The sequence below is a fragment of the Ferrimonas lipolytica genome (assembly GCF_012295575.1).
Taxonomy (GTDB): domain Bacteria; phylum Pseudomonadota; class Gammaproteobacteria; order Enterobacterales; family Shewanellaceae; genus Ferrimonas; species Ferrimonas lipolytica.
The window spans coordinates 1,844,811-2,075,496 of sequence record NZ_CP051180.1 but is presented as its reverse complement, the minus strand read 5'-3'; the positions used below and the strand labels follow the sequence as shown (position 1 = coordinate 2,075,496).

Annotated in this window: 195 protein-coding genes and 12 tRNA genes (2 of these 207 only partly in view); 98 read left to right on the top strand and 109 right to left on the bottom strand. The window is 48.9% G+C overall.

What is annotated here, in order from left to right:
• From HER31_RS09625 to HER31_RS09615, 3 genes are all read right to left on the bottom strand, one after another.
• Nucleotides 1–574 carry the 5' portion of an MbnB/TglH/ChrH family RiPP precursor modification enzyme gene (locus HER31_RS09625; protein ID WP_168660370.1) on the bottom strand. It extends 275 nt beyond the left edge of the window, so only the first 574 of its 849 coding nucleotides appear in the window; the start codon lies at nt 572–574; its stop codon lies off the left edge, out of view.
• The gene (locus HER31_RS09620) at nt 574–873 is read right to left on the bottom strand and encodes a BufA1 family periplasmic bufferin-type metallophore (protein WP_238786800.1); all 300 of its coding nucleotides are present in this window, start codon (nt 871–873) and stop codon (nt 574–576) included. The genes HER31_RS09625 and HER31_RS09620 overlap by 1 nt, the downstream gene beginning before the upstream one ends.
• Before the next feature lie 272 nt (nt 874–1,145).
• A complete protein-coding gene (locus HER31_RS09615; RefSeq protein ID WP_168660369.1) occupies nt 1,146–2,033 on the bottom strand; it encodes a sensor domain-containing diguanylate cyclase in 888 nt (295 codons plus the stop codon).
• Nucleotides 2,034–2,881: 848 nt separating this feature from the next.
• Here HER31_RS09615 and tadA point away from each other — a divergent pair.
• Complete coding sequence (tadA, locus tag HER31_RS09610; protein ID WP_168660368.1) at nt 2,882–3,391, top strand: tRNA adenosine(34) deaminase TadA; 510 nt, start codon at nt 2,882–2,884, stop codon at nt 3,389–3,391.
• Between the two features lie 511 nt (nt 3,392–3,902).
• Here tadA and mltF read toward each other — a convergent pair.
• On the bottom strand, nt 3,903–5,288 hold the full coding sequence (gene mltF, locus HER31_RS09605; RefSeq protein WP_238786799.1) for a membrane-bound lytic murein transglycosylase MltF: 1,386 nt from the start codon (nt 5,286–5,288) through the stop codon (nt 3,903–3,905).
• A 167-nt stretch (nt 5,289–5,455) separates the two neighbouring features.
• On the opposite strand from mltF, the gene purL reads away from it, so the two are divergent.
• A complete protein-coding gene (gene purL, locus HER31_RS09600) occupies nt 5,456–9,346 on the top strand; it encodes a phosphoribosylformylglycinamidine synthase (RefSeq protein WP_168663254.1) in 3,891 nt (1,296 codons plus the stop codon).
• Nucleotides 9,347–9,691: 345 nt separating this feature from the next.
• Here purL and HER31_RS09595 read toward each other — a convergent pair whose 3' ends face one another.
• The gene (locus HER31_RS09595) at nt 9,692–10,606 is read right to left on the bottom strand and encodes a helix-turn-helix domain-containing protein (protein WP_168660367.1); all 915 of its coding nucleotides are present in this window, start codon (nt 10,604–10,606) and stop codon (nt 9,692–9,694) included.
• Between the two features lie 183 nt (nt 10,607–10,789).
• On the opposite strand from HER31_RS09595, the gene HER31_RS09590 reads away from it, so the two are divergent.
• Nucleotides 10,790–12,697: a fatty acid desaturase gene (locus tag HER31_RS09590; RefSeq protein WP_168660366.1), complete on the top strand. Its 1,908-nt coding sequence runs from the start codon at nt 10,790–10,792 to the stop codon at nt 12,695–12,697.
• 27 nt (nt 12,698–12,724) lie between these two features.
• On the opposite strand, the gene HER31_RS09585 is transcribed toward HER31_RS09590, so the two are convergent.
• From HER31_RS09585 to HER31_RS09570, 4 genes are all read right to left on the bottom strand, one after another.
• Nucleotides 12,725–13,432 carry a DNA methyltransferase gene (locus HER31_RS09585; RefSeq protein WP_168660365.1) on the bottom strand — a complete coding sequence of 236 codons (708 nt, stop codon included), beginning with the start codon at nt 13,430–13,432 and terminating at the stop codon, nt 12,725–12,727.
• Between the two features lie 151 nt (nt 13,433–13,583).
• Entirely contained in the window at nt 13,584–14,000 is a 417-nt protein-coding gene (locus HER31_RS09580; RefSeq protein ID WP_168660364.1) for a J domain-containing protein, read from the bottom strand.
• Nucleotides 14,001–14,118: 118 nt separating this feature from the next.
• On the bottom strand, nt 14,119–15,249 hold the full coding sequence (locus tag HER31_RS09575) for a M14 family metallopeptidase (protein WP_202983621.1): 1,131 nt from the start codon (nt 15,247–15,249) through the stop codon (nt 14,119–14,121).
• Nucleotides 15,250–15,866: 617 nt separating this feature from the next.
• Nucleotides 15,867–16,145, bottom strand: coding sequence for a hypothetical protein (locus HER31_RS09570; protein WP_168660363.1), 279 nt, complete (start codon nt 16,143–16,145; stop codon nt 15,867–15,869).
• 85 nt (nt 16,146–16,230) lie between these two features.
• On the opposite strand from HER31_RS09570, the gene HER31_RS09565 reads away from it, so the two are divergent.
• Genes HER31_RS09565 through cydX form a run of 3 tightly spaced genes read left to right on the top strand, consistent with a single transcriptional unit; the run spans nt 16,231 to nt 19,108 of the window.
• Nucleotides 16,231–17,847, top strand: coding sequence for a cytochrome ubiquinol oxidase subunit I (locus HER31_RS09565; protein ID WP_168660362.1), 1,617 nt, complete (start codon nt 16,231–16,233; stop codon nt 17,845–17,847).
• Nucleotides 17,840–18,979, top strand: coding sequence for a cytochrome d ubiquinol oxidase subunit II (gene cydB, locus HER31_RS09560; RefSeq protein WP_168660361.1), 1,140 nt, complete (start codon nt 17,840–17,842; stop codon nt 18,977–18,979). The genes HER31_RS09565 and cydB overlap by 8 nt, the downstream gene beginning before the upstream one ends.
• A 21-nt stretch (nt 18,980–19,000) precedes the next feature.
• Nucleotides 19,001–19,108 carry a cytochrome bd-I oxidase subunit CydX gene (gene cydX / locus HER31_RS09555; protein ID WP_168660360.1) on the top strand — a complete coding sequence of 36 codons (108 nt, stop codon included), beginning with the start codon at nt 19,001–19,003 and terminating at the stop codon, nt 19,106–19,108.
• A gap of 536 nt (nt 19,109–19,644) precedes the next feature.
• Here the strand turns inward: cydX and HER31_RS09550 are convergent.
• Nucleotides 19,645–22,728, bottom strand: a complete 3,084-nt coding sequence (locus tag HER31_RS09550; RefSeq protein WP_168660359.1) for an efflux RND transporter permease subunit — start codon at nt 22,726–22,728, stop codon at nt 19,645–19,647.
• A complete protein-coding gene (locus HER31_RS09545; protein ID WP_168660358.1) occupies nt 22,725–23,810 on the bottom strand; it encodes an efflux RND transporter periplasmic adaptor subunit in 1,086 nt (361 codons plus the stop codon). The genes HER31_RS09550 and HER31_RS09545 overlap by 4 nt, the downstream gene beginning before the upstream one ends.
• A gap of 102 nt (nt 23,811–23,912) precedes the next feature.
• Between HER31_RS09545 and HER31_RS09540 the strand changes: the two genes are divergently transcribed.
• Together HER31_RS09540 and HER31_RS09535 are read left to right on the top strand one after the other, a co-directional pair.
• A complete protein-coding gene (locus HER31_RS09540) occupies nt 23,913–24,527 on the top strand; it encodes a TetR/AcrR family transcriptional regulator (RefSeq protein WP_168660357.1) in 615 nt (204 codons plus the stop codon).
• Nucleotides 24,528–24,549: 22 nt separating this feature from the next.
• A complete protein-coding gene (locus HER31_RS09535; RefSeq protein WP_168660356.1) occupies nt 24,550–25,407 on the top strand; it encodes a DUF6268 family outer membrane beta-barrel protein in 858 nt (285 codons plus the stop codon).
• Between the two features lie 271 nt (nt 25,408–25,678).
• Here the strand turns inward: HER31_RS09535 and HER31_RS09530 are convergent.
• The 20 genes from HER31_RS09530 to lolB form a co-directional block, all read right to left on the bottom strand.
• Nucleotides 25,679–25,753: transfer RNA gene (locus tag HER31_RS09530), tRNA-Gln, on the bottom strand.
• Between the two features lie 28 nt (nt 25,754–25,781).
• Nucleotides 25,782–25,866 (bottom strand) — tRNA-Leu (locus HER31_RS09525).
• Between the two features lie 68 nt (nt 25,867–25,934).
• A tRNA-Met gene (locus HER31_RS09520) sits at nt 25,935–26,011 on the bottom strand.
• A 7-nt stretch (nt 26,012–26,018) separates the two neighbouring features.
• Nucleotides 26,019–26,093: transfer RNA gene (locus tag HER31_RS09515), tRNA-Gln, on the bottom strand.
• Nucleotides 26,094–26,132: 39 nt separating this feature from the next.
• Nucleotides 26,133–26,207, bottom strand: a tRNA-Gln gene (locus HER31_RS09510).
• A gap of 40 nt (nt 26,208–26,247) precedes the next feature.
• Nucleotides 26,248–26,332 (bottom strand) — tRNA-Leu (locus HER31_RS09505).
• 362 nt (nt 26,333–26,694) lie between these two features.
• Nucleotides 26,695–26,771 (bottom strand) — tRNA-Met (locus tag HER31_RS09500).
• Between the two features lie 7 nt (nt 26,772–26,778).
• Nucleotides 26,779–26,853, bottom strand: a tRNA-Gln gene (locus tag HER31_RS09495).
• A 40-nt stretch (nt 26,854–26,893) separates the two neighbouring features.
• A tRNA-Gln gene (locus HER31_RS09490) sits at nt 26,894–26,968 on the bottom strand.
• Between the two features lie 40 nt (nt 26,969–27,008).
• Nucleotides 27,009–27,093, bottom strand: a tRNA-Leu gene (locus tag HER31_RS09485).
• Between the two features lie 147 nt (nt 27,094–27,240).
• Nucleotides 27,241–27,317: transfer RNA gene (locus tag HER31_RS09480), tRNA-Met, on the bottom strand.
• A gap of 196 nt (nt 27,318–27,513) precedes the next feature.
• A complete protein-coding gene (locus tag HER31_RS09475) occupies nt 27,514–28,767 on the bottom strand; it encodes a YdgA family protein (RefSeq protein WP_168660355.1) in 1,254 nt (417 codons plus the stop codon).
• Between the two features lie 133 nt (nt 28,768–28,900).
• Nucleotides 28,901–29,992, bottom strand: a complete 1,092-nt coding sequence (ychF, locus tag HER31_RS09470) for a redox-regulated ATPase YchF (RefSeq protein ID WP_168660354.1) — start codon at nt 29,990–29,992, stop codon at nt 28,901–28,903.
• Nucleotides 29,993–30,015: 23 nt separating this feature from the next.
• On the bottom strand, nt 30,016–30,612 hold the full coding sequence (gene pth, locus HER31_RS09465) for an aminoacyl-tRNA hydrolase (protein WP_168660353.1): 597 nt from the start codon (nt 30,610–30,612) through the stop codon (nt 30,016–30,018).
• Nucleotides 30,613–30,621: 9 nt separating this feature from the next.
• Entirely contained in the window at nt 30,622–31,254 is a 633-nt protein-coding gene (locus HER31_RS09460) for a 50S ribosomal protein L25/general stress protein Ctc (RefSeq protein ID WP_168660352.1), read from the bottom strand.
• Between the two features lie 249 nt (nt 31,255–31,503).
• Nucleotides 31,504–33,420 carry a bifunctional metallophosphatase/5'-nucleotidase gene (locus tag HER31_RS09455; RefSeq protein ID WP_168660351.1) on the bottom strand — a complete coding sequence of 639 codons (1,917 nt, stop codon included), beginning with the start codon at nt 33,418–33,420 and terminating at the stop codon, nt 31,504–31,506.
• 234 nt (nt 33,421–33,654) lie between these two features.
• A complete protein-coding gene (locus tag HER31_RS09450; RefSeq protein ID WP_168660350.1) occupies nt 33,655–34,602 on the bottom strand; it encodes a ribose-phosphate pyrophosphokinase in 948 nt (315 codons plus the stop codon).
• A gap of 194 nt (nt 34,603–34,796) precedes the next feature.
• Nucleotides 34,797–34,871: transfer RNA gene (locus HER31_RS09445), tRNA-Gln, on the bottom strand.
• Nucleotides 34,872–34,882: 11 nt separating this feature from the next.
• Nucleotides 34,883–35,722 (bottom strand): 4-(cytidine 5'-diphospho)-2-C-methyl-D-erythritol kinase, encoded by an 840-nt coding sequence (gene ispE / locus HER31_RS09440; RefSeq protein WP_168660349.1) that lies wholly within the window; start codon nt 35,720–35,722, stop codon nt 34,883–34,885.
• Between the two features lie 5 nt (nt 35,723–35,727).
• On the bottom strand, nt 35,728–36,318 hold the full coding sequence (gene lolB, locus HER31_RS09435; protein WP_168660348.1) for a lipoprotein insertase outer membrane protein LolB: 591 nt from the start codon (nt 36,316–36,318) through the stop codon (nt 35,728–35,730).
• Nucleotides 36,319–36,467: 149 nt separating this feature from the next.
• Between lolB and hemA the strand changes: the two genes are divergently transcribed.
• The 6 genes from hemA (at nt 36,468) to kdsA (ending at nt 42,342) form a co-directional block, all read left to right on the top strand.
• A complete protein-coding gene (gene hemA, locus HER31_RS09430) occupies nt 36,468–37,718 on the top strand; it encodes a glutamyl-tRNA reductase (RefSeq protein WP_168660347.1) in 1,251 nt (416 codons plus the stop codon).
• A gap of 68 nt (nt 37,719–37,786) precedes the next feature.
• Nucleotides 37,787–38,866 carry a peptide chain release factor 1 gene (gene prfA / locus HER31_RS09425; protein ID WP_168660346.1) on the top strand — a complete coding sequence of 360 codons (1,080 nt, stop codon included), beginning with the start codon at nt 37,787–37,789 and terminating at the stop codon, nt 38,864–38,866.
• A 2-nt stretch (nt 38,867–38,868) separates the two neighbouring features.
• Nucleotides 38,869–39,699 carry a peptide chain release factor N(5)-glutamine methyltransferase gene (gene prmC / locus HER31_RS09420; protein ID WP_168660345.1) on the top strand — a complete coding sequence of 277 codons (831 nt, stop codon included), beginning with the start codon at nt 38,869–38,871 and terminating at the stop codon, nt 39,697–39,699.
• 68 nt (nt 39,700–39,767) lie between these two features.
• Nucleotides 39,768–40,148: a SirB2 family protein gene (locus HER31_RS09415; RefSeq protein ID WP_168660344.1), complete on the top strand. Its 381-nt coding sequence runs from the start codon at nt 39,768–39,770 to the stop codon at nt 40,146–40,148.
• A 64-nt stretch (nt 40,149–40,212) separates the two neighbouring features.
• Nucleotides 40,213–41,457, top strand: a complete 1,245-nt coding sequence (locus HER31_RS09410; protein WP_168660343.1) for a DUF819 family protein — start codon at nt 40,213–40,215, stop codon at nt 41,455–41,457.
• Between the two features lie 33 nt (nt 41,458–41,490).
• A complete protein-coding gene (gene kdsA, locus HER31_RS09405; protein ID WP_168660342.1) occupies nt 41,491–42,342 on the top strand; it encodes a 3-deoxy-8-phosphooctulonate synthase in 852 nt (283 codons plus the stop codon).
• 438 nt (nt 42,343–42,780) lie between these two features.
• On the opposite strand, the gene HER31_RS09400 is transcribed toward kdsA, so the two are convergent.
• From HER31_RS09400 to HER31_RS09390, 3 genes are all read right to left on the bottom strand, one after another.
• Nucleotides 42,781–44,640, bottom strand: coding sequence for a hypothetical protein (locus HER31_RS09400; RefSeq protein WP_168660341.1), 1,860 nt, complete (start codon nt 44,638–44,640; stop codon nt 42,781–42,783).
• Nucleotides 44,641–44,988: 348 nt separating this feature from the next.
• Nucleotides 44,989–45,456 (bottom strand): hypothetical protein, encoded by a 468-nt coding sequence (locus tag HER31_RS09395; RefSeq protein WP_168660340.1) that lies wholly within the window; start codon nt 45,454–45,456, stop codon nt 44,989–44,991.
• A gap of 562 nt (nt 45,457–46,018) precedes the next feature.
• Complete coding sequence (locus HER31_RS09390) at nt 46,019–46,516, bottom strand: DUF4124 domain-containing protein (protein ID WP_168660339.1); 498 nt, start codon at nt 46,514–46,516, stop codon at nt 46,019–46,021.
• A gap of 248 nt (nt 46,517–46,764) precedes the next feature.
• Between HER31_RS09390 and HER31_RS09385 the strand changes: the two genes are divergently transcribed.
• The gene (locus HER31_RS09385; protein WP_168660338.1) at nt 46,765–47,283 is read left to right on the top strand and encodes a TetR/AcrR family transcriptional regulator; all 519 of its coding nucleotides are present in this window, start codon (nt 46,765–46,767) and stop codon (nt 47,281–47,283) included.
• Nucleotides 47,283–48,344, top strand: coding sequence for an alcohol dehydrogenase family protein (locus tag HER31_RS09380; RefSeq protein ID WP_168660337.1), 1,062 nt, complete (start codon nt 47,283–47,285; stop codon nt 48,342–48,344). The genes HER31_RS09385 and HER31_RS09380 overlap by 1 nt, the downstream gene beginning before the upstream one ends.
• Before the next feature lie 705 nt (nt 48,345–49,049).
• On the opposite strand, the gene HER31_RS09375 is transcribed toward HER31_RS09380, so the two are convergent.
• The 10 genes from HER31_RS09375 to HER31_RS09330 all read right to left on the bottom strand — a co-directional run bounded on the left by HER31_RS09375 (nt 49,050) and on the right by HER31_RS09330 (nt 56,545).
• Nucleotides 49,050–50,156, bottom strand: a complete 1,107-nt coding sequence (locus HER31_RS09375) for an HD-GYP domain-containing protein (RefSeq protein WP_168660336.1) — start codon at nt 50,154–50,156, stop codon at nt 49,050–49,052.
• A 302-nt stretch (nt 50,157–50,458) separates the two neighbouring features.
• A complete protein-coding gene (locus HER31_RS09370; protein ID WP_168660335.1) occupies nt 50,459–51,298 on the bottom strand; it encodes a metal ABC transporter solute-binding protein, Zn/Mn family in 840 nt (279 codons plus the stop codon).
• 6 nt (nt 51,299–51,304) lie between these two features.
• Nucleotides 51,305–52,180 carry a metal ABC transporter permease gene (locus HER31_RS09365; protein ID WP_168660334.1) on the bottom strand — a complete coding sequence of 292 codons (876 nt, stop codon included), beginning with the start codon at nt 52,178–52,180 and terminating at the stop codon, nt 51,305–51,307.
• 5 nt (nt 52,181–52,185) lie between these two features.
• Nucleotides 52,186–52,872 (bottom strand): metal ABC transporter ATP-binding protein, encoded by a 687-nt coding sequence (locus HER31_RS09360; protein WP_168660333.1) that lies wholly within the window; start codon nt 52,870–52,872, stop codon nt 52,186–52,188.
• Entirely contained in the window at nt 52,872–53,777 is a 906-nt protein-coding gene (locus HER31_RS09355) for a metal ABC transporter solute-binding protein, Zn/Mn family (RefSeq protein WP_168660332.1), read from the bottom strand. The genes HER31_RS09360 and HER31_RS09355 overlap by 1 nt, the downstream gene beginning before the upstream one ends.
• Nucleotides 53,774–54,274, bottom strand: a complete 501-nt coding sequence (locus tag HER31_RS09350) for a DUF6162 family protein (RefSeq protein ID WP_168660331.1) — start codon at nt 54,272–54,274, stop codon at nt 53,774–53,776. Before HER31_RS09350 ends, HER31_RS09355 begins: the two co-directional genes overlap by 4 nt.
• Nucleotides 54,274–54,591, bottom strand: coding sequence for a hypothetical protein (locus tag HER31_RS09345; protein WP_168660330.1), 318 nt, complete (start codon nt 54,589–54,591; stop codon nt 54,274–54,276). The genes HER31_RS09350 and HER31_RS09345 overlap by 1 nt, the downstream gene beginning before the upstream one ends.
• Complete coding sequence (locus HER31_RS09340) at nt 54,588–55,409, bottom strand: DUF4198 domain-containing protein (protein WP_238786917.1); 822 nt, start codon at nt 55,407–55,409, stop codon at nt 54,588–54,590. The genes HER31_RS09345 and HER31_RS09340 overlap by 4 nt, the downstream gene beginning before the upstream one ends.
• Entirely contained in the window at nt 55,410–55,919 is a 510-nt protein-coding gene (locus HER31_RS09335) for a DUF2271 domain-containing protein (protein ID WP_168660329.1), read from the bottom strand.
• Between the two features lie 11 nt (nt 55,920–55,930).
• A complete protein-coding gene (locus HER31_RS09330; protein WP_168660328.1) occupies nt 55,931–56,545 on the bottom strand; it encodes a PepSY-associated TM helix domain-containing protein in 615 nt (204 codons plus the stop codon).
• Nucleotides 56,546–56,790: 245 nt separating this feature from the next.
• Here HER31_RS09330 and HER31_RS09325 point away from each other — a divergent pair, with 245 nt between their 5' ends.
• Together HER31_RS09325 and HER31_RS09320 are read left to right on the top strand one after the other, a co-directional pair.
• Complete coding sequence (locus tag HER31_RS09325; RefSeq protein ID WP_168663248.1) at nt 56,791–58,911, top strand: TonB-dependent siderophore receptor; 2,121 nt, start codon at nt 56,791–56,793, stop codon at nt 58,909–58,911.
• Between the two features lie 178 nt (nt 58,912–59,089).
• The gene (locus HER31_RS09320; RefSeq protein ID WP_168660327.1) at nt 59,090–59,434 is read left to right on the top strand and encodes a PBPRA1643 family SWIM/SEC-C metal-binding motif protein; all 345 of its coding nucleotides are present in this window, start codon (nt 59,090–59,092) and stop codon (nt 59,432–59,434) included.
• Nucleotides 59,435–59,883: 449 nt separating this feature from the next.
• On the opposite strand, the gene HER31_RS09315 is transcribed toward HER31_RS09320, so the two are convergent.
• The 3 genes from HER31_RS09315 to HER31_RS09305 form a co-directional block, all read right to left on the bottom strand.
• Entirely contained in the window at nt 59,884–60,978 is a 1,095-nt protein-coding gene (locus tag HER31_RS09315; protein WP_168660326.1) for a site-2 protease family protein, read from the bottom strand.
• A gap of 31 nt (nt 60,979–61,009) precedes the next feature.
• The gene (locus HER31_RS09310; RefSeq protein WP_168660325.1) at nt 61,010–61,186 is read right to left on the bottom strand and encodes a hypothetical protein; all 177 of its coding nucleotides are present in this window, start codon (nt 61,184–61,186) and stop codon (nt 61,010–61,012) included.
• Between the two features lie 98 nt (nt 61,187–61,284).
• Nucleotides 61,285–62,307, bottom strand: a complete 1,023-nt coding sequence (locus tag HER31_RS09305; RefSeq protein WP_168660324.1) for a hypothetical protein — start codon at nt 62,305–62,307, stop codon at nt 61,285–61,287.
• Between the two features lie 356 nt (nt 62,308–62,663).
• Between HER31_RS09305 and HER31_RS09300 the strand changes: the two genes are divergently transcribed.
• Together HER31_RS09300 and HER31_RS09295 are read left to right on the top strand one after the other, a co-directional pair.
• On the top strand, nt 62,664–63,098 hold the full coding sequence (locus tag HER31_RS09300; protein WP_168660323.1) for an SRPBCC family protein: 435 nt from the start codon (nt 62,664–62,666) through the stop codon (nt 63,096–63,098).
• A complete protein-coding gene (locus HER31_RS09295) occupies nt 63,088–63,909 on the top strand; it encodes a sterol desaturase family protein (RefSeq protein WP_168660322.1) in 822 nt (273 codons plus the stop codon). Before HER31_RS09300 ends, HER31_RS09295 begins: the two co-directional genes overlap by 11 nt.
• Nucleotides 63,910–64,194: 285 nt before the next feature.
• Here HER31_RS09295 and HER31_RS09290 read toward each other — a convergent pair whose 3' ends face one another.
• On the bottom strand, nt 64,195–64,569 hold the full coding sequence (locus HER31_RS09290; protein ID WP_168660321.1) for a nuclear transport factor 2 family protein: 375 nt from the start codon (nt 64,567–64,569) through the stop codon (nt 64,195–64,197).
• Between the two features lie 108 nt (nt 64,570–64,677).
• On the opposite strand from HER31_RS09290, the gene HER31_RS09285 reads away from it, so the two are divergent.
• Nucleotides 64,678–65,544, top strand: a complete 867-nt coding sequence (locus HER31_RS09285; RefSeq protein WP_168660320.1) for a LysR family transcriptional regulator — start codon at nt 64,678–64,680, stop codon at nt 65,542–65,544.
• Nucleotides 65,545–65,605: 61 nt separating this feature from the next.
• Here the strand turns inward: HER31_RS09285 and HER31_RS09280 are convergent, their stop codons facing one another.
• The 3 genes from HER31_RS09280 to HER31_RS09270 all read right to left on the bottom strand — a co-directional run bounded on the left by HER31_RS09280 (nt 65,606) and on the right by HER31_RS09270 (nt 70,196).
• The gene (locus tag HER31_RS09280; RefSeq protein WP_168660319.1) at nt 65,606–68,701 is read right to left on the bottom strand and encodes a multidrug efflux RND transporter permease subunit; all 3,096 of its coding nucleotides are present in this window, start codon (nt 68,699–68,701) and stop codon (nt 65,606–65,608) included.
• On the bottom strand, nt 68,688–69,749 hold the full coding sequence (locus HER31_RS09275) for an efflux RND transporter periplasmic adaptor subunit (protein ID WP_168660318.1): 1,062 nt from the start codon (nt 69,747–69,749) through the stop codon (nt 68,688–68,690). The genes HER31_RS09280 and HER31_RS09275 overlap by 14 nt, the downstream gene beginning before the upstream one ends.
• 231 nt (nt 69,750–69,980) lie before the next feature.
• Nucleotides 69,981–70,196, bottom strand: a complete 216-nt coding sequence (locus tag HER31_RS09270) for a hypothetical protein (protein WP_168660317.1) — start codon at nt 70,194–70,196, stop codon at nt 69,981–69,983.
• A gap of 118 nt (nt 70,197–70,314) precedes the next feature.
• Between HER31_RS09270 and HER31_RS09265 the strand changes: the two genes are divergently transcribed.
• From HER31_RS09265 to HER31_RS09240, 6 genes are all read left to right on the top strand, one after another.
• The gene (locus tag HER31_RS09265) at nt 70,315–71,232 is read left to right on the top strand and encodes a transcriptional regulator GcvA (protein ID WP_168660316.1); all 918 of its coding nucleotides are present in this window, start codon (nt 70,315–70,317) and stop codon (nt 71,230–71,232) included.
• On the top strand, nt 71,207–71,875 hold the full coding sequence (locus HER31_RS09260) for an alpha/beta family hydrolase (protein ID WP_238786915.1): 669 nt from the start codon (nt 71,207–71,209) through the stop codon (nt 71,873–71,875). The genes HER31_RS09265 and HER31_RS09260 overlap by 26 nt, the downstream gene beginning before the upstream one ends.
• 2 nt (nt 71,876–71,877) lie before the next feature.
• Complete coding sequence (locus HER31_RS09255; RefSeq protein ID WP_168660315.1) at nt 71,878–72,264, top strand: DUF423 domain-containing protein; 387 nt, start codon at nt 71,878–71,880, stop codon at nt 72,262–72,264.
• Nucleotides 72,257–73,324: a 23S rRNA (cytidine(2498)-2'-O)-methyltransferase RlmM gene (gene rlmM, locus HER31_RS09250; RefSeq protein ID WP_168660314.1), complete on the top strand. Its 1,068-nt coding sequence runs from the start codon at nt 72,257–72,259 to the stop codon at nt 73,322–73,324. Before HER31_RS09255 ends, rlmM begins: the two co-directional genes overlap by 8 nt.
• A gap of 456 nt (nt 73,325–73,780) precedes the next feature.
• Complete coding sequence (locus HER31_RS09245; protein ID WP_168660313.1) at nt 73,781–73,939, top strand: DUF3012 domain-containing protein; 159 nt, start codon at nt 73,781–73,783, stop codon at nt 73,937–73,939.
• Nucleotides 73,940–74,015: 76 nt separating this feature from the next.
• On the top strand, nt 74,016–74,549 hold the full coding sequence (locus tag HER31_RS09240) for a DUF924 family protein (RefSeq protein ID WP_168660312.1): 534 nt from the start codon (nt 74,016–74,018) through the stop codon (nt 74,547–74,549).
• Here the strand turns inward: HER31_RS09240 and HER31_RS09235 are convergent.
• The gene (locus HER31_RS09235; RefSeq protein WP_168660311.1) at nt 74,546–75,424 is read right to left on the bottom strand and encodes a DMT family transporter; all 879 of its coding nucleotides are present in this window, start codon (nt 75,422–75,424) and stop codon (nt 74,546–74,548) included. The two genes, HER31_RS09240 and HER31_RS09235, sit on opposite strands and share 4 nt — an antisense overlap.
• A 502-nt stretch (nt 75,425–75,926) precedes the next feature.
• On the bottom strand, nt 75,927–76,934 hold the full coding sequence (locus HER31_RS09230; protein WP_168660310.1) for an isocitrate dehydrogenase: 1,008 nt from the start codon (nt 76,932–76,934) through the stop codon (nt 75,927–75,929).
• A gap of 188 nt (nt 76,935–77,122) precedes the next feature.
• On the opposite strand from HER31_RS09230, the gene HER31_RS09225 reads away from it, so the two are divergent.
• Nucleotides 77,123–79,822 (top strand): alpha/beta hydrolase family protein, encoded by a 2,700-nt coding sequence (locus tag HER31_RS09225; RefSeq protein ID WP_168660309.1) that lies wholly within the window; start codon nt 77,123–77,125, stop codon nt 79,820–79,822.
• A 5-nt stretch (nt 79,823–79,827) separates the two neighbouring features.
• Here HER31_RS09225 and HER31_RS09220 read toward each other — a convergent pair whose 3' ends face one another.
• Nucleotides 79,828–80,244: a DUF3192 domain-containing protein gene (locus tag HER31_RS09220; RefSeq protein ID WP_168660308.1), complete on the bottom strand. Its 417-nt coding sequence runs from the start codon at nt 80,242–80,244 to the stop codon at nt 79,828–79,830.
• Nucleotides 80,245–80,444: 200 nt separating this feature from the next.
• On the opposite strand from HER31_RS09220, the gene sstT reads away from it, so the two are divergent.
• Nucleotides 80,445–81,662: a serine/threonine transporter SstT gene (sstT, locus tag HER31_RS09215; protein ID WP_168660307.1), complete on the top strand. Its 1,218-nt coding sequence runs from the start codon at nt 80,445–80,447 to the stop codon at nt 81,660–81,662.
• Between the two features lie 56 nt (nt 81,663–81,718).
• On the opposite strand, the gene HER31_RS09210 is transcribed toward sstT, so the two are convergent.
• Both HER31_RS09210 and HER31_RS09205 read right to left on the bottom strand, forming a co-directional pair.
• Nucleotides 81,719–82,132, bottom strand: coding sequence for a hypothetical protein (locus HER31_RS09210; protein ID WP_168660306.1), 414 nt, complete (start codon nt 82,130–82,132; stop codon nt 81,719–81,721).
• Nucleotides 82,133–82,314: 182 nt separating this feature from the next.
• Nucleotides 82,315–83,127 carry an MBL fold metallo-hydrolase gene (locus tag HER31_RS09205; RefSeq protein ID WP_168660305.1) on the bottom strand — a complete coding sequence of 271 codons (813 nt, stop codon included), beginning with the start codon at nt 83,125–83,127 and terminating at the stop codon, nt 82,315–82,317.
• A 187-nt stretch (nt 83,128–83,314) separates the two neighbouring features.
• Here HER31_RS09205 and HER31_RS09200 point away from each other — a divergent pair, with 187 nt between their 5' ends.
• From HER31_RS09200 to HER31_RS09190, 3 genes are all read left to right on the top strand, one after another.
• Nucleotides 83,315–84,037 (top strand): TetR/AcrR family transcriptional regulator, encoded by a 723-nt coding sequence (locus HER31_RS09200; protein WP_168660304.1) that lies wholly within the window; start codon nt 83,315–83,317, stop codon nt 84,035–84,037.
• A gap of 146 nt (nt 84,038–84,183) precedes the next feature.
• On the top strand, nt 84,184–85,941 hold the full coding sequence (locus tag HER31_RS09195; protein ID WP_168660303.1) for an aryl-sulfate sulfotransferase: 1,758 nt from the start codon (nt 84,184–84,186) through the stop codon (nt 85,939–85,941).
• 269 nt (nt 85,942–86,210) lie between these two features.
• Nucleotides 86,211–86,885 carry a TetR/AcrR family transcriptional regulator gene (locus HER31_RS09190; protein WP_168660302.1) on the top strand — a complete coding sequence of 225 codons (675 nt, stop codon included), beginning with the start codon at nt 86,211–86,213 and terminating at the stop codon, nt 86,883–86,885.
• Between the two features lie 477 nt (nt 86,886–87,362).
• Here HER31_RS09190 and HER31_RS09185 read toward each other — a convergent pair whose 3' ends face one another.
• From HER31_RS09185 to rdgC, 6 genes are all read right to left on the bottom strand, one after another.
• Nucleotides 87,363–88,055 carry an SDR family oxidoreductase gene (locus HER31_RS09185; RefSeq protein WP_168660301.1) on the bottom strand — a complete coding sequence of 231 codons (693 nt, stop codon included), beginning with the start codon at nt 88,053–88,055 and terminating at the stop codon, nt 87,363–87,365.
• Complete coding sequence (gene xni, locus HER31_RS09180; protein ID WP_168660300.1) at nt 88,052–88,822, bottom strand: flap endonuclease Xni; 771 nt, start codon at nt 88,820–88,822, stop codon at nt 88,052–88,054. The genes HER31_RS09185 and xni overlap by 4 nt, the downstream gene beginning before the upstream one ends.
• The gene (ppnN, locus tag HER31_RS09175; RefSeq protein ID WP_168660299.1) at nt 88,819–90,174 is read right to left on the bottom strand and encodes a nucleotide 5'-monophosphate nucleosidase PpnN; all 1,356 of its coding nucleotides are present in this window, start codon (nt 90,172–90,174) and stop codon (nt 88,819–88,821) included. The genes xni and ppnN overlap by 4 nt, the downstream gene beginning before the upstream one ends.
• A 16-nt stretch (nt 90,175–90,190) precedes the next feature.
• A complete protein-coding gene (locus HER31_RS09170; RefSeq protein ID WP_168660298.1) occupies nt 90,191–91,756 on the bottom strand; it encodes a sensor domain-containing diguanylate cyclase in 1,566 nt (521 codons plus the stop codon).
• Nucleotides 91,757–91,872: 116 nt separating this feature from the next.
• Nucleotides 91,873–93,987 carry a tetratricopeptide repeat protein gene (locus HER31_RS09165; protein ID WP_168660297.1) on the bottom strand — a complete coding sequence of 705 codons (2,115 nt, stop codon included), beginning with the start codon at nt 93,985–93,987 and terminating at the stop codon, nt 91,873–91,875.
• Between the two features lie 240 nt (nt 93,988–94,227).
• Nucleotides 94,228–95,142, bottom strand: a complete 915-nt coding sequence (gene rdgC / locus HER31_RS09160; protein ID WP_168660296.1) for a recombination-associated protein RdgC — start codon at nt 95,140–95,142, stop codon at nt 94,228–94,230.
• A 222-nt stretch (nt 95,143–95,364) separates the two neighbouring features.
• On the opposite strand from rdgC, the gene HER31_RS09155 reads away from it, so the two are divergent.
• The 4 genes from HER31_RS09155 (at nt 95,365) to HER31_RS09140 (ending at nt 99,626) form a co-directional block, all read left to right on the top strand.
• On the top strand, nt 95,365–96,333 hold the full coding sequence (locus HER31_RS09155; protein WP_168660295.1) for a porin: 969 nt from the start codon (nt 95,365–95,367) through the stop codon (nt 96,331–96,333).
• A 236-nt stretch (nt 96,334–96,569) separates the two neighbouring features.
• Complete coding sequence (phoB, locus tag HER31_RS09150; protein WP_168660294.1) at nt 96,570–97,259, top strand: phosphate regulon transcriptional regulator PhoB; 690 nt, start codon at nt 96,570–96,572, stop codon at nt 97,257–97,259.
• A 64-nt stretch (nt 97,260–97,323) separates the two neighbouring features.
• Nucleotides 97,324–98,628, top strand: a complete 1,305-nt coding sequence (phoR, locus tag HER31_RS09145) for a phosphate regulon sensor histidine kinase PhoR (protein WP_168660293.1) — start codon at nt 97,324–97,326, stop codon at nt 98,626–98,628.
• Entirely contained in the window at nt 98,625–99,626 is a 1,002-nt protein-coding gene (locus HER31_RS09140; RefSeq protein WP_168660292.1) for a PstS family phosphate ABC transporter substrate-binding protein, read from the top strand. Before phoR ends, HER31_RS09140 begins: the two co-directional genes overlap by 4 nt.
• Here the strand turns inward: HER31_RS09140 and HER31_RS09135 are convergent.
• Nucleotides 99,616–101,088, bottom strand: coding sequence for a Ppx/GppA phosphatase family protein (locus tag HER31_RS09135; RefSeq protein WP_168660291.1), 1,473 nt, complete (start codon nt 101,086–101,088; stop codon nt 99,616–99,618). The two genes, HER31_RS09140 and HER31_RS09135, sit on opposite strands and share 11 nt — an antisense overlap.
• Nucleotides 101,089–101,103: 15 nt before the next feature.
• Nucleotides 101,104–103,176 carry a polyphosphate kinase 1 gene (gene ppk1, locus HER31_RS09130; RefSeq protein WP_338030620.1) on the bottom strand — a complete coding sequence of 691 codons (2,073 nt, stop codon included), beginning with the start codon at nt 103,174–103,176 and terminating at the stop codon, nt 101,104–101,106.
• A 261-nt stretch (nt 103,177–103,437) separates the two neighbouring features.
• Between ppk1 and HER31_RS09125 the strand changes: the two genes are divergently transcribed.
• From HER31_RS09125 to phoU, 4 genes are read left to right on the top strand one after another with little or no spacing between them, the layout of a single operon-like run.
• Complete coding sequence (locus HER31_RS09125; protein WP_168660290.1) at nt 103,438–105,651, top strand: ABC transporter permease subunit; 2,214 nt, start codon at nt 103,438–103,440, stop codon at nt 105,649–105,651.
• Between the two features lie 10 nt (nt 105,652–105,661).
• Nucleotides 105,662–107,311 carry a phosphate ABC transporter permease PstA gene (pstA, locus tag HER31_RS09120; RefSeq protein ID WP_168660289.1) on the top strand — a complete coding sequence of 550 codons (1,650 nt, stop codon included), beginning with the start codon at nt 105,662–105,664 and terminating at the stop codon, nt 107,309–107,311.
• Nucleotides 107,312–107,326: 15 nt separating this feature from the next.
• Nucleotides 107,327–108,145, top strand: a complete 819-nt coding sequence (gene pstB / locus HER31_RS09115) for a phosphate ABC transporter ATP-binding protein PstB (RefSeq protein ID WP_168660288.1) — start codon at nt 107,327–107,329, stop codon at nt 108,143–108,145.
• Between the two features lie 8 nt (nt 108,146–108,153).
• The gene (phoU, locus tag HER31_RS09110; protein ID WP_168660287.1) at nt 108,154–108,861 is read left to right on the top strand and encodes a phosphate signaling complex protein PhoU; all 708 of its coding nucleotides are present in this window, start codon (nt 108,154–108,156) and stop codon (nt 108,859–108,861) included.
• 117 nt (nt 108,862–108,978) lie between these two features.
• Here the strand turns inward: phoU and HER31_RS09105 are convergent, their stop codons facing one another.
• The 5 genes from HER31_RS09105 to ppk2 all read right to left on the bottom strand — a co-directional run bounded on the left by HER31_RS09105 (nt 108,979) and on the right by ppk2 (nt 113,502).
• On the bottom strand, nt 108,979–110,451 hold the full coding sequence (locus HER31_RS09105) for a sensor histidine kinase (protein ID WP_168660286.1): 1,473 nt from the start codon (nt 110,449–110,451) through the stop codon (nt 108,979–108,981).
• Nucleotides 110,438–111,133, bottom strand: a complete 696-nt coding sequence (locus tag HER31_RS09100) for a response regulator transcription factor (protein WP_168660285.1) — start codon at nt 111,131–111,133, stop codon at nt 110,438–110,440. Before HER31_RS09100 ends, HER31_RS09105 begins: the two co-directional genes overlap by 14 nt.
• An 80-nt stretch (nt 111,134–111,213) precedes the next feature.
• Complete coding sequence (locus HER31_RS09095; protein WP_202983620.1) at nt 111,214–111,921, bottom strand: spondin domain-containing protein; 708 nt, start codon at nt 111,919–111,921, stop codon at nt 111,214–111,216.
• A 10-nt stretch (nt 111,922–111,931) separates the two neighbouring features.
• The gene (locus HER31_RS09090) at nt 111,932–112,627 is read right to left on the bottom strand and encodes a spondin domain-containing protein (RefSeq protein WP_168660284.1); all 696 of its coding nucleotides are present in this window, start codon (nt 112,625–112,627) and stop codon (nt 111,932–111,934) included.
• 98 nt (nt 112,628–112,725) lie between these two features.
• Nucleotides 112,726–113,502 (bottom strand): polyphosphate kinase 2, encoded by a 777-nt coding sequence (gene ppk2, locus HER31_RS09085; protein WP_168660283.1) that lies wholly within the window; start codon nt 113,500–113,502, stop codon nt 112,726–112,728.
• 604 nt (nt 113,503–114,106) lie between these two features.
• Here ppk2 and aceB point away from each other — a divergent pair.
• On the top strand, nt 114,107–115,723 hold the full coding sequence (gene aceB / locus HER31_RS09080) for a malate synthase A (RefSeq protein WP_168660282.1): 1,617 nt from the start codon (nt 114,107–114,109) through the stop codon (nt 115,721–115,723).
• A gap of 29 nt (nt 115,724–115,752) precedes the next feature.
• Nucleotides 115,753–117,351, top strand: coding sequence for an isocitrate lyase (locus HER31_RS09075; RefSeq protein ID WP_168660281.1), 1,599 nt, complete (start codon nt 115,753–115,755; stop codon nt 117,349–117,351).
• 160 nt (nt 117,352–117,511) lie between these two features.
• Here the strand turns inward: HER31_RS09075 and HER31_RS09070 are convergent, their stop codons facing one another.
• The gene (locus tag HER31_RS09070) at nt 117,512–118,090 is read right to left on the bottom strand and encodes an acyl carrier protein phosphodiesterase (protein WP_168660280.1); all 579 of its coding nucleotides are present in this window, start codon (nt 118,088–118,090) and stop codon (nt 117,512–117,514) included.
• A gap of 35 nt (nt 118,091–118,125) precedes the next feature.
• Complete coding sequence (locus HER31_RS09065; protein WP_168660279.1) at nt 118,126–118,527, bottom strand: GFA family protein; 402 nt, start codon at nt 118,525–118,527, stop codon at nt 118,126–118,128.
• A 128-nt stretch (nt 118,528–118,655) separates the two neighbouring features.
• Here HER31_RS09065 and queA point away from each other — a divergent pair, with 128 nt between their 5' ends.
• From queA to HER31_RS09025, 8 genes are all read left to right on the top strand, one after another.
• Nucleotides 118,656–119,711 (top strand): tRNA preQ1(34) S-adenosylmethionine ribosyltransferase-isomerase QueA, encoded by a 1,056-nt coding sequence (queA, locus tag HER31_RS09060; protein WP_168660278.1) that lies wholly within the window; start codon nt 118,656–118,658, stop codon nt 119,709–119,711.
• 157 nt (nt 119,712–119,868) lie between these two features.
• Nucleotides 119,869–120,993, top strand: coding sequence for a tRNA guanosine(34) transglycosylase Tgt (gene tgt, locus HER31_RS09055; protein ID WP_168660277.1), 1,125 nt, complete (start codon nt 119,869–119,871; stop codon nt 120,991–120,993).
• A gap of 28 nt (nt 120,994–121,021) precedes the next feature.
• A complete protein-coding gene (gene yajC, locus HER31_RS09050; protein ID WP_168660276.1) occupies nt 121,022–121,348 on the top strand; it encodes a preprotein translocase subunit YajC in 327 nt (108 codons plus the stop codon).
• A gap of 45 nt (nt 121,349–121,393) precedes the next feature.
• Entirely contained in the window at nt 121,394–123,238 is a 1,845-nt protein-coding gene (secD, locus tag HER31_RS09045; protein ID WP_168660275.1) for a protein translocase subunit SecD, read from the top strand.
• A gap of 10 nt (nt 123,239–123,248) precedes the next feature.
• The gene (gene secF, locus HER31_RS09040) at nt 123,249–124,193 is read left to right on the top strand and encodes a protein translocase subunit SecF (RefSeq protein WP_168660274.1); all 945 of its coding nucleotides are present in this window, start codon (nt 123,249–123,251) and stop codon (nt 124,191–124,193) included.
• A 142-nt stretch (nt 124,194–124,335) separates the two neighbouring features.
• Complete coding sequence (locus HER31_RS09035; RefSeq protein WP_168660273.1) at nt 124,336–124,644, top strand: putative signal transducing protein; 309 nt, start codon at nt 124,336–124,338, stop codon at nt 124,642–124,644.
• Complete coding sequence (locus tag HER31_RS09030; protein ID WP_168660272.1) at nt 124,644–125,573, top strand: precorrin-2 dehydrogenase/sirohydrochlorin ferrochelatase family protein; 930 nt, start codon at nt 124,644–124,646, stop codon at nt 125,571–125,573. Before HER31_RS09035 ends, HER31_RS09030 begins: the two co-directional genes overlap by 1 nt.
• 152 nt (nt 125,574–125,725) lie before the next feature.
• Nucleotides 125,726–126,088: a DUF3581 domain-containing protein gene (locus tag HER31_RS09025; protein WP_168660271.1), complete on the top strand. Its 363-nt coding sequence runs from the start codon at nt 125,726–125,728 to the stop codon at nt 126,086–126,088.
• Nucleotides 126,089–126,448: 360 nt separating this feature from the next.
• Here HER31_RS09025 and HER31_RS09020 read toward each other — a convergent pair whose 3' ends face one another.
• The 4 genes from HER31_RS09020 to HER31_RS09005 form a co-directional block, all read right to left on the bottom strand.
• Complete coding sequence (locus tag HER31_RS09020; protein ID WP_168660270.1) at nt 126,449–127,903, bottom strand: carbon starvation CstA family protein; 1,455 nt, start codon at nt 127,901–127,903, stop codon at nt 126,449–126,451.
• Nucleotides 127,904–128,093: 190 nt separating this feature from the next.
• Nucleotides 128,094–128,384 (bottom strand): integration host factor subunit alpha, encoded by a 291-nt coding sequence (locus tag HER31_RS09015; protein WP_168660269.1) that lies wholly within the window; start codon nt 128,382–128,384, stop codon nt 128,094–128,096.
• Nucleotides 128,385–128,478: 94 nt separating this feature from the next.
• Nucleotides 128,479–129,186 carry a two-component system response regulator BtsR gene (gene btsR, locus HER31_RS09010; RefSeq protein WP_168660268.1) on the bottom strand — a complete coding sequence of 236 codons (708 nt, stop codon included), beginning with the start codon at nt 129,184–129,186 and terminating at the stop codon, nt 128,479–128,481.
• Entirely contained in the window at nt 129,183–130,856 is a 1,674-nt protein-coding gene (locus tag HER31_RS09005; protein WP_168663239.1) for a sensor histidine kinase, read from the bottom strand. Before HER31_RS09005 ends, btsR begins: the two co-directional genes overlap by 4 nt.
• Before the next feature lie 144 nt (nt 130,857–131,000).
• Between HER31_RS09005 and HER31_RS09000 the strand changes: the two genes are divergently transcribed.
• The gene (locus tag HER31_RS09000) at nt 131,001–131,240 is read left to right on the top strand and encodes a YecH family metal-binding protein (RefSeq protein ID WP_168660267.1); all 240 of its coding nucleotides are present in this window, start codon (nt 131,001–131,003) and stop codon (nt 131,238–131,240) included.
• On the opposite strand, the gene HER31_RS08995 is transcribed toward HER31_RS09000, so the two are convergent.
• From HER31_RS08995 to suhB, 3 genes are all read right to left on the bottom strand, one after another.
• Nucleotides 131,237–131,644 (bottom strand): phosphate-starvation-inducible protein PsiE, encoded by a 408-nt coding sequence (locus HER31_RS08995; RefSeq protein WP_168660266.1) that lies wholly within the window; start codon nt 131,642–131,644, stop codon nt 131,237–131,239. The genes HER31_RS09000 and HER31_RS08995 overlap by 4 nt on opposite strands.
• A gap of 408 nt (nt 131,645–132,052) precedes the next feature.
• Nucleotides 132,053–132,412: a DUF3718 domain-containing protein gene (locus HER31_RS08990; protein WP_168660265.1), complete on the bottom strand. Its 360-nt coding sequence runs from the start codon at nt 132,410–132,412 to the stop codon at nt 132,053–132,055.
• 601 nt (nt 132,413–133,013) lie between these two features.
• Complete coding sequence (gene suhB / locus HER31_RS08985; RefSeq protein ID WP_168660264.1) at nt 133,014–133,814, bottom strand: inositol-1-monophosphatase; 801 nt, start codon at nt 133,812–133,814, stop codon at nt 133,014–133,016.
• Nucleotides 133,815–134,111: 297 nt separating this feature from the next.
• On the opposite strand from suhB, the gene trmJ reads away from it, so the two are divergent.
• From trmJ to ndk, 11 genes are all read left to right on the top strand, one after another.
• On the top strand, nt 134,112–134,849 hold the full coding sequence (gene trmJ / locus HER31_RS08980; protein WP_168660263.1) for a tRNA (cytosine(32)/uridine(32)-2'-O)-methyltransferase TrmJ: 738 nt from the start codon (nt 134,112–134,114) through the stop codon (nt 134,847–134,849).
• A 267-nt stretch (nt 134,850–135,116) separates the two neighbouring features.
• Nucleotides 135,117–135,578: a Fe-S cluster assembly transcriptional regulator IscR gene (iscR, locus tag HER31_RS08975; RefSeq protein ID WP_168660262.1), complete on the top strand. Its 462-nt coding sequence runs from the start codon at nt 135,117–135,119 to the stop codon at nt 135,576–135,578.
• Between the two features lie 56 nt (nt 135,579–135,634).
• Entirely contained in the window at nt 135,635–136,849 is a 1,215-nt protein-coding gene (locus tag HER31_RS08970) for an IscS subfamily cysteine desulfurase (RefSeq protein ID WP_168660261.1), read from the top strand.
• A 72-nt stretch (nt 136,850–136,921) separates the two neighbouring features.
• Complete coding sequence (gene iscU, locus HER31_RS08965) at nt 136,922–137,305, top strand: Fe-S cluster assembly scaffold IscU (protein WP_168660260.1); 384 nt, start codon at nt 136,922–136,924, stop codon at nt 137,303–137,305.
• Between the two features lie 12 nt (nt 137,306–137,317).
• On the top strand, nt 137,318–137,641 hold the full coding sequence (iscA, locus tag HER31_RS08960; protein ID WP_168660259.1) for an iron-sulfur cluster assembly protein IscA: 324 nt from the start codon (nt 137,318–137,320) through the stop codon (nt 137,639–137,641).
• Nucleotides 137,642–137,651: 10 nt separating this feature from the next.
• On the top strand, nt 137,652–138,167 hold the full coding sequence (hscB, locus tag HER31_RS08955; protein WP_168660258.1) for a co-chaperone HscB: 516 nt from the start codon (nt 137,652–137,654) through the stop codon (nt 138,165–138,167).
• A gap of 17 nt (nt 138,168–138,184) precedes the next feature.
• Entirely contained in the window at nt 138,185–140,041 is a 1,857-nt protein-coding gene (gene hscA, locus HER31_RS08950; protein WP_168660257.1) for a Fe-S protein assembly chaperone HscA, read from the top strand.
• 9 nt (nt 140,042–140,050) lie between these two features.
• The gene (gene fdx / locus HER31_RS08945; RefSeq protein ID WP_168660256.1) at nt 140,051–140,392 is read left to right on the top strand and encodes an ISC system 2Fe-2S type ferredoxin; all 342 of its coding nucleotides are present in this window, start codon (nt 140,051–140,053) and stop codon (nt 140,390–140,392) included.
• Nucleotides 140,393–140,425: 33 nt separating this feature from the next.
• Entirely contained in the window at nt 140,426–140,626 is a 201-nt protein-coding gene (iscX, locus tag HER31_RS08940; protein WP_168660255.1) for a Fe-S cluster assembly protein IscX, read from the top strand.
• A 716-nt stretch (nt 140,627–141,342) separates the two neighbouring features.
• Nucleotides 141,343–141,915, top strand: coding sequence for a hypothetical protein (locus tag HER31_RS08935; RefSeq protein ID WP_168660254.1), 573 nt, complete (start codon nt 141,343–141,345; stop codon nt 141,913–141,915).
• A gap of 139 nt (nt 141,916–142,054) precedes the next feature.
• The gene (gene ndk, locus HER31_RS08930) at nt 142,055–142,486 is read left to right on the top strand and encodes a nucleoside-diphosphate kinase (RefSeq protein ID WP_168660253.1); all 432 of its coding nucleotides are present in this window, start codon (nt 142,055–142,057) and stop codon (nt 142,484–142,486) included.
• 48 nt (nt 142,487–142,534) lie between these two features.
• Here the strand turns inward: ndk and HER31_RS08925 are convergent, their stop codons facing one another.
• Nucleotides 142,535–143,605 (bottom strand): CNNM domain-containing protein, encoded by a 1,071-nt coding sequence (locus HER31_RS08925; RefSeq protein ID WP_168660252.1) that lies wholly within the window; start codon nt 143,603–143,605, stop codon nt 142,535–142,537.
• A gap of 194 nt (nt 143,606–143,799) precedes the next feature.
• On the opposite strand from HER31_RS08925, the gene rlmN reads away from it, so the two are divergent.
• The 9 genes from rlmN (at nt 143,800) to HER31_RS08880 (ending at nt 154,116) form a co-directional block, all read left to right on the top strand.
• Complete coding sequence (gene rlmN / locus HER31_RS08920) at nt 143,800–144,918, top strand: dual-specificity RNA methyltransferase RlmN (RefSeq protein WP_168660251.1); 1,119 nt, start codon at nt 143,800–143,802, stop codon at nt 144,916–144,918.
• A gap of 30 nt (nt 144,919–144,948) precedes the next feature.
• Complete coding sequence (gene pilW / locus HER31_RS08915; protein ID WP_168660250.1) at nt 144,949–145,722, top strand: type IV pilus biogenesis/stability protein PilW; 774 nt, start codon at nt 144,949–144,951, stop codon at nt 145,720–145,722.
• On the top strand, nt 145,722–146,615 hold the full coding sequence (locus HER31_RS08910) for a RodZ domain-containing protein (protein WP_168660249.1): 894 nt from the start codon (nt 145,722–145,724) through the stop codon (nt 146,613–146,615). The genes pilW and HER31_RS08910 overlap by 1 nt, the downstream gene beginning before the upstream one ends.
• Before the next feature lie 6 nt (nt 146,616–146,621).
• The gene (ispG, locus tag HER31_RS08905) at nt 146,622–147,734 is read left to right on the top strand and encodes a flavodoxin-dependent (E)-4-hydroxy-3-methylbut-2-enyl-diphosphate synthase (RefSeq protein WP_168660248.1); all 1,113 of its coding nucleotides are present in this window, start codon (nt 146,622–146,624) and stop codon (nt 147,732–147,734) included.
• 85 nt (nt 147,735–147,819) lie between these two features.
• Entirely contained in the window at nt 147,820–149,097 is a 1,278-nt protein-coding gene (gene hisS / locus HER31_RS08900; RefSeq protein ID WP_168660247.1) for a histidine--tRNA ligase, read from the top strand.
• A gap of 10 nt (nt 149,098–149,107) precedes the next feature.
• Nucleotides 149,108–149,728: a YfgM family protein gene (locus HER31_RS08895; RefSeq protein ID WP_168660246.1), complete on the top strand. Its 621-nt coding sequence runs from the start codon at nt 149,108–149,110 to the stop codon at nt 149,726–149,728.
• 9 nt (nt 149,729–149,737) lie between these two features.
• On the top strand, nt 149,738–150,922 hold the full coding sequence (bamB, locus tag HER31_RS08890; protein ID WP_168660245.1) for an outer membrane protein assembly factor BamB: 1,185 nt from the start codon (nt 149,738–149,740) through the stop codon (nt 150,920–150,922).
• A gap of 71 nt (nt 150,923–150,993) precedes the next feature.
• Nucleotides 150,994–152,508 (top strand): ribosome biogenesis GTPase Der, encoded by a 1,515-nt coding sequence (der, locus tag HER31_RS08885; protein WP_168660244.1) that lies wholly within the window; start codon nt 150,994–150,996, stop codon nt 152,506–152,508.
• Nucleotides 152,509–152,967: 459 nt separating this feature from the next.
• Entirely contained in the window at nt 152,968–154,116 is a 1,149-nt protein-coding gene (locus HER31_RS08880; protein ID WP_168660243.1) for a GGDEF domain-containing protein, read from the top strand.
• Nucleotides 154,117–154,123: 7 nt separating this feature from the next.
• Here HER31_RS08880 and xseA read toward each other — a convergent pair whose 3' ends face one another.
• Nucleotides 154,124–155,461, bottom strand: coding sequence for an exodeoxyribonuclease VII large subunit (gene xseA / locus HER31_RS08875; RefSeq protein WP_168660242.1), 1,338 nt, complete (start codon nt 155,459–155,461; stop codon nt 154,124–154,126).
• Between the two features lie 124 nt (nt 155,462–155,585).
• Between xseA and guaB the strand changes: the two genes are divergently transcribed.
• The 4 genes from guaB (at nt 155,586) to HER31_RS08855 (ending at nt 164,267) form a co-directional block, all read left to right on the top strand.
• Nucleotides 155,586–157,049 carry an IMP dehydrogenase gene (gene guaB, locus HER31_RS08870; RefSeq protein ID WP_168660241.1) on the top strand — a complete coding sequence of 488 codons (1,464 nt, stop codon included), beginning with the start codon at nt 155,586–155,588 and terminating at the stop codon, nt 157,047–157,049.
• Between the two features lie 64 nt (nt 157,050–157,113).
• Complete coding sequence (guaA, locus tag HER31_RS08865) at nt 157,114–158,688, top strand: glutamine-hydrolyzing GMP synthase (RefSeq protein ID WP_168660240.1); 1,575 nt, start codon at nt 157,114–157,116, stop codon at nt 158,686–158,688.
• A 791-nt stretch (nt 158,689–159,479) separates the two neighbouring features.
• Entirely contained in the window at nt 159,480–161,126 is a 1,647-nt protein-coding gene (locus tag HER31_RS08860) for an L-lactate permease (protein WP_168660239.1), read from the top strand.
• Between the two features lie 300 nt (nt 161,127–161,426).
• Nucleotides 161,427–164,267, top strand: a complete 2,841-nt coding sequence (locus HER31_RS08855; protein WP_168660238.1) for an FAD-binding and (Fe-S)-binding domain-containing protein — start codon at nt 161,427–161,429, stop codon at nt 164,265–164,267.
• Between the two features lie 83 nt (nt 164,268–164,350).
• On the opposite strand, the gene HER31_RS08850 is transcribed toward HER31_RS08855, so the two are convergent.
• The 4 genes from HER31_RS08850 to HER31_RS08835 all read right to left on the bottom strand — a co-directional run bounded on the left by HER31_RS08850 (nt 164,351) and on the right by HER31_RS08835 (nt 167,709).
• A complete protein-coding gene (locus HER31_RS08850; protein WP_168660237.1) occupies nt 164,351–164,941 on the bottom strand; it encodes a TMEM165/GDT1 family protein in 591 nt (196 codons plus the stop codon).
• Between the two features lie 102 nt (nt 164,942–165,043).
• Nucleotides 165,044–165,460, bottom strand: a complete 417-nt coding sequence (locus HER31_RS08845) for a MarR family winged helix-turn-helix transcriptional regulator (protein ID WP_168660236.1) — start codon at nt 165,458–165,460, stop codon at nt 165,044–165,046.
• 20 nt (nt 165,461–165,480) lie between these two features.
• Nucleotides 165,481–166,218: an urease accessory protein UreH domain-containing protein gene (locus HER31_RS08840; protein WP_168660235.1), complete on the bottom strand. Its 738-nt coding sequence runs from the start codon at nt 166,216–166,218 to the stop codon at nt 165,481–165,483.
• 159 nt (nt 166,219–166,377) lie between these two features.
• Complete coding sequence (locus HER31_RS08835) at nt 166,378–167,709, bottom strand: FMN-binding protein (protein WP_168660234.1); 1,332 nt, start codon at nt 167,707–167,709, stop codon at nt 166,378–166,380.
• A 375-nt stretch (nt 167,710–168,084) separates the two neighbouring features.
• Between HER31_RS08835 and HER31_RS08830 the strand changes: the two genes are divergently transcribed.
• The 4 genes from HER31_RS08830 to HER31_RS08815 all read left to right on the top strand — a co-directional run bounded on the left by HER31_RS08830 (nt 168,085) and on the right by HER31_RS08815 (nt 172,275).
• On the top strand, nt 168,085–169,107 hold the full coding sequence (locus HER31_RS08830) for an FAD:protein FMN transferase (RefSeq protein WP_168660233.1): 1,023 nt from the start codon (nt 168,085–168,087) through the stop codon (nt 169,105–169,107).
• Between the two features lie 519 nt (nt 169,108–169,626).
• Nucleotides 169,627–171,414, top strand: a complete 1,788-nt coding sequence (locus HER31_RS08825) for a sensor histidine kinase (RefSeq protein ID WP_168660232.1) — start codon at nt 169,627–169,629, stop codon at nt 171,412–171,414.
• A complete protein-coding gene (locus tag HER31_RS08820; protein WP_238786913.1) occupies nt 171,414–172,040 on the top strand; it encodes a response regulator transcription factor in 627 nt (208 codons plus the stop codon). The genes HER31_RS08825 and HER31_RS08820 overlap by 1 nt, the downstream gene beginning before the upstream one ends.
• Nucleotides 172,024–172,275, top strand: coding sequence for a hypothetical protein (locus tag HER31_RS08815; protein ID WP_168660231.1), 252 nt, complete (start codon nt 172,024–172,026; stop codon nt 172,273–172,275). The genes HER31_RS08820 and HER31_RS08815 overlap by 17 nt, the downstream gene beginning before the upstream one ends.
• A gap of 223 nt (nt 172,276–172,498) precedes the next feature.
• On the opposite strand, the gene HER31_RS08810 is transcribed toward HER31_RS08815, so the two are convergent.
• Together HER31_RS08810 and HER31_RS08805 are read right to left on the bottom strand one after the other, a co-directional pair.
• Complete coding sequence (locus HER31_RS08810; RefSeq protein ID WP_168660230.1) at nt 172,499–173,431, bottom strand: alpha/beta fold hydrolase; 933 nt, start codon at nt 173,429–173,431, stop codon at nt 172,499–172,501.
• A 185-nt stretch (nt 173,432–173,616) separates the two neighbouring features.
• Nucleotides 173,617–173,976 (bottom strand): DUF2750 domain-containing protein, encoded by a 360-nt coding sequence (locus HER31_RS08805; RefSeq protein ID WP_168660229.1) that lies wholly within the window; start codon nt 173,974–173,976, stop codon nt 173,617–173,619.
• A gap of 147 nt (nt 173,977–174,123) precedes the next feature.
• Between HER31_RS08805 and HER31_RS08800 the strand changes: the two genes are divergently transcribed.
• Nucleotides 174,124–174,519, top strand: a complete 396-nt coding sequence (locus HER31_RS08800) for an MAPEG family protein (protein ID WP_168660228.1) — start codon at nt 174,124–174,126, stop codon at nt 174,517–174,519.
• Nucleotides 174,520–174,585: 66 nt separating this feature from the next.
• Nucleotides 174,586–175,419: a hypothetical protein gene (locus HER31_RS08795; protein ID WP_168660227.1), complete on the top strand. Its 834-nt coding sequence runs from the start codon at nt 174,586–174,588 to the stop codon at nt 175,417–175,419.
• A 5-nt stretch (nt 175,420–175,424) separates the two neighbouring features.
• On the opposite strand, the gene HER31_RS08790 is transcribed toward HER31_RS08795, so the two are convergent.
• From HER31_RS08790 to HER31_RS08780, 3 genes are all read right to left on the bottom strand, one after another.
• Nucleotides 175,425–175,826 carry a SpoIIAA family protein gene (locus HER31_RS08790; RefSeq protein ID WP_168660226.1) on the bottom strand — a complete coding sequence of 134 codons (402 nt, stop codon included), beginning with the start codon at nt 175,824–175,826 and terminating at the stop codon, nt 175,425–175,427.
• Between the two features lie 47 nt (nt 175,827–175,873).
• Nucleotides 175,874–177,058, bottom strand: coding sequence for a BamA/TamA family outer membrane protein (locus tag HER31_RS08785; RefSeq protein WP_168660225.1), 1,185 nt, complete (start codon nt 177,056–177,058; stop codon nt 175,874–175,876).
• A gap of 347 nt (nt 177,059–177,405) precedes the next feature.
• Nucleotides 177,406–177,747, bottom strand: coding sequence for a YajD family HNH nuclease (locus HER31_RS08780; protein ID WP_168660224.1), 342 nt, complete (start codon nt 177,745–177,747; stop codon nt 177,406–177,408).
• A gap of 195 nt (nt 177,748–177,942) precedes the next feature.
• On the opposite strand from HER31_RS08780, the gene HER31_RS08775 reads away from it, so the two are divergent.
• Both HER31_RS08775 and rsmS read left to right on the top strand, forming a co-directional pair.
• Entirely contained in the window at nt 177,943–178,206 is a 264-nt protein-coding gene (locus HER31_RS08775; protein WP_168660223.1) for a hypothetical protein, read from the top strand.
• Nucleotides 178,207–178,246: 40 nt separating this feature from the next.
• A complete protein-coding gene (gene rsmS, locus HER31_RS08770; protein ID WP_168660222.1) occupies nt 178,247–178,408 on the top strand; it encodes a pleiotropic regulatory protein RsmS in 162 nt (53 codons plus the stop codon).
• An 84-nt stretch (nt 178,409–178,492) separates the two neighbouring features.
• On the opposite strand, the gene HER31_RS08765 is transcribed toward rsmS, so the two are convergent.
• The 4 genes from HER31_RS08765 to HER31_RS08750 form a co-directional block, all read right to left on the bottom strand.
• Nucleotides 178,493–178,999 (bottom strand): hypothetical protein, encoded by a 507-nt coding sequence (locus tag HER31_RS08765; RefSeq protein ID WP_168660221.1) that lies wholly within the window; start codon nt 178,997–178,999, stop codon nt 178,493–178,495.
• A gap of 2 nt (nt 179,000–179,001) precedes the next feature.
• Nucleotides 179,002–181,215 carry an aldehyde ferredoxin oxidoreductase gene (locus HER31_RS08760; protein ID WP_168660220.1) on the bottom strand — a complete coding sequence of 738 codons (2,214 nt, stop codon included), beginning with the start codon at nt 181,213–181,215 and terminating at the stop codon, nt 179,002–179,004.
• 16 nt (nt 181,216–181,231) lie between these two features.
• Nucleotides 181,232–181,876 carry a 4Fe-4S dicluster domain-containing protein gene (locus HER31_RS08755; RefSeq protein ID WP_168660219.1) on the bottom strand — a complete coding sequence of 215 codons (645 nt, stop codon included), beginning with the start codon at nt 181,874–181,876 and terminating at the stop codon, nt 181,232–181,234.
• 242 nt (nt 181,877–182,118) lie between these two features.
• The gene (locus HER31_RS08750; RefSeq protein ID WP_168660218.1) at nt 182,119–183,105 is read right to left on the bottom strand and encodes a GlxA family transcriptional regulator; all 987 of its coding nucleotides are present in this window, start codon (nt 183,103–183,105) and stop codon (nt 182,119–182,121) included.
• Between the two features lie 104 nt (nt 183,106–183,209).
• Between HER31_RS08750 and HER31_RS08745 the strand changes: the two genes are divergently transcribed.
• The 3 genes from HER31_RS08745 (at nt 183,210) to HER31_RS08735 (ending at nt 187,459) form a co-directional block, all read left to right on the top strand.
• Nucleotides 183,210–185,000, top strand: a complete 1,791-nt coding sequence (locus HER31_RS08745; protein ID WP_168660217.1) for an acyl-CoA dehydrogenase — start codon at nt 183,210–183,212, stop codon at nt 184,998–185,000.
• 173 nt (nt 185,001–185,173) lie between these two features.
• Nucleotides 185,174–185,953 carry a crotonase/enoyl-CoA hydratase family protein gene (locus tag HER31_RS08740; protein WP_168660216.1) on the top strand — a complete coding sequence of 260 codons (780 nt, stop codon included), beginning with the start codon at nt 185,174–185,176 and terminating at the stop codon, nt 185,951–185,953.
• Nucleotides 185,954–186,532: 579 nt separating this feature from the next.
• Complete coding sequence (locus tag HER31_RS08735; protein ID WP_168660215.1) at nt 186,533–187,459, top strand: LysR family transcriptional regulator; 927 nt, start codon at nt 186,533–186,535, stop codon at nt 187,457–187,459.
• Between the two features lie 351 nt (nt 187,460–187,810).
• Here the strand turns inward: HER31_RS08735 and acuI are convergent, their stop codons facing one another.
• From acuI to pyrB, 4 genes are all read right to left on the bottom strand, one after another.
• The gene (gene acuI, locus HER31_RS08730) at nt 187,811–188,791 is read right to left on the bottom strand and encodes an acrylyl-CoA reductase (NADPH) (RefSeq protein WP_168660214.1); all 981 of its coding nucleotides are present in this window, start codon (nt 188,789–188,791) and stop codon (nt 187,811–187,813) included.
• A gap of 203 nt (nt 188,792–188,994) precedes the next feature.
• The gene (locus HER31_RS08725) at nt 188,995–189,381 is read right to left on the bottom strand and encodes an MmcQ/YjbR family DNA-binding protein (RefSeq protein WP_168660213.1); all 387 of its coding nucleotides are present in this window, start codon (nt 189,379–189,381) and stop codon (nt 188,995–188,997) included.
• A gap of 469 nt (nt 189,382–189,850) precedes the next feature.
• Nucleotides 189,851–190,306 (bottom strand): aspartate carbamoyltransferase regulatory subunit, encoded by a 456-nt coding sequence (gene pyrI, locus HER31_RS08720; protein ID WP_168660212.1) that lies wholly within the window; start codon nt 190,304–190,306, stop codon nt 189,851–189,853.
• A gap of 1 nt (nt 190,307) precedes the next feature.
• On the bottom strand, nt 190,308–191,231 hold the full coding sequence (gene pyrB, locus HER31_RS08715) for an aspartate carbamoyltransferase (protein WP_168660211.1): 924 nt from the start codon (nt 191,229–191,231) through the stop codon (nt 190,308–190,310).
• A gap of 226 nt (nt 191,232–191,457) precedes the next feature.
• Here pyrB and HER31_RS08710 point away from each other — a divergent pair, with 226 nt between their 5' ends.
• The 8 genes from HER31_RS08710 to ybaK all read left to right on the top strand — a co-directional run bounded on the left by HER31_RS08710 (nt 191,458) and on the right by ybaK (nt 207,859).
• Nucleotides 191,458–191,718: a DUF5062 family protein gene (locus HER31_RS08710; protein ID WP_168660210.1), complete on the top strand. Its 261-nt coding sequence runs from the start codon at nt 191,458–191,460 to the stop codon at nt 191,716–191,718.
• Between the two features lie 1,350 nt (nt 191,719–193,068).
• Nucleotides 193,069–195,666, top strand: a complete 2,598-nt coding sequence (locus tag HER31_RS08705; RefSeq protein WP_168660209.1) for a TonB-dependent receptor — start codon at nt 193,069–193,071, stop codon at nt 195,664–195,666.
• An 816-nt stretch (nt 195,667–196,482) separates the two neighbouring features.
• The gene (locus HER31_RS08700; protein WP_168660208.1) at nt 196,483–199,080 is read left to right on the top strand and encodes a TonB-dependent receptor; all 2,598 of its coding nucleotides are present in this window, start codon (nt 196,483–196,485) and stop codon (nt 199,078–199,080) included.
• Between the two features lie 518 nt (nt 199,081–199,598).
• Nucleotides 199,599–202,223, top strand: a complete 2,625-nt coding sequence (locus HER31_RS08695) for a TonB-dependent receptor (RefSeq protein WP_168660207.1) — start codon at nt 199,599–199,601, stop codon at nt 202,221–202,223.
• 71 nt (nt 202,224–202,294) lie between these two features.
• Nucleotides 202,295–203,179 (top strand): class I SAM-dependent methyltransferase, encoded by an 885-nt coding sequence (locus tag HER31_RS08690; protein ID WP_168660206.1) that lies wholly within the window; start codon nt 202,295–202,297, stop codon nt 203,177–203,179.
• Between the two features lie 385 nt (nt 203,180–203,564).
• Nucleotides 203,565–206,414 (top strand): TonB-dependent receptor, encoded by a 2,850-nt coding sequence (locus HER31_RS08685; protein WP_168660205.1) that lies wholly within the window; start codon nt 203,565–203,567, stop codon nt 206,412–206,414.
• Nucleotides 206,415–206,624: 210 nt separating this feature from the next.
• Nucleotides 206,625–207,389: a DeoR/GlpR family DNA-binding transcription regulator gene (locus HER31_RS08680; protein ID WP_168660204.1), complete on the top strand. Its 765-nt coding sequence runs from the start codon at nt 206,625–206,627 to the stop codon at nt 207,387–207,389.
• Nucleotides 207,389–207,859, top strand: a complete 471-nt coding sequence (gene ybaK / locus HER31_RS08675; protein ID WP_168660203.1) for a Cys-tRNA(Pro) deacylase — start codon at nt 207,389–207,391, stop codon at nt 207,857–207,859. Before HER31_RS08680 ends, ybaK begins: the two co-directional genes overlap by 1 nt.
• A 37-nt stretch (nt 207,860–207,896) precedes the next feature.
• On the opposite strand, the gene HER31_RS08670 is transcribed toward ybaK, so the two are convergent.
• The 4 genes from HER31_RS08670 to HER31_RS08655 form a co-directional block, all read right to left on the bottom strand.
• Nucleotides 207,897–209,114, bottom strand: a complete 1,218-nt coding sequence (locus tag HER31_RS08670) for a cation:proton antiporter (RefSeq protein WP_168660202.1) — start codon at nt 209,112–209,114, stop codon at nt 207,897–207,899.
• A 179-nt stretch (nt 209,115–209,293) separates the two neighbouring features.
• Nucleotides 209,294–210,568, bottom strand: coding sequence for an O-acetylhomoserine aminocarboxypropyltransferase/cysteine synthase family protein (locus HER31_RS08665; RefSeq protein WP_168660201.1), 1,275 nt, complete (start codon nt 210,566–210,568; stop codon nt 209,294–209,296).
• Between the two features lie 72 nt (nt 210,569–210,640).
• Nucleotides 210,641–212,305 (bottom strand): asparagine synthase B, encoded by a 1,665-nt coding sequence (gene asnB / locus HER31_RS08660; RefSeq protein WP_168660200.1) that lies wholly within the window; start codon nt 212,303–212,305, stop codon nt 210,641–210,643.
• A gap of 196 nt (nt 212,306–212,501) precedes the next feature.
• Nucleotides 212,502–214,097 carry a M28 family metallopeptidase gene (locus HER31_RS08655; protein ID WP_168663235.1) on the bottom strand — a complete coding sequence of 532 codons (1,596 nt, stop codon included), beginning with the start codon at nt 214,095–214,097 and terminating at the stop codon, nt 212,502–212,504.
• A gap of 140 nt (nt 214,098–214,237) precedes the next feature.
• On the opposite strand from HER31_RS08655, the gene HER31_RS08650 reads away from it, so the two are divergent.
• Entirely contained in the window at nt 214,238–214,885 is a 648-nt protein-coding gene (locus tag HER31_RS08650) for a cupin domain-containing protein (RefSeq protein WP_238786912.1), read from the top strand.
• 11 nt (nt 214,886–214,896) lie between these two features.
• Here the strand turns inward: HER31_RS08650 and HER31_RS08645 are convergent, their stop codons facing one another.
• The 5 genes from HER31_RS08645 to HER31_RS08625 form a co-directional block, all read right to left on the bottom strand.
• Nucleotides 214,897–215,643: an HAD-IIA family hydrolase gene (locus tag HER31_RS08645; protein ID WP_168660199.1), complete on the bottom strand. Its 747-nt coding sequence runs from the start codon at nt 215,641–215,643 to the stop codon at nt 214,897–214,899.
• Nucleotides 215,644–215,721: 78 nt separating this feature from the next.
• Entirely contained in the window at nt 215,722–216,138 is a 417-nt protein-coding gene (locus HER31_RS08640) for a GFA family protein (RefSeq protein WP_168660198.1), read from the bottom strand.
• A 148-nt stretch (nt 216,139–216,286) separates the two neighbouring features.
• Nucleotides 216,287–218,653 (bottom strand): phosphoketolase family protein, encoded by a 2,367-nt coding sequence (locus HER31_RS08635; RefSeq protein WP_168660197.1) that lies wholly within the window; start codon nt 218,651–218,653, stop codon nt 216,287–216,289.
• A gap of 155 nt (nt 218,654–218,808) precedes the next feature.
• Nucleotides 218,809–220,035, bottom strand: a complete 1,227-nt coding sequence (gene pepT / locus HER31_RS08630; RefSeq protein ID WP_168660196.1) for a peptidase T — start codon at nt 220,033–220,035, stop codon at nt 218,809–218,811.
• A gap of 131 nt (nt 220,036–220,166) precedes the next feature.
• A complete protein-coding gene (locus HER31_RS08625) occupies nt 220,167–220,850 on the bottom strand; it encodes a nitroreductase (RefSeq protein ID WP_168660195.1) in 684 nt (227 codons plus the stop codon).
• A 331-nt stretch (nt 220,851–221,181) separates the two neighbouring features.
• Between HER31_RS08625 and HER31_RS08620 the strand changes: the two genes are divergently transcribed.
• Entirely contained in the window at nt 221,182–223,608 is a 2,427-nt protein-coding gene (locus HER31_RS08620; RefSeq protein WP_168660194.1) for a transglycosylase domain-containing protein, read from the top strand.
• A 535-nt stretch (nt 223,609–224,143) separates the two neighbouring features.
• Here the strand turns inward: HER31_RS08620 and fusA are convergent.
• The 3 genes from fusA to purM form a co-directional block, all read right to left on the bottom strand.
• A complete protein-coding gene (gene fusA / locus HER31_RS08615; RefSeq protein WP_168660193.1) occupies nt 224,144–226,237 on the bottom strand; it encodes an elongation factor G in 2,094 nt (697 codons plus the stop codon).
• Between the two features lie 353 nt (nt 226,238–226,590).
• Nucleotides 226,591–227,238 carry a phosphoribosylglycinamide formyltransferase gene (gene purN / locus HER31_RS08610; RefSeq protein WP_168660192.1) on the bottom strand — a complete coding sequence of 216 codons (648 nt, stop codon included), beginning with the start codon at nt 227,236–227,238 and terminating at the stop codon, nt 226,591–226,593.
• Nucleotides 227,239–227,289: 51 nt separating this feature from the next.
• Nucleotides 227,290–228,336 carry a phosphoribosylformylglycinamidine cyclo-ligase gene (gene purM / locus HER31_RS08605; protein WP_168660191.1) on the bottom strand — a complete coding sequence of 349 codons (1,047 nt, stop codon included), beginning with the start codon at nt 228,334–228,336 and terminating at the stop codon, nt 227,290–227,292.
• A gap of 641 nt (nt 228,337–228,977) precedes the next feature.
• Between purM and upp the strand changes: the two genes are divergently transcribed.
• Nucleotides 228,978–229,604: a uracil phosphoribosyltransferase gene (gene upp / locus HER31_RS08600; protein ID WP_168660190.1), complete on the top strand. Its 627-nt coding sequence runs from the start codon at nt 228,978–228,980 to the stop codon at nt 229,602–229,604.
• A gap of 110 nt (nt 229,605–229,714) precedes the next feature.
• Nucleotides 229,715–230,686: the 5' portion of a uracil-xanthine permease family protein gene (locus HER31_RS08595; protein WP_168660189.1), read on the top strand. It continues 252 nt past the right edge of the window; 972 of the gene's 1,224 nt are visible here — the first part of the coding sequence; its start codon is at nt 229,715–229,717; the stop codon falls past the right edge of the window.

Genomic DNA, 230,686 nt, shown 5'->3' with positions numbered 1-230,686 from the left:
TGAGATTCAAGTTGTGGGCAGTAACAAACAGATTGTTAATATCGAATAGCAAGCCGATCCCAGTTTTTTGTACCAGTTGTGTCAGTAGCACACCCTCATTGAGTTGATCATCTGGGTAACTGAGGTAACGGGATACATTTTCCAGTATAAACGGGCGTTTAAAGTAATCCTGAACTCGTCCAATGCTAGCGCACAGCGGCTCAACAAATTGCTGTTGGTAGCTGATAGGAAGCAGATCATGACTGTTTACCCCGTTCAGTTCACTGGCACTGAGGTGATCGGAGATGGCGATGGCATCGATCTCATCGGCCATGGTTTTGATCTTGGCCAAATAGCTTACGGCAGCGCCGCCAGAGCCGATTGAAAGACCAACGCAGTGTAAAACGATGGGGTAATGCTCCGCCAGTTGACAAAGCGCGTGATAGTGAGGGCCACGGAGGGAGAGATAATTGTCCGCCAGTATCTCAATAAAGGGCAGCGGCGGACGCCGCTGCAATAGCTGCTGTAGGTGTTGCTCGCGGACACTAATGCTAATTGCTGTGGCCGCGATACCTGGCAGGGTCGTGGTTGCCATTAAGACTTTTCCATGCCTTTGGCTGGTTTTACTTTGGCGACCTTGCCCCCTAACTTTTTACAGGTGCCTTGGGGTACATAGACCCACTCATTGGCACTGTTGTCGGTTTTGGCTTGGGCGGCACAGCCGTGGCTTCCATCCAGTGAGCCGCAGTCATTCATCCCTTTTTGAGCTACTCCAGCACACTTTTCCCACGCCTTAGGCTGGTCGGGAACGGCTTGGGCAGCACCTGCTGCCAATAGTAGCCCAGCAGACATGATGCCTAGGGCGGTGGTGTTCAATGTTTTGCGCTTATCCATGTTGCTCTCCATCTCTTGGGTTGGGTTAACATCAACCAGAGTAAGCAGGTGATTGGTTCTGAAGCACTCACTTAGGTTGCTATAAGAGAAAGGGGCAGTGAGGATCTGCTTTCTATTCAATTAAGAACAATTAGAACCATTATTAGCATCGAAAAGCATTAACAAGTCAGTTAACTGAATTTGTTAGCGATTTATTTTGAACGGCATGGTCGTATCAGCAGGAAACGTGGGGAAGGTTGACTGCCTTGCTCAGCAGCCCTATGTCGAGATAACTATTGCGCGAGTTTAAAGCCGTTGCGGCCATGTTTTTTTACTTGATATAACGCCTTGTCGGCTCGTTGCAGTAATTCGGTTGCCGCCAATTGTTGTGATGGTACCAGCGTTGCAACGCCAATGCTGATGGTTACAACCGACTCAATCCCAATGGCAATGTGAGGGATCTTTAGCTCTAGCACCGCGTTAACCAATTTGTTGGCTATTTTCTCAGCCGCGCTGGTGTCGGTATTGGCTAACACCAAAACAAACTCCTCACCGCCATAACGGGCCATCAAATCACCAGGCCGTTTAGCAAATTGAGCCAATAACGCAGCAATACGTTGCAGACACTGGTCGCCCATCTGGTGGCCGTAGGTGTCGTTGTATTGCTTAAAGAGATCCACATCCAATAGCAGCACCGACAGCGGCTGCTGTTGTCGAATACCGCGGCGCCACTCTTGATCAAAAAATTGAGTAAAATGGCGGCGGTTAGGCAGTGCGGTTAGGCTATCGAGTAATGTTAGCTCGCGGACCTCTTCTTCTGCATTTTTCTGCTCGGTGATGTCAACATGGGTTATGACAGCAAATCTCTGCCCATGGTAATCGATAGCAATGGCACTCATTTGGTACCAGCGTTGCTGCTGGCCGGTATGGTAGTGGTATTGATAGCCGTAGGAGTCGGCTTGCTTTTGTAGCATTTTGGTCAGTGCGCTAACTACGGTTTGATCTTGATTGCACACATCCCAATAGCTGTAGCCAACCCATTCATGTTTCTGTTGGTGCAGCTGTGCGAATTCGATCCAAGCTTGGTTGACGAATACGATGGTGCCTTCGGAATTGATTACCGCCACATGATGAGGAACTGAATCAAGAATGACTCGGTGAAAGTGAGAAGCAACTTCCATTGAATGGCTGCCTAAAGTTAGATGAATGTGCTGAACAGTTGAGCTGTAATCAGAATTTTTTTCGAAATGGTACATTGGTTGACCTGTCACTGCGTCGATTTTGTTCACGTTTATACCGCTCGATAGTTATCGCTACCTAGGAATGTGATCTAATGACTATTGTTAGCTTTGCTGCGCTTGCTACTTCGGTCAAAATTGTAATCACTTGCTTATATCTATTAGGCGGTGTCACAGTTAAGTGTTGAGGTTTATATCAAGCCTTCGGCTTTACCGTTTGTGCTGTTTGAGAGCGGAGGATGTCGCGGTGGCGACGGCACCCAAAGAAGATCTTCGCCCCGTTTGGAATCCCCCTTGCCATAGGGTGCAGTCCCAACCCCTTTGCTGGACTGCTCCAATGCAGCAGAAGATTAATAGCGATAGTGCTTTACCCTTTGTATCGCGACTCGCCTAGCCAGTGCTTTGACTGCCTTGGAAAGAACAACACTTAGTTGGCACGCAGCTATCTATTAGCCCAAATACATCGTGTTTGCGTTGCTTGTCTTTGCAGCAAGCAGTGGCTCCATTGTTGGCTCAGACTGCGCCTATTCGCAACAGCCTTGTAGCTGCCGTGGTTAGCTAATGTGCCGCAAGAATAGGTGTTGAACTGCTGCGGTCAGCGCTACTATGTGATGCTGACAAGCGGTTAATATTTGGTCGATTAAACCAAGGTTGCCATTGGTCGTTGGTTGGGGATAAGAAGTGCTATTGAAGGCTGACTGGAGTGGTTTGCATAGTTAGGGTTCAGATTGGGCTGAAGCGACGTCGATGATCAGGTACACTTGCGCCGATTTTGAGTGGGAGATATCAGTGTGCAGCAACATCAACGGTGGATGAAATACGCGATGAGTTTGGCCGAAAAAGCCGAGCAGCTCGGAGAAGTGCCTTGCGGTGCCGTATTGGTGCACAACCAGCAGGTCATTGCTGAGGGGTATAACCGTTGCATTACCGATAACGATCCCACCGCCCATGCTGAGATCCAGGTTCTGCGCCTAGCTGGGCAAGTCTTGGACAACTACCGTTTGCTTGATACCACACTGTACATCACCCTAGAGCCATGCCCAATGTGTGCTGGCGCTATCGTTCACAGTCGGGTTGGAACCGTGGTTTATGGTGCCCCTGATCTAAAGACTGGAGCGGCGGGAACGGTAATGAATCTACTTGATGACCAACGTTTGAATCATTGGCCCAAGGTTATTGGAGGGGTATTGCAGCAGGAGTGTGGCGAACAGTTAAGTGCCTTTTTTCGCCGCAGACGGGCAGAAAAGAAGGCACTTAAATTGGCTCAAAAAACCGCAGCGGACTCTTCTAGTTCTACTTGACCGAGTGTAGCAAACTGCTTGCTACGATGAACGATACGCATGTGAGTGCGTTTGCGGCACTGACGACGTCGTTCGCTTAAACTTTTGTTTGCCAGCTTTCTTCTGATTGAACGTGACATTGGCAAACCTCCTTTCTTCGTTAGTCTTTCACAAGACGGGATATTGCTGTCGCGATATGACAGTAAGGCTATTCATCGTTGACGTGTTGATGACAACATCGACTTAGTAATCTAAGTAAGTTGATGAAAACTGCGTACCATAGTCTGCATATTTCGAATAGCGGTCAATAGAGCCATGACAGAAGTTATCGATTAGGGCGTTCAATTTGTAGCCTACATCAATAACTTGCTCGCGGTGTGATGCCGGTCCAAGTAACTATTTACCTATTTTGTTGCGATTAGCCAGATTTACTCTGACTGAAGTTAACCGCGAGCACAATGGTTAAATATTACACCAGTGCCGCCATCAAGCACTGATGTAACATTAAAGTATGGCAAGTTTGCTTGGGCAGCTATTCAGGTGCCACTGCCGTTGCGGGCACCACCGGCGTATCAAGATGACGCTCAGGCTCGCCTTGGGGGGCCTGTTGGGAGTCCAACCAGACTAAGGTGTCGTAGTAGCGGCGAATATTATCAACGTAATGTACCGCTTCATCGCCTCGGGCGTAACCGTAGCGGGTCTTTTGATAATATTCCTTCTGCCGCAGCAGCGGTAAATGCTTCTTAACATCGCGCCAGCTGTTGGGATCTTTGCCTGCGCGTTGGGTGATTACCCGCGCATCCTCTAAGTGCCCTAAGCCTATGTTGTAGGCGGCCAGGGCGAACCAGCCTTTTTCATCTTCAGGGATACTCTTAGGTAGGCGTCGAATTAATTGTTTTAGATAGTTGCTACCGCCACGAATGCTTTGCTCTGGATCGAGTCGATTGGTGACGTTCATCCGTCGGGCAGTTGGTTGGGTGAGCATCATCATGCCACGTACCCCAGTTGGACTTTTAGCTTTCGGATTCCAATGAGACTCTTGGTAGGAGATTGCGGCAAACCGGCGCCAATCTATATCGCCAGCATAACGTTGGAACATCGCCTTATATTTAGGTAAGCGGCTTTCTACCGCGCGAATAAACGCCATGGTATCGACGTAGTCAAAGCGTTGCACATGGCCAAAGTATTTGTCTTCGAGTCGCTGTAACCGTCCGGTACGTAACTCGCTGTTCCAAAACTCCAGCATAGCGCTGATTAACCAAGGATCACGCTCTTTATCAAGAGCCCATGCAACCGACTCTGAATCGCCAATTTCCAGCCCTTGTCTCAGTGACGGGTAATAGCGCTGCGCCAGAGCCAGCGAGGTTGAGTCGGTCACGGTATATTTGAGTTCGTGGTTGGCGACTTGGCGCAACAACTGTTGGGTATCTAGCTGTTTAGATTGTTGCCACTGAAAATTAGGGTTGCTCCGCTGGAACTGGTGTAGCAGCTCAGCGTGATTCGAGCCTTTTACTACGGTGATGTCGCCACTGATCTCGGCCAGCGATTTCGGGCTCCGATGGTTCTGCCTGTGCACCACAACAGGAGTTACTTCATAAAGCGGTGGGCCGAATATCCACTGTTGCTCACGCAGCGCGGTACGGGTTAAACCAGCCGCAATGATGTCGATTTCATGATTTTGGAGGGCGTCAAACAGTGTTTCCAGTGAGGTGAACGGAGTGATTTTTATCGGAACATCAACGTATTCGCCAAATTCTTTTGCCAATTCGTAGTCAATTCCAATCGGGTTTTGATTACGTAGTTGGTAGCTTGCTGGCGACGATAAGGTGCCAAAGCGCACCACAATAGGCTTTTGTGGAGATTCTGCTGTTATGGGCTCTGCGATTTCAACGCAAGCCACCAGCAATGAGGAGGTCAAAATTGCCGCAAATCGAAAAAGAATAGTGCTGATTTCCTTACAGTAATAATTTTTTCGTGATCTTATTATCAGTTTGCCTAAGGGTGTTATGGCAAAGGGTTTTCCCTATAATACCGCCACCTCAACCCCTACCTTGCATCATAACTATATAAAGGTGAATTGACGTGATTGAGATCCTACGCGGTGCGCCGGCCCTATCTGCGTTTCGTCTTGCTAAGCTCATGGACGCTTGTCGAAACGCAAACCTGCCAGTAACCGACCTTTACGCCGAACATTACCACTTCGCACATCTCTCTGCGCCACTGTCCGATGGACAATCTGAACAACTCGCTAAGATCCTTACCTACGGTCCGAAACTGGAAGAGCACGAGCCAAGCGGCAAGCTGCTATTGGTTGTGCCTCGGCCTGGGACGATTTCGCCGTGGGCATCGAAAGCGACAGATATCGCTAATAACTGCGGCTTAACAGCAGTACAGCGATTAGAACGTGGCCTTGCATGGTACGTAAATTTAAGCGATGAACTGAGTGAACTACAACAAAAACAATTACTCGGTTTGATCCACGACCGCATGGTCGAAGCGGTGTTACCAAGCTTTGACGATGCAGCGGTACTGTTTGAGCAGACCGAACCTAAACCGTTCTCATCGGTTGATGTGCTGGCAGGTGGTACCGAAGCACTGGCGCAGGCTAACGTGAAGTTAGGCTTGGCGCTGGCGGAGGATGAGATCGAATACTTGGTCGATAACTTCCGAAAACTTGGGCGTAACCCGAACGACATCGAACTGTACATGTTTGCTCAGGCGAACTCAGAGCATTGCCGCCATAAGATCTTTAACGCCGATTGGACCATTGATGGCGAACAGCAACCAAAGTCGCTGTTTAAGATGATCAAGAACACCTTTGAACTAAACCCAGAACACACCTTGTCAGCTTATAAAGATAACGCTGCGGTTATGGTTGGTTCGAATGCAGGTCGCTTCTTTGCCGATCCAGATGGCAGCTACCGCTACCACCAAGAGCCGGTGCACATTTTGATGAAGGTGGAAACTCACAACCACCCAACCGCTATTTCGCCATACCCTGGCGCGGCGACGGGCTCCGGTGGTGAGATCCGTGACGAAGGGGCAACCGGTCGCGGCTCTAAGCCAAAAGCGGGTTTAACTGGCTTTACCGTGTCTAACCTGAAGATCCCAGGCTTTGTGCAGCCATGGGAGCAAGAGTATGGCAAACCAGATCGCATTGTGTCAGCGTTGGACATCATGGTTGAAGGTCCGCTCGGTGGCGCCGCCTTTAACAATGAATTTGGCCGCCCAGCCTTGAATGGTTACTTCCGTACCTACGAACAGCAAGTCGAGAGCTTTAACGGCAACGAAGTTCGTGGTTACCACAAACCAATTATGCTGGCAGGTGGCTTTGGCAACATCCGCGAAGATCACGTACAAAAAGGCGAAATCCCAGTTGGTGCTAAGCTGATTGTCTTGGGGGGGCCAGCGATGAACATTGGCTTGGGAGGTGGCGCTGCCTCGTCGATCGCTTCCGGTCAACAAGCGGAAGATCTTGATTTTGCCTCGGTACAACGAGAAAACCCTGAGATTGAACGCCGTTGTCAGGAAGTGATTGATCGCTGCTGGCAGTTGGGTGACGACAACCCAATCGCATTTATCCACGACGTTGGTGCTGGCGGCCTATCTAATGCTATGCCGGAGTTGGTGGATGATGGTGGCCGAGGTGGTAAATTCCAATTGCGTGATGTGCTATCTGACGAAAAAGGCATGTCGCCGTTGGAGTTATGGTGTAACGAATCGCAAGAACGTTATGTGATGGCGGTTGCGCCAGAAAACCTAGCGACGTTTGCAGCGATTTGTCAGCGCGAACGGGCACCGTTTGCGGTTATTGGCGAAGCGATTGAAGCGCGCCATTTGACTCTGGAAGACAGCCACTTCGATAACACTCCAATCGATATGCCAATGGACGTGTTATTAGGTAAGGCTCCGAAGATGCACCGCGATGTCGCATCAACCGTAACGGCAGCCCCAGCATTAGATCTCAGTGGAATTAGTGTTGCTGATGCAGTTCGTCGTGTATTGCGACTGCCTGCGGTGGCCGAGAAAACCTTCCTCATCACTATTGGTGACCGTTCGGTAACCGGTATGGTTGCTCGTGATCAAATGGTTGGTCCATGGCAGGTTCCAGTGGCCAACTGTGCATTAACTACTGCAACACTGGATAGCTACTACGGTGAAGCTATGTCGATGGGGGAGCGCACCCCGCTGGCACTGATTAATTACGGTGCGTCAGCGCGTATGGCCGTAGGTGAGTCCCTCACCAACATGGCTGGGGCGCAGATCGGGTCACTTGAGCATGTGAAACTCTCAGCCAACTGGATGGCAGCTGCGGGTCACCCCGGTGAAGACGCTGGCTTGTATGAAGCGGTTAAAGCTGTTGGTGAAGAACTCTGTCCAGCACTGGGATTAACTATCCCGGTGGGCAAAGACTCCATGTCGATGAAAACCGCTTGGCAGGATGATGGCGAGCAAAAGAGCGTAACCGCACCACTGTCGCTGGTTATCACTGCCTTTGGTCGAGTTGAAGATGTCCGTACCAACGTTACCCCGCAACTGCGAACCGACGCTGGTGATACCATGCTGTTGTACATAGATACCGCCGCTGGAAAACAGCGCTTAGGTGGTTCTGCGTTGGCGCAGGTATACAACCAGTTGGGCAATCAAGCACCAGATGTTGATGACGCTTCAGTTTTGAAAGGCTTTTGGCAGTTGATGCAGCAGTTGGTTGCCACTCAACAGGTATTGGCCTATCACGACAAAGGCGACGGTGGCCTGCTGGTTACTCTGGCTGAGATGGCCTTTGCTGGCAATATCGGTATCGATGTCGATCTTGAGGGGTTGGGTAATGAACCATTATCGCTGCTGTTTAACGAGGAGTTGGGCGCGGTAATCCAGATCCGTAAAGAGGACTTTGAAGCTGTGGTTTCCGCCGCAATTGTGCACGGCCTAGACCACTGCATTCATGCCATTGGTGCACCGGCGACCGGCAACGAGATTGTTATCCGCCAAGGTGATAACGAGTTGCTGCGTGAGTCGCGTTCTGAGCTGCGTACCATCTGGGGGGAAACAACATTCCAGATGCAGGCGATGCGTGATAATCCTGCCTGTGCCAAAGAGGAGCATGAAGCGAAGCAAAACCCGAACGATCCGGGTTTGAGTGCCAAGCTAAGCTTTAATCCTGCTGATGATATCGCCGCACCGTTCATCCTAAAGGGCAATGCGCCAAAGGTTGCGGTACTGCGCGAACAAGGGGTTAACTCTCACGTTGAGATGGCGGCCGCATTTGATCGTGCTGGCTTTGATGCCATTGATGTCCACATGAGCGACATCCTTGAAGGCCGTTTAACCTTGGAGCAGTTTCAAGCTTTGGTAGCCTGCGGTGGTTTCTCATACGGTGATGTACTGGGCGCTGGCGAAGGTTGGGCTAAATCGATTCTGTTTAACGACCGTGCTCGTGACCAGTTCCAAGGCTTCTTTGAACGTCCAGATACCTTATCGCTGGGAGTGTGTAATGGTTGTCAGATGTTATCTAATCTGAAAGAGATCATACCGGGTACTGATTTGTGGCCACACTTTGTCCGCAACCGCTCGGAGCGTTTTGAAGCACGTTTCTCGCTGGTTGAGGTTCAAGATAGCCCATCGAAGTTCTTCTCTGGTATGGCCGGTAGCGTAATGCCGATTGCGGTTTCTCACGGTGAAGGTCGTGCTGAGTTCGCAAATTTAGATGCATTCCAAGCGACCGATACCTCAGGTACTGTGGCGCTGCGTTACTTGAACAATCAAGGCCAGATTGCTACAGCGTATCCAAGTAACCCGAATGGTTCGCCTGCGGGCATCACTGGCTTAACCAGCCGTGATGGTCGTGCCACTATTACCATGCCGCACCCAGAGCGAGTATTCCGTACCGTTACTAACTCTTGGCATCCGGCTGAATGGGGCGAAGATAGCCCATGGATGCGGATGTTCCGCAATGCTCGAGTTGAGCTAGGTTAAAGGCTAATCTGCTTTACTAAAAACACCGCTGCGGCGGTGTTTTTTTTTGGGCTGTGTCGTAGTTAGCTGTTGAAGTTTATATCAAGCCTTCGGCTCTACCGATTTCGGTGCTTTTAGGGGACGATGTCGCGGTGGCGACGGCACATTTTTGTATGCATTAGGGGGGAGCTCCGCCCCCTTTGCCTTAGGTCGCAGTCCAAAACGCTTCGCTGAACAGCTCCAATGCGGCAGAAGATCAACGACGGCAGTGCTTAACCTCTATATCGGAGTTCGCCTAGCCGGTGCTTGAACAGTATTGGAAGAACAACACTTAGTTGGTACACAGCCTTTTTTGGGGTTAGTTCGCTAGCGTTGTTGGCGGATCTGCAGCGGTGTTGTTTGTAACTGTTGTTGCATCAAGCGGGTTAAGGCACTTTGGTGCTGATAACCTAACTGCATAGCGATAGCATCGAGGCTGAGCTGGGTTTCACGTAGTAACCGAATGGCTAGCTGAGTTTTGGCTTGATTGGTTAGCTGACGAAAGCTGATATTGAGTTGTTGGAGTTGCCGCTGCAATGTACGCACTGTTTGTCCGCGGCGTTGGGCAATCGAAGTAATGGTATGTGGTTGTTGGGTTGATAGCGCAACGGTCAGCTCTTGCAGCAGTTGTTGTGATAACAGGGCTGGGCAACGCCAGATGAATTGCCACAGTGGTGCCAATAATGAGCTTAGATCGGCGCTGATTTCCGTTAGGGCTAATTTATCCAAAGTCAGACCTAATTTGCCGCTACCTTCAGCAATAGGGCACTGAAAGTATGTTGAGCTGTTGCTAAAACTGGGGCATCGACGGGGATAATAGATGCCGCGAAATGGATAGCGTCGCTGCAGCAGTTGCTCAAATACCCGCAATATACTGGCAAGAATATAATCGTGTAGCTGCGGTTCGTTAACCAGTAGAGGTGAGTGCAACTCAAGGCTGATGTCGAGATACAGACCATAGTCTCGCATCGTTAAGCCAACCCCTTGTACGCACTGAGGAAAAAGCGTTACGTAGCGTTGTAGGTTAGTCGCCAACGTTGCCGCTGGTAACAGCGAACAAGTTAGAGGTCCATGAGCTAACAGATCTTGCGATTTGGCCAACGCTAAGCCAATGTCGGCGCGGCTAGCACTCCCACGTCTTAGCAACGAAACCAGACTTTGAACGGGGATGAGTTGTTGCTTACCTGTGGCTATCTGCTTATCTAAACGTAGCTCAGCCAGTTGTTGTTGATATTCAGCCACTGACCAACCCGCGCATTGTGGCAGCTGCTGTAAAAAACTCGAATAGACCGATTCAGGTAGATGCTGATTGCTAATGACAACACCTAAAATGGCGTGAAATGGTAATGATGAGTGTGTATTAATTCGACACAGCAGACAACAATGGTCATGTTTTAGCTCACCACTAGCTAAAGGAAATGACCAATGAGCGTTGATCCTCAATCGATTGATATTCCTTATGAGCAACCATCGGCGGGATTGGCTTGCGGTACTGTGGTGTTGTTTGCCGTTGTTGTTACCGGTTACGCCGCCCTTTGGCTTGCAGCCGCTTTGGAGCTGATGCCATTACCGTTGACTAGTGTGCCAGCAACCATTTTGGCTTACCTGTCATTTACGGTAATGCACGATGCTGGCCACGGTAGTCTGGCGCAAGGGGAGCAACGTTATCTAGTGATAGAGCGCACTATCGGTTGGGTTGCCAGTATTCCGTTTTTGATTGTACCATTTTCATTCTTCACTCGAATTCATGACCATCACCATGCCTTTACCAACCATCCCGATAAAGACCCAGACCAATGGGTCAGTGGTGCCAATTTATGGCAGGCTCTGCCGCAAGCGCTAACACTGCTGCCACACTATGCTTACCATGGATTAGTGAGGTTGCGTCACGATCACAATATGCGTGCCAGTTGGCCAAGTTCGACGATTTATTGGTTGGCAATGGCAACGGTTATGGTTGCTATGGTGGCGCAAGGATATGGGGCTGAGCTGTGGTGGTTATTGGTGCTACCGATGTGTGCCGCCAGTGTGTTGTTGGCGTTGTTATTTGATTGGGTTCCTCATCGGCCTAACCTGCATCAAGGCCGCTATCAGAATACTCGTATCTATCTAGGCTTTGGTTTGCGCTGGCTAACGCTGGGGCAAAATTACCACCTAATCCATCATCTCTATCCTAAGTTGCCGTGGTATCGCTATCGGCAGGTGTTTGAACAGATCCGGCCGCAGCTTGAGCAGCAACAGGCGAACATTGACCAGATCAGTGGCTTGCGTAAACCATTCTCGCTCAGCCATCCATCCACTAATGCCGTGTTAACGGGTGTCGTAATAACGTTACCGCTGGTTAAACGTTACCGTGTGTGCGTCGATGCAATCGAGTTGAGTTTTGACTTGAGCGGTGTCGATGGTTTCGACTTTGCCGCGGGACAGTACATTACCTTGTCGACCCAAATAGACAATACAACGGTGACTCGAAGCTATTCAATAGTGTCGCCGCCCGGTGCTCATTCACTTGCCATAGCGGTGAAACGCAAGGACGGCGGCCTGCTTAGTTGCTATCTGCATGACCACGCTAGAATCGGAATGCGCTTTACCATCGCGGGGCCCTATGGCGATTTTGTATTGCCGTCGGCGCTGGAAACTGGATCGGCATCAACGTCTGTCGATCTGCTACTCGTGGCAGTGGGCAGCGGGATAACGCCGATGTTGACACTGATAACAACAGCGCTTGAGTGCTATAGGGGCAAGATCAGTTTGTTGGTTAGCCATCGTGCTACTGCTAACGGCCTCTATATGAAGCAGCTGGATCGACTTGTTCAACACCATCCACAACGCCTGCACATCACCACTGTCTGGACTGAGCAACGAAACCGCATTGGTTGTACAGATATAGAGTTTGCTGCGAAAGGGATGTTGATAGATAAGTGTCATGCCTATGTGTGTGGGCCAGCGGCATTACAACAATTGTGTATCAATGTCTGGACGGCAATGGGGCTAGCCGCCGAGCGCCAGCACTGTGAAACTTTTGAACTACCCATGGACGCGCCTCAAGGTGAGCGGCATCAGGTGGTGGTGACGCTACGTAATGGCTGCAGACATCAATTAACCGTCGCAGAAAATCAAACGGTGCTTGGAGTGGCGCGGGCTCAAGGAATTGACCTACCAAGCGCCTGTGGTAATGGACACTGTGGAAGCTGCTTGGTGCAGAAGCAGCAGGGGGATGATGTGCTATTGGCACCAAATTGTGCAGGGTTGTTGGTTAATGAACGACAGCAAGGTAAAACACTGTTGTGTCAGTGCCAACCGCGCACTAATCTGCTCCTTAGCGAGTTATAGCAGCGCTAGCTAATTCTGGCTAAACCGCTACAGTAGTTGGATCTGACCAGTGCTATTTTCGTTGTTATCGCTAATGCTCTGTCGCATCAGCTCGGTGGCGTCGGGAAGGGCGTTTAATTGCCGTTTGAGTAGATCAAATTTATCGCTGTCGGCTTGCGCTCCAGCAAAGCGGCGTTGCTGTTGTAACGTATAGGAGGCGATGCTGCCATCGAGCATAAAGGGATCGATAACCAGATCGTTCGGTTGGGTAAATTGCTCTAGCAGCGACTCAAACAGCTGCTGAGGCATGGCGACATCCGCTTGGTAGGGCAGCTGAAATAGCTGCTGTTGTTGGCGCCAACTTGCTGGCGGACGGCCTTTGCGAAAATGCAGTAGATAGTATTGACTGAGATTGCCACGACGGTTTTGCAATTGTGCTACTCGTAACGGGCCAAGACGGAAGCCAGCCGCTTGCCCGAACAGCTGCATGATACCCAACTGGGTCGCATTGCATAGTATTAGGCACTCTTTATCCCACTGCATCACTCGGTACAGCTCTGTGAATACGCTATTGATGTGTTTACTTGGGCACAGCTCTAGCCACGCGTTGTGGTTCGAACCGGGGTTATGGCTTCTGTAGGACGCCAGTGGTTGATGGTTATCGGCAAGACAAAAGGCGGCAAGTGCAACGGTTTGTTGCCCTAAATTTTGGAGCCAAGGCAAAGCCGCTTGTTGTCGAAGTTGAAAAGTGGACATACAAAACCATGTATGAATGTACAGTGTTTGTTTTATACATTGATAACTGTATGTTTGTCCAGCTGTCGTGTGAAATTTAAACGGAAAACTGCAAGCATACCTAATATTGGTTTAAATCAGTAAGATTGGTCAATCATTCGTTGAAGTGGTATCACTTAACTAACAGTTGGTAAGCTTTATTAATGCGCTGCATAGTGCGGATGTCCCCGCCCAAGTCGGGATGATAGCGTTTCGCTAGCAAACGCATTCGTTGTTTCAGTTGTACTTTTGTTGGCATTTGCTTAAAACCTAAGATCTGTAAAGAGCGTCGTTGTTTATCGACTTCGATAACGGTTTTGAGATGTTGCCGTGGCGAATAGACGCTGTCGCTTTCTGTCCGAGATACCAGTGAGCGGAATAAAGGATTCTTGTCTGAGCTGGCAGTAGGTTTTAGCCGCTGGGCACGTTGAGACTTTTTAGTGACGTATCGAGGCCGCGGCTTGCTAGTAAGAGCCAACCTAGCATGGCGTAACGCTAGCTCTGCGATAATCAATGTAACAAGAGCGATTATAATAATTACAGATAACATTCAACTCTCCTTGCCAATGCCAACAATATTGGCAAATGTTACAAGAAAGTTAACGCAATGCGTTGGGTCTGTCAATTTTTTGACGCCAAGGTGAAAGACACCCTGGTGTCGAAAATTATTAAAGTAGTTGCTGCTCTAACGTTCGCAATAATGCCAACAGGCATGGCTGGGCCAATGCGGATGATCGCTCAGGGCTCCAACCGTAGAGTGGGCTTGGCATCTCTGAGTTGTCCTTAAATGGCATCTCCAGAGTCATTGATAAACAACCAAAGTGTTGGGCAATAAAGTTGCTGCCAACATCAAGATTGGCCTTGCCGGGCTCATCAATTGGATAGCCAAATTGGGTTTGAAACTCTGGGGTAGCCTGAGCCAGTGCCACTTTGTAGCCATCAAGTTGAGCTTGGCGAGTATTGCTCCAGTTTGGGATTCCTTCAGCACCAGCGATGAAGTTATATGGCAAGCCTTCATCACCATGAACGTCTAGGAAAAAATCGACGCCGGTCTGCTCCATTTTTTGTCGAACCAGATAGACCTCTGGGCTGTTATCTATGCTGGTATTACGCCAAGCACGATTGAGGTCGGTGCCGGTGGCATTGTGACGAAGGTGACCGCGGCGGCTGCCATCGGGGTTCATGTTGGGCACAATATAGAACACACATTGCTGCAGTAGTGCTTGGCCAATAGCGTTGCTGTCATCCAGTAGCGTTGCTAAGGCACCCTCCATCCACCACTGTGCCATCGTTTCGCCGGGGTGCTGGCGGGCAATTAGCCAGCAGATCTTCTTGTCATCACTTACTTGACCAATCTGCAGCAGATCCATGCTTTGACCATCAATCGTTTGCCCAAGGGCAAGGTAGTTAACCTTATCGTCAGCCTGACATGCGGCAATGAGGTCGCGATGGCGTTCGCTCGAATATGGGGCGAAGTAGGCAAAGTAGATGAGATTTTCTTCCACTAAGTGATTGATCACCAACTGACCGTCTTGATAGCTGGTGTCTACCCGAAACCACGTCTCGCGATCGTAACTGGCTACTGCCCGATAATCTTGCCAGCCTGAGGGGTATGCCGCTGTGCCTGCGTTTTCAAACAATAGTTGGCATTGTTGGTTGGCGGCATTGTGCAAACTAAAATGAAACCATTGATGTTTTTGGGTGTTGAGATCGTTGCGAATATTGAGACGAATGTTGTCGGCAGAGTCGCATGCAATGACGTCAATATTGCCGCTGTCCATGGCGTTTGAGATGAACACAGGTTAGTCCTCAGCAGAGATAGAAAACCTATAGTGATGTGGGATGGTTGCAAAGGCAATGCGTAGGGCACAGCTGAAGCGAATGTTGCGCTAATCTCTGTGGCAGTTATGGGGACTTAATACAAAAACACCGAGCATTTGCTCGGTGTTTTTTGTTGACCAATTTATTTGATCTGAGATTGACCTAAGTCTTTGAAACTGCGCAGGTACAGTGCGGAAATTTCTTTAACTAATAGCTTCATAATGTGCTCCGGAATATTAATTGTCTCGCTCAATGAACAACAATCAAGCGCGATATGGATGATTTCTATGCGGTGCATGTTAAGGGGTGATCGCCAATCCAACAAACTAGAAAAATTGATTTTTTTAAGATAGTTTTTCTAATGCCTAATTGTGCCCGCCGATGTTAACAAACTACTTGTGCTAGCTGTTAAGGGAGTGTTGCTGGTTAATTTTACTTAGCTATTGTTATGACTGGTGTGGCGCTGCGAAACTCTCTGGATTGCTCAGTTGAAGTCACTTTTGAATGTGATCTTGCTCAAACCAAATCGAACTCTTAATTCCTGATTGATAAATAACTGTGACGGTAACGGCATTATTGTTCGCGATGGTTGGTGTTATTCGTGAGCTTGCGCACGGAAATGATTGTGCTTTGCTGGCAGGGTTGGAGTGTGAATATTAGCAGTGTTATAAAAACGTTGTAACAGGTTTGAGATTAGCCGATCGCCAGAGCAATTTCGATAACCAAATTGCATTTTTATATGTACTGCAATTGTTAGTAAAAGTGTGAAATGAATAAACTTGGCTTCATCCGCCTTCATGATTTTTTCTGTTGGTATTTCCCCCCAAGAATTGGATGTCACCGGTTTACTCACCACACACTTGGTTTTTCGCATCAAATGGTTCCCGTTTCGGATTAGTTAAAATTAACGCGTTGCTTGTCTGACAGTTGAAGTCGGATGGAGTTGAGGAGAACGCACAATGATTATCGATGAAGTTGTCGATCTATCGAGGTTACAGTTCGCGCTGACTGCGATGTATCACTTCATATTTGTCCCCCTAACTTTGGGGATGACTTTCCTGCTTGCCATTATGGAATCACTGTATGTGATGACTGGTAAGCAGATTTACAAAGATATGTGTAAATATTGGGGTAAGTTGTTTGCTATCAACTTCGCCTTGGGGGTTACTACTGGTATTACCATGGAGTTCCAGTTTGGAACCAACTGGGCTTACTACTCACACTACGTTGGTGACATCTTTGGTGCTCCGCTAGCGATTGAAGCACTGATGGCCTTCTTCTTAGAATCAACCCTGATTGGTTTGATGTTCTTTGGTTGGGATCGCCTATCTAAAGTGAAGCACTTGGCGGTAACCTGGTCGGTCGCTCTTGCTTCTAACTTATCGGCGTTATGGATTCTGATTGCTAACGGCTGGATGCAAAACCCGGTTGGCAGCAAGTTTAACTACGAAACCATGCGTATGGAGATGACCTCCTTTAGTGAACTGCTGTTTAACCCGGTAGCTCAGGTCAAATTTGTGCACACTGTCGCGTCTGGTTACGTTACTGGTGCGATGTTTGTCTTGGCCATCAGCTCTTACTTCATTCTGAAAGGGCGTGATCTGGCGTTTGCTCGTCGTTCATTTTCTATTGCCGCAGCCTTTGGTATGGCATCTATCGTGTCGGTAATCATCCTCGGTGATGAGTCTGGCTACGAAGTTGGTGACGTACAAAAAGTAAAACTGGCTGCGATTGAAGCTGAGTTTGAAACTCACCCTGCACCGGCTCCATTTACCGCGATTGGTATTCCCGATAGTGAAAACATGACCGTTGATTACGCGGTACGTATTCCTTACCTAATGGGGATTATCGCGACTCGTTCTTTGGACGAGCAGGTAACCGGCATCAAAGATCTCAAGGTTGAGCACGAGGAGCGTATTCGTAACGGCATGGAAGGCTATGCACTGCTGCAACGCTTGCGGTCAGATGAACAGCTGAATAGCCAAGAGATGGCGCGCTACGAAGAACTTAAGGTTGATTTAGGCTACGGCATGCTGCTGAAGCGCTACATCGACGACGTATCTAAAGCGGACAACAGTATGGTCGCCAAAGCGGTTGATGATTCTGTACCTGCAGTAGGTCCAATGTTCTGGAGCTTCCGTGTGATGGTTGGTCTTGGGGTGCTGATGGCTCTGCTGATTGGTCTGGCGTTCTGGCAGTCCTGTAAGCAGAAGGTTGATGAGAAACCGTGGTTGCTGAAAGCACTTTTGTTTACTCTGCCTGCGCCGTGGATCGCAATTATCTCCGGTTGGTTTGTCGCGGAATACGGTCGTCAACCGTGGACCATTGCTGAGGTGTTACCAACCTACATGTCGGCCTCTAGCCTAAGTGAAGCTGATCTTATCTTCTCCATCATCGCTATCTGTGGTTTCTACACTGTTGCCTTGGTTATCGAGATGTTCTTGATGTTCCGCTTTGCCCGTTTGGGGCCAAGTAGCTTGAAGACCGGTCGTTACCACTTTGAAAATGGAACCAAGGAAGCCAGCTTTGATGCGGCATTGACTTCCTCTGCCAAGGAGACGCCAAACCATGTTTGATTATGAAACTCTGCGCCTTATTTGGTGGGCGCTGATCGTTGTGCTGATGATCGGTTTTGCCGTTACTGATGGCTTTGACATGGGCGTAGGCGCATTGCTGCCGTTCATAGGTAAGACTGATAATGAGCGTCGAGTGATGATTAACTCGATCGCACCTCATTGGGATGGTAACCAAGTGTGGTTAATCACCGCTGGTGGTGCCCTGTTTGCGGCATGGCCAATGGTTTTTGGGGCGGCCTTCTCGGGCTTCTACATTGCCATGGTGATCACCCTGTTTGCGTTGTTCTTCCGTCCTATCGGCTTCGATTACCGCTCGAAAATCGAAGATCCTCGCTGGCGTAATGCGTGGGACTGGGGCTTGTTTATTGGTGGCTTTGTACCGCCAATCATCTTCGGTGTGGCATTTGGTAACCTGTTCCAAGGCGTACCGTTTTACTACGACGAGTGGATGCGTAACTACTATGATGGCGGCTTCTTTGGTTTGCTTAACCCTTATGGGCTGCTCTCTGGTGTAATGTGTTTCGCTATGCTGACGATGCACGGTGGTGTATGGCTTCAGATGAAGACCGAAGGTGAGCTGCGCGAGCGTGCTCGTATAGTATCTGTCGGCTTTGCTGCAGTTGCGTCGGCACTGTTTGTTATCGGCGGTGTGTGGCTGGTGAACTTTATTGATGGTTACGTAATTACCTCTACCATCGATACTATGGCACCTTCAAACCCACTGAACAAAACTGTAGAGCTGCAAGCTGGCGCGTGGTTGAATAACTTTACCGCTTACCCTGTGCTGTACTTGGCACCGCTGTTAGCGGTAGCGATGCCGTTGTTGGTTATTGTATTAACCAAGCTGAATCGCTGTGGTTTTGCGTTCTTATGCTCCTCACTGGCCTTAGCGGGTATGGTTTTGACTGCGGCAATTTCACTGTTCCCATTCGTGATGCCGTCGTCTAAGAACCCAAACCAATCGCTAACCATGTGGGATGCAACCAGCTCTGAGTTGACCCTGAACGTGATGGTAGTTGCTGCAGCTATCTTCGTACCGTTGATTCTGTTGTACACGGTTTGGTGTTACATCAAGATGTTTGGTCGCATTAGCGAAGAACACATCGAAAAGAACTCAACGTCGCTGTACTAAGCCTAGGTAGGAGATTAACTCATGTGGTATTTCGTTTGGTTCCTAGGTGTATTGTTGGCTTGCGCCTTCGGCATTATCAATGCCCTATGGCTTGAAGCCCAAGAGACCTTGGACAAAGAATCTGATTAAACCCTAGGGTTTGATTACATCCTAAAACGCACAACTTTGGTTGTGCGTTTTTTTGTCTTGGCAGCACCAGATTAGACGTTAATTGTAATCAACACAGCTGTGCTATCAGCAATGATTCAGGCGTTAGTTTGACGCCGCTAGCGTATCGTTAGGCTGTGTCACAGTTAAGTGTTGAGGTTTATATCAAGTCTTCGGCTCTTTCGATTTCGGTGCTTTTAGGGGAGGATGTCGCGGTGGCGATGGCACATTCTTGTATGCATTAGGTGGGGGAGCTCCGCCCCCTTTGGAATCCCCCTTTGCCTTAGGTCACAGTCCAAAACGCTTCGCTGGACTGCTCCAATGCGGCAGAAGCTTTCCGGCGGTAGTGCTTTCCCCTTGTATCAATACTCGCCTAGCCGGTGCTTTAACAGCATTGTAAAGAACAACACTTTATTGGTACACAGCGTATCGTTATCGGTTGAATCGAGGCGTGATAGGAGGATGGCAGAGGGGCAATAGCTATTACAGTTTTACCGTCCCTGCCTGTTGATATATGGCTATGCTGCAGCTGCTAGTGAAGGTGCTTTGTCTTGCGGTGCGCCCCAACGTCGACTCAATCGGTACGCTGCTGGGACAAACAGAAACGACAGTAGGGTGGTTAACAGGGTTCCACCTGCGATGGCAATCGCAAATGGTGGCCAAAAACCGCCACCGGCCAGAATTAATGGCAGAAAACCGCCAATAGTGGTGATTGTGGTTGAACTGATATGGCGACCACAGCGGGCAATGGCAGTAATGGTGGCGTCGACGTCACCTTGGCGCGCTGCTGGACTCTGTTCCAGTTCAGCCAAGATAACTATTGCTGCGTTAATCGCCAGCCCCATCAGCCCCATAAGACCAATCATAGTGTTAAAACCAAATGGGTAGCTGCCTAGGAAGATGGAAAACAGCCCTAAACCGACTGACTGAAAAGCACTGGCGAGGATCACTACCGTTAACCGGAATGAGTTGAACGATAGTGCCACGATGGTAACCAATAGCACTAAGATGAAGGCGACACTCGACAACAGTTGACCAACAGCATCGTCACGTTCAGCGCTCTCACCACCGATCTCCAACCGTGTTCCACTTGGTAACTGATAGCTCTGCTCAGCCATTTGTTGCTGTACCCGATTTAATACGGTGGAAGGCAATACACCTGATTGCAGATACGCCATAACGGTATTTATCCGTTCGCCGTTACGTCGAGGGATCTCACTGCGGCTTGATTCGATTGAGGTATTGCCAAGGGCTGATATGGTCAACCACTTGCCACTTGGCGTTGACAGCGGTAGGTTGGCGAGATCGCTGCTGGCCTCACGAGCGTCTGCACTCAAACGTACCCTTACAGGGATACTCTCAGGGCCCTCGAGCACAGTGCCGCCAATACTGCCATCAAGGTTACCGCTTAACTGGGCGGTCACTTCCGCAAGGTTTAACCCTGCCGCTCGGACGGCTTGTTCATCGAGTGTTAGCTTCACTCGTGGTAAACCGGTTTGCAGAGAAACCCGAGTGTGGGTCACCTGTGGTTGTTGTTGCAGCATTAACCTTAGTTCTTCACCTGCACGATCAAGTGCAGTGAAATCGTCACCGATCAAACGCAGTTCTACCGGAGCATTAAATGGTGGTCCCTGTTCTAGCTTTCTTACTAAAATTTGTGCTTGCGGATAACGGGCGCTTAACTCGTTTTGGAATAACGGAATGAGTTGATTCGCTCGTTGGTAATCAACCGCGGTGATCATGCCGTGGGCAAAGTTACTGACGCCACGTTGAGCTGCGCGCAGGTTGTAGTAGAACGATGGCATATTACGGCCAACGTCCCAGCTGGTTTGTTTTATCCCTTCTTGGCTGCGGATCCAGCCGTCCATCTCCAGCATCAGCTTTTCGGTAGCGACATGACTGGCTGATGGTGGCAGCCATAATTGGATCTGAAACATATCCCGATCTGACGGTGGGAAGAACTGCTCGTCCAGTTGGGTTGCACTCCAAAAACCAAATAGCGGCAGGCACATAACTAACACGATGGTGGTTTTGGGCCGTGCTAATGCGAACTGTAAACCGCCTTTGGCACGGTTAATTAGGCCGGGAAGTTGAATACCATTTTGCCACCAATGAGCACCGGCCTCGGCACTGACAAAACGACCGGACAGTCCGGCAATTAGGGTGTGGGAAACGGCGTAAGATGCCAGCAGAGCGAAGCTTACGGCGAGTGCGATACCACCAACGAATTCACCGGCGGGGCCCGGCATTAGAAATATTGGTGCAAATGCCAGAACGGTGGTCAATGTTGATGCCAATAATGGCAACCAGAAGTGTTGCAAGGTACGGCGAACCGCTTCTACTGGGGGTAATCCCTGTCGTTTTCGTTGGGCAATGGCGTCGACGATCACAATGGCATTATCGACCATGATTCCCAGCGCCACCACTAGGCCGACGACCGACATTTGGTGAATAGGTAACCCATAGAACTGCATGCAGGTGAGGGTGATAAGCACTGTTAACGGCAAGGCCGTAGCCACCAATAGTGCGGAGCGTAGCCCAAGAGTGATAAGCAAGACAATGACAATCAGTGCAAACCCTTGGGCCAGATTGATTGCCAAATCCTGCAGTCGAAGCTCGGTGTAATGGCGCTGATTAAATAGAGTTTCAATAACCACGTTACTCGGTAGCTGTTTTTGCAACTGTTCGAGTTGGGCGTCGACCTTCGGGTCCCAGCGATCAACCCTGACGTGGGGTAACATTCTTGCGGCAACTAACACCGCTGGTTGACCATTCACGAAGGTACTGTCTTCCGACGGAGTGTAGAGTGCTCGGCGTACGTCGGCTACGTCACCTAAACGCACACCTTGTTGTTGATCACCGAGCCGCAGTGGCACTTGGCGGATACGCTCTAACGAGTCGAGCTCACCAGCCAGCTCCACCTGCGCACGAACGTTGTCATTGGATAGGCGACCGCTGGAGCCTTTGCTATCAGAGGCGGCAATAATCGCGGCAACGTGATCAGTGGTCAAGCCAAGGGATTGCATTTGAGCATCACCAATCTCAACCAAAATCTGCTCTTGCTGGCGTCCATGAACTTTAACGTAATCGGTGCCAATAACTCGGCGTAAGCGGTTAGCTAACGTTTCGCCATAGCGTCCTAATGCGCTGATATCAATGGTACCTGGGCCAACCCAGCGTAGGGCAAGAATGCGAGTAAATGCAGCTGATACTTGAGTATCGAGTCGTGGTTGTGATGTCCCACGAGGAAAGGTCGCGGCTTTCTCGTCACTCAAGGCGCGCACCTTGCTCCATACCGCTTCGGTATCGATAACACCGGAGTTAAGCTCGATGGTGATGCGAGAAAAGCCCGGACGCGAGGCGGACTCCAGTCGCTTAATCTCATCGAGTTGGCGCAGGGTAGACTCGAGCGGTTCGGTTATCAGTGATTCAACCCTTTCAGCGGTTCCACCTGGGTAGGCGGTAATGACGGCGGCAAAACGCTCTTTGAAAGCGGGGTCTTCGGTTTGTGCGAGCTGATTGAAGGAACTAAAGCCAGCAACCATGATTAAGGCAATGGCCATAATCATCAAGCGGGGATTGACCACCAGTGCATTAATCATTGTACTGTCTCAGCCAATGTTACCTGTTGCCCTTGAACGAGCGCTTGTAACCCAGCTGTGACGTAATACTCATCTGCTTCAACGGCACCGGTAATGACGGCGCTGCTGTGGTTGGCATGCAGAATCGTTATATCACGTCGCTCAAGCTGCCATTTTCCTTCATGCTGTTTCGCTACCATAAGATTCCAGCGTCCACGCATACCACTAATTAGTGCTGAAATGGGTACTTCGGCGCTGGATGCGGTGACGGTTTCAGCCAGATCAAGGTAGATAAGATCGCCGTCGAACCACGATTGTTCCGTCGGCAGAGCAAAGCGCAGGTCAACAGTACGGGTTACCGGATCGACACTGGCACTTTGTCCCAAAAGTTGTGCTTCAAGCTGCTGTTGACCGTGGCGAAGATGGAAATCGAGGTGATTACCTAGTTTATTCAATAGCATTACCGGAACCCCAACCCGTGCTTCGGCGCCGCTACTTGGTACCAGTGTTAATAATGGTTGGCCGGCACTGACAACCTGTCCAGGGGCTAGTTGTCGTTGCGAAACTGTGCCGTTAAATGGCGCCTTGAGTTGGCTTTTGTTTAATCGTATTTGATTGCCGCTAAGTGCCGATTGTGCTTGGGAAAGCTGGGCAAGCAAATTTTGTTGTTGGCTATTGAGTTCGTCCAATTGTTGTTGTGATTGGTAACCCTTTTCTTGCAACGCCAGTTGGCGCTTCAGAGTCGAATTATTGAGATCGATTTGTGCTTTAAGCTGGCTTATTTTGGCATCAAGCTGCAGTGCTTCGGTGTCGAGCAGATCGGTATCCAGTTGCGCTAAAACCTGACCTGAGCTGACTTTATCACCGAGTTCAGCATGCACTTGATTGATCATCCCGGAAAGTTCAAAACCAACCGAGCTGGTGCGCTGGTTACGTACTTCACCGACTAAACGGTGCTGAATTCGATAACTGGGTTGAAAACTCAATTGGGCAGTCTGCACTGGTTTCGGCGCTGCTACTGATACGGCGGTATTTTGCTGTTGGCAGCCGCCTAACGCGAGTAGCAGAGTCGTTAAAACGAGATATTTGGGCGAATTGTTCATGTGATCTAGATCAACTAACAGACTGTACTGGACAGTCTAGTTTGACAAATGGGGCCCTGTCTAGCTTAAATGTAACTATGTGGTTAATTTAAAGTTAAGCTCATGGAAGTGAAACGGAATATTCGTAGTGAACAAAAACGCAAGCAAATAGTCGACGCCGCCGGGGATCTATTTATCTCCAATGGTTACTTTGAAACCAGTATGGACGACATCGCTCAACGTGCTGATGTATCGAAACAAACCGTCTATGCCCACTTTGGCAGTAAAGATGATTTATTTACCTATTGTGTTGAGCACAGATGCGCGGAAATAGAGATTGATCGTTTTGATTTCACTTCAGCTAAGGATGCAGCACAACAACTGCTGACCTTTTGCTTGAGAGTTAGTGAAGTGATGCAATCCGCTGAAGCATTGTACGTTTTACGGTTGTGTATCAGCCAAGCAGATTCCCACCCGCAGTTGTCAAAAAGCTTTTATACGGCAGGCCCGGGCAGATTCGCACAGATTCTGTGCGACGGTTTGTCGCAGTTAGCGTTGTTGCCTCAATGGAACATTGATTGTCCACAGATGGCAGCAGAGCAACTGATGGTGCTAACCAAAGGCATGGTTGGTATTCGGCGCGAGCTCGGGGTTGGTGGAAATGAGAGTGATCCTAAACGGATCGAACGGGTAACACGGGCAGTAGAGATGTTTGTAAACAACTACCGCACTGAATAGATTAAGCATAAATGGAGTTGTTATGCGTCTAAATAAATGGTTGGTTCCCCTCCTGTTGTGCGCTTCCACTGTGGTGCAGGCACAAGGCCGTTGGGAGCTTGATCTATATGGGGTTGTCTCTGGTGACGCTGATGTTGAACAAGGTGGCGAGTATAACGACGATCAATACGGGTTAAGTGGTTCGTACAGTATGAATTGGGGGAGGGGACGGATAGCAGGTGTGAGCCTTGCTGCTGATCATCGCTCGATAGACCTGTCGGGTTTACCTGCAGTTAGCGTTCTGCGTGGAATTGATGGTCGTGATGATTATGAGTTGTCGTTGTTTGCTATTCATCCACTTAGCCAAAATTGGGGTTTATTTGTTAGTACGGGCGCGGAGTGGGCCACTGCTGATGGCGCCAGCAGCAGTGATGGTTTCTCCTATAGCGCTATCTCAATCGCAAATTATCGCGGTTTCGAGGATCTAAATATTGGTATTGGTGTGGCTTACATCAACGGCATTGTTGATGTATCAACCGTGCCAGTGGCAACCATTGATTGGCAAATCAATGAACAGTGGCGATTAAGTAACCCGTTCGATAAGGGCTTTAACGGGCGTGCAGGCCTCGAGCTTTCATATCAACTTGATCCTAAGATGAGCATTAGCATTGGTGGTGGTTTTCGCTCTGAGCAGTTTGCGTTTGAGGGCGGAGAGATAGAACAAGATCTGCCATTGGCATTTATCCGCGGCCGTTATCAATACCGTTCCGGCATTGAACTGTCATTAGTGGCAGGATATCGATTAGAGGGGGATTTGACGGTTCACTCTGCCTCAGAAGAGATCGACACCGAGATTGATGGCCGATGGTTAGCGGCAGTGGTGGTTACTTTTGCTGACTAGGCAAACAATAGGCTGTGTCGTAGTTAGCTGTTGAAGTTTATCTTAAGTTTTCGGCTGTATTGATTGCGGTGCTTTAACAGTATTGGAACAACAACATCTAGTTGGTATACGGCTAAGCTAGCGTATGAGAGGGAGCCTTGAGTTGGGAGTGATAAATTCCGGATACAAAAAAACCGACCAGAGGTCGGTTGTTTCGTATTCTAACAACGTTAAACCGAAGCTTAATACGTTGGTTGATTCCATACCCAGATTGAGCAAAGCATCATAAGAATGGCTGGACTACCAGGATTCGAACCTGGGAATGGCGGGATCAAAACCCGCTGCCTTACCGCTTGGCGATAGTCCAACAGTGATACTCTATGAGCACCATAAAATGGTGCGGAAGGAGAGACTTGAACTCTCACACCTTGCGGCGCCAGAACCTAAATCTGGTGCGTCTACCAATTCCGCCACTTCCGCAGAGTTTTACATCCTACAGCTCGTTGATAGTCGAGTGAAGATGTTATTGAGTCAAACTCAATAATTCATGGTGGCTATGGCGGGACTTGAACCTGCGACCCCGGCATTATGAGTGCCGTGCTCTAACCAGCTGAGCTACATAGCCTAAATAATGGCTGGACTACCAGGATTCGAACCTGGGAATGGCGGGATCAAAACCCGCTGCCTTACCGCTTGGCGATAGTCCAACAATCGACATTTGGAAAATACCAAAGCGTCTTTAAAAATGGCTGGACTACCAGGATTCGAACCTGGGAATGGCGGGATCAAAACCCGCTGCCTTACCGCTTGGCGATAGTCCAACTGAGCGACATTCCTGTTAACAACAAGAGCATCTAAAAATGGTGCGGAAGGAGAGACTTGAACTCTCACACCTTGCGGCGCCAGAACCTAAATCTGGTGCGTCTACCAATTCCGCCACTTCCGCAGAGTTTTACATCCTACAGCTCGTTGATAGTCGAGTGAAGATGCTGACTAAACAATTAGTCAGATTTTATTATGGTCATAATAGATATAACCAATAATTCATGGTGGCTATGACGGGCCTTAAACCTGTGACTCTCAATATTAGTTGAGTGCCGAGCACTTTCTTAATGCTCCATATCCGGTAAATCATGGTGGTTATGACGGGCCTTAAACCTGTGACTCTCAACATCAGTTGAGTGCCGAGCACTTTCTTAATGCTCCATATCCGGTAAATCATGGTGGTTATGACGGGCCTTAAACCTGTGACTCTCAACATCAGTTGAGTGCCGAGCACTTTCTTAATGCTCCATATCCGGTAAATCATGGTGGCTATGGCGGGACTTGAACCTGCGACCCCGGCATTATGAGTGCCGTGCTCTAACCAGCTGAGCTACATAGCCTGAATAATGGCTGGACTACCAGGATTCGAACCTGGGAATGGCGGGATCAAAACCCGCTGCCTTACCGCTTGGCGATAGTCCAACAGTCAACATACTGGTTTTCACCAGAGTGTCTTTAAAAATGGCTGGACTACCAGGATTCGAACCTGGGAATGGCGGGATCAAAACCCGCTGCCTTACCGCTTGGCGATAGTCCAACTGAGCGACATTCCTGTTAGCAACAAGAGTATCTAAAAATGGTGCGGAAGGAGAGACTTGAACTCTCACACCTTGCGGCGCCAGAACCTAAATCTGGTGCGTCTACCAATTCCGCCACTTCCGCTGAGTTTTACATCCAAACTTTGTTGATAGTCAAAGTTAGATGATGCTTCAAAAGAAGCATTGTGGCTACCACAAGTCTAAACCTGTGCCTCACTGTGTTAGCTGAGAGCCTTGCACTGTCTAGGTGCTTCATCTCTAAAAGAGATGATGGTGGCTATGGCGGGACTTGAACCTGCGACCCCGGCATTATGAGTGCCGTGCTCTAACCAGCTGAGCTACATAGCCATGCGTTCCTCGTTGGGAACGCGGCGTATTATGCTGAGTTGCCCCCAGAGCGTCAACTGCTTTCCCAGTAAAAAAACCGTCTTGTGAGTTGTTCGTTGGGAATTTAGACAAGTCTGGCAAAAAATGAACGAGATTGAGATTGGCTGTTGAAGATTTAACCTCAAAAAACTGTCACCGAGCTTAGTCAAGCTTGTATTTATAACTGCAACGGTTGGTCATTAAGGCTTAGTTGTGCATTTTCAAAGATTACGGAGGTGGTAAATTGGCCGTCAGCGCGGTTTAAAAAACCATGTTGTTCGAAATTATCGAGCTGTGTGGCTAGTGGATGCTGGCTAAACATAGTGTCGCTAAAGTTGAGCGACAGCTTGGCGTCAATCAATGCGAACGGTTGGCTGGTTTGAAGTTGAGCAAGGTTGGTGGGATGGAGGACTATTTGCCCAATAGCGGCATAGTGGCCTGCAATTTTCTCGTCTCGCGAGGCAAGGGTGATGTCCCCTTCGAACGCTTGGATATCTAGCTGCAAGTTATTTGCTAATATTGTGTCGATGTCCGTTAGTGCTGATGCTAGCGCATCTGGTTGGCTGCCTTGCTGTATAAAACGAGCTAAGTTGATGTAGGCGCTGGTGGCAACGTTACTTACTTTAGTGGCAAGGCGGGCGTCGGTTAAGGTTATGTCGATGTCATCGTTAGCGCTTAGTGCCAGTGCGCCAATGGTTAGAGTAGTCGAACTACTGCTGTTGCCTTGTCGGTGTAGATTACCGTTACTTAACTTTAAGTCGTTAAGCTTGAACCTGAGCGGTTTGGTGGCGGTTGTGGTGTTGCCTAATTGATAAGCGGTTAAACTATCAATAGAGCTGTGGCTGAAGTTGATGTCATAGATGTCATCAAGTAGTGTCATGGTGCTACTGGCTGACAACCCTTCAAGTTCGAATACCCGTTGGGCAAAACCAATGGTCGCCGCAGCGATACTTAGTTGGCTGCTGTACTCACTCAGATCCAATGCAAAGGTACCATCGACAACGATATCACCAGTGCTGATGTATTCATCAAGGCTCGTTGGCTTTGATTCAAAACCATCGACTTGGTAACGGTAGTTGCCCTGTTGGGAAAATATCGACGCTGACCAGCTACCATGGTTTAACAGTGGCTGCTTTAGTTGCTGACCGACAACCTGCCAACTGGGAGAGCTGGTATCAATGGAGTAGGTTGCTTTAACAAAGCCGGGGTAGAACTTTACTTGTTGGTTAAATTGCAACTCAACTAGTTTGTTTGAGCCATCGGCGTAAGCGCTAATACGATAGTGTTCGTTATGATTAAATAGATTGCGATCGCTGATGGTGTGACTCAATTGAGTGCTGCCAGTTTGGTTATTGAAGCGTTCTAATGCGTTCAAGCGGTACTGCTCATATTGGCTTGCGATGTACCAAGTGGCAGCGAGGGTGGTGCTCATAGCCAGAGCGGAGCTTATCGCAGCTAATGTGAATCCTTTCAGTATTAAATCCTATTGGTTTATATGGATATCCACTGGGTCATGACGCTTAGATACAAAAAAGCCCAGTCGATGACTGGGCTTATGGTGGCTATTAGACGTTGAAGAGGAAGTGAATTACGTCGCCATCGGCAACCACGTAACCTTTACCTTCAGAACGCTTCTTACCGGCTTCTTTCGCGCCGTTTTCACCGTTGTATTGAATGAAGTCGTCGTACGCCACTACTTCGGCGCGGATGTAACCACGTTCGAAGTCGGTGTGGATAACACCGGCGGCTTGTGGACCAGTTGCACCAACGGAAACCGTCCAAGCGCGAACCTCTTTAACACCAGCGGTAAAGTAGGTTTGCAGGTTAAGTAGCTCGTAACCAGAACGAATAACGCGGTTTAGGCCTGGTTCTTCGATACCAAGATCGGCCATGAACTCTTCTCGTTCGTCGTCTTCCAGTTCTGCGATTTCAGATTCGATTTCAGCACATACTGGAACAACAACAGCGTTCTCTTTGGCTGCAATGTCGCGCACGATGTCTAGGAACGGGTTGTTTTCGAAACCGTCGTCATTAACGTTAGCGATGTACATGGTTGGCTTCAGAGTAAGAAGACCCATGTATTGGATTAGCTTCTTCTCATCGGCAGTAAGCTCAACAGAGCGTGCCATGCCACCTTCTTCAAGAACCGGTTGCAGCTTCTCAAGTACCACAATCTCGGCTTTAGCGTCTTTATCGCCGCCTTTAGCGCGTTTTGCTAGGCGCTGCAGCGCACGCTCAACGGCGTCCATATCTGCTAGCGCCAGCTCGGTGTTGATCACCTCAATGTCATCAGCAGGGTTTACGCCACCAGATACGTGCACGATGTTGTCGTTTTCGAAACAGCGAACAACGTGACCAATGGCGTCGGTTTCACGAATGTTGGCTAGGAACTTGTTACCTAAGCCTTCACCGGTGGAAGCGCCTTTAACCAGACCGGCAATGTCTACGAACTCCATGGTGGTTGGGAGTACGCGTTGCGGGTTAACGATTTTCGCCAGTTCGTCCAAGCGCGGATCCGGCATTGGAACTACACCGGTGTTTGGCTCAATAGTACAAAATGGGAAGTTGGCTGCTTCGATGCCAGCTTTCGTTAGTGCGTTAAACAGAGTGGATTTGCCTACGTTTGGCAGGCCCACGATGCCACATTTAAAACCCATGGTAGTGTTAACCTTTGTCGTAATTAGGCCGGTTGGGCCGAGAAAGTGTGTAGGCGGCTCTGTGCCTTGGCGATGCCATCGCGCAGCAAAATATCGATGCAGCGACTGGCTTCGTCAACGGCCTCATCCATGGCCTGTTGTTCAGTTGCTTGGGCTTTACCCAATACATATCCGGACACGCGGTTGCGATCACCTGGGTGACCAATACCGATGCGCAGCCGGTAAAAATCTTTGTTATTGCCCATCTTGGCAATGATATCTTTTAGGCCATTATGACCACCGTGGCCGCCGCCTTTTTTGATGCGGGCAACGCCTGGTGCTAGGTCAAGCTCGTCGTGTGCTACCAAGATCTCTTCCGGTTCAATGCCATAGAAGTTTGCCAATGCGGCAACGGATTTGCCGGAGAGGTTCATGAAGGTGGTAGGGATCAACAGGCGCAGATCGGTACTGCCGCTTTGGATCCGAGCTGTTAAGCCATAAAATTTACTTTCGGCTTTTAGACTGACGTTATGCATACGGGCTAGTTCGTTGACCAGCCACTCACCCGCATTATGGCGGGTTCTAACATATTCGGGGCCTGGATTAGCCAGGCCCACGATTAAACGGATATTACTGCTCACCGTTGTTATTTACTCTTGTTCAGTGCCAGGTTCGGCGCTTTCTGATGCTTCATCTTCTTCGCTGCCGCCACGCGCGGCTTGCACGCTGACTACAGAAAGATCGTGATCGTCGCCTTTACTTAGCTCGGTTAACTCAACCCCTTTAGGGAGAGCGATGTCGTGCAAGTGCAGCGATTGACCCGCGTCCAATTGTTGAATATCAACTTCAATGAATTCTGGCAGGTCAGCTGGCAGACATTTCACTTCAACTTCGTTCAATAGGTGTACTACGGTACCGCCAGCTTTAGCACCAACGCAGGTGTCTTCGTTTAAGAAGTGCAGCGGCACTGTGGTGGTCAATGCGTTATTTTTTGACACTCGCAAAAAATCAACGTGCACTAATTTAGGCTTGTATGGGTGACGTTGCATCGCCTTAACGATGACATCTTCCGTTTTGCCGTTGATTTTGAGGGTCAGCACTTGGCTATAAAACGCCTCTTTTTCCTGTGCTAAGTTGACTTTGTTGTGCTCCAAAGTCAGTGACACAGGGTCTTTGCCACCGCCGTATAAAATTGCAGGCAGCTTGTCTTGATGACGCAACCGGCGGCTCGCTCCGGTGCCATGTTCGGTACGAACTTCAGCGTCAAACGTTAACTCGGGCATAATCGTTAATCTCCATATTGTGGTGTCATCTGTGCTTCCACTGCTGCGATAACGCATCTACTACATGAAAGATTCGCGACCAAACCTTTCTGACAGGCAATCGACAACCAACAACGGACCTTTAAGCTTTAGCTAAAGGCGCAGCAGTTTACCACTTTCTATGGGGAACTCTCAATGAGAGGAAAATATTGGCTAGCACAACGAAAAACGGCCTCCGAAAGGAGGCCGTTTAATGCTAATCATAAATGATTAGTCGTTTTCTTTTTTCAGTGGGCTATCAGCTACGAAATCAGCAGGCTCAATGAAGTTCAGACCAGTTGGCTTCTCTTCTAAACGCATGCCTTGCTCGGTTAGATACTCAACATATTCAATCATTGATTCGTTATCGATAAAGCCAGAAGCAACCATTTCACTTTGAGCGCGCTCAGCGAAGATGTCGTAACCGTCTTTACCGCCAGCGATGTAAGCGTTGGTCGCAATGCGGTAAACGGTATCATCAATGATGTCAGTACAATCAGCGTTACCAGCACCGGTAGGACAAACCTGCAAAGATTCGATCTTGTTGTCTTCGGTGCTTAAACCGTTGTAGGTGAACTGGATGTTAGCGAATGTAGGGAACGAGCCTGAAGAACCCAGTGGGTCGAGCGCATAACCGATGGTGTCATTCAGCAGGTCGCGGACATCAGAACCAAGCAGCTCTACTACAGCTAATTCGTTTGAGAAGTAAAGTAACTCACCGATGATGTAACCCGCAGTCAAACCTTCATCGCCAGCGACGATAGGGTTACGGATACCACCGTTATTAGTGATGGCGAAGTCGACGTCCATGTTTACTTCGTTTAGCTTCCAGACCATGGAGTCAGCTACATGCACACCAGCTTCAGAACCTTTGTAACGTAATGATGCATCGTACTTAGCTAGGCCAGGGATACGTGTGTGATCCAAAGAGCCTTGGTCAACTGGATCGTTTTCATCAAATATGTCGCCGATAACTAAGCCTTCAAACTCTTCTACTAGAGGTTTGAAGTCTTCATCAATCACGTACTGAACTTGTACGTCTTGTTCGGTGATCGCAATGTTTTGCTCGCCATCAATAAACTCTACCGCAGAAGCTTGGTCTGCATCAGTCAGTGGTTCGCGGTTTTCGCCATCGTACTTGTGGGCAAAGTTATCATCGATTAGCAGGGTATTGTTACCAGCACAGGTCAGGATATCGCCTTGTGCAAACTCAACCGTTACTTGACCTACCGCTTGCGCGTATTGGCCAGCTTGAACGATACAGGTTTTGCCGCCATCAGGGTTGGTTACCATCTCAGCGTAATCCATATCTGGATGGCCGTGACCCATGCCTAAGTTGGTGAAGTCACCCAGTAAAGTGTGGGAGTGGCCACCAACAATCAAATCAACGCCGTTAACTTCTTCGGCGATGCGAAGGTCACGGTCTGTACCGATGTGGCTTACCATAACGATGTGGTCAACGCCTTCTGCTAACAGAGCGTTAACGGTCGCTTGGGCACTAACAACTTCGCCTTCGAAAGCCAGATCTTCACCAGGAGAAGAGATGCTTTCCATATCTTCCAATACTAAGCCGAAGATACCAACGTTCTGGCCGTTAAGTGACTTAACGGTGTATGGCATGATGTTGTCGATTTTGCTCATGGCGCTATCGCCACTGGTGTCCATGTTGGCAGCCAGCAGTGGGAAGTTAACGCGGTTAGCAAAGTCGATAAGGGCTTCGTTACCCAAATCAAATTCGTGGTTACCAATAGCCATTGCGTCCAGACCCATCATAGACAGCAATTGGGCGTTACCTTGTCCCTTCATTACGTTGAAGTACAACGAACCTTGGAAAGCGTCGCCGCCGTGCAGAGCCAAGAATGGTTGGTCAGCAGCTTCTGCTGTTGCGCGAGCCATCTCTAACTTTTCAGCCATGCGTGCGTAGCCGCCAGCATCTACACGCAGTGACATACCTTCGTCGGTGATCGGGGCAGTAAAGTCTACTGAGGTAGGATCAAAGTTTGAGTGGGTATCGTTAACGTGGGCAACGGTCAGCGAGAAATCAGCAGTAGGTGCTACCGGCTCGCTGCTAGAGTCATCATCGCTACAACCAGTCAGAGCAACCAGTAAAGATGCGGCAATTAAGGAATACTTTTTATTAATCATCATTAGTTCCATCTGGATTTGTGGCCCACGACCAATTGTGAGCACAGGCAGGGTACCAAGCTAAGAAGATTAGGCGATCCAAACTGTGAGTGGGTGTGACCTTGCTCACGTTTTATTTTTGAATAGGAGTTAAATGCTGTGAAGTGTTGATGGCGAAGACAACTTTTTTGAGATTTATTTCTGTTCCGGGTACAAAAAAGCCCCGCATGGCGGGGCTTTTGGGGCAATGCATTGAGCTTAGTGCTCAAACATCGCCGAGATAGATTCTTCGTTGCTAACGCGACGGATCGCTTCAGACATTACGCCAGACATGGTTAGCTGGGAAACCTTCCCGGTCGCTAGCATATCTTTATGCAGTGGGATTGTGTCAGTCACAATTACTTCATCAATCACGGACTCGGCAATGTTCTTTGGCGCGTTGCCAGAGAATACTGGGTGAGTTGCGTAAGCGAATACACGACGCGCACCCTGTTGTTTCAATGCTTCGGCAGCCTTACACAAGGTGCCGCCAGTGTCGATCATGTCATCAACGATGATGCAATCACGATCTTTTACATCACCGATGATGTGCATCACCTGGGCAACGTTCGCTTGAGGGCGACGTTTATCGATGATTGCCAGATCGCTGTCATCAAGCAGCTTGGCAACGGCGCGAGCACGAACTACACCGCCAATGTCAGGAGAAACAACCACAGGATTATCCAGTGAACGTTGCTTCATATCTTCCAGTAGTACCGGTGAACCGAATACGTTATCAACTGGAACATCAAAGAAGCCTTGAATCTGCTCTGCGTGCAGATCACAAGTCAGAACGCGGTCTACACCTACGCTAGATAAGAAATCAGCAACTACCTTAGCGGTAATTGGCACACGGGCAGAACGAACACGGCGATCTTGACGAGCGTAACCGAAGTAAGGAATTACCGCGGTGATACGACCAGCAGAGGCACGACGCAATGCGTCAACCATAACGATCAATTCCATTAGGTTGTCGTTGGTTGGTGCACAAGTGGACTGAATGATGAAACAGTCAGAACCACGAACGTTTTCGTTGATTTGAACGCTGATTTCACCGTCAGAGAAACGACCTACTTCGGCATGACCCAAAGCACAGTACAAACGATCGGCGATTTTCTTGGCAAGCTCCGGCGTGGCATTACCGGCAAAAAGCTTAATGTCGGGCACAGGATTGAACCTCTGTCTGATTTGTTTTTTGGGGTAGGCCAGCGCATCACCGTGGCCCACGTCCCAGTTGCTGGAGTATTCCAGTCGTGTAGGTACAAAAGGCGTATCTGTTAGCGTTGTTGACGGCAACCTTAAGGTTGCTCGAAAACGAGCTACTAAAACCCTGTAAACAAAAAATTAGTAGTTCTAATAGATGGCTGGGCTACCAGGATTCGAACCTGGGAATGGCGGGATCAAAACCCGCTGCCTTACCGCTTGGCGATAGCCCAACAAAATTTTACTAGGCGATTAATGCCAGTAGGGGCGATCGGTTACAACCTTTCGTTACTGTAGCCGTCCACCCGGTTGGCATTTCTGCCAATGCAGCCTCGGCGTCGCTTTTTAAGGCAAATTGCCCAAAAACGCAGCAGCCAGTGCCGGTCATTTTCGACGGCGCATAGTCTACCAACCACGCTAACGCCTTTGCAACTTGTGGATAGCGATTGCAAACGACTTGTTGGCAATCATTTTTCCATTGTGCTGGTTGTTTTTCTAAGTTGGTGATTTTGGCAGTATCTCTTGGCAGGTCTTTGGCTGCGAAGATATCGGCGGTGGCTACCTCGACTGCTGGAACAATGATTAGGTACCACGGTTCTGCGACGGTAACGGGTCGCAGTTGTTCTCCTACTCCGTCTGCCATTGCGGCAAGCCCGCGGACAAACACTGGCACATCGGCACCAAGGCTTAAGCCCATCTGGGCAAGCTCATCGACGGCAATATTGGTCTGCCACAGCTGATTGAGTGCCACCAGTGTGGTGGCTGCATCAGAGGAACCGCCACCTATACCACCGCCCATCGGCAGACGTTTATCGAGGGTGATGTCAGCCCCAAGAGTTACGCCACTGTGCTGTTGCAGCATTCGTGCGGCTTTGACAATAAGGTTGCTGTGGGCTGGTACGCCGGGCAATTCAGGGTTAAGGGTGATGTGATTGTCGTTACGAACGGTAAATTGTAGGTAGTCACACCAATCGACAAATTGAAACAAAGTTTGCAGCTCGTGATAACCGTCAGAGCGCTTACCGTTGACGTGTAAGCATAAGTTCAATTTTGCCGGGGCGGGCCACCAAGTACTAGAATTCATTTAGGCTACAGCTCCGGTTGCCAAGTGTTGATGGTCAATTTTATTCGTTGCTGATCTTGGCGCAACTCAATTTGCTTGGGGATTTTATAGCCATTGATTTGCTGCCAGCTCAGATAGTGCAGCTCAGATATGCTATTGGTAGTTGGATGAATGAGTTCTATTACCGATTGGGTCACTTTGTTACTCACGTTTTTGTGATCTGCAGCAGTCTGTCCTAATAGGTATTTTGCTAACTGTGACAGAGGCAGTGGCCAACCGGTCAATTTAACAATTAGTCTATCAACATCGTTATCGGTAAAGGTCTTATCATCTACCACTACGGTAGCTAGCTCCGGTGTGGCGGTTAGGTTCAAGACGTTGGTGCCAAATGGACCCGTTAGTTGCAGCCTGTCGTTGCCGGTTGAGGTGATATGACGCCAATGCAGATTGGCAGAGACCCGCTCTTCTGGACTGATAAAGGCGATTTTTCCGGTTACCGTCCAGTCATTGGAAGTAACAGTTTTACTGGTTGAATCGGGAGCTTGATGCGTTACACACCCTACTAAGGTGAGAAGCGTTATCAACAAGACAACAAATTTTGATGGTTGGTTAAACATTTTTATCCGGCTTTTGTGCACACTACCGCAATCGTGCATTGAAAATGCGGTATTTGGCCAATACTTATTTCGCTTGCGCGCCGTTAAGCTATAGAATTGCGCTCGCTGAGAAACATCATGAAACATGGGGCGAATCAAGTTACAAAGCCATGACGTTAGTTGCAATTGGGATCAATCACAAGACTGCCAGCGTAGCCCTGCGCGAAAAAGTGGCATTCGGACCAGATATTCTTGAAGAAGCGTTGCGAAGCTTGGCTGGTGCCAGCAAGACCAACGAGGCTGTCATTGTATCTACCTGTAACCGAACTGAGATCTACACCAACAATGTCGACTTAGAGAAGACAATCGATTGGTTGAGTGAGTTCCATAATCTTGACAAGGATGAGTTACGTCAGAGTATTTACCAGCATCAAGGCATCAAAGCCGTACAGCACTTGCTGCGCGTCTCTGCTGGTTTGGACTCGCTGGTACTTGGTGAACCGCAGATCTTGGGTCAGATAAAGAAATCATATGCTGACGCAAAAGCTGCTGGGACCATCTCACATACCATTGATAAGCTGTTTCAACATACTTTTAAGGTTGCCAAGCAGATCCGCACTGATACCGACATCGGTGCATCAGCGGTCTCCGTTGCTTTTGCTGCGGTTAACTTAGCACGCCATATCTTCGAAGATTTGAGCCAATCTAAAGTTATGTTGATCGGTGCTGGTGAGACCATCGAACTGGTAGCACGTCACCTAGGTGAGCAAGGTGCAACCGATTTGATTGTTGCTAACCGTACCCTGTCCCGTGCTGAAGGCATGGCGGCTGAGTTTGGTGCCAAAGCCATCACCTTATCGCAGATCCCTGAATTCCTGCCTGATGCAGATATCGTTATCTCTTCAACTGCAGCACCATTGCCTATTTTAGGTAAGGGTATGGTTGCAACAGCGTTGAAGAAACGTCGCCAGCAAGCGATGTTATTGGTCGATATTGCTGTGCCTCGAGATATCGAATCTGAAGTGGGTGATTTGGAAAACGCTTACCTTTATACCGTTGATGATCTGCAAGGTATCGTTCAAAAGAACATGGCTAACCGCCTTGAAGCGGCGGAAAAGGCAGAAACCATCGCGACTGCTCAATCACAAGAGTTTGTGAAATGGCAACGCGGCTTGGACTCTGTTGATACCATTCGTCAGTTCCGCACCCAAAGCGATGAACTGAAGAAAGACGCGCTGGAATTGGCAATGAACAAGTTGCAACAAGGCGCTGACGCAGAAGCCGTTATGACCGAGTTAGCGAACAAGCTAACCAATAAATTGATCCACTCGCCCACTCAGGCGCTGTCCAAGGCAGCACGAGCCGGTGACGTAGAATCGTTAGAGGTCTTGCGTAATGCACTGGGTATCAACGACAATTAGCCCTAGTTTGTTCCGAATTAAGTAATGAACGGCCCTATATGGGCCGTTCCTTTTTATCTAAGGTAGCCATGAAACCCACCGTATACGCAAAATTGGAAGGCTTAGTAGAGCGCTATGAAGAAGTGCAGGTACTACTGGGTGAACCCGATATTATCTCTGATCAAGACCGTTTCCGTGGGCTCACTAAAGAGTATTCTCAACTCGAAGAGGTAGTAAATGCGTTCCGTGCTTATCAGCAAGCACAGGACGATATTGAAACCGCACAAGAGATGATGGCCGATCCAGAAATGGCTGAAATGGCGAAGGAAGAGCTGAGCGAGGCCAAGGCCAACAGCGTGCAGTTGGAAGACGACCTGCAGATCCTATTACTGCCAAAAGATCCCAAGGATAGCCACGACGCTTACGTTGAGATCCGTGCCGGGGCCGGTGGTGATGAAGCGGCAATCTTTGCCGGTGACTTGCTGCGCATGTACTCCAAGTACGCCGAAACCAAAGGTTGGAAGGTGGAGTTGATGTCCACTAACCAAAGCGAACAGGGCGGTTATAAAGAAGCGATCGCACGATTCTCTGGCGATGGCGTATACGGTGAGATGAAGTTTGAATCTGGTGGTCACCGCGTACAGCGTGTACCGGCAACTGAATCTCAGGGTCGTATTCACACCTCCGCTTGTACTGTTGTGGTGATGCCAGAAGTGGAAGCGGCTGAAGCGATTGAGATCAACTCTGCCGATCTTAAGGTTGATACCTTCCGCGCTTCTGGCGCCGGTGGTCAGCACGTCAACAAAACCGATTCTGCAATCCGTATTACCCACTTGCCAACCGGCACTGTCGTTGAGTGTCAGGATGAACGTTCACAGCACAAAAACCGTGCTAAGGCGATGGCGGTGCTATCGGCTCGTTTAGAAGCGGCGGAAGAAGCGAAACGTAAGCAAGCTGAAACCGATACTCGTCGTTCACTGGTTACCTCAGGTGATCGCTCTGAGCGGATCCGTACCTATAACTACCCACAGGGTCGTGTCTCCGATCACCGTATTAATCTGACCCTATATCGCTTAAATGAAGTGATGGAAGGGGATTTGGCAGCGTTGATGGAGCCTATTTTGCAGGAATACCAAGCGGATCAACTGGCTGCACTGGCAGAAGATTAATCGTGCGCCTCGATCTCTGGTTAGCGCACGCCGCCAAGCAATTAACTCACAGTGACAGCGCTGCGCTAGACGCAGAGCTGTTGCTGCTGTTCTGCATCAACAAACCGCGTAGCTTTGTGTTTACTTGGCCTGATCATCCATTGGATGAAGCCACATTGATGCAACTGCAGTCGATATTACAACGCCGGATCAATGGCGAACCAATAGCGCATATTATTGGTCAGCGTGAGTTTTGGAGTTTGCCATTACAGGTCAACGCGTCCACCTTAATTCCCCGCCCTGATACCGAATCTTTGGTTGAAGCAGCACTGGGGTTAGCTTTGCCGCACCAAGCAGCAGTGGTCGATTTAGGTACTGGTACTGGTGCTATTGCGCTAGCATTAAAAAGTGAAATGGCCCAGTGGCAGGTTGAAGCGGTTGAGTTCAGCGCGGAAGCAGTGCAGCTGGCTCGCGCTAATGCGGCTCAGCTTAATCTCGCCGTTGAGGTTAGCCAAGGCAGCTGGTTCGAGCCAGTGCAAAATAAACGCTTTGATCTGGTTGTATCTAACCCCCCCTATATTGACCCAACCGATCATCATTTAGATCAAGGTGATGTGCGCTTTGAGCCGTTGAGTGCACTCATTGCTGACAATCACGGTTTGGCGGACATCGAACATATTGTCGCCACTGCGCCACGCCACCTTAATCAAGGCGGCTATTTGATGATCGAGCACGGTTATGACCAAGGTGCTGTGGTTAAAGATATTTTTGAGCGGGCTGGATTTGCCAATGTCAGGGTGGGTCAAGATTATGGCCAAAGAGATCGCTATACCCTAGGCCAGTGGCAGTGCTAGTCTCTCGTTAGAGTTATTGAACCCTGTTTGTATTATCTATTTTGAGTTTTTAAAGCTAAGGAAAGTTCATGCCATACGAAGCGTTTAAGCATATACACTTCACCGTTATTGGCGCTAGCATTGCGCTGTTTATTTTGCGTTTTATCTGGGTAATGAAAGGCTCAGAGATGATGCAGAAAAAGTGGGTCAAGATTGTTCCACACATCGTTGATACCCTGCTTATCCTTTCTGGTATTGCGCTTATCTATGTGACTGGCTTCACCCCAACCAACAGCCCATGGTTATTTGAAAAATTGATCGCGTTGGTTGCTTACATTGTGCTCGGTTTCTTTACCTTGAAGCTTGAGCGCGGCAAGCTGTTTCGTACCTTTGCATTCCTTGGGGCGCTCGGTTGGCTGTTCTACATGGCGAAGTTGGCACAAACCAAGATGCCAATCTTGTTCATGTAACAGCGCTTATAATTACAATTAATGCTGGCACCTCGATGTGCCAGTTTCTGCTTTTGGAGGCTAAATGACCGACGTGTTATTCACTAACCAAGCAACAGTGTTTGGTATTTTGATGATGGTCTTGGGAGGGGTATTTTATACCTCGCACAGTGTGCACCCGGTGTGGAAGCGGTTCTACAAGTTCGTTCCTGCACTGCTGTTGTGTTACTTCATCCCGTCGTTGCTGAATACCTTCGGTGTCATTGATGGTTCAGATAATACCCTGTACTACGTTGCCTCACGGTTCCTACTACCAACGGCCTTGGTGCTGCTGACTCTAAATCTCGATCTGAAAGCGATCGGCTCGTTGGGACCCAAAGCGATTGTGATGTTTCTAGCCGGTACCGTCGGTATCGTTATCGGTGCGCCCATTGCACTGATGCTGACATCAGCCTTGTGGCCCGAGCTGCTGGGTAACCACGGCCCAGAGTCGGTATGGCGCGGCATGACGACCGTAGCCGGTAGCTGGATCGGCGGTGGCGCTAACCAAACTGCGATGAAAGAGATCTACGAAGTAGGCGACAACATGTTCTCGGCGATGATAGCCGTTGATGTGATTGTGGCCAACGTGTGGATGGCGGTGCTGCTGTTGATGGTTCCTCGTGCCAACGCTTGGGATAGCAAGATGGGCGCCGACACCAGTGCATTAACGGCGCTGCGCGAAAAGATGGCCGATTGGCATGCGCAGAACTCAGTTAATCCTTCGCTACGGGATATCATGGTGATTTTGGCGGTTGGTTTTGGTGCTACTGGCATCTCCCACTATGGCGCTGACATCATCACCCCTTGGTTTGTTGAGAATTTCCCAGAGCTTAAGCGGTACAGCCTGCATTCGGCGTTTTTCTGGTTGATCGTCAGCGCAACGACGTTGGGGGTAATGCTGTCATTTACCAAGGCTCGTAATCTCGAAGCCTATGGGGCATCTAAGATTGGTTCAGCTTGTTTGTACGTATTGGTTGCTTCTATCGGCATGCATATGGACATCAGCGCTATCCTTGAATCGCCGAAGTACTTTGCCCTTGGTGGTGTATGGATGTTGGTGCATGCCAGCATCATGTTGATCACCGCTCGAGTAATTAAAGCACCATTGTTTTACATGGCGGTCGGCAGTCAAGCCAACGTTGGTGGCGCAGCAAGCGCCCCAGTTGTGGCGGCGGCGTTCCACCCCGCATTGGCGCCAGTGGGCGTGTTGTTAGCGGTATTAGGCTATGTATTAGGTACTTACATGGCGTGGTTCTGTGGACAGATTTTGCAAGCGCTGGCGGCTTAACGCCGGCGTAATAAGTGTTTAAGTGAGGATGCGATGAACGCAATCAACATTAACGTCGGCAACATCGAAGTTGCTAACGACAAACCATTTGTACTGTTTGGTGGTATGAATGTGTTGGAATCTCGTGACTTGGCGATGCAGATCGCTGAGTACTACGTTACGGTAACCGAAAAGCTTGGCATTCCTTACGTATTCAAAGCGTCTTACGACAAAGCTAACCGTAGCTCGATCCACTCCTATCGAGGCCCAGGCATGGAGGAAGGTCTGAAGATCTTTGAGGAGATCAAACACACCTTCAATGTGCCAGTTATCACAGATATTCATGAAATTGAGCAAGCGGCGCCAGTGGCTGAAATCTGTGATGTTATTCAGCTACCAGCGTTCTTGGCTCGGCAAACCGATCTGGTTGAAGCGATGGCTAAAACCGATGCAGTTATTAATGTTAAGAAGCCACAATTTTTAAGCCCTGGACAGATGAAAAACATTGTCGAAAAGTTTAAAGAATGTGGTAAACAGGAAGTTATCCTGTGCGAACGTGGTGCTAACTTCGGCTATGATAACTTGGTTGTTGATATGCTTGGTTTCCGCACGATGAAGGAGTGTTCTGGTGGTATGCCGGTCATCTTCGACGTGACTCATGCATTGCAGTGTCGTGACCCGTTGGGGGCAGCCTCTGGTGGTCGTCGTCATCAAACCGTGGAGCTAGCTAAAGCGGGCTTAGCTACTGGCTTAGCTGGCTTATTTTTGGAAGCGCACCCCGATCCGGATAAGGCTCGTTGCGATGGCCCATCGGCGTTGCCGTTGGATAAACTGGAGCCGTTCTTGGCACAGATGAAAGCGCTGGATGATTTGATTAAAGCGCAGCCGGACTTGGGCATTAAATAGGCTGTATCACAGTTAAGTGTTGAGGTTTATATCAAGCCTTCGGCTTCACCGATTTGGGTGCATTTAGGGGACTAAGTCGCGGTGGTGACGGCACATTCTTGTATGCATAAGGGGGCAGTTTCGCCCCCTTTGAAATCCCCCCTTTGCCTTAGGTCGCAATCCAAAAACGCTTCGCTGGACTGCTCCAATGCGGCAGAAGGTCAACGGCGGTAGTGCTTTATCTTTGTATCAACACTCGCCTAGTCAGTGCTTTAACTGTATTAGAAAGAACAACACTTAGTTGGTACACAGCCACTAAATAACAGCTTGTAATGACGACGTTCGTTATAAGGCGTGGGGCCTGTTGCCTAGATAAGAAGCCCAAGGCCACCCTAGCACTGCTAGGGTGGCCTTTTTGCTTTTTGAAATAGCTGTCGATATACCTTGAGGCTAGGTCAATTAGTTGCGTTCGAGAGTCAGTTTTAACTCGCTGGCTTGCGCTAATTGTGCATCTGATACGTTGCTGATAACGATGGACTCTTGCTTGCCGCTAAAGCGAATGTGGTATTCATCATCGCCGCCTAAGCGACAGCTAACATGGCAGTCCATGGCGGTGGCAATGCCTAGTTGCCCTTTGCTATCACCGATACGTGCGCGAATAACGATATCGTCGGCCATCAATTTGGCTAACAGTTTTTCAGAATTTGGCTGTTTTTCCAGTTCGTCGCGATTCCACATGCGAGATATGCGGAGACCGTGGCCGTTAACATCGGGGTATCTGTCAAAGTCGATGCTTTGGTAGTTAAAAGGTTCGGCACGGTATTGATGAAAGTAGCGGTTTACCTCAGCTAATAGTAGCGAATGGGGCATCTTCCAGTTAATTGGAATGATCAGATTGGAGCTGCCATCTTTATTCGCTTTGACTTGCACCTCGCCAACAACCAACTCGGTTTGTTCAAGTATGATTTGCTTGATTTGTTCGATCCGTTGTTGGGCGTGTTGATAGTCTGTGTGGGCAGTTTCGATCCTATCTAATAGTTGTTGTGGTTGTAGCGGCTCGTTCAGCGAGATTGATTTTGATGAAACCACATTATCTTTATGAGTGACAACTAACTTCAGCGTGAGCTGATGCTCGGCCGTTAACGCTGCCATCGGCAGTGAGGCTACCACCATTGGATTGCGCTGTTTACTGAACATCATCGGTGTTCGCGGTTTTGGGGTGGTGGTCATGATCTGAAACTCATCATTACCTACGCCGCGACAACTAACATGGCAATCTCTACCTGAAGCAAGGATCAGTTCAGCGCTGCGATCACCGAAGTTAGCAACCAGTTTTACTTGGTGTGCTGTGAGCCATTGATAGAGGTCATGGGAGTAGGGCAGTTTTTGATTGTCTTGGCTATTCCATATCCGGCTAATGGTGATTCCTGCTGGGTTGTCGCGATCAGCTAGGGCGGTGTCCAAACGCTGCTGCTTAATTTGGCGACCTTTATAGTCGTGGAGGTAGCGGTTTATGACTGGCAGCAAGGTTGTAGTAGGAATAGTCCAATCGACTGGGAGTAACAGGTTAACAGTGCCATCGGCATTGGCACTGACCATCACTTTATCGGTACTGAGGTTGATATCAGTGAGGATCTGCTCAAGCAGATTAGTACGGATGTCATCTTTTGCCTGCTGTAAGTCGGACTTAGCCTGTTGAGCCTTCTGCGCCAGTGAGCCCGGTTGCAAGCTTACCGATACTGATTGGGTGTTGCTCGGTTGTGGCTGAGACTCGTCGGGTTCGACTTCTGCTTGGGCCTGGTTGGTTTGTTTTGCCGCTTGCGCTTTAGCTTGTTTGGCGGCATTCGCTAGTTGCAGTCGTTGCTGTTGTCGCTCAAATCGCTGCTGTTGTTGATTTTCGGCGTAGGCGTAGTAGAGATAAGACAAAGTAGTAACGATGATGAGCAGAATAGCCATACTGATGCGCATTTTGCTTTTTTCAGAAGCAGGGTTACCGTTGGCAGAGTTTAGTTCCGCCATTGTTGCAGCCCGAGTGTTGAGTGCTGAGGCTTTAGGCGCAATCAGTAGTTGCAGTTGACTGACAACATGGTCGCAGCGGCGTTCAAATTCAGCGCTATTCTTTAGCTCAAATTCATCTTCGTGAACCGCTTTGTTGCGAAGCGTGGCTATCCAACGTATCTGTCGAACTAACAAGTTTGGCAGCTGTGCTTCGCAGCTGCTTACCTTCTCATGCAGCCCACGGCCTTCGGCGTTAAAGTGTTTGGTTAGCAGTGATTCAATCCGTTTTGATTGCTTCACCGTTGTTTCGATACTACTCATGTTGTCCTTGTTACAGGCGTATTAATTCGCCGGTTTCTCTTTTGGGGTAAATCAAAGGCTGTGTCACAGTTAAGTGTTGAAGTTTATATCAAGCCTTCGGCTCTACCGATGGCAGCACTCTTTCGGGTTATGTCGCGGTGGCGCCGGCACCCAAAGGGGGCTTCGTCCCGTTAGGAATCCCCCTTGCTTTGGGTCCAGTCCAAAATGCTTCGCTGAACTGCTCCAATGCGGCAGAAGGTCAACGGCGGTAGTGCTTTCCCGTTGTATCAATATTCGCCTCTCCGGCGCTTTAACAGCATTGGAAAGAACAACACTTAGTTGGTACACAGCCAAATAAAAGGGCAGCGGTTACCAGTTGTCGTCGCTAAATGCACTGTCGCTGATGCTACAGCTGCCGAAGGTGTCGTCATCAAAGCTAGAGCTAGAATCCCAACTTGAACTAAGGCAGGAATCGATATTGCTATCCATAACGCTGATCTCCGTTGCAAACGGGTCGCTAATGTTGCTCGTGCAACCGTATGGATTACCTTCGATATCGATACAGCCCATCATCGGCAAGCCATTGGCGGGGTTTATTTCTGTCGCGAAATTTGTGACTGAGCAAAACGCAGCGCTGTCTTCAGTAAAAGGATCATCTAGGTATTGGGCGAGTTCCGCTTTAACGGTGGCGCTGTTGACAGCAGTGGCTAAAGGTTTTACTCGATAACTTGAGTCGATCGCAAACGGATCATTATCGGTAGCATTTAGACTGGGTTGTGGTGCTAAAGCTGGATCCTTATTTTTTGCATAAATCCATTGGGTAAGCTTGCTAAACATGTAAGTTATTAATTTTATTATTTTTAATTATACTAACGTAATGAAAGCTTTAGTTAAAAAGCATGTTCTGGACATGTGATCTTAACCTCACAGCGATGAAGTGGATGGTTATCCCGCTGTTAGCTAGAACGTTAGTGTTGGCCCTAACTCGTAACTCACAGCACCGCTTTAAGGAGGAGTAAAATTGGGCTGTGTCGGAGTTAGCTGTTGAGGTTTATATCAAGCCTTCGGCTCTACTGATTGCTGTACTCTTAAGGGTTATGTCGCGGTGGTGGCGGCACATTCTTGTATGCATTAGGGGGGAGCTTCGCCCCGTTTGGAATCCCCTTTGCCTTTGGCCACAGTCCAAAATGCTTCGCTGGACTGCTCCAATGCGGCAGAAGGTCAACGGCGGTACTGCTTATTCCCTTGTATCGGCGCTCGCCTAGCCGCTGCTTTTACTGTATTAGAAAGAACAACACTTAATTGGTACACAGCCTAAAATTGAGCGACAGGAGCAACTAATTTCACCTGCTGCAGAGCCTGTTTGTTGTCGCCGACTTAGGCGTTGGGAAGATAAACGCTAAATATCACTTAGCTGAGATATACAAAATGCAAAATGTTTGGCTGAGTCGGCTGCGCAGGCATAAAACGCTAAGTGCTTGCCACTCGCAGTAACACAATTGCGAATGGTAAAACTGCGCTTTAAATTAGATAAATAGCGGGATTCAGTTTGATATTTACTAAGCTCAGTAAAACCATCGCGGTAGTTGATATCAGCCATTCGTACGAGGTAATTGATGCCGGCATTAGCGTGGCGAACGGCAACGGAGCAATTTAACTGCTGTTGGTTGCTGTTTAACTGGCGTATCACTTGGGACAACGGTGACGAGTCGAAATTGTCGTCACGGTTACCAACCGATTGTTCTCTTGGGTTATTAACGGCAACGGTCTGTGTTGCGACGTTTACAGGTGGTCGTTCACTGTAATGGATGCCGCCGCTAGCATCGACCCATTTATAAACTCCTGCATTAAGTGACATAGGCATCACCAGTAGAAGTGTGACTGCAAGCTTGTTCATATTCATCCGTGAATAGGAAATGCTTCTCAACGAAGCTTCAAGGTGTTGTGAATTGTCCGACACTATTCGCTCCAGAATAAGCCGTAGCGACTAATCACCAATGTTATCAATCTTGATAAACACGGGATTGATCAAAGTCATATAAACAATTGATACGGTGCCCTTACGTACAAACGGATGCTGCTGTTTGACAATGGTAGAGCGAACACTCTACCATTGGTAGAGCAAACACTCTACCAAGGTGCAAAATGTTAAAGCAACAGATTACTGCGCGACTCGAATTGGCGTTCAGCCTACAGGGGTTTGCTGAGCCAAGTGTGGCCCAGCTAAAAGATGCTAGTGGCGTAAGTCTACGCACGCTCTATAAATACTACCCGTCCAAGGAAGCGATGATCGTTGGTGCGCTGGCACATCGACATCAACGCTATCTTGATTATCTATTGCTGAATGTGCCAACAAGCCCAGTGGATTCGGTGGTGCACATGTTTGAACGTTTGGAACGGTGGATGGAGGAATTTGCGCCTCATGGTTGCCTATCGATAAGTGCTATTGCTGCCTTTCCTGAAAATCTGCAGATAACCGACGCGGTACATCAACATAAGCAACAGGTTCGAGAACTGTTTGCCGAGCAAAGCGGCCGTGCTGACCTCGCCACCGCGTTATTTTTATTACATGAAGGTGTGTCGAGCGCCTGGCCAGTGTTGGGTAATACTGCAGTGCTCAGTGCTCAGCAAACCGCTACCCAACTTTTACAGGTAACCAAATAATGTCTGAAGTCAGCAACGTTAAGAACACTACGATGAAAGGTGTTGAGTTAATTGGGCACGGTGGCCCAGAGATGTTGCAGTACCGCACCGACATCGCGGTTCCATCGTTAACAGCAAACGATGTGCTGATACGAGTTGGTGCTGCTGGGGTAAACAACACCGACATTAATACCCGTATCGCGTGGTACTCCAAGGGTGAGGGCGATGACGTTGATGCAAGCTGGTCTGGCAGTGCATTGGTCTTTCCGCGGATCCAAGGAGCAGATGTTTGCGGTGAAATTGTTGCTGTTGGTAGCAACGTTAGCCATAAGCGTTTGGGGGAGCGTGTGTTAATTGAGCCCTGTCTCCGTGAGGCAAATAGTCAACCATTAGCGATGCCCTGGTACTTTGGCTCGGAGTGCGATGGTGGCTTTGCTGAATACACCTCAGTGGCATCGAAGCACGCTTATAAAATCGATAGCGATTTTAGCGATGCTGAGCTGGCGTCATTTCCGTGTTCCTATTCAACCGCCGAGAACATGCTAACTCGCGCCCGTGTTGCAGCCGCCGATACGGTGTTGGTTTCTGGCGCCTCTGGTGGGGTTGGCTCTGCTGCGGTGCAACTGGCTAAGGCTCGTGGTGCCAAAGTGGTTGCGATTACCAGTGCCAGTAAAACCCAAGAGCTACTGCAGATCGGTGCTGATGAAGTGATTACTCGGGATGAAGATCTGGTTACTGCCTTGGGCAACAACAGCATTGACGTTGTGATCGACTTAGTGGCTGGCGCAGTGTGGCCAGAGTTTTTGAAGGTATTGAAGCCCAGTGGTCGTTATGCGGTAGCAGGTGCTATTGCGGGACCGCTGGTTGAGTTAGATGTGCGCACCCTCTATTTGAAGGATTTGAGTTTCTTTGGTTGTACCGTGCTCGAACCGCAAGTATTTGGAAATCTGGTTAACCACATCGAGCAAGGCAATATAAGTCCACTGGTTGCGGCTACATTCCCGCTAGAGCGAGTAACTCAAGCGCAAGAGCTGTTCTTGCAGAAGCAATACATTGGCAAAATAGTGCTTACCATCGACTAAAACGGTATTGGACGACAGCAACGAAAACGGCGTTTATGCAGTTACTAATAGGTGCCTTTTTCGCAAGTTTTCGTTAGCCCAGCTAGTTGTTGCTGCAGTCCAAAGCGCTTCGCTGGACTGCTCCAATGCGGCAGAAGGTCAACGGTGGTAGTGCTTAATCCCTTGTATCGGCGCTCGCCTAGCCGCTGCTTGTACTGTATTAGAAAGAGCAACACTTAATTGGTACGCAGCCTGAATTTTGTGCACGTAATTTTGGCAACTAAACTCTATAACATAGGGGTATTCATGAGTTACTAAGGATTCTAAGTCGCATGTTCGACCGCTAGCCACCTGAGAACCAAAGTGCTTAACGTTGCAGGTATCGACTGTTTTAAGGGTATCGACGATGAGGTCAGACATGATAACAGGGATGAAGTGATTTTTTCTCGCTAATAATTTACAAAATAGCTTACGAGAATTGGATTTTGTCGGGGACTTCGGCGGAGACTAATTTTCCAATCAAATAGCTAACTGATTAAGTGACAAAAATAATAGTAACTATATGCTATATTAAATAATAACTCATTGAAAAATAACAAATTAAAATTATGTTTAGCTATTTTATGGTAAAAACAATCAATGGAATAGGATTATCGGCTGTACGAATTAATATGTGGTCTTATTAATAACTTAAACCATTATACTCATATTATTCATTTTAATTATCTAACATACATCTACGGGATCAATTAAATTGGTGTGAATTTGGCTGAGTTCATCAATACACTCAATAAGTGCACTAACGCAGTCAGGATCGAACATTAATCCACTATTATCAATCATGTATTTTTTAACTTCAGATAATGACCATGCAGATTTGTATTTTCTTTTGGATAACAATGCGTCAAAAACATCAGCAATGGCAACAATCCTTGATTCGAGAGGAATGTTTTTTCCTTTTAGCTTGTTGGGATAGCCCTTGCCGTCAAAACGTTCATGATGGCTGCAAATAATATTACTTAAAACGCAATATTCTGACTTCATTTCGTTACAAAATAAGAACCTTATTTTATTCACGATATCTAGGCCATAATTAACATGGTGGTTCATTAACTTTCTTTCTTCATCAGTAAAAGACTTAGTTGAAAATAGGATATTATCTTCAACTTTGAACTTACCGATGTCATGCATAGGGGCATATGCTGTCATTTGATAGATGAAATCGTCAGAGATATTATTTTTCTTAGCGAGTTTTCTGGCTATGACATTAGTATACTGAGCCATCCTCAGCAGATGTTCATTAGTTTCAGGATCTCGCTCTCTTCCCATCGATAGCATTATATTTAATGCAGTCGTAATCTGTGCTCTTTGGTAGCAGGTATTTAATATAACACGAGATAATTGGTCACAGTAAACCTCGAAATTATCGTGGTTAACCCCACTGAAATATTGTGGTTCTGAAGAATTAATGAAAATATAACCTTTGATTTCGCCTGCAATTACGACAGGATATATAAATCTACCTCGATGCCCCCTTTCATAAAGCGTCATACTCAACTCTCCAGTATGCTCATTGTTTATTTCTGACGCGATAATTCGAGGTACAAGCCTTGAATTATTTCTATTGATAGGAACAATTGTTGAGTTGTCATCAATATTCGTTTCTTTTAATTCATCAGTTAAAAAGTAACTAACAAGTAGCTCATCAACGCAAACTACTATATTCATCCTAGTTAACTCTGGATGATTATGTTTCATTTCTTTGTAAGCTTGGCTAAATATCTCTGGAGCGGAAAGTTTAGCGCTTACGATAGTCAATAGACTTTCTTGCATGATGAAATACTCGAATTCCTTTGGTTACATAGTAAACCTTAGTCAGCGTTTAAACTTTGTTGATTGATATGAATCAAGTTTCTCGGCATTTATCTCCTCGGTTGATGGTTCGATACAGTTTTTAATCAATGATTGGTTAACCAATGAAACCAAAGAATATCATTACTTGAAGAAAATGACTTTGTGAATTATCTGAAATTAGGTTATTAGATAGTCATTTTCGGCACTGTTCTGCCATTAAATAAAACAAAACCCAAGGCGCACCTTGGGTTTTATGTTTAATTAGAACTGATGCTGTAGGTTCAACTTTTTAACTGCCAGCGCAGCAAATCAGTGCCTTTGCCCATCTTCTCGACCGTGTCGATCAGCAACAGCTTAATGCCCATCTGTTCTAGTTTGGCGGCAGCATCTTTGGTCGGCTGCTTCGCTACGAGCAGGGTAACCCCTTCATCGTGCAATTGAGCTAACTGCTGCCACTGCTGCGCTTGCCACTGATCGATACTGGCGCTGAAGTGACCAACGGCGAATAGGTTATAGCCGTAGACGAAATCAGCCAGTTTGTCGCCAACCACAATCACCTCTTCTACCTCATTATCAAACAGCCAATCTTGGTTGCGCTGTTCCATCTTAGCGATGGCTTTTAACAGTGCCTGTTGATTACGGCTGATGGTTACGGCATGGGCAGGGTAGAGCGCGCTCAAGTCACGACTAATGATGGTGCTCATGGTCTTAAGGTTGTTTGGGTTCAACCATACAAACGGACTGATGCTGCCATTTTTATTACTGCGCACAGCTACTTTGGTTGCTTTTGGATGCTGTGGATCGGCACTGTCGATGGCAATAATGCGAACGTTATACTGGCGCAATAAAGGATAGAGCGGATCCTTCGGCCAAAGGCTGTTGAGGTGCACTAATGCATCAGCTTTGGCCCATTGTTCAATCTGCTCTGGCTTAGCTTTGCTTGCAAACCAATTCTCTAACCGAGATAGGTTATAGCGTTTTGGTGGCAGATACTCGACGTTATGTTCGGTCTCTTGCAGTAACTGTTCTGTCAGGTATTGGTTAACCGGCAGGTGAGTAACGACGGTTTCTGCCCAAGCTAAACAGGGTAATAGCAGTGCCAAACTTAGTAGTCTTTTCATAATCAATTAACCCGTTTTGACAATACGGTAACCGGTGGCACCAAGGAACATGGTGGCAGCGAGTAAGATGATGGCCGCACCGGATGGGATTGGTAGATCAAGCTCCATTGGCAGCAAAGTGCCGAACACACAAGCGATGGTGGAGATCAAGGCGCTGCGGCGGACAAATTGGCCGATGTTGTTACTGATAAGGCGAGCAGTTGCTGCTGGGATAAGTAACAACGCGCCAACCAATACTGCACCGATGATCTTGACCGAGGCGATGGTGATCAAGGTGATCATTACCACGAACAGGTAATCATAACCGGTGGTACGAATGCCACGTACCTTGGCCAGTTCTGGGCTTAAGCAGGTTAGCAGCATGCGGTTAAAGGTTGGAAGCATCAACACCATAATGGCGATGGTGATAACTCCTAAGCGGAATATGTCTTGGTCGTTGACCGTTAGAATCGAACCAAATAGTACGTTTTCTAACAGGTGAATGTTGATCTTGCGGGCAACGTACATCAGCAGTGCCGCCCCCAATGCCAAAGCGACTGCTAAGAACACACCGACCAAGGTGTCATATGGCACCTGGGTACGGTTACGGACGTAATGCAATAACAAGGCGAAGATCATACAGAAGCAGAACAAACCGATAAGCGGGTTAGTTGGTGGTTCACCGAGCAGAATACCAATGGCAATACCCGTTAGGGCGCCGTGGCCTACTGCTTCTGAGAAGAAGGCAAGACGCTTGGCTATCACCAAAGTACCTAAGGCGCCCAGCAACGGACCAATCAAAAACGCACAGATCAGGGCGTTAACTAAAAAACTGTAGTTGAAGCTGTCGCTGAGCAGACCTTGGGCAGCCAGCTCACTAGCAAATTGACGCAGGGCTTCCATTAGGGTTAAGCCTCCTGACTGTGATGCACAAACTGCATCTGGCTGAGCTGTTCGGGGGAGAGGCTGCCCTGATAACGGCGGTTGATCAGGTGGATCTTAGGATCCGGCAGTTTGGCAATAGCGCCTAAATCATGGTGTACGGCCAACATGGTGATGCCTTTGTTAAGCTGAGCGGTGATCAACTCATCGATCACCTTAATGCCTTGTTGATCCATGCCTGTGGTTGGCTCGTCGAGGATCATCAGATTGGGATTATCCAATAACGCTTGGGCAAACAGTACTCGCTGCTGCTCGCCACCCGAAAGCTGGCCCATGCGGCGCTGAGCGCGTTCAGCCATGCCTAGGGTTTCCAGCTGTTCCATCGCTTTGGCTTTGTGTTTGCTGTGTTGAAACCAAAACAGTGGCCGACGACTTTGGCTAAGTAACATAAAGTCCATCACGCTTAATGGTAGGCTGGCTTCGAACTGAGCTTTTTGCGGAACGTAACCGATGCGGTATTCGCCATGGATTTCAATGTCGCCCCGAAACGGCGTTAACCCTAAGACGCTTTTTAGCAATGAGGTTTTACCGCCGCCATTCGGGCCGACAAAAAGGTGGATCTGACCACTGCCCAGTTCGAGGTTGATGTTATCCAACACCTTATCGGCGCCGTATTGCAACGACAGTTCGTTAAGAGTAAGAGATGGTGCCATTAGCCTTTATTCTCCGCCGCGAACTGGAATGCTTCAACCAACGTATTGAGGTTGCTGGCCATCTCTTTCTCAACTTTATCGGTTTGGTAAGCACCGTGGGTAAGGTGCGAGAACTGATACAACTTAACGCCGGTTGATTGCTCAATGGTGTCCACAAAGCGGTTTGGCATATTCAATTCGTAAAACAGCACGTTAATCCCAGCGGCGTTGATCTTATCGATGGTACCTTGCAGCTGGCTGGCGGACGGCTCAACCCCGTGGGCTGGTTCAATTACCGCTTCAACCTCAACCCCAAACTCCTGCAACAGGTACCCATAGGCGTTGTGAGTGGTTGCTACCTTAATGGTGCTGGTATCGATATCGGTTAAGGCATCGCTGGCATTGCGCTTGAGCTTGCGCAGTGTTCGTGCAAAATCGCGGGCGTTGTTGCGATACACCTTGGCGTTGGCAGGGTCGATTTGCCCCAACTCATTAGCGATGGTGTATACCTTTTGAATGGTGGTGCTTAGACCAACAAAGGTATGTGGGTTCACTGCGCCATCACCAACGGAACTGCCAACCGCAGGAAGTAGAGCAACATCTTTATTGGCGTAGATGACTTTCAGATCTGGATCTGCCGCTGATGCAATAATTTGCTCAGCAAAGTGGTCGTGACCAATACCATTGATAACAATTACATCCATTCGCTTTAAACGTTGTAGATCTTGAACCTGGGCCTGGTAACTGTGCGGGTTAAACCCGGCATCCAGCAGCGGCAATACTTCGGCTTTATCGCCAACGACTTTGCTCACGTAGGAGTAGTAAGGGTGCAGTGCGACACCAACAACGAGTTTTTCGTTATCGGTTGAATGTGCGAAAGCGCTGCTTAAAGTAAGCAGCGCTAATAAAAGAGTGCGAGTGATCAATGGGTGTCTCCGAGATCATTGCCAAGATTAAACAGTACATGTTGCCACTGACCTTCAAGATAGTGGTCTAACGGTGCCACAAAGGGGGCGTGGACACTTGGTCGGAGCCAGATCTGTTGCTGAACGGCATCGAGCAGCAGTGACCATTGGCCGTTGTGGCCGAGATAGATACCATGTTGTGGCTGTTGCCACTGCCATTGCTGGTCGCTAAACGGCGCAATGAACTCATCGGTTAATTCAGCTACTGTTGGCCAGCGCTGTTCATCTTGCTGATAAAATTGCAGTTCTTCGTTTGCGATATTAAGCTCGCGCAACGGTGGAAGTTGGGTCTTTGGCAGCTGTTCAACCGCAATTTGATTGCTACTTAGCTTGCTTAGGTTACTGCCACTTTGGTGATGGGGCAGGGCAAGTGCACCAATCGCCAAAATAATGGCAATCGCTAAAGCAAGATAGCGCCCTTCGCGGGCGCCATTGTCAGGTTTTACTTTGGTAATCATTAGCGCAACATCACGTCAGCGCCATCCACCTCAATGGTGGTTTCATGGCTTGGGTCGTATAGCAGGTAGTAATCACTGTCTGGCTTATCAAATTGCACCATCGATTTGGCATCGGTCATTTGTTCGGCCAACTGATTGTCATCGTAGTCGTACAGTGTTACTGGGTAGTTTTGCGCAGGGCCGCCATCCGTCCAACCTGCTTGGCATTGGACCTTGTCATTGCTTTGCCAACACTCCATGATTGGAAAGTGGGCCAAGGCGGAAGCGGAAAACAGTGCTAGCGACGCTAGCACTGTGAAACGTTTTAACGTGATCAATCTAGCTGAACCTCAATAGTGGTGTGCAACATGGTAGTTGCCATATCAGCCATGCTGTCGCCTTTCAGCTTGTAGCGTTGGTTTGCTGCTAGCAAGTAACGGCCGGCAGAAGCAACCGTAAACTCAACTTCACCGTTGGTATCGGTTTTAGCGATCAGGGCATCTTGGGCGTCGCGGTATTGGGCGCCTTCTTGAGTCAGAGTTACTTCCACTCCTTCCACCGGCTTACCGTTGACAAGGTAGCTAAAGGTGAAGGCTTCGTTTTCAATCAAATCAGCTGGGTGGGTTACCGGAACCATTTCAAAGCCTTTGTTGGTCGCTTTGATTTCGGTTGGCGCCATTACGGTAACGTAGCTTTCGGTGTGTTTGATGATCGCCATGGTCTTAGCGTCTGTAGCGCCACGTGGAAGCTTATCTTCACGGGTGATCTTATTGGCTTGGATCTTACCTTTGTCACCACGACGGTCGGTGTAGAAGGTTAGATACAGTGGATCTTGGTTAGCTACCACAACCTTGTGAGTGCCTTCTTCGATAAAGAAGAAATCAAACACGCTACGACGTTGGCCCTTCAATACGAAATCTGGGCGCTCAGTCGCGCCGCTTGGCATGATGATTTTGGCATCGTGGGCACTGGCAGGCTTATCGACCGAGAAAACGGTGTGCGAGGCGGTGTAATCAAAGGTGATCCAACTGCCTTCTGCTTTAGATACGCTGAAATGCGATGGTAGCAACCAGGTTGGGTGGGCGGTTGCTAAGGCGCTAAAACCTAGGCCAACAGCCAGCGCCAATCCTTTGATTTTGGTCATTTTAGTAGTCATTTATTGCACCTTGTAATTGATAGTAATTTGGCCCAACTCAGCCTTGGCTGGGATGGTGAACTGGATGGCGTCTTCGCCAAGATTTAGTTTTTGGCGAACGATGTCACGACCGCCATGCTCTCGCACTGCTTCAATGTAAAGGGTGTATTGCCCTTGCTGGAGCTCAGAACCATCTAAGTGTTGCAGTGGGGCTTTAATGCTGTGCTCGCCAATCGCGCGAGTGGCTGATGAGTAGCCATCGATCTCGTTAACGTTGTAACGACCAAATTTACGCCACCAAGTGCGGATATCCTTCAGCCATTCGGTTTGGTTACCGGTCCACAAGGCCCACTGTGCGGCGGGTTTCTTGTTGGCATCTTCTAGCCATACGGCAACGTATGGCTTAGCGGGGTTAGCGACTTTAAGATCGTTGATAGCAAGATCAATGGTCAAGCTAGCTTGGCTAGGCAGTGGTGCAGCAATGGTGCTGGTTGAAAGCAGCATAGCGGCACAGGCCAATGGAAATTTCATCAATAGCTCCTTTAGCGCGTAGTCAGTGCCAATAGCAGCGCAATAACGCCACCGATGACACTCACCAACATAAATTTTTTGGCGATACGTTTTTTAGGCAAAATCAGCACCGCACCAGATAGGCTAAATAGCACCATCAATAGTGCGCTGATATCGATAACAACAGACCAGAACTCGCCGCTGTATCGTCCTTTGTGTAGATCATTTAGGAAGGCGACAACACCTGCATCGCGTTCGCTGATCTGCGCCTCACCAGTGGTTAAATCGATAAACAGGCTGGCGTGATAGCCAGGCCCTTGAAAGCTTTGGCTTAACTCTCCCTCGAGTAACTCTCCATCTTCCCAGTCGGTAAACAGGTCTTGCTCGGAGGCCTTGCCGCTCAACGGGTGCAGCTCAAGCAGGTGATTCACTAAGGCACTGGTATCAATGGGGCGAGTGGCCAAGGTTGAACTTAATAAAGTCGAAGGCAGTGTTGTCTCAATCTCATTTACTTGCGGTTCCCCAACAAACCACTGTGGGTGGTTAAGGGTGATGCCGGTAACGGCAAAGAACAGCACTAACAGCAACATCGCCATGGAGACGTATTGGTGAATCGTGCGGGCAAGTGGATAAAACGATTTGGCCATGAGCTTCGAGAGTTAAGAAGGATGGCGAGACAATAGCAGCAAATAAATGCTAATGCGATGAATTCTCATTAAGGTTTGTGTAAATTTGTGTCAAGGCGCACATTGTTAACATTATGTTTAAATTGAATTATTTCAAAATTGAACAAAACTCAAGCAAAACCAACGCAAATGATAATTATTATTAATCATGTGTTGAAATGCGAATAATTTACATTTACTGTTGGCCGGGATAATTACTCATGATGATGAACGGAGTACCTGTGTTGAAGCTATCCCCAATCTTTTTAGCCATGTTGGCTGTATCGACCAATGTGGCCGCTGAGCAAGAACAAACCGGAGACCAGTATGCTGCGGTAGAGAGTATGGTTGTTACCGGCAACGCCTTTAACGACTACAAGAACGGCGCTGCTACCGGCGCACTGCGCGGTGATATCGACCTAATGGATACACCTCAGTCGGTTGCGGTTATTCCAGAGATCGTAATGGACGAGCAGCTGGCGACGACCTTAGGCAAGGTATTAACCAATGACTCTTCGGTTACAGCGGGAACTAAAAAGTGGAACCGGGAAGTGTTTAGCTTGCGTGGTTTTGAGCTGAACTCAGGCACTGGTTATCTTAAAGATGGCCAGCAGGTGTGGTCACACTACATGCACCCTGTTGAAATCCTTGAGCGGGTCGAAGTAATTAAAGGCCCATCGTCAATGTTATATGGTCAATCTGCACCAGGTGGCCTGATCAACATGGTGACTAAGAAGCCAACGGTTGAGCGTTTCGCTGAGGTAGGTGTTGATATTGACGACCAAGGATCAACTCGTTACCAGCTTGATACTGGTGGTGCGCTAAATGATGACGGTAGCATTCGTGGCCGCGCGATCTTGGTAAAACAAGATGAAAACATGTGGCGTGAATATCAAGACGGGGAAGAGAACGAGCGTGACCGTTTCCTTGGCTCGCTGCAGGTTGAGTTTGATATTGGTGACATGGCTACATTGAATGTGCATTACGATCGCACTGAAGATGAAGCGGGCATCGACGTTGGTGGTTGGTTAGATGACGACGGTAACCTGATTGGTAAAGACGACCAGATTTGGGATCAGCCATGGGCCTTTATCGATATTACTGCGCAAAACATTGGTGCCGATCTTCATCTTGATCTAACCAATAACATGCAGCTGAAGATGGGGTATAACAACCAGCAGTTTGAACGTCAGCGTTTCGATTCGTCGCCACAATATAACCAGTACAATGCAGAAACTGGCGAGTATGCCATTAATCCATTCGACCGTTTTGATGATTGGGAATATAACACTTTCTATGCTGATTTAAGCGCTCAATTTATGACTGGTAATCTGGATCACCAGTTGTTGTTTGGCGCCAATGGCGTTGACTACCGCTATCAGCAAACCCGAGATCGGGGCAGCCTAACGCCAGTAACCATCGGCGAGCCAATCGCAAAGCCAGATCTTAATTACCATAGTGTTGAAGCTGGTGACCCATCAGAGTATTTCTACTACGGTGTGTACCTACAGGATTTGATCACTATTAACGAGCAATGGAAACTGTTGGTAGGTGTTCGTTACGATGATCTGGACCGTGATACTGATAGCTCCAACGACGATAGCGACAGTGTGTTGCCGCGTTTCGGTGTGGTATACCAGCCGTTAGCTAACACCACCATCTACGCTAACTACTCGGAGAGTTTCGAACCGCAGACCGAGGTAAACGACGTTAATGACGTTAACGACGGTGATAACCTTGATCCAGTTACCTCAGAAGCGTGGGAAGTCGGTTCTAAGGTTGAGTTGTTTGAAGGTCACTTGTTGCTAACCGGTGCCTATTTCGACATCACCAAAAAAGACATTATCCTTACTCACGACTACAGTGATCCTGCCAACCCAGAGCTGGACTCTCGCACCAGCCAAGATGGTGAACAGCAGCACAAAGGGTTTGAATTTGGCGCGCAAGGACGTGCTGGAGAGAAGCTGTTTGTGTCAGCATCGACCATGTACCTTGATGCTGAATACACCAACCACACGACCTTGGAAGGTAAGCGTCCAATCGATACCCCAGAGTGGAGTGCTAATGCTTGGACTCGTTACGAGTTGACCGATGCATTAGCGGTTAACTTAGGCGCTATCTATGAAGGTGATCGTTACGCCAACACCAGCAATACCATTACCAAAGACAGCTATACCCGTGTTGATTTCGGTGCAAGTTACAAGTTCAAGTTTACCAACACTGATGTAGATCTGCGCTTCAATGTGGAGAACGTGTTTGATACCGATTACCTTGGTGGCGGCGACTACGACGAAGTAACCATTGGCGAAGAGCGTAACTTCAACGTTTCGATTACGGCTGCATTCTAATCTTAATTGGGCGCAGTTAAACAAAAGCACTGTCTTCGGACGGTGCTTTTTGCTTTAACCTGTTACCAGATAAGACTCCAATACGGCCGCGGAAATAGTGCTACACTCTGCCAACTTTGCGGCAGCCATCAGCATCGCCGCATGTCGAATCAGCGTTTTAGTGAATTGAGAATCAACAATGTCAGATAAGTTTTTCTTCAAAGGGCGGCAGGATGCACGTCAAAGCCATATCAGCTACGGCTATGAGGCAAACGTGAACCAAAAAGCCGGGAGTAAGAAATACCCGCTGACCTTGGTTGTGACCAGCGAAGTACGACAGCAAGAGATTGAAGCGCAGGTTACCGAAGCCGGCTTATACGCCAACATTACCGTTGACACCAGCGACGGTGCAGTTGAGTCTCTCGCTGAATTAGAGATGCAATTAAACAAGGTTGTTACTTCGGTTACGCAGCAGAAGCTGCCAGCGCGCAACGAACCTTGCTTGTGCGGTAGTGGTAAGAAATATAAAAAGTGTTGTGGCTAAGTTGAGCCCTGTTGGACTTAGGTGATAGCCAACGCCAATTCCTCCCAAAGCCAGTCAGCTTAGTTGACTGGCTTTTTTGGGCTGTGTCGTAGTTAGCTGTTGAAGTGTATCTTAAGCCTTTGGCTTCACCGATTTCGGTGCTTTTAGGGGGGACAATGTCGCGGTGGCGACGGCACATTCTTGTATGTATTAGGGGGAGCTTCGCCCCCTTTGGAATCCCCCTTGCCTTAGGTCGCAGTCCAAAACGCTTCGCTGTACTGCTCCAATGCGGCAGAAGATCAATAGCGGTAGTGCTTTACTCTTGGTATCGCGACTCGCCGAGCCAGTGCTTTAACAGCCTTAGAAAAAACAACACTTAATTGGTACACAGCCCTTTTTGTGTCGCCGTCATAAGGCTGGTTCGCCTTATGGCGGCAGTCGCGCAGTGTCACCCGACAACCTGCTGGCGGTCAGCTTTGTAAGATCTGCAGCGGCAGGTTGAGCATGCTGTCACCGCCGGCAGCGATAGACATAATAATGCTGATTAAGCCAGCAACGACCATCAGATACCATACCGTTGAGAATGTTTGGCCATAACGATCGAGCGGCAGTAAATGGCTTTGATGACGGCCACGCCATTCAAACACGATCTCTAGACTACCAATCAATAATAGGAAGCCGAGCAACGCTAACCCAAACATATAGCTCAGGTAAACGCCAGCAGCCGCACCCAGAATACAGGCAACCAAACCAAATTTGCTGTTCATCGAAAAAGCGATGCTTTTGAGCACATGGCCGCCATCAAGCGGCAAGATAGGAAGCAGATTGAATAAGTTGAGGAGGGCATTGAATGCCGCTAATCCAGCAAAGATGGGCTCGTCGGTGACCCAATAAGTAATAAGCGACAAGATCGATAAAAACAGGCCAAAGGTTGGTCCCATTATCGAGATAACCACATCCTGCCAGCGGGTGTTAATTTTGCTGTCGCCCAAAGCGAGGCCGCCGACAAAGGGAATGAGATAGATCCCTTTGGTTTTTAGGCCAAAATATTTCATCGCTTTAATATGGCCATATTCGTGAAACACCAGACAGCCAATTAGCATCAGGGCAAACTGCCATGAGAATAGCCAAGAGTAAGCGGCGACACTGGCTCCGGCTAAAACGACCTTTATCACTTTAGCGCTCTTCATTAATTTCAACGCCAACGAGCCGAGCCCGATGATGCTGAACTTAGGCTTTTCAACCACAGCTTGCACCGGAGTTTGCTGTTCAATATCTTTGCTGTTGCGTTCGCCGCTGGTGACTAATTCGCTGTCGACCAGTAGTTGATATTTGAGGTTGAACGGTTGCCATTGCAGTTCGGTTGCCAATGATACTGCAATCGCTTTGCTCTGCTGAGCCTCATTTATTGCGGTGAGTTCAAACTGGTGGGTGTTGTTGGCTTTACTGTCAGAGGCATCGATAACAGATACCAACTTATTGTTCCAAAACAGTTGTTGCCATCCGGCAAGAGAACCTTCAAGACGAAGGGGTTGGCCAAGACAATCGATGTGTAGAAGTTCCAAGAACGCTAACTCAAGTGGGTAAAGATTACCGTTATTGTAACAACTGGCTAGGTGAGGAGAACAGCACCGTTACAGAGCATCTGCCGGTGGTATTGGCAGAAATTAACCCAGTGAACCAAGAAATTGCTGTTTCTAATGCTGTTGAAGCACTGGCTAGGCGGGTTGCAAAGACAAACAATAATGCACTAGATCTTTGCTCTTCAGTCATTAGCGGGCGTCGCCTAGCGAGTCCGGCTAAATCTAGCCGAACCTGTGCAAGGTGGCATGGGTTAATCGCATTAGCCATGCCACCTTGATTTACTGAACTTAACGAATTGAGGTTTCGCGGCCCAAATATTCGTCGGACTCGTACAGCTCGATGATCTTCTTCAATTCAGTATCTTCGTTGTTGACCAACAGCTTGTGAGTCAATGCGCTCAGCTTGATTAGGATATCTTTACACTCAGTGGTGGTTTGTCCTACTTGTTTGGAAGCAAGCCATAAGATCTCAGCGTAAGAAGCATTTGGCTGCTTAATGATGTAACTAGCGAGGTTAACGTAAACATTAAATAGCAGGTCATCATTTTCAAGCAGCGTCTTGTCTTCTCGGCGCTGCTCGAACTCCTGTTTAGCATCCGTAGGAATGAAGCCGTTAGTCCAGCTATCGTAATCCTTATCAGAGACTAACCAGTAAGCGGCTTGGCGATAGGCATTGCTGTCTAGTAGGCACTGGATCTTTTCTTTGTCACTGACGTCATCAGGATTTTCAAATTCAGTTTCGCTGATTATCTGTTCACACTTCTGCGCCGCGGCGTGAAACTCCTTGAGCAGAGCAACGTAGCCGGAGTTGATTTGATCGTGGGCGTCACCAATCTCCTGAATGTCCTTTTGTAAGCTGGCGAGGAACTCCTTACCTCCTGGTAATGAGTCCAATACCGGTACCAAAGAGTAACGTCGTTTTTGAATCGCTTCGTAGTAGCCATCAACACCCAAACGAATCTCAGCTAAACGTTCGGTAAATTGGTCAATTGACTCAGGGTTTTTGGTGATGTATTGCTGCAGACGTTCAAACGGGTTGTCACTGCTAACGTTGATCCGGCGCCGGATCGGTGCCTGAAACTGATGGGCAGCCTGTACCAAATCACTGAATGCGGTTTCAAATTCGCTGACGATGGATTGGACCTTCTCCAGCGAGGCAACTCGAGCTTGCTCGTGCAGGCCTAACTGTCGTTCTTTACTCGCACGGCGACGGCTTTCCCAGCCCCAAGACAGTAACGCACCGATAATGGTAACACTGGTGGCGATATCAAATCCGAGCTGTACCTGCTCAGTTAACATATTGTCTAACATACAATTCCCTTCGTTGTTTTTGTCCACGGTAGTGCAATCTGAAGCACAAGTTAAGCGACGTAAATTCAACCGCTGAAATTACACTCATTTGGGTAAGCTAATTCGCACCACTGCTGCGGTTGATTGCTTAATCTATGCGTAGTTGTGCTATGAACGATGCGATTACTATCAACCTACTACTTCGTGGTGCTGAGGCGGGAGTTGCCCCACTGGATGGCAGAGTGCTAACTGAAATTGACGTGGGCAGTTTAGTGAATTGTTTTCATTACCGTTGTGAATCACAATGATTGCTGCACTGTGGCGCTTCACTGTAGGCTTTAGTGAGTTGATTGTTAGCTAAGGTTACGAGGATCCAGATGGAACTGGTAAATATTAAGGTATGGGTAAACGGCTCGGCGGCCAAGATCATGCCAGTACTGCTTGATCATCAAAATCTGAGTCGCTTTTTTAGTGCCCGTTTTGCTGTGTTGCAATCCGCCGCAGCGGGACAACCCTCAGGTGGGGTTGGCACCATACGCGCCGTTACTTCCATGGGTAAAACCTTCAATGAGCAAGTTATTGGGTTAACCGAGACCAAACTAACCTATCGCATTGTTGGCGCAGCACCGTTGAAGAACCACCTTGGCGTAATCCGGCTGTTGCCTACCGCCAATAAACTAGTCACCGAGCTCCATTATGTCATCAGTGGAACGTCGTCGAATTGGGTACCTACGGCACTGATTGGCTGGCTATTGCGCGGTGATATTAGCAAGGCGATGGCTAAACTTAAGGATCACTTCGATGCCGATTGAGTATATTCAGCTGGCACTTGGGCCGATATTTATCAGCTTTATCGCGTTTGAGTATTGGCGCCATAAAGAGCGCTACCTCGGCCGTGATACCTTTAACAACGTTGTCTTGGCAGTAACCTTCCAAGTGGCTGAGATACTCTCGCTGTTGGCAATTTTACCGCTGTTCTATTGGTTGTATCAGTTTCGTTGGTTCGAGATTGAGCTGACGCCGTTGAATCTGCTGTTAGCCTTCGTTGTGCAGGATTTCCTTTACTACTGGTTTCATCGTTGTTCCCATCGTGTGCACTGGCTGTGGTGCGCTCATGTAGTGCACCACAGCTCGGCGCTGATGAACTTTTCTACCGCCTTTCGACAAAGCTTGCTGTACCCAGTAGCAGGAATGTGGCTGTTTTGGTTGCCATTGGTTTGGCTCGGCTACGATCCTAAGCTCGTTTTGGCCGTTGTTGGCTTGAACTTAGGCTACCAATTTTTTGTGCATACTAAATGGACTGGCAAGCTGCCGATATTTCAGTGGTGGTTCAATACGCCTTCGCACCATCGGGTACACCACGGTCGCAACCCTATCTATATCGATAAGAACTACGCTGGTGTGTTGATGATTTGGGATCGGATGTTTGGTACTTTTCAGGCGGAGCTAAAGCATGAGCCAGTCCGTTTTGGGGTAATCGGGTTTATGGAAACCAAACGTTGGACAGTAATGGTTATCCATCAATGGCGTTATATGTTCCAGCAATTGCGTCGAGTTGATGGCGCTAAGGCCAAGCTAAAGGTGTTGTTTGGCCCACCGACGCACCAGTCTTGTCGGCGTTAACTCGCAGTAATTTTAGGCTGTGTCGTAGTTAGCTGTTGAAGTTTATCTTAAGCCCTCGGCTGTACCGATTGCAGTACTCTTAAGGGGGGATGTCGCGGTGGTGACGACACATTCTTGTATGCAGTTGGTGGAGCTCCGCCCACTTAGGAATCCCCCTTGCCTTAGGTCGCAGTCCAAAACGCTTCGCTGAACTGCTCCAATGCGGCAGAAGATCAATAGCGTTAGTGATTTAACTGTATTAGAAAGAACAACACTTAATTGGTACACAGCCTAATTTTAGCGGCGCTAGCGCTCCCCCTGAATTTCAAACTCGTCGCTGATAAGACGTGCTTTGCCATCTTCTTCAACCACCCAGTGTTCACGGTGCACCACGCCAAAGGCCTTATTCATGGTCCAACTTGAACTAAGAATGTAGCCGTCGCTGCCCAGAGGTTGCCATTTTACCTCACTGTACTCAACGTCGTTAAACCCTTGGTCAATGATCCCTTGCCAAAACGCTTCAATGGCGGTGCGGCCGGTAAAGGTACCAAATGGGCGGGCGTGCATGTCACATCGGTCGTTGTACTGAGCGGCGCAGCCCGCGGCATCTTGGCGATTGAATGCTTGTTGCCATGCGGCGATGCCTTGTTTACATGCGGCTAAAACGTTGTTGTTGGACATGATGATTTCCATAACTAGTGACGATAACTGAGCTTAGAATAAGCCTTCAATAGCCTCCTAAAAACCGCTATATTCGAAATCATAGTTTAGAAAAACAGAACAAATGGTATGAGTCGATTACGACAGATGTCAGTGTTTGCCCATATTGTCGAAGCCGGTTCAATTACCGCCGCTGCCGAGGTTTTAGGGGTGTCTAAGTCGGTGGTGAGTCAACACCTAAAGACGCTTGAAACCGAACTTGAGGTGACATTGCTTAAACGGACCACGCGGCAGCAGGTGTTAACCGAAGTCGGCGAGGGTTTCTATCTCAGCTGTAAGCAGCTTAATCAGGTTGCCGATGAGGCGTGGAATCAAGCCCAAGAAACCTTGGAAACTCCAAAGGGAAGAGTGCGGATCACTGCAGCTACCGCCTTGATGGAAACCTTGATTACCCCAGTTGTTGCCGAGCTTATTCAACAGTATCCCCAGCTTGAGCCGGAGTTAGTCAGCAGTGATGATCATTTGGACCTGCGTGCCCATGATATCGATCTAGCGATTCGAGTAGGGCAATCGGTAAACAGTTCGCTAAAACAGCGTCGTATTGGCGAGTTTCGTGATGTGTTGTGTGGTTGCGATAGCCTGTTGTCGCAGCACCCGTCGGACAACCTAAGCTACATTGCGAACCTCTGGCAGAGTAAACAAGTACGGCATGAATTTATCGATAGCCGCGGCCAAATCCATCATTTCAGTACCCAAGCTCGTTGTCTAACTAACACCTTCCATTCCAGTTTGGCGCTGATTAAAGCGGGAGCTGGGATTGGTGTGGTGCCAGATTTTTATCTGCCGCTGGTGCAACCGCAGTTAGTACCGGTATTTGCCGACTATCGTTTGCCGCGTAATACTATCTACGCCTTAACCCCCTACAGTGGTAAGTTACCGCTGGCGGTTGAGGTGTGTATTTCAGCAATTGAATGGCAGTTGGCACGGTTGGTATAACGCCAAAATAGCGAGAGCACGCGCGCTGGCGTGCTCTCGGTAGTAGTGGGATTAACCTGATTTAGCTGCGTTGAGCGTTGATCTCGAGTTGCAGTTTCTCGGCAACGTGACCCGGAGAGTGGGTGTGACCGGATATTAGGCGATACATTGCTGGGATAACCAACAGGGTTACGACAGTCGCGAACGCCATGCCAAATAAGATTACCGTACCCACCGCCACGCGGCTTTCGTAACCGGCACCGGTTGATAGAATTAACGGCACGGCGCCGAATAGGGTGGTCATGGCAGTCATTAAGATTGGCTGTAAACGACGAGTCGCGGCATCGATGATTGCTTGTTCCAAGGTGTGCCCCTTGTCGCGTAGCTGGTTAGCGAACTCCACAATCAAAATGCCGTTCTTGGTCACCATACCAATCAACATGATCAGACCGATTTGGCTATAGATGTTTAAGCCTTGGCCGGTAAACCATAGGCCAGCTAAACCTCCGAAGATCCCCATAGGTACAGTAAACATCACTACCATTGGATTGATAAAGCTTTCAAACTGCGCTGCCAATACCAAGTAAGCCACCAGTAGCGCTAAGCCAAACACTATCGCGGTACTGCTTTGGTTTTCCTTAAAATCGGCGGATTCGCCGCTGTAGCCAACGTTGATGCCGGTTGGGAGGATCTTGTTTGCTTCTGCATCAAGCAGATCCAATGCTTCGCCGAGGGTGGCACCGGCTAAAAGGTTGGCGCTAACGGTAATCGATTTTTGCTTGGCAAAGTGACTTAAACGGCGCGCTGAGGCAACCTCTTCGATGTGGGTTACCGCATCAAGGGTGATCAACTCACCTTGGCTTGAGCGGAGGTAGATTTTGCTCAAATCAGCGGCGTTGTTGAACTGGGTTTCGTTACCACGAAGATAAACGTCGTACTCTTCACCACGATCAACAAAGGTGGTTTCTGAACGACCTCCGAGCATCACCTCCAAAGTGGTGGCAATCTCATCAACGCTGATCCCAAGTTGGGCGGCACGAGCTCGATCAACGCTTACCACTAACTCTGGTGTGGTTTCGGCAAAGTCGAGATCAGCGCCATCCATAAGGCCACTGCTGTTAGCAAAGTGCTTTAGCTCAGTGGCATATCGGTACAACTCATTGTAATCAGAGCCACTAAGAATAAACTGCACCGCTTCTGATGAACCGCCGCGGAAGCCCGGTAACAGTGGCCGCACCATGACATCGGTGATGCCGCTAAGCTGCTTGGCAATAATAGGTAGCGCTTCTTGAGCGGTAGTATCACGTGCTTTCCAGTCTTCCAATTGAATAATAACAAAACCGGTTTGATCAGAGGCGCGGCCACCAAACGCAGGGGTTTGAATGCTGAATGAGCGCACCAAACCTTTACCCAGCATCTGCATCATTCGCTCTTCAACAATTTCCATGTTGTCAGACATGCGGTTATAACTGGTGCCCTCGGCACCTTTAATAAACGCAAAGACGATGCCGCGGTCCTCTTTCGGGGCCAATTGCGCTGGAACCTGCTGCATTAAAAAACCGCTGCCGAGGATACAGGCGATGATGATTACCGGTGCGGCATAGCGTAGCTTCATCACTATGGCTAAGACTTTACGGTAGCCGTTCTCAAGCTTGTTGAGCGAACCGTGCACCAAGTTAATCAGGGCATTGTTTTTGTGCTTGCTGGTTAGCACTTTGCTACCCAGCACCGGCGCGAGAGTCAGAGCGACTATGGAAGAGAAGATCACTGCCATAGCCAACACCACTGCAAATTCGGTGAATAACAGTCCGACCATGCCATCCATAAAGGCGATAGGCAGGAATACCATCACTAACACCATGGTAGTGGCGATAACCGCAAAGCCCACTTCGCGGGTACCATCATAGGCGGCTAACAATGGTGACTTGCCTTGCTTAATATGGTGGTGAATGTTCTCAACCACAACAATGGCATCATCAACCACCAAGCCGATAGCAAGGATTAACGCCATAAGCGTTAACAGGTTAATGGAGAAACCAAAGAAGTACGCAGCCATAAAGGCACTGATCAACGATACCGGCACTGTAATCGCGGGGATTAGGGTGGCGCGAGCCTGACCAATAAACAAGTACAACACCAATACCACTAACCCAGCAGTGATCATCAAGGTTTGGTAAACCTCGTTGATGGCGTTGTCGATAAATAGGGTTTTATCGTAGTTGATCTCAAGCTCGGTGCCTGCAGGTAGGAAGCTCTGGGCTCGATCTACTTCGGCCCGAACGGCTTGGGCAACCTGTACTGGGTTTGCGTCAGATTGGGTAACTACCCCCAAACTTAAGTTAACCACACCATCACTTTTAAAGGTGGAGTCTTCGTTTTCAGCACCAATTTCAATTTGGGCTACATCTTGCAGATAAATTGGGTGGCCGTCGTCGGAGCGCTTGATCTCCAGATAACCAAAATCCTCTGGGGTTTGATAGAGGCGCTCGGTTCGAACCGACATGGTGGTTACGTCGTTACGCAGTTCGCCACCAGGACTTTCGATGTTATCGTTGTTTAACGCCGTAATAATGTCATTGCTGGTAACACCGTGACCTGCCATTCGCTGTGGGTCCAACTGAACGTACATTACTTTGGTCAGGGCGCCGGTGTAATCAATCGAGCTTACGCCGGAGATGAGTGAGAAGCGATCCTCGAGGGTACGCTCGGCGTAATCGGTTAGCTCGGTACGATCCATCTCACTGGAGCGCAACACTACGTAGATTGCCGGCTCACCAGTGCCGTTATCTTTCGATACTACTGGGTCGTCCGCTTCATCAGGTAGGCGCCGTTGAGCGCGGGCAACCGCATCACGCACGTCGCTAACTCCCTCGGTTAGATCCCAACCGATTTCGAATTCAACCATAATGCGCGACATGCCATTACGGGTTACTGAGGTCAGCTCATCGACACCGCTGATCCCACTCATCTCATCCTCGATAACCGTGGTTATCTGGGTTTCCATAATGGTGGCAGAAGCGCCTTCATAGCGAGTCATAACCGAGACAACCGGGTTGTCTACGTCAGGCATCTCTCGCAGTGATAGTTTGCTATAGGAAACAACACCGAACACCATCAACAACAGACTTAAAACGATGGCAACTACCGGGCGTTTTACCGCGATATCAGAGAGCAGCATTGATCGCTCCATTTGTCTCGGTGTTGGTTTGCGCTAGGTCATTTACTAAAACGCCGTCGCTTAGATTAACTAACCCTTCAACAACAATACGTTGGCCAATATTGATGCCGCTCTTAATGGCTACTTTAGTGCCCACACGTTGTCCCAAGACCACTTCGGTACGGTGGGCTTTATCACCTTCAATTACGTAAACAAAACGCTTGGTGCCGGAATACTCCAATGCTTGGATTGGTACTACCGGTTGAGCTTGTTCGCCAAATTTTATTGTGGCCGCTAGCATCATTCCTGGCTTTAGTTGTTGCATCTCGTTACTAAAGCGCACTCGTACTTTCAGGTTCAATGATGATTCGGCGACACGGGGAGCGATGGCGATCACTTCACCGCTAAATGATTGTTCCGGCCACGCCTGGCTAGTAGCCGACACGTTAACGCCGGTGCGTAGCTGTGATAAGAACCGTTCTGGGACTGCTAAATCTAATCGTAGGCTGGATAGATCGTCCAAGCTGAGCAGGTCGGTGCCGCTATCGACTAAGGCGCCTGCGCTGTAGTTAACCAAGCCAACGGTTCCGGCAAATGGGGCTGTGATGTGGTGGTAATCCAGTTGGGCGGTGGCAGCTTGAAGACGAGCTTGGGCCATGGCAACGCTCGCTTGCTGAGCATCGATTTCCGATTGGGTAACCGCCCCTTTCTTAATTAGTCGTTGCAGTTCGGCCAGTTTACGCAGTTCGTCGGTCAAATAAGCTTGCGCTTCAAGTTCACTGGCGCGGGCTTCGGCATCGGCGATATGAATAAGCGCTTCACCGGCGGCTACTTGTTGGTTTGAAGTAACCGCAAACTTGGCGATCTTGCCACTGATCTGTGGGGCGATGGTTACCGCTCGTTCAGCCTCAAGGTTTCCTACTACGGTCAGCTCAGGTGTCAGTATGTGCTGAGCCACGGCTTCACTTTGTACTTGAATGACTCGTGCTGGTTGAGTTGGGGCGGCAGTTGCTGATGAACAGGTAATGAGTAGCAGCGTAAGCCAAAGCGAGAGCGAGTTTGTTTTCATGGCACCGAAGTTGTTATCTGACGTTGGCGACATTCTAAGGGAGCAAGCGAGGGATGTTTGTAATGGAATGTAAAGATGAGACTCGGTCGGGCTTTAATTTGTAAACAGTTATTAAATTTTGTCTAAAATGCGAGCTCGAGCATGGATGATGCACAGGCAACCACTGTTGCAACGCGGTATTAGTGGTTGTCACTGCACTAACAAAAAGCCACCGCGAGGGTGGCTTTTTTGTTATTTCTGATTGCGCTTGGCGCTGTCCTTTTCAACTTGAGCTACGGCAACGCCTTCGCTAAGTTCTTTGGAGCTGAATGACTCGTGCATTGCAGCCAACTCCATTGCAATTCCTTGTCGTACTTCTTGGTCGATAACTTGAGTATCGAACTTAACTGGCTCCGGTTGAATTGGTGTGAAGGTCAACGCGGTTGCTAACAGTAAAGAGACAGACATTTGGGGCCCCCGAATTTGGGCGGTAATTGAACACGGGGCAAATTTATATAAATGTCTGGTGGTGCTCAAACGAAATAAAGTACAATTATTCATTAGAAAAACTAATAGAGTGATCCGCATGTCTAGACGCCTTCCTCCACTCAATGCTCTCAAGGCATTTGAAGCTGCTGCACGTAATTTGAGCTTTACTCGAGCAGCAGAAGAACTTTTTGTGACCCAGGCCGCAGTGAGTCACCAAATTAAGGCGCTAGAGGAGCATTTGGGGCTAAAATTGTTCCGCCGGCGGAACCGTTCTTTATTGTTAACGGAAGAGGGGCAAAGTTACTTTCTTGATATTAAGGATGTGTTCACTCAGCTGGCAGATGCCACGGAAAGACTGCTGGCTCGAACCGCGACAGGTTCGTTAACAGTTAGTATGACCCCTAGTTTTGCTATTCAATCACTGGTGCCAAAACTGGCCCGATTTGCGGAGTTGCATCCAGACATCGATGTACGCATTAAAGCCGTGGATCAGGAAGAGGATTCGCTGACTGAAGATGTCGACATCGCCATCTACTTTGGTCGCGGCAGCTGGCCAGGCCTGCGTGCCGATAAGTTGCGGGCAGAAAGTTTGGTGCCACTGTGTTCGCCACGGTTGCTGCAGGGCAAGAAACCGCTGCGCAGTGTTGAAGACTTAGCACAACACACCTTGCTACATGATATGACTCGTCATAACTGGAAGGCGTGGGCTAAGCAGCATGCCGATGGCTTGGTTAACGTTAATCACGGCCCGATATTTAGTCACTCTTCGTTAGTGTTGCAAGCCGCGATTCATGGTCAAGGCGTGGCGATGGGCTCGTCGGTGTTAGCGCGACCAGAGGTCGAAGCGGGGCGCTTGTTGTGTCCATTTGATCTAGTACTAAAGAGTAAAAGCGCTTATTACTTGGTGTGTCATGAAAGCCAAGAGGATCTTGGTAAGATCCAAGCATTCCGTGATTGGTTAATGCAAACCTTTGCTGAGGAAGCTCACAGTGATCTCATCCCCAATGCCGACTGATACTGCTTGGCCGTCGTTATGTCGCATTGATGGTGGCGACTCCGCTGAAGCGGTGTTATTGCTCGCCCATGGCGCTGGGGCAGGGATGGATCATCAGTTTATGGCTGATATTGCACAGCAGCTAAGTTGTTCCAAGCTAGCGGTGGTGAGATTCGAGTTTGATTATATGGTAACAGCACGGGCGAACGATAAACGCCGACCGCCGGACCGATTACCCAAGCTGCAAGCCTGTTACGACCTCTGGGTTGCTGCGGCTCAGCAGCATTTCCCCCAACTGCCACTGTTTATTGGCGGCAAATCGATGGGCGGACGCGTGGCTTGCGTTTGTGCAGATAAAGCGAAGGTAAGTGCCGCCTTCGCCTTAGGCTATCCGTTTCACCCAGTGGGTAAAAATGAGCCTGAAAAATGGCGTTGGCAGCCACTGCAGCATGCAACAGCACCGCTACATATTATTCAAGGCAGCCGCGATACCTTCGGCAATCGCGTTGAATTAGAACAACATATTTTGCCAAACCAAGTCACTATGACATGGCTTGAAGATGGCGATCACAGCTTTAAGCCGCGCAAAGTCAGTGGCTTTACGCAGCACCAACATATTCAACAAGCAGCGCAGTTGATCCGCGCTGCTATTTTTAGGGGTTAGTCATGGCGAAGATTTATGGCGTAATTGCTGCGTTATTGGGTTTGTTAGCGACAGCATTAGGTGCTTATGGCGCTCACGGCTTACCAGGCAAGGTCTCAGATAGTCTATTAGTCAGCTTCAACACCGCAGTGCAATATCAATTTTTGCACGTCCTAGCGCTGTTGGTAGTGGCATTGGCACTGAAATTAGGGCTAGGAGGTCGCTTATTAACGGCCGCTGGCGCCTTTTTTGTCGCTGGTATGGCAGGTTTTTCCGGCAGCATTTACATGTTGGTGTTTGGCGGTAGCAAGATTTGGGGCCCTATCACACCGATTGGTGGCCTAATGTTAATGATTGGTTGGGGTTTATTGGCCGCAACGGTGTTTGCTTGGGAGAGTGACAATGAATAAGGTTCTGCTGCATTGTCGGCCAGGCTTTGAAAAAGAGTGTGCGGCGGAGATCCAAGATCTTGCCGCGGAGCTAGAAGTATTTGGTTTCCCCCGGGTAATCAACAACTCCGGCTTTGTGATCTTTGAGGGCTATGGCCCAGAAGATGGCCGTATCTTGATGGAGCAGCTCAGTTTCAATCAGTTGGTGTTCGCACGCAGCTGGTTTATGGTTTTGGCTGAACTGAAAGATATGGACACCGAAGATCGTATTAGTGCGGTAATGGAGCATAGCGAGCTGCTGCCTAAAGCGGGTATGCTCTGGGTTGAGAGTGGTGAAGGTGATGAGTATCGCTCGTTGCTGTCGTTCTGCCGCAAGTTTACCGTGCCACTGCGCCAAGCGATGCGTAGCTCCGGTGTTCTGACCAAGAAAGAACACGACAAGATGCCCCGCATCCACTTGTTCCTAACGGACAGCGGCAATGGTTACCTAGGTTACAGCCGTTCTGATAACGGTTCGCCGTTCTACATGGGCATTGAACGGTTAAAATTCCCGTCCGACGCACCAAGTCGCTCTACCTTGAAGTTGGATGAAGCCTTCTCTGTATTCTTAACCAAAGAAGAGCAGGAAGAGCGTGCCCACTCGGGTATGAAAGCGGTTGATCTAGGCGCGTGTCCGGGCGGTTGGACCTATCAGTTAGTTCGTCGCGGTATGTTTGTTGAGGCGATTGACAACGGCGAAATGGCACCAAGTTTGATGGAAACTGGTCAGGTTAAACACTACTCGGTTGATGGCTTTAAGCATGAGCCTATCCATACCAATAACCGTTGGCTGATTTGTGACATGGTTGAGAAGCCTGATCGAGTAGCCAGCCTGATGGCGCGTTGGTTTATTAATGGTTGGTGTCACGACGCTATCTTTAATTTGAAACTCCCAATGAAGCAACGCTACACCATGGTATCTGACTGTTTAAATCAGTTATCTAGTGCGCTACGACACGCTGGCGTTCGTCACGAGATTAAGGCTAAACACCTCTATCACGATCGTGAAGAGATTACGGTGTATGTGCATCGCCGCAAATAACGACCACGCTCGATAATTACTTTAACGCCTCACCTAACCGTGGGGCGTTTTGTTTTGGTCATATTGAAATATTGCCATTTTTTTTGACTGTGTCGTAGTTAAGTGGTGAGGTTTATATCAAGCCTTCCGCTTCGCCGATTTCGGTGTTTTTAGGGGACTATATCGCGCTGGCGACGGCACATTCTTGTATGCATTAGGGGCGAGCTTCGCCCCGTTTGGAATCCCCCTTGCCTTAGGTCGCAGTCCAAAACGCTTCGCTGAACTGCTCCAATGTGGCAAAAGAGCAATAGCGGTAGTGCTTTACCCTTGTATCGCGACTCGCCTAGCCAGTGCTTTAACAGCCTTGGAAAGAGCAGCACTTAATTGGTACAGCGCCATTTTTTTTGCATCAGCGATGGCGTAATCTGTTCGCGTGTAGTCGTTACACCTTGTGTATGCATTTTCTAAGGAGAGGATATGAAGAAGTTAGTGGGTTTGTTGTTTGTTGGCGTACTGTTGACTGGTTGCAGCCCTGAAATCGGCAGTGAACAGTGGTGTAAGCAGATGAAAGAGAAGCCTTCGGCGGATTGGACTGCCACTGAAGCGAAAGATTTTGCTAAGCACTGTATCTTCTAACGGAAGAGCTTTTCGAAGCGAATTCTCAGCGGTTGAGAGTTCGCTTTGATATACGCTTATTACAGGACCAATAGCCATGCAGCAGATAATCGATTTTTGGTTCTCGGAGTGCAGCCCTAAGCACTGGTTTCAAAAGGATGCTGCCTTTGATGAGCTGATCCGCAGCCGTTTTGGCCAACTGCACCAACAAGCGCTGCAATGTGAACTGTTCCTATGGCGCCAGACCCCACTTGGACGGTTGGCCGAGATCATCGTACTTGATCAGTTTTCTCGTAATATTCATCGAGATACCCCTTTGGCATTTGCCGCCGATCCTTTAGCACTGGCGTTGGCTCAGCAAGCCATTGCCGCTAAGGATGAGCAATCTTTAACGCTTATTCAGCGCAGCTTTTTGTATTTGCCTTATATGCACAGTGAATCTCAGCTTATTCACCAACAGGCTGAACGCTTCTATCGCAAGAATGGGTTGGAAGATAATCTGCGGTTTGAGTTGCACCACAAACAGATCATCGATCGCTTTGGCCGCTATCCCCACCGAAACGTCATACTTGGGCGGCAATCAACGGACGATGAAATCCTATTTTTGCAACAGCCGGGGTCGAGTTTTTAGCTTAAATTAATGATTTTTGGACGAAGTAGGTATGCCAATAATGAGGTCAATATCAAGCTGCAGCCCAGTAGTTGAGTTAACGACAGCTGCTCGTTAAGCAACACTACACTAAATAGTAGTGTCCAGATCGGTTCGAGCAACATGATTGCCGCCGCGATGGTTGGGTTTAGCTTTCCTTGGCCACTGGTTTGGCACCAATAGCGTAGGGCGGTAGCTAGCATCACACTAGTAGTAAACCATAACCACACTTGATAACCACCGCCGCTATTGAGTAACGACATCTCTCCTTGATATATCGCAACAGCAAGACCAACAATGCCCACGGCGATTAATTGCAACGACACTGATGCGAGTGAGGGCAGGTGTATGGTTGCGCGTTGGTTTAAGGTGAAGTGAAACGATAAAACCGCAGCGGCGGCGAGAAAACGCAGTTGGTGGCTATCGAGGCTAAAATCGTTGTTTGCTGTCAGTGCAATCAAGCCACATAAGGCGATAGGTGCACTAAACCAAAACTGTTTTTGCGGTGGTTCTTTAAATAGCAGCCACGCTAACAGGGGCACCAGCAACAGCGATAAACTGGCAATAAAAGCACCTTCGCCAATGCTGTTGGAATCGATAATTGCGCCTACCCACACTAACAAACCAAAACCCAGTATTGACCCTAAGCCTAACGTTTTGATTACCTGTATTTTTGAGGCTCGAAAAATTGCGTGCCGGCACAGTGGAAACAGCAGCAAACCAGCGCACAGGAAACGCCAGCCAATAAATGGAACCGCAGGAAAAGTGGTAACAATGTGTTTGGAGGCAAGCCAACCTAATGCTGCAAGTAGCGTTGCCGCAATCAGTATCCACTCACCTCGGGGCGTAAAGCGCATAACAACTCCTGTTAGAGTGTTTAGGGTATATCACTGGCTTGCTGTTACCCAGACGACCATAGTCATATTGTGGAAGCGGGTTTTGACTACCTGTCCTAGCGTTAAGCAGCTAGCTCGTTGACTAAATTGAATGAGGCTATCGCGACAAAGGCAAGAAAAAGGCTGTGTCACAGTTAAGTGTTGAGGTTTATATCAGGCCTTCGGCTTTACCGATTGCAGTACTCTAAAGGGGTTATGTCGCGGTGGCGACGACACATTCTTGTATGCATTAGGGGGGGGCTTCGCCCCCTTTGGAATCCCCGTTGCCTTAGGTCGCAGACTAAATGGACTGCTCCAATTCGGCAGAAGATAAACGGCGGCGTAATGCATTCCCCTTGTATCAAAACTCGCACTAGCCAGTGCTTTAACAGCATTGGAAAGAACAACGCTGAGTTTGGTACACAGCCAAGAAAAAGCCCCGCATCAGCGAGGCTTGGTGTTATCTACGTTTATAAACCAACGCTTATAAGCGGGAGATGATCGCATCAGTAAAGGCCTTGGTACCGGCGTTGCCACCCAGGTCTTTAGTGACGTTTTCACCAGAGGCGATGGTGTCTTGTACCGCGGTGCGGATCTTAGCTGCTTGCTCGGACATACCAAGGTATTCCAGCATCTGGATCGCACCGAGAATAAGCGCAGTCGGGTTAGCTAAATCTTGACCAGCGATATCTGGCGCACTGCCGTGTACAGCTTCGAAGATGGCGCTTTGTTCGCCGATGTTAGCACCTGGTGCCATACCCAAACCGCCAACCAAACCCGCACACAGATCCGACAGAATATCGCCGAATAGGTTGGTGGTTACGATAACGTCGAACTGGCTAGGATCCATAACCAGTTTCATGCAGGTCGCATCGACGATCATCTCTTCTGATTGAATGTCTGGGTAGCGCTGTGCCACTTCACGAGCAACCTGCAAGAACAAACCTGAAGTGGTCTTCATGATATTGGCTTTATGAACTGCGGTAACCTTCTTACGTCCCTCTTTACGAGCCAACTCATAGGCAAAGGTACAGATCCGCTCTGCGCCTTCTCGGGTGATGATACTTTTTGCTTCGGCAATCAGGCCATCTTCGCTGATCACTTGGCCTGCACCGGAGTACATCCCTTCAGTGTTTTCGCGTACGGTAATGATATCAACGTTGTCAAAACGCGCCTGGGTGCCTTTCAGAGACAACACCGGACGGACGTTAGCGTACAGGTTGAACTGCTTACGCAGACTCACGTTGATGGAGGTGAAACCAGTACCGATTGGTGTGGTTAATGGACCCTTAAGTGTTGCTGGGTTCTTCGCGATTAGCTCGAGCGTACTTTCCGGCATCAATTCACCGTGGTTTGCTAGAGCAGCAAGGCCAGCGTCAGCATAATCGTAGTTAAAATTACAGCCGGCAGCGTCGAGTACCTTAACGGTTGCTTCAACGATGTCTGGGCCGATGCCGTCGCCAGGAATAACGGTGATGGTGTTAGTGGACATAGTGACTTCCTTCCACGTGTCGTATGAATGTGCCCTTCCTCTAATTCCCTATGCAGGACTGGGGGGCTTTGTTAGCATTGTGCGGCGAGTAGCATACCGACTTTTACATCGTTCTTACAGTTGATTGTGCAAGCTCACACTATTGAAATAATTGAGAGGCAGATGTGACAAAAGGATTTTCAACATTTTTGATTTGGATTGCTGCGCTTGGGCTAGCAACGTCGGTGGCAGCAAAGCCCGTTACGCCAGATGTTGTGATGAACTTTGCTAGTTTGAAAGATCCAATTATTTCCGCCAATGGACAAACCATTGCCTATGTGGCGCAACCAGATCGTGGTGACCCTCAGGGCAAGCTGCAACGTCTTGGTGGCAACCTGTTTACCTTAGCCGGTGCCAGTAAGCCGATGCTAAGTGCCGACGGTCAATTTGGCTTGTTCGAGCTTGGGCCAGACTTGCTCACCCGCGAGAACAGCAAACCTAAGGCGCTTAAAAAGCTTAAGTCGGACCGATTGCTGGTTGATAGCCAAACCGGCAACAAGATCCGTTTTGAGCGCGTGAAACAAGCGTGGTTTAGTCATGACGGTAAAGTATTGGTGGTGCTGCACGAGCAGCCAGAAACGGTCGATAAAGACAAAAGTAATGATGGCGTTCAAGCCAACGCTAAGCAAGGTAGCGCACTGACGGTCCGTGACTTAACCACTGGCAGTTCTCGAGTGATTAGTCAGGTATGGCAAGTCGCGGTGGCGGAAGATAAGTTTGGTATCGCTTACAGCACACGCAGCGAAGACAACAGCAACAATGGCATATTCAAGTTAACTGCCGATCTCAAATCAGAAACCATTGTGCAACAAGCTGGCTTCGTCAGCGGGGCACTAACGTTCACCGATGATGCAGAGCTACTCGGGTTTACTTGGGGTAAAGCGGAGCAAGCGAAACGGCAACGAACCCACAAGGTTGGCTTGTACCAGTTCGATGAGGATTTACGCTGGCAAGAGCTTAATCATGCTGATTTTATCGTTAGCGGCTACAGTGAGCTGAGTTTTTCCGATGATAATCAACGGCTATTTATCGGCCGTCAAGCTCGTCGGCCTGAATTTTCAAAAGCAGCGGATTACGCCGACAACACGGCACTGCAAGACATGCAGCAGTTGCAACGCAAGTCAGGTTTAGTGCTGTGGCATGGTGATGACAGTGCCATTAAAACCCGTGAACAGCATCAGTTTAAAGACGAGTTTAAGCGTCAATACTTTGGAGTGTGGCAGCTTCAATCTGATGATTTTGTGCAGTTGGCGGATCCCCAGTTAGCTGAACTGAAGATCAGCGAAAACAAGCGTTATGTATTAGGGTGGAGCGATAAGCTGTACCAACAAATGGTGTCGTGGGCTGGCTTCTACCGCGATTGGTATCTAGTTGATATGACTAACGGTGAGCGCCGTTTGTTGGTAACGCAAAGTCTCGCTGCGGATGAGCCGACACTGGCAGCAGATGATAGTGCCGTTGCTTGGTATGTTCGTGGTCAGCTCTATTGGCACAATGTTGCTCGCAACCACACCAACAAGGTTGCTGATGGCTTTGCTAATGAAGATCATGATTACCCGAGTCCAGCCCCAAGCTATGGCTTTGGGCCGTGGTTAAGCGGTAACAACGGTGTGGTGGTGTACGACAAGTACGATGCCTACCAACTAAAAGGTGGTGATTTAATCCCTCTAACTCAAGGACGAGAACGACAAACGATTCATCGTGTCGTGATTGAGGATGAGGAACAGCAATGGCATGACGTTAGCCAGCCTCTGGTGCTCCATAGCGTCAGCGAACTTAATCGCAATGAGAGCCTATTACGGTTAGTGCTTGCGACTAAGACCATAACGCCGTGGCAGCAACACCCAGCGATGATCCGCTTTGTTGCTAAAGCCAAACAGAGTGAACAAGCGTTGTATCGTATTGAACGTTACGACCAGTTCCCAGATCTGCATTTGGCCAACGGCAATTTCGGCAATCTAGAGCAGGTCACCTTTATGGGCGAGCAGCTAACCGATCTTGATTGGGGCCAAGCCAAGTTAGTTAATTGGCGTGATAACAACGGTAAGTCGCTGCAAGGAGTGGTGATCACCCCACCAGGCTGGGATGGCAATACGCCACTGCCGACGGTTATCTACTTCTATCGCTTTATGAGTGATCGACTGCATCGGTTCCCACAGATGGCATTTAACCATCGGCCGAACTTCCCATGGTTCTCAAGCCAAGGTTACGCTATCTTCCTGCCGGACATTCGCTTTGAAGTTGGCCATCCAGGCCGTTCTACTGCAGACGCGCTGTTGCCAGGGGTGGATCATTTGGTCCAATTAGGTATTACCGATCGTGCGAAAGTGGGATTACAGGGGCATTCTTGGGCGGGATATCAAAGTGCGCAATTGGTAACCCAAACCGATGCTTTTGCTGGGGTAATTACCGGCGCACCGGTAGCCAATATGACCTCGGCCTACACTGGTATTCGGCTGGGTAGCGGCTTAGGACGTCAATTCCAATATGAAGCGGGACAGAGCCGTATTGGACAGAGCCTATACCGAGCGCCTGAGTTATATATTGAAAACAGCCCAGTCTTCCATACCGAAAAGGTTAATACGCCAATGGTTATTATGTTTGGTGACAAAGATGATGCTGTGCCGTGGCAGCAGGGGATTGAGCTCTATTTGGCGATGCGCCGCTTGAGCAAGCCGGTAGTGATGTTGCAATACCAAGATGAACCACACCATCTGAAGAAGTATCCCAACAAGCTGGATTACAGCATCAAGATGATGGAGTTCTTTGACCATACCCTTAAGGGTAAAGCGGCACCACAATGGTGGTTAAATGGCCAACCTTGGCGGCAACCGGATCCTAAGGAGTAACTCGGTTAGGGTAACTTGGCTGGGGTTGGAACCAATAAGGCGCGTTGTAACGCCGCTTCGCCCCAGCTACTTAAGACGCCGTTGCGAAACAGCAACGGTGTAGTTTCATCGGTGGTCGTTTGCCCGTCACCTTTAGTTCTGTGAGTACGGTAACGCAGGATCTGTACCATATCGCCGTCATTGTGAGTATAAGCTTCATTGAAGTTTGGACTGCCCAATTGAGCAATAACCTCATCAACGCTGATCCCAGGGGTTAGTTTAGCGATTTGTTGTAAGTTGTACTTTTCCCTGTCATCCCAATCCAGATCATCGGGCCCTTTTTCTGAAGGCTCCCACAGCATAATCGTTACCACGATAAAGATCAGATATGCCGCTACAGCGCCGATAACGACAGGAAAGATGCGACTGCGTGTACGTCTCATAATGTTGCCCGCTTGTTGGTTATATAGATAAAATATCGGCTAATGTCGTTGACGGCTAGTACCATATTGTAAGCAATCTAACAAAAATGGCGTTGAACGTTATTTTTAATGGACAGCTTGATATAAAGGTTGCTAAAAACAGTCCTATAGCAGCAAAAAATGCTGCAATTAGAATAACAATCAATAAGTGAAGTTCCGATATGAATCAACTGAGTCAATTTTTCGCTAAGTTTGCCCAAGGCAGCTTGGTTAAGCAGATCCTGTTCGGTCTGATAGTGGGTATTATTTTAGCCGCCGTCGCCCCGCAAACTGCATTGTCAGCGGGCATCTTTGGTAGCCTGTTTGTATCCGCATTGAAAGCGGTTGCGCCAATCTTGGTATTTATTTTGGTAGCGTCGTCGATTGCCAATAAAAACCCAGATCAGGCCACTAATATGCGTCCGATCATCATTTTGTACCTGTTGGGTACCCTTGCTGCATCAGTAACCGCAGTTGCGATGAGTTTCCTGTTCCCAACTACCTTGGTATTGGCCGCTGACGCGGCAGCTGCAACGCCACCAGAGGGTATTGGTGAAGTACTAAATACGCTGCTATTTAAAATTGTTGATAACCCAATTAATGCACTGTTGACGGGCAACTTCATCGGTATTTTGGCTTGGGGTATCGCCCTTGGTTTGTCACTGCACCGTGCCTCTGACGCTACCAAGAAGGTGTTCCAAGACGTATCCGATGGCATCACTAATATCGTTCGCGTAGTAATCCGCTTTGCTCCTCTGGGGATCTTTGGTTTGGTGAGTAACACCATTGCTAGCACCGGTTTTGATGCATTGTGGGGCTACAGCCATTTACTGGGCGTGCTGTTAGGCTCAATGGCCATCATTGCGTTGCTGTTAAACCCAGCTATCGTCTACTGGAAAACCAGACAAAATCCTTACCCATTGGTATTTCAATGTCTGCGTGAAAGTGGCGTAACTGCATTCTTTACTCGTTCATCTGCAGCCAACGTGCCAGTAAACATGGGGCTGTGTAAGAAATTGGGCTTGCACGAAGACACCTACTCAGTGTCTATCCCGCTGGGAGCAACCATTAACATGGCCGGTGCTGCTATTACCATTACGGTATTAACACTGGCTGCAGTGCACACTCAAGGTGTTGTGGTTGACCTACCGACCGCGTTGTTGTTGAGTGTTGTTGCGGCTGTTTCTGCTTGTGGTGCCTCTGGTGTTGCCGGTGGTTCACTGCTGCTGATTCCACTGGCATGTAGCCTCTTTGGTATCAGCAACGACGTTGCGATGCAGGTGGTTGCTGTTGGTTTCATTATTGGTGTGGTGCAGGATTCAGCTGAGACCGCTTTGAACAGTTCTACCGACGTATTGTTTACTGCAGCAGCTGATATCTCGGCGAACAAACAAAACTAAACCGTTAACCTCGTTAACGAGTTTGCAGAGAAAGCCCGCTATAACAGCGGGCTTTTTTATATCGCCCCGCTCTGTTTTACCGCTTGGCGGTTGTAGTTCAATATCAACTGTTCAAGGTTTTCATCAGGTTGCTGCTGGCACTGCTCGACGATATAGCGCTGTTGTGCGTGCTCGCACACATCCACCATCCGCTTGCCCTGATCCTTACCAAAGCGCCAGATAAGATAACTCATGGCGTTGTCGTTGGCGTACTCCATCAACTTGACTGTAGTGCTGTGCTGATCCTTTTCAACGTAGTGATTAAAGGTGCTGCAGTAGGTCATTTTGCCTTGATAATTATCGTACTTTTCGGCTGGGCGCATAGGCTGTGCGTTGGCGAACATCATATTGAGCGGGTAGAGCATCAACATCACTAAAATGCCCATGGCAATAGCGGTTAATGGCATCCGGTAGCGGTTTCGTAGTCTCACGCTGGCCTCCTTACCTATAGGCAGTAAGGCCGTTAGCAGCCATACTGCTTAGGTGAAAATATCACCATTTAACAATAGAAAAGTTACCCTCACTTCGACTTGATCTAAATCAACCAACGGCCAATTGGCAACCAGCATGAACGCTGGCTTTTATGCTGACATAACGACTATTCAGTCGCCAACTAATCCAAGTTTTCTACGTCAATGGCAGCTCGAATTAGGTTGGTTTTACAAAAATTATGGCGTGATAGGTAGGCGGTAAGATCCTCTGAGCCGAGCAAGCGCTTTACTACCTGCTTGAGCGGTAACCCTTGTTGAGATAGCTGCTGCGCGCGACCACAAAGTTCTCGCATATTATTCAGTTTGGCAGCGAGTGCCGTTTTACCACCCTTGACTGGGCCGCGATGGGGACACAGTAGGGTATCGAAGTCTAATGTTAATGCTAGGCGCATACTGGCCATTAACTGATTTAGATCTTCATCGATGCGCAGGTAACGAATCGATTTGGCGAGGTAAAGATCACCACTGAATAGGTACCCCTGTTGTGGCAGATAAAAACAGGTGAGATCTCGGGCATGACCTGGGGTATGCACCGGCACAATTGGGCTGCCATCGTACAATTGCATCCTATTGTTAAAGGGTTGGGTTTTAACTGGGTTCGGTTTGCCCCAAAACAGTTGCTGGATCAGCGGAGTTTTATAGCCATAACGAAGTTTATCAAGTGCTTGAGTTGGTGCGTAGGGGGTGATGTTGAATTTGGCTGCAATTGCCGCGGCATTGGCGCTGTGATCTTCGTGATGATGAGTTATGAGCAACTGCCGTACAGGTTTCTCAGCGACAAATGACTCAACCTCGGGCCATTGATTAGCTGGACCGCTATCAAACAGCGTGTCTTCGATTCGGTAGCAGATGAAGGTGGTATTGATGCCTCGATTAAAGCGGCCGACTCGCACTCCTTCAACCCCTTGATGTTGATAACGTCCTCGAACTGGCATCCATGCTCCTAGTCTATTAAAGCGAATACTATTTTCAAACGAACGTTTAATATACGCACGGCCACAAGTGACTGCAATTCAATCGCCGAAGCGAAATGAGCTAACCTAAGCACTAATCAACCGAGTTTTACTAGTATTGAGTTGTGCGGTTTTCAGTGTTGCTTGTAGTGTGCTGTGGACCAACGTTGTGATTAGCTCAATAAGCTACCCTAAGCGCTCTGATATGAATGATGAGTATGTAATGAACAGCGCTGAAACCATTCTCGATGTGGCTGAACGACAACTGGCAAAACAGGGGATTGTCGATATGTCGCTAGGTACCGTAGCTGCCGAGGTAGGCTGCTCTAAGGCCACTATTTATCGTCACTATGCTAATAAAGATGAGCTGATGCTAGCGGTGTTTAACCGTGAGTTATTGTGGCGGTTAAACATGTCGCAGAAGATCCTCGATGCCGAGTGCTTTAACGCCTTGGAGCGGTTAGTGCTGTTTTCTACCAGCAACGTGGTGTACCGCACCGAACATCCTTATGCTCACGGTCTAGCCTTTCTGGCCACCAACTCGGTATTGTGGCGTCGGGCAAGCAAGGATAGTAAGCAAGGCTTAGTGACCAACATAGAGCGAGTACGACGGATCCCATCGCTTATCATCGAACAGGAACCATCAGTGGCGGCTCAAACCGAACAAGTGAAGGCTGTACTGGATGCGATGTTTGCATTGGAGCGAGGCTACATCGCAGCCAACTGCAATTTTGTTTACGGTGCCATCTACAACTGTTTACCTAACCGGCATTATATCGACCGCTTTGCCGCAATAGCACGGCAATTGATGTGGCCTGAACTGACCCAAGTTGATGGTGATGGCTTGCAGGTTTGGCTGGCCAGTGAACTGGAATCGAGTGCCATTCGCTAATCCTCTCGCAGTTAGGGAAACCGTTGGTACTTATTAACTAACAATAGCGGTACAAGCTGTTCAGTGATTTTGAGGCTGTATCGCACTCGCTTAGCTCACCATTTTTTATAGTGGTTTCGAACCGTTAACCATGGATTGAAACAATTATGAAAACACGTAATGTCACCACTTTAGCCCTGCTGGTTGGTAGCTTGATTGCCGCGCCAGCCTTTAACGCCTATGCCGGTAAGTTCGCATCCACCGGTGGGCCACCAACTCAGGGGCAGCTGGGTAATGTGGTTATTAACCCTTACGATATCGCTCCACTGGCGGCGGTTATCGATCTTGGTGGTAAGCGTTTGTTGGACGCCAAGGTAACGGTACGAGGTAAAGGCAAAGATGGCCGCGCTATCTCCTACGATGTTGAGCGCAAGAACATTCTAACCCACAACGGTATTCCGGTATTTGGTCTGTACGCAAACCATATGAACGTCGTTGATGTGACCTATACCCTGGAAGAGTCCGGTAAGCAGGTAAGCGAGACCTACAAAGTCCAGACCCAGCCGATCTTTACCAAGGCACTGGATGGTATGCAGCGCCCTTACCCTGAGATGGAAGTGAAGACTGTTAAGAAGGGGTTTGAGGACCGCCTTTACCTCGTTAACGCCAGCCACCGAGGTACCGAGTCCAAATCGATGACCTGGGCCTTGGGCGGTGCAGCTAACTGGAACTCATTCCCATCCTACAACTTCGTCACCGATACCCAAGGTGAAGTACGCTGGTACCTGAACTCACTGATGTTCAACGGCGACGAAAAACTGGCCCACCGTGGCGTGTTGATGGGCTGGCACCAGATGGAAAACGGCGATATGATCATCGCTAAAGGTCAGTCTTACATGCGTTATGATCTGCTCGGTCGTAAGGTATTTGAGCGTCGCCTGCCACGTGGTTACATCGACCAATCCCACGAGATCATCCGCACCGAGCGCGACACTTACATGATCCGAGTAGCCAAAAAGAACTACGTTCGTCCTGATGGCAAGTTGGTTAATACCGTACGTGACCACATTATTGAAGTCGATGAATATGGCAAGCTGGTTGAAGAGTGGGATCTGAACATGATTCTGGATCCAACTCGGTCCTCGTTGATCACCGTGCTTGATTCTTCAGCGGTATGTCTGAACATCGATATGGATAAGATGGGGCAGAAGGTTGAGCTTGAGCCGGATGCACCATTTGGTGACGAAATTGGTATCGGTACTGGCCGTAACTGGGCCCACGTCAACTCCATCGCTTATGACGCATCAGACGACTCCATCATTTTGTCATTGCGTCACCAGGGCACCGTTAAGATTGGCCGCGATAAAGAAGTGAAGTGGATCCTGTCGGCACCAGAAGGTTGGCGTAACGGTTTCGAGGACAAGGTACTTACCCCAGTCGATTCTAAAGGTCGCAAGCTCAACTGTGAGGCAGGGGTTTGTGAAGATACTGACTTTGACTGGTCTTGGACTCAACATACTGCGTGGTTGAGTGGCCGTGGCACCCTAACGGTGTTTGATAATGGTGACGGCCGTGGTTTGGACCAGCCAGCCATGCCAAGCATGAAGTACTCTCGTGGTGTTGAGTACAAGATCAACGAAAAAGACATGACCGTTGAACAGGTTTGGGAATATGGTAAAGAACGCGGTTACGAATGGTACAGTGCAGTAACTTCAAGCATTAAGTACCATGCCGATACGGAAACCATGGTGATGTTCTCCGGTTCTGCTGGCTTGTTCAACCGCCCAGAGGTATCCACGCCATGGATTACTGAAGTATCAGCGGGTCAGGACAAGGACGTGAAGGTTGAGATGAAGATGTGGCACGTATCGCCAAGCATGGCAGCCTACCGTGCACTGGTTATTGATCCAGACAAGGCGTTCTAATTAGCTAACCATCATTAGTTAAGACACTAAGCGGCAGCCATAGGCTGCCGCTTTTTCGTTTATTATATCTATTTGGCGCGGGGCAAAACCAGCAGTGAGCCGTGTGTCTTGCTGGCTCGTCTCAGCGTCGCAACTTTAGCGCCAAAAAGATTCGGGTAATTGAGTAATCGACGTGACCGGCCAACCACAAATCTCCAACGTTCAGTGAAGATGGTTGAGTCGTGTAAGGCAGGTTCGCATACTGATGTTTTTCTATAGTGTTTGCAGCCATGGCCATTCAACGACCCGAGATCCTCCAGGCAGCGGTTCAACAGTTGCGACAATATGGCATCATCGATTTCTCGCTATCGGCCTTGGCAAGCACCTTGGGCTGCTCAAAATCGACCATCTATAAGCATTTCCCCAATAAATCGGAACTGATGATTGCGGTGCAAAGCCGAACCCTACAGAGCAATATACAGGCGGCTAAGATATTACTGCACCATCCCGCTCTCAGCACTCAGGAACAACTGTTAGCATTACACGGTTTTCCGATCCTGATGCAGATGCGTTCACCTGCCGATCACGGCTTGCGCTTTCTTCCAGTGAATCAGGCGATGTGGTTAGATGCTAATCCAGCAACAGTAGATCACTGGGCTGGGGATCTTATGTGGTTGTTTCGCGCTGCTGAGATGAGCCTCAAGCGCGCAGTTCGAGCTGGGAAATTAGCGGCTAGCCCTAAGCAGCTATCGCTGGTTTCGGTTGATATGATGGCGTTGCAGCGCGGTAAGATGACCATGTTAGATAACGTTGGTATGGCACAACCGGAACAGTACAAGGTGCTGCAGGCCTATTTGCAGCAACAGCAGTTTTTATTGCAGAGCCTTGATTGGGTAAATGACCACGGTGTTGACTTGGCAAAGGTACAACAGGTTTTACTCGATTACTGTAGTGGCAAAATCTAAGGTATTTAAGACGTAATATATCGATAAACTTGTGGTTATTACTTTGGCTAACAGTCAATTGGGGTCGGCTCAGTATTGATGTTAGTGCTTCGTTGCTAACTTAGCCATGAGCGCGCCGCTGCAGCTTAGCGTAGTGCCTACGCTGACAAATACTTCACTGGACCGCTTATTTATCCTGATAATATGCTATTCACCGAGTGACCCCGCAGTTGTTAGCAGCAACTAGGCCTTCTTCCTGTTAACAGCTCAAGAGTATGCGTCTTCAGCCCTAACCCGACTGCCATTGTAATCCCCCCCTTTGCCTTAGTTCGCAGTCCAAAACGCTTCACTGGACTGCTCCGATGCGGCAGAAGATCAATAGCTATAGTGCGTTATCCTTTGTATCGCGACTCACCAAGCCAGTGCTTTAACTGCTTTGGAAAGAACAACACTTAGTTGGTACACAGCCATTCATTACGGGTTAACTGTTGGTCGCTTTTACCACCCGAGTTCCCGCCCATCGTAGTTGCGGAATTCGCCACTGTTATCGAGATTGAGTGCGGCAATGACTTTAAGCATGCCTTCAACAGAGGTTTGGGTATCAATCAGCGCATTGGGCCCACCCATTTCGGTTTGTACCCAACCAGGGTGGAGCAAAATAACGGCGACTCCACGCGGAGCCAGATCGTTAGCCAAGCTCTTACCTATCGCGTTTACTGCAGATTTAGAGGCGCGGTAAAGATAGGCACCACCACTTTGGTTGTCGCTTATCGATCCCATCATTGACGATAAAATGGCAATCTTACTGTTCCGCGCCAAATTATCGCTAAGGGTTTGTACCAGCAGTAATGGGGCCAATACATTTACTTGCATTACCTCGTTAAAACCGGAGCTATCTACCTCACCAAAGTGCAGCCCTTTTGGTCCGTATAGACCGGCGTTATTGATGAGGGTATCGATAATTCGGTCGCCTAGATACGCCTTTAAACCGTGCAGCTGTTCTGGTTGGCTGACGTCTAAGCCAACTAACTCTAAGTGGTGGGGAAACTGCTCTCCCAGTTGAACCAGCTCTGCTGCTTGTTCCGGGTTACGGCAACAAGCAATCACAGTGTCGCCTTGGGCTAGTAATTGCTGCACAAATTGCAAGCCGATACCGCGGTTTGCCCCTGTGATGAGGGTGGTGTTGCTCATGCCATCTCCTTATGCAATCGATATTGACTGAGGTTAATATTGAGTTCGATATCTCGCCGTAGGCGTACCAGCTGATAGCTCAAACGAGCGTCTGCTTTATGGGCCAGTAGCCTTTCTCCGAGTTTTCCCGGCTGTGGTTCAGCGGCGTAAATGGCTTTAATATTTGGGTAGTTATTTAGCAGTTGTATCGCGGTCTTTTTGCCGATGCCTGGCACACCAGGAATGCCATTACCACTATCACCGGCTAAGGCCCAGAAGTCGAGTAACTGTGCTTGCGTCACCCCTACTTTAGCTTCAATAAATTTGCTGTCTATTGGTTCACCACTGAAGTGATCCCACTGGCTAATGGCAGAGCTATGCAATTGAGCAAAGCCTTTGTCGGTGGATAACACCAACACCTTACCGCCGTAATTTGCCACCTTATCGGCGATGGTAGCGATGATGTCATCGGCTTCAAACTGTTGCTGCTTAACCGAACCAACGCCTTGTTGTTCAAGTGCTTGTCGTAGTTGCGGTAATACCTTAGCCAGATCCTCCGGCATCGGTTTACGTTGTGCTTTGTATTCAGGGTAGATCTCGCGGCGCCAACTGTGTTGATGGCCTCCGTCCCATACCAAGATGGCATGGCTGGGCTTATGCAGCCTTAGTGCCTTGGTTAATGCCCCTTGGCAGCGGTCAAATAATGCATTTTGATCCTCTGTTGGTACGGCGGCGTGGATTCGCCGTATCAGGTTTAGGGCATCAATAAGAAGTAGCGAAACGCTCATGGATGATTGATCTCGTAGCAGGGGTGATATTCGCCTTGCAGTTTCATACGTCCTTGGGAGACGAATGCAGCTAATAGGTTGTCCATACGTCTCATCATATCGGCATCACCGTTCAGCTGAAATGGGCCGTGTTTAGCAATGGCGGCGACACCACTACTTTTTACATTACCAGCAACAATGCCTGAGAACGCTTTACGCAAATTGGCTGCTAATGCGCTAATGTCCTCTGAAGGTTGCAATGCTAGGTTCGCCATCGCTTCATGGCTCGGCTCGAAAGGCAGTTGAAACTCAGGTTCAATTTTAAGGCTCCAGTTAAATGCGAAGGAGTCACCAGTTTGCTGCCTGTTCATCTTAACGATGGCGCTTTGTTGTTTGATATGGCGGGCAACTTCAACTGGGTCGTCAATGATGATGCGATAGCGATTCTGTGCTTTCGGACCCAGTGTGGCGCCAATAAACTGATGGATCTCTTCAAAATAACTGCTGCTTGAAGCCGGGCCAGTTAGTATTACCGGCATTGGTTCGTTAAGGTTATGTTCGTTAAGCAATATCCCCAGTAGGTACAGCAACTCTTCGGCGGTACCAACCCCACCGGGGAAGATAACAATGCCGTGACTGATGCGCACAAACGCCTCTAATCGCTTCTCGATATCGGGCAGAATCACCAGTTCATTAACAATCTGATTTGGCGGCTCGGCGGCGATAATCGACGGCTCAGTTAACCCTAAAAAGCGACCATCCTTGTTACGTTGTTTGGCATGAGCGATAGCGGCACCTTTCATTGGCCCTTCCATGGCGCCTGGGCCACAACCGGTGCATATATTTAGATCTCGTAGTCCCAGCTCAAAGCCGACTTCTCGGGTGTATTGGTATTCGACTGGGTTAATGCTATGTCCACCCCAACAACAGACCATATTGGTGCTAGAGCCAGTCTTTATCGCTTTGGCATTGCGGACGATCTCAAACACTGCGTTGGTGATATGCTTTTCGTTGGTAAGGCTGATGTGACTAAGGCTTTCGAAACGCTCATTGATGTAGAGAATGTCACGCATTACCGCAGAGAGATGCTCTTGAATACTGCGCATCAATTTACCGTCAACCAAGGCTTCGAGCGGAGGGTTAGTGAGCTCGAGGATCACCCCGCGTTCCTGGCGAAGCACTTTGATTTGAAAGTCTTTATACAGTGAAAAAAGCCTTTCACTGTCGTCACACTCAATCCCTGCAGCTAAGACCGCCAGTGAGCAGCTACGAAACAGCTGGTACAAATCAGATTTGGCGCTGGCGTGTAAGCGCTCGATCTCTAATTGCGACAGCTGATCCAAGCTGCCTTTGGGTCGGACTTGGATCTGCATGGTCGCTCCTTAGTGATTATTTATCTATCTCGACTCTATTTCGCCCATTGCGTTTAGCACGATATAAGGCGCCATCGGCTCGCTCAAAGGTCTCATGGATGGTTTCGTTGCTGTTAACCTGAGCACAACCAAATGAGATCGTTAGTGCTACCCGTCGATCGCCAAACTTAAATGGAATCGAGCTAACTCGCTCGCGAACGCGGTTGACGATGTGTAACGCCTGTTCTTCATCTATATCTGGCAATAATAGAACAAACTCTTCACCGCCGTAGCGCGCAACAAACTCCCCTTTGCGTAGGGTGTTCTGCAAGGTGGTCGCAACCACTTGCAGTGTTTTATCACCAGCGGGGTGGCCAAAATTGTCGTTGATCAGCTTGAAGTTGTCGACATCAGCTACCACTACCCAAAGTTGTGAGTTGTTGCGGCGAACGTTGCGATACTCACGCTTCAAGCGTTCGTCCATCGCGGCTCGGTTAGGCAACTGAGTTAAGGTATCGGTCATGATTAACCGTTGTTGCTCAACTAACTTCTCTTTGAAGTTGCCACTCTCTACGCTCAAGGTTTCAATCTCTTTGCGCATCGAATCCATCGACTTCTTCAACCGAATTACGTCATTTTGCTGCTCTTGCTCGCGCTCTTTAATGCGGGCTTGCAACATCTGTAGTTCGGCTGAGATGTGCTGTTTTAGCGCTTCGATCTCAGTGGCGGCTTGGAGGTGTTGATCCATTTCGCTGCATTGATTAGTGATCTGGCGGTTAGTTTCCCGCTGCTTACTGAAGTTATTTAAGGTAACAGTCCAGTTGTCGTTGACGGAGTCACGCACCAGCGCAAGGCATTCATTGATGGCGCTGAGAAATTGATGGCTGCTGTTTTTTTCACGAACCACTTCGGTCATCAGCAGCTTCAAGACCAACTGGTAAGCTTGCAACAACCGTTCAACGCTGACGTTGCCAGCTAACTCGGCTTTAAGTGCGGCAATGCTGTCACGATCCTTAGCTCGAAACTCCAGTTCTGATAGTTGATGAGCCAACTCATGCGCCATATGTTGGTGCTGAGCAGTGGCCTCAATCGGTTCGCCTTTAACCAGTCGCTCTAACAATAATGATTCGTAGATGCTTGCCAATTGGGTAATTTTAGGCACGAAGTCCCAAACGCTGATGGTCGGCTTAATGATATCTTGCTGGAAATGGATGATTTCGCGTTTAATATGAACGGAAATGTTGTCAATTGCCGCTAACCTCTGGCTAAGAGTAAGCATCGAATCTTGGCCAGATTTTAATTCTCGCTGGGATTGCAGGGTGCGATTTCTTAAAGTGTCACAAATCTCGGCCAGCTCTGGCAGAACGGCCTGAATATTGTTGTCGTTAGATAAATTGGTTCGCAACTTGGCTAAGCGGGCATCAAGATTAAGGTCCTGTCCTTTACAGCTCAAACTAAGCTGATGGATAAAGTCGATCAGGCTGCGGATCTGGATCTGGTAGCTACTGGCGAGCCCCTCCAGTTTTTTCTGAGCGGCACGAGCTTCTTCGAGCTCTTTAGCTATCAGTGTTTCTGATGACATGGAGTTGTCGGAATCACTCATTTAACCAATACCATAAATACAGTAAACAACAAAAAACCTCCGGTGACTCGTGATGGCGAGTCAGGTGGAATTAATAACCATAAAACTGTGCTTTATGCAGCACAGCGAATTCTATTTTAGTAGCTTCCGTTAACAACGGGAACCACGGTGTGTACGTCACGCTCTTTTTCAGTGTTTGGTTGCGGCCATAAGTCCGTGGTTACTTGGTGGCTGCTAAAGCAGCGGATCACACCATTATTAATGCACTTAATCGCACTGCAATAGATGGCATCTGGCTGGAGCAGTGGTGCCGTTAAGGTAACTGGCTCTAACATCAAATAAGCACTTTGGCGGTGGTTATTGCTTTGCTGTACCGCACCAAACAACGAAAGATGAGCAAGCTCTAAGCTGCACTCATCGTCTAAGCACAGCATTGAGCCCGGTTGAAACGGCAGTTTAATGGCACCAATGCTTGCCATTGTTCCTTGGCAGTCTTGCAGCAGTGACCACTTACTGATGCGATTTAATATGGTCTCAATCGCTTCAATGGCGCGGTCAGCTTCGGTAACAATCGCGAACAGGCCTGGGCTTACCTCATAAAGGTGCTGGTGCTCATTTTGGTTGCGTAAGCGAATGGCTACCTGTTGGCGCAATTGGTTAAAGCGGCGTGTGCCTATCTCTAGCTCGAGATATGGCAGGCGACCAACTTGGATGAGCAGCAGGGTACCGTTGTGGGTTGCGAAATCCGCTAACAAGGCGGCACGGTTTGGCAGGTCGCTGTCGAACTGTCGTGCCAGTTGATGCTTATAGGCATTTGCTTTAACCACCTCTTTTTGCCGTTGGAGCGTACACCACAGTAGATAAGCGAGCATTAATAGGAAGATTGGTAATGCCCAAATTCGTTGATCGATTAGGGTTTCAATCTGCTCACTCAATTGTTGCTGATCACGCTGTTGTTTCTGCAACTGAATCTGTAGTTGATGCTCTGCTATTGCTTTTAAGCCCTGTTGGTCGACGGGGTTAAGCGTCGGCAATTTTAGCTCAGAGTGGTGTTTGAGTTGTTGCCAAGCCAAATTGGCATTACCCGCAGCAAGGTTGGCTTTAGAAAGCAGTAGTAAAAGCTCTTTTTGCTGCTCAAGCCGCAGCGTATTCAACTGTTCTAAATATGGGTTAAGTCGACTTAGCGCCTGCGCAGGCTGCTCTAGGCCTAAATAGCTTGTTGCTGTTTCTTGCGCATTTGCTAACAGGTAACGTCTGTGTTGGCGTTGTTCAAACACGGCTTGTGCACTATTTAGATACATTAACGCCTTATCGAATTCACCATTAGCGTTATAGCTGCTGCCGATGTCGTGTTGGGCAACGGCGGTTCCAACCGGCGACTCAAGTGGCTTCAACGTATCTAGTGCCAATAAGTGGTAATGGATCGCTTGGTTATACTGCTGTTTGGCATCGTAGATATAGCCAATATCAGAAAGGGTATTGGCATGGATATGGGTAAAATTGTATTCGAGTGAAATGTCGGCAGCGGCACGGGCGTAGCTGAGGGCGTTTTCATAGTCGCCGCTGTCTCGGAATACTCGCGAAATCTGCAGATTCAATTCGATATCAAATTTGGTGTCAGAAACGTGTTTGGCCAAGCTGAGTGCCGCTTGGTAATGCTCAAGTGCTGCTTGGTAATTCTTGAGTGAGCGATTAACTCGACCTAACTGCTGATTGGCAACGGCAATGCGATTGTTATCGCTAAGGGTAATGGCTCGACCACGGGCGGTGACCAAGGTCTCAATAGCGTCTTCATATTGTTGTAGATAGCGTTGCAAAGAGCCTTGTTTGAGCAGCACATCAACGTGCAGTCGCATCGCCTGTGGGCTAGATAATGATGCCAGTTTGATGCTTGCACGATGGTAGATCTCTAGGGCGCGCTCGTATTGGCTTTTCATCGACGCAATTGCGGTTGCCTCTAACAAACCATACCAGCCCTGTTGTGTCGCGGTAAGGGATTGCTGTTGAAGCTGCGTTAACAGTTCGAATGAGCGCTCTTTGTCGAAGATATTGACTGAAGCTTGGGTCAATAATAGCAGCCGTTCGGTTTCCGCACTGGGGGTGTTGCCCTGGCTATCATCAATAACGCTAATAACGTGCCGTGGCTCAGTGTGTACTAATTGTTGCAGTTCAGCTAACTGCTCAAGGTCGATGGCCAATACTGGGGCTGACGCAACGAGCCAGAGCACACAGCTGATAAAGTTACGCAACATTGGCGACCTAGAGTAATTAATTATGTAGAACAATATAGTGCCAGCCTGTAGGCATAATCTCAATTAGATTAACGTGGTATAAAACGATAAAAAACAAGGCTGTATGGTAATTGAGCGCAAGTCAATTTAGTCAAGAGAATTCGTAACTTAGGTTACTTGTGTTGGCGTTGCGAGGAAGCAGCAAAAATGCCAGCAAAGGCTACTGGCATTTCATCGAACTGGTTACTTTATACTAGCGGATTAAATGGTGTCGTCGACGCCACCCATGGCGTCAAGCAAGTTGGGCCACAGCTTTTCAAACTCACCACACATCAAGGCGAAGTCTGCGTCTAGGCGCGCTGCAAGATCATCTTTATCAATGTCCTCGTTTTGCTCTTGGAGCACATCGGCAAACTTGAGTCGTTTTAGCGACAAATCCGAATGCAGCAAAAAGTTGATCGATTCAGACCAATCCAAGCCCAGTTTTGAAGCCAATAGGCCACTATCTAGGTAAGCACGTACTTCGTCGCTGTCCAGCGGCAGATCTTTCAGTTTAATGCTGCCACCAGCTTCAGCCAAACTCTTAAGCTCGGCTTCGTCCTGCACTTCAAAGTGATTACCCACACGGCCAGTACGAACCCAGTCTGTCATCGCTTCTTCAGGTAGGGTGTTGGGCATTAACGGCGCGACTGGCAGTGAGCCGACCGCTTGGCGCAATAATGACAGTAATTCTTCGGCCCGATTAGCGCTGGAACAATCAACCAGAATTAATTGTTGTTTGGGCATGATTAGTGCGCGTACTTGTTTTCGACGGCTAAAAGCGCGTGGCAATAATACTGCGATGATGTCTTCTTTTAACGCATCTTTTTCCGCTTTTCGGGCTGGTCGGCCATGTTCAGCTTCAAGTTGGCTGACTCTTTCATCTAATTCTTCTCGAATTACAGCCGCAGGCAACATTTTCTCCTCTTTTTCCATCGCGATGAGGATATTATCGCCAGCCGCGTGAACTAAACTCACGCCAGCTTTATTTCCTAATGCTTTTACAAAACCAAGTTTGCTTATTTCTTGACTGGTGGCTGGGGTAAAGCTATACGCCTCAAGTTGTTGTTCTAGCTCGTCAATTTGCCAGTTTATGGCTTTAGTAAGACGATACGGTTGGGCGTTTCTAAACCACATGTGATTACCTATTTGGTTTTGTCATTAAATACTGAAGAATAAGTGTAGGGAAAAGGGGGAAGCGGCGCAAATTCTAGAAATTAAAGGGTGACTCGAATAATGTTCCAGTGTAAATAATACTCCCAAGGCGAATGACATATAACTGTCACAGAATGATGGCATTATTCGCCCTGTTTTCTACAGAGTTTAGAAAACGACACTAATAAAGAAGGAATTGTTTACATGTCTATCAAGCGTACTCTTATAGCAGCTGCACTGGCTGCGACTGTCCCTGCCGTTGCCACTGCTGCACCCGTATCTTTTTACGGTAAGTTGAACGTTGAAGCCGCTTTTAATGATTACGACACTGACTCTATCGACGGTGAAGATTTAGGTTTGTCTGAGACCGAAATCCGCTCTAACTCTTCACGAGTTGGCGTTAAAGGCGATCTAGAACTGAATAGCGATGTAACTGCTTTTTATACCGTTGAGTATGAAGTAAACATCGACGAAGAAGATAAAGATAACTTCGAAGCTCGTAACCAGTTTGTTGGTATTAAAGGTAACTTCGGTGCGATCTCCCTGGGTCGCCAAGACACCATGCTGAAGAAGTCACAAGGTAAAGTTGACGTATTCTCTGATTACGCTGGCGATTTGGCCAAGTATGGTCTGCAAGGTGAAAACCGTGGTACCGAGACACTGACTTACATGCTGCCTAAGATGGGTTTATTCAGCGCGGGTGTAACCTACTTAGCTGAAGGTTCTGAAGGCCAGCTTGACGAAGATGGTGAGCGTACTGATGGCTTCTCTATTGCAGCTATGTACGGTGATAAGAGCTACAAGAAAGCACCTTTCTACGCTGCAATTGCATACGATACTGATATCGATGAGCAAGACAGTGTAATTCGTGGCTCTATTGGTGGTAAGGTCGCAGGCATCAAATTGGGCGCCTTGTACCAACAGCAAGAAGCTTACGGTGCTGATAGCAAAGACGGTTTCTTGGTGTCGGCTGCTTACGATATTAACGCTTGGACCTTAAAGACTCAGTACGTAGACATGGAAGACACTGCTGATGGTTTCTCTGTTGGCGCTGACTATCGCTTTGCTAAAACCACTAAAGCGTTTGCTTACTACACCGACCGCTCTTACGACAACGAGTTGAACTCTAAGTCTGGTGGTTTTGCTGGTATCGGTCTAGAGCACAAATTCTAAGCCATTACTTACCCGAGTGATTTAATATAAAGGGAGCTTCGGCTCCCTTTGTTGTGTCAGCTTTTTATCTTTTTTGAACGTTTCGGCCCCTCCAGCACGCTTTGTCGCTATTTATTACTAATCCATTGCTTCGATTTGTTATTAATTGAGCAATCGCTTACGCTCGGTCATATTTCTGTAATTTTACTGCCAGATAATTATCCATAATTCGCTACCCATGGATTCAAGTAACTGCTATGACTGCAAATATTCTCATTATTGAAGATGAATCAGCAATCCGCGAAATGCTCGCGTTTGTGCTCGACCAACACGGATTCCGCACCTCTAGTGCAGCTGATTACCAGCAAGGATTAGAGGCAATTGTTGAACCATATCCAGATCTGATTCTATTGGACTGGATGCTTCCTGGTGGCAGCGGCATTCAGCTAGCTAAACAACTTCGCAGCAATGAACATACCCGCCAGATCCCTATCATCATGCTTACCGCTCGTGGTGAAGAGGAAGACCGCGTTAAAGGGTTAGAGGTGGGTGCGGACGATTACATTACCAAGCCGTTTTCACCGAAGGAGCTGGTTGCACGCATTAAGGCAGTGTTGCGCCGTGCTGCACCGACCCGCTTAGAGGAAGCGATTGAGGTGCAGGGCTTGCGCTTAGATCCGGTCTCACACCGAGTTACCATCGACGAAGCGAGTTTGGATATGGGGCCAACGGAATTCCGTTTGCTGCACTTCTTTATGACTCACCCAGAGCGGGTATACAGTCGTGAGCAGTTGCTGGATAACGTTTGGGGAACCAATGTCTATGTTGAAGACCGAACCGTAGACGTCCATATTCGACGCCTGCGTAAAGCGATCCAAGACCAAGGCCATGACCGCTTTATCCAAACTGTTCGTGGTGCTGGTTATCGCTTCTCTAGCCGGCTGTAAGTGTTTCGGCTGGTCTTCAAGTTGTAGAAATACCGCTGCCTTGATGTAGCGCTAAGAGCTGTTGATGTTTGAAGAGTATTCTCGTTTTCGTTTGATCGTTAGATGCCTACTTTGGTTTGTGCCGTTTGTTCTCGCCGGTTTGGTGTTTGGGCAGCTAGCGTGGTCGCTGTTAGCGGGTTCGTGGATCCTGATCTTGTGGCATTACCGCCAGCTTTCACGTTTGGCTAACTGGCTGTGGAACGAACGTAGCATTACCCCACCCAATGGCAGCGGCAGTTGGGAGCCGATCTTTAACGGCATCTACCGTCTACAAGGCAAGAACCGTCGTCGCCGTACTCACTTGGCTAGAATGTTGAGCCGATTTAGAGAAGGGGCGGAAGCGCTGCCAGATGCCACTTTGGTATTGGGCCGCGAGGGTGAGATCCAATGGAGTAACAAGCTGGCGGAACATCTCCTTGGCGTGCACTGGCCTAAGGATGCAGGCAATCGCATCCATAACTTAGTACGACATCCACGTTTTGTCCGTTACTGGAACAAACGAGAGTTCGTCGAGCCGCTGGAACTGGTGTCGCCGGTTAATGAAGACCGAATGCTTGAAATACGAGTAATCCCGTATGGCGATAAGCAGCGCTTGCTTATCGCCCGTGATATCACTCGCATTAAACAGCTGGAGGAGATGCGCCGTGATTTCGTTGCTAACGTATCCCATGAGCTTAAAACCCCACTTACGGTATTGCAGGGCTACGTTGAGGTAATGCAGATGACTGCTGAGCCAGACACGATGTTGGCCAAACAATATGGGGCGATGGAGCAACAGTCGCAGCGGATGAAAAACCTGGTGGACCGTTTGTTGGTGTTGTCGCGGATTGAATCGGCAACGGACATCGATTTCGAGCAGCAAGTTGATATGCCGGCGGTGATGGAACGTATCGAGAAAGAGGGGTTGGAACTTGCCCGTGAAAGTCATCAGCTGGAGTTTAGAATAGATACCAATTTGACCGTATATGGTGACGAGATGCAGCTGCATTCTGCTTGTGCCAACTTGGTACAGAATGCATTACGTTACACCGACTCCGGTAAGGTTACCGTTAGTTGGGCCCTAGAAGCGGGTCGGCCGGTGTTTCGGGTGGCAGATGAGGGCGAAGGGATCCCAGCGGAACACATTGCTCGATTAACCGAACGTTTCTATCGAGTGGATAGTGCGCGTTCGCGGGATACCGGAGGTAGTGGTTTAGGGTTGGCTATCGTTAAGCACGCCTTGAGTCACCACAACAGTGTCTTACAGGTGGAATCAACTGTAGGTAAAGGCAGTTGTTTTAGTTTCGAATTGCCGCCGACATTGCATGTAGTGAGAAACAAATTAGCATGAGTAGAGTAGGGCGTTTCGCACAGGCATTAAGTACGATTGCTGTTATTCGCGGTTGTGCTGGACTAATAACCGCGTTGCTGTTGTTTCCCGCTAGCGCCGTGGCTCACGATCACCTGCCAACCTATGAAAAGGTTAGTGGGATCTCAGGTAATCTTACCTCAGTTGGCTCCGATACCCTTGCCAACGTGATGATCGCTTGGGCTGAAGGTTTCCATCAGATCTACCCCAACATCAACCCACAGATCCAAGCTGCAGGTTCCTCTACAGCGCCACCGGCATTGGCTGAAGGTACAAGCCAGTTAGGGCCAATGAGTCGAATGATGAAACCCAAAGAGGTTGAGTCATTCGTGCTGCAACACGGCTATAAACCCAGCGTACTTAGGGTCGCGATAGATGCCCAAGCGGTGTTTGTTCATCAAGACAACCCGATTACTGGGATCACCATGTCGGAGCTCGACAGTATTTTTTCGACCAATCAGCGCTGTGGTGGGGAGCCGATAGAGAAATGGGGTGAGCTAGGCCTAAGTGGATCTTGGGCACAGCGAGACATTCAGCTCTATGGGCGCAATTCGGTTTCCGGTACTTATGGGTACTTCAAAAAGCGGGCGCTGTGTGGCGGTGATTTTCGTGCGACCGTGAACGAACAGCCGGGCTCCGCTTCGGTCGTGCAATCAGTATCTACTGCCGTGAATGCCATTGGCTACTCTGGCATAGGCAACCAAACCGCTGGGGTGAAGGCTCTGGCAATTGGTAATGCGGATGGCGACTTAGTTAATATTAGTATCGATACTGCGGCGGATGGCAGCTATCCATTAAGCCGTTATCTCTACGTTTACGTTAACAAGCATCCCAATCGACCACTAGACCCGCTGTTGACTGAGTTTTTGAAATATATCTTGTCGAAGCAGGGGCAAGATGTGGTGGCCAAGCAAGGCTACGTGCCATTACCTAGCCACATTGTGGCTAACGATTTTGCGCAGATTGGTATTACGTTGTAAGCAGTTCTAGTTTCCAATCGATAGCCGTTAAGCGTTGTTGCTCCTGCTCTAAATCGGCCAATAACAACGTATCAAACTCCTGTCCCTCTGGCAGTGACACTACTAATTTACTCCGATGCCAACTGAGTGATGGTTGCAGTTCTTGATTGCGTCGGCCCAAGTGCCAAATCGCGGCTAACCGCAATGACACCAGCATATGTCGTAAGGTGTCGCCATCGATCAACTGTAGATCGAGTTCGCTACATTCATCTAATCGCTTACGCTGGAAGCGCCCGAGCCATCCTAGTACCTGTTGTTGCTCGACGGTAAATCCGGGTAGGTTACTGTGATCCAATATGTAGCCAGTGTGGCGATGCATGCCGCGAAAGTTCATTGATAGCCCCACCTCTAGCAACCGTGCTGCCCACTTTAGCAAGAGTTGATGTTGGCGTTTATGGTAGGGAGAGGTACTAAACAGTTGTTGTGCTGTTTTGGCGACGAGTTCACCGTGTTGGGTATCAACATGGTGCAACCGCTCCATTGCCGCCACGGTTTCGCGACAGACTGAGTTATGATCTTGATCGCCCGACATCTCGACAATCACCCCTTCGCGCAGTGCCGCGCTACAAAAGCTGATTTCGGTTAGGTTTAGGCTTCGGAAACAGGCTATTAGGATGGCTAGGCCGGCGGGGATAACCTTGCGACGGCTTTCGCCAAGCTCAGTGAGCGCCGGCAGCTGGGGGTCATTAATCAGCTCTCGTTGCAACTGTTTCAGCTGTGTAAGCGTTAGCGGTACGGTTAAGTCAGAATCGTTACACACCGAGCACAGGGCTTTGATGGTGCCAGAGCAACCAATGATCTGTTGCCAGCCGTGCTTAAGGTATCGCTCTAATAGCGGCTCCAACTGCTGCTGCGCGGCAACGATAGCCTTATCAAATTGTTTGCGGCTGAGTTTGTCACTGAAGTAACGATCGTGAAAGCTGACACAGCCCATATCTAGCGACTCCATCAATAACGCACTACGACCTTTACCAACAATAAGTTCGGTACTGCCGCCGCCGATATCGATGGTTAGGCTGTGGCCTTTAAGCTCCATAGCTTGGGCCACGCCTTGGAAAATCAAACGTGCTTCCTCGCTGCCGGCAATCACCTCAACCTGGGTGTTGAGTAGCTTACTGGCCTTTTTGATAAAGGCCTTGCGGTTAGGAGCTCGGCGGAGGGCATAGGTAGCCACCACTCGAACCTGTTCTATCTGGCTGGTTTCTAAGTGTTGGGCAAATAAACCGATGCAATCTAAGCCTCGTTGGATAGCGGCTTCGGCGAGATTACCGTTGCTGTCCATCCCTTCGGCTAATTGGACGCGGTGCTTAACCCGGTGCAGCATCTGCACTCGGTTCTCTAAGACCCGAGCAATGGCCAAATGGAAACTGTTGGAGCCTAAATCAATGGCGGCGATGGTATCGCCAATACGCGCATGGGGCATCGATGCTCTCTCTGCTTAGTTTGCGGTCGCCGGTGGTTCTTGCTCCATCAAGTATTCAAAGGTAGCAAGTTGGCTTCGCATCTTTTTACGATTACCGCGTTTAACGTAAGGGTTGGTTTGGTAACGGTCGATTCGTCGAGCCTTTAACGTATCCTGCCACTGGATTGCTAATAATTGCAAAATCTGCTTTTTCAGTTTTGCTGAGTAGATTGGACAGCCGACTTCAACTCGATTGTCTAAGTTACGACTCATCCAGTCACCGCTAGTGATGAATACCTTAGGATCATCGTTGTTGTTGAATACCATGATGCGCGGGTGCTCAAGGTATTTATCAATTACCGATATTGCTTTGATGTTATCTGATATTCCAGGCAGCTCGGTGATAAGCGAGCACATACCGCGAATAATCAATTTAACCTGCACGCCGTTGCGAGATGCGTCATAAAGCCGTTTGATTAAACCGGGATCAACCAGATTGTTCAGTTTTAATGATATCCCCGCCGATTTGCCGGCGCGTTTGTTGCGGATTTCGCCATCGATCAACTTGTACAGTTTGCGCCGAGCGTCGATCGGTGCGACCAGTAAGTGATTGACCTTAATACGACGGTAAGGATGGGCGATAAAGTCGAATACCACGCCCACCTCTTTGGTGATGTTGGGGTCCTTAGTGAACAGGGCCAGATCAGTGTAAAATTTGGCGGTTTTTTCATTAAAGTTGCCGGTGCCGATATGGGCGTAATCGACCATTTCGCCAAATTCAATGCGACTAATTAATGCCAATTTAGCGTGCACCTTTAACGACGGAACCCCAAAGCTCACCCGAACCCCGGCATCGGTAAGTACTTTGGCCCAGCCGATGTTGGCTTCCTCATCAAAGCGGGCTGCGAGTTCAACCACAACCGTTACATCTTTGCCGTTCTTAACCGCTTCAATCAAGGTACTCAATACCTGTGAACGTTTTGCGGCGCGGTAGATGTTGAGCTTGATGGAGGTTACCGCAGGGTCGTAAGCCGCTTGGCGCAGCCACTCTGTTAGATGGGCGAAGCGATGGTAGGGGTAGTGCAGTAAGATATCATCGGCAGAGATGGCATCGAAGCTGTTGGTACAGCGGCTAAACTGCTTGGTTGAGATGGTTGGGATCTTCTCGTGTTCGAGGTATTTACGGCCTGGGTTAGGGAACTCCATAAAGTCGCGGAAGTTGTGGTAACGGCCACCGGGAATCACGCTATCGTAGCTGCTGGCACCAAGTTGCTCCGTTAACATATCGAGCATGGTTTTGGGCATCTCGCGGTCGTAGACCAAGCGCACAGGCTCTGCAGTTAAGCGCTGTTTTAGCCCCGATGACATCTTTTCCAACAAGCTGGTATCGATTTCGTTGGAGATGTCGTACTCGGCGTCGCGGGTTAATTTCATCGAGTAACAACGTACTGAATCAAACTCGAACATACCCGCGAATAGATCGTTAACACAGTGACGGATGATGTTATCGAGCAGAATTAGTGTGGCACGTTTGCGGCTGCCTTCGGCGGGAAGCTGGACGAAGCGAGGAACCTTGTCTGAAGGAACCGGAATAAAGGCGTACTGGGTGTTGTTTTGGTGGCGAATTTCCGCCACGAGATAGGTCAAACCATCTTCGAGGTTACGCTCAATCTTGGAGTGTTTGTTCAACAATATTGGAATAATATGGCGGCGGATCTTTTCTCGGAAGTAGGTCTTTAGCCACGTTTTGTGGAAGTCGGAAAGCTGCGTCTCGTTAATTAGGAACAGGTTTCGGCGGGCTAAATCGACCAATAGGCGCTGATAGATATCGTCAAACCGATGTTGCAGTTCGAGTACGCGGTGATTGATGTCGGCTAATAGTGTGCGCGAGGCTTCACCACCACCACGGGCCTCTTCAATCATAATCTTACGCCTGATCCCGGCCACGCGAACGCGGAAAAACTCATCTTGGTTATTGGAGAAGATCCCAAGAAAACGCACTCGTTCGATAAGTGGCGTTTTCTCATCAGCGGCCTCTTGCAACACGCGCGCATTGAAGCTCAGCCAGCTAAGCTCTTTTTCCATCATTGGATTTGGCGAAACGACCACATTAACCTCTGTTTTTGAGCAGTAAAGGGGATGGTTGACTACATAGTCCTTTATAAATATAGCAAGGTGATGACAAACTGTTGAATATTAAGCCAATCAGTTACGGTTAATTGTTGCTTAAATTGACTAAAATCAACCAATTCAAAGCTATATAAGCTGTAGAACTAAGCGGTTCCGCGTTAGAGGCTTACCCTGTAATTTTTCTGTCATATAATCGACATATAGTAACGTTAGCAAATAGTAACGGTGGGTGAATTCCGGATGGGAATTGAGGTGGAAGATAAACTGCAAAGCAGTCGCAGGCGTGTGCTTATAAATAAGCTCGCCCATGGAGCGATTGTCAGTAGTGGATCTTTGGTACTTGTCACCTTGTTGCTGATTTTGTGTTACCTGTTGTATGTGGTTACGCCTATTTTCGCTTCGGCGAGCATCTCTTCCTCGGTTAAAAATAGTACCTTGTCACCAGGCTCATCGATACAGATGGGCATCGACGAAAGCGGTCAGTTTGGTTACCGCGTTACCGATCAAGGTGTGGTCGAATTCTATGGCGTTAACGGTGACCACCAAACCAGAACGGTAACGATCCCTGCTAATGCCACCATCACCGCCACAACCAGTGGTAATGAGCATCAACATGTAACCCTGTTTGGGCTGTCTAACGGTCAGTTGCAGTTGGTGCATATGGGGGGCAAGGTTGAGTACCAGCAGGGGCGTTCAATTCGTACGCCACTACTTACCTATCCGCTCGGCGATACGTTAATGCAGCTGGATCGTAACGGTGAAGCCATTACTCAACTGACGTTTGAATTGAGTGAACATCAGCTGACGGTGGTGTGGCGTGATAATAAGAGCCAGTGGCACCGAACACAGTTTACTGGCAGCACCGATCTCGCTGGCGCTAAAACTTGGCAGCGGGAAGATCTTGTCTTAAAGCAATTGCCTGATGAAGTAAGCCAACTGATGATGTTACCAAGCCAGCAAAATCAGTTGGTGGCATTAGTGGATAACCGGGTTGGGATCTGGCAAGTCAATGCTGACGGGGTGGAGTTGCGGCAATCGCTCCAACACGGCGATGCTCAGATTAATGACATGGCACTGTTGGCTGGCGAAAGCTCGATATTGCTAGCAATGGAAAGTGGCTTAGTATCGCAATGGTTTGAAGCTCGCGGTGTCGACGGCCGCCAATTCATGCAGGTTCGCGATTTTCAATTGCCACAGCCAGCACGCTTATTGGCTACTGAGGCGTTCAGAAAGAGCTTTGCGGTTGTCGATGACAGTGGTGCAATCACGTTGTTATACAGCACCTCCGAGCGACAATTACTGCATCATCAATTTAGCGATCAGCCATTATCGGCATTGGCGTTCTCTTTGGCAGGGGATGGGTTGATTGTTGATAAAGGTAATCGAGTTGAAATGATGGAGGTTGATAATCAACACCCTGAGATTTCAATCACTTCGTTGTGGCAGCAGGTTTGGTATGAAGGCTACGCTGAGCCGGAGTATGTGTGGCAGTCAACGTCTGGCTCTGAAGCCTATGAAGCTAAATTCAGCCTAGTGCCGCTGGTGTTTGGCACCATCAAGGCCGCTCTGTTTGCGGTGGCGTTTGCCTTGCCGCTAGCGATTTGCGGTGCCATCTATACCGCCTTCTTTATGAGTGGGCGGGTACGCACGATGGTCAAGCCGACCATCGAGCTGATGGAAGCGTTGCCAACGGTTATTCTCGGTTTTTTGGCCGGTTTATGGTTGGCGCCAATCGTTGAGGACAATTTGCCTGCGGTCTTATTGTTAGCGGTTATGTTGCCTCTGACAACGTTGTTGATGGCATGGGGTTGGCGTCACCTTCCGGAAGGGGTACGACACAACTCGCTGCTGCAATATCGGGAACTGATGCTGATCCCTGTACTGTTGTTCGTCGGTTGGTGCTGTTTTGCGCTTAGCCCGTGGTTAGAGCTGTGGTTGATGGATGGCGATGGTCGTACCTATGTAACCAACGTATTAGGTATCGATTACAACCAACGTAACGCCTTGGTGGTAGGCATTGCGATGGGGTTTGCGGTGGTACCTACCATCTTTTCCATCGCTGAAGATGCGATTTTCTCAGTGCCACGTCATTTAGTTAATGGTTCACTGGCGCTGGGGGCAACCCAATGGCAAACCTTGACTCGGGTGGTATTAGTTATTGCTAGTCCGGGGATCTTCTCAGCGATGATGATGGGGTTTGGTCGAGCGGTTGGCGAAACCATGATTGTGCTGATGGCTACCGGCAACACTGCCATCATGAAGCTGAATATTTTTGAAGGGATGCGTTCGCTGGCGGCCAACATTGCCGTGGAAATTCCCGAAGCCGCGGTAGGCAGTAGCCACTATCGGGTGTTGTTTTTAACTGCGTTGGTGCTGTTTTTGTTTACCTTCTTGTTTAACACCTTGGCCGAGTTGATTCGACAACGCTTGCGCCGCAAGTACTCGACGTTATAGAGGGCTGACGATGAAAGCGTGGATTAAGTCAGGCTCCCCTTGGATTTGGATGACCAGTGGTGCTATTAGCCTCAGTTTGATTGCGATACTGGGTGTAGTTTGCGTTATTGCTGGTAAAGGCTTGAGCTACTTCTGGCCGGCACCAGTGTATCAATGGCAGCTGCAATCACACGGCAACGAGGGCGAGTCTATTTTGATAGGTGAACGCTTTAATCGAGAGCTGGTGAATGCTGCATTGGTGGCAGAGGCGGGCATTGAGGTGCCCGAAAATGACGGTACGCTGGAGCGAGTGTTGGTCAAAACCGGCAACCGCGAACTTCTGCCGCTGGACTTTCGCTGGGTCTGGAGCCATCAGATAATGAGCGAAACCACCCCTGCGGATATTGCGGTGATTGAACGCTTCCACAACGGTAATTTTTACGGCACCGTGGAGACTCTTGAATATAACGGCAGTCGCTATCAGGGCGAGGAACTAAAACATTGGTTAGCTGAAGCCGTTGAGACCAGCACTGCGGTGCAGCGGCAAATCGATAATCTCAAGCAACATGATATCGGTCGCATCAACTACGAACTCGAGCAGCTTCGGTTAGCACAGCGTAAGTTCGAGCTTAGCACCCACATGGCAAGCTCTATGCCTGACTTTGCGATGCGGCAGCACCAGCTAGACCAAGAGTATCAGCAGATTGAGCAACGCCTTGCGAAATTGTATACCCAAGCCCAACGGGGTCATCTGCAAGTTCGGGATATGCGTGGCGAACTGATTACCATCGAACTTGAAGCGATAGTGCAGGTGCACTTTCCCAATGCGATGACGCTGGCTGATAAACTGCGACATTGGGCTAGCGAAGTGCTCTCTTTTTTAACGGAGTCACCACGGGAGTCCAATACCGAAGGTGGGGTTTATCCTGCAATTTTCGGCACGGTATTTATGGTGATGCTGATGGCGGTTATCGTCACACCCTTTGGGGTGTTAGCTGCGGTTTATCTGCATGAGTACGCCGGCAAAGGCATCATTACCCAGTTTATTCGTATTGCGGTGATTAACCTTGCTGGGGTGCCATCAATCGTTTATGGCGTATTTGGGTTAGGCTTCTTCGTGTACGTGATCGGTGGTTCTATTGATTCGCTGTTTTATTCGGAAGCGCTCCCAACGCCAACTTTTGGCAGCCCTGGGGTACTGTGGTCAGCGCTGACCCTAGCTATTTTGACCTTGCCGGTGGTTATCGTTTCGACCGAGGAGGGGCTATCGCGGATCCCAACTTCGGTGCGACACGGCAGTTTAGCCCTAGGGGCAACTCAATGGGAAACGCTTTGGCGAGTGATCCTACCTATGGCAACGCCAGCAATTATGACCGGACTCATTCTTGCGGTTGCACGAGCTGCCGGTGAGGTAGCGCCATTAATGTTGGTTGGGGTAGTCAAACTGGCACCGGTACTGCCGGTGGACGGTAACTTCCCGTTTGTACACCTAGAACGGCAGTTTATGCACCTAGGTTTTCATATCTACGACGTCGGTTTTCAAAGCCCTAACGTAGAGGCGGTACGACCACTGGTGTACGCCACATCATTTTTATTGGTGACGGTGATCTTAACCCTGAACTTAACGGCCATCGGCGTGCGTAACAGCATTCGCGAACGCTACCGCCGCTTGGACTATTAGATAGAAGATCGAATTATGTTGTCGTTAGATACCGACTTATTCAGTGCTAATCATCAAGACCTAGCAAACCTAGCGCCAGAGCAGACCGCGTTTTCGATTAGCGATTTGAGCCTTTGTTATGGCAAAACGCAGGCCCTGACGGGGATCAGCATGAAGATCCCAAAAAATCAAATTACCGCATTTATTGGTCCTAGTGGCTGTGGTAAATCGACCTTGTTGCGCTGCCTGAATCGAATGAACGATCTGATTGAAGATTGTCATATTGACGGCAAGATTGAATTGGATGGCGCCGATATCTATCGTCGCCGTGTTGATGTGGCTGCGCTGCGCCGCAAGGTTGGTATGGTGTTTCAACGGCCTAACCCGTTCCCTAAATCGATCTATGAAAATGTGATTTATGGGTTGCGGTTACAAGGTATTAATGACCGCCGCCGTCTCGATGAAGCAGTAGAAAAGGGCCTTAAAGCCGCTGCTTTGTGGGATGAAGTAAAGGATCGCTTAGGCCGCAGTGCCTTGGAGCTATCTGGTGGTCAGCAGCAGCGTTTGGTGATTGCACGCGCGCTGGCGATTGAGCCAAAGGTGTTGCTGCTCGATGAACCCACCTCGGCGCTGGACCCGTTATCCACCTTGGTTATAGAAGAACTATTAACGGGGTTAAAACGGAACTACACGGTAGTCATTGTTACCCATAATATGCAGCAAGCTGCGCGGGTTTCTGACAATACTGCTTATATGTATATGGGAGAGCTGATTGAATACAGTGACACCAATACCCTGTTTACCACCCCTGCGATTAAAAGTACCGAAGACTACATTACCGGGCGCATGGGCTAGGAGATTTTATGGAACACCTGAATATCGGCAAACACATCTCCGGCCAGTTTAATGCCGAGCTGGAAGCTATTCGTAATAATGTAATGGCGATGGGTGGTTTGGTGGAGCAGCAGTTAACCGATGCGTTGGATGCGCTGCAGCGTAGCGATAGTGCTGAAGCGGCGAAGATCATTGAGCGTGATCGCCGAGTTAACTCGATGGAAGTGAATATCGATGAAGAGTGCACCCGTATTATTGCCAAGCGCCAGCCGACAGCATCTGATCTGCGTCTGGTGCTAGCAATCTCCAAAGCGGTGACAGAGTTGGAACGTATTGGCGATAGCGCTGAGCGCATCGCCCGTTTGGCGCAGCAGCAAGACCCCGCTGGCTTTCGCAACATGCTTAGTGCCCTCGATAGCATGGGGCGCCACGCTCAACGGATGCTGCACGATGTACTGGATGCGTTTGCCCGTATGGATGTGGATGCCGCGATGCGCATCCATGAGGAGGATGTGAAGCTAGATCAGGCCTACGAAGGCGTAGTCCGGCAGTTGATGACCTTTATGATGGAGGATCCACGCTCTATCCCTAACGTGTTAGACGTACTGTGGGCGGTGCGCGCGTTGGAGCGTGTTGGTGATCGCTGTAAAAACATCTGTGAGCAGATCATCTATTACGTTAAAGGCAAAGATGTCCGTCATCTAGAGCGCTCTCAGGTACAGGACCTACTTAAATAGGCGGTGTAACACGCAGTTATTGTTTCCAATACTGTTAAAGCACATTAGCCGTTATTGCCATAGCCTTAAGGCAAACCTTAACTGTTAACCGTGCCACAGACCTTAACTATCACCGCACTACGCTTGCGGTAAGGCAAAACGAAACTCGGTACCTTGTTGCACCTGGCTTGAAACCGCAATAGTCGATTGATGCAACGCCAGTAGCTTTTGGGTTATCGCCAGCCCGAGGCCACTGTGGGCACTGTCCCCACGCACTGAGTTAGCCGCTTTATAGTGTGGGTCAAAGATATGAGGGAGGTCGGCAGCGGGAATGCCGATGCCACTGTCGGTGACCGATATCGCCAGTTTGTTGTCCTGTTGTGGCATCAAGCGGATGCTAATACTGTCTCCCGCTTGGCAGTGGCGTAGGGCATTGTCGATAAGATTGGTAAACACCCGCTCGAGCTTTTCAATATCAGCCGCGACCTTGATGCTGGGATCCTTAGGCTGTACGTCTAACAACACCTGCTTATCTTCTGCGGCTGGTTGGTATTTTTGTAGTACATCTTGAATCAACTCAGCCAACACTACGGTTTCAATATTCATTGGTACCTGCGCACTTTCTAATCGCGCCAACTCAATCAATTGATCGATCATCCTATGGATCTTTTCTGCATTGGCGTGGGCAATCTCAATATAGCGCCTGTCATCCGGCTCTGGTTGAGGCTGCAATAACCAAGTTTCTAAGTAGCCTTGTAAGGCAGCCAATGGGGTGCGCAGATCATGGCTAACGTGAGCTAAAAGTTCGCGACGCATCTCGTCGACACTCTTGACCTGCTGAAACTGCTGCTGCAAGCGTTCACTGAGGCGGTTAAAGGCGCCATTTATCTGTTTCATCTCGCTGCTACTGCCACTAGTCAGCCGCAAAGATTGGGCGTCAAAGCCCTGTTGTTCTAGTGTTGCTAAGCCTTGGTTTAGTTGTCGCAGAGGCTTGGTTAACCAAAAGAACAGCGCGAGCAAGGCGACGAGCAGGAATACTAGTGTGCTGGCTAGGATCAACGCCGCTTGGCTAAAGCGACTGTCGCTAGAAACGGAGGCGGCAACGGAGTCGTAGGCTTCACCATTAATGATGATATACAGATAACCATAAAGAGTGTTGTCGATGATCACCGGGGCGACCGAAAAGATCTTGTTGCGATCGTGGCCGCGGGGATCTGGGCCGCGCAGTGGCAACGCGGTTTGTTGCTGTAAAAAATGATTGATGGCGGTTAAGTCGATCCGCTGGCGGACAATCTTGCCGGCAGGGGCAGAGAAGTTGAGCAGCTTACCGTTGGGTGAAAGCAGATAGAATTCAAATCCTTTACCTAGGATCATCATGTTGTGAAAGGCGTGCTCGACCGCAGCAGGATCCGGTTTACCGTCAACAAACAGTGGTCCTTCGTGGACGATGTGCTCAGCCAAGTTGCGATGCAGGCGCTGAGTTACTTCGGCTTGATAGTCTTGTTCTAACTGTTTGCTAAACCACAGTAACAGCGCTGCCATGACGATGAAGGCACTAAGTAACGCCAGCGATAGCCGGCTAAAGAGTGAATTTACACTAGAGTTGGTCATTAAATTTATATCCTACTCCCCACACCGTTAATACGTAGGCTTGGCTGGCATTGGCGCTTTCTAGCTTCGAGCGTAGCCGATTGATGTGAGAGTTTACCGTGTGTTGGTAGCCGTTGTGTTGATAGCCCCAGATGTTGTTTAGCAACTGTTCACGACTGAATACACGCCCTGGGTGTTGTGCTAAAAAATAGAGCAGATCAAACTCGGTACCGGTTAGCTCAATGCTTTGTCCTGCGATAGCCACCTGCCGTCGTTGTGGGTTAATCGTCAGCTGGCCAAAGCGGATCTCCTCGTCACTTGGTGGTGTAGGTTGAGATAGTTCAGCTCGACGTAACTGCGCCTTAACACGGGCTTGTAGCTCGCGGATGCTAAAGGGTTTGGTGAGGTAATCGTCGGCGCCACTCTCTAACCCCACTACTCTATCGATTTCACTGCTGCGGGCAGTGAGCATCAAAATCGGGGTAGGGTAGCCTTGTTGTCGTAGCTGTTGGCAGATCGATAGGCCGTCCATATCAGGTAGCATTAGATCCAACACAATTAGATCAAAGGCTTCGTTCTGAGCGCGGTGGTAGCCCACCTTGCCGTTATCGCACCGCTCAATCTGGTGGTTTAAACTGGCAAGGTTAAGCGCCACTAGCTCATTTATTTCTGGCTGATCTTCGATAATTAGCAGTCTGGCCATGGTTGCCTCGTAAAATAATTTACTGGATGGCAACAGACTGCATGCCGATCCTGCTCTGGTGATGACAGAGCAGACCGGAGTTACTCGATGCGTGTTACACGCCAATTTGCGACGGGGGAATCAAAACGGTGTTGATGGCCCAAAGCGGAGTCCATCTTGCCGTCGTCGATGCCAACGATACCACCATGACGAGCGACGTAATCGCCAACGTCATCGCGGACGGCATCATAGCCGGTGCCACCGCCGGCAGGTCCAGGAATCGTTGTTGCCAGTTCACTGTTAGCCTCGGTGCCTGCGTCCATTACCGGGACAACGCCACTGATTGCCTCACCTACCGCTAAGTTGAGATATACCGCGCCAGCTCCGGTAAAGGCATCATTGGTATTGACTAGCATGGTAGCTAAGCCTAAGTAAACTGACTGCTGCGTCGCTACCGTTAGAGTAACTAGTTGTTCGTTGCCCGGCATTACTATGCCTTCACCGTTGGCGGTTACCATTGCCCCAGCCGCGGTTGCTTCAGCCAGCCAAGTGCTACCATCGCCGGATTCAGCCAACACCTCAATGCCTGCGCTCGCTGGCATACCGATTTGCCATGATGCAACGCTGCCGTCATGCAGATAAGCAGCGAGCGGTGACATCGGTTGGGCATTGGTAAGATTGGTAAAAGCAACCTGATAGGTCGCCATGGGCGTTTCTTCTATGATGACGGCATTGCTGTCGTTGTCATCGTCGCTACAGCCTATGATTACAAACGGCAGAGCGAGTAAACCGATCTTGGCGAATTTCATAATCCACTCCTTATTCGCTAACGGTAACAACCAGCTTAGCTACCGGGTTTAACCAACGGTGTACGGTACTATTGATGTCGCTATTGCCGCCGTTCGCATCGCTGTCGCCAAGGTTACCCCGATGAATATGAATGGTTTGATTGGCTTCATCGGTCGTGACGCCGATGCCATTCGCGCCCCCAAGCCCACCAGGAATAGCTGGCATCCCCAAGGAACCAGGCGCGCCCCCTCCATCAACTAGTAACTCGTTGTTGGCTTCGGTCCCAGCATCGTAAGCGTTGAGGTAGATGGTGTAGCTACCCGCCTCAGAAGGGATAGGCCAGCTGTTGAGACCAACAAAACCATCGTTGCTGGGAAGAATCATAGCGGTCACAGACAGCACGTAATCGCCATCAACCTCAATGGAGGCAGTGGTGGTTTGTGCCGGTGCTAACAAGCCTTCTGCTGGGTTGGCAACACTGATTGCAGCGATGCTATCGGCAATGCCAACAAGCCCAGATATATCGCCACCTTCTGCCATGGCTGCAAGCTCTGGGCTAGCGGTTTCACCGGCATTAAATAGTTGATATTGGGCGTCGTGAGCGGTGATCAATAGCGGGGTAAAGTAGATCCCTTGGGTTAGGTTCTGCAGTGATACATCGACAGTTGCCGCTTGGGCAAGCGGCGCTGCGAGTAAGCAAGTAACTAATAGTGGTTTGACGTTCATCCGTTGAGTCTCCGAGTATTGATGGGAACATTACTCAGCCTAAAGCGGCTTTCTCAATTAGAGTTCACGAAGATGTCACGTTTTTATCACGATTGCGTTTATTGGTCGGGATAATGATCCTCGACCCAGTGTTGTTCTTCCACCGGCGCCCGAATGTAACCACGGGTGTCTAATTCTGGCAGTATCACTTTTTCGTGGCTTATGTGTTGATAGGGGATCTTCGACAGCAAGTGGTGAATGCAATTAAGGCGAGCTTTCTTCTTGTCGTTACTGTCGATTACAAACCAAGGACTTTGGCGGGTATCGGTATGGGCAAACATTCTGTCCTTTGCTTCAGAGTAAAGTTGCCAACGGCTGCGTGCTTCGAGATCCATCGGTGAGAATTTCCACCGCTTGAGCGGATCGTTTAGACGCTCATTAAAGCGCTTCTCTTGCTCTTCGTCGGATACCGAAAACCAATATTTTATAAGCACGAACCCAGATCGCAGTAACATTCGTTCGAATTCGGGGCACGAACGAAGAAACTCGGCGTACTCACTATCGCTGCAAAACCCCATCACGTGTTCAACCCCAGCGCGGTTGTACCAGCTACGATCAAACAACACTATTTCACCGTTGGCGGGTAGGTGACTTACATAACGCTGAAAGTACCACTGACTTTTTTCTCGATCGGAAGGCGCCGGTAGGGCGGCGATCCGGCAGATGCGCGGATTGAGTTTTTCGCTGATCCGTTTTATCGCGCCACCTTTACCTGCAGCGTCGCGTCCTTCAAACAGAATAACCACCTTAAGTCCTTGCTGCTCTACCCACTGTTGTAGAGCCACCAATTCGATTTGCAGTTTTTTCAACTCCGATTCGTACACTTTTTTATTCATATTCGCTTTGCTTCCATTAAACAACGAAGGATTCGCGGTTGAGATTGATCAACAAAAAATGTAGTTCAATCTGAATTTTGATGTGTTTATGAAACAGATTTGGAATGCCAAAGCCGTTTCTGAAAAAGTTTACGTTAACGTCAATTTTAAACGTGACATAGATCAGGTTTGTCGCTGATTACTATTTATTCTCTGATATTAAAGGGGATTTTTAAATTTACGTTGACGGAAATCTAAACGAAGGCGATTAAATCGTTGTTGCTGCTACCCGCGGTCAGGCTACCGAGGATGAAATTGGCCAGACCAATTGTGATTGATAATTACGAAATTAAATTACCAATTACGGTCAAAGGGTTAGACCTAAGTATTAATTCAATGAAACGTTTGTTTGGAGTAAAGGCTCCATATTTTGATTGATGAGTTTATGTAATATTTTCAACGCTTTGTTTTATTTTGTAAACGTTCGTTTAATTTTTTGTTGATTTTGAATGGGTGTTGTTGCAGTTTTAAAGCTACAGTCTGATTAGGCTAATAGGCGCAGGGATTTGAGGCGCCGCTGGAAGTTTTTAAGTTACAACTGAAAGTTCGGCATAGGAGGGTCTCCATGAGTATCCAAAGTGGCCAAAGCGCCATTGAGATTTTAGGTCCAGAACAACCAGAATCTGCAGCGATTCTATCTGCTCAAGCTCTGCAATTAGTAGAGGAATTAGCTGAGCGCTTTAATGTCCGCCGTGACGAACTATTGCAGCTGCGCTTAGAGAAACAGGCGCAAATTGACAACGGAAAGCTGCCAGACTTCCTGCCTGAAACTGCATCTATTCGTAACAGCGATTGGCAGATCCTTGGGATCCCAGCTGATCTGCAAGATCGTCGTGTCGAGATCACCGGCCCGGTTGAGCGCAAGATGGTTATCAACGCCTTAAATGCGGACGTAAAAGTGTTTATGGCAGACTTCGAAGACTCGCTAGCGCCGGCGTGGGATAAAGTGGTGCAGGGCCAAGCGAACCTGCGCGATGCGATCCGACGTGAAATTGATTTTACTCACCCAACGACGGGCAAAAGCTATGCGTTAAGACCTGATCCCGCCGTATTGATTGCTCGTGTACGTGGCCTGCATCTCGATGAGGTACACCTGCATTGGCAAGGTCGACCGATAGCAGGTGCTTTGGTCGATTTCGGTCTCTATTTCTTCCACAACTACCAGCAGCTGTTAGATAACGGTAGCGGCCCGTACTTTTACGTTCCCAAACTGCAGAGCCACCTTGAAGCTCGCTGGTGGGCTGAAGTGTTTGCATATACCGAAGAGCGTTTTGGCTTGCAGCCCGGCACAATCAAAGCCACATGCTTGATTGAAACCCTGCCTGCGGTATTCGAGATGGATGAAATTCTGTATGAATTACGTAATAACATCGTTGGCTTAAATTGTGGCCGATGGGATTACATCTTCAGTTACATCAAGACCCTACGTAACCACTCGGATCGTGTTCTGCCAGATCGTCAGGCTGTGACCATGGAAAAACCGTTCCTCAATGCTTATTCGCGTCTGTTGATCCGCACTTGTCACCGCCGTGGAGCATTAGCGATGGGCGGCATGGCAGCGTTTATTCCAGCTAAAGATCCTGCCAAGCAGGAGTGGGTACTTAACAAGGTGCACGCAGATAAAGAGCTGGAAGCCAAAAATGGTCACGACGGGACTTGGGTTGCCCACCCTGGTCTCGCTGATACTGCAATGGCAGTAATGGACCAATACATTGGTGAGCTACCAAACCAGATGGCCATCAGTCGTGACAGCGATGCGCCAATTAGTGCCCAAGAGCTGTTGGAGCCTTGTCAAGGCGAGGCCACCGAAGCGGGTATGCGCGCCAACATTCGTATTGCGGTGCAGTATATCGAGGCATGGATCTCAGGCAACGGTTGTGTCCCTATCTATGGTTTGATGGAAGATGCGGCCACAGCAGAGATTTCCCGCGCGTCTATATGGCAATGGATTAAACACGGTACACATCTGGACAACGGCCAACTGGTAACGGTGCAGTTGTTTGAAAAGATGTTGCTTGAAGAGTTGGTTACTGTGCGAGAAGAGCTTGGGGAGGCGCGTTATGAAAACGGCCGCTTCGGTGAAGCTTCTGAACTATTCCGTTCACTAACCAGTGCCAAAGAATTAACTGATTTCCTGACCTTGCCAGGTTATCAAATATTGACCCAAAAGACGGTTGCCTAAACCGACCCCAAGTTTACAAGGAGTAAACCATGTCCACATACAAGTCTGATATCGATTCTGCCGCCAATTTGATTGGGTCGAAAGGCAGCTCATGGAACGCAATCGATCCTGAATACGCTGCCCGCATGAAGGCACAAAATAAATTCAAGACTGGCTTGGAGATCGCTAAATACACTGCCGCTATCATGCGTGCCGATATGGAGCGTTACGACAACGATCCTTCGCAATACACCCAATCGTTGGGTTGCTGGCATGGCTTTATCGGTCAACAGAAGATGATTTCTATTAAGAAACACTTCAACAGCACCGATCGTCGCTATCTTTACTTGTCTGGTTGGATGGTTGCGGCATTGCGCAGTGAGTTTGGTCCACTGCCGGATCAGTCCATGCACGAAAAAACGTCCGTATCTAGCCTAATTGGCGAGCTCTACACTTTCCTTCGTCAAGCCGACGCCCGTGAACTTGGTGGTTTATTCCGTGACCTAGATGCTGCCCGTGATGCTGGTGATAGCGCTAAGGAAGCGGAAGTTCAGGCTGCAATTGATGGCCACCAGACCCATATTGTGCCAATTGTTGCCGATATCGATGCCGGTTTTGGTAACGCGGAAGCAACCTACTTGCTGGCTAAGCAGATGATTGAAGCTGGTGCTTGCTGTATCCAAATTGAAAACCAAGTTTCTGATGAGAAGCAGTGTGGCCACCAGGATGGCAAGGTAACCGTGCCGCACGAGGATTTCTTAGCGAAGATCCGCGCAGTTCGTTACGCTTTCCTTGAGTTAGGTGTCGATGATGGTGTGATTGTTGCCCGTACCGACTCCCTGGGTGCCGGCCTAACTAAGCAGATTGCAATAACCAATGAGCCTGGCGATTTGGGCGATCAGTACAACAGCTTCTTGGATGGTGATTACATCGATAGCGCTGCTGATATTCAAAATGGTGACGTGGTAATCAAAGCTAACGGTAAGCTACTTAAGCCGAAGCGCCTGCCATCAAACCTGTTCCAGTTCCGTAAAGGTACTGGTGTAGACCGTGTTGTTCTTGACTGTGTAACCTCATTGCAGAACGGCGCTGACTTGTTGTGGATTGAAACTGAAAAGCCACACGTAGGCCAGATTGCTGAGATGGTTAACAAAATTCGCGAAACCGTGCCAAACGCTAAGCTGGTTTACAACAACAGCCCATCGTTTAACTGGACCCTTAATTTCCGTCAGCAGGTATTTGATGCTTGGTCTGAAGCGGGTAAAGACGTTAGCGCTTACGAACGTGGTAACCTGATGAGTGTTGATTACGATGAGTCTGAGCTGGCGGCCGAAGCCGATGCGAAGATCCGTACCTTCCAAGCAGACGCAGCCCGAGAAGCAGGTATTTTCCACCACTTGATTACCTTGCCGACTTACCACACTGCGGCACTGTCTACCGACAACCTTGCCAAAGAGTACTTTGGTGACCAAGGTATGCTGGGATACGTTAAGAACGTTCAGCGTCAAGAGATCCGCCAGTCTATTGCGTGTGTTAAGCACCAGAACATGGCCGGTTCTGATATGGGGGACGATCACAAAGAGTACTTCTCTGGCGAAGCTGCACTAAAGGCTTCTGGTAAAGATAACACTATGAACCAATTCGGTTAACGCCGAGCCGCCGTCACGGTGACGTGACGGCAACTGTTCCACCTGTTCTTTCCCGTCGTGTCTTGATGAGTTGTGACATGCTTTTGGACCAATACCCCTTCGTTGGTCCTTTTTTTTGCCTAAAATTTGTCTAACCACCCCAATTTTAAATCACTCGCGTTTATTTCGTTGCTAGCCATCGCTGGCTGTGCTCGACCAGTTGCGTCATCAATTCGGTAAAGTTGGCTTTGATGGGGGATTGTAAACGCCAGATCTCATCGCGAGCATCGAGTAGCCGTTGCGGTTTACTTAAGCGAGTGGCGATGCCAGCGATTGAGCGATTAATGCCGTCATTGTGGCGGTAGTGGCCTAACCAATCTCCAGCAGCGATCCGCGGTGCTAATTGCTGCAACTGACACGGTAGTACCGGAGCAGTTAACAACTCTTGATAACAACGTTGATTAAACTTCGTTAGCGGTTGTGAGTGCCACTGGTGGAAATTTACCGCTAGCTGATGGTCAAAGGCCATATCTAGCAAGATCCCAGCCATGCGCCGATGTTGTTGCTGAAACTGTTGCTTTAGATCTAGTACCAGCGGATGGCTATCAACAAAACTGTCAACTTGTCGGTGCAGCATCATACCGGTGCGCAATGGCTCGGGCCATGGGGTAAGGTCGCCGCGTACGAAGTCAGCGGCAATGGCACCGGCAAAGTCAGTATTGGTGCGTTCGGCGATATAGAAATGACAAAGATAGTTCAACTAGATATCCGCTTAAGTGCGACCAGAAGCATTGGTCACGATGGTTTATCGACGGGGTGATTGGCCCCATCCATGGTGTCAACTTCACCTAGATCAAATGGGTTGACGCCCTCAAGACAAGCAACGTTGTAGCCATATTGATGCGGATTAGATCTGCGCTGATGATGGGTATAGATACCACAACGAGAGCAAAAGTAGTGTTTGGCTGCGCGAGTATTGAATTGGTACAGACTGAGGAGAGCGGTGCCTTTGGTGATGCGCAAGCCCGCTAATGGCACTGACGCGACAATGGCGCCCCTTCTTCTACAAATTGAACAGTCACAGCGACGTGGCTCGACGGTGCCGTCGGCCAGCGTTAATTCCAACTCGACGCCGCCACAATGGCAACTGGCCTTGTGCACAGCTTGGATAAGGGTGTTTCCTACCTGTTTTATCATCGATGACGCCTCCTAGCTTCACAACATAACGCACAAAAGGGCAAAGAGTCCTGCTTATGCTTGCAACTGAGGTTGGCTGATTTACAATATCGCCCCCGCTTTTAAAGGCATTAAGAGTATACAAATCCATGCTGGTAGCTGATTTCCACTTTGATCTTCCTGATGAACTGATCGCTCGTTATCCAACCTCTGAGCGTCGCGCCTCCCGTTTATTGCACCTTGATGGCAATAGCGGCGAGTTGCACGATGGTCAGTTTGCGGATCTAATGGAGTTGGTACGCCCTGGCGATCTGATGGTGTTTAATAACACTCGGGTTATCCCTGCACGGGTGTTTGGTCAGAAAGCCTCTGGCGGCAAGTTTGAGATGCTGGTTGAGCGCGTACTTAACAGTAAGCGCGTGCTTGCCCATGTTCGTTGCTCAAAGTCGCCCAAACCGGGTAATAAGCTGCATTTTGAACACGACGTAACCGCAACCATGGTTGAGCGTCATGATGCGTTGTTTGAGATTGAATTTGATGGCGAGGAACCAGTACTTTCGATCTTAGACAAGATTGGCCATATGCCATTGCCGCCGTATATTGATCGCCCTGATGAGGGGGCCGATCGGGAGCGCTACCAAACTGTATATAACCAACGCCCTGGTGCAGTTGCTGCACCGACGGCCGGCTTGCACTTTGATGATGCCATGCTCGACGCACTGCAACAAAAAGGCGTTAACGTTGCCTACGTAACCTTGCATGTAGGCGCGGGCACCTTTCAGCCGGTTCGAGTTGACACCATTGCTGAACACCACATGCACTCAGAATACGCTGAAGTCGACCAAACCGTGGTGGATGCCATCTTAAAAACTAAGGCCGACGGTGGCCGAGTGATCGCAGTGGGTACGACCTCGGTACGCTCGCTAGAGTCAGCCGCTCAAGAAGCTCGTCGTCATGGTGAACTACTGGCACCGTTTGCATCGGAAACATCGATTTTCCTATACCCAGGTAAGTCGTTCCATATTGTCGATGCGATGGTGACCAACTTTCACCTGCCGGAGTCGACCCTAATTATGTTGGTGTCGGCCTTTGCCGGACAACAACAAACGATGGCCGCATACCAGCACGCCATCGCGCAAGGTTATCGTTTTTACAGCTATGGCGACGCCATGTTTGTCAGTCGCCGCGATAACCACCAAGAATAATCGAGTTGGTTGGGAAACCAGCCAACCACATTATATCTGCTGCCGTGGCTTGAAGTCGCGGTGGTTGATCCCCATCCTTCTTTAAACGAAGCGCTTAGCGCTCCATTTACCATCACCAGACTGTTTCTCTGGTTTGAGGTTTTTTATGAAAACTAAAATGAAATTTGATCTACTTGGTACCGACGGACGCGCTCGCCGTGGTCGTTTGACCTTCGATCGCGGAACCGTTGAAACACCGGCATTTATGCCAGTAGGAACCTACGGCACCGTTAAGGGGATGACTCCTGAAGAAGTAGACGCTACCGGGGCGCAAATCTGTTTGGGCAACACCTTCCACCTGTGGCTGCGTCCAGGCACTGAGGTGATGCAGAAACACGGTGATCTGCATGATTTTATGAATTGGCATAAGCCAATTTTGACCGATTCAGGCGGCTTTCAAGTTTTCTCTTTGGGCCACATTCGTAAGATCACTGAAGCGGGTGTTCATTTCCGTCACCCAATCAATGGTGACAAGATCTTCCTTGATCCAGAAAAGTCGATGGATATTCAGTACCACTTAGGTTCTGACATCGTGATGATCTTCGACGAATGTACTCCGTACCCTGCGACTGAAGAAGAAGCCGGTAAATCGATGCGGATGTCATTGCGTTGGGCTCAGCGCTCCCGCGACGAATTTGATCGGCTTGAGAACAAGAACAACCTGTTCGGTATCATTCAAGGTGGTGTATATGAGCACCTGCGTGATGAATCATTGGAAGGTCTGGTTAATATCGGCTTCGATGGTTATGCCGTTGGTGGTCTCGCTGTTGGTGAGCCCAAAGAAGATATGCACCGCATTCTGGAGCACATCTGCCCTAAGATCCCGGAAGATAAGCCACGCTACTTGATGGGTGTTGGTAAGCCAGAAGATCTGGTTGAAGGCGTACGTCGCGGCATCGACATGTTCGACTGCGTAATGCCAACCCGTAATGCTCGTAACGGTCACCTGTTCACCGCTGAAGGTGTGGTAAAGATCCGTAACGCCAAACATCGTGACGATACCGCGCCGCTTGAAGCGGAGTGTGATTGTTACACCTGTAAGAACTACACCCGTTCATATTTGCACCACTTAGATCGCTGTAACGAGATCTTAGGTGCACGTCTCAATACAATTCACAATTTACGTTATTATCAACGTGTTATGGAAGGTTTGCGAGGCGCAATTGAGCAGGGTAACCTAGACGACTTTGTCGCCCAGTTCTATGCAAAGCTCGGCCGTGATGTGCCACCTCTGAACGACTAATTAATCCAATAAAAGAGAGAAACTTCATATGTTTATCGCAAATGCTTACGCCGCTGATGCAGCAGCTCCTATGGGTGGTTTTGAGCCACTGATCATGCTGGCCTTGTTCGGTGTGGTGTTCTACTTCATGATTCTGCGTCCTCAGAACAAACGCGTGAAAGAGCATAAAGAGCTGGTTTCATCGATGACTAAAGGCGACGAAGTGCTAACCAGCGGTGGCTTGGTAGGTAAGATTGCTAAGGTTGCTGACGACAGCGATTACGTTGTAATCGCACTGAACGATCAAACTCAAGTGACCGTTAAGAAAGACTTTGTTACTGCTGTGCTGCCAAAAGGTTCAATCCAATCTCTGTGATTGGCAATTTAATAACAATCTAGTTTGATTAAAGAGGGCAGCGGTGTGTTGAACAAATACCCGATGTGGAAAAACCTGATGGTGGTGTTTATTCTCGCCATTGGACTGCTGTATGCCTTGCCAAACGTTTATGGGGAAGATCCGGCCGTGCAGATCTCTGCTGGCCGTAATGCGACTGTTTCTGCGACTACCGTAGATCAGGTGCGTGACGCTCTAGAACAGGCAGGTATTGCTAGCAAAAGTGTGGTGATGGAAAACGGCTTGGTAGAAGTACGTTTTAATAACGTCGAGGATCAAGGCCGTGGCAAGGAGCTGGTAGCCGCACAATTGGGTGACGACTACATCGTTGCCATCAACTTGGCTGCAGCGACCCCTGAATGGCTGAAGTCATTGGGTGGAACGCCAATGAAGCTTGGTTTGGATCTGCGCGGTGGTGTTAACTTCCTGATGGAAGTTGATATGAACGAGGCGATCAACAAGCAGCAAGAGCAGATTGTGGCGGATTTCCGCTCGCAGTTGCGCGAAGAGCGTTTACGCTACTCTGGTGTGCGCATTGCACCTACCGGGGTAGAAGTGCGTTTTCGTCAGGAAGATATTGCTGAAAAAGCAAAAGCACACCTGCAAGGTCTGCATCAGAACCTGATCTTTAGTGACCGCGATTCCACCAGCTTTGTTGCTAGCTTCACTGAACCTTACCTAAAAGAGGTGCAGGAGTACGCACTTACTCAGAACATCACCATTCTTCGCAACCGTGTGAATGAACTAGGTGTGGCTGAACCAGTTGTACAACGCCAAGGTGCGGATCGCATCACCGTTGAACTGCCGGGTGTTCAGGATACCGCTCGGGCGAAAGAGATCTTGGGGGCAACGGCTACGCTGGAGTTCCGCGCCTTGGCTGAAAACGCCGATGTGAACGCAGCCATGCGTGGCATTGTGCCACCAGACGCTAAGTTATATAACGACCGTGATGGTCGTCCAGTAATTCTGAAGCAAGCGGTTATCTTGACTGGTGACCACATCACCGGTGCTAAATCCGGTTACAGCGAAACCAGTCAACCACAGGTAAACATCGATCTCGATGCTGTGGGTGGTAACAAGATGGCAGACTTTACCAAGGATATGATTGGTAAAGGTATGGCGACGGTATTCATTGAGTACAAGCCAACCGGCGAGCGCGATGCTGATGGTCGTCCTACCTTCGATAAGATTGAAGAGGTGATTAACGTCGCCACAATTCAAGCACGTCTAGGTCGTAGCTTCCGCATTACCGGTATCGATTCGCCAGCCGAAGCGCAAAACTTGGCGCTATTGCTGCGAGCCGGTGCCTTGATTGCGCCAATTACCATCGTGCAAGAGCGCACCATTGGCCCATCATTGGGTCAAGAGAACATCGACAACGGTAAGGCCGCATTGCTTTATGGCATGTTGGCTGTGGTTCTGTTCATGGCGGTTTACTACCGCAAGTTTGGCGTAATCTCAGTCGTTGCATTGGCGGGTAATATCATCTTGATGGTTGGTATTATGTCGATGATCCCAGGGGCGACCCTAACCATGCCGGGTATTGCTGGTATCGTTCTGACTGTTGGTATGGCGGTTGATGGCAACGTGCTGATCTTCGAGCGTATTCGTGAAGAAATCCGCGCCGGTCGAAGTGTGCAACAGGCGATTAACGAAGGTTACGCTAACGCATTCTCAACCATCGCTGATGCCAACATTACTACCTTGATTACTGCGCTGATCCTGTTCTCAGTGGGCACCGGCCCAGTGAAAGGCTTTGCGGTAACCTTGATGATCGGTATTGCTACTTCCATGTTCACCTCCATCATTGGTACCCGTGCAGTTGTTAACGCACTGTGGGGTGGCAAGCGAATGAAGAAACTGGATATCTAAGGGGTTTACGATGTTTCAGATCTTAAATTTAAAGAACACCGTCGATTTCCTTAAGCACGCGAAGCCGATTGTCGGTTTCTCGGTATTAATGATGATCGCATCCATCACTAGCATGGCGACTAACGGCATGAACTGGGGCTTGGATTTCACCGGCGGTACCGTTGTTGAGATTAGCTACCAGGAAGCTACCTCACCTGCAGATGTTCGTGGTGCGTTAGAAGGTCAAGGTATTAACGGCGCTGTTGTACAGCAGTTTGGTAGTGCTCGTGACATTCTAGTGCGTGTGCCGCCAAAGTCTGGCGAAGGCAATGTTCTGGTTGGTAAGGTTGAGTCGGCTGCCCGTTCAGTGTCGGACAATGCCGTTATCAAACGCGTTGAATTTGTTGGCCCGCAGGTTGGTGAAGAGCTAACTGAGCAGGGGGGACTAGCGGTACTGGCAGCAATCATCTGTATTCTGATGTACGTTGCTTTCCGTTTTGAGTGGCGTTTGGCTGTCGGTTCGGTACTGGCATTGGTGCATGATGTAATTATTACTCTGGGTGTGTTCTCTGCGCTGTCGATCGAATTCGATCTGACCGTGCTGGCGGCGGTACTGGCGGTAGTGGGTTACTCATTGAACGACACCATCGTGGTTTATGACCGAGTTCGTGAGAACTTCCGCAAGATGCGTAAGGGCACTCCAGAGCATGTCGTTAACGCCTCGGTTACCCAGACCATGAGCCGGACCATAATTACTACCGCGACCACCTTGTTTGTGGTGGTGTCATTGTTCTTGGTTGGTGGCTCAATGATCCACGGTTTTGCAACTGCGTTGTTGCTGGGTATCGCTTTTGGTACCTACTCATCGATTTACGTTGCGAGCTTTGCCGCAATCAAGTTGGGCATTACCCGTGAGCACATGTTGCCGGTTGTGATTGAGAAAGAGGGTGCTGATCAAGATCCTATTCTGCCTTAAGCACAATAAATAGATTAAAAAGCCACCCTCAGGGGTGGCTTTTTGCTATCTGGATCACGCAAAATCGGAGTGGGCATAAAAGGAAAATAACAGCCCACCATAATTCCCCAATCATTGGGGTAAAAATATCAAGAGGGCCGCTATGGATAGCTACGTTGAGCTTTTTCGTGCCAGTAATTCGATAGAAGCCAATGCCGTAAAAGGCATGTTGGAGCAACAAGGGATCCTCGTACGTTTGCTCGGTGAAGCATTAGGGGGCGCCGCTGGTGAGTTACCAGTTGACGCCCAGCAGATACGGCTATTGGTGCAGCGCTGCCATATCACTAAGGCGCAGCAGATCATGGTACGCTATCAACAGACCATGGCACCGTGGCAATGCGTCGACTGTCATGAACAAAATGATGGTCACTTTGAGCTGTGTTGGAACTGTGGCAGCGAACCGGTGAACTAATGCGATATTTTCCTCTGTTTCATGATACTGAGCATATGCGTTTGTTGGTGGTGGGTGGTGGTGAAGTTGCTGCCCGCAAGGTTGCCCTGTGGGCTCGCTCCAACGCGGTTATAACGGTGGTTTCGCTCGACTGGGTTGATAGTATTACCGAGTTGGCTCCTGCACGGATAGAATGCATTACGACCGATTACGATCCGCACCATTTAGAGGGACGACAAGGTGTTATTGCCGCCACCGATAACGCTGAATTAAACCGGCAGATTGCCCGGGAAGCTAAGGCATTGGGTTTGTGGGTTAATGTCGTTGACCAACCTGAGCTATGTACCGTTATCACTCCAGCTATCGTTGACAGGGCCCCAATGTTGGTGGCTATAGGCAGTGAAGGTAAGGCACCGGTGTTGGTGCGGACCCTACGAGCACTAATTGAAACCATACTGCCATCGTCACTGGGTAAGCTGGCGCAGTTTATTGGTAGCAAGCGTCATAAGGTGCAACAGCAAAGTGATAATCCTCGGGTGGTTTGGGAGCACTTTCTGCAACAAAATGGGTTAGTGTTAAACCAAGACAGCGAGCAACATCTGCAAGCTGCCATCAATAAAGATTTACCGAGCGGCAAGCTGTGGCTAATGTACAACGACCAACAGCCGTTGATGTTGCCGATAGGGTTGATGCCAGAGCTACAGCGGTTGGATAGGGTTGTCTATGCCACTGAGTTGGATGCGCAGTTGTTGGAGTTGTGTCGACGCGACGCCGCTCAGAGCGCGGTCAATACTGCAGAGCTGGAGCAGATTCAAACTTGGGTAAGGAACGGTGAGAGAGTGCTGTTGTATCTAGATAGGGCAGCGCAAACCGATTGGCTAAGTCAAATTAATCTATTAGCTGGTTTATCGGCAACAGATATCGCCGATTTTTCGAGCAAAGCAGAATAATTACAGTTACTGTCGTTATTGCTATTGGTGTTACAGCTAGGTTCTTTCTCTATATCGATATAATGCACTTAATTTGTTAAATTCTTTGGCTCGGCTTAGGCTTTAATAGTGTACTCACAAGGGTATATTGTTGAAACTTTAATGGGGTCTATATGATTAAGTTTGTTGCCGTAACATTGCTATCCGTTACCTCTGCCGTGTCCGCGATGGGCAGTATCGAATCCGCAGCGGTTACCTTGCCGGATAACATTTCTATTGTTTCCACCAATGACCGTGCGGCCATTATTGCCGATGGCAAATTGCGTGTCGGTGCTGGCACTCAACTGCTAGAGGTGGCTTTGAATGGGACAGATGAGGCGACTTATCTGATGTTTGATGCCGAGCTTGGCCAGCAATATCAATTGCAAGACAACGGTGGCAAGCTGAGCCTGAGCCGCTCAGGGCAGGCGGTAAATGCTGAGCAATTCACTGAAACTGAGTTTGAGGTAACTTTCTTTAGTCATCTTTGGTACTAGGCCATTAATTGGCTGTGTCGTCGTTAGCTGTTGAGGTTTATATCAAGCCTTCGGCTTCACCGATTGTGGTGCTTTAGAGGATGATGTCGCGGTGGCGACGGCACATTCTTGTATGCATTAGGGGGGGCGCCCCCTTTGGAATCCTCCTCTGTCTTAGGTCGCAGTCCAAAACGCTTCGCTGAACTGCTCCAATGCGGCAGCAGATCAATAGCGGTAGTGCTTTGCCCTTGTATCAACACTCGCCTAGCCGGTGCTTTAACAGCATTAGAAAGAACAACACTTAATTGGTACACAGCCAAAAAAAATGGCGACCCGAGGGTCGCCATTTTTCGTTCGAAGAAGCTGCTGACTTATTCGAAATTACGCTTCAGCGTCAGCCGGTAGCTCTTGCTTACCGATAACGCCAATGACGAACCAAGCGGCTACGGCAGCGGTTACAACACCACACGCGGTAGACAGTTCCATTGGTAACCCGAAACCAAGCTTGGCGCTGTTAAGGATGAAGGTAGTGATTACTGCAGTCATAAACATGGCAGGTACGGAAGCAATCCAGTGCAGCTTGTCGGCGCGAGCCAAGTAAGCGGTTGCAGTCCATAACATCATTGTTGCAGTTAATTGGTTGGCGAAGCCGAAGTAGCGCCAGATGATACCGAAATCTACCTGAGTCAGAATCGCACCGATGATGAATAGCGGCGCAGCGATAATCAGACGGTTAACTATCTTAACTTGGCTCATGCTGAAGTATTCAGCCAAGATCAGGCGGCTAGAGCGGAAAGCGGTATCGCCGGAGGTGATTGGTAGGATAACCACACCCAAGAAAGCGATGATGCCACCAGCTACACCGAGCAGGCCGAAGGATGCGTCGTATACCACTTTACCTGGTCCACCGTCTGCAACAGCAGCGGCTAAGGCGTCAACATTACCGAAGTAAGACAGAGCCAGTGCACACCAGATAAGTGCGATGATACCTTCACCAATCATTGCTCCGTAGAATACAAAGCGGCCGTTCTTTTCATTTTCCATGCAACGCGCCATCAGTGGAGACTGGGTTGCGTGGAAACCTGAGATAGCTCCACAAGCGATGGTAATGAACAATGCTGGCCATAACGGCATGTCATTAGGGTTCATGTTGGTTAGCATGTCAGACGGTACAAAATCGCCCATCAGCTGGTGGTCCGCAGAGAACATTACCGCAGTAATCAGGCCAACAGACATGAAGATCAGCAAGGCGCCAAACAGTGGGTAGAAACGGCCAATAATTTTGTCAACTGGGACAATAGTGGCAACTACGTAGTAGGTGAAGATGATGCCAACCATGGTCAAGCTGCCAACAACCAGATCGCTGTTTGAGTTGATTAGGTTGGTTAACATGCTGGCTGGAGCCGACACGAATACAACACCAACCAATAGCAGCAGTACGATGGCAAACAAGTTCATGAAGTGCTTAGCAGGTTTACCTAAGTAACGACCAACGATGCTTGGTACTGATGCACCACCGTTACGAACAGACAACATGCCGGAGAAGTAATCGTGGGTTGCACCAGCAAAGATACAGCCGACTACAATCCAAACCATTGCTGCTGGACCGTATAGCGCACCCATAATAGGGCCAAAGATTGGGCCTACACCGGCAATGTTAAGCAATTGAACTAGATAGACTCGGCCTTTAGACATTGGCACGTAATCAACGCCATCAGCGCGAGTAAGAGCGGGCGTCTTACGCTCTTCCTTGATACCAAATACCTTCTCAACAAAGGCACCGTAAATAAAGTAACCGCCGATCAGTAAAGCGATACAACTAAAAAACCACAACATGATCATAATCCCAACAGTATGAATGGGCGTTATTTTACGGTTATAAATCAATGCTGCTGGAGGATCTAGGTAAGCGGTATATATAGGCTGCTAAGCGGCAGATATATTAAATAAGCGGTAACAAATACTGGAATTGAGCAGTGGAGCCACAGCGATGACTCCATGCTAGATAGTTAAATTGAGCAACATATCAAGCTTTTAGCGTTGCCACTCGGCCCTTTAATTTGCCTCCAGCCGAGAATGTTACTACCCGCCTAGCTGCAATTTCATGGGACTCGCCGGTTTTGGGGTTGCGCCCCGGCCTCGGGGTTTTGTCGCGTAGGTGAAAGACACCGAAGCCACTGAGTTTTACCTCTTCGCCTTGTTCTAAGGCCTCTCGGATCTCTTCGAAGAACACATCGACTAGATTGCGAGCGTCAGCAACCTTCAAATGACGTTGACTGACCAGCAGATCAGTGAGATCAGCTTTGGTTAAAGACATGACACTACCTCGTTGCACTTATATCAGAATCTGGGAACACCCTTGGATAACTGAAAGTGTAGAAGCAGTTAGCGGATGTATCTAAAAAATCACACTATTGGAACCCAAATTTCTGTTTAAGTGGCTTTAGGTAGCGACGACTCACTGGCACTTTTTGATTGGAGCGAGTCTCAATTTCGGCGTTACCGCCATCTAATAGAATGATTTCTGCCACTGCGTCGGCTTGCACTAGGTATTGGCGGTGGCACCGAATGAAGGTGGGCTGTTGCTCAATTACTTTCAGCGTCAACTGGGTGTGATAGGTTCCTTCGCTGGTAGCTACATGGACACCGCTGACATCGGAAAACACATATTCTACCTCGCTGACATCTACGATCTTAAGGCGCTTGTGTGAATAGCAGGGTAGGTGGGGTAACGGTTCCAGCTGTGTGGTCATTGCTGGCGTGGTAGCGGTACGGATCCGCGCTAAGGTTTGCGCCAGCCGTTGCGCTTCTATCGGCTTTAACAGGTAATCAGTGGCGTGGTGTTCAAAAGCCTTAATTGCGTATTGATCGTAAGCGGTGACGAAGACGATATGAGGCAGCTCGTTGTTGTCGAGCATCGAAATCATTTCCATACCGGTGATCTTCGGCATCTGAATATCAACCAATACTAAGTCAGGTTTAAACTGATGCAACTTACTGAGGCCATCGATGGCGTTAGCCGCTTGAGCAACGACCTCAATGTCTTGATGTTCGGCTAGTAACGCCATTAGTTCTTGCCGAGCCAGTGGCTCGTCATCGATTATCAGGGTACGGATCATGCGCCAGTGCTCATTGGTAATAGTACATTGATGCGGGTGAATTGGTCGGGCTCACATTCGATGGTTATTCCATACTCTGTACCGAACATCGTCTTAATACGTTTATCAACAATCCCCATTCCAAGCCCATCAGACTCTCCGCTAGGGCGATATGCGCCGGCATTGTCGGTTACGCTGAGCTGTAATTTACCATCAATTTGTTGGGCGCTGATGTTGATCTTGCCCACCTCGAGCAGCGTTGAGGTGCCGTGTTTCACCGCATTTTCAACCAATGGTTGTAAGGTGAAGGTTGGCATGGTGGCCTGCGTCAGTTCGGGGGCAATCTGCCAGCTTACTTCAAGCTGCTCACCAAAACGGGCTCGCTCAATTTTGAGGTAGGAGCCAACGTGTTCGAGCTCCTCCGCCAAGGTGATGGTATCGGTACCGCGCTTGAGGTTGGCGCGCAGAAAAGACGCCAGTTGCTGAGTGAGCTCTCGCGCCTTATCTCGGTCGATCCTTATCACTGCATTAAGGGTGTTTAGGGCGTTAAATAGAAAATGGGGGTTTATCTGCGCTTGCAGTAATTTCAGTTCGTTTTGTACCAATAGATTTTTCTGGTCGATAAAACGGCTATGGAGGATCTGGTTTTCCAGTACCCGCGCAATCCCCTCCCCGAGGGTTTGGTTTAGATTTAAGAAAAATCGTGATTTTTTCTCATACAGTTTAACCGTACCAATCACCTCATTTTCGCCTCTAAGTGGCACTATTAGGCAGCTGCCGAGCTGACATTGATTGCTGATTGAACAGGAAAATTGGTGCTCGATTCCATCAATAAATACCACTTCGTTGTTTCTGATGGCAGCGGCGGTTTGCGCAGAGGCAATAGGGGTGGCAGGAAGATGGTGATCGGCGCCGTGACCGATAAAGGCCAACAACTTGCTGCAGTCGGTAATGGCAACGGCGCTGACGCCGGTTTCTTCAAAGATGATTTTAGCTACTACCCCTGCGGTTTGCTGGTTGAATCCTTGGCTTAAGTGACCCACGGTTCGTTCGGCAATCTTTAGTGCTTTAGCTGAGTAGATTGAGGAGATTTTTTCCGCCATCGCCCGCTGATCGCGGATCATGCTCATGAACATGGCGGCGCCGAGAGAGTTTACCAACAGCATTGGAATCGCGATGGTTTTGACCAACTGCCATGCATCTGTAAAAGGTTCGGCAAGAATCAAGATAGTAGCCATCTGTAGCAGCTCGGCTACCAAGGCAATAGCAAATACCCAAAATGGATTAAACAACTGCTCAAGGTTTTTGCGACGTACTAGATACAGGTGCATTAAGCCAGCAAAGGTACCTTCAAGGGTGGTTGATACTGCACAGGCAAGATCGGTAAACCCGCCCAAACTGTAACGATGTAAGCCGCCAGTTAAGCCGACAAAAAATCCGGTGACTGGACCGCCGAGTAAACCTGATAGTACCGCCCCCATCGCGCGGGTGTTGGCGATAGCATCGTGGGTCTGTTCACCAAAATAGGTTCCCATTACGCACAAGCAAGAGAAGGTGATGTACAACACTAATTTATGTGGCGAGCCCAGCGCCAAATCTACCATCGGTCGTAATACAGGGGTTTTGGTTAACATGTAGGCCAATACCAGGTAGAGGCTCATCTGTTGGGTTAAACCAATGGTGAGATTGATCGTTTCAGCAAGCAACTGGAACTCCTGAGAGTTTGGATAAGGGGATTTTGTGTGCTATTTCACAATTAGGGTGCGCGATTTTCGCCAATTCATCTAAAGGTGCTACCTTAATGCATCTTTAAACAAGCCCACGATGGAGTTTCCATGTCCAGTGTACATGCTCATGAGTTCATTAATTTGATTGGCCAACAAACCGAACCTAAGGCGATTGCACAACTAAGCCAACTGGCTACCGAAGCATTCGGTGCAGACGCTCGTTTCCACACCTGCCACTCGGAAGACCAAACCGCCGACCAGATTTTGGCATTTTTACAGAAAATGGACAAAATCGTAGTCGATGGTGAAGGTTTCGTGCTTAATCGCGGTAATGTGTGTAACCACTAATCATCGGATTGGCGTTGGCCCGGCTCTGGATATGGCAATTTAATCTGACCATATCTGATCACTTGAACCGTCAGCGCCAATACGAGCGCGGCCGAAGCGATTGCAATAATTCGCCAGTCATCCATCGCTTTCATGTCGAGGATGAGGTAGCGTGCCAGCGCAACGATGGCAATATACACAGGCATACGAATCGGTAGCTTACCAATCTCGGCGTAGTTCGCTACCATCGCTAATACTTCCAGATAGATAAACAGCAGCAGCAGATCCGCCAAAATAACGTGACCTCGTTGCCACACTGTTTTCACCTCCTCCCCAATCGCGAATAAAGTCGCAATGGCTATCAAAACCAGAATTCCGGCTTCGGCGTATTTAATCAGCTTTAGTCCATATTTGCGATTTAACATCTTCTGTCCATATATCCTTGTGTTGATGCTTATGAGTATAGAAAGTTGGCGTTACCCTAACTAATGTTGTGGTCACCGTGGTGTGAACTAGTGCACAAAAATCTCATTCAGCGAGGCGGAATCGATCAGATATACTTAGATTGGTTAAAACGGTGTTTGATGGAAGAGGGTAGGGAGATGCAGCAGTCAGATATGACGTCGAGCGAACGAAGACAACGTTGGTTACATCCACGGCATTTATCGTATTTTTGGGTTGCGTTGTTGAGCTTGCTGTTATTTCCGTTTGTTGTAGTTGGTGTGATTGCAACCCTAACGGTGATGAAACTGGGCAACTTGACTCGAACAACCAAAGCAATTTAGCCAATAAAAAGATCAGGGCATACCTGATCTTATAGTTATCAAAAGGCTTTAGTTAGCGGATATAACCAGTGTACCACTCAGGCTCGCTAACTCGGTGATCTTTACCTTGGTTCGAACTTCTTCATTACTATACCGAGCCAATCGATTGGCGACCCTGTCGTCTGAGTTATAGCGTGCAGCGAAGGTGGCTACCGCTTCGTTGTTACAGCGTAGATGTTTGCCAATAATCTTGTAATCTAAGCGGTTGTGGCGCAGTGCTTTGGAAAAACGACGCATCGGAATCGTTGCTGCTTGCACGCAGACTCGGGTTTCCATGGAATCGTCAGCTGCCACTATAGACCGGGTTTCTGCTACTGCCATGGTGCTGCAACCCAATGCCATTATTGCGCCGAGTAGAAGAGCTTTCATAACCTTTTTCCTTATGGCCAAATTTAGCATGGCTAAGTGTTGCTAACGCAGTGGCATTCGGAGTGGTTGAATGTAAGCATTTGTAACCGCTTTTTGGCACGGAACTTGGCGGTCGATGGTAACGATAGAGAACACAGGTGGTTAGCTTGAGCGACACGTTATGTAACATATATGCGCTTACATTTGGTCGCTGTAATGGCTTGGTTTAGAGGGTTAAACGATGCCGGAACGGGCAACTTATCAAACAAAAAAGGGCTGTGTACCAATTAAGTGTTGCTCTTTCCAAGGCTGTTAAAGCACTGGCAAGTCGAGTCGCGATACAAGGGTAAAGCACTACCGCTATTGATCTTCTGCCGCATTGGAGCAGTTCAGCGAAGCGTTTTGGACTGCGACCTAAGGCAAAGGGGGATTCCAAAGGGGGCGAAGCTCCCCCTAATGCATACAAAAATGTGCCGTCGCCACCGCGACATACCCCCCTTAAGAGTACTGCAATCGGTGAAGCCGAAGACTTAAGATAAACTTCAACAGCTAACTACGACACAGCCCAAAAAAAGGGTCGCTCATTGCTGAGCGACCCTTTTGTATTACAGCAGTGTTGCTGTTACTTCAGTGCATCACTTAAGTGTGGACGCATCTTGGTAACGATACCTGCAGTAACCTTTGGACCACCGGCAACAATGTTGCCAGAGGTGATGTGCTTATGGCCACCGGTAAAGTCGGTAACGATGCCACCCGCTTCGCGAACCAGCAATTCGCCGGCGGCGAAATCCCATGGCTTAAGGCCGATTTCGAAGAAACCGTCCAAACGACCACAGGCTACGTAAGCCAGATCCAATGCAGCAGAACCAGCACGACGCATATCAGCAACGTCGTTAAACAGTTCGCCAAAAATAGTCATGTAGGTGTCAGTGTGCTGACGAGCCTTGAACGGGAAACCAGTACCCAGCAGCGTGCCGGTTAACTCACGTTGGTTAGCAACACGGATACGTTGGCTGTTCAGCTGTGCGCCTTGGCCACGAGATGCCGAGAACAGCTCGTTGGTCATCGGGTCGTAAACAACGCCAACCTCTGTCTTGCCGTTTACCTGTAAGGCAACGGATACAGAAAAGTGTGGAATACGCTTCAGGAAGTTAGAGGTGCCATCCAGAGGGTCGATAATCCATTTGTATGAATCGTTTTCACCGATGTCAGTACCAGACTCTTCACCAATAACGGTGTGATCTGGATACGCTTTACGGATCGCAGCGATGATGGCGCGTTCGGCGTCACGGTCTACGTTACTTACATAATCGTTCAAGCCTTTTTGTTCAGCTTCAACTTTGTCGAAATCTTCATAGGCACGTGTGATCACGTTACCTGCATTACGCGCAGCGCGAATGGCGATGTTCAGCATCGGATGCATATCGATACCCCAGGGATGTAAAAGAACGCGGCCGAGGAGTGTCCCTCGGATTAAGGCGCGCAAGTTTAACAAATTCTTGCCAGTTGGCAAGGGCGATCATTACTAATACCAATCTGAGTAAGTTTTGATACATAAACTACGCTGGGATAGCGACTCTAGCCACATCAGTCATAGCTACTTAGGAAGCGTGATAGTGCTAGTGGCCTAGATTGTAAATCTCAGTTTCATTTGGTCTAAATGATAGTTGCTGGCTGTGATAATATCCGCTTCCAGTTTTTAGTTAGGATCAATCTGCATATGCTTGGCAACATCCGCATTGTTTTAGTGGGCACCTCCCACCCCGGTAATATTGGCTCCGCTGCGCGAGCGATGAAAACCATGGGGTTGTCGCAACTCTATTTAGCGGCGCCGCGCACTGAAGTTGATGGTAAATCGACAGCACTGGCGGCAGGGGCAGGGGATGTACTGGACAGTTTGGTGGTTACCGACGATTTGCAAAGTGCCATTGCTGATTGCAGCCTAGTTATTGGCACTAGTGCCCGCAGTCGTACCCACAGTTGGCCCATGCTGGATGCACGTCAGGCTGGTCGAAAGCTGGCTCAGCAATCTGAACAGGGTCCAGTAGCGTTAGTATTTGGTCGTGAAAATCACGGTCTAAATAATGAAGAGTTGCAGATGTGTCACTTTCACGTATGCATCCCAGCCAACCCTGAATACAGCTCGCTCAACTTGGCGCAGGCTGTGCAGTTAATCAGCTACGAAACGCGCATGGCGCAGTTGGAGCTAGAGGAAAGCCCCGCAGAGGAAGAGGAAGTCGATTACCCCGATTCAGCACAGATGGAAGGCTTTTACCAACATCTTGAAAAAGTGTTGCTATTTACAGGCTTTATTAATCAAGCACATCCTGGACAAATCATTACAAAATTACGCCGGTTATTTAACCGCGCTCGACCAGAGCAGATCGAGATGAATATCCTTCGTGGCATTTTGACCTCAATAGAGCGAGTCGATAGCACTAATCGCAATCGTGACTAGTGGCTGTTTTGTGCGCGTATTGGCTGCCGTTTTGCCCGATAAACAACCAGTTCTGGTTGGAGTGTGACGTTGATTGCGGCTTTGTCGAAAGTCAATTGATCCTAAGTGGCGCATAGGGTTAAATACCGCTGCACCGCACTGGGGTATTCGATGTCGTTACTGAAGCCAGCAACTGCAATAATAGTTGACTAGATTAGTAGGATAAATACTTGACTAATTTGGTCGGGTATATAGAATGTTCCTCAGAATATCGGAAGGAAACTGGCAATGCGACTTACTTCAAAAGGCCGCTATGCGGTAACAGCCATTCTGGATGTAGCACTTCATACATTAAATGGCCCGGTACCGTTAGCGGATATATCAGAACGTCAGGGGATCTCTCTGTCCTATTTGGAACAGTTATTTGCCAAACTGCGTAAACAGGGCTTGGTATCTAGCGTCCGCGGCCCAGGTGGTGGTTATCTGCTTGGTAAAGAGGCCGCCGAGATCTCTGTTGCAATGGTAGTTCACGCAGTGGACGAATCCGTTGATGCAACTCGCTGCAGCGGCAAAGCCAATTGCCAAAGCGGTGCTCGTTGCTTAACCCACTCACTGTGGGGCGATTTGAGTGATCGTATTGCCAGTTTTCTTGATGGCATTAGCCTCGCTGATCTTATGGACGACCACCAAGTTAAGGTCGTCAGTCTGCGTCAAGAAGAGGCTCAAGTCCGGAATCAAGCTCGCGCCTGATCCCGACAGTTGTATCTCGCCAGTACCATAGTGACTGGCTCAGCTCTGGATAAGTTATGAAACTTCCAATCTATTTTGATTATTCTGCAACTACCCCGGTTGACCCGCGCGTTGCAGACGTAATGATGCAGCACCTTACTTTGGACGGTAACTTCGGTAACCCAGCTTCCCGTTCCCACCGCTTTGGTTGGCAGGCAGAAGAGTCTGTTGATGTAGCTCGTAACCAAGTGGCTGAACTGCTTAACGCCGATCCGCGTGAGATTGTGTTCACCTCCGGCGCAACCGAATCAAACAACTTGGCGATCAAAGGCGCTGCTCACTTCTACAAGAAGAAGGGTCAGCACGTAATCACTAGCAAGACCGAGCACAAAGCGGTTCTGGATACTTGCCGCCAGCTAGAGCGTGAAGGCTTTGAGGTGACTTACCTTGATCCAGACGCCAATGGCATTATTCCGCTGTCTCGCTTTGAAGACGCAATTCGTGAAGACACCGTATTGGTTTCTATCATGCACGTGAACAACGAGATTGGTGTAATTCACGACATCAACGCCATCGGCGAACTGTGTCGTAGCAAGAAAGTATTACTGCATGTTGATGCGGCACAATCCGCTGGCAAGCTGCCAATCGACGTGAAAGAGATGAAGGTCGATATGATCTCTCTCTCAGGCCACAAAATGTACGGTCCTAAAGGCATTGGTGCGCTGTACGTACGTCGTAAGCCACGCATTCGCTTAGAAGCGCAGATGCACGGTGGTGGCCACGAGCGCGGTATGCGCTCTGGTACCCTAGCTACTCACCAGATTGCTGGCATGGGCGAAGCCGCTCGTGTTGCTAAAGAAGATATGGCTGCTGAGCATCAACGCGTGTTGGCTCTGCGTGACCGCTTGTGGAACGGCATCAAGGACATGGATGAAGTGTACTTGAATGGCGATGCGGAACAACGCGTGGCAGGTAACCTCAACGTTAGCTTTAACTTCGTTGAAGGTGAATCGTTGATTATGGCACTGAAAGACCTCGCGGTTTCTTCTGGTTCAGCCTGTACTTCTGCCAGCTTAGAGCCAAGCTACGTGCTGCGTGCGCTGGGGTTGAACGACGAGTTGGCCCACAGCTCAATCCGTTTCTCCGTTGGCCGTTTCACCACTGAAGCTGAAGTTGACCATGCTATCGGCATCATCAACGAGTCCATCGACAAGCTGCGTGACATGTCGCCGCTGTGGGAAATGTTTAAAGATGGTGTTGACCTGTCCCAAGTGGAATGGGCTGCGCATTAATTGAATTTGATAAGCCGACCTATGGGGTCGGCTTAATGTCCCAGGATTCTGGGCAAGATTGGAGCTAAGATCATGGCTTACAGCGAAAAAGTAATCGAGCACTATGAAAACCCACGTAACGTTGGTTCATTCGATAAGAACGATCCTAACGTAGCAACCGGTATGGTTGGCGCACCAGCTTGTGGTGACGTGATGAAACTGCAACTTAAGATCGATGATAACGGTGTTATTGAAGATGCTAAGTTCAAAACCTACGGTTGTGGTAGCGCAATCGCATCGAGCTCGCTGGTTACCGAATGGGTAAAAGGCAAGACTCTAGATGAAGCCGCGGCGATTAAGAACACCGCGATTGCTGAAGAGTTGGCATTGCCACCAGTTAAGATCCATTGTTCTATTTTGGCGGAAGACGCGATTAAAGCGGCTATCACTGATTATCAGAGCAAGCAAGACAAGTAATCCGGAGTAGTAATGGCCATTACCTTGACCGAAGCGGCAGCTGAACGCGTTCAAAGTTACCTTACCAACCGAGGCAAAGGCCTTGGCTTGCGCTTAGGGCTTAAGACCTCTGGCTGTTCAGGCTTGGCATATGTATTGGAGTTCGTGGACGAGCTTCAGCCTGGTGACGAAATATTTGAGCTACTGGGCGTTAACATCATTATTGATGCCAAAAGCATGGTTTACCTCGATGGATTGCAGGTCGACTTTGTCAAGGAAGGCCTGAACGAAGGCTTCAAGTTCGAAAACCCTAACGCCCAAGGCGAATGTGGTTGCGGCGAGAGTTTCACCGTATAAAGGATCGCCAATGAACTATTTCGAACTGTTTGCGTTACCGCAAGGGTTTGAACTGGATAGTGCCACTCTTGCAACTCGCTATCGCGAGTTGCAGCGTGCTGTGCACCCAGACAACTTTGCCGCAGGCAGCGACCGCGACCGATTGATGGCGGTGCAAAAAACCGCAGAAATCAACGATGCGTTCCAAACCCTCAAATCTCCTCTTGGTCGAGCTGAATACTTGTTGCGTCTTAACGGCGTCGAGTTACGCGGTGAAACCACCACTATCAAAGATCCCATGTTCCTAATGCAACAGATGGAACTGCGTGAAGCCTTGGCAGATCTTGCCGATCACGACGACCCATTTGATGCCGCCCTTGCACTTGAGCAAGAGTTTGCTGCCATTAAAAAAGCGATGATGACTAACCTTATTAGTCAGCTTGATAACAAGTTGTGGCTTGACGCAGCAGATAACGTCCGCAAACTTAAGTTTGTCGATAAATTGGAACAGGAGTTGGCATTGCTGGAAGAGCAGTGGCAGCTGTAAGCAACGGATAACACACCATGGCACTATTGCAGATCGCCGAACCTGGTCAGATGGCTGCACCGCATCAACATAAATTGGCGGTTGGTATCGATTTGGGTACCACCAACTCACTGGTAGCAGCAGTTCGAAGCGGCCAAGCCGAAACGTTGGCTGACAGCCAAGGCCGTCACCGTATGCCGTCAGTGGTTCGCTACCTTGAACAAGGGCTAGCCACCGGTTACGAAGCGAAAGCAGAAGCAACCCAAGATCCGGCCAACACCATTATCTCGGTGAAGCGTTTTTTAGGCCGCTCATTAGAAGATGTGGCTGCTCGTTACCCGCAGCACCCATATCGGCTACAAGGCTCGGACAACGGTTTGCCGTTGTTTGACACCCGCCAGGGCTCTGTTAACGCGATTCAGGTGTCTGCTGAAGTGCTACGTCCGCTTATTTTACGTGCGGAGCAGACCTTAGGCGGTGATCTCACAGGCGCGGTAATTACTGTACCGGCCTATTTCGATGACGCCCAACGCCAAGGCACAAAAGAAGCTGCGGAGCTATTGGGGGTTAAAGTATTACGCTTACTCAATGAGCCTACTGCTGCAGCGATCGCCTACGGTCTAGATAGTGGCCAAGAGGGCGATATTGCCATCTATGATTTGGGTGGTGGTACCTTCGATATTTCTATTTTGCGCCTAAATAAGGGCGTATTTGAGGTACTGGCAACCGGTGGTGACAGTGCCCTTGGTGGCGATGACTTCGATCACCTACTAGCGCAAGCTATCGCTGAGCGCGCCGGTGTGGTTATTGAGCACGCGGATGCGTCAATGCAACGAGCGCTGATGACAGAAGCCTGTCGCATTAAAGAAGCATTAACTGACAGCGACAGCGTTACCGCAGCAATTGCCGACTGGCAGGGGGAGGTGACCCGTGTTGAATTTGATGCACTGATCGCACCACTGATCAAACGAACCTTGATGGCCTGCCGTCGTAGTTTAAAAGATGCAGGTGTTACTGTTGATGAGATTCAGCAGGTAGTTATGGTGGGTGGTTCTACCCGTGTACCGGCGGTGCGCGAACAAATTGGTGGCTACTTCCAACGCCAACCACTGACTTCAATCGATCCAGATCGGGTCGTGGCAATCGGTGCTGCTATTCAAGCTGACATTCTTGCTGGCAACAAACCCGACTCAGATATGCTGTTGCTTGACGTATTGCCGTTGTCACTTGGTTTGGAAACCATGGGGGGCCTCACCGAAAAGGTGATCCCGCGTAACACGACCATTCCGGTTGCTCGAGCGCAGGAGTTTACCACCTACAAAGATGGTCAAACGGCGATGGCAATTCATGTGGTTCAAGGTGAGCGAGAGATGATCGCTGATTGTCGCTCTCTGGCTAGATTTGAATTGCGTGGCATTCCACCAATGGCTGCAGGTACTGCAGTTATTCGAGTAACCTTCCAGGTTGATGCCGATGGTTTGCTGAGTGTTAAGGCGGAAGAAAAGACCTCTGGCGTTGTCGCTGAGATCCAAGTGAAGCCATCATTTGGTTTGAGTGACAATGAAGTCACCCGTATGCTGACCGAATCGATGACCCACGCCCGTGAAGATATCACCAAGCGGATGCTTACAGAGCAACGGATCGAAGCCGGTCGTGTAATCGAAAGTTTGACTAAAGCACTTGAAGCCGATGGCGAGGTGCTATTAGAACCTGCAGCGCAGAGAGCGCTGGAGCAACAGATGCTAGCTCTAGCTGAATTAGCCAAGGGCGACGATGGCGAAGTCATCAAGCAAGGAATTGAAGCGCTGGATAAAGCCAGTGGCGACTTTGCCGCACTGCGGATGGATCTGTCGATTCGTCGCGCACTGTCTGGCCAGTCAGTAGATAAGGTTTAAGAGGGTAGTATGCCAAAGATCGTTTTTTTACCGCACCATGAACTCTGCCCAGAAGGGTTGGAAGTTGAAGCTAATGACGGTGACTTCATTCTAGATGTCGCCCTAAAAAACGGCATTCACATCGAACACGCGTGTGAAAAAAGCTGTGCTTGTACCACTTGCCATGTGGTTGTTCGTGATGGCTTTGACTCACTGGAAGAGAGTGATGAGTTGGAAGACGACATGCTTGATAAAGCGTGGGGCTTAGAGCCGGAGTCACGTCTTTCTTGTCAGGCTAAGGTGAATGGTGTCGATCTTATCGTTGATATTCCACGTTATACCGTTAACCAAGTATCCGAAGCGCACCATTAATAATTAACGTTACCTACTCACAAGGAGTTCGGTATGGGTTTAAAGTGGATTGATGTGGTTGATATTGCGGTTGAACTGTCAGAGCAGCAGCCGGATGTTGATCCCCGCCAGATTCGGTTTACCGATCTACGTGAGTGGGTAATGGCGCTTGATGAGTTTGATGATGACCCAGAGCATTGCGGAGAACGCATTCTCGAAGCGATTCAACAGGCTTGGATAGATGAGCAAGATTGATGTAAGAAGGCACCTACGGGTGCCTTTTTTAGGCTGTGTACCAACTAACTGTTGTTCTTTCCAAGGCTGTTAAAGCACTGGCTAAGCGAGTGGCGATACAAAGGATAAAGCACAACCGCTATTGATCTTCTGCCGCATTGGAGCAGTTCAGCGAAGCGTTGTGGACGGCGACCTAAGGCAAGGGGGATTCCAAAGGCGGCGAAGCTCCCCCCCCTAATGTATACAAGAATGTGCCGTCGCCACCGCGACATCCTCCCCTAAAGCACCGAAATCGATGAAGCCGAAGGCTTAAGATAAACTTCAACAGCTAACTACGACACAGCCCTTTTTATGTTTACCGAATAAACAATCGGCACTGGCAAAATCAATTAACCACAGATCGCAACGTAATTTGCTGCATTGACATTGTTACCGCGCAGCCATGTTTAGGACACTATGTTGTTTACGGTTTCTAACTGCTTGACCAGTTTAGCTAAAGCTGGTTATACAGGTGCCGTCATTCGCTGACGTTAACGTATAGCCAAACGCTTACATTGATATAGGAATAAGCTTATTGCTCAGATAGCTAAAGTTTTTGCTTATCTAGTCAAGTTTTTGCAAATAAGGGCTTTTTTTTGCTCGAAATACCTTTTATGTTGGTCGCTGTTTAGTCGATCTGTGACGTTTCGACAAGATTCATTTCCCATTATTTTAATTTTGTGAACCGGTACCGACACATGACCTCAACTGTCCGCAGTATTGAACTACCCGAAGAGGTAGTGTTATCTGAAACAATGCCGAGCATTGAGCCAACCCAACTTCGGTTCTTGTTGCGCAAGTTATCATTACGCCGTGGCCAAACCGTTGTTGTCATCGGTTGCCCAGAGTTTAATGCGTTGCGCAATCTCGCCGATTGCGTAGGCGACATTGGTAAGGTACTGGTGCTGCTGACTGACGAGCAACTTCAAGCTCGGCACGGTTTATCCAGCCAATTGCAGCAACTCTGTACTGAATATGGCCAGATCATTTTTGGTAAATTGGGACCATCAGCCGAACTACAACAAGCTGACGCAATGATCATCATGTCTGACCGACTAACCCCTCCATACGAGCCGCTGCTTGATCAAGCATGGCGCCGACTGGTTTCCGGTGGCCGTATTATGTTGGTGTTGCCAGAAGGCGAAGCACATACTGACAAGCTTTATCAACTAATCGAAGTGGCCTGTCGTTTGGGTTTTGTGAGCCGTTACCGCCGCTGTTGTAACAAACACACAGCTTGGGTTGGGGTTAAATACAGCAATAAAGGTTGATTTGGCTCACGATTACTTATTGAAACGAGGTCTTGCTCGGTCAAAATTAGATGCCTATGTGACAGCAGTAGCCTTTTCTCTGCTTTTTAGAATATAATCCGCGCCGAATGGCTAATCTAACAATAATATGGAGCGGACAATGGCCCTGGAACGTACTTTTTCTATCGTAAAACCTGATGCAGTAGCAAAGAACTTTATTGGTTCTATTTATCAGCGTTTTGAGTCAGCTGGCCTGAAGATCGTTGCCTCTAAGATGGTGCACTTGAGCCGCGAGCAAGCGGAAGGTTTTTACGCTGAGCACAGCGAACGTCCTTTCTTCGCTGCATTGGTTGAATTTATGACTTCTGGTCCAATCATGGTCCAGGTTCTGGAAGGTGAAAACGCAGTTCTAGCAAACCGTGAAATCATGGGTGCAACTAACCCAGCTGACGCAGCTCGCGGCACTTTGCGCGCGGATTACGCAAACAGCATCGACGAAAATGCGGTACATGGTTCTGATGCTCTGGCATCTGCTGAACGTGAAATTGCTTACTTCTTCACTGCTGAAGAGATCTGTCCACGTACTCGCTAAGCCGAGTTTGTAGACATTTAAGGCGCCCATGAGGCGCCTTTTCTGTTTCTATGGTTCTGCTTTTCTATCTGCGCCATCTTTGCTGAGACGGAATTTGCGTTCTTTTTGGCGGTGCTCCCAAAGCCTTCGCGCTAACTGCTGCATATCTTTAGAAACGTCATTGTGATCAACAATCTCTAGACCGAGCATCGATTCGATGATGTCTTCCATGGTGACCAAACCTCGGACGCTGCCATACTCATCGGCAACAATGGCGATATGGCAATGGCGGGTTAATAGCAGTTCGAATAACACCATCAGCTTGCTGTTTTCCGGAATCACCATCAGCTTGTGTTGAATCGTGCGTAGGGTCGCATTGGGGTCGGTCTTTTCAGCGATAAGCACTTCTGAGCGGTTAACGTAGCCCACGATGTTGTCTGGCTCATCGCGAAATACTGGGATCCGGCTAAAGGTCTTCTTGGCGTGCTGGGAAGAAAAGTCAGCCAAGGTAAGTTCTTGCGACACGCTATGGATTACTGTTCTTGGGGTCATGATAGCGCTGACAGGTAAGCTGCGTGCTTGTAGTAATCGTTTCAAAATTTGGGATTCTTTTAGATCGAGTTCCCCGCTTGCCGCGCCAATATCAGCCATTGCTGACATCTCCGCCCGGATGTGGCTTTGTTCGGAGCTTGATTGGAACCGTTCGGTGATCCAGCCGGACACAATAATCAGTGGCTTGGTGAGTTTAACCAGCACCGACAACCAAATCGATGCAGTCGGTGCCAGTTGACGCCAATAGCGAGCACCGATGGTCTTCGGGATGATCTCTGAAATAAACAAAATCGCTAAAGTCAGTACGGCGGAGAACCAACCAAGCGCATTGCTGCCAAACACTACAGAGGCTTGAGCACCTGCACCGGCAGCACCGGCTGTGTGGGCGATGGTATTGAGGGTGAGGATCGCCACCAAAGGAGATTCGATCTGTTGCTGCAGGGTTTCTAGCCGCGCCGCCACACTGGGGCGACTATGGCGCAGGTGACTAATATAGGCAGGGGTCAGTGACAGCAATACTGCTTCGAGTAAGCTGCAGATAAACGATACGCCGACGGCGAGTAGTACAAACAGGCCGAGCAAAAACATAGCCTACCCCTTGTTTTTATTGTTGTTAATCATCTTGGTCGAAGCACTAGGTAACAGTACCTCAAAATTACAGTGATTATCGATATAAGGTAATCGTAGTTGTTATCACGCACAATCTTATGGCTGGGCTTTACGTTCATAGCCTCTAGCGAGTACAATTGCGCGCCATTTTCGGCCGGTAAACGAGGCATCCTATGACAGACAAAACCAATTTGCTCAATCTTGATCGCGACGGCTTGCGAGCATTTTTTAGCGAAATAGGAGAAAAACCGTTCCGTGCTGATCAGGTATTTCGTTGGATCTACCATTTTGGCATCAGTGATTTTGATCAGATGACCAACATCAATAAAAAGTTGCGCGAGAAGCTAAAGGCACGCACTGAAATTGTTGCTCCTGAGATCGCTGAGTCACAACACTCTGCTGATGGCACCATTAAGTTTGCGATGGATGTTGGTAATGGCCAGCAGGTTGAAACCGTATACATTCCAGAAGGTGATCGTGCCACCCTGTGTATCTCATCGCAGGTTGGCTGTGCACTGGAGTGTACCTTCTGCTCCACTGCACAGCAGGGCTTTAACCGTAACCTTAACGTAGCTGAAATTATTGGCCAGGTTTGGCGGGTGGCGGTATACCTTGGTTTAAATGGTGATACCCGCGAACGTCCTATCTCGAACGTGGTATTGATGGGCATGGGGGAGCCGCTATTGAACTTCAATAACGTTATTCCAGCGATGAATATCATGTTAGACGACTTCGGCTTTGGTTTATCCAAGCGCCGAGTAACCTTGTCGACCTCTGGTGTCGTACCTGCCCTTGATAAGCTTGGTGATGTTATTGACGTTGCCTTGGCAATCAGTCTGCACGCCTCGAACGATAAGTTGCGTGACGAACTGGTGCCTGTTAACAAGAAGTACAACATCGAGATGTTCTTGGAATCGGTACGTGGCTACCTGTCTAAGTCATATGCTAACAAAGGCCGTGTGACCGTTGAGTATGTGATGCTCGATCATATCAATGACAGCACCGATCAGGCCCATGAGTTGGCTAAGGTAATGAAAGATACACCGTGTAAGATCAACTTGATTCCGTTTAACCCATACCCGGGTAGCCCATACGGTAAAAGCTCGAACTCGCGCATTGACCGTTTCTCTAAGGTTCTTATGGATTACGGTCTAACCGTTATTGTTCGTAAAACCCGTGGTGACGACATTGATGCCGCCTGTGGTCAGTTAGTTGGCGATGTTCGCGACCGCACCAAGCGTTTAGTCAAAAAACGCATGCAAGAACAGTCTATTTCGGTAACAATGAGTTAAGAAATTAGCTGTCTGCTCATCAAGGACAAGATGAATTCAAAGTGTTTAGTGGTTATTGGTCTATTGGGCTTGGTCGGTTGTGTTCAAAAGACAACCTATAGAGGTTCCGATCAGACTGTGGTAGCGCAAGATGTCGATCATGTCGCGGCCGCTCGCGAGCGGTTGTCACTGGGATTGGCATACTTGCGTCGAGGCGACAGTGAACAAGCCAAATATAACTTTGAAAGGGCGCTGAAGCATACTCCGAACGATTCCGAAGCGTTGCTGGCGATGGGGTATTACTTTGACGCCGTTAAGGACGTAGAACGTGCTGAGGGCTATTATCGTCGAGCGGTAAACACCTCTCCGTTCAACGCTGACGCCGCGAACAATCTCGGTGTGTTTTTATGTAAGCAGGAGCAGTACGAAGAGGCCGATAAGTGGCTTAACCGTGCGGTTTCTAGCGATGGTTACATTCGCCTTGGTCAGACCTACGAAAATTTGGGATTATGCGCCCAAAAAGCTGGCTGGACCGAACGCGCTGCCGATTATTATCAAAAGGCACTCAATCACGACCCTCGTCGCTCTGCAAGTTTGCTTCAAGTTGCTGAATTACAATACCAAACAGAAAAACTGGATGACGCTCGCTTCTATCTAGAGCGCTATCATAACAATGGTAATGAATCGGCAGCGAGCTTGTGGTTAGGAGCAGAGTTGGAATTTGAGGCCAACAACACTGATGCTGCAAGGCGCTATGGGGTATTATTGCTAGCTAAGTACCCGACGTCTGCGCAAGCAAAAGAGTATCGAACGAAGTATTACTGATGACAGAAGAATTGAATAACGAACCTGCTCTTACCGGACCAGGAACTCTGTTGCGCGATGCGCGCGAGCAGATGGGGTTATCAACCCAGCAAGTCGCACAGCGATTGAACCTGCGTCATTCTGTAGTCGTAGGTATTGAAGCAGACCATTATGAGCCGGGGATGTCGATCACCTATATCCGTGGTTATATTCGTAATTATGCTCGTCTGGTTGGCCTTAATGAAAAAGAGCTGAACAGCGCCCTCGACAGTATCTCACTGCCTGAGCCCGAGCCCGAGATGCACAGCTTCTCCGACAAAACTAAGCGCGACCGCAGCGACAGCCGCTGGCGCTTGTTGACGTGGGGGATTGGACTGTCTTTAGTGGCGGCACTTGGTTGGTGGGTGATGTCACTGCAAAGTGGCGATCAGCAAAGCCTTAACCTACCTGAGCCAACTAACTTAGCCGAGCTTGAACGTCAGTCTAATCCGGTAGTTACGACGCCACCTGCTGTAGCAGTTGTTGCGCCCACGCCGATTGAGCAATCAGTATCAATCAACTCAACCACTGAGCCAGCCGTTGCTGTAGTTGATGCTCCGGAAACCGAAGTCGAGTTGGTTGCTGCCACTGAACAGCCAGTCGAACAAGCGGTTGCTGTTGAGGCCCAAGCCGTTGCTGAAACCTTAACAGTCAGTTTGAGTGCCGATTGCTGGATGTTGATTCAAGACGCTAACGGCGAAAAATTAGTTGAAGGGTTGAAGCCGCAAGGTTTTACAACCTCGCTAGGCGGCAGTGCGCCGTACAAACTGCGTTTAGGTGCACCAGAAGCGGTGACACTAAGCTACAACGGCACAGCTGTTGATCTTTCCTCATTTAGCGCCGGTAAAGTGGCGCGTCTGACAGTACCGCGATAAAAAATCATGCATCAACCAACTCCAATCAAACGACGTAAGTCGACCCAAATCATGGTGGGCAATGTACCGGTAGGTGGCGATGCACCTATTTCGGTACAGTCCATGACTAATACGCTGACAACCGATGTTGACGCGACCGTGGCTCAGATTGCTGCCATTGAGCGCGCCGGTGCCGATCTGGTGCGGGTGTCAGTACCAACAATGGAAGCCGCTGAAGCCTTCAAGCTCATTAAGCAACAAGCGAATATCCCGTTAATTGCGGATATTCACTTTGATTATCGTATCGCCCTTAAAGTGGCAGAATACGGCGTGGATTGCTTACGCATTAACCCAGGTAACATCGGTAACGAAAGCCGTATCCGCGCGGTGGTTGATTGTGCCCGTGATAAAAATATTCCCATTCGTATTGGCATTAACGCCGGTTCGTTAGAGCGCGAAATCCAAGAAAAGTATGGCGAGCCAACCCCAGAAGCTTTGGTTGAATCGGCCATGCGTCATGTGGATATTCTCGATCGTCTTAATTTTGACCAGTTCAAGGTCAGCGTAAAAGCCTCTGATGTTTTTCTTGCGGTTGAGTCTTACCGTCAGTTAGCGCAGCAAATTGTGCAACCACTGCACCTTGGCATTACCGAAGCTGGCGGCGCGCGCGCTGGCGCAGTTAAGTCCTCGGTTGGCCTTGGTATGCTGTTAGCAGAAGGTATTGGCGATACGATGCGGATTTCGCTAGCGGCAGATCCAGTGGAAGAGGTGAAGGTTGCGTTTGATATCCTAAAGAGCCTACGGATCCGCTCCCGCGGTATTAACTTTATCGCCTGTCCATCATGCTCCCGTCAGGAGTTTGACGTCATTGGTACCGTTAATGCGCTTGAGCAGCGACTTGAAGACATCATCACTCCGATGGATGTTTCTATCATTGGTTGTGTGGTTAACGGCCCCGGTGAAGCGCTAGTATCCGATTTAGGATTGGCTGGCAGTAACCGCAAAAGCGGCTTCTACCTCAACGGTGAACGTCAAAAAGAGCGTTTAGATAACAACGATTTGGTTGATACCCTTGAGAGTAAGATCCGCGCCCAAGTGGCCTTAAAACAACAGCAAATCGACGTACAACAGCAAGACTAATGCTGTTGTATGCTCCACCCTTGCGGTGGGGCAACCCAACTGGGTATATCATTCAAATTCTCAGAAAGTAACTAACGAGTTTATTGTGGCAAAACAGATCCAAGCTATTCGCGGTATGAACGATTGCTTGCCGGCGGACACCGCCAAATGGCAGCAAGTTGAGTCTACCTTACGTCAATTGGTTGCCGGTTATGGCTACCAAGAGATCCGTACTCCAATCGTAGAGATGACCAATCTCTTTACCCGCGGCATCGGCGAAGTTACCGATATCGTCGAAAAAGAGATGTACACCTTCGAAGACCGTAATGGCGATCATCTGAGTTTACGCCCTGAAGGTACGGCTTCAACCGTGCGTGCTGGTAACCAGCATGGCTTGCTTTATAACCAAGAGCAGCGCTTGTGGTACATGGGCCCGATGTTCCGTCACGAGCGCCCGCAAAAAGGCCGTTACCGTCAATTCCACCAATTCGGTGTTGAAGTGTATGGTTTGGCCGGTCCAGATATTGATGCGGAAGTGTTGTTGATGTCTGCTGCACTGTGGCAGCAACTGGGCCTGTCTGAACATGTTCGGCTTGAGCTCAACACCATCGGTAATGCGGATGAACGTGCCGCCTACCGTGATGCGCTGGTTGCGTTCTTAGAGCAGCACCACGACAAGCTAGATGAAGATAGTCAACGTCGTTTGCACAGCAACCCGCTGCGTGTCTTGGATTCAAAGGACCAAGGCGTACAAGCATTGTTGGCCGATGCACCAGTACTTACCGACTACCTAAACGAAGAGTCGCAACAACATTTTCAAACCTTATGTGAACTGTTGAGCGCTGCGGGCATCGAATACACCATCAATCCGCGCTTGGTTCGTGGTTTGGACTACTACAATCGCACCGTTTTTGAGTGGGTTACTGACAGCTTAGGCTCTCAGGGTACAGTACTTGCCGGAGGTCGTTACGACTCTTTGGTTGGTCAACTGGGTGGTAAAGATACTCCAGCGGTTGGTTTTGCTATGGGCATCGAACGTTTGGTGCTGTTGCTGGACACCTTAGGTAAGTTCGACAACTTGCCACGGCAAGCTGACGTGTATTTGTGTGCGATGGGCGACGCTGCGGTTGCAGCGGGACTCCAGCTGGCGCAAGAGTTGCGCCAATCGGTAGCAGGGCTTAAGGTGTTGACCCATTGCGGCGGCGGAAACTTTAAAAAACAGATGAAACGCGCTGACAAGAGTGGAGCTGAATGGGCTCTTATCTTGGGCGACGATGAATTACAACAAGGATTAGTCACCGTCAAACCACTGCGTGGTGGCGAACAACGTCAGCTTTCTAAAGCGGCACTAATCGAAGAATTAGCCGCTCTGGTCCAGATTTAAGGGGAAGTTTGTGGAACATTTTGAAACAGAAGAACAACAGGTAGAAGCACTAAAACGCTTTTGGCATGAATACGGTAAATCGATCGTAGGCGGCGCAATCTTAGGGTTGGGCGGTTTATGGGGTTGGAACTACTACCAGCAGGATCAGATGCAGGCTCAAGAGGTTGCGTCATCGGCATTTGAACAGGTGCTAGCTAAGGCTGAGAATGGCGATGAGCTAACTCAAGCGGTTGAAGCGTTCCGTGCCGAGCACGGTAGCACTGGTTACAGCGCTATGTCTGATCTGCTGCAAGCTCGTGTCGCAGTTGATGCCGGCGAACTGGATAAAGCGGCGCCGCTGCTAGAGCGAGCAATTGCCGATCTGGACGATACCGTTAAGCCACTTGCACAGATGCGTCTAGCCCGTGTTCAGCATGCTCTACAAAACGTGGATGCAGCATTAGCAACGGTTGAAGCTATCAACAACAGCGCTTATGAAGCCCAACGCGAAGAGCTGAAAGGTGATCTGCTGGTTGCTAAAGGCGACATCACTGCGGCACGTACCGCTTATCAAGCGGCATTGGCTGCTGGCGGTACCATGAGTAATCCTGCATTGCAGATGAAAATCGACGAGTTGGCTCAAGCTAGTTAAGGAGTCAGTATGTTGCTGGCAAGAAAAGGATGGCTCGCTGGGCTGCTGTGCACCGCTGTATTAACTGGTTGTGCCTCCAGCGATAGTGAAGAAGTAATTAAGGAACTGCCTGAGCTGGATAATCCACTCAGTGCCGACGTTGTTTGGAAAAGCGCCGTCGGTGATGGCATAGGTGAGTATTGGTCTTCACTCTCTCCAGCGCTGAAGTACGATAAGGTATTTGTTGCTGAGCGCTTTGGTATGGTTAAGGCATTTAATCAGGCTGATGGCAAAGAAGTTTGGAGCAGTAACCTGCGTCGCGTGTTCGCCGAAGGTGCACTGCAAAAGAATCACGGTGCCCGTCTTTCTGGTGGCGTAGCATCTGGCTTTAACAAAGTTTTTGTCGGTTCCGAGAACGGGGTTCTGTTCGCTTTATCAGCGGAAACCGGTGAGGTTGAGTGGCAAGCCACTACCGCTGGCGAAGTGCTGTCTGATCCTGCCGTTGTAGGCTCTATGGTTGTGGTTAATACGGGCTCCGGAAAGGTGCAAGCATTTGATGTTCAATCTGGTGAGTTCAAGTGGCAGATGGACATGACCATGCCGTCACTGGTTCTACGTGGTACGTCGGGCATTGCTAGCTCACAAGGTGCAGCCTTTGTTGGTACACCTGACGGTAAGGTTTCGGCGTTCTTTGGTGAAACCGGTGCGCCGATTTGGGAGGCTCGCATTGCTGAAGCATCGGGTTCCAACGAACTTGATCGCGTAGTCGATGTTGACGCTAAGCCAATCATCGTCGGCAGCAACATGTACGCCGTAGCATTTAATGGCAGTTTATCCGCCATTGAGATGCAAACCGGTACCGTATCATGGAACCGTAAGTATTCGAGTTACCTACCGATGGTGGTGCAGGGCTACAATATTTACATGACCGACTCAGATGGCTCGATCTACGCGATTGACCGCCGCAATGGGTTGGAAAAGTGGGTTAATAGTGAGCTGACTGGCCGTATGCTAACTGGTCCGCAAGTAGTTGGAGATTATGTTGTTGCTGGTGACTTTGAAGGTTACTTACACATCTTTAATCGTGCCGACGGTACCTTGTTGGGCCGCGAGCAGATCGACAGCAGCGGTTTATACACCCAACCTGCGGTAGATGACGGTACAATATACGTACAAACCCGAGATGGGCGCGTTGCTGCGGTGACAATTCCTTAAACACCCTGTAAACTATGGCGCCCTCGAAAGTTCGGGGGCGTTTTTGTTTGTTTTTAATGAGGTTTCAATAGATGATCCCAGTGGTAGCCCTTGTCGGACGCCCCAATGTTGGTAAGTCGACGCTATTTAACCGCCTGACCGGTACACGCGACGCCTTGGTGGCTGACTTTCCAGGCCTAACCCGAGATCGCAAATATGGCCAAGCCAAATTGGCCGGCCATGACTTTATTGTGGTTGATACCGGTGGTATCGATGGCACTGAAGAGGGCATTGAGACCAAAATGGCCGAGCAGTCACTGCTTGCCATTGAAGAGGCCGATGTAGTGTTGTTCTTGGTTGATGCTCGTGCCGGCTTAACGGCCGCCGATGAAGGTATTGCCAAGCACTTGCGTACTCGCCAAAAAACCACCTTGTTGGTAGCCAACAAAACCGACGGTATCGATGCTGATGCGGCCGTGGGTGAGTTTTATGCCTTAGGGCATGGTGACATTCACCAAATCGCTGCGGCACAGAACCGTGGTGTCGCCAGCCTAATTAATTTCGCTTTGGCTCCTTTCGCTGAAGAGTTTGAAGCTGGGCAAGAGCCAGAAGAAGAGCTAAGTGAAAATGACGCCTATTGGGCGGCGTTGGAAGCGGAGCAGTTGGCTAAAGAGGAAGCGGCTAACATGAGCGCAGAGACTGCGGCTGAGGAATCAGAGCGTCTGCGTAACCAACCGATTAAGTTGGCTATTATTGGCAAGCCAAACGTTGGTAAGTCGACCCTAACTAACCGTATTCTCGGTGAAGATCGAGTGGTGGTCTACGACATGCCTGGCACTACTCGTGACTCTATCTACATTCCGATGGAACGTGACGGCCGTGAATACGTCTTGATCGATACCGCTGGGGTGCGTCGTCGTAAAAACATGCATGAAGCGGTCGAGAAGTTTTCGGTTATTAAAACACTGCAAGCGGTTGAAGATGCAAACGTAGTATTGCTGGTTGTTGATGCCCGCACCGGTATTGCAGATCAAGATCTGTCGCTGCTCGGCTTTGCGCTCAATGCTGGCCGTGCCGTTGTGCTTGCTGTCAATAAGTGGGACGGCCTGACTACCGACTATAAAGATCAGATTAAGAACGAACTGGATCGCCGTTTGGGCTTTGTAGATTTCGCTCGTTTGCACTTTATCTCTGCCTTGCATGGTACTGGTGTAGGACATCTGTTCGAATCGGTTCAAGAAGCGTACGACAGTGCAACCAAACGAACCTCGACTGCGATGCTAACGCGTATCATGCAGATGGCGCAGGATGATCACCAGCCACCAATGGTGCGCGGTCGTCGTGTTAAATTGAAGTACGCTCACGCCGGTGGTTACAATCCGCCGCGGATCATCGTGCACGGAAACCAGGTTAAAGATCTTCCTGATTCCTACAAACGCTACCTGATGAATTACTTCCGTCGTTCGTTGGAGGTTATGGGGACACCAATCCGTATCGTCTTCTCCGAAGGCAGTAACCCGTTTGAGGGTAAGCGCGTTAAGATGAACGCCGCTGAGCAGCGTAAACGCCGGCAGGTGTTGAATCACATCAAGAAGCGCGGCGCCTAACTGCTGCAACAGAAAACGGCCTCTTTTAGAGGCCGTTTTTTTTGGCGACTTCAAAGTCACAGCTTATTTTGGGGCTGTGTCGTCGTTAGCTGTTGAAGTTTATCTTAAGCCTTCGGCTTCACCGATTTCGGTGTTTTTAAGAGACTATGTCGCGGCGGCACATTCTTGTATGCATTAGGGGGGAGCTTCGCCCCTTTGCCCCCCCTTGCATTAGGTCGCAGTCCCAAACACTTCGCTGAACTGCTCCAGTGCGGCAGGAGATCAACGGCGGTAGTGCTTTACCCTTGTATTAACACTCATCTTGCCGGTACTTTAACAACATTGGGAAGAACAGCACTTAGTCGTTACTCAGCCGTTTTTTTGCATCGAGATAGTTAATTTGGCTGTGACGGTTGATAACAAATTGTAAATCTTGCAAAGATAGACTCCAGATCAGAATCTTTAAGAGCCCCCTAATCAATGTCGATAACTCCGCTAACGGCACAGCCCGTAGCTACAGAATTTCACTGGCTTAATTATTTAACCGATGCAGCCATCGTTCATCTTGATGGCGAGGTGTTTGCTTGTAATGAGTCGGGTAGGTCTTTTCTGTCTGATCCACAGGTGAAATCGAAACTTCGGACGGTCTCTGACGTTAGTAATCAACTGTTTGTTAGTGACCAAGGTTTGCCGTGGATGGTGGAATCGAAATGGCTTGAGCAACATCAAAGTTGGCTGACTCAATTACGACCAGCGTTAGAGCCAAACTTCGGCCAACTGTTGCTAGAAAATCCTCGCCCTATTTTGGTTCATGATAACTTCAAACCACTGTTTGCTAACCAAGCATACGTCGATCTATTTCAGCTCAGCTCGATAAAGCAGTTGTTGAAGATGGACTCGATCCGCCCTTTGATTGGCGAAGAACATTGGCCGGCAGCCCTCAGCAACTACCAGCAGTTGATGAGTGATGGTTACTTGGTTTCTGAACCAGTGTCTGTCAGTTGGAGCTGCATGGGTAATAAACTACAAACACGGATCCATGATTTTGTTGTCGACTGGTTCGGCCGGCGCGTGCTGTGTACCACCATCCACGATGTTGGCCGTGATCAAAACACTATTGGCCGCTATCGTGATATGGCCTTTACTGATCCGCTGACGCGCTTAGGTAACCGACGCCGTTTTGATGAACAAGGTGCCAGCGATCTACTTCATTGCCTCAATCGGAATCGTGTGGCAACGGTAGTGGTAATCGATATCGACCGGTTTAAGCTCGTTAATCAACAATACGGCCGGCCGGTTGGTGATTTGGTGTTACAGTTTTTGGCCAAGCTCCTTCGTGGCTATGCTGGTGAGCAAGCGCTAGTGACCCGGATGAAACAGGATGAGTTTGCACTGTTTTTTGCAGCGGAATCCGCTCAAGCTGGATTGGAGTGGGTCAACCATCTTAAGCAGCGCATCGATAGCAGTCCGTTTATGCTGCCCAGCGGGGCTACTATCGACATTGAGCTCTCAATTGGAGTGAGCCTCTGGAGTGGTGGCGACGACCACTTGAGTGGCATGCATGAACGAGCTACTCAAGCCTTAGTTCAAGCTTCTGAACTCGGTGGTAATCAAATTATCGCTGGCTGATTTCTGTTTATGAGGTTGAGGTTACCTTGGCAGCTAGGTTGCCACGGTGTAATCGCAGCTTAATCGTTTCGCCTACCTCGACCTGAGCACTATCGACAATGTTGCTGCCCTTGGCGTTGGTTGGGATGGCGTAGCCGCGACTCAATACCGCCAATGGTGATACACCTTCTAAGGTGGCGACGAGCTTTGCTAACTGCAGCTTATTCCTTTGCAGCAACTGTTGTTGTCCCTGCACCAGTCGGCGTTGGAGTTGCGTTAATTGCTGTTGGCCAGAGGTAATGCGGCGTTGTGGATGCTGGCTCATTAATCGTTGCGACAGCTGTTGCTGCTTGAATCTGCCCAGTTGCAGCTGTTTTTCGATACCACGGTGCAAACGAGCGCTCAGCTCATCCAAGCGTTGATAATGGGTTTGTAGCTGGTTCTTCGGGTGAGCCGCGTCCAACCGAGAAGCGAGTAGGGCAAGCCGGTGTTGTTGATGGGTAAGTTGGCCACGGGTAGCGCGTAATAATCGCTGTTGCAGTTGTTCTGTCTGCCGTAACAGGTGGCTACGGTCTTGGCTGAGCAGTTCCGCTGCCGCTGATGGGGTTGGTGCGCGCACATCAGCAACAAAATCGCAGATGGTGGTATCCACTTCGTGGCCGACGGCGCTAATAACCGGCAGTGTCGATGCAAACACAGCGCGGGCAACGGCTTCTTCGTTGAAGCACCACAGATCCTCCATAGAGCCACCACCACGGGTTAGTAGCAAGCAATCAACCTCGTTGCGTTGGTTGGCGGTATAAAGCGCCTGACAGATGCTTGCAGTGGCGTCACGGCCCTGTACCAAGGTTGGGTAGATAACCACTTGCAACATTGGATCTCGTCGCTGCAGCACGCTCAACACATCTTGAATCGCTGCGCCGCTGGCTGAGGTGATAACCCCAAGTCGACGTAACGCCTTAGGCAATGGTTGTTTGGCGGCAGTGGCGAACAAGCCCTCAGCGGCAAGGCGCATCTTTAGCGCATCGAACTGTTGCTGAAGTAGGCCGTCACCGGCGGGTTGCATGGACTCAACTACCAGCTGAATATCGCCACGGGGTTCATACATGGTTAGGTTGGCACGAACCAGTACTTGCTGGCCGTTAGCAGGAGCAAAGGTAACTCGACCGGCACGACTGCGAAACATCGCACAACGGATCTGGCTCCGATCATCTTTGAGAGTAAAGTAGATGTGGCCGGACGCAGGGGTCGCTAAATTGGAAATTTCGCCGCTAAGCCAAACGCGACCTAAATTGCCTTCTAATAGCTGTTTAATTTGGCGACTAAGGCCGGAAACGGTAAGGATATTGTTCGACACGAGAAACAATTGAACCCAATTTTGAAATTAATCGAACATAAGTAACAATTTATCATTGTTCTGACAAGATCAGATCGCTATACTCCGCCAGCAATATTTCAAACCCAAAACCCTACTCAGGTGGAATGTTGCAATGCTAAGAATTAAACAAGAGGCACTGACGTTTGACGACGTTTTGTTATGCCCAGCCCACTCTACCGTTCTTCCTAATACTGCCGTTCTTGGCACCAAACTGACCAAAACAATCTCGCTTAATTTGCCACTGTTGTCCGCTGCGATGGATACTGTGACTGAAGCGCGTTTGGCTATTGCGATGGCACAAGAAGGTGGCCTAGGGTTTATTCACAAAAACATGAGCATCGAGCAGCAAGCTAACGAAGTTCGTAAAGTGAAGAAATACGAAGCTGGTGTGGTTCAAGACCCAGTAACCGTAACCCCAGAAACTACCATGATGGAGCTGCGCGAGCTGACTCATAAATGCGGTTTCGCTGGCTTCCCTGTGGTAACCGAAAGCGGCGAGCTGGTTGGTATCGTTACCGGCCGTGACGTTCGTTTTGTAACTAATCCAGATCTCACGGTGCCAGAACTGATGACTCCGAAAGATCAGCTGATCACCGTGCAAGAGGGTGCAGCTCTTACTGACGCACAAGCACTGATGCACAAGCACCGTATCGAAAAGGTATTGGTAGTGGATGGGGCATTCAAGCTTAAGGGCATGATCACCGTTAAGGACTTCCAGAAAGCGGAGCAGAAACCACATGCATGTAAGGATGAGCTGGGCCGCCTTCGTGTTGGCGCAGCCGTTGGTGCAGGTGCTGGTAACGAAGAGCGTGTTGCCGCCTTGGTTGAAGCCGGTGTTGATATCATCCTGCTGGATTCCTCCCATGGCCATTCCGAAGGTGTATTACAGCGCATTCGCGAAACCCGAGCCGCATTCCCTGAGGTGCAAATCGTTGGTGGCAACGTAGCTACAGCAGAAGGCGCGCAAGCGTTGATTGACGCTGGCGTTGATGCCGTGAAAGTGGGGATTGGCCCAGGTTCAATCTGTACCACTCGTATCGTTACCGGTGTGGGTGTACCACAGATCACCGCAGTTGCTGATGCTGCCGCAGTATGTGACAAGCACGGTATTCCAGTTATCGCCGATGGTGGTATTCGTTTCTCCGGTGATATCGCCAAAGCGCTGGCTGCAGGAGCATCCTGTGTTATGGCTGGTGGTTTGTTTGCGGGTACGGAAGAAGCACCAGGTGAAACTGAGCTGTATCAAGGCCGTGCCTTTAAGTCCTACCGTGGTATGGGCTCTTTAGGTGCCATGAGCCAAGGCTCATCGGATCGTTACTTCCAGAGCGACAATGCTGCCGACAAAATGGTGCCAGAAGGTATCGAAGGTCGCATCCCTTACAAAGGTAAGTTGAAAGAGATCATTCACCAGCAGATGGGCGGCTTACGTTCATGCATGGGTTTGACCGGTTGCGGCACCATCGAAGCCCTGCGTACTAAAGCTGAATTTGTTCGGATCTCCGGCGCTGGCATTAAAGAATCTCACGTTCACGACGTAACCATTACTAAAGAAGCACCGAACTACCGTATGGGTTAATCGGGATGAAGGGCAGACGGAGTCTGCCCTTTTTACAACACTTATAAAAAGAGAAACAAAGCTCATGAGCAATATCCATGACCACCGTATCCTGATCCTAGATTTTGGTTCCCAGTACACTCAGTTAGTCGCTCGCCGTGTTCGCGAAATCGGCGTCTATTGCGAACTGTGGGGATGGGACGTATCTGAACAGCAGATCCGTGACTTTAACCCAACCGGCATCGTGCTTTCCGGTGGCCCAGAGTCGGTAACTGAAGCGAACTCGCCACGCGCTCCTGAATACGTATTTGATGCCGGTGTTCCAGTGTTGGGTGTCTGTTACGGCATGCAGACCATGGCCGAGCAGTTAGGCGGTAAGGTTTCTGGTTCTGATCATCGTGAATTTGGCTATGCCCAGGTTAAGGTGTTGGCAGCAACCAAGCTGTTTAAAAACATCGAAGATGCGGTAAGTGAAGACGGCAACGCATTGCTTGACGTGTGGATGAGCCACGGTGACAAGGTGACTGAGATCCCCGCGGGCTTTAGCAAAATAGCTGAGACCGAAACCTGCCCATACGCTGCCATGGCGGATGAGTCTCGTCACTTCTACGGCGTACAGTTCCACCCTGAAGTAACTCACTCTAAGCAAGGCAAACGCATGCTAGAGCACTTCGTATTGGATATCTGTGGCTGTGAAGCTAAATGGACCTCCAGTGCTATCATCGATGACGCTATTGTGCGTATCAAACAGAAAGTGGGTAGCGACAAGGTAATCCTTGGGCTATCCGGTGGTGTGGATTCTTCCGTTGTGGCAATGCTGCTGCATCGCGCCATTGGCTCGCAACTTACCTGTGTCTTTGTCGATAACGGCTTGCTGCGTTTAAACGAAGGCGATCAGGTGATGGAGATGTTTGGCGACCATTTTGGACTTAACATCGTTCGAGTTGATGCTGAGCAGCGTTTCTTGGATGCCCTGAAGGGCATCAATGATCCTGAACTAAAGCGCAAAGCGATTGGCCACACCTTTATCGAGTTGTTTGATGAGCAGGCTAGCCGCATTCAAGAAGTAAAATGGTTAGCACAGGGCACCATCTATCCTGATGTGATCGAGTCCGCTGGTGCGGCGACCGGTAAAGCGCATGTGATCAAGTCACACCACAACGTTGGTGGCCTGCCAGAAGATATGGAACTGGGCTTGGTTGAGCCACTAACCGAGTTGTTTAAAGATGAAGTACGCAAGATTGGCCTAGAGCTCGGTTTACCGTACAACATGCTGTACCGTCATCCATTCCCTGGGCCTGGTTTAGGCGTACGTGTTCTGGGTGAAGTGAAGAAAGAGTACTGCGACTTATTACGTCGTGCCGATGCGATCTTCATTGATGAACTGCATAAAGCTGATTTGTACAACAAGGTTTCTCAAGCGTTTACCGTGTTCCTGCCAGTAAAGTCCGTTGGCGTCATGGGTGATGGCCGTAAGTACGATTGGGTTGTTTCCCTTCGCGCGGTAGAAACCATCGACTTTATGACGGCGCACTGGGCCCACCTGCCGTATGATTTTTTAGGTAAGGTTTCCAATCGCATCATCAATGAAATCGAAGGGATATCGCGCGTGGTTTACGATATTTCCGGTAAGCCGCCGGCAACCATCGAGTGGGAATAAACTGGTCGAGTTAGCTCGCAGCTAACAACCCGTTTGACTTTCGAAAATCGGCCACAACAGTGTTGTGGCCGATTTTCGTTGTAGCATGCGGCAACGTAGCAATCACGATGGTCCAAACGAAACAGCAATCCCCTTGGACAATTTCGCGACTCAATTAGAAGCTCCTCAGCGCAAAAATGAAATTGCATATTCAATTACTTTTATAGCACGGTAATTTTAATCCATCAGCAGGTGTTACTTCCGTAATCCGTAGTAATCAATCCCATAAACCATGTAAACAAGTTGGTTTTGTTTTGTTATGAGAACGATGCCTTTTGCTCGGATTGACGTAAAAGCGAGCACCAATTTGGGTGGCAATAACGTGCAAATAGAGTGTGACCTACGAAACACTTAGGCAGTGAATGTCGAGTTAGGTTGAAAAGTTGGTCCACGATTTTCTGAAATTATTCGCATCAAGTCGCAAAAATGAGCAATAAAAACGGTAGCGAGTTAGTGATAATTTCATTGAAATGGTCAATGTTTGTACATCGTTGATGAGCTGACTGTTTTGTCATGAAAATAATCGCTGCTAATGGGGGTTGAGTTGGCTAATTGTTGAATGTTTTTGCAGCATGTTGGCATAAAGCAAGCCAAGAACATGAAAGTTATTAATGCGATCGTGTTGGTGATAACTGTCACAGTAACCCATCCTCAACAAACTAAAATGTGCGACATCGATCTACTTGTCTTCGATGAGGGCAAGTAGCTCGAAGCTGCTGACGCAAATTCGACATTTTTTTGAGGATCCAATTGTGACCTTTATTCAAACCATTGCTACATTAACGCCGATTATTTCGGTGCTAGTGTTCTTGGTACTGATGCGTATGCCTGCATCTCGTGCCATGCCAATCTCCGCTGTACTGACTGCACTGGCTGCAGTATTTGTATGGCAGATGGACACCACCATCCTTGCCGCCTCTGTGGTTGAAGGGATGTTGGCGGCCATTACTCCGCTGACCATTATTTTTGGTGCAATCTTCTTGTTGAAGACCCTAGCTGCTTCTGGCGCTATGGATACCATTCGCGCTGGTTTCACCAACATCTCTGCGGATGCCCGTGTTCAGGTAATCATTATCTGTTGGTTGTTCGGTTCCTTCATTGAAGGTTCAGCTGGTTTCGGTACCCCTGCCGCAATCGGTGCTCCGCTATTGGTATTGCTGGGTGTGCCACCACTGGCTGCTGCTGTAGTTGCTCTGATTGCTGATTCGACCTCGGTATCTTTCGGCGCAATTGGTCTACCAGTTCTGTTTGGTATGGATCAGGGTCTGACCTCATCCGCTGGCCACATGGCTGCAGAGCAGATCGCTGCAATGGGCGCTGGTGCAACCTTCGCTGATTACGCTCAGTTAATCGCAATGCACATGATTACCATCGATTTGATTACCGGTTCTCTGATCCCAGTAGCATTGGTTGCAGTTCTAACTGGTTTCTTCGGTCGCAACAAATCGTTCGCAGAAGGTTTGGCCATTTGGAAGTTTGCTTTGTTCGCTGGTCTAGCGTTCACCGTTCCTGCTTGGTTGATTAACTACTTCGCTGGTCCTGAGTTCCCATCTGTGATTGGTGCTCTGGTTGGTATGGCTGTAGTAATCCCTGCTGCCAAGAAAGGCTTCTTGCTGCCTGAGACCCCTTGGTTTGATTTCGAAGGCGTAGAAAAGAAAGAAGAAGCAGAGCAAAGCGAAGCGAAGTTCTCTCAGCTGGCTGCGTGGACTCCTTACTTGGTTATGGCTGCGTTGCTGGTACTGTCTCGTACCGTTGCGCCACTGAAGTCTTTCCTAGTTAGCTTCAACATGAGCTGGACTGGCCTGCTTGGAACCAACCTGAAAGCGGGTTTCGCAACTTTCTATGCTCCTGGTGCTTTCTTCGTTGCCGTATGTATCTTGGGTTTCTTCATCTTCAAGATGAAACCTGCTGCATTCAAAGGCGCATTCACTGATTCTTGTAAGTCTATGGTTCCAACCATCATCTCCTTGGGTGCTTCTGTACCGATGGTGAAGATCTTCCTGAACTCAGGTGAAAACGCATCTGGTTTGCTGTCTATGCCAAAAGCATTGGCTGAACTGTTGGCTTCGACCATGGGTTCAGTATGGGAATGGACCGCTCCAGTTGTTGGTATCTTCGGAGCCTTCCTATCCGGTTCTGCGACCTTCTCTAACATGATGTTCTCTGGCCTGCAGTTCTCTGTTGCTGACAACATCGGTGCAAACCATGCCTTGATTCTTGCACTGCAAGGTATCGGTGCTAACGCCGGTAACATGATGTGTGTAATGAACGTTGTTGCTGCGGCTACCGTTGTTGGCATGGCTGGCCGTGAGTCTGAGATTATTCGTAAGACTCTGCCTGTTGCTCTGGCTTACGCCATGGTTGCTGGCACCATCGCTTTCTTTTGGGGCGGTTACTAAAAACCCCACTTAAGTAAGCGCAGAAGTCAGGCGCATAGGTCTGACTTCTGTTTTCCTCTTTGCTCCAAGCAACGATGAATCGTGATGGGGTTCAAAGAGAATGAGATAAGCGTGATTAGCACTGAATTGCAGTTTCAAGAAAAAGTGATGTGGTTAGCGAAACACACAATCAACATTTTTTCATCGCAACATAGGCGCTAGTTCGCATTATTTATTTAAGGTTATTAATAACCTAGCTATGAACTGAATAATCGAGCCTATGGCTCGATTTGTCGTTTTAGACCTTAGGGAACAGATCACATGCTCACAAGTAACATAAGTGAACTAGCTCACAAAATGGGCGACATTCTTGCCCAGGACCGCGTTCATACCGACCATCTGCGCCGTGTGGCGTGGGGTACTGACGCATCTTTCTACCAGAAACGTCCACAGATTGTGGCTCACCCGAAAACTGAAGGTGAAGTATCTGCAGCAATGGCAGAGTGTTTCGCAACTAAAACCCCAGTGACCTTCCGTGCAGCTGGTACTGCACTGTGTGGTCAGGCTATCTCTGATTCTGTGCTTATGGTTGCTGGCGGCGACTGGAATGAGCTAGAAGTATTAGATGGCGGTGAGCGTGTTCGCGTTCAAACTGGTGTTATTGGCTCCAAAATCAACCAAGTGCTTAATCCACTGGGTTGGAAGTTCGGCCCAGATCCAGCAACTATTGCTTCAGCAATGGCTGGCGGTATTGTGGCCAACAACGCGTCTGGCATGAACTGTGGTACTCACTCCAACGCGTACCAAATGATCGAGTCTGCTCGCATCATTATGGCCGACGGCTTTGTATTAGACACGGCTTCCGAGCTGTCTAAAAATGAGTTCCGCACCAAGTACCCTGAGATCATTGCTGGCATCGAAGCGATCCGCGATGAGATCAACGCTAACGAAGAGATGGTTGCTCGCATCAAGCGTAAGTACTCCATTAAGAACGTGACCGGCTACGGTATGAACTCCTTCGTTGACCACAGCGACCCAATCGACATCATCTTGAAGTTGATGGTGGGTTCTGAAGGTACCTTAGGTTTCTTGTCAGAAATGACCATCAAGTCTGTGCCGAAGGCATCTCACTCTGCTTCAGCAATGGTTTACTTTGACTCGCTGCGTGGCGCGTGTGATGCAGTTGTAGAACTGCGTAACGATGCCTTCAAAGAGACAGGTGCGGCAGAGTTGCTGGATAACTTCGCTTTGAAAGCTGTGGCGGCGTCTAAGTACCAGACTCCTGAATTTTTGGCTGATGTCCACAAAGACGTAACTGCAGTATTGTTCGAAACCTTTGGCTCTAGCCAAGAGGAAGTCGACGCTAACATCGCCAAGATGTCTGCCATCATGGCGAAGCACGGCTTATACGTACCGGTTGAGTTCACCCAAGATGCGGCTGAAATCACCAATATGTGGGCTATCCGTAAGGCGGTATTCCCATTAGCTGGCTCTATGCGTCCTGCTGGTACTTCTTGTATTATTGAAGATATCGCGTTCCCAATCGATGTGTTAGCTGACGCCACCATCGATCTGCAGAACCTGTCTTTCGAACACGGTTACAACGATGCGGTTATCTACGGCCACGCGCTGGAAGGTAACTACCACGTGATCTTCGCCCAAGATTTCTCTACCCAAGCAGAAATTGAGCGTTTTGATGGCTTTATGGATGCGGTAGTTGAGCTGGTTGCAGGCAAGTACGACGGTTCTTTGAAGGCTGAGCACGGTACCGGTTTCGGTATGGCTGCCTTTGTAGAGCGCGAGTGGGGCACCGACATCTACAACATGATGAAGCGCGTTAAGACCGTTCTGGATCCAAGTACCATCCTGAACCCTGGCGTAATCATCAACAACGATCCTAAGTGTCACTCAAAAGGCTTTAAGCCGCTGCCAGAAGTTCACGAAATCGTGGACAAGTGCATCGAGTGTGGCTTCTGTGAGCAACACTGTGTATCTCACTCTCTGACTTTGTCTCCACGTCAACGTACCGCGGTATCTCGCGTAATGAAGACGCTGGAAACCAACGGTCAAGAACCTGAAGTACTGGCTGAACTTAAGAAGAACTTCCAATACTTCGCCATGGATACCTGTGCTGCTGACGGCCTGTGTAAAGTTGCCTGTCCAATGGGCATCGATACCGGTAAGTACATCAAGGCATTGCGTGCAGCAAGCGCAACCGAGATGGATAAGAAGATCTCTAACTTTACTGCTGACAAGTTTGACTCTTTGGAAGGCGTAGCTCGCTTTGCCCTTGGTGCAACCGACATCGCTCGTGTTGTTATCGGTGAGAAAGGCATGAGTGGCGTAACCAAGCTGCTGCGCAAGACTGGCGCCCCAATTCCACAGTGGACTGAAGGCATGCCTAAGCGCGGTAAAGCGTTACCAGAGATGAAGACCAGTGGTGATAGCAAAGCGGTTTACTTCCCTGCATGTTTGAACCGTATGCTGGGTACTGCTCCGTCTAACGACGATCAGCGCTCCATTCCAGAAACCATCAAGTCGTTGTTTGAAAAAGCCAACATCGAAATGGTTTCAGGCATCAAACCACAGGGCATGTGTTGTGGTCAGCCGTGGGAATCTTACGGTCACGACGAGCAAGCCGATCGTAAGTCTGACGAACTGTCTGCTTGGTTGTTGGAAGTATCCAACAACGGTGAATACCCAATTCTGGTTGAAACCACTGCCTGTCTTGAGCGTATGCAGCGTGCCTGTGACAAACGCTTGAAGATGATGGGACCAGAAGAGTTTGCTTTGGCCCACATGGTAGACAAGCTGGATATCACCAAGAAGGAAGAGAAGATCGCCATTCACCCAACCTGTACCTGTCGTAAGACCGGTATTGTTGGTGATTTGGTTGGGTTGGCAGAACTTTGTGCTACCGATGTGGTAGTGCCAGAGAAGGTGGGTTGTTGTGGTATGGCGGGTAACCGCGGTATGAACTTCCCAGAGCTGAACGCCCATGGCCTGCGTCACTTGAAAGAGGAAACCAAGGACAAAGGTTGCACCAGCGGTTACTCCGTTTCTGCAACCTGTGAGATCGGTCTAACCACTCACTCCGGCATCCCATACAAGAACATCCTGACCTTGCTGGATAACCAGTCCAAAGCGAAAGCGAACAGCTAAGCGATAGTGTTATGGATAACAAAAGGGCTCCTTCGGGAGCCCTTTTTGTATCTTCAATTTATGTCGCTGCTCGGCAGAAAATACTATGAGAGCAGTTGAAATATCAGCGTGGCAGCAAGCACCAGAAAAAATAGGCCACTAGCTCGATTTAGTCGTGCCGTATCGAGCTTCGCCAGCAAATGTTTACCGGCTAGCACGCCAAGTATGGTAGTAAAAGCCAGCGCCAGCGATGAACCGAGCCATACCGCAAAGGTTGGATGGGTGGTTGCCATAGCAGCCACAGACAATTGGGTTTTATCGCCTAATTCGGCAAGGAAGATCATCGAAAAGGTGGTTAAGATGATGCCGCGGCTTTTGTACCGGGTATCGACATCAACATCTTCATCCTCTTCGTGGCTGCCAAATAACGCTTGTAAGCCAAACAGAGCAAACAGTATCGCTGCGGCTGCGGTGATCCATTGGGTTGGGATCCAATCTGCTAACAATGCACCGAGGGAAACCGCTAACGCATTCAATAGCAAGAATGCGCTAATAGCCCCGATTAGTACTGGGCGAGAGCGGTGTTTAGCGGCTAAGGTCATACACACTAGTTGGCTTTTATCGCCGATTTCGGCTAACGCGATGACACCAAAAGTGACCATGGCAGAACTGGCAAAGGAAAATTCAGTAATCATTGGATTGTTGGATCTATATAGCTATTGTGCGGAAAAGAGTATTGCTGTTGCTTGACGCTCACCGTTGCAACAACGGTTAATCAAGCAACAGAGTAACGCGAGTTAGAATTCGCGATTCATTTTATTGAGGCAGTCGAGCAAGGCGTGTTGTTGTTCGTCCGTTAAGGCCGACATCAACTGCTGGGTTAAACCATGGTGCAGCTCGTCATGATCTTGATAGAGCGCCTCGCCACTGGCAGTAAGCTCCACTAAAATTGAACGTCGATCGGTTTGGTGCGGTCGACGCTCAACCAGGCCTGACTTAACCATTTTATCTATCTGTACTGTCATGGTTCCGGTGGTGATCGACATCTTCGTTGCCAGCTCTTTCATTCGCATCGCACCATGCGCACCAAGGAGCTCAACGGCATGCACGTGAGCGAGCGGGATTCCACTCTCTTTGACAACCGAGTGCTCCCAAGAGGAGAGTTTCTCGTAAAATTCGATGATGGCGTGATTCAGTTGGTTAACGTGGGGCATGGTTCTCTCAAAATGTGGCCTTATGCCAAATAACTGGCATAGAGAGTGTACACACCAAAGACGATTGTCAGAACCCCAACACTGCGCATAATAGCTGGTTCAACCCAAGATTTTTGCAGTTTTCTCATTGCAGTCGTGGCGCGGAAGATGGCGTAGATTACCGCAGCCATGCTGATTCCAGTACCGACAGCATAGATCGCGAAGACCGCGACCGAATTAGCTGCGTTAGCGGAGGTTAACGAATAGGAGTACATCATCGCTACGGTTGGACAAGGAACAATCATGTTTACGAAGCCGATGGACGCCAGTCCCCACAGTGTTGCTTGTTTCATTCCACCCTTGGATTGCTGCGGTTGGTGGCAATGATGGTGGTGATCATGTTGACAGCGGTGGCCGTCATGATGATGAGAATGGTCATGGTCATGGTCATGGTCATGAGAGTGCAGGAGGTGTGGTCGCCACAGTAATATGGCCCCTAACCCAATGATGATGATTGCGGTGACAACATCTGTGATGTGCAGTACTTGCTTTGGCAACCCAGCAGATAACAGCCCAAGCGCTAAACCAATGGCTAAGCAGCCTAGGGTAGTACCAGTAATGAAGGCAGCAGTAAGGTTAAACACACGCTTGCCATTTGAGTTACCAGCAACAAAAGGTGCCAAAACCAGCCAAGAGTGGCCACAGGGATTTATGCCGTGAACTAAACCAAGAATGAGACTGGATTGCAGTGCCACGTAGAAAAGGGTATCGAATTCCATAACTTCATAATATGTTTTGATTTTCAAATTACATTAAAGGTAAGTAATTTGATAGTCAAAGGATAATTGTACGTTAGCAGTGATGAAATAGCGGTGCGATAAAATAACCACCCCGTCACTGGAATCCAATGACGGGGGAGGTGAACTGCGAGGTTAGTATTAGCCTTTGCTGTGGGTTTCGATAACGCCGTCAGCTTGCATCTGTTGATAGAGGATATCGGCTTGCTTTAAGTAGTTAGCCCATGAAGATGAGAGCTTGGTAAAGCCCGTTGCAGCGTAACTGCCGCTGTCGCCAGTTGCTGGTAAATCATCGATATCAAACATGGAACCGCCACTAACGATGTGTTGCTCGAGTGCATCCATCATTACGTTAAAGCCGATACGTGCAGGCTCTTCGTACATGACCGACTGGTATTTAGATTGGCGATAAAAATTCTTTAACGACGCATCAGTAATCTGCTTCTTCTCATCAGCAAAGATCTCGTCGTAGTAGACATCGACAATCTTCTTGCTGTTGCTGTCTACCACGAAACGCAGCAGTGCGGTTTGACCAATCCATTTACCATTGCTGTCGACCAATTTTTCAGCATGCTGGTAGAATTTAAGCTGGCTGCCTTCAGTTTGGATCTGATGGTGGATCTTGGCACTCAACGGCACCAACGATTGTTGAATAGAGTTAGATGCGCCAGCAACGATATCCAGACCAGCGTATTTCAACCGATTTGGCTGCTTTAGCTTGTTGGCAAGCTTCGGATCCCAGTTAGGGTTCTCCTCAAAGATTAACTTGTCTTCGGCCATCATCAACTGCTCCATCGTGACCGCAGACTGTATCCACGCGGTTCCCTTTTTTTTGCCCATGGAGAAGTTATACTCAGACATGCGCTTAGGCACATCCTGATACAAACGGGTGTAGTAGTTCGGGCGGCCATCTTCGTTAAATTCCGCCAAGATGATGTCGTTTGGATTGTTGCTATCAAGTACCACCGTCATCGATCCCATGTGGCCTTGGCGGAAGCGCTCTTCCTGATAGTAGTAATCACCGGCCACCAGACCAAGTTGAGGTTGGACAGACCATTTCAGCTTGAATGCCTCTTGCGTGGTTTGGGTTGAGCCAACGCTTTGAAACTCAGGTTGGCTACCATCAGCACGAGGTAGGTCGTTAATGGCTTGGAGGATCCCGTTAGAGGAGTAGGTGGCACCGGAGACTGCATCAATCTCTTCATGACCATTGTTGGCTACGATCTTTGGCAGCAGCCGCTCAGCGTTAAGGTAGAGCGACTCGGTTTCATTGTGGGATTTGGTTGAAATCTCCTTAATGTTGCCGTTTTCAACGTCAACGGCTAGCACGATTTGGCTTTTCTTACCTTTAGCTGAGACTTCGTGGCTACCATCGACATACTTGCCTTTAGGCGCGGTACTGGCACAGCCGCTGATAGCCAAAGCGATAGCAGTGCAAATAAATGTTTGCTTGAGGCGATAAGTGTTTTCCAAGGTTCTATCCTTTGATGTCTAAATGAAGTTGAGCTGATAATAAGCACTATTGTTATTTGTTCAATAGCAAATATTATAATAACCGCCAACGCAGCGAATATTTTTCACTTTGAGTTATTTTTTGCGATCGTGATCACCTGTTAGCTATAGAAAAGAATCAATCAAGATGTGTTAAGATTATTTCCTACTATTTGTTTGGTATCGAAAATGAAAAGCAAGAACGCATGGCCAATAATTATCTTGTCGCTACTTTATTGTTTCGCTTCTAACGCGCATTCAACGCAAGATGCCGATGCTAATTTAGTGACTAGACAAAATCACAAATACCGATGTAATGACAATGCTCAAATTTATTCGAGTGGCGGTGTTATTACTATGACTACGTTAAAGTACTTCGGTACCTCTATTACCGTTGCTATCTATGATGCTGGCTCAGCGCAAGCAGAATCGGTACTTTGTGACAGTGTGAACACCATCGAGCGGCTCCATAAACTGGGCTCAGATTATGATACTTATGACAATATTGTTAACATAAAGGCGATAAATAATGCCCCAACCGAAGTGCATAAAATTGAGCCGGAGTTAGCGGAGATTATAGCCGCTGGGATTGAATGGCATCAGCTGTCGGATGGCTATTTTAACATTGCCATCGGTCCCGTTGTGCAGGTGTGGCGACGCTATCGCAACCAGTGTACTGCGCTAAAAATGGCCAATGACGACTGTTTGATTCCGACTGACAAGGAACTGATAGATGCAATTAAATACTCTGATATCAGCAATATAAAGCTAAATAAGACCGTTGGCACTGTCTCCATGGCTGAAGGGATGAGTCTGGACCTTGGTGGTATCGCTAAAGGCTGGATGGCGGAGCAGGTGTACCAACAGTTAGTCGATGCTGGAGTCGCTTCGTTTGTGATCAATGCCGGTGGCAATATTCGTCACTTTGGGCAACATCCAGAAAAGCGACTTTTTACCACTGCAATTGAAGATCCGATCTGCAAGAAGGCAAACTTCGAACCAGCCAAATGTAACCAGTTTGATAATCAATTTCATGAGATTGTCGCTGCGGAAGATATTGCTGTGGTGTCCAGTGGTAACTACCTAAAATACTTCACAGTAGATAACGTAGACTATCATCACATCATTAACCCGAAGACGCTATTTCCGAAAACCACCGGAATATCCACCACGGTTGTCCTTAATGATAACCATATCTATGCCGATGTATTATCGACAACACTGTTTTTGATGCCGCTAGATAAGGCGATAAAGATGGCAGAGGATTTACAGTATGTTGAAGCAGTATGGTATTTGGATAAGCATGGAAACAAAAAAACAACAGCAAAATTTGATAAATATCGATTAAATTACAATTCGACTGACTTCGTGTCCAAATAGTGTTTGAGTGAATGGCCCTTAACAGTAGGGCTATTTTGTGATGGTTAACTAATGTGCCTTAGCTATTAATTTTTCTTGGCGCACCATAAATTATTACCAGCCAAATAATATTTGTCGGAATAATAGCTTTAAACGTTAAATATTAATTGAAGTACTAGCTACTCTATTACAATACTTTGGCCATGATAGTGCAGCACACTACAGCGTCAGTGGTTGCAGCTGATGATCACGACCTTTACTCCCATCGTTGCCTGCCTATCGCTACGGTAGCTAAATTTGACCACGTGCGTTGGTATAAATTGATTTAACCAAAGCCGGTTCAGGTTCGATATAGTGGTTTTCCGCATAGCCAGCCCTAACGTGAGTGGCGTCACATTGTGGTAGGTGCAACCAGCGGAGGGTTAGTGTCGTTGTCGCCGGCTAGGGCTCAGCTCAGGGCTTGCTCTACATAAGCTAACGGTCAGTACCTTTTGAGTTAACTAAGATGCGCCGCAATAAAATGAGAAGAGCAACGTGACAATGACACTAATGTGGCACCACCGCCTAACATTACTCCACCTGTGTACAACGCTGCTGTTGGCCTTGCCATTGAGCGTCGATGCTAAGGAGTCGATCCATATCGGGGTGCTGGCGTTTAATGATCGGATAGAGGTACAACAGCGTTGGCAACCGACGCTGGATTATCTCAACCAAAAGCTACCGAGCTACCATTTTCAACTCGAGGCAGTACAACCCAAGCAGATGGATGCCTTGATGGAACAAGGTGCTATCGACTTTATGATCAATAACGCGGTGCGCACGGTGCAATACAAGGAGCGCTATGGCGTAAGTCAGTTGTTGACGGTGCGCCCGAATAGCGGCCGAACACCGGAGCGGGCGATTGGTTCGAGCTTGATAGTGAGCAGTGATTTGCAGCTTGGTTCAACGCAACAACTGGGCCAAATGCGGGTGGTATCGGCCAGTAAGAAGGGCTTTGGTGGCTACATGGCTTTTCAACGAGAAGTGGTAGATGGCGGCGATAGCCCAGAGCAACTGTTTGGGTCATTGCAGTTTGTCGGCTTCCCTCAAAATAGCTTGTTTGATCGGCTCCGCAGCGGTGAGGCCGATGTCGCCATATTGCCGTCTTGCCACCTTGAGTTATCGGTGGCCAACGGCGTTGTTAATCCAGGTGAGTTTAAAGTGGCCTTAGCGCAACCTTATGCGGACTTTCCGTGTGCGGTCAGTTCGCGTTTGTACCCCTATTTTATGTTGTCCAAGCTCAATCACGTCGATAGTGTTGTCGCTACGGCGGTAGCGAAACAGTTGTTGGAACTGACTCCCGAGAGTGTTGCAGCGAAAACTGGTCGCTACAATAGTTGGACCATGCCGGTTGATGATAGTGAAGTGTATGGCCTGCTTAAGTCGATTCAGCTGTGGCCATTTGCGCCTGATTGGCAGGTGCTTGCTAAGCGACTAGCACCCTATGGACTGTTGTTACTAGTGGTGTTGGTGCTCGGTTATTTGCATCACTACCGAGTTAAGCTTTTGGTGGCACGGCGGACCACCGAACTGAGAGATGAGGTGTTGCAGCACAATCAAACCCAAGCTCATTTAGTCGAGCAACAGAACGCCTTCTATAAAGCTCAACGGGTGCTACTTACCGGTGAGATGGCGTCGGGTTTGTCCCACGAGCTCAGTCAACCGCTGGCCAGTATTCGTTATCTCACCCAAGGGTGCCAATACCGGATGGCGTCAGCGCAGTTCGACAAGGAACAGCTTCAGCTTGGTTTACAGCGGATCAATGCCCAAACGGAAAAGGCTCAGGGAATAATTCAGCGTTTTCGAGGCTTTTGTGCTCGCCCTAGTACCGTTAATCATATCAATATGCGGCAACAGATTGAGGAAGCGCTGGTATTGATGGAGGCGGATGTTAAGCGTCATCAATGTCGCGTCCAATTCAACAATCAGTGCGCCGATGATGTGATGATTAAAGGCGATGCGGTGTTGTTGCAACAGGTATTAGTGAACCTGTTACGTAATGGTATCGATGCCATGGATGAGAACGCCGCTGCTGATAAAGTGGTCACCGTTACCTTAAGCTCACAAGCGTGTTGGTTGGTGGTGCAAGTTAGCGACCGTGGTTGCGGCTTGAGCGAAGCGGCACTGGAGCGATTATTTATGCCGTTTGAAACCAGCAAAGCGCAGGGTTTAGGCTTGGGCATGATGATCTGCAAACGTATTATTGAACAACACCAAGGGCAGATCAGTGCAGCAAACCTGTATCCGGGTTTGAAGATAGAGTTTCGCCTACCCAAAGAGGAGCAATAATGACCACTGTATATGTGGTAGACGATGAAGCCGATGTACGTGAGTCGTTGGCATGGATGCTCAGTGGCGTAGGCATTGAAGCATTGCTGTTTGAGTCTGCCGTGGCATTTCTTGAAGCGATCGATGCCGAAGCGACAGGGGTAGCGATATTGGATATCAACATGCCCAAGATGGATGGCATTGAGCTTCAAGCGCAACTGAATCAACGCGGTTGTTTGCTTTCTGTGATCTTTCTCACCGGCTATGCAACGGTGCCCAAAGCGGTGCAAGCACTACAGGCCGGGGCAATGGACTTTTTAGAGAAACCGGTAAATGGCGACCAGCTACTGGCGTTAATTCAACAAGGACTTGAGTTGTCCGGACGGCGGCAGCAAGAAACGTTAGAGGTGAATCAGTTAGCGGCAAAACTGACGTCGTTAACCGAGCGTGAACGCGAACTTATGATGCTGGTGATTAACGGCCATACCAACAAGGCGATTGCTGCGCAGCTGTTCATTGCTCAGCGTACGGTTGAGATCCACCGTAAAAGCTTATTCGACAAAATGGGGGTTAACAACGCCGCCGAGTTGGCGTTGTTATTAGGACGACACCAAGCAGTAGGAGCAAACCATGGCCAAACCAAATAAGAAAGGGCCAAGTAAGACGGTTGGGGTCTTCTGTGCCAAGTGTAAAACGCAGCTATACCATTATCGCAAAGGTGGCACTGGTGCCTTAGTGAAGTGCTTCAAGGAGCGCATAGCAAAAGACTTTACGATTGAAGCTGGTGTCTGCCCCGGCTGCGGCGGCCAATTTGCTCGCGATACTCTGGTGCGTGGTACGCCAGCGTTTAAAATGATTGGTGGTAAGGTAACCAGCAGGTGAAGGGGTTATGCAACCATGACGCAAACGACCTTTTGTTTGGCTGTGTCGTAGTTAGCTGTTGAAGTTTATCTTAAGCCTTCGGCTTCACCGATTTTGGTGCTTTTAGGGGACTATGTCGCGGTGGCGACGGCACAGTCTTGTATGCATTAGGGGGGAGCTTCGCCCCCTTTGTAACCCGACTCGCCAGTGCTTTAACTCTATTAGAAAGAACAACACTTAGTTGCTATACAGCCTTTTGTTTGTCTAGTCCGGTAGTGTAGTTGCAATCAGCTTGCTCGATGTAAGACTGCGCGTGCTGAAGAAATGGCAGTAGGTGGGTGAGTACCTGCTGCGGCGCTTCCAGTTGTGGGTAGTGGCCAACGCCTTGCAGTTCACAGACGGTTTTTTCTGGGATCAGCGTCTTGAAGCGATTCACCAGTGACTGACCTGATATTGGGTCATCAACACCATCAATCAGAACAAACGGAATGGTGGTTTCCGCAATCGCGAATAACCAGCGTTCGCGATGTTGCTTGCGCTCCTCCATATAGCGAATGATATAGGGCAGAGCGCGTTCACCATTGTTAAAGCGCAATAGCTGCCATATTCCAAGCAGCTCCAACGGCGTCGGTTGTTTGTCGCCCCAAATCCGGGTTAGATTTTTGGTTAGGGTTTGCTGGCGGAAAAAGCGGCCAAAGATCGGCCCTAATGAGCTACCTAACAGCTTCTGCACCAATAGCGGCCGATGAGATTCAGGAAACAAGCCGCCGTTTAATAGTGCGCAGGAAAGGCAACTGATAGTGTGCTGTTTATTTAACTGTCGGGCTAACAACTCTTGCGCGACCGTATCGCCATAATCATGAGCCAAAATGTGCATCTGTTCGACATTCAGATGCTGACATAAGGCTTCGATTACGTCGGCTTGATGTGCGATTAGGTAAGGTTGCAGTGGTTTGTCACTGAAGCCAAAGCCAAGCATATCCAGATAGATAACTCGATAGTGTTGGCTTAGCATCGGCAGTAGGTATTGCCAATCCCAACTGGCGGACGGGAAACCATGAATAAGAACCAGTGCTGGGCCTTGGCCTTGCTCACCAAAGAATATTTGATGGTTGCGCCAACTAAAATATTGCCCCTGTTGCTGCCAAGCCTGAAGCTCTGGGATCAAACCCGCCATGATGCCACCCTAAAAATTATAGACAATTGAGTCTGCTCACTTTTTTCGATGATAACAAGCGGTTTGTTTTGGTGCTGTAGATGTGTCAGGGAGGAAGACTGTTGGGTTCCATCTCGTTTTAGGAGGGCTAGATAACAAAAAACCGCGTCGAAACGCGGTTAATAGTAGCGACGCAGCTTTAGTTATTAAGCAAGGTCGTCTGCGAACTCTTCAGGGCTCAGCACAATGCCTTCACCTGCGAGGCTAGGCGCAATGGCTAGGTCAAAACCGTCGTTGGTCATGCCAGGTACCCACTTCTCTAGGAAGTCATTCATTTCGATCTTCAGCGCTTTGCAAGATGAGTACTCACCTGTTGCCCAGCTCTGAGCGAATTCCTCTTCGTGCCACATCAGTAAGCAACGCTCTTGATCAGACTCAAGCACGACACAACCTTCGTCATCAGCTAGTGTCCACAGTGCTTGGTTGGCTTTAGCACCGTCAACAGTAGCATCGAAACGTTGTTGGCTGTTTTGGCTGTAAAAGGTTTTTACGGTATCGGTGCTCATGGGCAACTCCTCAGGGTATTTGTCACCATTATATCAGTGAACGACGTTGTTGCGGCAATCAACAACTGTGACCGAGATCGCTCCAGTGGTTTTTAGTGTAATGGGCTTGTGTCATAGTAGGCGCAAGATAATTAAGGAAGGCTTTTCATGTCGTTACCAATTACTGCCATCACAGTATCCATTACCGCGCTAATTGCACTGAGTTTGGCGTTGCTCTCGGTCACCGCTCGTCGCAAATGTAAGGTAGCCATTGGCACCGGTCAGGATCAGGAGTTGCTTGCTCGCACTCGCAGTCACGCTAACTTGATTGAGTATGCGGTATTCATTTTGCCAATGCTGGCGGTGGCCGAACTTTATCAAGCGCCGCAGTGGTTGTTGTGCAGTGTCGCTATCGCCTGGGTTGTTGCTCGGGTCCTACATCCTTGGGGGTTAATCGCAACGGCTGGTGGCCTCCACTTTGGACGGATGGTTGGTACCTTGTTAACTTGGATTGTTACCATAGTGCTGGCAATCTTGAATATTGTACTGGTATTGCAAGCCTAGCCCTCAGCAGTGCAGATGTAGTGCAAGTAAGATCCTTGCAGTTTTATAGACAGTGAGCAGAGTAAATTGAATAACGGTTTATCGGTAGCGATGGTACTAATGGCAGCGACGGTATCATTGCCTACTTGGGCTAAGTCGGGGCTAGACCCGTTTTTTGCCAATCAATCATTACAGCAGCAAGCCCCCATGGCGTTTGTGTTGCAGCCGCAGGCCACCCCTTTTCTGCGCAGTGCGTGGTTAGAAACCAAACAGCAGGCACAGACACTAGCTGACGCGATTATCGATGACGAAACGCTAGCGCAAGCGTTGTCGCAGTGGGATCAATTAAGCTTTGACGAGCAACAACCGATCCTCGCTAAAGTGTTTGAATTGCAATGTGAACAGATGGGCATAGAGCCGCCAACGCTGTTAATTGATGACAGCAGCTACCCCGACAAACTCGCCTTTTTTGACTTTGATGTTGCCAATCCCAGCAGTGGCACTGTCTACCTAAATAGGGGCAAACTAAGCCAACAGCCCAATGCCGTTAGCCTGGCGTTATTGATCCACGAGACGCGCCACTCCTACCAATTTCAACTTGGTTTTAAGCAAGACAGTCTGTTGGCGCAAGGTTATCATGCGGCTTTTATCGCCCAGCAACAGTTAGCGCCTAAGTCATTCGCCGACTTTTTTACGTTAGCAAACGAATACGAAGCTTTTCAGTTCTCGAATTGGGTGATTGGGGAGCTGTTTAATTGGCAACTGGACATGCCAGCTATGGGCAGTTACGCCAGTCAATATTGGTCAGATCAACAGCTAAAGATTGATCTGCTACAGATGATCGATGCTAAGCGCCCAACGCCGCTACTTGATCAGTTTAATTATCAGTTGCGAGCGCAACAATCCACTTTAGGTCGCTAGCAGCATTAACTGGATGTGGTCATCAACCAACGTTGTGCTTGTTGTTGCTCTACTAAGGCAAAATGGCGCACCGTCGGTTGCTTCCACAATAAACTCAGTTTGGCAACGAGATCGCCAAAAGCGGAATTGGTAACGACGGCAAAGTTATTGGTGTGATGATTAAGTTGGGCGATGAACTCAAGTGTTGCCTTAATATCCTGCCACTGGCGCCAATGGGGCAAGTGATGACAGCTCCACAACACCCCTTGAAGGTGCTGGTGGCGATAGAGGTAGGGACGGATCTGCAACAGCGCTTGGCGTAATTGCGCTTGCTCTATGTGCCGATCGGAATCGATAATCACAATGCCGGCGCAGTGATCTAACTTGACCTGAAGCATACACACCTCCGCTGTGGTAGTGATATCCATAGTACGCTCAGGTCAATTAATCGGCAAACACTCAGTCTTAGCTGAGTTTAAAACACCTCGTTAACGCTAAAATAAGCGCCCTTATCACCGTTGCCGAAGCCAAGGTCCAAGCGCAGGTTTACCTTAGGTTTGATGGCAAAACGGTAACCCACACCAACGCTGTGCAACCACTTTTCTTTGCCCAATTCATCGATATCTTCGGACAAAGTACCAACACCGGCCCACGCAACGGCACCGTGACGGCCATAGATTGGTTGACGCCATTCCGCTTGTGCCATCAACAGTTGCTCATCACGGTAACGACCCTCTTCGTAACCGCGCAGTTTACGGCTGCCACCAAGGTGAGCTAGTTGATCCCACGGCACATCACCATGGCTTAATTCGGTTTGTACTTGCCAAGCAAAGGTTGCGTTACCCACTGGCTTATACTCAGAGTAAGTCATTGCAAGTTTTTGGAAGGATTCATCCGAGGCCAGATTATCGCTGTAGCCGCTGAGGTTGAACTCAATCAGGCGGCCACGGGATGCGTTAAGGGCAAAATCACGACTGTCATGGATGACATGGGCAGTTAGGCCGAGGTTTTGGCTGCTGTCACCAAAGCCGGTCTTCAAATCGGGTACTTTTGGATCGAGTGCGTTACTCTCGCTGCGGCGAAAATCAAAGCCGATGCCGGCGTAGGTGCTGGTGGCAACCCGCCACAAGTATTGCGGGGCAATACGATAGGTAGTGCGATCAAATTCGATTTCATTGTTATCGTCGCGACCAGCTCTAATCCCAACACCGTAGTACAGATCAGGCGCATCCATGATCTCCGCATCAATATAAAGACGCTCGCTATCGTGTTTGTAGTGGCTGCGCAGTTCCATTTCAGTGCCGATAGAACCATTGGTAGTACCGTAGCCTTTTACGGTAATAGAGCTAGGCGCGTAATCCATCATGGTTTCATCGGCGACGAATAACCCAACCGCGGAGATGCCGATACCAAACTGCTTTTCTGGCGAATAAATAGGGCCAGGAACTAACCCCCAATCGACCCCTTTGCTGGGATCAAATTCCCCATCGGCACCGAGCCAATTAAGGGTATCTTTGGCCATGGTGTCAGCCCATTCCCACGGCAAGATCTTGTCTTCAGTCGTTGTGGTCGTGGTGAATTGTTCAGCGGCTGCAGGCAAGGCAACTGCGGTTAGCACCAGCGTATGGGCAAGGCGGCGCGAGAGGAAAGAAAATTCCATAATGTATAAATCAAAAATCCGTTAAAAGTGGGTAGGCCAACACAGCCTTAAAAAAGTCGTTCGATCATACAGTAAAGGCGTGAAAGAGATGTCGATTATGAAAGTAAGAGATCACAGTTACGTTGATCGTAATAGCAAAGTAGGGGCTGGGATTTAGGGAAATTATATCCTTTGTGGCGAGGCTCAAAAACCGTGCTCATGCCATCTTATATAAAACCGGTTAACGTTTTTGCGGTTGTTAATGGTGTCTAGGGGAATTGCTGGCGGTGGGCGAACCGGTGCTGTATAGACAGCAATATTTGAACGTTAATAAGCCGCGCCGATCGCTGGACCGGCGCGCATCATCGCTACTTCTTCGCTGCCATCATCGCCTTGAGATCGGCAAATGGGTTGCTGGTGGCGACTTCACGCTTTAGATCTTCGCCGGCTTGAACAGTACTGCCGTAAGCCGCGGCTTGGGTGTACTTCTCGTGCTCATTATCGTGACAGAACAAACACAATAACTCCCAGTTAGAACCGTCACTTGGGTTGTTGCTGTGGTCGTGATCGATGTGATGCACGGTTAACTCACGAAGGGCGGAGTATTGGAACTCACGGGCGCAGCGGCCGCAAACCCATGGAAACAGTTTTAGTGCCTTGTCGCGATAGCCTTGCTCTAGTGATGAGTAGTTCGATGGGATATGTGCCATAACTTCTAATAATGATAAACCTCAGATGGGTTAAATATATCATCGTCAAAACGGTGATGCAGTGATTACAGCCTAGCGGTACCGATTTTATCTGCATAAAACGGACACATTAGAGCGGATTCGGGGCAGATAAATCGGTATGCTTTGCCGAGCAAAGATAATGGCAAAACAGGAGTCGCCATGGAGTGGGGTGTAGTGGGAGCAATCTTAGCGTTGGCGGTTTCGGCCTCGCTGTTGTTTGTCGGCGTGCTGTGGAGTGCAATGATTGCCCTAGGGCACAAGCATTATCTGTTTGGTTTGGGAATTTTACTGTTTTTCCCCACCGCGCTGGTTTACTGCTGGTGCTACCGCGATGAGTCCAAAGAGGCATCGCGATTTCTCTACCCTGGGTTTGTGCTTACCACCATCTGTGCGGTGCCGATGTGGTGGTTGAGTACGCAGCTGATTGCGGTCAGTTAAGCCTTAGCCCAATTCACAAGCTTGAGTGCTGGAGTTACTTATGTCACAAGCATCACAACTAGAACAAGCCCCTGAACACATTAAGCTGGCGGTTGATTTGATCTATTTGTTGGAAACCAATGAAGTTAGCCCCGAAGTGGCAATAGCGGCGTTGGAGATAGTTAAGCAAGATATGCACAGCAAGCTCGAGTCTAGTAGCTAAACGGTCCCAGCTAAGTTGCTGCTTGGTGATAGCATGAAACGAAAAAAGGCAATCAACACCAGTGTTGGTTGCCTTTTGGTTTATTTAGCAACAGTGCTCAAACTCATCATAATCCGCTAACACTTGGGCATAGCTGGCGCTAATGTGGTTGCTGTCGTATAAGTAACCGTCACCATCGTTGCCTTCGACATAGCCGATGTTGGGTTGTTCGCACAGCAGTAAGCGTTGTTGCTCAAGCTGTTCAGATGTCAACTTGTAGGGCGGATGGCTAAAGGTGGTGGCTGGCAACAACTCGCCTAGGCCGCTAAACCGCGAGACCTCCGTTGTCATCGCTCGCAACGGTTCGCCACACTCAATTGCGACACACTGAGCTGCATAACTGTCAGCCATTACTTGATTTGAGTACAGGAAGTGCTGATCTTGTTCACAACATAACACTACGTCGTGAAATTCAGGCTCAGCAACCAATGCTTGGTGTTGTGCCTGAATATCTTGCTCCAACTCAACCCCAGCGATGGCGGCGGCTTGCTCAGCCGTGATCACGCGACCACGGCTGCTCAACAGGCGAACGTATTCAACAATCGCCTTCATCGTTACGCCGGTAACAAGTTGCGTTTGGCCAATTCGTCAGCGACGAAGCCTAAACCAAACTTGGTAAGGGTAGCGCGGGTAGGAGCGCCAGTTTTCTTATCCCAGCCCATTTCGACGTAGAACAGATCCAGCGCTTCAACCATGTCGGCACGGTCCATCTTAATGGTGCCTTCATCGCCAAATTGCTTGGTTGGATCCATATCGTAAACCCAATCCGCAAGCACATCGTGGCTAGCACGCTGATCCATGTTGTTCATCTGCAGGATGGTTAGGGCACGGTGCAGCTGCAATACCGATTCCGCTTGATGATCCAACTCTTGCTCACTGGTGCTGATTCCGGTAACCGCGGTGAACATCTGCGCTTCGATAGAGCTGTCACCTAAGTAGCTGCGGTTCTTATCTGGCGATACCAGCAGCGGGAACACCCAGTTACATACGGTGAGTGAATCGTGCAGTACGTTTTTAACCAAACACCATTTAGCAAACTTAGCCTTAGCTGGGTTAACTGCAGTGTAGTGCTTGACCTTATCAAAGGCACCTTCACCCCAATGGCTGGCTGCAACCTCTTGGATCTTCGCGTGCGGTAAACCACTGTTGATCAAGTTGATGTGAGAGTGACACTGAGGGTCTCGGTTAAATACGGTATTAAGTAGGGCGCCAACTTGGCCAGCAGACTCACTGGCGTGATGCACACCGCCAACCATAGAGCGGTTGAATACCTTGATGTGACTATCGGTAAAGACGTTGTACTCGTGTCCCTTGTGCGAACCATCGCTTTCCAGCGCGTACACAAGTGGCATTACTGCCGCATCACGACCGTCTAGCACCGCTTGAATATCAAGTACCTGACCTTTCTCATTAATGAAGTTATGCAAACCGGCACCAAGGAAGCGGCCCAGGTAGTTGGATCCTTGGTAATTGGCACCCAGCGCCAGCCGCTGGTAGAAGTCGCCCAGTACCGATGCATCCTGATCCTTCCAAGCTTGCCAGTCGATGGCTTGGTATTCAGCCGCAGGCAATAACTGTTTCCAGAAGTCGCGCTTGCTAAATTCACGCATCAGGTGAGACAGCTGGCCGTATGCACTCCACACGCCCATATCATCCATGTGGTAACCACCAACGGTTTGGATATCGGTACGCTTCTCGGAATGCTTCGGCTTGCCCATGGCATACCATGGGTCAAGGAAACCGAGACAAACGTTGGTGATGTGCTCGGTTGGTAGCTTGTACTTCTTCTTCATCCGTGGGTTCTTCATTTCACAGAAGCAACGGATTGGGCAAGAGTGACAACCACCAGCGCGTTTCATGTGCTTGTTGGCTTCTTCGCGGCCGAAATACATTTCTGCCATGGAGGTACGGAAGCCGACTTTTTGCTTGTCATTCCAAGGCGTTTCACCCACTTCGATTGGGTTGTCAGAGGTGCCCCAAGTAACCCCTGGACCACCGCGCCAACGGCTGCCTTTGCTGTGGTGTTCTGCCCACGATTGTGGCTGGTTTGGCACTACGCCATTGTTGTTGGCGCCGATGATGCCAAGAATGTGGTCGTCGAGCTGGCGCATCTCTTCGTTGCTGGCGGCAACTTTTACAGCACCGGTGCCGACAACAGCGATGGCTTTCAGTTTCTTCGAGCCAAATACCGCGCCATGGCCGCCGGCACTGTGGCCACCTTGGGTTTGGATGGTGGACTGCGGTACTCGGTTTTCACCAGCAGGGCCAATGGCAGCAATCTGGGCGTTGGCGCCGGCTTTTTCATTGAGGTGTTTGAAGGTATCAAACATCCCTTTGCCCCAAACGTCGTTGCCGTTTTCAAAGGTAACTACGTCGTCTTCGATACGTACCCATACTGGTACTTTTGACTGACCCACAACTACAACAGCGTCGTAGCCAGCGTACTTGAGTGCCGGGGAGAAGTGACCGCCAAAGTGACCGTCGGTGATCAAATGACCTTTCACTACCGGGTTAAGTGAGGTGATGGTGGTACGGCCGGTACAGATAGCACCAGAACCACTTAATGGGCCTGCGGAAAGTACCACTGGGGTTGAAGCGTCGGTAGCTTTGGCACCATCTTTGTGAGCGTCCCACAGCACCTTGTAACCAATGCCCATGCCACCAATAAACTGGTGGTATTGCTCGGTTGATTCAGTCCACGAACGGTAGTTGGTTAGATCGATATGCAGGATTTTACCGGCCCAGCCGCCAGGTTGATTGTTGTTCATAATCTGGATTTCCTAATTAGACCGATTGCATAAAGTTTTCGTAGTTGGCAAGGGCTTCGTCTGCCTGTTCCCAGGTGTAGAAGCGGATGGCACCGGTTGGACACATCTGGGCACAGTTTGGCGCACCATCACAGAGGTCACACTTGAGGGCGAGGTGACGCTGATGGTCAACTACGATAACGTCCTGCGGACAGTTCTTTACGCAAACGCCACAGCCGATACATTTGTCTGGATCAACAATTTTGGCGCCGGTCTTTTCATTCACACTGATGGCGTCTTGATTACAAGCATCCATGCAGGTGTCACATTGGCGGCAGGTGGCGGGAACGATGGTACGGTCGCCCATCTGACCTTGGCGGTTGTGGTAAGTATCATGGACGCCACTTGGTCCATACAACATGTTGGCTTCGATTTTTACACGGGCGTAGGTTGGACTAACGTCGCCTTGTTCGTGGCTCCAGCTACAGCCGATTTCACAGCGTCGACAGCCAACACAAACCCGTGGATCAGCAACCATTAAGCCGTGTTCACGGATGGTGATGTGCTCTGCCGCGATAGCTTGGCTAGGTACGCCAGTGAGAAGAGAGGTGAGTGACCCGTAATAGACGCTGCCAACCGAAACGGCTGCGCCACCCTTTAGAAACTTACGTCGAGTTACCATGATGATTACTTCGCTCTTATTACAACGGAATCGATGTATTTATTAATCATCAGCAAGCACTGAGAGTTCTCAGGGGAACGTCACAAATAAATGGAATTCACAACTTTTTTGAACCTAAAATTTTATAAAAGTAAACATGTTCACCTGCAGGGGCAACAAACGTTAGCAGGCGCACTGTAGCGCGGTGCGCTTACTCATTCACGTTATAGAGTTAGTTGTGATTTTGGCTCGAATATTATTTCTTAAGCGCCGAACTTACGTCCGAAGCGGCGCCGGTATTCGGTTGGGGTTAGGCCGGTCACGCTGCGAAACAAGCGTCGAAACGAACTGGTGTCCTCATAACCGACGCCATTCATTACCTGTTCGACGGTCTGATTAGTTTGTTCTAAGCGCTTACGCGCGGCTTCAATGCGCAGTGATTGAATGTAGCTGTTAGGGGCAATATCAAGGGCTTGATTAAAGCGCCGAATTAGAGTCCGTTTGGAGATATTAAAGCGTGTTGCTAATTGTTCTAGTGGCAGAGGTTGATCGAAGTGTTTCTCTAGATAGAGCTGCACCTGTTTAACCAGTGGATCCTTGTGCGGTTTTGCTAGCTTCAGCAGCGAATAGCTTTGTTGGCTGTCGCGGTGGTAATCGAGTACGAACGCTTTAGCGGTTTCCAGTGCCATATCGTAGCCATATACCTGTTCAATCATATGCAGCGCCAAATCAAACCACGCTTGACCACCACCGGCGCAAAATAGGTTGTCGTCGCGAGTTAGCATCAACTCGGTGCGCAGATCAACCTTGGGGTAACGCTGCTTAAATTGCGCTTCGTAACCCCAATGGGTGGTGGCGACCCGACCATCTAAGACACCGGCTTCGGCTAACAGAAAGTTGCCAGTACAGTTGGCCGCGATGATCCAGCCCTGTTGCTCCGCATGGCGAATTAACTTAATTACTTCTGGGTTTTCTGCCAGAACCTCAGGGATGTGGCCACCAATAGTGGGAATAACAATCGCGCTGGGGCGATCTATTTCGGCAAAGCTGATGTGGGCGTTAAGTTGTAAGCCATTTATGCACTCAATGGCGGCACCATCTTTACTGGCAATTTTTACATCAAAACGTGGGGTAGGGCTCTGTTGCTGGATTCGATTCCAGCTTACACCGGTTAACGACAAGATATCAGCAATGCCAGCAATGGCTGTTGCTAACGCCTTATCAAAACCGACGATGACAATCTTAAACATATCCGTATGTCACTTTTAACACCATGAGTGTCCATAATGACAATCGTGGTTATGAAAGAAAAGCCAGATACTTAAAACAAATAGGGTTTAAGGAAAAATGGCAGATGAGTGAATTTATCAACCAAAGAGAATTGGAATTCTTGTTATATGACCTGCTGGATTCGGAGCAGCTGTTGCAGCTAGACCGATTTGCAGATCACGACCGCACCATTTTTGATGAGGTTATTAACACTGCCCACCGCATTGCAGCCGAACATTATGCCAACCACTACAAACTTGCAGATGAAAACGAACCAACCTTTGATGGTAAAACGGTCACCACTCCTGATGCCGTAAAAACTGCATGGAAGCATTACGCTGAAGCGGGCTTCCTGAGCGCGGGCAAGAGTTACGAGGTGGGCGGCATGCAGCTGCCGTATACCATTAATGCCGCGATTGGTGCTCAGTTCGCGGCAGCCAATATCTCAACCGCGGCCTACCCCTTCCTTACCGGTGCTGCGGCCAATGTAATTGAACATTCTGGTACACAAGAGCAACGCCAGCGCTATTTAGAGCCTATGTTAACTGGGCGTTTCTCTGGCACCATGGCGTTGACCGAGCCAGATGTCGGTTCCTCTCTTGGGGATTTAACCACCAAAGCGATTCTCCAGCATGACGGCAGCTATCTTATTAGTGGCAACAAAATCTACATCTCGGGTGGTGATCAAGATATCACGGAGAACATCGTCCATCTGGTATTGGCACGAATCGAAGGCGCGCCAGTTGGCAGCAAAGGCATTTCGTTATTTATTGTGCCTAAATTTCACGTTAACGATGACGGCAGCTTAGGGGCTCGCAACGACGTTCAACTAACCGGCTTACTCCATAAAATGGGTTACCGTGGCACCACCTCAACCGCACTTAATTTTGGTGAAAACGGCAACTGTTCTGGTTATCTGATAGGCGAAGCCAACAAAGGACTGCGGGCTATGTTTCAGATGATGAATGAAGCGCGGATCTGGGTTGGCATAGGCGCATCTGCCCTCGGTTATCGTGGCTACCTTGAGTCACTCGATTACGCTAAGAATCGACCACAAGGCCGTAAGGCGACTGAGAAAAGCAGTCACTCTAAACCGGTTAATATCATTGAGCACAGTGATGTGAAGCGGATGTTATTGGCACAGAAAGCGTATTCTGAAGGATCGATGGCATTGAGCTTGTACGCCGCTCAATTGGTTGATAAGGCTGAGGCAGGTAACGATGGCGATGCGGCTGAATTATTGGAGCTGTTAACGCCAATCGTTAAGTCATTTCCGAGTCACTATGGCCCACGTGCCAATGATCTGGCCATTCAAGTCTTAGCGGGAGCGGGCTACACCCGTGAGTACAATCTCGAACAGCTGTATCGCGATAATCGCCTTAATCCTATTCACGAAGGAACCTTCGGCATTCAATCGCTTGATCTGCTTGGGCGCAAATTGTGGCAAAACGGCAGTAAAGGGCTGCAATTGCTCATGGCGGAGTTTCAACAAACGGTGGCTTTGATTGAGGTACAGCCTCGACTCAAACCACAACTGCACACCTTTGCCGCTCACCTACTGACCGTGAGTAGCACCATAGAAACCCTCGGCGGTGCATTAAAGCAGGGCAAGGTTGAACAAGCGCTGGCAAACTCGGCGCTGTTCCTCGATATGATGGGCAAACTGGTTGTAAGTTGGATCTGGTTAAAGATGGCCGAGCGGGCGTTGGTCTGTTATGGATCCAGTGAGCTAGCGGACGATCAGGCGTTTGTCGCCGGTAAACTGCAAGCGGCGCAGTACTTTATCCAGTGGGAATTGCCAGAGATTGAGCATCAAGCACGGTTACTCACCGACTTTGATGACAGTTGCTCGGCGATGCAACCTGATTGGTTTTAATACTTGGTACACCCATATTGGTTGGCGGGTCAGGGGCTAAGCGCACCCTCTATCGGTTTAGCCTTGTCCGTTGGTTTCAGCTAGTCCAGTGTGATCCTGCAAATGCTGGCTCATTGATGTGAGCAGTTGGCAGGAAGTAACTAGTTAATATACTTGGTATCAAGGAGTGCAGCATGAGCGCATTTGTTGTAGAGAAAAAAGATCATATCTTAACGTTTACCTTTAATCGGCCTGAGAAATACAACGCGTTAGATATCGCCAGTTACCATGGTTTGGCTAAAGCGATGTATGAGCTTGAGCATGACGACGATTTGCGGGTAGGGGTGATTCTAGCGTCCGGTAAGCACTTTACTGCTGGGATTGAACTGGATCAGTGGGCACCGGTGTTTGCCGCTGGCGGCATTCCTCAGCCGGCTGAGGGTGAGCTCGACCCGTTCGGTGTTACTGGACCTAGATTGTCAAAGCCACTGCTCATCGCCACTCATGGCCTTTGTTATACCAGTGGGGTAGAGCTGTCGTTAAACTGTGATTATCACTTCTCTACTGCGACCACTCGCTTCGCGCAATTGGAGGTGAAACGCGGGATCTACCCTTGTGGTGGCGGTACAATTCGTTTGCCTAAGGTGATTGGTTGGGGCAATGCCCAGCGCCACCTGCTGACTGGTGACGAGTGGAGTGGTGCACAAGCACACCAGTGGGGTATGGTGCACGAACTGTGCGAACGGGAAGAGTTGCCACAAAAGGCGGCGCAGTTGGCAGCAAAGATTGCCAACGCCGCTCCTCTAGGTGTTCAAGCATCGCTGCGCTCTTCTAAAGTGGCGCGCTTTGATGGGGAGCAAGCTGCACTCAACGCTGTGTTTGATGAGATGCCAACGGTAATGAACTCAGAAGACGCTGCCGAAGGTGTGGCGTCGTTTATGGAACGACGTGCAGCGCGATTCAAAGGGAAGTAACGGTGAGGCTAAAGTTGGAGTGCTACTTCAGCAGAGTAAATCCGAGCTAACCATTGATAATAACCACCCTGTTTGAGCTACATAATTGCCCAATAGCAAACTCTTTCGCTATTGGGCAGTTGTTGGGCTTACCCCATGCAGCACCACACTGCCATTTGCCAACACATGTTACTGAGAAAGCTCCCTGTTAGCGCATTATTTTGGCTGTGTATCAACTAAGTGTTGTTCTTCTGCCGCATTGGAGCGGTCCAGCGAAGCGTTTTGGACGACGACCTAAGGCAAGGGGTATTCAAAAGTGAGCGAAGCTCCCCCCTAATGCATACAAGAGTGTGCTCTCACCACCGCGACATCCTCCCCTAAAGCACCGCAATCGGCACAGCCGAAGGCTTGATATAAACCTCAATACTTAACTGTGACACAGCCGTTATTTTGAGGGCTTGATTCGATTTATGAAGCATTCGCCGTTGCTCTACTCGTAACCATTCAGTTTTATCGGTTTACAACTAGTGGGTTTGCTAGCTGTTCAGTAAACTAAGCGGATATTACTTTAAACGGCATAGCTAAGCGGATCGATACTGGATGGAATTGGAAGAGTTATATCGCCGTGATTTGAGCTTGTTGATCGCGTTGCAAGTACTGTTGGAAGAGCGCAGCGTCACTAAGGCGGCGCAACGTTTACACCTTAGCCAGTCAGCCACCAGTAGGATCTTATCGCGCTTACGGCAGATGCTCGACGATCCGTTGTTTAATCGGGTTGGGCAACGTTTGGAGCCAACCGAGTTTGCACTTGAATGCGAACGGCAACTGCAACAGCCGATTGCGCAGTTGAGCAACCTATTTTCACCGAAAACGTTTTCACCGCAGAGCTGTCAGCAACGTTTTACCATTGCCGTTACTGATTTTGCCATGCAGGCCTGTATTCCACTGATCTTAAAACGGCTTTATCAGCAGGCACCGCAATTGCGACTTGAGATCACCCCAGTACAGCAGCAGGAATTGTTAGCTCAGCTTAGTATCAAAGGGGTTGATGTGGCGATATGCCGCGATACTAACGCACCAGCACCACTGAACCGACAAGAGCTAGGGCAGGTGGGAGTGCGTTGTCTGGTGGCAGCGGATCATCCATTGGCGCAAGAGGACCTTACCGAGTGTCATTTTTCCCAATATCAGCACGCGATTATCGCCGTGAGTGATGGCGTTAAGGCACTGCTTGATGATGCGATGATGGATTACGGGGTGTTACCACCGTTGATCCGCAGTCCGAACCTAGACAGCACCTTGGCGGTATTGCCGCTGCAAGCCGTGATGCTAATTATGCCTTCTGGTATGGCGGAAATGGTGGCACAACAGCACCAATTGGTTGTAAAGACATTGCCGTTTACCATGCCTCGCATCGACTACCAGCTGTTCTGGCACTCACGCACCGAGTACGATCCGGGCCAACGCTGGCTGCGCGAACAGATAACCCTGGCGACCCAAAGCTTGCTTAGCGGCGAATTAAAATAAAAAGGCTGTGTACCAACTAAGTGTTGTTCTTTCCAATGCTGTTAAAGCGCCGGCAAGGCGAGTTTTGATACAACGGGTTAAGCACTGCCGCCGCTGATGTTCTGCCGGATTGGAGTGGTCCCGCGAAGCGTTTTAGGCTGCGACCTAAGGCAAGGGGGATTCCAACGGGGGCGAAGCTCCCCCCCAATGCATACAAGAATGTGCCGTCGCCACCGCGACATAACCCTTTCAAACGCCACAACCGGTAAAGCCGAAGGCTTGAGATAAATCTCAACAGCTAACTTTGACACAGCCAAATAAAAGCCCAAGTGCCATTAAGCGCTTGGGCTGTGGGAGTCGTTGCGGAGCAATTTACATTTTAACGATAACGCGACCTGTAACTTGGCCGTTGGTGATCGCTTCAGCGTACTGCGGTACCTGGGCAAGATCGATGGTTTCGGTAGCCTGAGTGTAGAATGACTCTGGCAGCAACTCGATCAGCTTGTCCCACGCTTGTTGGCGCACGGCAACCGGACACATTACTGAGTCGATCCCTTGCAGGCGCACATTACGCAAAATAAACGGCATTACCGTTGTTGGGAGCGCAAAGCCACCGGCCAAGCCGCAAGCTGCAACTACACCATTGTAATCAGTTTGCGCCAATGCATTGGCTAACACGGTATTCCCTACGGTATCGACTACACCGGCCCAACGTCCTTTTTCTAGTGGACGGCCGTCCGCTTCCAGTTCGCTGCGTTCAAGGACGGTGGTTGCACCTAATTGCTTCAACAACTCACCGTTTTGATCCACACGTCCGGTTAGTGCTGCCACATTGTAGCCCAGCTTAGATAGCACAGTGACGGCAACAGAACCCACACCACCAGAGGCGCCGGTTACCAAAACCTCACCACTATCTGTGGTTACTCCACCGTCGATCAGCGCTTGCACACATAACATGGCAGTTAAACCTGCGGTGCCAATCGCCATCGCTTTATCGGCATCGCATTGTTGCGGCATTGGCACCAACCAATCGGCTTTAACTCGAGCCTTTTCTGCCATGCCGCCCCAGTGACGCTCACCAACGCCCCAACCGGTTAGGATAACCTGTTGGCCCGCAGTAAAGCGTTCGTCGGCGGACTCAATTACGGTACCGGCGAAATCGATGCCTGGCACCATTGGGAAGTTACGAATGATCTTGCCCTTACCGGTAACGGCTAAGCCATCTTTGTAGTTCAAAGAGGAGCGGTCCACCGCAACCAACACATCGCCTTGAGGCAACTGTGATTCGTCGATTTGGGTAACGGCAGCGATCGTCGCTTTACCTTCTTGGTTTAAAACCAGAGCGTTAAACATGGCGTTTATCCTGTTGAGTAGCAATTGGCTGCTACTTTAGCGTAGGACGGTTTTACAGGATATTGATTTGAACGCATTGGCATTATGTATAAAATGCATAGTGGTTGATTGATAATCAATGGGATAGCGTAGTGACTCGCTTGCAAATAGTATTCATTTGCTAAAACTATGCGCAGATTGCATGAGGCAAGAGATTATTGTCGTTACCCAGTTGAACAGTGATGCTTGAGTTGTAATAGCAGTGCCGTTTGCGCTTGCTTGGGCAGCGAGTGAACCACTAACAGGTAAGAGTTATCGATCATGCGTTGGATCTCCCCTGTAGGAATTGAGCCGTCGAGAATAATGCTATTCCAATGCTTCTTGTTCATATGATAGCCAGGGATAACGGCGGTAAAAATATCTCGTAATGCCAGTGCTTCATCGGGGTCGCACTTGAGGTTCATCCACCAGTGCTGTTTGTCTCGTTTACAAGATAGAGTAGCGAACATTTTATTGGCCACTTTAAACACCGCTACCTCTGGGCCAAACGGATTAGACTCAGTCGTTTCGGGCTTAGCTAACAAGTAGTGCTGACACTGCTGGTGTTTCATACCTAACCTATAACAAAGATGGGGTGACGGCCGTGGGGCAGTCAGCGTTAATGTAGTTGATAAAGCGGTTGAGTGGTATCGGCTTGCCAATGAAATAGGCTGTGTCACAGTTAAGTGTTGAGGTTTATATCAAGCCTTCGGCTGCACCGATTGCAGTACTCTTAAGGGGTTATGTCGCGGTGACGGCGGCACATTCTTATATGCATTAGGGGCGAATTTCGCCCCCTTTGGAATCCCCCTTTGCCTTAGGCCACAGTCCAAAACGCGTCGCTGGACTGCTCCGATGCGGCAGAAGATCAACGGCGGTAGTGCTTTCCCTTTGTATCAACACTCGTCGAGCCGGTGCTTTAACAGCATTGGAAAGAACAACACTTAGTTGGTACACCGCCAAACTTAATAGGTGGGGAAATTGTTGCGGTATTTTTACTGGATGAGAAGTGCGGCCCAGAACAAGCCTGGGCAGCCTTTATTAATTAAGCTCTTTAAATAGCCCGACGCTAAAACTCTTTTCGCAATATTGGCACTTCAACGTGGGCGTGCAGTTGCTGTGGTTTACGTAAAATCGAGTTTGAGCCGGTTGATGCTGGGTAATGCAGTTGCTGTTTGGGCATTGCAGTATACGATCAATCGATTGCGGCAGTTGCACTTGGTACTTGTCAACAACCTCAAAGTTGTTGATCAGATTCATGGTGGCGCTGCTGGCAAATAAAGCCAATTGGTCAGCCTGCTCTTTAGAGAAGGTGGTGTTTTCGACCTTAATAAGGTCTTTGCTGCCACCATCGCTGGTACGTAGGTTTAACCCCACGGTAATGCGTTCGCCGTTATCGGTCAGCTGGAAGAACTTTAGAATACGTACCCCCATCCCCGCTGGGATGTGATCGATAACGGTACCGTGTTCAATTGCTTCAACTTGGAGTTTGTTCATCTTACAGATCCTCAGTTAATACCAGCGCCAATAACGCCTGACGGGCATAGACACCATTTTCCGCTTGCTGGAAATAATAAGCGTATGGGGTTGCATCAACGTCAGTGGTTATCTCATCGACGCGAGGCAGAGGGTGCAGAATTCTGAAGTTCGGCTTTACGTCATGGAGCATGGTTGCACTCAACACAAACTGAGATTTCATGTGCTGATATTCGGTTGGGTCAAAGCGCTCTTTTTGCACTCGAGTCATGTAGAGCACATCCAGCTGTGGCAATACTGCCTCTAGTTCGTTACTGAACTGATAGCTAACACCAGCTGAATCTAACTCTTCGCATAGGTACGCCGGCATCTGCAGTGCTTCCGGGGCAACGAAGAAAAACTCACAGCCAAACAGCGCTAGCGCCTGAGTCAACGAATGCACAGTGCGGCCATACTTTAAATCACCAACCATGGCGATCTTTAAGCCTTCAAGGGTGCCTTGCGTTTCATAAATTGAGAACAGGTCGAGCAATGTTTGGGTTGGGTGCTGGTTAGCGCCATCACCACCATTAATCACTGGTACGTTGGCGTGTATGCTGGCAAGACGAGCGGCACCATCTTGCGGATGACGCATTACAAATGCATCGCTGTAGGAACCAATTACATTAACGGAGTCGGCAAGGGTTTCCCCTTTTTGCGCCAATGATGTGTTACCGCCGGAATCAAAACCGATGACGCTGCCGCCAAGTCGATAGACTGCGGTCTCAAATGAGAGTCGAGTGCGAGTGGAGGCTTCGAAAAAACAACTGGCGATGACTTTGCCAGACAGTAGGGTTGGCCGTGGTTTTTTTTTAATGGATTGGGCCGTGGTGACGATCAACTCAAGTTCGGACCGGGACAGGTCGGCAATGGAGATGATGTCTTTTTGAAACAGAGGGTTTGTCATGCTAAATCCTTCGATTTCGGCATCTACCGAATATGCTTGCAGGCCAAGCACAGCCGGAGCGCGAATATACCACAGCTAGGTTAAATTAAGATACTGATCTGAATGTCTAATTTGCTAACGAATGTGGCATTGGTCATGGCGATGCTGTGGTTATTTCAGTTAAGGTGGACGCGCATAGTTTATAAACTACCTTGAAGTACAAGTGGTCTATCAAGACGGGGAAGTGATGAAGAAGCTCAAGAACGAGAAAGAATTACTTAAGACTGCAATGCAGATTGGGCAAGCGTATGCGGTTAAGGCTGGTTATAGCTCATTCAGCCCCACGGACTCTGCTGACAATAAGGTTGAAGCGATTTACCGATTGTTGGTTAATGATAAATTGATCGCGCCACTGCCTGCGGTTCAAGAGAGTGCCCAGAATTTTCGTCATCGACTGGTTAAGTGGATAGCCGGTAAATTGCCAGCTGATCATCCGCTACTCAAGTAGTAGTCCTGCCTCAAGTGCGCCCACATCCGTGGGGGCACTCATATCGCTTCTATTCGTTCTATAGCCCCTTGTAAATTATCCTGCCTCAACGTGTTACTACAATAATAAGGTTGGCCGTTGCAATAGGCTGTGTACCAACTCAGTGTTGTTCTTTCCAATGCTGTTAAAGCACTGGCTAGGCGAGTTTTAATGCAAGGGGAAGTACTACCGCCGTTGAGTTTCTGCCGCATTGGAGCAGTCCAGCGACGCGTTTTGGACTGTGGCCTAAGACAAAGGGGGCGAAGCTCCGCCCTAATGCATATAAGAATGTGTCGCCGCAGCCGCGACATAGCCTCTAGCAAACACAATCGGTACAGCCGAAGACTTGACTCAACAACTAACTACGACACAGCCTTTCAATAGCGTCACAACACTTGTGGTATATGCCTAGCAGGTAATTCGTCGCCTCTGTTTTAGCAGAGCCAAACTAGGCAAGAGTAAAGCGCTTTAGCTGCGTTGCGTCGGCTTAGCTGCCTAAGTTTGTCTTAAGTGATACCACTATTGTCGTTTGCGGAGGTTGTTTCGCGACGGCTATGGGCTCAAACGGCAGTGTGCCATTGTTTTTGTATTGGGGCTGTCTAGTCGCGCATTTACAGTATTAGAACGGCAATATCTTGGTTGCATCCTTGTATTCGAATTTAGATGAAAAGTGCCAACTAAGACTATTGAGTAGTGCATTTTTTGACTAATTATGCAGCATGCATGAATGAGTGCCTGAGTTTCCGCCAGAAATAGTATTCTGACAATTTGCGTTGCCAAATAGGGCGAGTAATTAACAACATGGTGTTGTTGTAAGCTCAAATCATATCTCTATTTCATCTTGTTATTATTTGTATGTGATTATGCTTTAGTCATTTCAATTTTCTATTTTATTAATATTTATTACTCTTTTGCGGCTTTATTGTACCGCTAGCAATCCGCAACCTAGGTGAAAGTGTCGCCACATGTGGATTTCAGTCGCTAGCGCAAGAACTATTATTAATGATGTTATTAATAATTTTATTTTTTTTGGTTTGTCTGAATAATCCGAATGAAAATCGAAACAAATGCCTTACAAACCTGACTGCAGCCTAAACCCCGCCATAGTGGGATCTAAGTTCAATTTCCACCAATTTGGCGAATTTACCCCACAAGAAAGCTAACGCTCAATTAACAACTGGTTAATTCAACCAACATTACTTGTGTTGACACAACAATATATTGTGAAGATTATTGGGTAATGGATGCGGGATTGTATTCATAAATTATAAAAATTAATTCATTTAATGTTTGTGTGAACAACCTGAAAGATGAAACAAGGGAGATAAAACTATGACTACGGAATCAGTAGTATCCAAAGCAGTACGTCGAGGTTTGATCTTCTCTTCGATTACCGCTGTGGCATTGGGAACAGCAGGCTTCGCAACTGCTCAAGAGAATAATGGTGCAGATAACGTTGAGCGCATCGCTGTAACGGGCTCTCGTATCAAACGTTCCGATATGGAATCAGCCAGTCCAGTAACCGTTATTGATGCTGACAGCTTAAAATCAATGGGCGTAACTTCCATTGATAGCGTGCTGCAAGATCTGACTTCTGCTGGTGGCGCGATGACCAACCCAGGCCTAAACAACGGCTCTCAGGGTAATGCGACTATCGATCTGCGTGGTTTAGGTGCGCAGCGTACTTTGGTACTGGTAAATGGCCGTCGTATGATTGCATCTGGTACCGGCGCAGCATCAACGGTCGATTTGAATACCATTCCTGTGTCCATGGTTGAGCGTATTGAGATCCTCAAAGATGGTGCTTCAGCGGTTTACGGCTCTGACGCCGTATCTGGTGTGGTTAACATTATTTTGAAGCGTGATTTCGAAGGCTTTGAATTAAATGCACAAACAGGCATGTCTGGCGAAAGTGATGCTGAAGAAACTTCCATTGATTTAACCCTAGGTGGCAGTTTCGATCGCGGCAACATCGTTATTGGTGTTCAGTACACCGACCGTGGTGAAGCCAGCCAAGGCGATCGCAGCTACTCTGATTGTCCGATCGTTGAAGACGATAACAACAACCTGAGCTGCGGTGGTTCTTCTTACACCCCAGGTGGCACCATCTGGGCTGAAGATGGCACCTACAAAGGGGATGATGACAACTCTTGGCGTGAGTTTGGTGACGACGACTACTACAACTACTCCACCGATAGCTACCTGTATACGCCAATGGAGCGTATTAACCTGACTGCGGTAGGTACTTATGAGTTAACCGATACCACCATCGGTAGCATTGAGACTACTTACACCAAACGTACCTCTGACCAAACGATGGCTCCGCAGCCAGTATGGTTTGATTTTGAGTACGCCGATTGGATGGATACCGGTGCCGATCACCCATTTGAAGCTGGTGACGAGCTGTCTTACGGTCGTCGTTTGACCGACGTTGGTACTCGTGATTTCTCTCAGGTAGTTGACACGGTTCGCGTTGTATTGGCACTGGAAGGTGAGTTCGAAAGTGGCTGGACTTGGGACGCGTCGCTTAACTACGGCCGTAACGATTCAACTGACAGCCTCGACAACTTGGTTAACATGGGTTCGATTCAAGAAGATATCGACACCATGAAATTTAACCCACTGGCTCAAGAAAGCTGGGCGGACTTAAGCGAATACGTTTACACCGAGCAAAACTCTGGTGGCAGTGAGATGAAGGTATTTGCTGCTTCTGTTGCCGGAGAACTGTTTGAAGTTCCTGCAGGCTATGTGTCGATGGCTGCTGGTGTTGAATACCGTGAAGAGGACGCATGGTTCACGCCTGACTCTTTGACCGCTCAAGGTCTAGCTAACGATCCTGCGACCGAATCAACCAGCGGTGGCTTTGACGTTACTGAACTGTATGCAGAGTTCGTAGTACCGCTGTTGCAAGACAAGCCATTTGCAGAAAGCATTGAAATGACGGCTGCGGCTCGTTACTTCGACTACAGCACCTTTGATTCTGATTACACTTGGAAGTTGGGTGCAACTTGGCGCGTTAACTCTGAGTTGATGTTCCGTGGTGTATCATCTACCGCATTCCGTGCCCCAAGTGTTGACGAGTTATACGGCGGCGCAGCGACTTCGTTTGAATACGTAGAACACGACATCGCTCAAGATCAAGCTGAAGTAACCGTTGGTGGCAATGAAGAACTAACTCCAGAAGAAGCCAGAACCATCACCGTAGGTGTGGTTATTGAGCCAGAGTTTTTGGAAGGTTTCTCTGCAACCGTAGATTACTACAGCATCGAGATCGACAACGCGATTGCTGAGATTGACTCTCAGTACATTGTCGACCTGTGTATGGATAATGCGGGTAACGCAATCAATACTGATAATGCAGTATGTCAGTCGTCGAACATCAGCTTCGATAACTCTAACCGCATCGCCTTCGACAACGGTTTGCAGAACATCGGTTCTGAAGAAACCTCTGGTGTAGATATTAACTTTACCTACACCTTTGAAACGTCGAACATCGACTGGCGCGTAACGTTAGACACAACCTACTTGAGCGAATACAAGGTTGAAGTTGCTGGCGAGACCGTCGATTACGCCGGCCTGATTACCCAGAACATCGGTAGTTACGCTGAGTGGAAATCGAACTTGGGCGTTAGTGCCTCTGGCGACAAGTGGGACGTAAACTATCAAGCACGTTACATTGGCGACTTAGACAGCGCTAGCTGTGCTGATGACCCATCTAGCTGTAACTCGCCTACCACAGGAACGATCATCTACCATGATCTGTCCGGTGCTTACGCCGTTACTGATAGCACAACCGTTCGTGTTGGTGTAAACAACTTATTGGATGAAGAGCCACCGTACTACTCTGGCTACAACGATTCCAACACTGATCCGTACACCTACGACACCTTAGGTCGCTACTTCTACGCTAGCTTCAACATGAAGTTCTAATAATTCGAAGTAGATTTTAATAGTATCAATGAGTCAGTTTTTTATGCTGCTAAATGCAGTTAAATAATAGATTGATTTAGCTATTAAACTTAAAAAAAGCCCGAGCATTTGCTCGGGCTTTTTTATGGTTATAACAAAATTAAATTTACTCATATTAATTTTAGTAGCTCATCCATATGGCAATAAGCATTAGAAGGGCGGTAGCCACTAGTAGTGGCGCAATAACCAACCAACCTTATGGGAAATACCAGCAATGAAGCGTTATGTGAAATGGTGCAATAATTGTTCAGATGCAACTTTGCTTTTGTCCAGCTTTAACCTGCCAGCAACGTGCCTTTATCGGCAATAAACATAAATCAGTCGATGGAACGTTGTGTAGCTAGCTTTGCGGCTGAATTGTCATTCACATTTCACTGATTGTTATTCATTGCGACTAGCTACAACTGATCGTTTCGATGGGTTTCTTGGCGAAAAGTGGTTTTCTATGTGCATAAAAAATCTTTTATCGATAATTTACAAAACATACACTTATTTACAAATCCCAATGGTTACACGGGATTAACATTTGCGCTGTTTGTGTATACCGGTTGTTGCCGCTGGCTATCTGCAATGTTTGTGCTTTTTAATTTAATTTATTTTATTATCGGCAATTTCCGCGCTGTAACATTTCACACTAGCTATTAACAAATGTAAGGGTTGACACATTATATTGTTATGCGGAATATTTTGTTGTGAATACGAGGTTTCATTGTGTGATGGGAAATGATTCATTACGTATTTACTAAAAAAATAAAATAGTGATAAGGGAGATGTTCAATGGCTATGGAATCGTCAGTGTCCAAGGCAGTACGCCAAGGGTTAATTTTTTCTTCTTTAACTGCAGTAGCCTTAGGGACAACAACTTCCGCTCTAGCGGCCGAAGTAGATGGTGCGGATAATGTTGAGCGTATCGCAGTAACTGGTTCTCGAATTAAGCGCTCTGACATGGAGTCAGCTAGTCCAGTAACCGTTATTGATGCGAGTAGCCTTAAAGCGATGGGGGTTACGTCCATCGACAGTGTGCTGCAAGATCTAACGTCGACAGGTGGTGCAATGACCAACCCTGGTCTGAACAACGGTTCTCAGGGTAACGCGACCATCGACCTACGTGGGTTAGGTTCACAACGTACATTGGTAATGGTTAACAGCCGTAGAATGATCGCATCGGGTACCGGTGCGGCGTCAACCGTAGATTTAAACACCATTCCAGTGTCGATGATTGAACGTATTGAGATCCTTAAAGATGGTGCCTCCGCAGTATATGGCTCTGATGCGGTATCTGGTGTAGTAAACATCATCTTGAAGCGTGATTTCGAAGGTTTTGAATTGAACGCTCAAACCGGTACCTCCGGTGAAGGGGATGCAGAAGAGACCTCTATTGATTTGACCATGGGTGGCAGTTTTGACCGTGGTAACATTGTTGTTGGTGTTCAATACACTGACCGCGGCGAAGCCAGCCAGGGCGACCGTAGTTTCTCAGACTGCCCAATTTCTGAAGATAGCGATAATAACTTGTACTGTGGCGGCTCATCGTATGCTCCAGGCGGCACCATCTGGACTGCAGATGGCAAGTACAAAGGTGACGATGATAACTCGTGGCGTGATTTTAGCGATGATGACTTCTATAACTATTCCCTTACAAGTTACCTCTACACGCCAATGGAGCGTATCAACCTAACCGCGGTCGGTACTTATGAGTTAACCGAAACCACCACTGGCAGCATCGAAACTACCTATACCAAACGGACCTCTGAGCAATCAATGGCACCGCAACCGGTATGGTTTGATTTTGAGTACGCTGATTGGATGGATACGGGAGCCTCTAATCCATTTACCGAAGGTGAAGCACTCTCTTACGGTCGCCGTTTAACTGATGTTGGTACCCGAGACTTTGATCAGGTTGTTGATACGGTGCGTGTAGTTCTTGCCTTGGAAGGCGAGTTTGAAAATGGCTGGACTTGGGATGCTGCCCTTAACTATGGACGGAACGACTCGGTAGATCGCCTTGACAACTTGGTTAACATGGGGTCGATTCAGGAAGATATCGACAATCAAAGCTTCAACCCACTAGACCAAGAAGCGTGGGCTAACCTAGACGAATACGTTTACACCGAGCAAAACTCCGGTGGCAGCGAAATGAAAATGTTCTCCGTTTCGGTTTCCGGAGATCTGTTTGAAGTACCAGCCGGTATGGTTTCCATGGCAGGCGGTATTGAATACCGCGAAGAGGAAGCGTGGTTTATCCCTGATTCATTAACGGCTCAAGGTCTCGCCAACGACCCAGCTACTGAGTCAACTCAGGGGGAATTCGACGTTACCGAGCTATACGCGGAATTTGTTATCCCATTACTGGAAGATAAGCCGTTTGCCGAAAGCGTTGAGATGACTGCTGCGGCGCGTTACTTCGATTACAACACCTTTGGTTCTGATTACACGTGGAAATTGGGTGCTACTTGGCGTGTTAACGATCAATTGATGTTCCGTGGTGTGTCCTCTACCGCATTCCGTGCCCCAAGCGTGGACGAGCTATATGGTGGTGCAGCAACATCGTTTGAGTATATCGAACACGATATTGCCCAAGACCAAGCCGAAGTAACAGTTGGTGGTAACGACGCTCTGACGCCAGAAGAAGCTAACACCATTACCGTAGGTATGGTTATCGAACCTGAGATGTTAGAAGGCTTCTCGGCAACGTTGGATTACTACAAAATCGAAATCGATAACGCGATTGCTGAGATTGATGCTCAGTATATTGTAGATTTATGTATGGATAGTGCAGGCAATCCAATCAACACCGATAATGCGGTTTGTCAGTCGTCGAACATCAACATCGATAACTCTAAACGTATTGCGTTTGATAACGGCTTACAGAACATTGGTTCTGAAGAAACTTCCGGTTTCGACTTGAACTTAACCTACACCTTTGAAATGGCGAACGTTGACTGGCGTATAACGTCAGATACAACCTACCTGGATGAGTACAAGGTTGAAGTCGCTGGTGAAACCACAGATTACGCTGGCTTGATTACCGGTAACATCGGTAGTTACGCAGAGTGGAAGTCAAACTTGGGTGTAACTGCATCTGGCGACAAGTGGGATGTAAACTACCAAGCGCGTTACATTGGCGATATGGATAGTTCCAGCTGTGTTGATGACCCATCTGCGTGTAATTCGGCGACGACAGGCTCCATCATCTACCACGACCTATCTGGTTCTTACGCATTTACTGATCACACTACGGTTCGTTTAGGCGTAAACAACCTCTTGGATGAAGAGCCGCCGTACTACACCGGTTACAACGATTCAAATACTGACCCATACACTTACGATACTTTAGGCCGTTACTTCTATGCGAACTTCAACCTGAAGTTCTAAGTTGTCATTAGGCAAAATATCTAACTGACGAAAAAGCCCGAGTATATTGCTCGGGCTTTTCTTGATAATAATTTCCTCAATTATTATCTCCCCTTAGCCTCTGTTATCACTGCACTTTCAATGAGTGAACAACCTGTTTCTATTGTCCATTCGAATTTTGTTACGCTGGTTTATTAGTCACTTTTAGGCTGAAAAACAAATTGTTTTCAAATTTTTTTTAGAATGGACGTTAATTTAATGTCTAGGTTGTAACATTTGCGTAACCATTCTTTTTTTTAAACGATGTAGCGCTCTACTGTTGTATTACCAAGTGATTGGTCAATTTGTAATTGTCACCTTTAATTATCTCATTTAACTGGCAGTTAACATTTACCTATAAGGGTTAACCTCGGGTGAGTTGACACAACATGTTGTTATGATGAATATTTTGTTGTGAATGCATGGTTGCAGTCAATTTAAATAAATAATTCATCGCACCTTTGATCCAAATAATGACGATGAAATAAGGGAGATGTTCAATGGCTATGGAATCCTCAGTATCCAAGGCGGTACGCCAAGGGTTAATTTATTCTTCGTTAACAGCAGTAGCCTTAGGGACAACAAGCTTTACTGTTGCGGCGGAAGAAAATGAAGAAGTGGAACGTATTGAAGTTACCGGTTCTCGTATTAAACGTACCGATCTGGAAGGCGCTTCGCCGGTAACGTTAATTACTACCGAAGACTTTGCGAAGACCGGTGCTTTATCTGCAGCAGACGTACTTCGCCAAAGTAACTTAAATACATTCGGCTCTTTCTCTGAAAGCTCTGGTAGTACTTGGCAAAGCCAATCAAATATTAACCTGCGTGGTGCCGGCGCCGATCGTACTTTGGTATTGATCAACGGTAAGCGCATGCCTGGTTCACCAACTATGGGTGGCAGCGCGGTTAACTTAAACACCATTCCAACAGCGGCGATTGATCGCATTGAAGTTCTGACTGATGGTGCATCTGCGGTATATGGTTCTGATGCGGTTGCTGGTGTAGTTAACATCATCATGAAGCGAGGCTACGAAGGCCTTGAGATCTCTGCAACTGGTTCTTCGCCCGAGCAAGACGGTGGTGACGAGTGGAAAGCTCACGTTGTTGGCGGTATTGCCGGCGACAAAGGTTCGGTATCGTTCTCGGTTGAACACCAGGATCGTGACATCATTTACCAGCGCGATCGTTGGTTTAGTAGCTCAACTGGCCTCGATGAGCAGTTCTATAATGACACCACTGGTGTATCCGCATACGCTCGTAACTTCTTAGATATGACCACGTTTGCCTTCAGCCCAATGGAAGCGTGTAACAACGATAAGATGGTTGGCGGCGGTCACGTATATGATTACGGCGACGGCGATTACATCTGTGGTTACGATTACACCGCTGAAGGCGCGGATCACGCAGCCCGTGAATACACCGCTGGTTATATCAACGGTGAATACTTCATCACCGACGAAATTACCTTTAACACCCAAGCGCTGTTTAGCCGTAACGAAACCTTTGGTCGTTACGCACCAGCTGCTGGTTGGTTTAACGTTGATGCCGATCAAATTGAGATCCAAAACTGGGTCGACGGCGTAAATACTGGCTCTTCCACCAATGAAAACGCCGGTCGTGTTTACTACCGCTTTACCGACGTAGGCACCCGCGATTCCACTACTATCGATTACTCTACCGATATCCAGTTTGCACTGGAGGGTGAGCACGATGATTTCGGTTGGGATCTGACCTACCACTTTAACCGTGCTGAAAACAGCAACTACGGTAGCGGTTACGTTCACCGCCCAACTGTCGAAGCGCTGGTTGAGTCAGGCGAGTTTAATTTCGGCCCTGAAGGCAATGACGAGTCTGTTGTTGCAGCGATCAGCCACGACGTTCTTGCTCAAGACTTCATGGACTTCCACAGCATCAACTTCGGTATCAACTTCGAAGCAATCGAACTGCCAGCAGGCATGGTCGGTTGGTACGTCGGTACTGAATGGGCAGATTACAGCTACAGCTCTGAAGTAGACCAAGAGTCTGCCAACGGCGAAGTTATTGGTTCTTCAGGTAATGGCTCCGGCGGCGACCGTGATGTGTGGGCAATCTTTGCCGAATCAGTGGTTCCAGTAACCGACGATTTAGAGCTGAACTTTGCACTGCGTTACGATGATTACTCCGATTTCGGTGACAACGTGGCGCCAAAGGTTGGCTTACGTTACCAAGCATTGGAAGACGTAGTTATCCGTGCCTCTTGGGGGCAAGGCTTCCGTGCACCAGCACTGTCTGATTTGTACGCTGCTGATTCGTTCAGTGCCGATTACGCGACCGATTACCGCTACTGTGAACTTCAAGGCACTAGCGCTAACGACTGTACTGAAAGCCAGTACGACGTAACCCGTACCGCTAACGAAGATTTAGATGCGGAAGAGTCTGACTTCTACAACCTAGGTGTTATCTGGAACATTACCGACGAGTTCAGTGCCAAGGTTGAGTACTACAACCTGTCTATCGACAACGTAATTACCTTTATCTCGCTAGACTCGTTGCTGACTGAAGAAGCGAACGTGGGTTACGGCAACCTGTCAAACGGTGCAGAAATCGTGCGAGCTGGTGACGATCCAAACGGTCGTCTACTAGAAGCAACAACGCCACTGGTTAACGGTAATGGTTTCGATACCGACGGTGTGGATATCAACCTTAACTACACCGGTTTTGAAACTGAAATTGGTGAGTTTGGTACTAACCTAGATGTCACTTGGGTACTGAGCTACGAAGACGAAGAGTACTTCGATGGCCCAACCAACGATATGGTTGGTCGCAACGGTTTGCCTGAGTACCGTGCCACATGGACTATTGATTGGGAAATGGGCAGTCATTCGGCTTCTATCCTGACCCAATACATCGATAGCCAGTCAGAAGATACCGATCCGGTAACTTACGAAGAGTCAGGTAAGATCAACTCACATACTACCTTCGACGTTACCTACAACTACCAGACCAACTGGGAAGGTACCGTAAGCTTGGCAGTGCGTAACCTGACTGATGAAGATCCAGAGTTGGACAGCAACTTGAGCTACAACACCGACTTGTACAACCTGTATGGCCGTACTTACTTGGTTACTTACACCCAGCGTTTCTAAGTTGAGTTAGTAAACATGATGAGGGAGCTTCGGCTCCCTTTTGTTTATCTGAATTGTTTTTGGGGAAGGCGATGGATCACTGGGATAGTTATTGGAGCAACTCAGACGGTGCAGTAATTGCAGACGCTGAATTACGTGCGGCGATGGCCGATTTTTGGCAAACCAATACCGCTATGTTAGGCGATTCTGTCCACGCATTGGATATTGCGACAGGGCAGGGGGATGCAATTGTTGCAATTAATCGTCCTCAATGGCGCTGGACGGCGACGGATCTCGCCGATGTTAAACCGATAGATAACGTGTTGACCTTGATGGGAGTAGAAGCTGAGAAACAACCATTCGCTTCCAATCAGTTTGATCTGGTGATCTCTCAATTTGGGCTGGAGTATGGCAATACTGAAGCGGCTTTGGCAGAAGCCGTCCGCATGCTCAAACAAGGCGGTCGTTTTGTTGCTCTGATGCATCACCAACAGTCAACGATTACACTACAAGCTAAGCAAGAAATTGAGGACATTAGGCGATTCGAACAGGTGGAGCTGACGAGGCCATTATTGTTGCTCGCAGAAACCATTTATCAACTCGAGCACCGTCGTGGTGATTCCAATAACAACAAGCAGCAGTTTCAGTATCGCAGCCAACAGCTTGATCAATGTTTGTCGAAGTTAAAGTCGGCAGTAAGCGCTGCGTTTTTTAGTTACCTTTTGACAGGGGTTGATCGAGTGCTTAACCAGCTTGCTAAGCAGTCTCTCGAGGGGGCGAAAAATCTTTGGCTGACTAATTGTGATGCATTGCATCAGTTTCGGCTTAGGAACGAGCAACAGCTTGGTGTGGCACTATCAGCAACCGAGTTAACACAATTACTAACGGCGATACCGGGTGAAATAGAGATACAACAGCCAACTATTGTCCAAAGCCGGTCAGGGCTTATCGGCCATGGGGTAGTGATACACACCTAAAATGATAATGTTAAGAAAGCTTCAGCACTCCCTAATAAGGGGCAGTCAATGGCGACTATTTACAATTTATGACATCTTTGCGTAAAAATAATATTGTTTCGAATTCAACTTTTTAACATTGCAGTCACAATCGCCATTAGGTCTGAATGCACTTCATTCGGCGAGCGTTAAGCTTCGCGCCCTTTAATTGTTAAAGTTGCCATCGTTTGCATTAACAGCTTGGTATCATTTACCTATATTTTCAAACATTTACGTTGTTGACACTCCTTTACGTTGCGATGATTATTCGATTGTGAATGCAAGGTTGCGTTCTTCGTACATAAAGAAATAAGTCACCAAACACCCGGTAACGGACAGTGTATTGGCGACATAAGGGAGATGATTGATGGCTATGGAATCCTCTATATCCAAGGCAGTACGTCGAGGACTAATTTATTCTTCGTTGACTGCTGTAGCACTTGGAACCACGAACTTCGCTGTTGCTGCTGAAGAAGTTCAAGGAGATGTAGAACGCATCTCTGTAACGGGTTCTCGCATTGCTCGTGAAGGTACAATAACTGCGAGCCCGGTAACCGTAATTACTGCAGAACAGTTAACCTCATCTGGTGCGGTGAATATCGGTGAAGCGTTGAACGAATTGCCGGCGTTGGCCAGTACCTTTTCGCTGTCTAGCTCAACGGAATACATCGGTACTGCCGGGTTGAACATTCTTGACCTGCGTAATATGGGGACCAGCCGAACACTGGTTCTGGTTGATGGTAAGCGTCACGTATCATCTCAAGCGGGTGATTCTACAGTTGATGTAAACACCATTCCGACCGAATGGGTTGAATCGGTAGAAATTATTACTGGTGGTGCTTCAGCTATTTATGGTGCTGACGCAGTAACCGGTGTGGTTAACTTCCGTCTCAAAAAAGATATTACTGGTTTTAACGTGAGTGCGACCGCTGGTGAAGCGGATGACAGCGATTACGACAACAAGCGTTTTGCACTATCCTACGGTTCAGATTTTGCTGATGGCGCCGGTAATGCAGGTATCTCTATTGAGCATTCTAGTCAAAGTGCGTTGGCGATTACCGATCGGGATGCCACTGCAACCTCATGGACGACCGTTAACGACCCAACTGGTGAGAACGTTAAGCGTTACGTAGAAGGTGGTCACTATGCCATCAACAATGCAGCGGTAATCTATGGCCCTTGGAATGGCTTAGATAAGAGCTACAGCTTTAACCCTGATGGCTCTATGCGTGAGGTTTATACTGGGCCTAATACCGAAGGTACCAAGTGTTGGGGAGACTGTGATTACGTCAACCTGAATCAGTACGAAGATCTGCAGCCTGAATTTGATCGCACCACGATTAACTTCAAAACCAACTACGATGTCACCGATGATTTAACCGCAAGCTTCCAAGCTAAGTGGTCAGAAACTAATGCGACTTCACGAAGCCAACCGGCATTCTTCTTCGGTAATCTGACTCTCGATTACGACAACGCCTTTATTCAAGATGACTTTAAACAAGTGTTAACGGATGCGGGCTATGAGAGCGGTGATTCGTTCTACATCAACCGTTTCTTAAATGACATGGGTCAGCGTCTTGAAGAAGACGAGCGTACTACTCAGCGTTACGTAGCCAGCCTTGAAGGTGTGGTATGGGACGAGTGGGACTTCGAAGCCTATGGTATTTACGGTGAAACCGAACTCGAGCGTGAGAACCAAAACAACCTAATCTACTCCAACTTCTTCAACGCTATTGATGCCGTTGAGATTGACGGTGAGATTGTATGTGCGTCAGAAGATGCGCGTGCAGAAGGTTGTGTTGCGGCTAATATTTTCGCTGATGGCGCAGTAACTGCCGAAGCAGCGGATTACATGACAACTAACTCTGTTAGTACCGCTACGGTTGAGCAGTACGTATTTGGTACCTCTATTGCTAACGGTGCTTTGTTTGAGTTGCCTGCGGGCGATGTTGGCTTCGCTGCCGGTATTGAATACCGCAAAGAGAAGATGGAAACCACCGAAGATGAGCTATCAGCATCCGGTGATACCTTCTTCAACGCCTTTCCAAATGAAAAAGCGGATTTCGACGTAAAAGAGATCTTCGCTGAGTTTACTATTCCACTGTTGTACGATCAGTACGGCATCGACTCACTGACTTTTGATACAGCGATTCGTTACGCTGACTACAGTACAGTTGGTGATGCAACGAGTTGGAAAGTTGGTTTGGACTGGGTTGTTTACGATGACCTTCGAGTTCGAGCAACCTACGCAACTGCGGTTCGTGCACCTAACTTAGGTGAGTTCTACGGCGCCGAAACTCAAAACTTCTTTAGTGCCGATGACAGCTGTAAAGTGAGCGAAATGGAAGGCTTAGCGCCAGAGCAATTGGCGCTACGTCAAGCGAACTGTGCTGCCTTAGGTGTCGCAGCTGATTTTGATTCAGATTACGATAGCGCAAGCCTAGATGGTGTTAATAAAGGCAACGAAGATCTCGATCCGGAAGAGTCCGATAGCTACACCGTAGGTATTGTATTCCAACCTGAGTTCTTAGATGGCTTTAGCGCCACTATTGATTACTGGAATATCGAAATTACCGACGCCATCTCTGGTGTTAGTGCTCAGACCATGATCGATCGTTGTATTGATGACCCATCAGGCATTAACAACCAATACTGTGCCTTAGTCGAGCGTGATGATTCTGGTGAGATCGTTAAGATCACTAACCAGGTGATCAACGTTGCTAAGCAAGAAGCTGAAGGTATTGATTTTGAATTTGCTTACGATGTCGATTTGTATGATGGTGATTTGCGTACCGGTTTGATTGCAACTTACCTGATCAAGCGCGATGAGTACGCCTTCCAGGATGACGACGATTTCGATGAGTACCAAGGTGTTGCCGGTGACCCTGAGTGGTCTGGTATCTTCACCGTTGATTACACATGGAATAACTGGAATGCCAACTGGAAAATTCGTTACATTGATGAAGTAGAAACTAATACTCAACAGTTCTACGACAACTATGCAACCCAATACTCAAATGGTGACCACTGGGCTTCATATACTACTCACGATGTTCGTGCGGTATATGGGTTCGAAAATGGTGTTGAGCTAGGCTTCGGTATTGATAACTTGTTTGACAAGGATCTGCCTGAATACACTAGCGGCACCTCGGCAACCTCAGCCACTTACGACAACATTGGCCGTTTCTACTACGTAACGTTCAGCTACGCAATGTAGAGTTAACTGTTGTTACCTAAGGCCAAAAGAGCAATCTTTTGGCCTTTTTTGTATTTCTTGCCCAAACCATTAACAACTGTGATTAACCCTCTGTGAAACATGCTAAATTTGTGAGAGTGCCAGACAACAATTGCTGTAATCAGTATTGTTGCTCTGGTAATCTGTCCGGCTTTTCCATTTTGACAAACCGCATTATATAAGGAGATCGAAATGATCCCAGCAGAACGACAGCGAATTATCTTGAGCATGCTTGAAGATAAGGAGATCTGCACAATTGGCGAGCTGACCGACAAATTGGCGGTATCCCATATGACGGTGCGTCGTGACATTGCCAAACTGGAAGAGAAGGGACGGGTATTCTCTGTTGCTGGTGGTGTACAGCGGATTGAAAGCGTTCGTGAAGAGCAAAACCATAAAACCAAGAGTACGCAAAATCTTGAAATTAAGCTGGCTCTTGGTCGTGCTTGTATGCCAATGGTGGCACCACAAGCCACAGTCTATCTTGATGCTGGTACCACTACCTTAGAGATTGCCCGCGCCATTGCGCATCGTGAAGACATTTTGGTGATCACCAATGATCTGTTTATCGCCGATTATTTAGCAGAGCATGGCACCTGTGAGTACTACCTCACCGGTGGTCGCATCGATCGTGGTAACCACTCTTGTATTGGTGATATGGCAGCGTCATTCATCTCCCGTCTCAACGTGGATGTGGCGTTTGTTTCGGCCACCTGTTGGGATCGTCGCGGCGTTTCGTCTCCTAGCGAAGGTAAGGTGATGGTGAAGAAGGCGTTGGCCGCCGTTGCCAAACAGTCGATTCTGGTTTCTGACTCAAGCAAGTTTGGTCGTACCGGTACCTTTTTAGGCATGGAAAGCCATGAGTTTGACATGATCATTACCGATGAGCATTTGCCACAAAACTACAAAGAGCTGTTGTTGCAGCTCGACGTTGAACTGGTTGAAGTACAGCCGTAATGACCCCTGCAATTACCGCGGCCAAACGAGCGAAAATTGCATTTAGCATCCATCAGTATCAACACGATCCTGCTGTCGCTTCCTATGGTGAGGAGGCAGCTGAAGCACTTGGTAAACCGCTACAACAAGTATTTAAAACGTTGCTTGCAACCGATGATAGCGGCACCTTATATGTTGCTGTGGTTCCGGTGTCTGGCCAGTTGGATCTGCGCGCGTTGGCTAAAGCGGTTAATGCAAAAAAGCTGACCATGGCGAATCCAGCAGTGGCTGAAAAAGCCACTGGCTACGTTGTTGGTGGAATTAGCCCATTAGGGCAGAAGAAGCGATTAAGCTTGGTTTTGGATAGCAGCGCCGAGCAGTTTGCTACCATCTGTGTCTCGGCCGGGCGCCGTGGCCTCGAGATCGAGCTAGCCCCAGCTGATCTGCTTAAACTCAGCAACGGTCGCTTGAGTGATATTGGCCGAGACTAACACCTACTCAAGCGCCGTTGGACTAACAGACTAGCGGTTACGGCTTGGTCGCTTGTTGCCTACGCAATAACGGCCCAAAGCTGGTGCCTTGTACCAGCAGACTAAACAACACCACCCCAAATACCATTGACTGAATTGTCCACCACCCCGGGATCTCTGTTGGCAGCGACAACACCAAAGCAATAGCAATGGCGCCCCGTAAACCGCCCCAACTTAGTAATAGCGGCCAACCGGCAGGTAATGGCTTGCCAACCGCCGATAGTGCAGTTTGACACAGGTAGACGGAGGCAAACCGAGCTGCCACGGCGGCAATAATGGCAATACCAATTGCCAGATAGCGTTCGGTAAACATATCGGCTGTGAGCACCACGCCCATCAAGCAGAAGATAAGCAGATTAAACAGTAGCCCAAACCAATCGAGACCGCTGCTGAGCTGTTTGTACAGATGGGGGTGTTTGTGCAGTTGGATCTGACAAACCAAGGCACTGACAGCAGTTGCCATAATCCCCGATACGTGTAAAAAATGCTCCGCCACAAAAAAGCTGCCAAAGGCCAATAACAGCAGCACTAACATGCTTTGTTGTTGGCCTTGCAGTAAGCGGATGGTCCACATGCCGAGCCAACCACAGATAGCCCCGACCACCATGCCACCAAAGAATACGACGCAGAATTTGAGTAGTACCGGTAATATTGCCGGCTGCGACATCTCTCCGGTTGCGACCGCCATTACAATGCCAAATAAGACAATGGCTGTGCCGTCATTAAGTAAGCTTTCGGTTTCAAACAGGGTAGCTAAATCTTCCGGTGCTTTTAACCGAACTAAGGTCGCAACCACGGCAATGGGATCCGTTGCAGACAGGATGGCGCCACCGATCAACGCGGTGGATAGCGGGAAAGCGGCGGGATGGCCAATCCCCCAGTACAAGCCGAAACCGCAAAGTAAACAGGTGATTAATACACCAACAGTAGCCAGCAACATTGCTGGAGTAAGCCACTTTTTTAGTAGATCTGGTTTTAGGTGCCACGCGGCCTGAAACACCAGCACCGGCAGCAATAGGTAAAATACTTGGTCTTTGACGTCGTTGGCTCGCAAACCCAGATCGAAACCAAACAGGGTTACGATTAGCGCCGCCAAAACCCCACTGCCCAAGCAGGAGAGGGTAATGTCGAGCTTAGTGATGCGATGGATGATGCAACCTATTGTTGCCATCAACACGAACGCCAACACTTGGCCAAGTAGTAAAAGGGTTTCCATGTATTACCTTGAAATGAAAGATGTTGTATTAAAGGTAAGGATAGATGCTATTGACCGGGCGCAACGGATTCACAGTATTGAATCAGCAAAGTGTCATTGCTGCGGTTGCCAACAGTGCTTGCTAGAAACAACAACGCAGCCAATAACGGCTGCGTTGTTTATCACTATTGGCCAGCTAGCTAACCAACCTGTTCAAGCGCTTGGCTGATGTCGGCAATGATATCTTCAACATTCTCAATACCAACCGATAAGCGGATCAAGTCTTCACTGACACCAGCAGAGGCGAGTTCCTCTGGGCTTAATTGGCGATGGGTAGTCGATGCTGGATGGCAAGCGAGGGATTTGGCATCGCCGATATTGACCAGTCGTAAAATCATTTGCAGCGCATCGATAAACTGGCCACCGGCGCTAGCGTCGCCGTTGATGCCAAAGCTTAAGATCCCAGATGCCTTACCACCACAGATCTTTGCTGCGGTTGGGTTAAACGGGCTATCGGCCAAGCCGGCATAATTTACCCAAGCCACTTTAGGGTGAGCGCTGAGATACTCAGCCACCTTTTGGGTATTTTCACAATGACGCTCCATCCGTAAACCAAGGGTTTCTAAACCTTGTAGGATCAAAAACGCATTGTGCGGTGAGATTGCTGCACCGGTATTACGCAGCGGCACCACCCGACAGCGGCCGATATAGGCGGCGGCACCAAGCGCTTCAGTGTAAACCACACCGTGGTAGCTTGGATCTGGCGTATTTAACATTGGGAAGCGGGTGGCATTGGCAACCCAATCGAACTTGCCTGAATCGACAATAATGCCACCAACAGCAACCCCGTGTCCGCCAATGTATTTGGTTAACGAATGCACCACGATATCAGCACCGTGCTCAATTGGCCGACATAAGAATGGGCTGGCAACGGTGTTATCAACAATCAATGGCACGCCGTGCTTATGGGCTATTTTAGCCAGGCGTTCGATATCAACCACGTTGCCTTTTGGATTGCCGATCGATTCACAGAACAGCGCTTTGGTATTTTCGTCAATGGCAGCATCAAAGCCGTCGAAGTCGTCAGCGTCGATAAGCTTAACTTCGATACCTTGGTTTGGCAGTGAATGGGCAAACAGGTTGTAGGTGCCGCCATAGAGTTGGCTGGTGGATACAATATTGCTGCCAACAGTACAAATGGCTTGCAACGCATAGGTGATGGCAGCCATGCCTGAAGCTAAGGCCAAACCGGCGATGCCTCCCTCCATAGCTGCTACCCGCTGCTCAAGCACATCGGTAGTCGGGTTCATGATACGGGTGTAGATATTACCGGGAACCGCCAGATTAAATAGGTCAGCCCCGTGTTGGGTGTTATCAAAGGTGTACGAGGTGGTTTGATAGATTGGCACTGCGGCGGCTTTTGTGGTTGCTTCTGAAGTGTAGCCGTGGTGCAGAGCCAGTGATTCCAGTTTCATGTATGCTCCTTGCGTGGAAAGCGTTATTTGGGGGCCACAGCGCCTTGGCGAATCCAAGGCGCTGTGGGCAAATTAGTAGCTGTCAGCGTGAACGGATAGCACCGCTCGACCTGACGGATCGGTTATCTGGCTGAGACTTTCATCCCATGCCAGTGCTTCTGGTGTAGAACACGCTACCGATTTGCCACCGGGAACGCACTTAGCGCAATCTTCAAGCGTGAACTGTTCGGCGAACAGTGTTCGATACAAGTAGGCTTCTTTAGTATCAGGGGTGTTATACGGGAACTTGAACTGAGCATTTTCAATTTCAGCGTCAGACACTTGGGTATCTGCAAAGGCCTTGAGTTGGTCAATCCAGCTGTAGCCGACGCCATCGCCAAACTGCTCTTTTTGACGCCATGCTACCGATTCTGGCAAATAGTGAGCGAAGGCTTCTCGCAGGATCTGCTTCTCAATGCGACCCTCTTTAATCATCTTCGCTTCTGGGTTTAACCGCATCGCCACGTCGATAAACTCTTTGTCGAGGAATGGCACTCGAGCCTCAACCCCCCACGCTGCCATGGACTTGTTGGCACGCAAGCAGTCGTATAGGTGCAGCTTGGACAACTTACGCACGGTTTCCTCGTGCAAAGCTTCTGGGCTAGGGGCCTTGTGGAAGTAAAGGTAACCACCAAAGATCTCGTCGCTGCCTTCGCCAGAAAGCACCATCTTAATGCCCATAGCCTTGATCATACGTGCCATAAGGTACATTGGCGTTGCCGCCCGAATTGTGGTTACGTCGTAGGTCTCAAGGTGGTAGATAACATCGCGTAGGGCATCGATCCCTTGCTGCACTGTGAAGGTTAATTCGTGGTGGACGGTGCCAAGAGCATCAGCGACTTCAGCGGCGGCCTTAAGATCTGGCGCCCCTTCTAAGCCAATGGCAAAGCTGTGCAGTTGTGGCCACCAGGCTGGTCCGCTGTCGTCGTCTTCAACGCGGTGTTCAGAGAATTTTTTCGCCAGCGCTGATGTAATGGATGAGTCTAGGCCACCGGAGAGAAGCACGCCGTAAGGCACGTCACACATAAGTTGGCGATGAACCGCATCTTCTAGCGCTTGTTGCAGCTCGGCTTTGTCCGCAGGGTTGGTTGCTACCGCTTGGTAACTTTCCCAGTCGCGCAGATAATAACGAGTGGGTTCCTTGCGGCGGGAATCGAAATATTGACCCGGTAAAAACTCAGAGATCTGATTGCATACAGGTACCAGTGCTTTCATCTCTGATGCGAAATAGCGGTTACCGTGTTCATCAAAGCCTTGGTAAAGCGGGATGATCCCTAGATGGTCACGGCCAACAAGGTATTTGCCTTTGTTGGCATCCCACAGGACGAAGGCGAAGATCCCATTGAGTTTATCGAGGAAGTCGGTGCCGTATTTCAGGTACAAGGCTAAGATAACTTCGCAATCTGAGCCGGTTTGAAATTGGTAACCAACGGCGAGCTCCTCCCGCAGTTCACGGTGATTATAGATCTCACCGTTTACCGCAAGTACGACATTACCGTCGGGGCTGATAAGTGGCTGAGCACCTGTTTCAACATCGACGATAGCCAAACGTTCGTGCGCTAAGATAGCGTAATCGTCGGCGTAGATCCCGGACCAATCGGGTCCACGGTGGCGTAATGTCCGAGCCAATTTTAGGGCTGAGTGCCTTAGCGCTTGTGGATCTGTCTTGATATCAACAATGGCGAAAATCCCACACATTCGGACGACTCCTTCATTTCTTATGCTATCGATGTACTGTTATAGAGCAAGGTGCCATGCTAGCCACAGGAAGCCAAGTTATCAGGTTGTACGCAGATGCCACTGTTTATCGTTTTTCATCATTCACTTATTGGATAAGTAAATTTATAAAAAACGGCGCAAAATGCGCCGTTTGGTTATAGCCGAGTCTGTGGGTCTATTGCGCTGGTCGTAATCGGTGGAACTCACTGGATGGATGAAACCCTGGACGTTCGTTACTGTTTGCTAATGCGTTACCGGCGTTAAAGTAAACTTGCATGTCCTGCAGAGTGCCGGACAGATCCCAATTACTACGGTAAGTATCGCATGGATTGTGATAGCAGCCCTTCATCTCTTGTTGCATCTGTTTACGGTAGGTTGCGGTGGATTCATCCCACGCAATGGAACCGCCTTTTGCATAGATCGCTGGCACGCCTTTTTGTACAAATGAGAAATGATCAGAGCGGAAGTAGCTGCCGGCGGCAGGATTCGATTCGGCAGTAACAGAGCGACCTTGGGCAGTGGCTGCGGCTACTACGTAACGTTCGAGTTGTGAATGGCCTAAACCAACGACCGCATAGTCTTTAGTTTTGCCGAACACGTTGGTGCTGTCGATGTTGAATAGGCCAACGGTATCTTGCAATGGGTAAAGCGGGTTGGCGGCATAGTAACGACTGCCTAATAGGCCTTGCTCTTCACCGGTTACGGCGAGAAAGGTAACGCTGCGTTGAGGTTGTGGACCGCGGCTAAATTGACGGGCAATCTCCAGCATTGCCGCAATACCAGATGCGTTGTCCATGGCGCCGTTATAGATATCATCGCCGTGGGCACCGATATGATCCCAATGGCCGGTGTAAAGTACCTGTTCACTATGATTGCTGCTGCCGGGAAGGGTAGCGGCAACGTTGTAACTGGTGGCGGTATCGATCGTCTGGTGAATGTTGGCGCTGGCGCTGAGACCAAGGCTTATCTGAGTCGGCTTAACTGTTGCCTGTTGGGACAGTTGCTCGAAGTCGAGGCCAGCATCGGTGAACAATGATTTAGCTACCTCAAGGCTTATCCAACCCTCGAGCGGTGGGTGAGGATCTTGGCTATTGGCGAGATCCAATTTGGCGCCGGTCCAGCTGTTTTTCACCACGCTCCAAGGATAAGAGGCGGGTTTGGTATCGTGTACAATCAACGCTGCCGCTGCACCTTGGCGGCCAGCTTCTGCAAATTTATAGTCCCATCGACCATAGTAGGTCATGGTACCGCCCTTAAACGAGTTTGGGTCTTGAGTTGCGAAGCCGGGATCGTTGACTAACATCACCACGGTTTTACCGCGCACATTAAGGTTGGCGTAGTCGTTCCATTGGTATTCAGGTGCATTAATGCCGTAACCGACAAAAACGATGTCGCTATTTTCGATAGCTACGTGTTGCTGATCCTTGTAGCTGTTCAATACCATCTGTTGCGGGTAATCCAGATGACGTTGGCCAAGGGTTAATGCCGCGTCGGTAGTGGTGAAACGTTGCATTGGTACTGCTTGCAGGTAGCTGTCGCCATTAGCCGGTTTGAGGCCCATTTGCTTAAATTGGGCAGTGAGATAGGCCAAGGTGAGGGTTTCTCCCGTGGTGGTTGGCATGCGGCCTAGGTATTCATCAGAAGACAGCTCTTTAATGTCTGCTCGGATCCGATCTTCGTCGAATGCCACTGTTGTCACGGAATCAACAGTCGAAGTACCGCTGCAAGCGGCAAGCAGAGTTATGGCGGTAAGGCCGATAAGGTTGCGCATCATATTGTCAGCTCGCTATTGTTATCAGATAGTTATCATTAACCAGCATGCCCAGCAATTGTGTGCAGGTAAAGACTAGAGCGACGCAAAAGGTGTATGCAATTGTTGCGACCGCCGACAATCAATTCTCGGAGTAGTTGATGAAGCATGAACAAAGCGATAGTCCTAGTTCACCATGGCAAGACACGACGTTGATGGCTTGGCAGGCCAGTCCTGCGGTTGGGGTATTGCGCAAACGACTGTTCCACCGTGGCGGTGCAGAGAGTGGAGTGGTTTCGTCGATCGTTCGTTATGAGCCAAACTCAGACTTTGCTGCGCATCAGCATCCACAAGGGGAGGAGATCTTGGTTCTTGAGGGCGTGTTTAGTGATGAACACGGTGATTATCCTCAAGGTTATCATTTGCTCAATCCTGACGGCAGCTGTCATACGCCATTCTCGCAACAGGGCTGCACGTTGTGGGTCAAATTAAGGCAATACGATGGTGCGGACAGGCCATTACAACATAGCGATAGCATTAATCAGGGTCAGTGGCAGCAGGCTGAAGTAGGTGTGTCAGTTAAAACCTTGTATCAACAACGAGGGTATGCGGAGCAAATATGCTTGGTTCGCCTCCACTGTGCTGAAATGACGGTTACCGGACCATTTGAGCTGTTGTTGCTCAGCGGTGAGCTTGATGACCAGTTTGGCAATCACACTAAGTTAAGTTATTTACGATGGTCCGAGAACTCCTCACTAACTGTTGCCGCCAGTGGGGACGCTGAATTCTACCTGTGTCAATATCGCTGAGGGTAGTGTTATTAGACGATATCTATCTCGCCGGCATTAGCAAAGATGTGATTTGGCCGAAATGGGTACTGCTCGATACTGTCTTGCTTACTTACCCCAGAAAGCACCAACACCGTTTCTAGTCCAGCCTGAAAACCGGCAAGGATATCGGTACTCATGTTATCGCCAACGATAATGGTATCGGTTGAATGGCTATCGATATGGTTAAGGGCTGCGCGGATGATATAGGAACTTGGCTTACCTACATAGAATGGCTTTTTACCGGTAATGCGTTCAATTGGTGCACACAGAGCGCCACAGGCTGGGCTGAAGTTTGGGCCACAGGTATCTGGATTGGTGGCGATAAAGCGTGCCCCGTTGGCAATAAAACTGGCAGCTCGGTGGATCATGTCCCAGTTGTAGCTGCGAGTTTCACCGACGATAACGAACTCGGGGTTGATGTCGGTAATGGTAAAGCCGTTTTTATAGAGCTCGTGGGTTAACGCACCTTCACCGACCACATAGGCTCGGCGGCCCTCCTGGTGAGTCAGAAAATCTGCGGTTGCCATGGCTGAGGTGTAAAAATGAGACTCGTCTAGGTCGATGCCTGCCGATTGCAGCCGATTCGCCAAATCCTTAGCGGTTTGAACCGGATAGTTGGTTAAGCACACCAGTTTATTACCTTGCCCGCGCAAACGAGCAATGAACCTATCGGCACCGGGAATCAGTTCGTTGTTGTGCAGTAACACACCATCAATATCGCAAATCACGCTTTTCATCTTCAGCCTTCAAGGGTAACTGTTGCAGTCATAACAATGACTGTAGGCGCTGTAGTGTGATTATGAGAAGGATTTGTGTCAGTTAGATGATGGCTTAGTGCGCTGATGTTTATAACGAGGGCAGTCATCGTTAATGCTGAGCCAATCTGGTTGGCTGGCGGTAAAGATATGGTAATTGGGTTTAACGTGGTTAGGGTTGTCCAAACTGGCAATGGTTAAGGTGAGATAGTGAGGGTAATCGCTGTGGCGATAACTGATGGTGGAGCCACAGGTAGAACAAAAACCTCGATGGATTTTTGCTGAAGAGGCAAATTCCCGTGGTGGTTGGTTCAGCCAGTTAATCTGCTCGGCTTTGAAATCCATCCAACTATTAAGTATACCGCCACTGCCTCGCTGACATTGACGGCAATGACAATGATCGGCGTCGAATGGCTCGGCCGTGGTTTGATAGCGAATAGCACCGCACAGGCAACCACCTGTTAAGACTTTAGCCATCTGTAAATCCACTTCGTTTATTGGTTGTTTGGTGAGCTTACGCCTTTGCTACGGCATGCGCTACAACATCCAATCGATGTAGAAGGTGATCGAAAAAGGCTCCCGTGGGAGCCTTTAAAATAATCAGTTTGGTTAATCTAGATTGAGCTTAGCGGTGCCATACCCAGTCGGTTAGATCCTTAGGATCAACCCCAAACTCTTTGATGTAGTTGCGGTGGTCAACCAGCTTCTGCAGCATAGTAGTGGTGACTTCGATGTGTTGTGCATCGGTAATAACACCTTGCTGGAACGCCTTGTAAGCAATGTCGATAACCAAGTGGTAGCGAGAAGTACCGTTACGCACGCCCATATCAAATGGGGTAGTGGTAGAGCCTTCTTCAACGTAGCCTTTTACGCGGCAACGCTTAATACCAGGGTAGTTGAACAACAGCTTATGGATGGTGTTGGGGTAGCCGTGATAGTTAATCACCACACCTTTGTCGGCGGTGAAGTACTCATCCAGCAACGTTGGGTTTTGGCCATACTTGAGGCTACCAACGCCATCGGAAGTCAGCTCGGAGATGTTAACCATCCGCACTTTAACCTGAGGCATTTGCTCACGCACTAACACCAGCGCAGCCATACACTCTTGGGTAACGTAGTCGCCACAAGATGCCAGCACGACATCAGGGTTTTCATCGGAAGCGAAGTCCCAAGTCATGATCCCTTCAGCGGCTTGCTTACGGGCCTCTTCGAGCGTCAACCACTGTGGTAGCTCTTTCTTGCCGGCAACTATTACGTTGAGCTTATCGCGGTCGTCGAAAGCCTTTTCGGTGTAGCACAGGGTGCTGTTACCGTCTGCAGGCAGGTAAGCGGAGATGATGGTTGGGTGTTTCTCCAACATAGCACCAAGCAACGAAGGATTTTGGTGTGAATAACCGTTGTGATCCTGGCGCTCTAATAATGACGACAGTACGACGTTGCAGGCCGGTACTGGCTTACGGAATGGCACCCCTTGGGAGGCATACACGTACTTACAGTACTGATCGCACATTGACGATACAACCTGTGCAAATGCCTCATAGGTTGGGAACATACCGTGGCGGCCAGTTACGGTGTAACCGTGCAGCATACCGAATAGCAGGTTTTCAGACAGCAGCTCCATAACACGGCCATCGCGGGACATATCTTGGTCGAAGTCTTTAATCGGCCACTGCCACGCACGTGAGGTCTCTTCAAACACCGCTTGCAGCTGGTTAGAGTAGGTTTCATCCGGCGAGAAGATCCGCAGGTTTTTCTGCTCGGCATTAAGGCGGAATGCATCACGCATCCATTCGCCCATCTTATTCATGGATACGCCACGTTGACCGCGAGCGGTTTCGGCACCGTAAGACAGTTCTACTAAATCTGGCTTGTTTAGTGGACGAACAACTTCGCCACCGTAGGACAAGATTTGGCGACCAATGCGCAGGTCCTCGCGTGGAATCAATTTCTTAATGTCGTCGTCGAACTGCAGATTACCGTTAGCGTCAATGCTGTAAAGATCGTCAAACTGGTAGCTCTTCAACCACTCATTTAACAGACTTAGATGCTCAGGGTCTTTGGCGCAGTTGTTGATAATAACTTGGTGCGATTCACAGTTACCTTCAAGCTTTTTACCGTTGGCTTCTTTAGTGCCGGTCCAACCCTTGGCTGTGCGCATGGCAATCACTGGCCAGCGTGGTTTGCATACGTCTTCGCCAGAACGAGCTCGGGTTTGAATGTCGTTGATGATCTCGTAAGCGCGGTCCATGGCGTCGGCCATTTGCACGTATACGTCTTCCTCTTTTTCATCGTCAACGAACAGCACTTCGTAACCTAAACCGGTGTACTCCATGCGGATCTCTTCATCGTCCATTCGACCTAAACGGGTCGGGCCGGAGATTTTATAGCCGTTGATGTGAAGAATTGGCAATACGGCACCGGAAGTCTTCGGATCGAGTAGGCGGTTGGCATACCATGAAGCAGCCAATGGACCGGTTTCTGATTCGCCATCACCAACCAAAACCACGTTGATTAAATCAGGATTATCCAATGCCGCGCCAAAGCCAACGGACAAGGAGTAACCGAGTTCGCCCCCTTCCAAAATCTGACCTGGGGCTTCTGGGTTAGCGTGAGATGGGTAGCCATACGCTGCAGAGAACTTCTCACAGATCTGTTTCATGCCCGCTTCTTTGTACGGAATGGTATCTGGGTAGAAGTGGGAGAGTGAGCCTTCGATAAATAGGTTTGCTTGAACGGCGGGGAAGCCGTGGCCAGGACCAACTAGGTAAAGGAATGGGCGGTTATGTTTGCAGATCAGTCGGTTAATGTTGGCGTAGACAAAAGCAATGCCAGGGCAGGTACCCCAGTGCCCTAAGAGGCGTGGCTTGATATCTGCGTGCTGCAACGGATCTTGAAGCAATACATTTTGTTTAAGATAAATTTGAGAAACGGCGAGGTAGTTGCTCGCACGAACCAATTTTTTTAGTGCACCAATTTCGTCTTTACTAGCCATTAAGGTAGCTCCTTGAACATGTTCGGTTAGGTCTTAGATGATTAATCTTAGACCGCAAATAGACAAATCAATCGTAGGACATGCTAAGGAGCGTAAGTGATGAAGATGCGAAAAAGTTAGAGTTTGCTCACATTACATCTAATCGTTAATAATTGTTATTTAGCATGATTTTCACATGTTTTCTCACATATTTTGACGATTACAGCAACGGCTTTGTGCATCTGGTCAACGGAAACAAATTCGTGTTTGCCATGGAAGTTATAGCCACCAGTGAAGATATTTGGGCAAGGTAAACCCTTGAAAGAGAGAACAGCACCGTCGGTTCCGCCCCGAATCGGCTTAATAATTGGCGCAATTGCGAGCTCTTCCATCGCAGCTTGAGCCAGTTCAATAATGTGTGGGTGCGGCTCAACCATCTCTTTCATATTGCGGTAACCCTCTTGCCAATTGAGCTTAGACGGAATCCCATTAGCATTAAATGCATCAACCTGCTTTTGCATAAATTGCTGCCTGCGAGCAAGTGAGTCGGTGCAGAAGTCGCGAACAATGTAGCAGATAGTAGCGCTTGCGGTGCCACCGGATATGTTCACTAGGTGATAGAAACCTTCGTAGCCTTCGGTATGTTCTGGGGTTTCAGAATGGGGCATCTGACTGTGAAATTGTGTAGCCAGTGTGAGGGCGTTCACTAATTTTCCTTTGGCTGTCCCCGGATGAACTGAGTTCCCGGTTAGTTCAATGGTCGCTGTTGCAGCATTAAAGTTCTCAAATTCTAGCTCTCCCTCTGGACCACCATCAATGGTGTAAGCCCATTGGGCGCCAAATTTGGCGACATCGAAATGAGCTGCACCACGGCCGATCTCTTCATCTGGGGTAAAGCCGATGCAGATATCGCCATGGGCGATCTGCGGATTGTGCTTGAGTACCATCATTGCTGTGATTATTTCGGCAATACCGGCTTTGTTGTCGGCGCCTAATAATGTGGTTCCATCGGTGGTTATTAGGGTTTGGCCAATAAGCTGTTGCAATACTGGGTACTGCTCAGGGGTTAATTGTTCGCCATTGCCTTTAAGACTAATGGCTCCGCCGGGGTAAGCTTCTATCAGTTGTGGCTTTACGTCTTTTCCAGACGCGTCCGGCGCGGTATCCATGTGGGCAATGAAACCGATTGCTGGCACGCTATGGTTAACGTTACTGGCAAGCTTTGCCATAACGTAACCATTGTCGTCGATAGACACCTCATCTAAGCCCAATTGCTTGAGTTCTGCATAGAGGGCTTGGGCGAAGGTAAATTGTCCTGGTGTGCTTGGTACTGTGTCACTATTTGCGTCGGACTGGGTATCAAAGGTTACGTACTGAAGAAAACGATCGAGCAGGGCATTCATGGCAATTGGGACTCGGCTTTTGGTTGGGTCGCCTATTATGCCAAGGCTAACCAGTACCGAAGGTCGAGCAAGATCACAGTAACGGGGTGATTATCGCCGCCAAACCATTTGACGGCGATATCGGTAGTAAATCAATCTTTAAATACTACGCACTGCTCTATTGGGGCACGGTTGGTTCTGGCGTTATTGGCGGCGACCTGGGTATCTTCGTAACCGAAAGAGACCCCAACTAAGATCCCCTCTTGCTCCGGAATCCCCAAAACCTCTTTCACTAATGGTGGGAAGTAAGCTAGTGCCCCTTGAGCGCAACTCGCTACACCATTGGCTTCCATAATTAACATCAGCGTCTGTAGGTATACGCCAATATCGAGGCCATTAACGATGTCGAACTCTTTATCCATGCAGATAAAAGCGACATGCGGTGCATCGAAAAACTGATAGTTACGAACCAACGCGCCCATGCGACCGCGTTTGTCTTCTCGCGGGATCCCCATAGCACCGTATAGTGCCTCGGCACACTCAACCTGACGGGTGCGGTGCTGCCCTTTAAATTTACTGAAGTATTCAAACTCCGCCTTTGGTGGGGTACCCGCCATGATCTGTTCGACCAACCCTTGGCGTAATTGGTTACAGCTGTCACCACTGGCGACATAGGTCTGCCAAGGTTGGGTATTGCAATTAGATGGTGACAATTGTGCTTCGGCAAAGATTGACCGCAGCAGTTCTGGTTCGATGGCTTGTGGTGTAAAACCACGAACTGAACGTCGGTTTCGTAACACTGTTGCTAACGTCGCATCTTGATAATCAATTGGCATGACCACTCTCCTTAGTGTGTCCATTTATCTCAACATAACCACATTCGACTGTAAAACGCTCGTTTGAACCGTTCAGTTATGAAAATCATTCATTTTGGTGAAAAGTAGCGCCCTAGCTGAACAAACAAATTTTGCAAACCACTTTATATATTCAAATTGTTAATGCTATGTTGTCACACTTAGTCGTTAGTGACATGGAATCAGTAACTAAGCTGATTGCCAGAGTTAATGACGTGAAGCAAATATAACAACGTCGCGCCGGTTGCTGTCGTTCGCTGAGCAGCAGTAAACCAATAGGTAGCGCGCTTACATTGCAAACAAGAGGCTCTTCATGTTTTCAACTGTGCGGCAATGGATTAGTCGCAAATGGCAACAGCGTTTGGAAGCGTTTATTGAACACAATGAACCAAACTCGAATTCGACAGAGAATCGAGGTGCGCTAGCTCAATTTGCATATCGTGTGAATCGATACGGGAAAAGGGGAGTTAAGGTCTTGCTGGCACTGTTGCTGCTATTTATAGCCGCATTTATGTGGAGTAACATCAGTGACCCATTATCGTTGCCAGATAACAATCATGACCGTTCAAAGGTAGTGGTTGATAGTTCTGGTCGACCGTTATCGGTGTTTCCTAACAAACAGGGTAATTGGCGTTACCCGATTGCCTTAGAAGATATCTCCCCACTACTTAAAGATGCTTTGTTACATCAACAAGATCGTCATTTCTTTTATCACTTTGGGGTCAATCCATTCAGCATGATCCGCGACGGAGTGTTTGGGTTCGTTAACCCTGACTATCGTGCCAGTGGCGAAACCATTACCGTTAAAGTTGCTAAGATCCTCTACCCAGAAGCTGGGGTGTGGCAGCAAACTGTTCGAGCTATCCAACTTGAATTGGCGTTAACCAAAGAAGAGATCTTATCGCTGTACGTCAACCATCTACCAATGGCTCCTAAGTTGGAAGGGTTTCAGGCGGCGAGCTATCAATTCTTTGATAAGCCTGCCTATGAGCTGGATTACAGCGAAGTAGCGCTGTTACTCGCCGTTGCAAAATACCCCAAACGTTACCGGTTGGACAAATTTGCTAACCGAGCTGAAAAAGAACGTGACTCGATACTACGGATCTTCGTTGACCAAGATTTTTGGCCGAAAGCAGAGGTTGATGTCGCGCTAAAGATTGTGGTTGAACCGGTAGACTTAGAGTTACCTAATGTAGCTCCACAATATGCATTGCAGGTAAAGGAGCGTCACCCTAATCAAACGGTGATTCAAACCAATATAGAACCAGTGATCCAAGAGGAGTTTGAACGCTACAGCCGCGAGTTTGCTGATAAGCAGGTAAATGGTTCCTCGATGGCAATGGTGTTGATGGACAATAAAACCAAACAGATTGTTGCTTATGTCGGCAACTCTCCAGGTCATGACACCACCGATATGATTCAAGCGATTCGCTCGCCCGGCGATATGTTGAAGCCGTTGGTGTTCGCTAAAGCGCTGGATGAACGATTGATCCACTCTGAATCGTTGTTGGCAGATATTCCACGCCGGGGTTATTTACGTGACGTTGCCGATGGTCAGGATGAGTTTGTTGGCCCAGTGTCTGCAACAGAAGCACTGCAACTATCACTTAACCTGCCATTTATTCAGCTTATTGAGAATATCGGTGAGCAAAAATTTCTACGCTCGTTGGAAGAGGCTGAACAGCCAATTGAATTGAGTGATTTCGGTTTATCACCGCGGGTATTACTCGGTGAAGCGGAAACCAACCTCGAGCAGATGGTGGAACTGTACTCGGCTTTAGGTAGTGAAGGGCGGGTAGCCTCGATGGTTTACTCGCCGGACGATAAAGCCAAAAGCAAACGCCTCTTTAGTGATGAAGCTGCATGGATTACCTGGGATACGTTGAAGCAAGCGGCTTTACCTGAGTATGTTGAAGCACGTAAGCCTGAAGCTCTAGCGTGGAAGGCAGGTAGCGGTTGGGCCAGTCGTGATAACTGGTCTATAGGTGCTACACCGGCTTTCACCTTAGGGATCTGGGTTGGCGTTCATGATGATATCTACTCAAGTCCAGTTAGTGGTCGTGCGGATGCGTTGACGGCGCTGGTACGGATCAGTTCTGCCTTGGAAAAGTATCGGCCATTGGGTGAAAACCGTCGTCCGGCGGGCGTCAAACAGGAAGACATCTGCTGGCCTGATGGGCGTAGCCGCGATATGAACGTGTACGGTTGTGACAAGCGCAAAACCGCATGGACCAAAAACGGCGAAGCCCCACGAACCTTATACGCGGGTCAGCGTAAGGGGTGGTACCGCTCTACCAAAGGGATGTACGTCGATACGGTAACCGAGAAACGGTTAAGCCGTGGCTGCTATAAGAATCGGGCGGAATACACTACCGCTGTATTATGGCCGCGTGAGTTAGAGCCATGGTTGCCAGAACGGATGCGCCGAGCCGAACGGATGCCTGCCTTCAATGTGTTGTGCCCGAACATCCCACACGAAAGTAGCAGCTTGAAGATTGCAGGGATCAGCAGTGAGCAAGACTTCCGTAGGATTGAATCTGAACCGTTTGAGCCGCTGCTAGTTACAGCTTCTGGGGCTAACGGTGAGATTGAGTGGTATCTCAATGGTGAGTCGATTGCCGATGGTGCTGAGTTGGAACTCAACCTGAACCGCTTGCTTAACGGCCCGCAGCAGCTTATCGCATTGGACGACCAAGGGTACTCACTGCAGGTCTCCTTTACCGTCAGTCCTGCCGGCTAGCGCCGCAGACAATCTAACGTTATTAAGTGGCTCCCATTTGGGGGCCTTTTTTCGGCTGTGTACCAACTAAGTGTTGTTCTTGCCAATGCTGTTAAAGCAGTGGCTAGGAGTGTCCTGATACAAGGGATAAGCACTACCGCCATTGATCTTCTGCCGCATAGGAGTGGTCCAGCGAAGCGTTTTGGGCTGCGACCTAAGGCAAGGGGAATTCCCAACGGGACGAAGCTCCCCTCCTAGTGCATATAAAAATGTGCCGTAGTCACCGTGGTATAGCCCCTCTCAAACACCACAATCGGTAAAGCCGAAGGCTTGAGGTAAATCTCAACAGCTAACCATGACATAGCCTTTTTTCGCCTTGTACTAAACGCTTCAATACGGCCAAAGCACTGCCTCGACATTACCTTGTTAAACACAATAATCGTTACCGCATAGGCTCAAAGCAGAACTCAATCGGTGCTTAGCAGCTAGACAAACAAAAGCCCCGCCAAGTTTCCTTGGCGGGGCTTTTTAAGCGGTTAGCTTAGTAAGTAACGAATTACTTGCCAGCTGCGTCGCGTTCTTTAACTTCAGCGATAACTTGCTCTGCCACAGTGTTCGGGCAAGGCATGTAGTGGGAGAACTCCATAGAGAACTGACCACGGCCTGAAGTGATGGTACGCAGGTGACCGATGTAACCGAACATTTCAGACAGAGGTACGTCTGCCTTAATACGAACGCCGGTAGAAGCAGCCATCTGATCTTTGATCATGCCGCGACGACGGTTCAAGTCACCAATTACGTCACCAACGTGATCGTCTGGAGTGAACACATCAACGTGCATGATAGGTTCGATCAGCTGTGGACCCGCTTTAGGGATAGACTGACGGAAAGCGCCTTTAGCAGCGATTTCGAAAGCAATAGCAGAGGAGTCAACTGCGTGGAAACCACCGTCGAACAGCTCAACTTCAACGTCCAGTACTGGGAAACCAGCCAGAACGCCTTGCTCCATCATGCCACCGAAGCCTTTCTCAACTGCTGGCCAGAATTCCTTAGGAACGTTACCGCCAACAACAGAAGAGGTGAACTTGAAGCCTGAACCCGGCTCACCTGGCTTGATGCGGTAATCGATCTTACCGAACTGACCAGAACCACCAGACTGCTTCTTGTGAGTGTAAGAATCTTCAATCGCGTTGGTGATGGTTTCGCGGTATGCAACCTGTGGCTTACCAACGATCAGATCAACACCGTAGGTACGCTTAAGGATGTCTACTTTGATGTCCAAGTGTAGCTCGCCCATACCTTTCAGGATGGTTTCGCCAGAATCTTCATCAGTTTCAACCAAGAAAGAAGGATCTTCAGCAACCATCTTACCGATTGCGATACCCATTTTCTCAGAACCGCCTTTGTCCTTCGGAGAAACAGCGATAGAGATCACTGGCTCAGGGAAGATCATTGGCTCCAAGGTACACTCGTGCTTCTGGTCACACAGGGTGTGGCCAGTCTGTACGTTCTTCATACCAACAACGGCGATGATGTCACCTGCTTGTGCAGAAGAGATCTCGTTACGTTCGTCAGCGTGCATCTCAACCATACGGCCGATACGCTCAGTTTTGCCGGTAGCGGCGTTCAGGATGGTGTCACCCTTAGCTAGCTTACCAGAGTAGATGCGGATGAAGGTCAGGGCGCCGAAACGGTCATCCATGATCTTAAACGCCAGAGCACGCAGTGGCTCATCTACAGAAACAGTTGCAACTTCACCAGTCGCTTCACCGGTATCTTTGTCGGTCAGCGGCTGTGGGTCAACTTCAGTAGGAGAAGGCAAGTAATCAACAACAGCGTCCAGTACTAGCTGGATACCTTTGTTCTTAAATGCAGAACCACAGTAAGTTGGGAAGAAGTCGTTGGTACGAGTACCAGCACGGATACAACGCTGGATATCTTCTAGAGATGGCTCGGTGCCTTCTTCCAGGTATTCCATCAGCAAGTCTTCGTCTTGCTCAAGCGCAGTTTCGATCAGCTCTTCACGGTAAGCAGCAGCATCGTCAACCATATCAGCTGGGATGTCAGTTACTTCGTAGTTCTCTGGAAGACCAGAGTCATCCCAGATGTAAGCTTTCTGGCTCAGTACGTCTACACAACCAACGAAGTCATCTTCGCGGCCGATAGGCAGAGTCATAACCAGTGGGCGAGCGCCCAGAACGTTCTTAACTTGGTCTACTACGCGGTAGAAGTCTGCACCCATGCGGTCCAGCTTGTTCACGAAGATCAGACGAGCAACTTCAGAGTCGTTCGCGTAACGCCAGTTAGTTTCGGACTGTGGCTCAACGCCGCCGGAACCACAGAATACGCCAACACCGCCATCAAGAACCTTCAGGGAACGGTAAACTTCAACAGTGAAGTCAACGTGTCCTGGGGTATCGATGATGTTCATGCGATGGTCATTCCAGAAACAGGTAGTTGCTGCTGACTGGATGGTAATACCGCGCTCAGCTTCCTGCTCCATGAAGTCAGTAGTAGCTGCGCCATCGTGAACTTCACCGGTTTTGTGGATCTTACCGGTCAATTTCAGGATACGTTCGGTGGTAGTTGTCTTACCAGCATCTACGTGAGCGAAGATACCGATATTTCTGTAACGGGATAAATCTGCCATTAGTTGTACTCTGTTGGTCAGGGTCGAAATCGCGCGAAAGTATACAGGATTTCTCGAAAATTTTCGAAGAATTCCTCAAATCGCAGTTTTTCAACCATCGGATACGCTTTTCTAGGCTACGAACGACCTGATTTTGTTGAAATTCAACAAGATAGGAAAGGTGAACAATTCACCGCTAAGCGTAACTTTTTTAAGAAAAACAAGATTGTATGGCCAAAGGTCGAAAATTAAACTGCCATTGCGAAGTAAATAATACCTCGTTAGCAGTTTAGCAGTCGATGTTGTGGCCAAAAAGGCAACGCGTTAGCAGTTGCCTTTTTTGACTGGTGCTGTTTCCAACCCCGGTCTATAAATCAATCGTCTGCGGCGTAACCGCCGGCAGCCAATTTGTTGCCATCCATCAGTGCGATGTTGTCCCCCATGGCCAAACGGCCTTGGCAAAACCACTTCACCACTAATGGGTAGATTCGGTGTTCTTGAGTATGGACACGCTGAGCAAGATCTGCGGCGTCGTCCTCTTCAAAAACTGGCACTTTTGCTTGCAACACTACCGGACCCCCATCGAGCTCAGGCGTTACAAAGTGTACCGAGGCACCATGTTCGTCGTCGCCAGCGTCTAAAACACGCTGATGAGTGTCGAGGCCAGGGTATTTTGGCAAGAGTGAAGGGTGGATGTTAAACATCTTACCCTCATATTGTCTAACAAAGCTTTCAGACAATATCCTCATAAACCCAGCTAAAACCACAAGATCTGGTTTATGTTGCGCCAGCTCAGCGGTCAAGCGTCGGTCATACAACTCCCGGGCTTCACCCCGGTTAGCGGCGACAACACTATGGCTGATCTTTGCTGCTTGAGCTCGCTGTAGGCCGTATACATCGGCCTTATTACTGATAACGGCGGTAACTTCACCGTTAATTTCGCCGCTAGCGCATGCATCGATAATAGCTTGTAAATTACTACCACTACCGGAAATAAGCACTGCAATGCGGAGCTTTTTCATGGTGTTTCCTTTAATTACCGATTTGTGACCTAAGTTGAACTGTTTGGTTACTTATCGTTCGCCATTAATCTCAACTTGCGCTTGGTCGTCATGACGTTCGGCAATCTGACCGATAATCCAAGCGTTTTCACCTTCGGCTTTAAGTAGTTCAACGGCCGCTGCAGCTTCGCTAGCAGGGAGAGCAATGACTAAACCAACACCGCAGTTAAAGGTGCGGTACATTTCATGCTCCTCGATGTTGCCGGTTGCTTGCAACCAGTTAAACACCTGTGGCCATTGCCAGCTGTTGCCATCAACAACCGCTTTACAATTATCAGGAAGTACTCGTGGGATGTTTTCCCAGAAACCACCACCGGTAATGTGCGATATGGCATGAATGGGGGTTTGTTGAGCCAGTTTCAAGACCGACTTAACGTAAATTTTTGTTGGTGCCATTAACGCATCAATTAGCTTCTGCTCGCCTAACTGAACTTCAGCTGGGTTATCACAACGCTCGAGGACCTTGCGAATAAGTGAGTAGCCGTTGGAGTGGGGACCGCTGGAGCCCAAAGCAATTAAGGCGTCGCCGGCTGCGACTTTGGCACCAGTGATCACTTCGTCTTCTTCAACAACGCCAACGCAGAAGCCCGCCATATCGTAATCGGAGCCTTCGTACATGCCTGGCATTTCCGCGGTTTCGCCACCGATAAGGGCACAGCCAGCCAGCTGACACCCGTCGGCAATACCACTAACGACTGAGGTTGCAACATCAACGTCCAACTTACCGGTAGCGTAGTAATCCAGGAAGAATAGCGGTTCGGCGCCTTGGACAATCAGATCGTTAACACACATGGCAACCAGATCGATACCAACGGTATCGTGGCGTTGGTAATCGATAGCCAAACGCAGCTTGGTGCCAACACCGTCGGTACCAGAGACCAATAAAGGCTTGTTGTAATTAGTCGGCAGGCGGCATAACGCGCCAAATCCACCCAGTCCCCCCATCACTTCAGGGCGATGGGTACGTTTTACTGCAGATTTGATGTTATCTACCAGTGCATTACCTGCATCGATATCAACACCTGCATCTTTGTAACTCAGTTGGCTAGGAGTAGTCACAGAGGCCTCATTTTGATGTTTATTAGTTTTATATGTAGGGGTACTAATTTTGCGCAGCATTCTAACAGTCAGCGCGGTTCGACCCAAGCGCCAAAGCCAGTAATGAACTGTTTTAATTACAGGAAAGTGAGTATTGCTGGCTATCACAATAGCGCAGGCCACCCCAAATTAGTGCTGTGTACCAATTAAGTGTTGCTCTTTCCAAGGCTATTAAATAATTGGCTAGGCGAGTCGCGATACAAGGGTAAAGCACTACCGCTATTGATCTTCTGCCGCATTGGAGCAGTTCAGCGAAGCGTTTTGAACGGCGGCCTAAGGCAAAGGGGGACTCCAACGGGGGCGAAGCTCCCCCCTAATGCACACCAGAATGTGCCGTCGCCACCGCGACATAGTCCCCTAAAAGCACCAGAATCGGTGAAGCCGAAGGCTTAAGATAAACTTCGATAGCTAACTACGACACAGCCCAAATTAGTGCTTGAACGGTGGTCACTGCCATTTTTACATTGCTTTTGGTTATTTATTAACGCCTTGGCGATCTTGTTCACAGATGCACAACTAAACTGGAAGTTGATACTTTCTTGTTGGTAGCAACTAACGCTATGATCTGAGAAATTTGTCTGGCCAAAATCTTGGAGATGTCGATGCAAGTCACTGAAGTAAACCACCCATTAATTCAACACAAATTGGGTTTGATGCGCGAAGCTGATATCAGCACCAAGCGCTTCCGTGAGTTAGCTCATGAGGTTTCTAGCTTGGTAACCTACGAAGCGACAAAAGACTTCGAAATGGAGCAGGTGACTATTGAAGGTTGGAATGGCCCAATCGAAGTTAAAAAGATTAAAGGCAAAAAAGTAACTGTTGTGCCTATTCTGCGTGCGGGCTTAGGTATGATGGATGCGGTACTTGAGCACATGCCATCAGCCAAGGTTTCTGTTGTTGGTATCTACCGTGACGAAGAAACCCTCGAACCAGTGCCATACTTCGAAAAGCTGGTTGCTAACATCGAAGAGCGTATCGCCATGGTTGTTGATCCTATGCTGGCTACCGGTGGCTCAATGATCTCTACTTTGGATCTGCTTAAGTCTCGCGGCTGTAAGCACATTAAAGTGTTGGTGTTGGTGGCAGCACCTGAAGGCATTAAAGCCCTCGAGCAAGCTCACCCTGATGTTGAGCTTTACGCTGCAGCCATCGACGATTGCCTAAATGAGAAGGGTTATATCCTTCCTGGTTTAGGTGATGCCGGTGATAAAATTTTCGGCACCAAATAAAAAATCTACTGCAATTAAGGCGTCGAATTCGACGCCTTTTTTACGATCGTAAAAGCTGACAACAACACAATTACAGTTGGCTTCAATATAAAACTTCTGTGGGCACCTACATGCAAACTCAACAATTTACCCCTGCGCAACAGATATTGGCCGGCGGCCAGATGCTGTTTGTTGCCTTTGGGGCTTTGGTCTTAGTACCAATGCTGACCGGCTTGGATATTCGCGTAGCGTTATTTACCGCTGGGTTAGGCACGTTAATCTTTCAAGTTGTTACCAAACGTACTGTGCCGGTATTCCTTGCATCCTCGTTTGCATTTATTGCTCCAATCTCTGCTGGGGTTGCGCAATGGGGCGTAGCGGACACTATGGGCGGCTTATTCGCGGCAGGTTTGGTTTATATGCTGCTGTCTCAAGTTGCGCGAGTCGGTGGGGTAAAAGCGATTAATCACTACCTTCCGGCAGTGGTGGTCGGGCCGGTGATTATGGTGATTGGCCTTTCATTGGCGCCAGTTGCAGTTAAAATGGCGCTGGGTTTTGCTGGCGATACCCAAATTATTCCGACCGGAACCGCATTAATGGTGGCGTTACCAACCCTAGCTACTGCGCTGTTGGTTTCGATTATGGGTAGGGGACTGCTGCGTTTGCTACCAATCCTTTGTGCTATCACCGTAGGTTATAGCCTGTCATTGGCACTCGGTTTGGTTGACTTTGCTCCAGTAAAAGAGGCCGCTTGGTTGGCGCTGCCTGACTTTGTTACTCCAACCTTTAATTGGCAGGCGGTACTGTTCATGATCCCGGTCGCGATTGCACCTGCGGTGGAACATATCGGTGACATGGTTGCTATCTCTAATGTGACCGGTAAAAACTATGTGGAAAAGCCTGGTCTCCATCGCACCCTGTTTGGTGATGGCATTGCCACCAGCACTGCGGCTTTATTTGGCGGTCCACCAAACACCACTTATTCAGAAGTGACTGGTGCAGTTATGTTGACCAAAAACTATGACCCTAAGATCATGACCTATGGGGCCGTGTTTGCTATCGCATTGGCGATGGTTGGTAAATTCGGGGCGTTGCTGTTAACT

Bases quoted from the DNA above. Each gene is read 5' to 3' on its own strand.
- HER31_RS09620 (WP_238786800.1), bottom strand. From the start codon at position 873: ATGGATAAGCGCAAAACATTGAACACCACCGCCCTAGGCATCATGTCT.
- HER31_RS09615 (WP_168660369.1), bottom strand. From the start codon at position 2,033: ATGGAAGTTGCTTCTCACTTTCACCGAGTCATTCTTGATTCAGTTCCT.
- HER31_RS09590 (WP_168660366.1), top strand. From the start codon at position 10,790: ATGAGCGTTGATCCTCAATCGATTGATATTCCTTATGAGCAACCATCG.
- HER31_RS09585 (WP_168660365.1), bottom strand. From the start codon at position 13,432: ATGTCCACTTTTCAACTTCGACAACAAGCGGCTTTGCCTTGGCTCCAA.
- HER31_RS09580 (WP_168660364.1), bottom strand. From the start codon at position 14,000: ATGTTATCTGTAATTATTATAATCGCTCTTGTTACATTGATTATCGCA.
- HER31_RS09570 (WP_168660363.1), bottom strand. From the start codon at position 16,145: ATGCGAAAAACCAAGTGTGTGGTGAGTAAACCGGTGACATCCAATTCT.
- HER31_RS09565 (WP_168660362.1), top strand. From the start codon at position 16,231: ATGATTATCGATGAAGTTGTCGATCTATCGAGGTTACAGTTCGCGCTG.
- cydB (WP_168660361.1), top strand. From the start codon at position 17,840: ATGTTTGATTATGAAACTCTGCGCCTTATTTGGTGGGCGCTGATCGTT.
- cydX (WP_168660360.1), top strand. From the start codon at position 19,001: ATGTGGTATTTCGTTTGGTTCCTAGGTGTATTGTTGGCTTGCGCCTTC.
- HER31_RS09550 (WP_168660359.1), bottom strand. From the start codon at position 22,728: ATGATTAATGCACTGGTGGTCAATCCCCGCTTGATGATTATGGCCATT.
- HER31_RS09545 (WP_168660358.1), bottom strand. From the start codon at position 23,810: ATGAACAATTCGCCCAAATATCTCGTTTTAACGACTCTGCTACTCGCG.
- HER31_RS09540 (WP_168660357.1), top strand. From the start codon at position 23,913: ATGGAAGTGAAACGGAATATTCGTAGTGAACAAAAACGCAAGCAAATA.
- HER31_RS09535 (WP_168660356.1), top strand. From the start codon at position 24,550: ATGCGTCTAAATAAATGGTTGGTTCCCCTCCTGTTGTGCGCTTCCACT.
- HER31_RS09475 (WP_168660355.1), bottom strand. From the start codon at position 28,767: ATGAGCACCACCCTCGCTGCCACTTGGTACATCGCAAGCCAATATGAG.
- ychF (WP_168660354.1), bottom strand. From the start codon at position 29,992: ATGGGTTTTAAATGTGGCATCGTGGGCCTGCCAAACGTAGGCAAATCC.
- HER31_RS09460 (WP_168660352.1), bottom strand. From the start codon at position 31,254: ATGCCCGAGTTAACGTTTGACGCTGAAGTTCGTACCGAACATGGCACC.
- HER31_RS09455 (WP_168660351.1), bottom strand. From the start codon at position 33,420: ATGATGATTAATAAAAAGTATTCCTTAATTGCCGCATCTTTACTGGTT.
- ispE (WP_168660349.1), bottom strand. From the start codon at position 35,722: ATGAATTCTAGTACTTGGTGGCCCGCCCCGGCAAAATTGAACTTATGC.
- lolB (WP_168660348.1), bottom strand. From the start codon at position 36,318: ATGTTTAACCAACCATCAAAATTTGTTGTCTTGTTGATAACGCTTCTC.
- hemA (WP_168660347.1), top strand. From the start codon at position 36,468: ATGACGTTAGTTGCAATTGGGATCAATCACAAGACTGCCAGCGTAGCC.
- prfA (WP_168660346.1), top strand. From the start codon at position 37,787: ATGAAACCCACCGTATACGCAAAATTGGAAGGCTTAGTAGAGCGCTAT.
- HER31_RS09415 (WP_168660344.1), top strand. From the start codon at position 39,768: ATGCCATACGAAGCGTTTAAGCATATACACTTCACCGTTATTGGCGCT.
- HER31_RS09410 (WP_168660343.1), top strand. From the start codon at position 40,213: ATGACCGACGTGTTATTCACTAACCAAGCAACAGTGTTTGGTATTTTG.
- kdsA (WP_168660342.1), top strand. From the start codon at position 41,491: ATGAACGCAATCAACATTAACGTCGGCAACATCGAAGTTGCTAACGAC.
- HER31_RS09400 (WP_168660341.1), bottom strand. From the start codon at position 44,640: ATGAGTAGTATCGAAACAACGGTGAAGCAATCAAAACGGATTGAATCA.
- HER31_RS09395 (WP_168660340.1), bottom strand. From the start codon at position 45,456: ATGTTTAGCAAGCTTACCCAATGGATTTATGCAAAAAATAAGGATCCA.
- HER31_RS09390 (WP_168660339.1), bottom strand. From the start codon at position 46,516: ATGAACAAGCTTGCAGTCACACTTCTACTGGTGATGCCTATGTCACTT.
- HER31_RS09385 (WP_168660338.1), top strand. From the start codon at position 46,765: ATGTTAAAGCAACAGATTACTGCGCGACTCGAATTGGCGTTCAGCCTA.
- HER31_RS09380 (WP_168660337.1), top strand. From the start codon at position 47,283: ATGTCTGAAGTCAGCAACGTTAAGAACACTACGATGAAAGGTGTTGAG.
- HER31_RS09375 (WP_168660336.1), bottom strand. From the start codon at position 50,156: ATGCAAGAAAGTCTATTGACTATCGTAAGCGCTAAACTTTCCGCTCCA.
- HER31_RS09370 (WP_168660335.1), bottom strand. From the start codon at position 51,298: ATGAAAAGACTACTAAGTTTGGCACTGCTATTACCCTGTTTAGCTTGG.
- HER31_RS09365 (WP_168660334.1), bottom strand. From the start codon at position 52,180: ATGGAAGCCCTGCGTCAATTTGCTAGTGAGCTGGCTGCCCAAGGTCTG.
- HER31_RS09360 (WP_168660333.1), bottom strand. From the start codon at position 52,872: ATGGCACCATCTCTTACTCTTAACGAACTGTCGTTGCAATACGGCGCC.
- HER31_RS09350 (WP_168660331.1), bottom strand. From the start codon at position 54,274: ATGATTACCAAAGTAAAACCTGACAATGGCGCCCGCGAAGGGCGCTAT.
- HER31_RS09340 (WP_238786917.1), bottom strand. From the start codon at position 55,409: ATGACTACTAAAATGACCAAAATCAAAGGATTGGCGCTGGCTGTTGGC.
- HER31_RS09335 (WP_168660329.1), bottom strand. From the start codon at position 55,919: ATGAAATTTCCATTGGCCTGTGCCGCTATGCTGCTTTCAACCAGCACC.
- HER31_RS09330 (WP_168660328.1), bottom strand. From the start codon at position 56,545: ATGGCCAAATCGTTTTATCCACTTGCCCGCACGATTCACCAATACGTC.
- HER31_RS09325 (WP_168663248.1), top strand. From the start codon at position 56,791: ATGAACGGAGTACCTGTGTTGAAGCTATCCCCAATCTTTTTAGCCATG.
- HER31_RS09320 (WP_168660327.1), top strand. From the start codon at position 59,090: ATGTCAGATAAGTTTTTCTTCAAAGGGCGGCAGGATGCACGTCAAAGC.
- HER31_RS09310 (WP_168660325.1), bottom strand. From the start codon at position 61,186: ATGACTGAAGAGCAAAGATCTAGTGCATTATTGTTTGTCTTTGCAACC.
- HER31_RS09305 (WP_168660324.1), bottom strand. From the start codon at position 62,307: ATGTTAGACAATATGTTAACTGAGCAGGTACAGCTCGGATTTGATATC.
- HER31_RS09300 (WP_168660323.1), top strand. From the start codon at position 62,664: ATGGAACTGGTAAATATTAAGGTATGGGTAAACGGCTCGGCGGCCAAG.
- HER31_RS09295 (WP_168660322.1), top strand. From the start codon at position 63,088: ATGCCGATTGAGTATATTCAGCTGGCACTTGGGCCGATATTTATCAGC.
- HER31_RS09290 (WP_168660321.1), bottom strand. From the start codon at position 64,569: ATGTCCAACAACAACGTTTTAGCCGCATGTAAACAAGGCATCGCCGCA.
- HER31_RS09285 (WP_168660320.1), top strand. From the start codon at position 64,678: ATGAGTCGATTACGACAGATGTCAGTGTTTGCCCATATTGTCGAAGCC.
- HER31_RS09280 (WP_168660319.1), bottom strand. From the start codon at position 68,701: ATGCTGCTCTCTGATATCGCGGTAAAACGCCCGGTAGTTGCCATCGTT.
- HER31_RS09275 (WP_168660318.1), bottom strand. From the start codon at position 69,749: ATGAAAACAAACTCGCTCTCGCTTTGGCTTACGCTGCTACTCATTACC.
- HER31_RS09270 (WP_168660317.1), bottom strand. From the start codon at position 70,196: ATGTCTGTCTCTTTACTGTTAGCAACCGCGTTGACCTTCACACCAATT.
- HER31_RS09265 (WP_168660316.1), top strand. From the start codon at position 70,315: ATGTCTAGACGCCTTCCTCCACTCAATGCTCTCAAGGCATTTGAAGCT.
- HER31_RS09255 (WP_168660315.1), top strand. From the start codon at position 71,878: ATGGCGAAGATTTATGGCGTAATTGCTGCGTTATTGGGTTTGTTAGCG.
- rlmM (WP_168660314.1), top strand. From the start codon at position 72,257: ATGAATAAGGTTCTGCTGCATTGTCGGCCAGGCTTTGAAAAAGAGTGT.
- HER31_RS09245 (WP_168660313.1), top strand. From the start codon at position 73,781: ATGAAGAAGTTAGTGGGTTTGTTGTTTGTTGGCGTACTGTTGACTGGT.
- HER31_RS09240 (WP_168660312.1), top strand. From the start codon at position 74,016: ATGCAGCAGATAATCGATTTTTGGTTCTCGGAGTGCAGCCCTAAGCAC.
- HER31_RS09235 (WP_168660311.1), bottom strand. From the start codon at position 75,424: ATGCGCTTTACGCCCCGAGGTGAGTGGATACTGATTGCGGCAACGCTA.
- HER31_RS09230 (WP_168660310.1), bottom strand. From the start codon at position 76,934: ATGTCCACTAACACCATCACCGTTATTCCTGGCGACGGCATCGGCCCA.
- HER31_RS09220 (WP_168660308.1), bottom strand. From the start codon at position 80,244: ATGAGACGTACACGCAGTCGCATCTTTCCTGTCGTTATCGGCGCTGTA.
- sstT (WP_168660307.1), top strand. From the start codon at position 80,445: ATGAATCAACTGAGTCAATTTTTCGCTAAGTTTGCCCAAGGCAGCTTG.
- HER31_RS09205 (WP_168660305.1), bottom strand. From the start codon at position 83,127: ATGCCAGTTCGAGGACGTTATCAACATCAAGGGGTTGAAGGAGTGCGA.
- HER31_RS09195 (WP_168660303.1), top strand. From the start codon at position 84,184: ATGAAAACACGTAATGTCACCACTTTAGCCCTGCTGGTTGGTAGCTTG.
- HER31_RS09190 (WP_168660302.1), top strand. From the start codon at position 86,211: ATGGCCATTCAACGACCCGAGATCCTCCAGGCAGCGGTTCAACAGTTG.
- HER31_RS09185 (WP_168660301.1), bottom strand. From the start codon at position 88,055: ATGAGCAACACCACCCTCATCACAGGGGCAAACCGCGGTATCGGCTTG.
- xni (WP_168660300.1), bottom strand. From the start codon at position 88,822: ATGAGCGTTTCGCTACTTCTTATTGATGCCCTAAACCTGATACGGCGA.
- ppnN (WP_168660299.1), bottom strand. From the start codon at position 90,174: ATGCAGATCCAAGTCCGACCCAAAGGCAGCTTGGATCAGCTGTCGCAA.
- HER31_RS09170 (WP_168660298.1), bottom strand. From the start codon at position 91,756: ATGAGTGATTCCGACAACTCCATGTCATCAGAAACACTGATAGCTAAA.
- HER31_RS09165 (WP_168660297.1), bottom strand. From the start codon at position 93,987: ATGTTGCGTAACTTTATCAGCTGTGTGCTCTGGCTCGTTGCGTCAGCC.
- rdgC (WP_168660296.1), bottom strand. From the start codon at position 95,142: ATGTGGTTTAGAAACGCCCAACCGTATCGTCTTACTAAAGCCATAAAC.
- HER31_RS09155 (WP_168660295.1), top strand. From the start codon at position 95,365: ATGTCTATCAAGCGTACTCTTATAGCAGCTGCACTGGCTGCGACTGTC.
- phoB (WP_168660294.1), top strand. From the start codon at position 96,570: ATGACTGCAAATATTCTCATTATTGAAGATGAATCAGCAATCCGCGAA.
- phoR (WP_168660293.1), top strand. From the start codon at position 97,324: ATGTTTGAAGAGTATTCTCGTTTTCGTTTGATCGTTAGATGCCTACTT.
- HER31_RS09140 (WP_168660292.1), top strand. From the start codon at position 98,625: ATGAGTAGAGTAGGGCGTTTCGCACAGGCATTAAGTACGATTGCTGTT.
- HER31_RS09135 (WP_168660291.1), bottom strand. From the start codon at position 101,088: ATGCCCCATGCGCGTATTGGCGATACCATCGCCGCCATTGATTTAGGC.
- HER31_RS09125 (WP_168660290.1), top strand. From the start codon at position 103,438: ATGGGAATTGAGGTGGAAGATAAACTGCAAAGCAGTCGCAGGCGTGTG.
- pstA (WP_168660289.1), top strand. From the start codon at position 105,662: ATGAAAGCGTGGATTAAGTCAGGCTCCCCTTGGATTTGGATGACCAGT.
- pstB (WP_168660288.1), top strand. From the start codon at position 107,327: ATGTTGTCGTTAGATACCGACTTATTCAGTGCTAATCATCAAGACCTA.
- phoU (WP_168660287.1), top strand. From the start codon at position 108,154: ATGGAACACCTGAATATCGGCAAACACATCTCCGGCCAGTTTAATGCC.
- HER31_RS09105 (WP_168660286.1), bottom strand. From the start codon at position 110,451: ATGACCAACTCTAGTGTAAATTCACTCTTTAGCCGGCTATCGCTGGCG.
- HER31_RS09100 (WP_168660285.1), bottom strand. From the start codon at position 111,133: ATGGCCAGACTGCTAATTATCGAAGATCAGCCAGAAATAAATGAGCTA.
- HER31_RS09095 (WP_202983620.1), bottom strand. From the start codon at position 111,921: ATGAAATTCGCCAAGATCGGTTTACTCGCTCTGCCGTTTGTAATCATA.
- HER31_RS09090 (WP_168660284.1), bottom strand. From the start codon at position 112,627: ATGAACGTCAAACCACTATTAGTTACTTGCTTACTCGCAGCGCCGCTT.
- ppk2 (WP_168660283.1), bottom strand. From the start codon at position 113,502: ATGAATAAAAAAGTGTACGAATCGGAGTTGAAAAAACTGCAAATCGAA.
- aceB (WP_168660282.1), top strand. From the start codon at position 114,107: ATGAGTATCCAAAGTGGCCAAAGCGCCATTGAGATTTTAGGTCCAGAA.
- HER31_RS09075 (WP_168660281.1), top strand. From the start codon at position 115,753: ATGTCCACATACAAGTCTGATATCGATTCTGCCGCCAATTTGATTGGG.
- HER31_RS09065 (WP_168660279.1), bottom strand. From the start codon at position 118,527: ATGATAAAACAGGTAGGAAACACCCTTATCCAAGCTGTGCACAAGGCC.
- queA (WP_168660278.1), top strand. From the start codon at position 118,656: ATGCTGGTAGCTGATTTCCACTTTGATCTTCCTGATGAACTGATCGCT.
- tgt (WP_168660277.1), top strand. From the start codon at position 119,869: ATGAAATTTGATCTACTTGGTACCGACGGACGCGCTCGCCGTGGTCGT.
- yajC (WP_168660276.1), top strand. From the start codon at position 121,022: ATGTTTATCGCAAATGCTTACGCCGCTGATGCAGCAGCTCCTATGGGT.
- secF (WP_168660274.1), top strand. From the start codon at position 123,249: ATGTTTCAGATCTTAAATTTAAAGAACACCGTCGATTTCCTTAAGCAC.
- HER31_RS09035 (WP_168660273.1), top strand. From the start codon at position 124,336: ATGGATAGCTACGTTGAGCTTTTTCGTGCCAGTAATTCGATAGAAGCC.
- HER31_RS09030 (WP_168660272.1), top strand. From the start codon at position 124,644: ATGCGATATTTTCCTCTGTTTCATGATACTGAGCATATGCGTTTGTTG.
- HER31_RS09025 (WP_168660271.1), top strand. From the start codon at position 125,726: ATGATTAAGTTTGTTGCCGTAACATTGCTATCCGTTACCTCTGCCGTG.
- HER31_RS09020 (WP_168660270.1), bottom strand. From the start codon at position 127,903: ATGTTGTGGTTTTTTAGTTGTATCGCTTTACTGATCGGCGGTTACTTT.
- HER31_RS09015 (WP_168660269.1), bottom strand. From the start codon at position 128,384: ATGTCTTTAACCAAAGCTGATCTCACTGATCTGCTGGTCAGTCAACGT.
- btsR (WP_168660268.1), bottom strand. From the start codon at position 129,186: ATGATCCGTACCCTGATAATCGATGACGAGCCACTGGCTCGGCAAGAA.
- HER31_RS09000 (WP_168660267.1), top strand. From the start codon at position 131,001: ATGTCCAGTGTACATGCTCATGAGTTCATTAATTTGATTGGCCAACAA.
- HER31_RS08995 (WP_168660266.1), bottom strand. From the start codon at position 131,644: ATGTTAAATCGCAAATATGGACTAAAGCTGATTAAATACGCCGAAGCC.
- HER31_RS08990 (WP_168660265.1), bottom strand. From the start codon at position 132,412: ATGAAAGCTCTTCTACTCGGCGCAATAATGGCATTGGGTTGCAGCACC.
- suhB (WP_168660264.1), bottom strand. From the start codon at position 133,814: ATGCATCCGATGCTGAACATCGCCATTCGCGCTGCGCGTAATGCAGGT.
- trmJ (WP_168660263.1), top strand. From the start codon at position 134,112: ATGCTTGGCAACATCCGCATTGTTTTAGTGGGCACCTCCCACCCCGGT.
- iscR (WP_168660262.1), top strand. From the start codon at position 135,117: ATGCGACTTACTTCAAAAGGCCGCTATGCGGTAACAGCCATTCTGGAT.
- HER31_RS08970 (WP_168660261.1), top strand. From the start codon at position 135,635: ATGAAACTTCCAATCTATTTTGATTATTCTGCAACTACCCCGGTTGAC.
- iscU (WP_168660260.1), top strand. From the start codon at position 136,922: ATGGCTTACAGCGAAAAAGTAATCGAGCACTATGAAAACCCACGTAAC.
- iscA (WP_168660259.1), top strand. From the start codon at position 137,318: ATGGCCATTACCTTGACCGAAGCGGCAGCTGAACGCGTTCAAAGTTAC.
- hscB (WP_168660258.1), top strand. From the start codon at position 137,652: ATGAACTATTTCGAACTGTTTGCGTTACCGCAAGGGTTTGAACTGGAT.
- hscA (WP_168660257.1), top strand. From the start codon at position 138,185: ATGGCACTATTGCAGATCGCCGAACCTGGTCAGATGGCTGCACCGCAT.
- fdx (WP_168660256.1), top strand. From the start codon at position 140,051: ATGCCAAAGATCGTTTTTTTACCGCACCATGAACTCTGCCCAGAAGGG.
- iscX (WP_168660255.1), top strand. From the start codon at position 140,426: ATGGGTTTAAAGTGGATTGATGTGGTTGATATTGCGGTTGAACTGTCA.
- HER31_RS08935 (WP_168660254.1), top strand. From the start codon at position 141,343: ATGACCTCAACTGTCCGCAGTATTGAACTACCCGAAGAGGTAGTGTTA.
- ndk (WP_168660253.1), top strand. From the start codon at position 142,055: ATGGCCCTGGAACGTACTTTTTCTATCGTAAAACCTGATGCAGTAGCA.
- HER31_RS08925 (WP_168660252.1), bottom strand. From the start codon at position 143,605: ATGTTTTTGCTCGGCCTGTTTGTACTACTCGCCGTCGGCGTATCGTTT.
- rlmN (WP_168660251.1), top strand. From the start codon at position 143,800: ATGACAGACAAAACCAATTTGCTCAATCTTGATCGCGACGGCTTGCGA.
- pilW (WP_168660250.1), top strand. From the start codon at position 144,949: ATGAATTCAAAGTGTTTAGTGGTTATTGGTCTATTGGGCTTGGTCGGT.
- HER31_RS08910 (WP_168660249.1), top strand. From the start codon at position 145,722: ATGACAGAAGAATTGAATAACGAACCTGCTCTTACCGGACCAGGAACT.
- ispG (WP_168660248.1), top strand. From the start codon at position 146,622: ATGCATCAACCAACTCCAATCAAACGACGTAAGTCGACCCAAATCATG.
- bamB (WP_168660245.1), top strand. From the start codon at position 149,738: ATGTTGCTGGCAAGAAAAGGATGGCTCGCTGGGCTGCTGTGCACCGCT.
- der (WP_168660244.1), top strand. From the start codon at position 150,994: ATGATCCCAGTGGTAGCCCTTGTCGGACGCCCCAATGTTGGTAAGTCG.
- HER31_RS08880 (WP_168660243.1), top strand. From the start codon at position 152,968: ATGTCGATAACTCCGCTAACGGCACAGCCCGTAGCTACAGAATTTCAC.
- guaB (WP_168660241.1), top strand. From the start codon at position 155,586: ATGCTAAGAATTAAACAAGAGGCACTGACGTTTGACGACGTTTTGTTA.
- guaA (WP_168660240.1), top strand. From the start codon at position 157,114: ATGAGCAATATCCATGACCACCGTATCCTGATCCTAGATTTTGGTTCC.
- HER31_RS08855 (WP_168660238.1), top strand. From the start codon at position 161,427: ATGCTCACAAGTAACATAAGTGAACTAGCTCACAAAATGGGCGACATT.
- HER31_RS08850 (WP_168660237.1), bottom strand. From the start codon at position 164,941: ATGATTACTGAATTTTCCTTTGCCAGTTCTGCCATGGTCACTTTTGGT.
- HER31_RS08845 (WP_168660236.1), bottom strand. From the start codon at position 165,460: ATGCCCCACGTTAACCAACTGAATCACGCCATCATCGAATTTTACGAG.
- HER31_RS08840 (WP_168660235.1), bottom strand. From the start codon at position 166,218: ATGGAATTCGATACCCTTTTCTACGTGGCACTGCAATCCAGTCTCATT.
- HER31_RS08830 (WP_168660233.1), top strand. From the start codon at position 168,085: ATGACTACGTTAAAGTACTTCGGTACCTCTATTACCGTTGCTATCTAT.
- HER31_RS08825 (WP_168660232.1), top strand. From the start codon at position 169,627: ATGACACTAATGTGGCACCACCGCCTAACATTACTCCACCTGTGTACA.
- HER31_RS08820 (WP_238786913.1), top strand. From the start codon at position 171,414: ATGACCACTGTATATGTGGTAGACGATGAAGCCGATGTACGTGAGTCG.
- HER31_RS08815 (WP_168660231.1), top strand. From the start codon at position 172,024: ATGGCCAAACCAAATAAGAAAGGGCCAAGTAAGACGGTTGGGGTCTTC.
- HER31_RS08810 (WP_168660230.1), bottom strand. From the start codon at position 173,431: ATGGCGGGTTTGATCCCAGAGCTTCAGGCTTGGCAGCAACAGGGGCAA.
- HER31_RS08805 (WP_168660229.1), bottom strand. From the start codon at position 173,976: ATGAGCACCGATACCGTAAAAACCTTTTACAGCCAAAACAGCCAACAA.
- HER31_RS08800 (WP_168660228.1), top strand. From the start codon at position 174,124: ATGTCGTTACCAATTACTGCCATCACAGTATCCATTACCGCGCTAATT.
- HER31_RS08790 (WP_168660226.1), bottom strand. From the start codon at position 175,826: ATGGATATCACTACCACAGCGGAGGTGTGTATGCTTCAGGTCAAGTTA.
- HER31_RS08785 (WP_168660225.1), bottom strand. From the start codon at position 177,058: ATGGAATTTTCTTTCCTCTCGCGCCGCCTTGCCCATACGCTGGTGCTA.
- HER31_RS08780 (WP_168660224.1), bottom strand. From the start codon at position 177,747: ATGGCACATATCCCATCGAACTACTCATCACTAGAGCAAGGCTATCGC.
- rsmS (WP_168660222.1), top strand. From the start codon at position 178,247: ATGTCACAAGCATCACAACTAGAACAAGCCCCTGAACACATTAAGCTG.
- HER31_RS08765 (WP_168660221.1), bottom strand. From the start codon at position 178,999: ATGAAGGCGATTGTTGAATACGTTCGCCTGTTGAGCAGCCGTGGTCGC.
- HER31_RS08760 (WP_168660220.1), bottom strand. From the start codon at position 181,215: ATGAACAACAATCAACCTGGCGGCTGGGCCGGTAAAATCCTGCATATC.
- HER31_RS08755 (WP_168660219.1), bottom strand. From the start codon at position 181,876: ATGGTAACTCGACGTAAGTTTCTAAAGGGTGGCGCAGCCGTTTCGGTT.
- HER31_RS08750 (WP_168660218.1), bottom strand. From the start codon at position 183,105: ATGTTTAAGATTGTCATCGTCGGTTTTGATAAGGCGTTAGCAACAGCC.
- HER31_RS08745 (WP_168660217.1), top strand. From the start codon at position 183,210: ATGAGTGAATTTATCAACCAAAGAGAATTGGAATTCTTGTTATATGAC.
- HER31_RS08740 (WP_168660216.1), top strand. From the start codon at position 185,174: ATGAGCGCATTTGTTGTAGAGAAAAAAGATCATATCTTAACGTTTACC.
- HER31_RS08735 (WP_168660215.1), top strand. From the start codon at position 186,533: ATGGAATTGGAAGAGTTATATCGCCGTGATTTGAGCTTGTTGATCGCG.
- acuI (WP_168660214.1), bottom strand. From the start codon at position 188,791: ATGTTTAACGCTCTGGTTTTAAACCAAGAAGGTAAAGCGACGATCGCT.
- HER31_RS08725 (WP_168660213.1), bottom strand. From the start codon at position 189,381: ATGAAACACCAGCAGTGTCAGCACTACTTGTTAGCTAAGCCCGAAACG.
- pyrI (WP_168660212.1), bottom strand. From the start codon at position 190,306: ATGAACAAACTCCAAGTTGAAGCAATTGAACACGGTACCGTTATCGAT.
- pyrB (WP_168660211.1), bottom strand. From the start codon at position 191,231: ATGACAAACCCTCTGTTTCAAAAAGACATCATCTCCATTGCCGACCTG.
- HER31_RS08710 (WP_168660210.1), top strand. From the start codon at position 191,458: ATGAAGAAGCTCAAGAACGAGAAAGAATTACTTAAGACTGCAATGCAG.
- HER31_RS08705 (WP_168660209.1), top strand. From the start codon at position 193,069: ATGACTACGGAATCAGTAGTATCCAAAGCAGTACGTCGAGGTTTGATC.
- HER31_RS08700 (WP_168660208.1), top strand. From the start codon at position 196,483: ATGGCTATGGAATCGTCAGTGTCCAAGGCAGTACGCCAAGGGTTAATT.
- HER31_RS08695 (WP_168660207.1), top strand. From the start codon at position 199,599: ATGGCTATGGAATCCTCAGTATCCAAGGCGGTACGCCAAGGGTTAATT.
- HER31_RS08690 (WP_168660206.1), top strand. From the start codon at position 202,295: ATGGATCACTGGGATAGTTATTGGAGCAACTCAGACGGTGCAGTAATT.
- HER31_RS08685 (WP_168660205.1), top strand. From the start codon at position 203,565: ATGGCTATGGAATCCTCTATATCCAAGGCAGTACGTCGAGGACTAATT.
- HER31_RS08680 (WP_168660204.1), top strand. From the start codon at position 206,625: ATGATCCCAGCAGAACGACAGCGAATTATCTTGAGCATGCTTGAAGAT.
- ybaK (WP_168660203.1), top strand. From the start codon at position 207,389: ATGACCCCTGCAATTACCGCGGCCAAACGAGCGAAAATTGCATTTAGC.
- HER31_RS08670 (WP_168660202.1), bottom strand. From the start codon at position 209,114: ATGGAAACCCTTTTACTACTTGGCCAAGTGTTGGCGTTCGTGTTGATG.
- HER31_RS08665 (WP_168660201.1), bottom strand. From the start codon at position 210,568: ATGAAACTGGAATCACTGGCTCTGCACCACGGCTACACTTCAGAAGCA.
- asnB (WP_168660200.1), bottom strand. From the start codon at position 212,305: ATGTGTGGGATTTTCGCCATTGTTGATATCAAGACAGATCCACAAGCG.
- HER31_RS08655 (WP_168663235.1), bottom strand. From the start codon at position 214,097: ATGCGCAACCTTATCGGCCTTACCGCCATAACTCTGCTTGCCGCTTGC.
- HER31_RS08650 (WP_238786912.1), top strand. From the start codon at position 214,238: ATGAAGCATGAACAAAGCGATAGTCCTAGTTCACCATGGCAAGACACG.
- HER31_RS08645 (WP_168660199.1), bottom strand. From the start codon at position 215,643: ATGAAAAGCGTGATTTGCGATATTGATGGTGTGTTACTGCACAACAAC.
- HER31_RS08640 (WP_168660198.1), bottom strand. From the start codon at position 216,138: ATGGCTAAAGTCTTAACAGGTGGTTGCCTGTGCGGTGCTATTCGCTAT.
- HER31_RS08635 (WP_168660197.1), bottom strand. From the start codon at position 218,653: ATGGCTAGTAAAGACGAAATTGGTGCACTAAAAAAATTGGTTCGTGCG.
- pepT (WP_168660196.1), bottom strand. From the start codon at position 220,035: ATGAATGCCCTGCTCGATCGTTTTCTTCAGTACGTAACCTTTGATACC.
- HER31_RS08625 (WP_168660195.1), bottom strand. From the start codon at position 220,850: ATGCCAATTGATTATCAAGATGCGACGTTAGCAACAGTGTTACGAAAC.
- HER31_RS08620 (WP_168660194.1), top strand. From the start codon at position 221,182: ATGTTTTCAACTGTGCGGCAATGGATTAGTCGCAAATGGCAACAGCGT.
- fusA (WP_168660193.1), bottom strand. From the start codon at position 226,237: ATGGCAGATTTATCCCGTTACAGAAATATCGGTATCTTCGCTCACGTA.
- purN (WP_168660192.1), bottom strand. From the start codon at position 227,238: ATGAAAAAGCTCCGCATTGCAGTGCTTATTTCCGGTAGTGGTAGTAAT.
- upp (WP_168660190.1), top strand. From the start codon at position 228,978: ATGCAAGTCACTGAAGTAAACCACCCATTAATTCAACACAAATTGGGT.